Origin of the sequence: Labrenzia sp. 5N (genome assembly GCF_012395805.1) — a bacterium.
Lineage (GTDB): Bacteria > Pseudomonadota > Alphaproteobacteria > Rhizobiales > Stappiaceae > Roseibium > Roseibium algicola.
Genome location: NZ_JAAZTM010000016.1, coordinates 282862 through 511865, shown reverse-complemented (window position 1 = coordinate 511865; position 229004 = coordinate 282862). Strand labels below are relative to the sequence as shown.

At 59.5% G+C, this 229004-nt stretch carries 210 protein-coding genes and 2 riboswitches (2 of these 212 only partly in view); of the genes, 114 read left to right on the top strand and 96 right to left on the bottom strand.

The genetic code is table 11. The features are described from left to right. Nucleotides 1-344 carry the 5' portion of a TRAP transporter small permease subunit gene (locus HEP89_RS18220; RefSeq protein WP_023000844.1) on the bottom strand. Its footprint begins 220 nt before the window's first position, so only the first 344 of its 564 coding nucleotides appear in the window; it begins with the start codon at nt 342-344; the stop codon falls past the left edge of the window. A 65-nt stretch (nt 345-409) separates the two neighbouring features. Next, the gene (locus tag HEP89_RS18215) at nt 410-1393 is read right to left on the bottom strand and encodes a TRAP transporter substrate-binding protein (protein WP_168692689.1); all 984 of its coding nucleotides are present in this window, start codon (nt 1391-1393) and stop codon (nt 410-412) included. A 297-nt stretch (nt 1394-1690) separates the two neighbouring features. Here HEP89_RS18215 and HEP89_RS18210 point away from each other — a divergent pair, with 297 nt between their 5' ends. From HEP89_RS18210 to HEP89_RS18190, 5 genes are all read left to right on the top strand, one after another. Then, nucleotides 1691-2593: a LysR family transcriptional regulator gene (locus HEP89_RS18210; RefSeq protein WP_168684220.1), complete on the top strand. Its 903-nt coding sequence runs from the start codon at nt 1691-1693 to the stop codon at nt 2591-2593. 116 nt (nt 2594-2709) lie between these two features. Beyond that, nucleotides 2710-4365 carry a sulfatase-like hydrolase/transferase gene (locus tag HEP89_RS18205; RefSeq protein WP_168692688.1) on the top strand — a complete coding sequence of 552 codons (1656 nt, stop codon included), beginning with the start codon at nt 2710-2712 and terminating at the stop codon, nt 4363-4365. Between the two features lies 1 nt (nt 4366). Then, nucleotides 4367-6478 carry a TRAP transporter fused permease subunit gene (locus HEP89_RS18200; protein WP_168692687.1) on the top strand — a complete coding sequence of 704 codons (2112 nt, stop codon included), beginning with the start codon at nt 4367-4369 and terminating at the stop codon, nt 6476-6478. Nucleotides 6479-6506: 28 nt separating this feature from the next. Further along, nucleotides 6507-7481, top strand: a complete 975-nt coding sequence (locus HEP89_RS18195) for a TAXI family TRAP transporter solute-binding subunit (protein ID WP_152506183.1) — start codon at nt 6507-6509, stop codon at nt 7479-7481. Between the two features lie 186 nt (nt 7482-7667). Continuing rightward, nucleotides 7668-8156 carry a LysM peptidoglycan-binding domain-containing protein gene (locus HEP89_RS18190; RefSeq protein WP_152510360.1) on the top strand — a complete coding sequence of 163 codons (489 nt, stop codon included), beginning with the start codon at nt 7668-7670 and terminating at the stop codon, nt 8154-8156. An 87-nt stretch (nt 8157-8243) separates the two neighbouring features. Here HEP89_RS18190 and rpsD read toward each other — a convergent pair whose 3' ends face one another. Next, nucleotides 8244-8861, bottom strand: coding sequence for a 30S ribosomal protein S4 (gene rpsD / locus HEP89_RS18185; protein ID WP_023000837.1), 618 nt, complete (start codon nt 8859-8861; stop codon nt 8244-8246). A gap of 491 nt (nt 8862-9352) precedes the next feature. Between rpsD and HEP89_RS18180 the strand changes: the two genes are divergently transcribed. After that, nucleotides 9353-11149, top strand: a complete 1797-nt coding sequence (locus tag HEP89_RS18180) for an EAL domain-containing protein (RefSeq protein WP_168692686.1) — start codon at nt 9353-9355, stop codon at nt 11147-11149. Between the two features lie 183 nt (nt 11150-11332). On the opposite strand, the gene murI is transcribed toward HEP89_RS18180, so the two are convergent. Beyond that, nucleotides 11333-12127, bottom strand: a complete 795-nt coding sequence (gene murI / locus HEP89_RS18175; RefSeq protein ID WP_168692685.1) for a glutamate racemase — start codon at nt 12125-12127, stop codon at nt 11333-11335. 9 nt (nt 12128-12136) lie between these two features. Then, nucleotides 12137-12949 (bottom strand): RNA methyltransferase, encoded by an 813-nt coding sequence (locus HEP89_RS18170; protein ID WP_023000834.1) that lies wholly within the window; start codon nt 12947-12949, stop codon nt 12137-12139. Nucleotides 12950-13507: 558 nt separating this feature from the next. On the opposite strand from HEP89_RS18170, the gene HEP89_RS18165 reads away from it, so the two are divergent. The 4 genes from HEP89_RS18165 to HEP89_RS18150 all read left to right on the top strand — a co-directional run bounded on the left by HEP89_RS18165 (nt 13508) and on the right by HEP89_RS18150 (nt 18955). Beyond that, nucleotides 13508-13786, top strand: a complete 279-nt coding sequence (locus HEP89_RS18165; protein WP_168692684.1) for a hypothetical protein — start codon at nt 13508-13510, stop codon at nt 13784-13786. Then, nucleotides 13783-15654, top strand: a complete 1872-nt coding sequence (locus tag HEP89_RS18160; RefSeq protein WP_168692683.1) for a bifunctional diguanylate cyclase/phosphodiesterase — start codon at nt 13783-13785, stop codon at nt 15652-15654. Before HEP89_RS18165 ends, HEP89_RS18160 begins: the two co-directional genes overlap by 4 nt. A 312-nt stretch (nt 15655-15966) precedes the next feature. After that, nucleotides 15967-18192 (top strand): NADP-dependent isocitrate dehydrogenase, encoded by a 2226-nt coding sequence (locus HEP89_RS18155; RefSeq protein ID WP_353608219.1) that lies wholly within the window; start codon nt 15967-15969, stop codon nt 18190-18192. Between the two features lie 76 nt (nt 18193-18268). Beyond that, nucleotides 18269-18955: a hypothetical protein gene (locus tag HEP89_RS18150; RefSeq protein WP_168692682.1), complete on the top strand. Its 687-nt coding sequence runs from the start codon at nt 18269-18271 to the stop codon at nt 18953-18955. Between the two features lie 188 nt (nt 18956-19143). On the opposite strand, the gene HEP89_RS18145 is transcribed toward HEP89_RS18150, so the two are convergent. After that, entirely contained in the window at nt 19144-19965 is an 822-nt protein-coding gene (locus HEP89_RS18145; protein ID WP_168692746.1) for an alpha/beta hydrolase, read from the bottom strand. Nucleotides 19966-20213: 248 nt separating this feature from the next. Between HEP89_RS18145 and HEP89_RS18140 the strand changes: the two genes are divergently transcribed. Both HEP89_RS18140 and HEP89_RS18135 read left to right on the top strand, forming a co-directional pair. Continuing rightward, nucleotides 20214-20714, top strand: coding sequence for a MarR family transcriptional regulator (locus HEP89_RS18140; RefSeq protein WP_062488348.1), 501 nt, complete (start codon nt 20214-20216; stop codon nt 20712-20714). Beyond that, complete coding sequence (locus tag HEP89_RS18135) at nt 20711-21427, top strand: HAD family hydrolase (protein WP_077292512.1); 717 nt, start codon at nt 20711-20713, stop codon at nt 21425-21427. Before HEP89_RS18140 ends, HEP89_RS18135 begins: the two co-directional genes overlap by 4 nt. 6 nt (nt 21428-21433) lie before the next feature. On the opposite strand, the gene HEP89_RS18130 is transcribed toward HEP89_RS18135, so the two are convergent. Next, nucleotides 21434-22381: an AraC family transcriptional regulator gene (locus HEP89_RS18130; RefSeq protein WP_077292511.1), complete on the bottom strand. Its 948-nt coding sequence runs from the start codon at nt 22379-22381 to the stop codon at nt 21434-21436. A gap of 183 nt (nt 22382-22564) precedes the next feature. Between HEP89_RS18130 and HEP89_RS18125 the strand changes: the two genes are divergently transcribed. After that, complete coding sequence (locus tag HEP89_RS18125) at nt 22565-22936, top strand: hypothetical protein (protein WP_023000824.1); 372 nt, start codon at nt 22565-22567, stop codon at nt 22934-22936. Nucleotides 22937-23118: 182 nt separating this feature from the next. After that, nucleotides 23119-23604: a YHS domain-containing (seleno)protein gene (locus tag HEP89_RS18120; RefSeq protein ID WP_075283922.1), complete on the top strand. Its 486-nt coding sequence runs from the start codon at nt 23119-23121 to the stop codon at nt 23602-23604. A gap of 90 nt (nt 23605-23694) precedes the next feature. Here HEP89_RS18120 and HEP89_RS18115 read toward each other — a convergent pair whose 3' ends face one another. Further along, nucleotides 23695-24372: an energy-coupling factor ABC transporter permease gene (locus HEP89_RS18115; protein ID WP_023000822.1), complete on the bottom strand. Its 678-nt coding sequence runs from the start codon at nt 24370-24372 to the stop codon at nt 23695-23697. A gap of 53 nt (nt 24373-24425) precedes the next feature. Next, nucleotides 24426-24637: riboswitch (cobalamin riboswitch) on the bottom strand. Between the two features lie 324 nt (nt 24638-24961). Between HEP89_RS18115 and HEP89_RS18110 the strand changes: the two genes are divergently transcribed. Continuing rightward, the gene (locus HEP89_RS18110) at nt 24962-25195 is read left to right on the top strand and encodes a hypothetical protein (RefSeq protein ID WP_023000821.1); all 234 of its coding nucleotides are present in this window, start codon (nt 24962-24964) and stop codon (nt 25193-25195) included. A gap of 50 nt (nt 25196-25245) precedes the next feature. Continuing rightward, on the top strand, nt 25246-25770 hold the full coding sequence (gene aroQ, locus HEP89_RS18105; protein ID WP_168692681.1) for a gamma subclass chorismate mutase AroQ: 525 nt from the start codon (nt 25246-25248) through the stop codon (nt 25768-25770). Between the two features lie 35 nt (nt 25771-25805). On the opposite strand, the gene HEP89_RS18100 is transcribed toward aroQ, so the two are convergent. Next, nucleotides 25806-27908, bottom strand: a complete 2103-nt coding sequence (locus HEP89_RS18100) for an EAL domain-containing protein (RefSeq protein WP_168692680.1) — start codon at nt 27906-27908, stop codon at nt 25806-25808. A gap of 491 nt (nt 27909-28399) precedes the next feature. Here HEP89_RS18100 and HEP89_RS18095 point away from each other — a divergent pair, with 491 nt between their 5' ends. Continuing rightward, the gene (locus HEP89_RS18095) at nt 28400-28555 is read left to right on the top strand and encodes a hypothetical protein (protein WP_168692679.1); all 156 of its coding nucleotides are present in this window, start codon (nt 28400-28402) and stop codon (nt 28553-28555) included. Nucleotides 28556-28649: 94 nt separating this feature from the next. Further along, a complete protein-coding gene (locus HEP89_RS18090; protein ID WP_168692678.1) occupies nt 28650-29450 on the top strand; it encodes a class I SAM-dependent methyltransferase in 801 nt (266 codons plus the stop codon). A gap of 9 nt (nt 29451-29459) precedes the next feature. On the opposite strand, the gene HEP89_RS18085 is transcribed toward HEP89_RS18090, so the two are convergent. Then, the gene (locus tag HEP89_RS18085; RefSeq protein WP_168692677.1) at nt 29460-30881 is read right to left on the bottom strand and encodes an MFS transporter; all 1422 of its coding nucleotides are present in this window, start codon (nt 30879-30881) and stop codon (nt 29460-29462) included. A 131-nt stretch (nt 30882-31012) separates the two neighbouring features. Here HEP89_RS18085 and HEP89_RS18080 point away from each other — a divergent pair, with 131 nt between their 5' ends. The 6 genes from HEP89_RS18080 to HEP89_RS18055 all read left to right on the top strand — a co-directional run bounded on the left by HEP89_RS18080 (nt 31013) and on the right by HEP89_RS18055 (nt 35663). Beyond that, nucleotides 31013-31453, top strand: coding sequence for an Rrf2 family transcriptional regulator (locus HEP89_RS18080; RefSeq protein WP_168692676.1), 441 nt, complete (start codon nt 31013-31015; stop codon nt 31451-31453). A 223-nt stretch (nt 31454-31676) separates the two neighbouring features. Further along, complete coding sequence (locus HEP89_RS18075; protein ID WP_168692675.1) at nt 31677-32894, top strand: NADP-dependent isocitrate dehydrogenase; 1218 nt, start codon at nt 31677-31679, stop codon at nt 32892-32894. 142 nt (nt 32895-33036) lie between these two features. Continuing rightward, nucleotides 33037-33645 (top strand): ABC transporter ATP-binding protein, encoded by a 609-nt coding sequence (locus HEP89_RS18070; protein ID WP_168692674.1) that lies wholly within the window; start codon nt 33037-33039, stop codon nt 33643-33645. Further along, nucleotides 33642-34448, top strand: a complete 807-nt coding sequence (locus HEP89_RS18065; protein ID WP_168692673.1) for an ABC transporter permease — start codon at nt 33642-33644, stop codon at nt 34446-34448. The genes HEP89_RS18070 and HEP89_RS18065 overlap by 4 nt, the downstream gene beginning before the upstream one ends. Then, nucleotides 34445-35077, top strand: a complete 633-nt coding sequence (locus HEP89_RS18060) for a glutathione S-transferase family protein (protein ID WP_168692672.1) — start codon at nt 34445-34447, stop codon at nt 35075-35077. The genes HEP89_RS18065 and HEP89_RS18060 overlap by 4 nt, the downstream gene beginning before the upstream one ends. 148 nt (nt 35078-35225) lie before the next feature. After that, the gene (locus HEP89_RS18055; protein ID WP_168692671.1) at nt 35226-35663 is read left to right on the top strand and encodes a hypothetical protein; all 438 of its coding nucleotides are present in this window, start codon (nt 35226-35228) and stop codon (nt 35661-35663) included. Between the two features lie 17 nt (nt 35664-35680). Here the strand turns inward: HEP89_RS18055 and HEP89_RS18050 are convergent, their stop codons facing one another. After that, nucleotides 35681-37012, bottom strand: a complete 1332-nt coding sequence (locus HEP89_RS18050) for a cyclic nucleotide-gated ion channel (protein ID WP_209014751.1) — start codon at nt 37010-37012, stop codon at nt 35681-35683. A gap of 191 nt (nt 37013-37203) precedes the next feature. Between HEP89_RS18050 and HEP89_RS29880 the strand changes: the two genes are divergently transcribed. After that, nucleotides 37204-37329, top strand: a complete 126-nt coding sequence (locus tag HEP89_RS29880; RefSeq protein ID WP_023000808.1) for a hypothetical protein — start codon at nt 37204-37206, stop codon at nt 37327-37329. A gap of 541 nt (nt 37330-37870) precedes the next feature. Here HEP89_RS29880 and alaS read toward each other — a convergent pair. After that, the gene (gene alaS, locus HEP89_RS18045) at nt 37871-40528 is read right to left on the bottom strand and encodes an alanine--tRNA ligase (protein ID WP_168692669.1); all 2658 of its coding nucleotides are present in this window, start codon (nt 40526-40528) and stop codon (nt 37871-37873) included. Nucleotides 40529-40881: 353 nt separating this feature from the next. Beyond that, the gene (gene recA / locus HEP89_RS18040) at nt 40882-41952 is read right to left on the bottom strand and encodes a recombinase RecA (RefSeq protein ID WP_031269221.1); all 1071 of its coding nucleotides are present in this window, start codon (nt 41950-41952) and stop codon (nt 40882-40884) included. A 339-nt stretch (nt 41953-42291) separates the two neighbouring features. Here recA and HEP89_RS18035 point away from each other — a divergent pair, with 339 nt between their 5' ends. Together HEP89_RS18035 and HEP89_RS18030 are read left to right on the top strand one after the other, a co-directional pair. Then, nucleotides 42292-43215 carry a PfkB family carbohydrate kinase gene (locus tag HEP89_RS18035; protein ID WP_209014750.1) on the top strand — a complete coding sequence of 308 codons (924 nt, stop codon included), beginning with the start codon at nt 42292-42294 and terminating at the stop codon, nt 43213-43215. Nucleotides 43216-43320: 105 nt separating this feature from the next. Further along, on the top strand, nt 43321-44253 hold the full coding sequence (locus HEP89_RS18030; protein ID WP_168692668.1) for a pseudouridine-5'-phosphate glycosidase: 933 nt from the start codon (nt 43321-43323) through the stop codon (nt 44251-44253). A gap of 83 nt (nt 44254-44336) precedes the next feature. Here HEP89_RS18030 and HEP89_RS18025 read toward each other — a convergent pair whose 3' ends face one another. After that, nucleotides 44337-46763, bottom strand: a complete 2427-nt coding sequence (locus tag HEP89_RS18025; protein WP_168692667.1) for a DUF3772 domain-containing protein — start codon at nt 46761-46763, stop codon at nt 44337-44339. 350 nt (nt 46764-47113) lie between these two features. Here HEP89_RS18025 and HEP89_RS18020 point away from each other — a divergent pair, with 350 nt between their 5' ends. The 4 genes from HEP89_RS18020 (at nt 47114) to HEP89_RS18005 (ending at nt 51476) form a co-directional block, all read left to right on the top strand. Continuing rightward, complete coding sequence (locus HEP89_RS18020; protein WP_055655151.1) at nt 47114-48319, top strand: hypothetical protein; 1206 nt, start codon at nt 47114-47116, stop codon at nt 48317-48319. A 62-nt stretch (nt 48320-48381) separates the two neighbouring features. Then, nucleotides 48382-49308 (top strand): DUF6384 family protein, encoded by a 927-nt coding sequence (locus HEP89_RS18015; RefSeq protein ID WP_168692666.1) that lies wholly within the window; start codon nt 48382-48384, stop codon nt 49306-49308. 37 nt (nt 49309-49345) lie between these two features. Continuing rightward, nucleotides 49346-50812, top strand: coding sequence for a hypothetical protein (locus HEP89_RS18010; RefSeq protein WP_168692665.1), 1467 nt, complete (start codon nt 49346-49348; stop codon nt 50810-50812). Between the two features lie 169 nt (nt 50813-50981). Continuing rightward, entirely contained in the window at nt 50982-51476 is a 495-nt protein-coding gene (locus HEP89_RS18005; RefSeq protein WP_023000797.1) for a hypothetical protein, read from the top strand. 145 nt (nt 51477-51621) lie between these two features. Here HEP89_RS18005 and HEP89_RS18000 read toward each other — a convergent pair whose 3' ends face one another. After that, on the bottom strand, nt 51622-52050 hold the full coding sequence (locus HEP89_RS18000) for a VOC family protein (protein ID WP_168692664.1): 429 nt from the start codon (nt 52048-52050) through the stop codon (nt 51622-51624). A gap of 140 nt (nt 52051-52190) precedes the next feature. Between HEP89_RS18000 and HEP89_RS17995 the strand changes: the two genes are divergently transcribed. Both HEP89_RS17995 and HEP89_RS17990 read left to right on the top strand, forming a co-directional pair. Continuing rightward, nucleotides 52191-52799, top strand: coding sequence for a TetR/AcrR family transcriptional regulator (locus tag HEP89_RS17995; protein WP_168692663.1), 609 nt, complete (start codon nt 52191-52193; stop codon nt 52797-52799). A gap of 87 nt (nt 52800-52886) precedes the next feature. Beyond that, the gene (locus HEP89_RS17990) at nt 52887-53282 is read left to right on the top strand and encodes a VOC family protein (protein ID WP_031269217.1); all 396 of its coding nucleotides are present in this window, start codon (nt 52887-52889) and stop codon (nt 53280-53282) included. Here HEP89_RS17990 and HEP89_RS17985 read toward each other — a convergent pair. After that, nucleotides 53234-53896 carry a helix-turn-helix domain-containing protein gene (locus HEP89_RS17985; RefSeq protein WP_168692662.1) on the bottom strand — a complete coding sequence of 221 codons (663 nt, stop codon included), beginning with the start codon at nt 53894-53896 and terminating at the stop codon, nt 53234-53236. The two genes, HEP89_RS17990 and HEP89_RS17985, sit on opposite strands and share 49 nt — an antisense overlap. Before the next feature lie 172 nt (nt 53897-54068). Between HEP89_RS17985 and HEP89_RS17980 the strand changes: the two genes are divergently transcribed. The 6 genes from HEP89_RS17980 to HEP89_RS17955 all read left to right on the top strand — a co-directional run bounded on the left by HEP89_RS17980 (nt 54069) and on the right by HEP89_RS17955 (nt 60965). Next, nucleotides 54069-54953 (top strand): LysR family transcriptional regulator, encoded by an 885-nt coding sequence (locus HEP89_RS17980; RefSeq protein WP_031269215.1) that lies wholly within the window; start codon nt 54069-54071, stop codon nt 54951-54953. 175 nt (nt 54954-55128) lie between these two features. Further along, nucleotides 55129-55557 carry a formate dehydrogenase subunit gamma gene (locus tag HEP89_RS17975; protein WP_286201058.1) on the top strand — a complete coding sequence of 143 codons (429 nt, stop codon included), beginning with the start codon at nt 55129-55131 and terminating at the stop codon, nt 55555-55557. Next, a complete protein-coding gene (locus tag HEP89_RS17970; RefSeq protein ID WP_168692660.1) occupies nt 55554-57071 on the top strand; it encodes an NADH-quinone oxidoreductase subunit NuoF in 1518 nt (505 codons plus the stop codon). The genes HEP89_RS17975 and HEP89_RS17970 overlap by 4 nt, the downstream gene beginning before the upstream one ends. 32 nt (nt 57072-57103) lie before the next feature. Continuing rightward, on the top strand, nt 57104-59947 hold the full coding sequence (gene fdhF, locus HEP89_RS17965) for a formate dehydrogenase subunit alpha (protein ID WP_209014762.1): 2844 nt from the start codon (nt 57104-57106) through the stop codon (nt 59945-59947). Between the two features lie 6 nt (nt 59948-59953). Then, nucleotides 59954-60772, top strand: a complete 819-nt coding sequence (gene fdhD / locus HEP89_RS17960) for a formate dehydrogenase accessory sulfurtransferase FdhD (protein ID WP_168692744.1) — start codon at nt 59954-59956, stop codon at nt 60770-60772. After that, nucleotides 60762-60965, top strand: coding sequence for a formate dehydrogenase subunit delta (locus HEP89_RS17955; protein WP_168692658.1), 204 nt, complete (start codon nt 60762-60764; stop codon nt 60963-60965). Before fdhD ends, HEP89_RS17955 begins: the two co-directional genes overlap by 11 nt. 217 nt (nt 60966-61182) lie before the next feature. Here the strand turns inward: HEP89_RS17955 and HEP89_RS17950 are convergent, their stop codons facing one another. The 7 genes from HEP89_RS17950 to HEP89_RS17920 all read right to left on the bottom strand — a co-directional run bounded on the left by HEP89_RS17950 (nt 61183) and on the right by HEP89_RS17920 (nt 69593). Beyond that, nucleotides 61183-61860 (bottom strand): hypothetical protein, encoded by a 678-nt coding sequence (locus tag HEP89_RS17950; RefSeq protein WP_168692657.1) that lies wholly within the window; start codon nt 61858-61860, stop codon nt 61183-61185. Next, nucleotides 61857-63599 (bottom strand): ABC transporter ATP-binding protein, encoded by a 1743-nt coding sequence (locus tag HEP89_RS17945; protein WP_168692656.1) that lies wholly within the window; start codon nt 63597-63599, stop codon nt 61857-61859. Before HEP89_RS17945 ends, HEP89_RS17950 begins: the two co-directional genes overlap by 4 nt. Before the next feature lie 174 nt (nt 63600-63773). Next, entirely contained in the window at nt 63774-64865 is a 1092-nt protein-coding gene (gene peaD / locus HEP89_RS17940; RefSeq protein WP_168692655.1) for a quinohemoprotein amine dehydrogenase subunit beta, read from the bottom strand. A 36-nt stretch (nt 64866-64901) separates the two neighbouring features. Beyond that, entirely contained in the window at nt 64902-65234 is a 333-nt protein-coding gene (gene qhpC / locus HEP89_RS17935) for a quinohemoprotein amine dehydrogenase subunit gamma (protein WP_006932572.1), read from the bottom strand. Beyond that, complete coding sequence (gene peaB, locus HEP89_RS17930) at nt 65231-66667, bottom strand: quinohemoprotein amine dehydrogenase maturation protein (RefSeq protein ID WP_023000783.1); 1437 nt, start codon at nt 66665-66667, stop codon at nt 65231-65233. The genes qhpC and peaB overlap by 4 nt, the downstream gene beginning before the upstream one ends. 17 nt (nt 66668-66684) lie before the next feature. Next, nucleotides 66685-68250 (bottom strand): quinohemoprotein amine dehydrogenase subunit alpha, encoded by a 1566-nt coding sequence (peaA, locus tag HEP89_RS17925; protein ID WP_197923242.1) that lies wholly within the window; start codon nt 68248-68250, stop codon nt 66685-66687. Beyond that, on the bottom strand, nt 68247-69593 hold the full coding sequence (locus tag HEP89_RS17920; RefSeq protein WP_209014749.1) for a lycopene cyclase family protein: 1347 nt from the start codon (nt 69591-69593) through the stop codon (nt 68247-68249). Before HEP89_RS17920 ends, peaA begins: the two co-directional genes overlap by 4 nt. A gap of 242 nt (nt 69594-69835) precedes the next feature. Between HEP89_RS17920 and HEP89_RS17915 the strand changes: the two genes are divergently transcribed. Beyond that, nucleotides 69836-70861 carry an AraC family transcriptional regulator gene (locus HEP89_RS17915; protein ID WP_168692653.1) on the top strand — a complete coding sequence of 342 codons (1026 nt, stop codon included), beginning with the start codon at nt 69836-69838 and terminating at the stop codon, nt 70859-70861. 49 nt (nt 70862-70910) lie between these two features. On the opposite strand, the gene HEP89_RS17910 is transcribed toward HEP89_RS17915, so the two are convergent. Then, nucleotides 70911-71951 carry a glutathione S-transferase C-terminal domain-containing protein gene (locus HEP89_RS17910; protein WP_168692652.1) on the bottom strand — a complete coding sequence of 347 codons (1041 nt, stop codon included), beginning with the start codon at nt 71949-71951 and terminating at the stop codon, nt 70911-70913. Nucleotides 71952-72026: 75 nt separating this feature from the next. Further along, a complete protein-coding gene (locus HEP89_RS17905) occupies nt 72027-72593 on the bottom strand; it encodes a hemerythrin domain-containing protein (RefSeq protein ID WP_055655176.1) in 567 nt (188 codons plus the stop codon). A 149-nt stretch (nt 72594-72742) separates the two neighbouring features. Between HEP89_RS17905 and HEP89_RS17900 the strand changes: the two genes are divergently transcribed. Beyond that, nucleotides 72743-73663 (top strand): LysR family transcriptional regulator, encoded by a 921-nt coding sequence (locus HEP89_RS17900; protein WP_168692651.1) that lies wholly within the window; start codon nt 72743-72745, stop codon nt 73661-73663. 40 nt (nt 73664-73703) lie between these two features. Here HEP89_RS17900 and HEP89_RS17895 read toward each other — a convergent pair whose 3' ends face one another. The 6 genes from HEP89_RS17895 to HEP89_RS17870 all read right to left on the bottom strand — a co-directional run bounded on the left by HEP89_RS17895 (nt 73704) and on the right by HEP89_RS17870 (nt 79449). After that, nucleotides 73704-74480, bottom strand: coding sequence for an SDR family oxidoreductase (locus tag HEP89_RS17895; RefSeq protein WP_168692650.1), 777 nt, complete (start codon nt 74478-74480; stop codon nt 73704-73706). Next, a complete protein-coding gene (gene denD / locus HEP89_RS17890) occupies nt 74477-75463 on the bottom strand; it encodes a D-erythronate dehydrogenase (RefSeq protein WP_062488310.1) in 987 nt (328 codons plus the stop codon). The genes HEP89_RS17895 and denD overlap by 4 nt, the downstream gene beginning before the upstream one ends. A gap of 204 nt (nt 75464-75667) precedes the next feature. Next, nucleotides 75668-76594 carry an SRPBCC family protein gene (locus HEP89_RS17885; protein ID WP_168692649.1) on the bottom strand — a complete coding sequence of 309 codons (927 nt, stop codon included), beginning with the start codon at nt 76592-76594 and terminating at the stop codon, nt 75668-75670. Continuing rightward, entirely contained in the window at nt 76591-76932 is a 342-nt protein-coding gene (locus HEP89_RS17880; RefSeq protein WP_023000773.1) for a metalloregulator ArsR/SmtB family transcription factor, read from the bottom strand. Before HEP89_RS17880 ends, HEP89_RS17885 begins: the two co-directional genes overlap by 4 nt. A 209-nt stretch (nt 76933-77141) precedes the next feature. Beyond that, entirely contained in the window at nt 77142-77909 is a 768-nt protein-coding gene (locus HEP89_RS17875) for a glutaredoxin family protein (RefSeq protein ID WP_286201056.1), read from the bottom strand. Between the two features lie 148 nt (nt 77910-78057). Continuing rightward, the gene (locus HEP89_RS17870) at nt 78058-79449 is read right to left on the bottom strand and encodes a PLP-dependent aminotransferase family protein (protein ID WP_168692648.1); all 1392 of its coding nucleotides are present in this window, start codon (nt 79447-79449) and stop codon (nt 78058-78060) included. A gap of 259 nt (nt 79450-79708) precedes the next feature. Between HEP89_RS17870 and HEP89_RS17865 the strand changes: the two genes are divergently transcribed. From HEP89_RS17865 to HEP89_RS17835, 7 genes are all read left to right on the top strand, one after another. Continuing rightward, a complete protein-coding gene (locus tag HEP89_RS17865) occupies nt 79709-80569 on the top strand; it encodes a DMT family transporter (RefSeq protein WP_168692647.1) in 861 nt (286 codons plus the stop codon). A gap of 154 nt (nt 80570-80723) precedes the next feature. Then, entirely contained in the window at nt 80724-81158 is a 435-nt protein-coding gene (gene lysM / locus HEP89_RS17860; RefSeq protein WP_023000769.1) for a peptidoglycan-binding protein LysM, read from the top strand. Between the two features lie 327 nt (nt 81159-81485). Beyond that, nucleotides 81486-82424: an ABC transporter permease gene (locus tag HEP89_RS17855; RefSeq protein ID WP_168684300.1), complete on the top strand. Its 939-nt coding sequence runs from the start codon at nt 81486-81488 to the stop codon at nt 82422-82424. Beyond that, nucleotides 82425-83303, top strand: a complete 879-nt coding sequence (locus HEP89_RS17850; RefSeq protein WP_168692646.1) for an ABC transporter permease — start codon at nt 82425-82427, stop codon at nt 83301-83303. It begins immediately after the preceding gene. Nucleotides 83304-83308: 5 nt separating this feature from the next. Continuing rightward, nucleotides 83309-84850, top strand: a complete 1542-nt coding sequence (locus HEP89_RS17845; protein ID WP_209014748.1) for an ABC transporter substrate-binding protein — start codon at nt 83309-83311, stop codon at nt 84848-84850. Nucleotides 84851-84906: 56 nt separating this feature from the next. Continuing rightward, nucleotides 84907-85518, top strand: a complete 612-nt coding sequence (locus tag HEP89_RS17840; protein ID WP_168692645.1) for a hypothetical protein — start codon at nt 84907-84909, stop codon at nt 85516-85518. Next, nucleotides 85515-86138 (top strand): hypothetical protein, encoded by a 624-nt coding sequence (locus HEP89_RS17835; protein WP_168692644.1) that lies wholly within the window; start codon nt 85515-85517, stop codon nt 86136-86138. Before HEP89_RS17840 ends, HEP89_RS17835 begins: the two co-directional genes overlap by 4 nt. 456 nt (nt 86139-86594) lie before the next feature. On the opposite strand, the gene gstA is transcribed toward HEP89_RS17835, so the two are convergent. The 4 genes from gstA to HEP89_RS17815 all read right to left on the bottom strand — a co-directional run bounded on the left by gstA (nt 86595) and on the right by HEP89_RS17815 (nt 90253). Next, the gene (gene gstA / locus HEP89_RS17830; RefSeq protein WP_168692643.1) at nt 86595-87200 is read right to left on the bottom strand and encodes a glutathione transferase GstA; all 606 of its coding nucleotides are present in this window, start codon (nt 87198-87200) and stop codon (nt 86595-86597) included. Further along, on the bottom strand, nt 87197-87601 hold the full coding sequence (locus tag HEP89_RS17825; protein ID WP_168692642.1) for a hypothetical protein: 405 nt from the start codon (nt 87599-87601) through the stop codon (nt 87197-87199). The genes gstA and HEP89_RS17825 overlap by 4 nt, the downstream gene beginning before the upstream one ends. Nucleotides 87602-87688: 87 nt before the next feature. After that, nucleotides 87689-88909 (bottom strand): NAD(P)/FAD-dependent oxidoreductase, encoded by a 1221-nt coding sequence (locus HEP89_RS17820; protein WP_168692641.1) that lies wholly within the window; start codon nt 88907-88909, stop codon nt 87689-87691. Between the two features lie 261 nt (nt 88910-89170). After that, entirely contained in the window at nt 89171-90253 is a 1083-nt protein-coding gene (locus tag HEP89_RS17815) for a methyltransferase domain-containing protein (protein ID WP_168692640.1), read from the bottom strand. A gap of 174 nt (nt 90254-90427) precedes the next feature. Between HEP89_RS17815 and HEP89_RS17810 the strand changes: the two genes are divergently transcribed. Further along, on the top strand, nt 90428-91405 hold the full coding sequence (locus HEP89_RS17810) for a helix-turn-helix domain-containing protein (protein WP_209014747.1): 978 nt from the start codon (nt 90428-90430) through the stop codon (nt 91403-91405). Nucleotides 91406-91554: 149 nt separating this feature from the next. On the opposite strand, the gene HEP89_RS17805 is transcribed toward HEP89_RS17810, so the two are convergent. Continuing rightward, the gene (locus HEP89_RS17805; protein ID WP_168692638.1) at nt 91555-91860 is read right to left on the bottom strand and encodes a hypothetical protein; all 306 of its coding nucleotides are present in this window, start codon (nt 91858-91860) and stop codon (nt 91555-91557) included. Nucleotides 91861-91990: 130 nt separating this feature from the next. Between HEP89_RS17805 and HEP89_RS17800 the strand changes: the two genes are divergently transcribed. From HEP89_RS17800 to HEP89_RS17790, 3 genes are all read left to right on the top strand, one after another. Then, complete coding sequence (locus tag HEP89_RS17800) at nt 91991-92473, top strand: hypothetical protein (protein WP_055655204.1); 483 nt, start codon at nt 91991-91993, stop codon at nt 92471-92473. A gap of 16 nt (nt 92474-92489) precedes the next feature. Next, nucleotides 92490-93791, top strand: a complete 1302-nt coding sequence (locus HEP89_RS17795; protein ID WP_168692637.1) for a hypothetical protein — start codon at nt 92490-92492, stop codon at nt 93789-93791. A gap of 303 nt (nt 93792-94094) precedes the next feature. After that, on the top strand, nt 94095-94580 hold the full coding sequence (locus tag HEP89_RS17790) for a hypothetical protein (RefSeq protein WP_208984206.1): 486 nt from the start codon (nt 94095-94097) through the stop codon (nt 94578-94580). Nucleotides 94581-94622: 42 nt separating this feature from the next. On the opposite strand, the gene HEP89_RS17785 is transcribed toward HEP89_RS17790, so the two are convergent. Continuing rightward, the gene (locus tag HEP89_RS17785; protein ID WP_209014746.1) at nt 94623-95165 is read right to left on the bottom strand and encodes a TetR/AcrR family transcriptional regulator; all 543 of its coding nucleotides are present in this window, start codon (nt 95163-95165) and stop codon (nt 94623-94625) included. A gap of 359 nt (nt 95166-95524) precedes the next feature. Here HEP89_RS17785 and HEP89_RS17780 point away from each other — a divergent pair, with 359 nt between their 5' ends. The 4 genes from HEP89_RS17780 to HEP89_RS17765 all read left to right on the top strand — a co-directional run bounded on the left by HEP89_RS17780 (nt 95525) and on the right by HEP89_RS17765 (nt 99303). Then, nucleotides 95525-96535, top strand: a complete 1011-nt coding sequence (locus HEP89_RS17780; RefSeq protein ID WP_168692635.1) for an AraC family transcriptional regulator — start codon at nt 95525-95527, stop codon at nt 96533-96535. A 291-nt stretch (nt 96536-96826) separates the two neighbouring features. After that, on the top strand, nt 96827-97702 hold the full coding sequence (locus HEP89_RS17775) for a HAMP domain-containing sensor histidine kinase (RefSeq protein ID WP_168692634.1): 876 nt from the start codon (nt 96827-96829) through the stop codon (nt 97700-97702). Nucleotides 97703-97911: 209 nt separating this feature from the next. Continuing rightward, nucleotides 97912-98769: a cysteine hydrolase gene (locus HEP89_RS17770; protein ID WP_168692633.1), complete on the top strand. Its 858-nt coding sequence runs from the start codon at nt 97912-97914 to the stop codon at nt 98767-98769. Nucleotides 98770-98823: 54 nt separating this feature from the next. After that, nucleotides 98824-99303 (top strand): YHS domain-containing (seleno)protein, encoded by a 480-nt coding sequence (locus HEP89_RS17765; RefSeq protein WP_055655209.1) that lies wholly within the window; start codon nt 98824-98826, stop codon nt 99301-99303. 69 nt (nt 99304-99372) lie between these two features. Here the strand turns inward: HEP89_RS17765 and HEP89_RS17760 are convergent, their stop codons facing one another. After that, nucleotides 99373-100176 (bottom strand): SDR family NAD(P)-dependent oxidoreductase, encoded by an 804-nt coding sequence (locus HEP89_RS17760; protein ID WP_062488293.1) that lies wholly within the window; start codon nt 100174-100176, stop codon nt 99373-99375. Next, nucleotides 100173-101702 carry an AMP-binding protein gene (locus tag HEP89_RS17755; RefSeq protein WP_168692632.1) on the bottom strand — a complete coding sequence of 510 codons (1530 nt, stop codon included), beginning with the start codon at nt 101700-101702 and terminating at the stop codon, nt 100173-100175. The genes HEP89_RS17760 and HEP89_RS17755 overlap by 4 nt, the downstream gene beginning before the upstream one ends. Before the next feature lie 365 nt (nt 101703-102067). Here HEP89_RS17755 and HEP89_RS17750 point away from each other — a divergent pair, with 365 nt between their 5' ends. Together HEP89_RS17750 and HEP89_RS17745 are read left to right on the top strand one after the other, a co-directional pair. Further along, complete coding sequence (locus HEP89_RS17750) at nt 102068-102613, top strand: helix-turn-helix transcriptional regulator (RefSeq protein ID WP_062488291.1); 546 nt, start codon at nt 102068-102070, stop codon at nt 102611-102613. A gap of 36 nt (nt 102614-102649) precedes the next feature. Then, nucleotides 102650-103690, top strand: coding sequence for a PLP-dependent cysteine synthase family protein (locus HEP89_RS17745; RefSeq protein ID WP_168692631.1), 1041 nt, complete (start codon nt 102650-102652; stop codon nt 103688-103690). 60 nt (nt 103691-103750) lie between these two features. Here the strand turns inward: HEP89_RS17745 and HEP89_RS17740 are convergent, their stop codons facing one another. Further along, entirely contained in the window at nt 103751-105286 is a 1536-nt protein-coding gene (locus tag HEP89_RS17740) for a sensor domain-containing diguanylate cyclase (RefSeq protein WP_168692630.1), read from the bottom strand. Nucleotides 105287-105474: 188 nt separating this feature from the next. On the opposite strand from HEP89_RS17740, the gene HEP89_RS17735 reads away from it, so the two are divergent. Then, the gene (locus HEP89_RS17735) at nt 105475-106176 is read left to right on the top strand and encodes a DUF1287 domain-containing protein (RefSeq protein ID WP_168684352.1); all 702 of its coding nucleotides are present in this window, start codon (nt 105475-105477) and stop codon (nt 106174-106176) included. 33 nt (nt 106177-106209) lie between these two features. Here HEP89_RS17735 and HEP89_RS17730 read toward each other — a convergent pair whose 3' ends face one another. Both HEP89_RS17730 and HEP89_RS17725 read right to left on the bottom strand, forming a co-directional pair. Beyond that, nucleotides 106210-106935, bottom strand: coding sequence for a serine protease (locus HEP89_RS17730; protein WP_062488287.1), 726 nt, complete (start codon nt 106933-106935; stop codon nt 106210-106212). 113 nt (nt 106936-107048) lie between these two features. Then, nucleotides 107049-107996, bottom strand: coding sequence for a LysR substrate-binding domain-containing protein (locus tag HEP89_RS17725; protein ID WP_168692629.1), 948 nt, complete (start codon nt 107994-107996; stop codon nt 107049-107051). A 113-nt stretch (nt 107997-108109) separates the two neighbouring features. Between HEP89_RS17725 and HEP89_RS17720 the strand changes: the two genes are divergently transcribed. From HEP89_RS17720 to HEP89_RS17680, 9 genes are all read left to right on the top strand, one after another. Then, complete coding sequence (locus HEP89_RS17720) at nt 108110-109270, top strand: acyl-CoA dehydrogenase family protein (protein ID WP_168692628.1); 1161 nt, start codon at nt 108110-108112, stop codon at nt 109268-109270. Beyond that, a complete protein-coding gene (locus HEP89_RS17715) occupies nt 109270-110367 on the top strand; it encodes a CaiB/BaiF CoA-transferase family protein (RefSeq protein ID WP_168692627.1) in 1098 nt (365 codons plus the stop codon). The genes HEP89_RS17720 and HEP89_RS17715 overlap by 1 nt, the downstream gene beginning before the upstream one ends. A gap of 2 nt (nt 110368-110369) precedes the next feature. Further along, the gene (locus HEP89_RS17710; protein WP_168692626.1) at nt 110370-111206 is read left to right on the top strand and encodes a MaoC family dehydratase N-terminal domain-containing protein; all 837 of its coding nucleotides are present in this window, start codon (nt 110370-110372) and stop codon (nt 111204-111206) included. Next, nucleotides 111200-112000 carry a CoA ester lyase gene (locus HEP89_RS17705; RefSeq protein ID WP_168692625.1) on the top strand — a complete coding sequence of 267 codons (801 nt, stop codon included), beginning with the start codon at nt 111200-111202 and terminating at the stop codon, nt 111998-112000. Before HEP89_RS17710 ends, HEP89_RS17705 begins: the two co-directional genes overlap by 7 nt. Beyond that, entirely contained in the window at nt 111997-112707 is a 711-nt protein-coding gene (locus HEP89_RS17700; protein ID WP_168692624.1) for an alpha/beta fold hydrolase, read from the top strand. The genes HEP89_RS17705 and HEP89_RS17700 overlap by 4 nt, the downstream gene beginning before the upstream one ends. A gap of 81 nt (nt 112708-112788) precedes the next feature. After that, the gene (locus HEP89_RS17695) at nt 112789-113400 is read left to right on the top strand and encodes a CDP-alcohol phosphatidyltransferase family protein (protein ID WP_168692623.1); all 612 of its coding nucleotides are present in this window, start codon (nt 112789-112791) and stop codon (nt 113398-113400) included. Continuing rightward, nucleotides 113397-114323 carry a phosphatidate cytidylyltransferase gene (locus HEP89_RS17690; protein WP_075283796.1) on the top strand — a complete coding sequence of 309 codons (927 nt, stop codon included), beginning with the start codon at nt 113397-113399 and terminating at the stop codon, nt 114321-114323. The genes HEP89_RS17695 and HEP89_RS17690 overlap by 4 nt, the downstream gene beginning before the upstream one ends. Before the next feature lie 276 nt (nt 114324-114599). Further along, entirely contained in the window at nt 114600-115229 is a 630-nt protein-coding gene (locus HEP89_RS17685) for a lysophospholipid acyltransferase family protein (RefSeq protein WP_023000732.1), read from the top strand. 4 nt (nt 115230-115233) lie between these two features. Continuing rightward, complete coding sequence (locus HEP89_RS17680; protein ID WP_168692622.1) at nt 115234-115773, top strand: hypothetical protein; 540 nt, start codon at nt 115234-115236, stop codon at nt 115771-115773. A gap of 15 nt (nt 115774-115788) precedes the next feature. Here the strand turns inward: HEP89_RS17680 and chrA are convergent, their stop codons facing one another. The 9 genes from chrA to flgB all read right to left on the bottom strand — a co-directional run bounded on the left by chrA (nt 115789) and on the right by flgB (nt 123734). After that, nucleotides 115789-117033 carry a chromate efflux transporter gene (gene chrA / locus HEP89_RS17675; protein ID WP_168692740.1) on the bottom strand — a complete coding sequence of 415 codons (1245 nt, stop codon included), beginning with the start codon at nt 117031-117033 and terminating at the stop codon, nt 115789-115791. Between the two features lie 237 nt (nt 117034-117270). Continuing rightward, nucleotides 117271-117606, bottom strand: coding sequence for a cupin domain-containing protein (locus tag HEP89_RS17670; RefSeq protein WP_023000729.1), 336 nt, complete (start codon nt 117604-117606; stop codon nt 117271-117273). A gap of 52 nt (nt 117607-117658) precedes the next feature. Next, complete coding sequence (gene cckA, locus HEP89_RS17665; RefSeq protein ID WP_168692621.1) at nt 117659-120211, bottom strand: cell cycle histidine kinase CckA; 2553 nt, start codon at nt 120209-120211, stop codon at nt 117659-117661. Between the two features lie 153 nt (nt 120212-120364). Further along, on the bottom strand, nt 120365-121444 hold the full coding sequence (gene flhB, locus HEP89_RS17660) for a flagellar biosynthesis protein FlhB (RefSeq protein ID WP_023000727.1): 1080 nt from the start codon (nt 121442-121444) through the stop codon (nt 120365-120367). Nucleotides 121445-121453: 9 nt separating this feature from the next. Continuing rightward, the gene (gene fliR / locus HEP89_RS17655; protein WP_023000726.1) at nt 121454-122227 is read right to left on the bottom strand and encodes a flagellar biosynthetic protein FliR; all 774 of its coding nucleotides are present in this window, start codon (nt 122225-122227) and stop codon (nt 121454-121456) included. Between the two features lie 13 nt (nt 122228-122240). Further along, nucleotides 122241-122507 (bottom strand): flagellar biosynthesis protein FliQ, encoded by a 267-nt coding sequence (gene fliQ, locus HEP89_RS17650; RefSeq protein WP_023000725.1) that lies wholly within the window; start codon nt 122505-122507, stop codon nt 122241-122243. A gap of 24 nt (nt 122508-122531) precedes the next feature. Beyond that, on the bottom strand, nt 122532-122852 hold the full coding sequence (locus HEP89_RS17645; protein WP_031269190.1) for a flagellar hook-basal body complex protein FliE: 321 nt from the start codon (nt 122850-122852) through the stop codon (nt 122532-122534). 34 nt (nt 122853-122886) lie between these two features. Beyond that, nucleotides 122887-123297, bottom strand: coding sequence for a flagellar basal body rod protein FlgC (flgC, locus tag HEP89_RS17640; protein ID WP_023000723.1), 411 nt, complete (start codon nt 123295-123297; stop codon nt 122887-122889). 32 nt (nt 123298-123329) lie between these two features. Beyond that, entirely contained in the window at nt 123330-123734 is a 405-nt protein-coding gene (flgB, locus tag HEP89_RS17635) for a flagellar basal body rod protein FlgB (RefSeq protein WP_023000722.1), read from the bottom strand. 423 nt (nt 123735-124157) lie between these two features. On the opposite strand from flgB, the gene HEP89_RS17630 reads away from it, so the two are divergent. The 3 genes from HEP89_RS17630 to HEP89_RS17620 all read left to right on the top strand — a co-directional run bounded on the left by HEP89_RS17630 (nt 124158) and on the right by HEP89_RS17620 (nt 127966). Continuing rightward, on the top strand, nt 124158-126017 hold the full coding sequence (locus HEP89_RS17630; protein WP_168692620.1) for a flagellar biosynthetic protein FliO: 1860 nt from the start codon (nt 124158-124160) through the stop codon (nt 126015-126017). A 44-nt stretch (nt 126018-126061) separates the two neighbouring features. Further along, nucleotides 126062-126784 carry a flagellar type III secretion system pore protein FliP gene (gene fliP / locus HEP89_RS17625; RefSeq protein WP_055656672.1) on the top strand — a complete coding sequence of 241 codons (723 nt, stop codon included), beginning with the start codon at nt 126062-126064 and terminating at the stop codon, nt 126782-126784. 105 nt (nt 126785-126889) lie between these two features. Next, nucleotides 126890-127966 (top strand): DUF2336 domain-containing protein, encoded by a 1077-nt coding sequence (locus HEP89_RS17620; RefSeq protein WP_168692619.1) that lies wholly within the window; start codon nt 126890-126892, stop codon nt 127964-127966. A gap of 36 nt (nt 127967-128002) precedes the next feature. On the opposite strand, the gene HEP89_RS17615 is transcribed toward HEP89_RS17620, so the two are convergent. The 6 genes from HEP89_RS17615 to HEP89_RS17590 all read right to left on the bottom strand — a co-directional run bounded on the left by HEP89_RS17615 (nt 128003) and on the right by HEP89_RS17590 (nt 136411). Further along, a complete protein-coding gene (locus HEP89_RS17615; RefSeq protein WP_168692618.1) occupies nt 128003-128767 on the bottom strand; it encodes an alpha/beta hydrolase in 765 nt (254 codons plus the stop codon). Between the two features lie 219 nt (nt 128768-128986). Further along, entirely contained in the window at nt 128987-133276 is a 4290-nt protein-coding gene (locus HEP89_RS17610) for a tetratricopeptide repeat protein (RefSeq protein WP_209014745.1), read from the bottom strand. Between the two features lie 93 nt (nt 133277-133369). Then, the gene (locus HEP89_RS17605) at nt 133370-134101 is read right to left on the bottom strand and encodes a hypothetical protein (protein ID WP_077292447.1); all 732 of its coding nucleotides are present in this window, start codon (nt 134099-134101) and stop codon (nt 133370-133372) included. After that, the gene (locus HEP89_RS17600) at nt 134098-134655 is read right to left on the bottom strand and encodes a DUF6468 domain-containing protein (protein ID WP_031269186.1); all 558 of its coding nucleotides are present in this window, start codon (nt 134653-134655) and stop codon (nt 134098-134100) included. Before HEP89_RS17600 ends, HEP89_RS17605 begins: the two co-directional genes overlap by 4 nt. Continuing rightward, nucleotides 134652-135848, bottom strand: a complete 1197-nt coding sequence (gene fliM, locus HEP89_RS17595) for a flagellar motor switch protein FliM (protein ID WP_228148138.1) — start codon at nt 135846-135848, stop codon at nt 134652-134654. The genes HEP89_RS17600 and fliM overlap by 4 nt, the downstream gene beginning before the upstream one ends. Before the next feature lie 50 nt (nt 135849-135898). Then, entirely contained in the window at nt 135899-136411 is a 513-nt protein-coding gene (locus tag HEP89_RS17590) for a flagellar basal body-associated FliL family protein (protein ID WP_023000711.1), read from the bottom strand. A gap of 282 nt (nt 136412-136693) precedes the next feature. Between HEP89_RS17590 and flgF the strand changes: the two genes are divergently transcribed. The 8 genes from flgF (at nt 136694) to HEP89_RS17550 (ending at nt 144774) form a co-directional block, all read left to right on the top strand. Next, nucleotides 136694-137434, top strand: a complete 741-nt coding sequence (gene flgF / locus HEP89_RS17585) for a flagellar basal-body rod protein FlgF (RefSeq protein ID WP_168684381.1) — start codon at nt 136694-136696, stop codon at nt 137432-137434. Between the two features lie 22 nt (nt 137435-137456). Further along, on the top strand, nt 137457-138239 hold the full coding sequence (gene flgG, locus HEP89_RS17580; RefSeq protein ID WP_023000709.1) for a flagellar basal-body rod protein FlgG: 783 nt from the start codon (nt 137457-137459) through the stop codon (nt 138237-138239). 17 nt (nt 138240-138256) lie between these two features. Then, nucleotides 138257-139234, top strand: a complete 978-nt coding sequence (gene flgA, locus HEP89_RS17575) for a flagellar basal body P-ring formation chaperone FlgA (protein ID WP_062488270.1) — start codon at nt 138257-138259, stop codon at nt 139232-139234. Continuing rightward, nucleotides 139235-139984, top strand: a complete 750-nt coding sequence (gene flgH / locus HEP89_RS17570) for a flagellar basal body L-ring protein FlgH (protein WP_023000707.1) — start codon at nt 139235-139237, stop codon at nt 139982-139984. Between the two features lie 189 nt (nt 139985-140173). Further along, a complete protein-coding gene (locus tag HEP89_RS17565) occupies nt 140174-140938 on the top strand; it encodes an NAD(P)H-dependent oxidoreductase (RefSeq protein ID WP_168692617.1) in 765 nt (254 codons plus the stop codon). Nucleotides 140939-141070: 132 nt separating this feature from the next. Continuing rightward, a complete protein-coding gene (locus HEP89_RS17560; RefSeq protein WP_168692616.1) occupies nt 141071-141877 on the top strand; it encodes a lytic murein transglycosylase in 807 nt (268 codons plus the stop codon). A 206-nt stretch (nt 141878-142083) separates the two neighbouring features. Next, nucleotides 142084-144066 carry a bifunctional 2',3'-cyclic-nucleotide 2'-phosphodiesterase/3'-nucleotidase gene (locus tag HEP89_RS17555; RefSeq protein ID WP_209014744.1) on the top strand — a complete coding sequence of 661 codons (1983 nt, stop codon included), beginning with the start codon at nt 142084-142086 and terminating at the stop codon, nt 144064-144066. 102 nt (nt 144067-144168) lie between these two features. Then, entirely contained in the window at nt 144169-144774 is a 606-nt protein-coding gene (locus HEP89_RS17550) for a hypothetical protein (RefSeq protein WP_168692615.1), read from the top strand. 95 nt (nt 144775-144869) lie between these two features. On the opposite strand, the gene dksA is transcribed toward HEP89_RS17550, so the two are convergent. Then, the gene (gene dksA / locus HEP89_RS17545) at nt 144870-145286 is read right to left on the bottom strand and encodes an RNA polymerase-binding protein DksA (protein WP_006932683.1); all 417 of its coding nucleotides are present in this window, start codon (nt 145284-145286) and stop codon (nt 144870-144872) included. Nucleotides 145287-145451: 165 nt separating this feature from the next. Further along, on the bottom strand, nt 145452-145871 hold the full coding sequence (locus HEP89_RS17540; protein WP_023000703.1) for a flagellar assembly protein FliX: 420 nt from the start codon (nt 145869-145871) through the stop codon (nt 145452-145454). A gap of 315 nt (nt 145872-146186) precedes the next feature. Between HEP89_RS17540 and HEP89_RS17535 the strand changes: the two genes are divergently transcribed. From HEP89_RS17535 to flaF, 9 genes are all read left to right on the top strand, one after another. Then, nucleotides 146187-147329 (top strand): flagellar basal body P-ring protein FlgI, encoded by a 1143-nt coding sequence (locus HEP89_RS17535; protein ID WP_062488263.1) that lies wholly within the window; start codon nt 146187-146189, stop codon nt 147327-147329. Continuing rightward, entirely contained in the window at nt 147329-147640 is a 312-nt protein-coding gene (locus HEP89_RS17530; protein ID WP_023000700.1) for a rod-binding protein, read from the top strand. Before HEP89_RS17535 ends, HEP89_RS17530 begins: the two co-directional genes overlap by 1 nt. Further along, entirely contained in the window at nt 147637-148131 is a 495-nt protein-coding gene (locus HEP89_RS17525) for a hypothetical protein (protein WP_023000699.1), read from the top strand. Before HEP89_RS17530 ends, HEP89_RS17525 begins: the two co-directional genes overlap by 4 nt. Before the next feature lie 274 nt (nt 148132-148405). Further along, complete coding sequence (locus tag HEP89_RS17520) at nt 148406-148801, top strand: hypothetical protein (RefSeq protein ID WP_062488262.1); 396 nt, start codon at nt 148406-148408, stop codon at nt 148799-148801. Nucleotides 148802-149427: 626 nt separating this feature from the next. Continuing rightward, complete coding sequence (locus HEP89_RS17515; RefSeq protein ID WP_077292439.1) at nt 149428-150924, top strand: flagellin; 1497 nt, start codon at nt 149428-149430, stop codon at nt 150922-150924. 678 nt (nt 150925-151602) lie between these two features. After that, nucleotides 151603-153099: a flagellin gene (locus tag HEP89_RS17510; RefSeq protein WP_077292438.1), complete on the top strand. Its 1497-nt coding sequence runs from the start codon at nt 151603-151605 to the stop codon at nt 153097-153099. 289 nt (nt 153100-153388) lie between these two features. After that, complete coding sequence (locus tag HEP89_RS17505; RefSeq protein ID WP_062488259.1) at nt 153389-154882, top strand: flagellin; 1494 nt, start codon at nt 153389-153391, stop codon at nt 154880-154882. Nucleotides 154883-154974: 92 nt separating this feature from the next. Beyond that, entirely contained in the window at nt 154975-155469 is a 495-nt protein-coding gene (flbT, locus tag HEP89_RS17500) for a flagellar biosynthesis repressor FlbT (protein WP_006932693.1), read from the top strand. After that, on the top strand, nt 155351-155716 hold the full coding sequence (flaF, locus tag HEP89_RS17495) for a flagellar biosynthesis regulator FlaF (protein WP_075284275.1): 366 nt from the start codon (nt 155351-155353) through the stop codon (nt 155714-155716). The genes flbT and flaF overlap by 119 nt, the downstream gene beginning before the upstream one ends. A gap of 289 nt (nt 155717-156005) precedes the next feature. On the opposite strand, the gene HEP89_RS17490 is transcribed toward flaF, so the two are convergent. The 7 genes from HEP89_RS17490 to HEP89_RS17460 form a co-directional block, all read right to left on the bottom strand. Beyond that, entirely contained in the window at nt 156006-157577 is a 1572-nt protein-coding gene (locus tag HEP89_RS17490; RefSeq protein WP_023000692.1) for a GMC family oxidoreductase, read from the bottom strand. Nucleotides 157578-157594: 17 nt separating this feature from the next. Then, entirely contained in the window at nt 157595-158119 is a 525-nt protein-coding gene (locus tag HEP89_RS17485; protein ID WP_077292436.1) for a Twin-arginine translocation pathway signal, read from the bottom strand. A gap of 18 nt (nt 158120-158137) precedes the next feature. After that, nucleotides 158138-158533: a VOC family protein gene (locus tag HEP89_RS17480; protein ID WP_031269183.1), complete on the bottom strand. Its 396-nt coding sequence runs from the start codon at nt 158531-158533 to the stop codon at nt 158138-158140. A gap of 113 nt (nt 158534-158646) precedes the next feature. Beyond that, complete coding sequence (locus tag HEP89_RS17475; RefSeq protein ID WP_006932702.1) at nt 158647-158940, bottom strand: ribbon-helix-helix domain-containing protein; 294 nt, start codon at nt 158938-158940, stop codon at nt 158647-158649. Between the two features lie 270 nt (nt 158941-159210). Continuing rightward, the gene (locus HEP89_RS17470; protein ID WP_023000689.1) at nt 159211-160746 is read right to left on the bottom strand and encodes a hypothetical protein; all 1536 of its coding nucleotides are present in this window, start codon (nt 160744-160746) and stop codon (nt 159211-159213) included. Between the two features lie 13 nt (nt 160747-160759). Further along, complete coding sequence (gene flgK, locus HEP89_RS17465) at nt 160760-162613, bottom strand: flagellar hook-associated protein FlgK (protein WP_077292434.1); 1854 nt, start codon at nt 162611-162613, stop codon at nt 160760-160762. 73 nt (nt 162614-162686) lie between these two features. Continuing rightward, nucleotides 162687-164078 carry a flagellar hook-basal body complex protein gene (locus tag HEP89_RS17460; protein WP_152506102.1) on the bottom strand — a complete coding sequence of 464 codons (1392 nt, stop codon included), beginning with the start codon at nt 164076-164078 and terminating at the stop codon, nt 162687-162689. Between the two features lie 310 nt (nt 164079-164388). Between HEP89_RS17460 and HEP89_RS17455 the strand changes: the two genes are divergently transcribed. The 11 genes from HEP89_RS17455 to HEP89_RS17405 all read left to right on the top strand — a co-directional run bounded on the left by HEP89_RS17455 (nt 164389) and on the right by HEP89_RS17405 (nt 176555). Beyond that, complete coding sequence (locus HEP89_RS17455; protein WP_055656676.1) at nt 164389-165234, top strand: MoxR family ATPase; 846 nt, start codon at nt 164389-164391, stop codon at nt 165232-165234. A 105-nt stretch (nt 165235-165339) separates the two neighbouring features. After that, on the top strand, nt 165340-165876 hold the full coding sequence (locus tag HEP89_RS17450; RefSeq protein WP_208993496.1) for a hypothetical protein: 537 nt from the start codon (nt 165340-165342) through the stop codon (nt 165874-165876). Between the two features lie 61 nt (nt 165877-165937). Beyond that, nucleotides 165938-166462, top strand: coding sequence for a histidine phosphatase family protein (locus HEP89_RS17445; protein WP_168692614.1), 525 nt, complete (start codon nt 165938-165940; stop codon nt 166460-166462). Nucleotides 166463-166508: 46 nt separating this feature from the next. Then, on the top strand, nt 166509-168023 hold the full coding sequence (locus HEP89_RS17440) for a YcjX family protein (RefSeq protein WP_168692613.1): 1515 nt from the start codon (nt 166509-166511) through the stop codon (nt 168021-168023). After that, nucleotides 168020-169066, top strand: a complete 1047-nt coding sequence (locus tag HEP89_RS17435; RefSeq protein WP_168692612.1) for a TIGR01620 family protein — start codon at nt 168020-168022, stop codon at nt 169064-169066. The genes HEP89_RS17440 and HEP89_RS17435 overlap by 4 nt, the downstream gene beginning before the upstream one ends. Before the next feature lie 183 nt (nt 169067-169249). Continuing rightward, nucleotides 169250-171580, top strand: coding sequence for an autotransporter outer membrane beta-barrel domain-containing protein (locus HEP89_RS17430; RefSeq protein WP_168692611.1), 2331 nt, complete (start codon nt 169250-169252; stop codon nt 171578-171580). Between the two features lie 141 nt (nt 171581-171721). Beyond that, on the top strand, nt 171722-172258 hold the full coding sequence (locus HEP89_RS17425) for a dTDP-4-dehydrorhamnose 3,5-epimerase family protein (protein ID WP_023000680.1): 537 nt from the start codon (nt 171722-171724) through the stop codon (nt 172256-172258). Nucleotides 172259-172305: 47 nt separating this feature from the next. Continuing rightward, nucleotides 172306-173211 (top strand): Gfo/Idh/MocA family oxidoreductase, encoded by a 906-nt coding sequence (locus HEP89_RS17420; protein WP_168692610.1) that lies wholly within the window; start codon nt 172306-172308, stop codon nt 173209-173211. Further along, nucleotides 173208-174179, top strand: coding sequence for a glycosyltransferase family 2 protein (locus HEP89_RS17415; RefSeq protein WP_168692609.1), 972 nt, complete (start codon nt 173208-173210; stop codon nt 174177-174179). Before HEP89_RS17420 ends, HEP89_RS17415 begins: the two co-directional genes overlap by 4 nt. Before the next feature lie 39 nt (nt 174180-174218). Continuing rightward, entirely contained in the window at nt 174219-175394 is a 1176-nt protein-coding gene (locus HEP89_RS17410) for a VWA domain-containing protein (protein WP_168684418.1), read from the top strand. Nucleotides 175395-175427: 33 nt separating this feature from the next. Next, nucleotides 175428-176555, top strand: coding sequence for a class I SAM-dependent methyltransferase (locus tag HEP89_RS17405; protein WP_168692608.1), 1128 nt, complete (start codon nt 175428-175430; stop codon nt 176553-176555). A gap of 73 nt (nt 176556-176628) precedes the next feature. Here the strand turns inward: HEP89_RS17405 and HEP89_RS17400 are convergent, their stop codons facing one another. Together HEP89_RS17400 and HEP89_RS17395 are read right to left on the bottom strand one after the other, a co-directional pair. Beyond that, nucleotides 176629-177054, bottom strand: a complete 426-nt coding sequence (locus HEP89_RS17400; protein WP_023000675.1) for a universal stress protein — start codon at nt 177052-177054, stop codon at nt 176629-176631. Between the two features lie 69 nt (nt 177055-177123). Further along, complete coding sequence (locus HEP89_RS17395) at nt 177124-177912, bottom strand: helix-turn-helix transcriptional regulator (protein WP_023000674.1); 789 nt, start codon at nt 177910-177912, stop codon at nt 177124-177126. Nucleotides 177913-178218: 306 nt separating this feature from the next. Here HEP89_RS17395 and HEP89_RS17390 point away from each other — a divergent pair, with 306 nt between their 5' ends. Then, the gene (locus tag HEP89_RS17390) at nt 178219-179445 is read left to right on the top strand and encodes an MFS transporter (RefSeq protein WP_023000673.1); all 1227 of its coding nucleotides are present in this window, start codon (nt 178219-178221) and stop codon (nt 179443-179445) included. 82 nt (nt 179446-179527) lie between these two features. Here the strand turns inward: HEP89_RS17390 and HEP89_RS17385 are convergent, their stop codons facing one another. From HEP89_RS17385 to HEP89_RS17375, 3 genes are all read right to left on the bottom strand, one after another. Next, nucleotides 179528-179848, bottom strand: coding sequence for a 2Fe-2S iron-sulfur cluster-binding protein (locus tag HEP89_RS17385; RefSeq protein ID WP_023000672.1), 321 nt, complete (start codon nt 179846-179848; stop codon nt 179528-179530). 126 nt (nt 179849-179974) lie between these two features. Beyond that, nucleotides 179975-180337, bottom strand: a complete 363-nt coding sequence (locus HEP89_RS17380; protein WP_208984210.1) for an Hpt domain-containing protein — start codon at nt 180335-180337, stop codon at nt 179975-179977. Nucleotides 180338-180587: 250 nt separating this feature from the next. Next, nucleotides 180588-180902 carry a hypothetical protein gene (locus HEP89_RS17375; protein WP_023000670.1) on the bottom strand — a complete coding sequence of 105 codons (315 nt, stop codon included), beginning with the start codon at nt 180900-180902 and terminating at the stop codon, nt 180588-180590. Nucleotides 180903-181184: 282 nt separating this feature from the next. Here HEP89_RS17375 and HEP89_RS17370 point away from each other — a divergent pair, with 282 nt between their 5' ends. Beyond that, entirely contained in the window at nt 181185-186959 is a 5775-nt protein-coding gene (locus HEP89_RS17370) for an antitoxin (protein WP_023000669.1), read from the top strand. Between the two features lie 393 nt (nt 186960-187352). Continuing rightward, the gene (locus HEP89_RS17365; RefSeq protein WP_168692607.1) at nt 187353-187631 is read left to right on the top strand and encodes a GIY-YIG nuclease family protein; all 279 of its coding nucleotides are present in this window, start codon (nt 187353-187355) and stop codon (nt 187629-187631) included. Between the two features lie 167 nt (nt 187632-187798). Here HEP89_RS17365 and HEP89_RS17360 read toward each other — a convergent pair whose 3' ends face one another. Beyond that, nucleotides 187799-188332 carry a MarR family transcriptional regulator gene (locus tag HEP89_RS17360; RefSeq protein ID WP_168692606.1) on the bottom strand — a complete coding sequence of 178 codons (534 nt, stop codon included), beginning with the start codon at nt 188330-188332 and terminating at the stop codon, nt 187799-187801. 164 nt (nt 188333-188496) lie between these two features. On the opposite strand from HEP89_RS17360, the gene HEP89_RS17355 reads away from it, so the two are divergent. The 3 genes from HEP89_RS17355 to HEP89_RS17345 are packed head-to-tail and all read left to right on the top strand — an operon-like array spanning nt 188497 to nt 191363. Next, entirely contained in the window at nt 188497-189525 is a 1029-nt protein-coding gene (locus tag HEP89_RS17355; protein ID WP_228148033.1) for a TRAP transporter substrate-binding protein, read from the top strand. A gap of 2 nt (nt 189526-189527) precedes the next feature. Next, a complete protein-coding gene (locus HEP89_RS17350; RefSeq protein WP_168692605.1) occupies nt 189528-190037 on the top strand; it encodes a TRAP transporter small permease in 510 nt (169 codons plus the stop codon). A gap of 18 nt (nt 190038-190055) precedes the next feature. Then, nucleotides 190056-191363, top strand: a complete 1308-nt coding sequence (locus HEP89_RS17345) for a TRAP transporter large permease (RefSeq protein ID WP_055655294.1) — start codon at nt 190056-190058, stop codon at nt 191361-191363. An 84-nt stretch (nt 191364-191447) separates the two neighbouring features. On the opposite strand, the gene HEP89_RS17340 is transcribed toward HEP89_RS17345, so the two are convergent. Continuing rightward, entirely contained in the window at nt 191448-192197 is a 750-nt protein-coding gene (locus tag HEP89_RS17340; RefSeq protein WP_062488241.1) for an SDR family oxidoreductase, read from the bottom strand. A gap of 95 nt (nt 192198-192292) precedes the next feature. On the opposite strand from HEP89_RS17340, the gene HEP89_RS17335 reads away from it, so the two are divergent. Beyond that, nucleotides 192293-193207 carry an AraC family transcriptional regulator gene (locus tag HEP89_RS17335; protein WP_075284093.1) on the top strand — a complete coding sequence of 305 codons (915 nt, stop codon included), beginning with the start codon at nt 192293-192295 and terminating at the stop codon, nt 193205-193207. Between the two features lie 7 nt (nt 193208-193214). Here HEP89_RS17335 and HEP89_RS17330 read toward each other — a convergent pair whose 3' ends face one another. From HEP89_RS17330 to HEP89_RS17310, 5 genes are all read right to left on the bottom strand, one after another. After that, nucleotides 193215-194738, bottom strand: a complete 1524-nt coding sequence (locus tag HEP89_RS17330) for an SH3 domain-containing protein (RefSeq protein ID WP_168692604.1) — start codon at nt 194736-194738, stop codon at nt 193215-193217. Nucleotides 194739-194963: 225 nt separating this feature from the next. Beyond that, the gene (locus HEP89_RS17325) at nt 194964-195569 is read right to left on the bottom strand and encodes an ABC-type transport auxiliary lipoprotein family protein (protein ID WP_023014540.1); all 606 of its coding nucleotides are present in this window, start codon (nt 195567-195569) and stop codon (nt 194964-194966) included. A 26-nt stretch (nt 195570-195595) separates the two neighbouring features. Continuing rightward, the gene (locus HEP89_RS17320; RefSeq protein WP_077292419.1) at nt 195596-197602 is read right to left on the bottom strand and encodes an MlaD family protein; all 2007 of its coding nucleotides are present in this window, start codon (nt 197600-197602) and stop codon (nt 195596-195598) included. Nucleotides 197603-197612: 10 nt separating this feature from the next. Then, the gene (locus HEP89_RS17315) at nt 197613-198422 is read right to left on the bottom strand and encodes an ABC transporter ATP-binding protein (RefSeq protein WP_168692603.1); all 810 of its coding nucleotides are present in this window, start codon (nt 198420-198422) and stop codon (nt 197613-197615) included. A gap of 7 nt (nt 198423-198429) precedes the next feature. Further along, nucleotides 198430-199578: an ABC transporter permease gene (locus tag HEP89_RS17310; protein WP_023000656.1), complete on the bottom strand. Its 1149-nt coding sequence runs from the start codon at nt 199576-199578 to the stop codon at nt 198430-198432. A gap of 125 nt (nt 199579-199703) precedes the next feature. Between HEP89_RS17310 and dgcN the strand changes: the two genes are divergently transcribed. Together dgcN and dgcA are read left to right on the top strand one after the other, a co-directional pair. Next, a complete protein-coding gene (gene dgcN / locus HEP89_RS17305) occupies nt 199704-200717 on the top strand; it encodes an N-acetyltransferase DgcN (protein WP_062488239.1) in 1014 nt (337 codons plus the stop codon). After that, nucleotides 200714-201697: an N-acetyl-D-Glu racemase DgcA gene (gene dgcA, locus HEP89_RS17300; RefSeq protein ID WP_168692602.1), complete on the top strand. Its 984-nt coding sequence runs from the start codon at nt 200714-200716 to the stop codon at nt 201695-201697. The genes dgcN and dgcA overlap by 4 nt, the downstream gene beginning before the upstream one ends. 135 nt (nt 201698-201832) lie before the next feature. Here the strand turns inward: dgcA and HEP89_RS17295 are convergent, their stop codons facing one another. Further along, on the bottom strand, nt 201833-203011 hold the full coding sequence (locus tag HEP89_RS17295; protein ID WP_055655304.1) for an MFS transporter: 1179 nt from the start codon (nt 203009-203011) through the stop codon (nt 201833-201835). Nucleotides 203012-203131: 120 nt separating this feature from the next. On the opposite strand from HEP89_RS17295, the gene HEP89_RS17290 reads away from it, so the two are divergent. Then, nucleotides 203132-204271: a protein phosphatase CheZ gene (locus HEP89_RS17290; protein ID WP_077292417.1), complete on the top strand. Its 1140-nt coding sequence runs from the start codon at nt 203132-203134 to the stop codon at nt 204269-204271. A 180-nt stretch (nt 204272-204451) separates the two neighbouring features. On the opposite strand, the gene HEP89_RS17285 is transcribed toward HEP89_RS17290, so the two are convergent. The 4 genes from HEP89_RS17285 to HEP89_RS17270 all read right to left on the bottom strand — a co-directional run bounded on the left by HEP89_RS17285 (nt 204452) and on the right by HEP89_RS17270 (nt 209265). Further along, nucleotides 204452-205786 (bottom strand): globin-coupled sensor protein, encoded by a 1335-nt coding sequence (locus HEP89_RS17285; RefSeq protein WP_168692601.1) that lies wholly within the window; start codon nt 205784-205786, stop codon nt 204452-204454. Nucleotides 205787-206191: 405 nt separating this feature from the next. Next, nucleotides 206192-207217 carry a threonine/serine dehydratase gene (locus HEP89_RS17280; protein ID WP_197923241.1) on the bottom strand — a complete coding sequence of 342 codons (1026 nt, stop codon included), beginning with the start codon at nt 207215-207217 and terminating at the stop codon, nt 206192-206194. A 198-nt stretch (nt 207218-207415) separates the two neighbouring features. Beyond that, nucleotides 207416-208465, bottom strand: a complete 1050-nt coding sequence (locus tag HEP89_RS17275) for a glycosyltransferase family 1 protein (RefSeq protein ID WP_168692600.1) — start codon at nt 208463-208465, stop codon at nt 207416-207418. Further along, the gene (locus HEP89_RS17270) at nt 208462-209265 is read right to left on the bottom strand and encodes a UDP-2,3-diacylglucosamine diphosphatase (RefSeq protein ID WP_023000648.1); all 804 of its coding nucleotides are present in this window, start codon (nt 209263-209265) and stop codon (nt 208462-208464) included. The genes HEP89_RS17275 and HEP89_RS17270 overlap by 4 nt, the downstream gene beginning before the upstream one ends. A gap of 269 nt (nt 209266-209534) precedes the next feature. On the opposite strand from HEP89_RS17270, the gene HEP89_RS17265 reads away from it, so the two are divergent. Then, nucleotides 209535-210314 (top strand): SDR family oxidoreductase, encoded by a 780-nt coding sequence (locus HEP89_RS17265; protein ID WP_168692599.1) that lies wholly within the window; start codon nt 209535-209537, stop codon nt 210312-210314. 68 nt (nt 210315-210382) lie between these two features. Here the strand turns inward: HEP89_RS17265 and HEP89_RS17260 are convergent, their stop codons facing one another. The 4 genes from HEP89_RS17260 to HEP89_RS17245 all read right to left on the bottom strand — a co-directional run bounded on the left by HEP89_RS17260 (nt 210383) and on the right by HEP89_RS17245 (nt 214981). Then, on the bottom strand, nt 210383-211588 hold the full coding sequence (locus tag HEP89_RS17260) for an OmpP1/FadL family transporter (protein ID WP_209009284.1): 1206 nt from the start codon (nt 211586-211588) through the stop codon (nt 210383-210385). Nucleotides 211589-212256: 668 nt separating this feature from the next. Next, complete coding sequence (locus tag HEP89_RS17255; protein WP_023000645.1) at nt 212257-213363, bottom strand: TRAP transporter substrate-binding protein; 1107 nt, start codon at nt 213361-213363, stop codon at nt 212257-212259. 1 nt (nt 213364) lies between these two features. Beyond that, nucleotides 213365-214171 (bottom strand): bifunctional hydroxymethylpyrimidine kinase/phosphomethylpyrimidine kinase, encoded by an 807-nt coding sequence (gene thiD / locus HEP89_RS17250; protein WP_168692598.1) that lies wholly within the window; start codon nt 214169-214171, stop codon nt 213365-213367. A 36-nt stretch (nt 214172-214207) separates the two neighbouring features. Beyond that, the gene (locus HEP89_RS17245) at nt 214208-214981 is read right to left on the bottom strand and encodes a hydroxyethylthiazole kinase (protein WP_168692597.1); all 774 of its coding nucleotides are present in this window, start codon (nt 214979-214981) and stop codon (nt 214208-214210) included. Nucleotides 214982-215049: 68 nt separating this feature from the next. Beyond that, nucleotides 215050-215160: riboswitch (TPP riboswitch) on the bottom strand. Nucleotides 215161-215367: 207 nt separating this feature from the next. On the opposite strand from HEP89_RS17245, the gene HEP89_RS17240 reads away from it, so the two are divergent. Further along, nucleotides 215368-215604, top strand: a complete 237-nt coding sequence (locus tag HEP89_RS17240) for an Lrp/AsnC ligand binding domain-containing protein (RefSeq protein WP_023000641.1) — start codon at nt 215368-215370, stop codon at nt 215602-215604. 20 nt (nt 215605-215624) lie between these two features. Continuing rightward, nucleotides 215625-216032: a hypothetical protein gene (locus tag HEP89_RS17235; protein ID WP_168692596.1), complete on the top strand. Its 408-nt coding sequence runs from the start codon at nt 215625-215627 to the stop codon at nt 216030-216032. A gap of 230 nt (nt 216033-216262) precedes the next feature. Here the strand turns inward: HEP89_RS17235 and HEP89_RS17230 are convergent, their stop codons facing one another. The 7 genes from HEP89_RS17230 to HEP89_RS17200 all read right to left on the bottom strand — a co-directional run bounded on the left by HEP89_RS17230 (nt 216263) and on the right by HEP89_RS17200 (nt 224735). After that, entirely contained in the window at nt 216263-217264 is a 1002-nt protein-coding gene (locus HEP89_RS17230; RefSeq protein ID WP_051990128.1) for a DMT family transporter, read from the bottom strand. 105 nt (nt 217265-217369) lie between these two features. Then, a complete protein-coding gene (sbmA, locus tag HEP89_RS17225; protein WP_023000637.1) occupies nt 217370-218626 on the bottom strand; it encodes a peptide antibiotic transporter SbmA in 1257 nt (418 codons plus the stop codon). Between the two features lie 198 nt (nt 218627-218824). Beyond that, nucleotides 218825-221122: a xanthine dehydrogenase family protein molybdopterin-binding subunit gene (locus tag HEP89_RS17220; RefSeq protein WP_055655322.1), complete on the bottom strand. Its 2298-nt coding sequence runs from the start codon at nt 221120-221122 to the stop codon at nt 218825-218827. A gap of 282 nt (nt 221123-221404) precedes the next feature. After that, a complete protein-coding gene (locus tag HEP89_RS17215) occupies nt 221405-222466 on the bottom strand; it encodes a succinylglutamate desuccinylase/aspartoacylase family protein (protein WP_023000635.1) in 1062 nt (353 codons plus the stop codon). Beyond that, nucleotides 222463-223368, bottom strand: a complete 906-nt coding sequence (rimK, locus tag HEP89_RS17210; protein WP_006932769.1) for a 30S ribosomal protein S6--L-glutamate ligase — start codon at nt 223366-223368, stop codon at nt 222463-222465. Before rimK ends, HEP89_RS17215 begins: the two co-directional genes overlap by 4 nt. A 90-nt stretch (nt 223369-223458) precedes the next feature. Further along, nucleotides 223459-223932, bottom strand: coding sequence for a RimK/LysX family protein (locus HEP89_RS17205; protein WP_208984212.1), 474 nt, complete (start codon nt 223930-223932; stop codon nt 223459-223461). 215 nt (nt 223933-224147) lie between these two features. Further along, nucleotides 224148-224735, bottom strand: a complete 588-nt coding sequence (locus HEP89_RS17200) for a VOC family protein (protein WP_077292413.1) — start codon at nt 224733-224735, stop codon at nt 224148-224150. 186 nt (nt 224736-224921) lie between these two features. On the opposite strand from HEP89_RS17200, the gene HEP89_RS17195 reads away from it, so the two are divergent. Continuing rightward, nucleotides 224922-225902, top strand: a complete 981-nt coding sequence (locus tag HEP89_RS17195; protein ID WP_062488228.1) for a DMT family transporter — start codon at nt 224922-224924, stop codon at nt 225900-225902. Nucleotides 225903-225931: 29 nt separating this feature from the next. On the opposite strand, the gene HEP89_RS17190 is transcribed toward HEP89_RS17195, so the two are convergent. Continuing rightward, nucleotides 225932-226570, bottom strand: coding sequence for a hypothetical protein (locus tag HEP89_RS17190; RefSeq protein WP_197923240.1), 639 nt, complete (start codon nt 226568-226570; stop codon nt 225932-225934). 137 nt (nt 226571-226707) lie between these two features. Between HEP89_RS17190 and HEP89_RS17185 the strand changes: the two genes are divergently transcribed. Beyond that, entirely contained in the window at nt 226708-227373 is a 666-nt protein-coding gene (locus tag HEP89_RS17185) for a YafY family protein (protein ID WP_077292412.1), read from the top strand. Nucleotides 227374-227539: 166 nt separating this feature from the next. Here the strand turns inward: HEP89_RS17185 and HEP89_RS17180 are convergent, their stop codons facing one another. Then, nucleotides 227540-229004: the 3' portion of a long-chain fatty acid--CoA ligase gene (locus HEP89_RS17180; protein ID WP_168692595.1), read on the bottom strand. It continues 206 nt past the right edge of the window; the window shows 1465 of its 1671 coding nt (coding positions 207-1671); its start codon lies beyond the right edge, outside the window; its stop codon occupies nt 227540-227542.

Genomic DNA, 229004 nt, shown 5'->3' with positions numbered 1-229004 from the left:
CACTTGGCAACCGCCAGAACCGCATAGCCGTACCAGGCAACAATTGCGAAGAAGGCGATGACGAGCAGCTCCGAAAAGGCTGTCAAGGCCACCGCCAGCCCTCTCGGCATGGCAGTCACCAGGCCGGAAAAGGACATGTGATGCCGCATGAAGACAGCGTAGGTCGCGCCGAAGTAGGTCAACCACGCCAGCATCACGCTGGCCAGTTCGTCGTACCAGGACGGCGAAGCCCCCAGGTAGCGCATTGTCGTCGAGTAGATGACCGCTCCCGTCAAGGCGAGCAGAAGTGCGATGCAGACAGCCTCGATTGCGCGCAACAAAAGGCGCTCGAACAAAGCAATCATGGCTCCTCCCAGAGAAATTGCCGGCCGGTTGACCCGGCCGGCTGTTTTGTCAGTGTCTTGTTTGATCAGTCGGCAAGTCTCTGCGCCAGCCCCACCAGCTTGTCGCCACCCTCAACCTTTGCTGCAAAGGCTTCGTAGATCGGCGCAGACGCTGCGATGAAAGCGGACTTGTCGGCCTCGTTCACCTCGACCCCGGCGGCACGCACCTTGTCGACCAGCTCCCTGTCCGCAGTCTCGCCTTCATTGAGCGACCAGTCCTGCACCGAAGCTGCAACTTCGGATACGGCCGTCTTGACGTTTTCCGGCAGCTTGCCCCAGGTTCCCGCACCCGTCGTCAGGTAGGTCGGCGAATAGACGTGGCCTGTCAGGCTGAGATACTTCTGAACTTCCTGGAAATTGGCGCCGACAATGTTGGTGAGCGGATTTTCCTGCCCGTCCATGGTGCCAGTCTGCAGGGCCACGAACACTTCCGAAAATGCCATCGGAGTCGGGTTGGAGCCCCACTCCTTGAACATCGCGACACGCCACTCGGAAGACGGTGTACGGATCTTCAGCCCGTCCAGGTCGGCCGGTGTGTTGATCGGGCGGGAGTTGTTCGTGATCTGGCGGAACCCGTTTTCCCAGGTCGAAATCACGTGAAGACCGGCGGCTTCAGCCTTGGGAGCCAGTTCCGTCTTGACCAGATTTGCGTCGATGGCCTTCAGATGCTCGCGGTCCTTGACGAGGAACGGCATGTCGAACAGGGCGAATTCCGGCGCCACGTTGGTCATGATGGACGAAATCAGGGTGAACTGCACGGTACCGAGACGCAGCTTCTGCATCAGCTCCTTCTCGTCGCCCAGCTGCGCGTCGGCATAGAATTCGACCTTGTCGGCATCGCCAAGGCGCGCCTGCAGCTCCTCGGCAAACTTCTGCGCGCTGCGGCCCTGCAAGCTGTTGGAAGCTGCGCCAACGGCAACGATGTAGGTCTCGGCCTGCGCGGGCAGCGCACCGAAAGCAAAGACGGACGCGAGCAGGCCTGCACAAAGGCCCTTGTGTATCTTGTTCATTGATGTCTCCTCCACTTGACGGGACCGACGACCGGCGACGGACGTCAACTCCCACCTAAGGGAACCTAGTGAAAGTCCGTTGCCAAGAATAATGGGAAGACAGGATCGACCGATAACCAAATGGAATTGATCACACCTGCTGCGAAAACCATGAGAGCAAGTGCCGGCACCTACTGCAAGCCCGATAACGGCGATTTCCGCCCCTTGTCCCAAGCCGAAATGCAGCGCTCTGTAGCCTGATCAACCGAACTTTGGCACAGTCTGGCACTGCCAGAAATCAACCGGAAGGCCCATGGCGTGAAAGCCCAGTATGTGGAACTGATCGACGCTGTCGCGACCCTTGGAAGCCTGGCGGCCGCCGCGAAGGTCCTTGGAAAATCTCAGCCTGCAATCACCAAGGCGTTGAAGAAGATCGAGGGCGATCTCGGCGTTGTTCTGTTTCACCGGGTGCCGAGCGGCATCGTGCCGACACTGGAAGGCCAGACCGTTATCGACCGTTGTCGCCGCATCCAAAGCGACCTGAAAAAGCTTTCGGAAGATGTCGCCCAGTCACGCGGGCAATATGTCGGCATGATTTCCGTGGTGGTGTCACCGCTGGCCGCGCTCAAGATCATTCCGCCTGTGCTGCGCCGGTTTCAGAACCGGTTTCCGGGCATTGAGCTGAACATCACCGGAGGCCACGCCCCGAAGGCCTTTCACGCGCTGAGGTCGGGCGAAGCGGATTTCGTCATCGGCCCGGCTCCTGACGGACAGCCCAAGGCAGGGCTTCATGTCGAACCGCTGCTGACGACATCGGTGACCTTCCTTGCGGGCCAGCAGTCCTACCTGAAGGACCTTTCAAAACCGCAGGACCTGTTGAACGCACGTTGGGCCGTTATCGGCCCGAGCAGCCGCCGCCCTCTTTTTCAGGACTTCTTCCGCCTGCACGGCCTGCAAGGGCCCGCCCCTGTCATCCGCTCCGATTCGATCCTCAGTATCCTGTCCGTTCTGGAACAGTCCGACATCGTCTGTTCGTTTCCATCGCTCATTGTGGACGAGGTCAGGGAACGGTGGTCCGTGACGGCGCTACCTGTCGACCTGAGCATGCTGACGGTGGATATTGCCCTTACCTGGACCAAGGAAAGACTGCTGACGCCTGCGGCCCTCGCCTTTGCAGACATCGTTCGCGAGGAAGGCCGCAATTGCGCTCCCCAGACATGAATGGATATAACCTGAAGTTATATCCATGAGTTCGAGTTAATTGAGGGATATACCTCCGGAGTGCTAGTCTTCCCCCCAAGAAGGCCGCAGAAGCGGCACCTTGGGAGGACATCTGAGTGAATATTCTGTTCGTCATGTACGACCAGCTGCGCTTCGACTATCTGAGCTGCGCGGGACACCCCTTTCTGCACACACCGAATTTTGACCGGGTTGCCGCCAGGGGCGTGCGCTTTACCAACGCCTATGTGCAATCCCCAATATGTGGCGCCAGCCGGATGAGCTTCTACACCGGTCGCTATGCGTCCTCCCACGGGGCACAGTGGAATGGCTACCCGCTCCGGGTCGGCGAACACACGCTCGGCGATCACCTGCGCAAGGCCGGCATGGACTGCTGGCTTATCGGCAAGACGCACATGAAGGTGGATGCGGAAGGCATGACCCGGCTGGGGCTGTCCCCGGACAGCATCATCGGTGCCCGGCAGGCCGAGTGCGGATTTGATGTCTGGGTGCGGGACGACGGGCTCTGGGGCGAAGGGCCGGACGGCTTTTATGACGAAAAACGTTCGCCTTACAACGAATACCTCAAGTCCCGCGGCTATGCGGGAGAGAACCCCTGGGCGGATTTCGCCAACGCCGGCGTCGAAAACGGCGAGAAAGCGTCCGGCTGGATGTTCGACAATGCGGACAAGCCCGCCAATATCCGCGAGGAAGACAGCGAAACACCCTGGCTGACGACCCGCACGCTCGAATTCATCGAACAGGCAACTACACCCTGGTGCGCGCATGTCAGCTACATCAAGCCCCATTGGCCATACATCGTGCCGGCGCCCTACCACGACATGTACGGGCAGAACCACGTTCCCGCCGCGATCCGCGCCGATGTCGAGCGCGACAACGCTCACCCTGTCTACGCGGCTTTCATGGCCAACAAGATTGCGGCCGCCTTTCAGCAGGACGACGTGCGCCGGAAGGTCATCCCCGCCTACATGGGCCTGATCAAGCAATGCGACGACCAGCTCGGCAGGCTCCTGGACTACCTGGAAGAGACCGGCCGGATGGAGGACACGATGATCGTGCTCACCTCCGACCATGGCGATTATCTCGGGGACCACTGGCTCGGCGAAAAGGACCTGTTCCATGAGCCTTCCGTCAAGATCCCAATGATCGTCTATGATCCGCGTTCCGAAGCCGATGCCACAAGAGGCACCACTTGCGACGCACTGGTGGAGGCGATCGACCTTGCCCCGACATTTCTGGAAGCTGCCGGCGGGGTCGAAGCCGGTCACATTCTGGAAGGCCGCAGTCTGAGCCCCTGGCTGCGCGGGGAGACGCCCGACTGGCGAGAGGCGGTCATCAGCGAGTACGACTATTCCGTCACCCCCATGTGCGCCTCCCTTGGCGTCACCACCAAGGATGCCCGTCTCTTCATGGTGTTCGACGGCCGCTACAAGCTGATCCATGCCGAAGGCGGTTTCCGGCCGATGCTTTTCGACCTTGAGAACGACCCGGAAGAATTCCACGATCTGGCCAAGGCCGACGGCCATGAGGCCGAGATCGACCGCATGTACGACCTTCTGGCCCGCTGGGGCCGGCGTATGTCGCAGCGTGTGACGCGGTCGGATGCCGATATCGCCGCCATGCGCGGCAAGTCCGCCCGGCGCGGTATTCTTCCGTTCCTGAAGGATGGATCGGAAGTGCCGGAGGAACTGACCGAGGCCTATCGCGGCCCTGCCCTGCAGGATCATGTTTCGCCCGAAAAGGGAGGACGTTGAGGTGAGCACGGCAACAGGCGACACCCCGGCTATTGCCCGTAGCGACAAGTGGATTGCCGACTGTCTCGCCGTGCTTTTCGTGCTCGTGATCGTTACCTATGCGGCCTCCGGCCCGATCACGGATTTTGTCCGCTGGTTCATCGAGACCACAACACAAGGCTTCGATGAACTGTCGCGCCGCGATCAGCGCGCCCTGCTTCGCGACCACTGGCTTGGGGCTGGTTACCGCTCGTTCGAACGATCCTTCCTGCTGCCGACCGGGCTGATCATCGGCCTGCCAATCGTCTTTTCCTTTGCCATCTGTCTGCTGACACTGCACCGGGGCCGCGCCTGGCGCTGGCTCAACTGGGCGCTGACGCTGCTCGCGCTCGCCGCCTTTGTGTCCTGGATGCTGAAGATCTTCGCGACTGACGGCGGTGCGCTGCCAAGCGCCAGCCCCATCGACTTCGTGATGTTCCCGATCGCCACGGCCATTACGCTTTATCTGACCTGGCGCATGTTCGGCGGCTTCATCGTCGCCTTCTGCCTGTTCTGGGTGGTCTATTTCTTCATTCGCGGTTACCTGCCGGACTGGACCGGTATTCTGGCCGGATCCGACTCCACATTCGGGCAGAGCCTGCGCGCCATGGTGTTGAACTTCTGGGCCCAGACCGGTGGCCAGTTCGGTCAGCCCCTGCAGGTCGTCTCCGGCAGCGTGCTGATCTTCATCGTTTTCGGTGCGGTGATGATGGCCTCGGGCGCGGGCGACCTGCTGTTGAAGATCGCCAACCGGCTCACCGGCGGGCTCGTCGGCGGTGCCGCTCACGCGGCGGTCGCCTCCTCCGCCCTATTCGGCACGCTTTCCGGCGCCGCGATTTCCAACGTGGTCTCCACCGGCGTGATGACCATTCCCGTCATCAAGAAGTCCGGCTTCAAGCCGGCCTTTGCCGGGGCTGTGGAAGCTGCCGCTTCCACGGGCGGTCAGATCATGCCGCCGGTGATGGGGGTTGTCGCCTTCTTCGTCGCCGGACAGATCGGGCTGGAATACCGCTACATCGTTGTGGCTGCCATCCTGCCCGCGATCATGTTCTACTTCGCCACCTTCCTGACGGTCTATTTCGAGGCCCGGCGTCTTGGCATCGGGGCCCTGCCGAAAGAGCAACGGCCGCCACTGACAGGCAAGGAATGGGTGCAGTGCCTCGTGTTTGTCGTGCCACTGGGTGTGCTTACCTATTTCCTGTTCAGCCAGCCGTCCGTACCCAAGGCAGGGTTCTACGGCTTTGTTGCCGCCATCGTCTCCGCGCTGGTCCTGTTCAGCGAATTCCGGTCCCGCACACGCCTCTGGCAGGCGTTCGTCAACGCGGGTCGCATGGCGGCTACGATCGTCGTCATCGTTACGGCGATCGGACTGATCGTCGGCCTGATCCAGGTGTCCGGTTTTGCCGGTCGCCTTGCACTGTTGCTGACACAGCTCGCCAGCGGGCCGCTGCCGCTCGTACTGGTGGTCGTTGCCCTCGGCGCCATCGTGCTCGGCATGGGTCTGCCGCCTGGCGCAACCTATTTCATTATCGTGATCGCGCTCTCTTCCGGCATTGATGCGGTTGGTATCCACGAACTGACGCTGCACCTGTTCGTGGTCTTCTTTGCGGTCATGTCCACGGTTACCCCGCCCGTTGCGCTCGCCGCCTTTGCCGCCGCCCCGATTGCCGGGGCAGACCCGATCCGCACGGGTTTCGAAGCGGCCCGGATCGGCATTGCCGGCTTCCTGATCCCCTTTGTCTTCGTCTATCACCCGGCGGTTCTCTACAAGCTGCAGGTGCTGTTCGCCTGGTTCGGCACCGGCGCGCCGGACAGCAAGGCGATGGTCGATCTCGCGACAGTCTCCTGGGGAGCGTTCTTCTGGATCATCGCCGCTTTCGCGCTCGCCATGTGGTCGATCGCTTCCGCTTTGGCCGGGTTTGACCGGGGGCGCCTGCCGTACTGGGAGCGTATTTTGCGCATTTGCCTCGGCCTGCTGGTTCTGGTGCCGCACGTGGCCATTGCCGGTGCAGCCGCGGTTCTGATCCTGGCGGACCTCGCCTTTCACGCAATGCGGCACCGGAGCCCAGCCGCCGCGCCCAATCCATCACAATGAAAAGAGCAATTTTCCACGGGAGGACGGAATGAAACGATTTGCCTTTACAGCCCTTGCGGGCCTGATACTGGCCGGCTCTGCGTCGGCTCAAGACACCACGCTCAAGATGCAGACCATCGAGCCAAGCCTCGGTCAGGCAATCACCATGGCGACCTTCGCCAACATCGTGACGGACAAGCTCGATGATGTTTCCATCGAAGTCGCCGGCGGCGGCGCGGCAACGCTGCACCAGATGGAAACCGCTCGCGGCAACCTCGACATGTACATGATCTCGCCCACCATCCACATCCTGATGAGCAACGGTGCGGCCATGTACAAGAACGAGCCGGAAGCCCCGGAACTTGCCAAGAATGTGCAGGTGCTGATGTGGTTCCCTTACGGCCAGTATCACTTCGCCGTTCGTGGTGACAGCGACATCACCGTTCTGGATGACATCGAAGGTGCAACGGTCTTCCTCGGACCGCAAGGTGGCGGTGCCTACAACGCAGCCAAGGGCTGGATCGAGGCCACCACCGGACTTGTCGCCGGTGAGGACTACGACGCCATCAAGGCCAACTGGGCAACCGGCTTCCAGTCCTTCCTGGACGGCAAGGTGGAAATGTATGTCAACGGCTGCATCGACCCGTGCCAGCAGTTCATCCAGTTCACCGAAACCGAGACAGTCCGCTTCATCGGGCCGGAAGACGACCAGGGTGAAGAAGTCGACAAGTTCCTCGGCAAGTTCCGCCAGCGGGCTGAAATTCCGGCAGGTCTCTACGAGAACCAGGTGAATGACGGTCCGGTCATGTCCAACGACACGGCTGTCGGGATCGGTGTGCGTGCGGACCTTGACGAAGAACTCGTCTACCGGATCACCAAGGCCTTCTGGGAAAACCTTGGCAGCATCACAACCGATGCCCCCTGGGCCAAGGCCTTGTCGCCAGACTATGCCGCCCAGACACTCGGCACGGCCACGTTCCACCCAGGCGCTGCCCGTTACTACAAGGAAATCGGGGTTCAATAACCGGCGTTGGCCCTGGCCGACGAAAAGCGGCCGGGCAAATCCACCAAGACCGGGGGTCTCCAGCCGCGAGCGCAGACCCCCGGCAAAGTTGCATCTATCGTTTTTCCGCCAAAACGTTGTACCCTTGTCAAAGCCGGCTGGGGGCAGCGGAAGATACCTGAGACTTTTTACGCGGAAGGTATTGATATGACTGTAACTCTGGATATTCAGCAACCACAGCCGTTTGATTTGGTGGGATCAAGAATACTGATCGCGGGCAATGCGACCGCATTCGAAGGAACCTTGAGCATTCGGGTTTCCGAAGGACACGACGAATATGCCTCCTTCACGCAGGTTGGCTCACTCGGCCTCAAGCAGTTCCAGGGATATATCGATATCCCGGACACCAACCAGTTTCAGCTCAATCGCCTGTTCCTGACCCTGGCCGACGACACCGGCAACGAAAATGGCCCGTCCGTCGTCATCCCTGTCCTGTTCGGCCCCAGGATCCTGGCGGGATACGGTGGCTGGCAGCCCTACACGGTGAAGTCGGGTGATACCCTGACCAAGATCGCGCAAGACCAGTATGGAAACGGCGACTATCAACCGATCTTCGATGCCAACCAGCACATCCTGAGCAGTCCAAACGTTATTTTCCCGGGCCAGGTTCTTCGAATACCGCGCAACGACATCTGACGCCCGGCATCCGTCTCAAACAAAGGCCGGCAAAAAGAAAAGGCCCGCCAGAGGCGGGCCTTTCCGTCAAACCGTATTCGGCGCTGATTAGCGCGAATAGAACTCGACCACCAGGTTCGGTTCCATCTGTACCGGGTACGGTACGTCAGAGAAGCCCGGAACGCGGGAGTAGGTCGCGGTCATCTTGTTGTGGTCGACGTCGATATAATCCGGAACATCACGCTCTGCGGACTGGGTTGCTTCCAGAACCAGGGCGAGCTGCTTGGACTTTTCACGAACTTCGATCACGTCACCCGGACGGATCTGGTAGCTCGAGATGTTGACGCGCTTGCCGTTCACCTTCACGTGGCCGTGGTTGATGAACTGACGTGCTGCGAAAACGGTCGGGACGAACTTCGCACGGTAGACGATGGCGTCCAGACGGCGCTCCAGCAGGCCGATCAGGTTTTCGGAAGTGTCACCTTTCATACGGGACGCTTCAGCATAAACCTTGCGGAACTGCTTTTCGGAAATGTTGCCGTAGTAGCCTTTCAGCTTCTGCTTTGCGCGGAGCTGAACACCGAAGTCGGACAGCTTGCCCTTGCGGCGCTGGCCGTGCTGACCCGGGCCGTATTCACGCTTGTTGGCCGGGCTCTTCGGGCGACCCCAGATGTTTTCGCCCATCCGGCGGTCAATTTTGTACTTAACGCTATGGCGCTTCGACATCGCGGTTTCCTTTGAATTCGCGTTGTTATTTAAAAGGAAACGCGCCCTCCTTTATCGTCACAACCCGTCTTGCGACGGAAAGGTCAGATCGACAGGGACCCGGCTAGACGGCGCCGGCCGGATGCCCACGGGTGCGTAGATCCGGAAGACATTGCCTGCCGGACCGCGCGGAGATACAGGCAGAGCCTTGAAATGTCAATCCGTGCACCCGGTCCGCATCGGAAAAGACCCGCCGAACCCGGCCAATTCTGCTTATTTTGTCGGACAAGCAGGCATATTTAACGGTTCAGATGGAATTCATTGCCATAATTTATGACGTAGCGTCCACAAAATGGGGAAAACAATGCATACATTTAGAGATTTTTAATTGCAGCTTTTCACTATGCAATCGCCGTTGCAACCATAGCGAATAATATCAGTGCAACGGACTGTTCCGAGACCCCATCAAACAACGGAAGCTTATCGGCCGGACCTCGGCAATAGGATCTAGAATGTCAGCGAATCGTCAACCAGTTCTTCAGACAGTTCCGGAAGCGCCCGGCTTGCTCTGTCGTACGCCGAAGGACACGCTGGCGAAACTGGATTATGCCCTTCAGCCGGTCGTCGATATCGGCACCGGTGTTGTTTACGGCTATGAGGCCCAGATCCGGAACTGCGATCTTGTCGGTGCGCAATCTCCTGACGAACTGATCGATTTTGCCCACGCCGAAGGGTATCTGCCCCAGTTGGAGGCCCATCTTCTGGAAAAGGCGATGAACCGCTTCGGCAGGTTGAAGATCGCCCAGGGCACCAAACTCTATTTCAAGCTGGATGGACGCGACCTCGGCCAGGACAACGATCCGCGCATGCGGCTGGCAGGCCTTGTGGCGGAAGCCGGCTTGCAGGTGAACCAGATCTGTCTGGAATTTTCCGAGCGGCACCAGCAGACCTTCACCGACGTTACCCACCACGCCGTCAATGACCTGCGCCAGTTGGGCTTCCTGATCGCGCTTGACGATTTCGGCCGGGGCTCCTCCGAGCTGCGTCTGCTGCACGACATGTCGCCCGACTACGTCAAGATCGACCGTTTCTTCCTGAACGGCATCGATTGCGACGCAAGGCGCAAGCTGTTTGTCACCACGGTGGCCAACCTGGCGCACGTGCTGGGCGCAAGGGTGATTGCCGAAGGTGTTGAAACGGAGAGCGAGTTCAAGGCCTGCCGGGAAGCCGGCTGCGACCTGATCCAGGGCTACTTCGTCGCCAAGCCGTTTCAGGAAGCTTCTTCCGCCAAGCTCTTTTATGACCATGTGCGCGCGCCGGGTGTCGGCCGCAAGCGCCGGGAGGAGCTGGACCGGATCCGCAACGAGCTGATCAAGGTACCGACCATCCAGTCGAACGCTTCCATGAACGACCTGCTCGACATGGTGGTCCATAACCAGGAGGCCAGTGTGGTTCCGGTTGTGGATGCCAACAACGAGCCGCGCGGCCTGATCCACGAACGCGACCTTAAGGCCTATCTTTATGCGGGCGCACCGGACGACGACGATGCCAAGGCGGCCCTCGATTTCCCGCTGCGCTCTTTTGTGCGCGCCTGCCCGATCGCCGACATCGATTCCAATGCGGACATGCTGCTCGTGACCTTTGCCTCCTCGATCAATTCGGATGGCATCATCATCACCGAGAACTTCCGCTATGCCGGTTTCCTGTCAGCCACCTCTCTCCTGAAGATCATTCACGAAAAGCGTCTTCAGGAAGCGCAGGACCAGAACCCGCTGACCCGCCTGCCGGGCAATGGCGCCATTTCCAGGTTCATCGCCGAAAGCGGGCGCAAAGGCACGTATGACCGGCACATGTGTTATTTCGACTTCGATAACTTCAAGCCGTTCAACGACACCTATGGCTATCGCCAGGGTGACCGGGCGATCATTCTGTTCAGCGAACTGCTGCAGCGCCATATTTCGGGGTCAGGCACGTTTTACGGCCATATCGGCGGCGACGATTTCTTCGCCGGTTTCCAGAATGTCGACCAGACCGATGTTGCTGCGCGCATGCTGGCGCTGAAACGTGCATTCCGCCTGGATGTCGAAAGCTTCTATGAGCCCGAGCACCGGGAACGCGGCTTCATCGAAGCCCAGGACCGCTTCGGCACGACGCGGCAGTTCCCGCTGCTGCAGTGTTCCATATCGATCCTCAGCCTGCCCAAGGGCCTGACGCTGCATCCCGATACGCTCAACCACGAGATCATGGAACTGAAGCGCGCCGCCAAGCGCTCCGACGACGGCCTGGCCGTCAAATGCCTGGCTGCGTGAGGCCAAGCCACACTTCTACACTTCCCAGGGAACACGTTGCACGTTCTCACCTGACCGGCGGGACACGGCTCTGAGCGCACCTCTCATAGGAGGGCACGTTCGGGATGATGCCTTGCGCTGCTCTGTGGCTCGATCCGGGCGACCGATGGCCAGGGAAAAAGGCCCGTGCGACTACGCTGCCAATCAGTCCAGTACCAGGCCAAACCCGGCCAACAGCCGTGACACCCCCGCATCCTTCGTACCGGAGGTGAAGACAGCCCGATCTGGCAGATGGCGGGAAGGTTCACTTGCAGCCCCCTCCCCAAGAACTCGGACCAACTGGCGGGCGATGGCTTCCGCCGGATCCAGCCAGTCGACCGGCCAGGGAGCAATCCTGCGGAAACGGTTGGCAAGAAACGGATAGTGGGTGCAGGCCAGCACGACGATGTCGGTCCGCTTGCCGTCCTGTTCCAGGAAACAGTCAGAGATTTCCGGCAGAAGGTCTGCGTCGGAGACGGTGTCGCCACGCAGATGTTTTTCGGCAAGTTCCGCCAGCTTGTCCGATCCGACAAGCCGGACATGGCACTGGCTGGCAAAACTCTCGATCAGGCTTCGTGTGTAGGTTCTGCGCACCGTGCCAGGCGTTGCCAGGACCGAGATCAGCCCGGATGAAGTGCGCTCCGCCGCCGGCTTGATTGCCGGAACAGTGCCGACAAAAGGCACGTCTGGATGTCTCTCTCGCAAGGCGTCCCCAGCGAGTGTGAAGGCTGTATTGCAGGCGATCACCACCGCCTTGGGGCCATGTTCGGCAATCAGATCGTCGAAAAGGGATACGATCCGTTCTTTCAATTCCGCTTCCGGCCAGCGGCCGATGGGAAAGGCCGCATCGTCGGCGACATAAAGGAGCGGCTCATAAGGCAGCAGATATCGCGCTTCGCGCAGCACCGTGAGCCCGCCAAGACCTGAATCGAAAAAGAGTACCGGCCCCGAACCCTGCAAGATCTGCCTCTATTCTTCGCTGCCTGAACCTGATCTGTCCTTGCGCGGTCGCGTTTCCCGTTTTTCCAGCGAGGCCACGACACCGCGCAGCGCGCGCACTTCCTGGTCGGTCAACTCGGCCTTCTGGAAGATGTTGCGCAGCGTGCGCACCATATGCGGCCGCCGCTCTGGCGGACGGAAGAAGGTAGCCTTGTCGAGTGCCCCTTCCAGGTGCTCGAAGAAACGCAGCACTTCGTCCTTCTTCGCCGGTGGATGCACTTCTTCCGACAGGATAAAGGGCAATGCACCGGACGTCGCGGTCTTGCGCCATTCATAGGCACACACCAGCACGGCCTGCGCAATGTTCAGCGAGGCAAAATCCGGATCGACAGGCAGCGTGACGATCTCGTCGGCGAGAGCCACTTCCTCATTGTTGAGACCCCAGCGCTCTCGGCCGAACAGATAACCGGTCGCGGCGCCCTGTTCTCCAAGTTCGACGGATTTTTTGGCAGCTTCATCCGGCCCCCGCACAGGCTTGGGCACTTCGCGCGAGCGGGCCGTGGTGGCGAAGACGAATTGCAGATCGGCAATAGCCGCCTCGACACTGTCGAAAACCTGCACCTTGTCGATGACGTGATCCGCCCGGCTTGCCGCGGCTCTTGCCTTCTCACTCGGCCAACCGTCGCGCGGATTGACAATCCGCAGATCCACCAGACCGAAATTCGCCATCGCCCTTGCCGCCGTGCCGATGTTCTCGCCAAGCTGCGGCTCGCAAAGGATCACCGCCGGCGGCTTGGCCGTCACGGCGCGGGCTTCGTCTCTGATGTGTGCATTCTTGCTCATGAAGCGGGGATTTAGCGGAAGCAACGTCGGATGAAAAGACCGAAAGGCCTGCACCGCAGCTGCGGTCGGCCTCATTCCTCCGATAAATGCGATGATTTTTGAGGTCCGTCTGCGTTCCGTGCATCTTGGCCTTGTCAGACGCATCTCCGCCACTGCTCGGAAGGTCTCTCGTTTTCCGAGGGGAAGCCGGTTCGCCGGCACCACAATCTGGCAGCCGGAAAGCGTCAAAGCCTGAGATTGAAACATGTGCGTGTGGGTGACCCAACGCTTTCCCAAGGCCGGGAAGTCCAGACATCCCGAAATCACGCGATTACCCCTAAGATTAAACAACACTGCAAATATTACCCAGGGACACAACCATCTTATTGTTAATATTTGAGATAAATTGCAGGAAAGATACAACCTCAACTTTACACACCCTCAATAAGTGCATGGGATACTGCTTTTCACGCTTCAATTAGGGTGTATTTCGTGCGGAAATCAGCAATCCTCTTCCGGACTTATTGTCCAGCAGTTTCAATGCTTTGCGTTGCCGTGCTGTTCAGTGCGGGACTGCTTGTGACAAAGAACGCCGGTGCGGTGGGACTGCAGGCAGTGGCTGTATTTCCGCCCTGGTTTTCTGAACGACAAAGCTTCACTTCGATAGCGCTTACCGGAGCCCCCATCGCAGCACCCGGACCTTTCGACTGGATGGTGGTTGCCATTCCGCAATCCGCGCAACAGTCGCAAAGTCTGAAATCTTCCAACGCACTTTTTCTGCTCAATGCCGAATTTGCACGGTTGTGCGGGATCGACCAGCACGGCCCCAGACTATCGGAGGCACGACCGGTCGAATGAAACCTTCGTTTTTGAATAATTTCTGGGTCGATGTTTCGGCACTGAATGTGCAGCGGCTTCGCCAGGCAGTGAGCTGGATTCTCGTCTGGTACTTCTGGCTGGCTGCAGCAATAGCCGTTATCGCATCTTATCTTACCGGCGGCTCAGTGCTTTTTGTTGCCCTTCCTCTGGCCCTGATCGGTGCCGTTACGACAGCAACCGTCATGGCCGACGCGTCGGCCTTGCGCACGCGGCTGATCGTGACTGTCGCGATCAATTCCACATGGATGTTCGGTCTCTACGTCGCCTCCGACATCCACAATGGCGAGTATATGCTTGAAGTGCATATGCTTTATTTCATCAATACGTCGATCATCATTGCCTACGTCTGCTGGCGATCGGTGCTGATGACCACTGTTGCCGCCCTTGTCCATCATTCGGTGCTGACGCTCCTCCACCCGGAACTTGTCTGGCCTTCCTCCAGTTATTCCTGGTGGCATCTGATGAACCACTACATCCTGGGAACGATCAATTGCCTGGGCGGCATCTATATTGCCGCTTCACTCAAGAGATTTCTCGACCACATGGAAAGCGCAAGGCTTGAAGCGCACCATCGCTCGATCCACGACGATCTGACCGGCCTGCTGAACCGCCGCGGACTTCGCCACGCCATCGGAAAGTTGCACCAGGACGACGGCACCCTGCCCGACATGACCCTGTTCCAGATCGACCTGGACGGTTTCAAGAACATCAACGACACAGTCGGCCATGCAGCCGGCGACAAGCTGCTTGTGCTGGTGGGGGAAAGACTGAATGCGATTGCTCCCGTCAACTCGATCATCGCTCGTATTGGTGGCGATGAATTCGTGGTGGCGTCTCCTGCGATCGGCGCAGACCAGCAAAGCGATTTTCTTGAGGGACTGAAAAGCTGGATGCAACGTCCCCATGTCGTCTCGAAAACCAAGCTTCGCGTGGGCGCCTCGGTTGGCGTAACCCATTCCAGCATAAGCGGCGGCAAGCTCGACAGCATGATGGTCGACGCGGACATAGCGCTTTACGAGGCCAAGAAGGCCGGGAAGAACAGGGCCGTGATGTTCAATCCGGGCCTGAAGAAAGATGCGCAGCATCTGATGAAAACCGCCGAAGCGGTCCTCTACGGGTTGGAGAACGACGAGTTCGAGCCCTATTTCCAGACCCAGCATGACACCCGGACAGGTGCTGTTGTGGGGATTGAAGTGCTCGCCCGCTGGAACCATCCCAAGCGGGGCATTCTGGGTCCCGCCGCTTTCCTGGACGCGGTTCAGGAAGCGGGCAAGGCGGCTGCCTTCGACAGCCACATCATGTCGAAAGCAATCGATCTTATCCTGGCCCAGGAACGCACGGGGGTCGTTTTTCCGAAGGTGAGCTTCAACGTCAGCTACCAGAGGCTGGCCGAACCCGGACTTGCCGAATACATCCAGAACCTGCCGAAGGTCCGTGCCGAAATCGCATTCGAGCTGGTCGAGTCGGTCTTCTTCGATACGCTGTCGGACGATGAAGTCGAAACCGTCAACGCCCTGCGCAAGCTCGGCATTCGAATAGAAATCGACGATTTCGGCACCGGCCACGCATCGATTATCGCACTCACAAAGCTCAAACCCGATCTTCTGAAGATCGACCGGGCCCTGATTTCTCCGCTGTCCAGCAATCCGGAGCAGTTCAAGCTGATCAAGACAATCGTCGACATGGCACACGGGCTCGGCATCGAAGCCCTTGCCGAAGGAGTCGAAACGGAAGACACGATCAACAAGCTGCGCATGCTCGGTGTAAACTACGTTCAAGGATATGCCTTCAGCAAACCAATGAACATTGTCGACCTGCAAGGCTTCCTCGTTCGCAAGTCAGCCTGACGCGGGCGGTCCTTTCCTTCAGCCTAATGGATATTCCGATCCCGATCGGAAAGCTTCGGCAGATCGCCCATAACTGCCGGCCAACCTCCGCCGGAACGCCGGTCTGCCCGTTGAAAATCAGGCCATGGCCGATGCCGCTCCCTCCACTCCTGATTGCCTTTTCCAACGGCTTTGCTAGAACACCTGCGGACTTCACACCCTTCGCCTTCCGGAGGGCTTTCAATTGATTGCGTACAATTGTATACGCATGTCGAAATTCATCGGGAGCGGTCCCGCACCACTCCTTTGACCAATGTTCGAACGCTAGGAAATGTGACTGTCATGGCCGACATTATCTACACCAAGGTCGACGAAGCACCGGAACTGGCCAGCGCCTCGTTCCTGCCGATCATCCGCTCCTTCACCAAGGCAGCCGGTTTGACCGTCGGTACCAAGGATATCTCCCTCGCAGGCCGTATCCTGGCGAACTTCCCCGAGTATCTGACGGACGCACAGAAGCAGTCCGACGATCTCGCCGTCCTCGGCGAAATGGTCAAGCAGCCGGACGCCAATGTCATCAAGCTGCCGAACATCTCGGCATCGCAGCCCCAGCTCAACGCCGCCATCAAGGAACTTCAGGCCCAGGGTTACAAGCTGCCTGAGTATCCGTCCGAGCCGAAGACGGACGAGGAAAAGACCGTCAAGGCCAAGTATGACGCGATCAAGGGTTCTGCCGTGAACCCGGTGCTGCGCGAAGGCAACTCTGACCGCCGCGCGCCGAAAGCAGTCAAGGAATACGCCAAGAAGAACCCTCACCGCATGGGTGAATGGCTGCCGTCTTCCAAGACCCACGTCGCCACCATGGGTGAAAACGACTTCTTCTCCAACGAAAAGTCGGTAACCGTTTCTGCCGGCTCCGCGGGCAAGGCCAAGATCGAATTCGTCGGCAAGGACGGAACTGCAACGGTTCTCAAGGGCGACTTTGCCCTGGACGAAGGCGACGTCGTCGACGGCACCTACATGAGCGCCAAGGCGCTGTTCGCGTTCCTGGAAAAGGAAATCCAGGATGCCAAGGACATGGGTATCCTGTTCTCGCTGCACATGAAGGCAACCATGATGAAGGTCTCCGACCCGATCATCTTCGGTTACTGTGTGCGGGCGTTCCTGAAGGACGTCTTCGACAAGCACGCCGCAACCTTTGCCGAGCTCGGCGTCAATCCGGACCTCGGCATCGGTGATCTGGAAGCCAAGGTCGCCACGCTGCCGGCCGACAAGGCCGCCGAGATCAATTCCGACATCAAGGCCGCTCTCGACAACGGCCCGGCCATGTACATGGTAAACTCCGACAAGGGCATCACCAACCTGCATGTCTCTTCCGACGTCATCATCGACGCCTCCATGCCGGCCCTGATCCGCGCAGGCGGCAAGGGCTGGGGTCCGGACGGCAAGGAAGGCGACGCCAAGTGCGTGATCCCGGACAGCTCCTATGCCGGCGTCTACTCCGCCGTGATCGACTTCTGCCGCGAAAACGGCGCGCTCGATCCGGCCAAGATGGGCACCGTGCCGAACGTCGGACTGATGGCCCAGAAGGCCGAGGAATACGGCTCGCATCCGCAGACCTTCAAGGCTCCGGCTGACGGCACCATCCGCATCGTCGACGCTGCCGGCAACACCCTGATCGAACATGCCGTCGAAGAAGGCGACATCTGGCGCGCATGCCGCACCAAGGACGCCCCGATCCGCGACTGGGTCAAGCTCGGTGTCACCCGCGCTCGTCTGTCCGGCATGCCGGGTGTCTTCTGGCTGGACAAGACCCGCGCTCATGACGCGGAACTGATCAAGAAGGTGGAAGCCTATCTGCCGGAACACGACACTTCCGGTCTCGACCTGCAGATCATGGCTCCGGCCGATGCGGCGAAATATTCCACCGAGCGTATCGCCCGCGGTGAAGACACGATCTCCATCACCGGCAACGTGCTGCGTGACTACCTGACCGACCTCTACCCGATCCTGGAAGTCGGAACCTCGGCAAAGATGCTGTCCATCGTTCCGCTGATGAACGGTGGCGGTCTTTTCGAAACCGGCGCAGGCGGCTCCGCTCCCAAGCACGTTCAGCAGCTGATGGAAGAGAACTACCTGCGCTGGGACAGCCTGGGCGAGTTCTGTGCCCTCGGTGCATCGCTGGAACACCTGGCCAACGTCAAGGGCAACGACAAGGCACAGGTTCTGGCGGACGCGCTTGACAAGGCCGTCGAGAAGCTGCTCGACAACGACAAGTCCCCGTCCCGCAAGGTCGGTGGCCTGGACAACCGCGGCAGCCACTTCTACGTCGCGCTTTACTGGGCACAAGCACTGGCCGCACAGGACAAGGACGCCGAGCTGAAGGCGCATTTCGCACCGATCGCCGAAGCGCTCTCTGCCAAGGAAGATGCGATTGTTGCCGAGCTCAACGGCGTTCAGGGTTCACCCGCCGACACCGGTGGCTACTACCATGCCCCGCAGGAAAAGGTGAACGCCGTCATGCGTCCGAGCGCAACGCTCAACGCCATTATCGGTTGATTTGCAAATACACCCTTGGGTAGAAGTAGGGCGGCTCCGGCCGCCCTCTTTTTTTGCGCCAGGGAGCTCATTTCAAATGGTCCTTCAAAACGAAAACCATCAGCCGGTTGTCCGGAATGGAGCCGGGGAAGAGTTCACGCTCTTTTCGGCGACAAACGACCCTCAATCCGCCAAATGGTGGCCGGACACGAGCTTTCTGGTGCATGCGCTCAGCGATGGCGATTTTTCGACCCTGCGCGGCGCCATACAGCTCATGGACGATGAGCACGAACCAGTCTTTCTGACCGGGCCAGGCAGCGTCACGAACGAACTTTATGCCCGCCTGGAACACCTCGGCTACATGAGGACCACGGAAAAGCCCCTGCCCGAAGAAATGCAGGGGCTTGTGGTCGAGCGCGGGCTGACCGACTACGGCAAGGAACATATCGCCGACTTTGTAATCGCCCAGCGCATCCAGATGGAAGAGCTGGATGGCAGCAGGGAAACGCTGGAAGACTTCTGCACGAAATTCGACAATCTGCGGGAGCATCACACGGGTTTCCCGCTCGAGGCGCTGCACACGTTCCGGATGTTCTTTTCCGATCCACGCTACGATTTCGATCTGGACCAGTCTTCGAACTATCTTTTCCGCCTCTACAAGATGTTCGGCATTGTGGAGATCTCCGACGAAGGTGTCGCACGCGCGAGCCGTTTCGGCTCCATGAATGTGCCGTTTCTCTTCGATCTGCTTCTCAACGAGCGTGGGGCAACAGTCAGACACTAGCCCGGAAAAGCGCTATTGCCTGGGTGCAGGAGATCCCCGGGGCTCATGACGATCGGTTGCCTTTGTTGGCCTTCCCGAGCCGCAGATCCGGGTCCGGTTATTTGTTGCGCTCCGTGCGGGGAGACGATTTGAGGCTGGCAACGAAAAAGGGCGGCTCACCGAGCCGCCCGTTTTTTTACCGACGCCGCTTATCCGCGGATAAATGCCAGAACGTCGTTGTTGAACTCCTCGGCCTGCAATTGTGCAAGACCGTGACCGCCGCCAGCATAGATCTTCAAGGTGGCATCGTCGACGATTTCCGCCGCCCGGTGGGCAGAAGCCTTGATGGGCACGATCTGGTCGTCGTCGCCATGCACGATCAGCGTCGGCACCTTGATGGCCTTCAGGTCACCGGTGTAGTCGACTTCCGAGAACTCGCGGATACAGTCGTACTGACCCTTGATGCCGCCGGCCATGCCCTGCAGCCAGAAGCTTTCCTGCAGACCCTCGTTGGTGTCGACCCCATCACGATTGAAACCATAGAATGGCACCGACAGGTCCCTGAAGAACTGCGACCGGTTGTAGGCGGTTCCCTGGCGAATACCGTCGAACACTTCCATCGGCGTGCCGTCCGGATTGTCTGCCGTTTTCAGCATCAGCGGCGGCACAGCACCGACGAGAACGACTTTGGCGACCCGGTCATTGCCATGCCGGCCAACATAATGGGCAACCTCGCCACCACCGGTGGAATGACCGATCAGGATCACGTTCTTCAAATCCAGATGCTCGATCAGTTCGGCCAGATTGTCGGCGTAGCGGTCCATGTTGTTGCCATCCCAGGGCTGGCTGGAGCGGCCGTGGCCGCGGCGGTCATGGGCAATCACCCGAAAACCGTTCTGGCCGAAAAACAGCATTTGCGCGTCCCAGGCATCAGCCGACAGCGGCCAGCCGTGGGAGAAGACGATCGGCTGACCCTGCCCCCAGTCCTTGTAGAAAAGCTCTGCACCATCGGATGTCGTGAAAGTCGTCATTTTCAGATTCTCCTGTTCAAGCAGTTGTTTTGCGGCACCGAACTTCGGTGCCATCACCAGACCGAGCCCAAGGACACCGCCGCCAATCAGCGCCTGGCGACGGTTGACCTGCGGCCCAACGATCTTGTTTCCCATGGGATGATCTTCATTTAACTCGTGCACGATTTAATCGTGTGCGATGTATATGTATCGGCAAGTTCGCTCTGTCAACGCTTGCCAAGAAAAAAAATGCTGCTTAGGAACGTTTCATGTCAGAACGCACTGAAAACAAAGGCGCCTCGAAGCCCTTGAAGAACGCCGGCCCGGACGCCTTGGGCGGAGATCTCGACGATTTTCTCTGTTTTGCCGTCTATGAGGCCAATCTGGCCTTCAATCACCTTTACCGGTCTTTGCTGGAAGAGCTCGGCCTCACCTATCCGCAGTATCTGGTGATGACCCTGCTTTGGCGCAGAAACGAGAGAACGGTCAAGGATATCGGCGACGCGCTCAGCCTGGAATACAACACGCTGACACCGATGATTAAGCGCCTGGAAGCAATGGAGCTTGTCTCCCGCGTCCGCGATCTGGAAGACCAGCGCGTCGTCAATGTCTGCCTGACAGCCAAGGGTAACGCGCTTCGGGAAAAGGCGGCTGCCGTGCCGCAATGTGTTGCCGAGGCATCCGGTCTTTCGGAACAGGCTTTCGAGGATTTGAAATCCGCCCTCGACACATTGCGGTCCAACCTGAAATCCACGGGAGACCGGACTTGAACAACCTCACAGGCAACATCACCGCCATCCTGTTTGACAAGGACGGCACCCTGCTGGATTTCGACGCGACATGGGCACCGGCCTATCGCGAAACCTCGCTCCATGCAGCCAGAGGCGACCGCGCCCTGGCCGACAGGCTCCTGGAACAGACCGGCATGGATCTGGTGACCGGAAAGTCCGCGGCCGGGTCTCTGCTTGCAGCCGGCAACTCTGCGGAAATCGCGGCTGCCTGGATTGCCTGCGGTGCTGATTTTCAGGAAGGCCCGCTGACCGCAGACCTCGACCGGGTGTTCATCGGCTGCATGCATGATGCTGCGCCCCTTACTGGCATTCCGGAAGCTGTCGAGACCTTGAGCGGAACCGGGTTCACTTTGGGTGTTGCCAGCAGCGACAGCGAAGCGGCCATAAGGGCCTTTCTCGCCGGCACCGGGCTTGCGCCCCGATTTGCTTTCGTCACGGGTTACGACACAGGTTTTGGCCCGAAGCCGGAACCGGGCATGGTTCGCGGCTTTGCCGAGGCAACAGGTCTTGCACTGGACCGGATCGCCGTTATCGGTGACAACACGCATGATCTGGAAATGGCCCGTTCGGCGGGCGCCGGACTTTGTATCGGTGTCCTGACGGGCACAAGCGCGCGCCACGACCTGGAAACCCTGGCAGATGCCGTTCTGGAGAGCGTTGCCGATCTGCCGGCCTATCTGGCCGCCAACTGATTCAAATCAGGCCGGCACTGACGCGCCTTGCCGTCGCACCTGTCCGGGTGTCTGGTTGAATTGACGCTTGAAGGCCCGGTTGAAGGCGGCTTCCGAGCTGTAGCCGATATTTTCGGCAATATCGATCAGGGGCAGATCCGTCTCCCGAATGTCGCGCCGTGCCCGTTCCATGCGCCAGTGGGTGACATAGGCCAGCGGCGTCATGCCGACGAGGTTCGTAAACCTGTCTGCAAAAACCGTCCGGGACATGCCGGCTTCCCGGGCAAGGCTCTCCACCGTCCAGGGCTTTTCCGGCGCCAGATGGATCTTGGACATGCTGCGCCCAAGCTTCGGATTGAGCACCGCCGCCAGGCATCCGGCCCTGTCCCCCTCCCTGTCGACGAACGTTCGCACCACCTGGATGAAGATGATCTCCGTCAATCGGTGGATGATCGCCTCGGACCCCGGCTGCCCGGCGCGCACCTCGCTGGCAACAAAACGCATCACTGCTTCCAGCCAGAAGGCGTTCATCGTCTGTGTGTTGGGCAGATGAATGACCGATGGCAAGGCATCGAGCAGCGGATGTACCGAGCCTTCCTCGAATTCGAAATGGCCACAGAACAGTTTGCAGGCCAGTTCCTCGTCCGGACCGCCGTAATAGAGCGCACCTTCCCCCGTATAACCGGATTGCCGCACGACCTCGTCCACTTCGGCGGCGGGACGGCCCGGTTCATCACTCAGGATATGAGCGGCCCCGTGCGGAATGACGGCCAGGTCACCGGTCGCAAGGCGGATCGGCTTGTCAACACCGTCCACCGCCAGCCAGCAGCCACCACGCATTGCCATGTGAAACCTCGCGACATTGCCGAAAGCCGGCACCCGCACGGCCCAGGGCGGCGAAAAGCAGGTATGGAAATAGACGGATCCCCGTAGCTTCAAGGCATCCAGGATCTGGGTCAGGGCGTCATGTTTCATGAAAGGCCGGTTCCGGTTGAAGTCTCATTCCCGCATTTTTGCCTCAACACCGCAAAGCGCAAGGCTCCCGGACGATTGGTCAATTTTCAGGGACTTTCGTGCATGGATGGAACCGAAGTCGACCAACATCTTTGGGCTCGTGGGCAATCCGCCCGCAGGAAACCAACCTGGAGCACCTGAAAGATGTCTGTTCGCTTCGTCACCAAGACCATGCACGCCTATCTCGATTATCCCGTCGCGATCGGCCTTATTGCCCTGCCCGTATTCCTTGATCTCGGCCAATCCAACCCGATCGCCTTCTGGCTATCCTTCCTGACAGGCTTTGCGGCCCTGGCCCTGACGATCCTGACGGATCACCAGACCGGCATCATCCGCATTCTGCCCTATTCGGTTCATCTGGCGGTCGATTTTGCCGTCGGCATCGTGTTCCTGGCAGCTCCCTTCGCACTCGGCTTCACCGGCCTCGACTTCGCCTATTACCTGGTCAACGCCATTGCCGTTCTGACAGTGGTCAGCCTTGCCAAACCGCAGGAAACGGTTGCACAGGCCGCTTGACAGCCCCCGTCAACGCACAATGACACCGGCCCTCACGCCGGTGTCTTTTTTTGAACTGCAATCCGGACGATCTGCAAATCCTCGGGAACTTACGAACATGGAGACGCCTGAGCTTCGGACGCAAGGTAGAGGCACCGGAGCAAATCCGGCCTTCAACCTTCATACCCTTTCAGGAGTAGAACATGTCCTTGATGAAATCCGCCATTGCCGCAACGCTGCTGTCTCTTGCCGCTCTCTCTGCCCCGGCAATGGCCGCGGACGAATACAACACCTCCAGCGGCCTGACGGCCGCCGGCAGCCCGCTCGGTCTTCATGGTGTCGATCCCGTGGCCTTTGTCAGCCTGGGCAACCGGATTGACGGAACCGCGCAATATACGGCCGTCCACGACGGTGTTGCCTATTACTTCGCATCCCAGGAAGCCATGGATGCCTTCACCGCGCATCCGGATCAGTACCTGCCGCAAAACGGCGGCTTCTGCACCTTCGGTGTTTCAGTCGGCAAGAAGTTCGACGGCGATCCGCAGTTCGCAGCTGTTGTGGACGGCAAGCTTTATCTGTTCCTGAACGAGGCCATCTTCCGCGAGTTCCAGAAAGACCAGTCCGGCACGATCACCAAGGCGGAAGCCAACTGGAAGAAGATCCGCTCCACCGAGGCAACGAAGCTCTGATTGTTCGTTGTCAAGGCGTCGGAACGACAAACAAAAAGGGCGGCCCCAGGGCCGCCCTTCGTCACTTGATTTCGGCAAAAGCCCGAAGACTTAAGCCGCGTTGTGCAGCCGATTTTCGAAAGCAAGGTTCCGGGTCAGCGGCGCCAGGGTCTTGGCAGCGGCCAGAACAGCCAGGTCAGCCAGCGGCTCGCCCAGGATCACCAGCATATAGGCAAAGCCGAAGGAACCGACGGAAGCCATGTTCTCGGCACCGAAGCCCTGGCCGTAGAATGCCCAGAAAGCAACCCAGCCAACGATACCAGCCTGGAACGTGGTGGAAAGAGCCAGTGCCTGAACGTAGGAAACGTCAACATAGGCGGTCTTTTCCGGAATGATGCGGTTTGCCAGCATGCTGACAGCCCACAGCGGCACGAGCAGCGTGGTGACGTTGATGCCGTACTGCGGCAGGTCGAAAGGAGCAACCAGCGTCCCCTGGAGCAGAAGGCCTGCAGCGAGGCCGATTGCTGCCGGACCAGCGCCGAACATCAGGAACAGGGTGGAGCCCAGGATAAAGTGCACTTCGGAAACACCGACCGGGTAATGCGGCAGGATTTCGAAGAAGCAGAATACGGCAACCGTCGTGATGACGGAACGGACGGCAAGGCTGAGCACGCCGCTTTTGCGGATTGTGTCGAGAGCCATTTTGCCCAGAAGGCCGAAGGAAGCAGCCGCGGTGCCGTAGCTGAGTACGATTTTGGCACCGTCGACGATGCCCGGTTCGATATGCATGTCATTTCTCCTTTGCGCACCCTCCGTGCGCGAGCAGATGGTGTGAACCGGCCCCGATGGGACCGCTGGATGGCAGGTTTCCTGGCTCGCGAGTCTCTGCGCTGCCCGCCTTCCCGGATCGCTCCAGTGGCTTGAAGGGCTTTGCTCGTCGCATACAGTTGCGGGGGCAGCCACGGTATTGGTCCCTGTTGGGTACGCCTCACCGTGTTCCCATTTCATCCGCCCTTACGCTTGTTCGGGCGAAACCATCGCATCGTCTAGATTTGCAAGGATTGGCGATATTCTGCAAGCGAATTTTCGCCATATTCGGTCTGAATGCGACATTGCACCGAAATTTTGCCGCCTGAAGACCGCCACCGAAATCAGCCGGATCAGCATCACCGACAAGCTTCAGATCTCAAAACACTTCTTCAGGAAATTGCGTCAGCCACCTGAAAATTCTGAACTTTGCAGAATCCAATCAAAGATGAAAATCAAAACCTTTGTTTATTAAACTTTTCTGTATTTAGGGTAATTGTGATTTTTACTTGCAGAAACCCTAACGAAAGATAACCTCACTCGAATACAAAGCACATCATGAGAGTTTGCAATGCCCTTTACCAAATTGGGAACGCTTATCGCTGGTGTCGTCTTTTTCCTTGGCTGCATTCAGCTGGCACTTCTGGCCGGCGTTACTCTTGGAGCAGTCACTGAACCAAGACCGGGTTTTTTCCTTGGCAATCTGACACGCGAACAGGCGCTCGACAGCGGACTATTGAAGATCATGGCCGCCGTCGCATTCGGCGTGATCACCGAGATTAGTCGCTCGGTTGAAAAGAAGTAGACCACAACCAAAGACTTGCCGCAGGCGGTGACCTGTGAAAGTCTTCGACCATGTTGAAATCGATCCCCCTGACCGCTCTTGCGGTATCTCTTCTTGCTTCCACCGTCACTCCTGGCTGGGCGGCACCTGACAAGCTTTTCGGCGCCATCAACGAACGTCTGTCGTTCATGCAGTCGGTTGCAGCCTGGAAAGCGGATAACGACAAACCTGTCGAGGATCTGCCGAGGGAAAAGGTGGTGCTGGATGCTGCCCGCGAAAAGGCAGTCGAAAACGGCCTGTCGGCTGACAATGTCACCTTGTTTTTCCAGGCGCAGATCGATGCGGCCAAGGACATTCAAACCTGCTGGATCGAACGCTGGGAGAGCGGTGAAGCTCGTCCGCAGAACGTACCCGACCTGATCAAGGATGTCCGTCCGGAGCTGTTGCGCCTCGGCAACGAGATCCTGACGCTACTCGCAGAAAGCCCCGTCGAAGCCTCTGACCAGCAGGCCTTCACGGAGGCGCTGACCGTGGAATGCCTGTCCGACGGTTCGAAGAGCGCTCTGTTTGAAGGTCTGGTCGACGTACACGACTAGACACATACGGCCATCAGGACATCCCTCATCGGAGTTCAGGAGGCTGCCTGCCTCCAGGGCTCGGCCGCATTCGCCTCTTCTTCCCGCTTCATGACCATTCGCGAGAACTCGCCGAACGGCACTGCCGGGCTCCACAAGTAGCCCTGGCCGAGCGTCCCGCCCCACAGATTGATGTAATCCATCTGCAACTGGGTCTCGACCCCTTCGGAAACTGTGTTGAGATTGAGCTGCCTCGCCAGCATCAGGATCAGCTCGACGATGGTCCGTCGATCCTCGCAATTGGCAATGTCCATGATGAAGGACCGGTCGATCTTCAGCGTGTCGAACGGCATGCTTGCGAGACTGTGCAGCGAGGAATAGCCGGTGCCGAAGTCGTCGATTGCAAATTTGACGCCTTCTTTCTTGATCGGCAGGATCTGATCCAGAAGGTTCTGCGAATAGTCGACAAGACTCGATTCCGTCACTTCCAGTTCCAGCTTCTCCGTCGAGAACCCGCTCTCGCCAATGATCCCGAGCATTCTGCCGGTAAATCCCTTCGCCTGCAGCTGCGCCGGCGCAACGTTCACGGCGACAGATACATCGATATTCTGCCGGTGCAGGGATTTCATGTCGGAGAGCGCGGATGCCAGCACGAATTCTCCGATCGGAACGATCAGACCGCATTCTTCTGCCACGGGAATGAACTTGTAGGGCGGTACGGATCCGAGTTCGGCATCGTTCCAGCGCAGCAGCGCTTCTGAACCGACAATCTTGCCGGACGAAATGTCGACCTTCGGCTGGTAGTGAACGGATAGCGTGCGGTCTCTCAGCGCGCTTTGCAGCCTGTGCCGGATCTGTTCGCGCTCGGTCATCCGTTCGCGAATGATATCGTTGTAGGCGATCGACTGAGCCCTGCCGGCACCCTTTGCTTCATACATGGCCATGTTGGCGTTTCGCAGAACTTCCTCGGCCGTTGTACCGTGCTCCGGGTATCTCGCGATCCCCGCGCTGACGGTCAGCGAAAGGGAAAGCCGGCCAATTCTGTAGGCCCCACCCAGCCGCTCGACCATCGTTCTGGACAACTTGGCAAGCGTCTGCAGATCATCGACGCCGGGTAACAGTACGACGAATTCGTCGCCGGAAAACCGGGCAACGCAGGGGGGTTTTAACGTCAGTGGCTTGGCCAGCTCGTCGACCAGGACGGCCAACCGGTTGCCGACCAGCCGCAACAGCTTGTCGCCTACGGCATGTCCGTGCATGTCGTTGATCAGTTTGAAGCGGTCCAGTCCGATGTAAAGAACGCTGCCCGTTTCCTTGGGTCGCAGATCGATCAGCGTCATCGCGACATTGTCCAGCTTGGCCCTGTTGGGCAAACCGGTAATGCGATCGGTGTAGGCGAGTTCCTCGATCCGCAGAATATTCTCGCGCAGCTTGACCATCATTCCGCGGAACGCGGTTTGCAGGTCACCCACCTCGCCTGGTGCATCAGTTTCCAGATTGCAGTCGAGGTAACCGGCTGCGGCCTCATTCGCTGCCTGCGTGACGCGGCTGACACCTGCCGTCGCCCGGTACATCAGGGCAGCAATCACCGGAACGAAGGCAAGAAGAAGAACCGCCAGGATCAACACCACCTGAACAATCTTTTCCCTCAGAACGCCCGCAAGCTCGTGCTTCGAAATGCGCACCAGCACAGACCCCACCACTTCCCCGCTGCGGGAAACCGGCAGGATGTATTCGATCGTGTCGACGGTTTCCGAATACTGAGCCTTGCCCGACTGCGCGACATTCAGGGCGCCTTCATTGAACTGCACGGCACTCGAAGGTTCTGCGGAGGTAAAATCGCTGGCGAACTCCTGACCGAAACGGCTATAGGCCTTGGCTGCGATAATGTATTTGTCGCCCGCAATCGCATTCAAAAGCCGCTCGACTTCACCATAGTTCTTGTTGGCGATTTCGCGCGCCGCGATATTGGTGACAAACAGCGCCTTGTCGTGAGCAGTCCGAGCAAGGCGTTCCTCGATCTTGTCCGTCTGGGTCAGATAATCGATGCCGATCAGAACCAGCGAAAAAGCCAGCAATCCGAACACGCCATAAAGCGTTGCCCGCACAAAGACGCGCTTGAACAGCGCGTTTCCTCTTGATCGAACGGTTTCGAGCACGAAACAAGCCCTTTCGGTCCATTGCGTTGCGCGGGTCGAAGTGCGACCCGATACCAGCAGTGTTTCGGCAGCCGCCTCAACAAATTCTGAACCTGAAAGAGGAAACACGACCCTATTCTGGAACTATTGAACCTACGAGCATCTATTTCTTTCACACCGGCCAAATTGCTCGTCAAATTTTCCTAGGCACTACTGAATTCACGAGAAACCCTGTCCGCGTAGAATTACCAAGCCTGACCGGCATCTACGGAAGATTTGAATCGATCACACTCTCAACTTGGCCCGATTTCTGTACCGAAACGTGCGATTTTCAACCAACACCCCAAATCGACGCGCGTCTGAGCAGCTTCTGAACATACTGTTCTTGACGTTGTCGGTTCGTGGGCAATTTTCGTGGTTTGTTGTCGAGCAAGGGCAACTATAAATAGTTTTTGCTTTACCGGGACAGGATTCGACATATTGGCAAGGGCGCAGTGCAGGCGCAGCCCTACGTGGACACCTGGATTGCAGAAGCCCAGCTGCCGCGCGGTGAACCTGGTGCGGCCTTCAATCGCCAGATCGAAGTGCGCCGGTTCGCCGGCCGGTCAGGATCTGACCTGCAGCTCTCGAATGTCCTGCCCCATCTCATCAGTTTTCTCGCGATTTAGGTCCGGCGCTAGATAGATTGCCGTTGTCCAAATTCACTTTCAAAGGCACTATTTTCGTATCTGGAATATCAATCCTGGGCGGGAGGCCAAGGACATGTCCGGCAATGCGAAACACGATTCCTGGAGTGCAGGTCGCAGTTACGATCACTACATGGGCAGATGGAGCCGATTGATCGCAAGAGAGTTCGTGTCCTGGCTCAACGCGCCTGCTGATGCAGACTGGGCGGACATAGGGAGCGGCACCGGAGTCTTGACCGAAACCATACTCGATATGGCCAAGCCAAAATCGGTTGTCGGTCTCGATCTTTCGGAAGGCTTCGTGATGCATGCGCGGGAAGCGATCACCGACGCGAGAGCCCGCTTTGAAGTCGGGTCTGCACAGGACCTGCCGCTTCCCGACAACTCCGTTGACGTATCAACGTCAGCCCTCGCGCTCAACTTCGTTCCGGACAAGCTGCAGGCACTTGCCGAGTTGCGTCGCATTACCCGCCCTGGCGGAACAATATCCTTCTATGTCTGGGACTACCCGGGAGGTGGCATGGGCTTCATTGACGCCTTCTGGAAAGCAGCCGCTTCAATCGACCCCGCAGCCGAAGAACTTGATGAGGCGCTTCGGTTTCCCTTTTGCACTCCGGACGGGCTCCGCCAACTTTGCACTGAAGCCCGGTTGCCGGGTGCCAGTGTTCACACCCTTGAAGTCGACACCGTGTTTCCGGGGATTGAAGAATTCTGGCATCCGTTCACGCTCGGGGCCGGGCCCGCACCCGGCTATTGCATGAACCTGCCACGGGAAAAACGTGATGAGCTGAAGGCAAAGCTCCAGGGTCAACTCGATACCGGCGGAGAAATCCGCTTGCCTGCACGCGCCTTTGCTGTCCGCTACCAGCAGCCGTGAACACGCAGTTCATCCAGAGCGGAATTTACAGGCAAGACCAACGGCAAGCACAGCAAGCGCGAAACACGAACTCGCCGGATAGAGCAACGCTGCAGCCGCAGCATCCCGGTACAGAGCCTCACTACGACCAACAGCCAGAACCTGGAAGAAGATCTGGCCCTGCACCGCGATACCAAGCGCCATGCCGATCTGCTGGAAGGCCTGGAGAACACCGGACCCCGCTCCGGCATCCGGTCCGGAAACCCGCGACAACACGAGCTGGAACAATGCTGGAATCATCGTTCCGGTACCAAGTCCGACAATCAGGAATGGCACCACCAGCAGGCTTGCCGATAGTCCATCGGAAACAAGCAGGCGCACCGCCACCAGACCGCAGAAGACCGCCAGCATGGCAAGGCTGATCCTTGCCGCCTGAAAGCGGGTTCCGAAGCGGCCTGTCATCGCGGACGCAAGGATGACACCAACCGGATGCGGCGCCAGGATGAGCCCGGCTGTCATGGGCGATAGTCCAAGGCCCGCCTGCAGGAAGAGCGCCATCATGAAGAACATGCCTGCAAGACCGGAAAAGAACAGCGCGACAAACGCGACGCCCGCAACAAAAACGCGGTCCCCTGTCAGAAGCACCGGCAGAAGCTGCGCCTGGCCGAGGCGAGCCTTCTGAACCTGCAGCCGGTAGAACAGGAAAGCCAGTACTGCGCTTAGCCCCATCAAGGCAAAACACCAGAACGGCCAGCCGAATTGCCTGCCTTCCACAAGCGGAAACACCAGCGCCAGCACCGCGAGGGCAAAAAGAAACGTTCCGGACCAATCCGGCATCACCCGGCTCTCGTTTTCGATATGCGGCAGAAAGCGAAGAGCGCCGGCCAGCGAGATCAACCCGACAGGCAGATTGATCAGGAAGATCGGCCGCCAGCCCAGCCCGAAGATATCGGCCGCCACAATTGCCCCGCCCACCAGCGGCCCCGCCACGGCCCCAAGTGCGCTGATGGAGCCGAACAGGCCGATGGCCTTGCCTTTTTCCTCTGCCGGAAAGATCACGTGAACAATGGCGAGTACCTGCGGCACCATCATCGCCGCGCAAAGCCCCTGCAGGCCGCGGGCGGTAATCAGGGTGCCTATATCGGGCGCCAGTCCGCATGCCAGGGAACTGGCGGTAAACCCGGCGACACCCCAGCGGAAGACCCGACCCCTGCCGACCACGTCTCCAAACCGGCCGAAAGGCAGCAAACCGGCGGCAAATGCCAGCACATAGACAACCAGCACCCATTCCAACTGGGTGTCCGTGGCGCCAAGTCCTTGGCGGATGGACGGCAGCGCCAGATTGACCACCGACACATCGAGAATATTCATGAACATGGCAAGGTAGAGCGCGGCGAGCGCGGCCCAGCGATTGCGCCTCTCCCTGGTCGCACCGTCAAACAAAAGGGACATTCAGAACTCCTGGCAAGGCGTGAACTCGATTTTGTTACTTATAAAGTTACATATTCACACACGTCAATCTCTTGTGCCTTGAATTGTCACGTAATCGAATCCGGCATAAGGTTTTCCAAACGGAGATTTCCATGCGAACCGACAGCCGATTGCCGCGCGTGCTTCACGTGCTCCTGCATCTGGACCAGACTGAAGACCCGGTGACGTCCGACCAGATCGGGAAGATGCTCAACACCAACCCTTCCCTGGTCCGGCGCACCATGGCGGGGCTGCGGGAAGCGGGTTTCGTCGGGGCCACCAAGGGTCATGGCGGCGGTTGGGTGCTGGCCAAGAGCCTGGACAGCATCTCGCTGGCCGAGGTCTATGCCGCCCTCGGCTCACCGCAGCTTTTTGCCGTCGGTCAATCCGCCGACGCCCCCACCTGCCTTTTGGAACAGGCCGCCAACCGGGCAACTTCAGCCGCGCTGAAGGCGGCACGCGAAACATTTCAGGAGAAGCTTGGGCAGGTCACGGTGGCCGATCTGGTACGGCCGCATGCGCAGGAAATCCGGGAGCATCAGGAAAAACTTTAGGTCCGAAATTTAGTCGCAAACCTTGGGCAATCTTCGGAGCACCTGTGAAGACATCCATTAAAGAACCTTCTTCGAGGCATGGTCCGGGGCAAACTGAACAGCCCCCTTGCCTCGCGGCGCAACATTGTATACAAGCGCACACAATAGAAATCAGGTACAACTCGCACCATTCAGATTTCCGTTTCACCGTCCCATTTTCCAGACCCGCGAGGCAATGCGTCCCATGGCAAAGATCAAAGTCGACAATCCGGTCGTCGAGCTCGACGGCGACGAGATGACCCGGATCATCTGGGCCTTTATCAAGGACAAGCTGATCCACCCCTATCTCGACATCGACCTGCTCTACTTCGATCTGTCGATCCAGAAACGCGACGAAACCGACGACCAGATCACGGTCGATGCGGCCAACGCCATCAAGGAACATGGCGTCGGCGTCAAATGCGCCACCATCACACCGGATGAAGCGCGGGTTGAGGAATTCGGCCTGAAGCGCATGTACCGTTCGCCCAACGGCACGATCCGCAACATCCTTGGCGGTGTCATCTTCCGTGAGCCGATCATCATGCAGAACGTGCCGCGCCTCGTGCCGGGCTGGACCCAGCCGATCATCGTCGGCCGCCATGCCTTTGGCGACCAGTATCGCGCCACCGACTTCCGCTTCCCCGGCAAGGGCAAGCTGACCATCACCTTCACCGGCGAAGACGGCCAGGTGATCGAACACGAAGTCTATGACGCGCCGTCCGCCGGCGTTGCCATGGCGATGTACAATCTCGACGACTCGATCCGCGATTTTGCCCGCGCTTCGCTGAACTACGCGCTCAACAGGAAGGTGCCCTGCTACCTCTCCACCAAGAACACGATCCTGAAAGCCTATGATGGCCGCTTCAAGGACCTGTTCCAGGAAATCTACGAAGCCGAATTCAAGGACCAGTACGCCGAAGCCGGCATCTGGTACGAACACCGGCTGATCGACGACATGGTCGCCTCCGCGCTGAAATGGTCGGGCGGTTACGTCTGGGCCTGCAAGAACTACGACGGTGACGTCCAGTCCGACACGGTTGCCCAGGGTTTCGGCTCGCTCGGCCTGATGACATCCGTCCTGATGACACCGGACGGCAAGACCGTGGAAGCGGAAGCAGCCCACGGCACGGTCACCCGCCACTATCGCCAGCACCAGAAGGGCGAGAGCACCTCGACCAACTCCATCGCCTCGATCTTCGCCTGGACCCGCGGGCTCGCGCACAGGGCCAAGCTCGACAACAATCAGGAGCTTGCCCGTTTCGCCCAGACGCTGGAAAAGGTCTGTATCGACACGGTGGAAGCCGGCTACATGACGAAGGACCTTGCCCTGCTCGTCGGTCCGGATCAGGCCTGGCTCACCACCACCGGCTTCCTGGACAAGATCGACGAGAACCTGGCCAAGGCCATGGCCGCCCACTAAAGCTTGGCCTGCGAAGGCCGAAGGAGCGACACCGCGGACATTGTCCGCGGTGTTTTGCTTTTCGGCCCAACAACAACCTGCCGATTGTCCCTCTTCCCGGCCCGCGCTAGGCTCACCTGGCCGGTAGCCAGAGGAGAGGACGGTGTTGACGATCCGCGAATTGAAGACGCCTCTGATCGGCCCCCTGGACCTTGCCTTGCAGGCGGGTGAAACCGTTGCGATTTCAGGACCCTCCGGCGCAGGCAAATCCCTGTTTCTCAGAGCAATTGCCGATCTCGATGAAAGCACCGGCCATGTTGCCCTGGATGGCACGGAGCGCGAATCCATACCGGCTCCTGAATGGCGCCGAAAGGTGGCTTACGTGCCTGCCGAAAGCGGCTGGTGGGCGGACCGTGTTCAGGATCATTTCGCCGAAACTTCCGACCTTCCCAACCTGCTGCACCAGGTTGGTCTTGCCGATGCACTTGCCTGGGAGGTCACTCGGCTTTCCACCGGTGAGCGCCAACGCCTTGCTCTTGTGCGCGCTCTCCAGACAGCACCGCAGGTTCTTCTCCTGGATGAACCCACCTCCGCGTTGGACCCCCCTTCCGTTGACCTGGTCGAAACTCTCCTGAAACACCAGCTTGCTGCCAATCGCGCTCTTCTGATCGTCACGCACGACCCCGGCCAGCCCGAACGACTCGGAGCACGACGGCTTGTCATGGACAAAGGCCAGCTGAAGGCAGGTGCTGGCCAGGGAGCGCCCGCGTGACCGGTTATCTCGCCCTCACCTATTGGGACCTCGTGGCTGCCTCGGTGTTCCTGCTATTGAACGCGGTTTTTTCGATCGTGCTTGATCTCGGCCTCACCCGCACGCTCATCATCTCGGCCTTGAGAATGAGCGTACAGCTGATCCTGGTTGGGCTTGTCCTCAAGGCAATCTTCTTTGCCGGATCCTTGTTGTGGACACTGCTGGCTGCTGCAGTGATGCTGGCTTTTGCAGGGCGCGAAATCTGGGCGCGGCAGGACCGTCGCCTGGCTGGCCTCTGGGGCCCGGGGCTGGGCGTTGCCGTCATGCTGGTCGCAGGCACCCTCGTCACGATCTACGCCCTGGCAGGGCTCATCCGCCCCGACCCGGTCTGGATGCCGCAATATGCACTGCCGCTTTTCGGCATGGTGCTCGGCAACACCATGACCGGGGTCAGCCTCGGCCTTGATACGCTTCACACGTCCCTTGCCCGCGGGCGGCGCGATGTGGAAGCCCAGTTGCTGCTGGGGCGCACCCGCTGGGAAGCGACACGCCCCTTCTCCCGTCAGGCACTGCGGTCAGGTTTCACGCCGATCATCAACGCCATGGCGGCAACAGGCGTCGTGTCATTGCCCGGAATGATGACAGGGCAGATCCTGTCCGGGGTCGATCCGCGCGAAGCAGTCAAATACCAGCTCATGATCATGTTTCTGCTTGGCGGCGCTACCGGCCTAGGTGTCCTTGCCGCTACCTTCGCCAGTGTGTGGCGCCTGACCGACAACCGTGACAGGCTGCGTCTCGACCGTTTGAACGGAGGGTCTCGATGATTGAACTTTATGGTGCGGACTATTCGGTGTATGTGCGCTCGGCCCGAATGGCACTTATCGAAAAAGGGATCGCCTACGAGCTTGTCCCGATCGATGTGTTTGCCCCGGGTGGACCGCCGGAAAGCTATCTTGAGCTGCAGCCTTTCGGCAAGATCCCCACACTGAAGCATGGCGACTTCACCCTGTTCGAAACAGCGGCCATCCTGCGTTACATCGACGAAGCCTTCGACGGACCTCCGCTTCAGCCAGCCTCTCCGCAACCGCGGGCGCGCATGGCTCAGCTTCTCTCCATACTCGACAATTACGCCTACAAGACCCTCGTCTGGGACATCTTCGTCGAACGGGTGTCAAAGCCCTCTGGCGGCGCCCCCGCAGATGAAGTCAAGATTGCCTCGGCGCTCGGCCGGGCAAGAACGATCGTCAAAACACTGGAAGCGCTTGTGACGGAAGGTCCGTTCCTGATGGGGGATCAGCTCACCCTCGCCGACTGCCATGCGGCCCCGATGCTTGCTCTCTTCGAGCTGTCAGAAGAAGGTCAGCTGCTGCTGCGTTCGGCGCCGAAGCTGTGCTCATGGCTGCAGATGTTCAAGGAACGCGACAGTTTCAGAAAAACCGGATTGTCTGGTTGAGCGCGATTACGCGTCAGGCCTTTATCTTTTCCGCAGGTCAGAAACACTGCAAACATGTTAGTCTTTTGCCGTTCCACGACGCCCGTTGCTCCATTTATCTTCAGGCAGGCGCAACATTGAATCATTTTATGAAGAAAGGGATTTTTAGATGAGGTTTCAAAAGCTTGTAATTGTTTTCTTGAGCAGCCTTTTGCTGATGTGTGCCGGTCTGTCAGCATCGGCACAAACCGTCCACGAGCCTTCCCGCGGCACTGCCGAGCGCAAGGACATACTCGATGCAATGCGTCCGATGATGGAGGCAAGGGTGGGGCCGCCGGTCGAGTTCGTCGTCAACTGGATGCGTTCCGGCCATGGCTGGGCTTTCGTCCAGGTCTCGCCGCAGCGCCCAGGTGGTGGCGCCATTGACCTGTCCCGCACGACTTTCGCCTCGCAGGCGGAGTATATGGATGGCCTCGTCACCTTCGCCTTGCTGCGCTACCAGTTCAACCGATGGAACCTGGTCGACTTTGTCGTCGGCCCGACAGATGTCTTCTGGCAGGGCGATCCGCTCTACGCCCAGGTACCCCGCGGCCTAACACCCTACTGAGCGCCTTTCTGACTGGCCTACTTTGCCGGATCCTTCTGCGTTCCGGCAACTTCCTCCATCATGTCATCTTCGGAGTCGGCATCTTCCTGGGAATCGTTCCCCTGGAAGAGCTCCGGCTCCTGGTCGGTGTTCTCTGAAGATGCAAACACGCCCGACTGCTGAAGTTCCTCTTCCGCCAGCTCGCCCAGCACGCGTTTTCCCGCCGCCACACGGTCGCGCGCTTCATCCATGATCTTCTTGGCCAGCCCTTCATCCCTGTCCATCAGGTGTTTGAGGGCTTCCGCCTCCAGCACCAGAAGCTGGCAATCCTTGTAAGCGACCACTTTCGCGGTTCTGGGTGTCTGATTGATCAGTGCCAATTCGCCAAAGAAACTGCCTTCTCCCAGATAGACCGTGTCGTGCTGCAGCCGGATTTCGACTTCTCCGTCGGCGATGAAATACATCTTGTCCGCAACATCGCCCTGCTCTGCAATCGTGCCGCCCTTGCGCACGCGAAGCGACTGCAGCAGCTTCGCAACTTCGGCAATCTCCGTCGCCTTCAAGTCTTCGAACAGAGGCACGCGCGCCACCATCGACCAGGTGACGACAAAATCCCGGCTATGGATTTCCCGGGCAAAGGCCGAAGCAATGATGCCGACCGGCAAGGCTATCAGCCCGTAGCCCATCAGCATGACGATACCCCCAACCGTCTTGCCGAGATTGGTGACCGGCACGACATCGCCATAGCCAACGGTCGTCACAGTGGTAATCGCCCAATAGATTCCGTGCAGAATGCTGCGGAACTTTTCCGGCTGGTCGTCATGCTCGATCAGATACATCAACGTGGCGGCCATCAGGATGACACCGCAGATGATCATGCTCGATCCGAGCAGCGCCCTGCGCTCGTTGCCGACGGCGGAAATCAACGAACGCAACGCCGGTGAATACCGGGCCAGCTTCAGGAAGCGCAGCAGCCTCAGGATGACGACCATCGTGACGGCCTGATTGGGCAAGAACACCACGAACAACAGCGGCAAGGCCCCGATCAGATCAATGATCGCATCTGGCTGGATCGCATAGCGCAGCCTGGAAAACACCGGCCCGTAACGGCGCAGCGGCGGATGGAGATCGGCCACGTAAAGACGCATGACGTATTCGGCCAGAAAGACAAGTCCGCTGCCCAACTGGATCAGACGCAGGTGCGTGCTCAGAATGTCACGGATTTCCGGCACGGTTTCCAGCACCGCAAGCGCGATGTTGATCAGAATGAGGACGATCAGGAAGTTCCGCAGCACGCGCGCGCCGATGCGGCGTTTGCCCGTGTCCTCAAGCACCTCATAGAGCGCCCGTTTGAATTCGTGGCCGGACACCGAGCCCCCCGTTTCTGATTTTGCTCGCGTTTTCATGAATAGCCGAAAGACAGGCTACGACAAAGCTCTCCACGCGGACAGCCCTCACCATGCCGCACGAAGCTGTGCATAGGGGTGAGCGGAACGTGATTGGGCAATTTTGTCGCAGGCCCCATCTCCATGGATAGCCAACCGAACTGAAGGAGGACACCATGACCATAGACACCGACAAGGTTCGCGCCGCGGAAACCACGCCTCACCACATCGTGCTGAAAATGTTGCTGGTCTCGACGTTCTTCGCAGCAGCCGCGCTGGCAGTGACTGCTTTGCTGAACTGAACCAACCGGCAGGCTGCCGGAGGCAGACCTGATCAGGCCACCTCAACCGACGCCCCCCTCCTCGTCATCCCGGCCAAGCACAGCGCGAGCCGGGACCGGCGAGCGACAAGTCTTGCAGGACCTCAAGGGGCCATGCCGAGAGCAATAACCCCCCGATCCCGGATCTTCGCTTCACTGCGTCCGGGATGACCAAAGAGGGGTTTGTTTGAACTCGGTAGCGAGGAAGAGACCTGATACCTTCAGGCGAGCGGGAAAAGCGCCAGTAGGGCCGCCTTCCCCACAAAACAACCAATATCCCCTCCGTCGTCATCCCGGCCAAGCGAAGCGCGAGCCGGGACCGGGGAGCGACAAACCTTGCAGGACCTCAAGAGGCCATGCCGAGAGCAATAACCCCCCGATCCCGGATCTTCGCTTCACTGCGTCCGGGATGACCAAGGAGGGGCTCGCGTAATTTCTCCCCGAGAAGTGACCGAGCGCCTTAAACGAACAAGGGCGGCCCTGATGGGACCGCCCTTTTCAATTTTGATTGCCTGTAGAACCGTCAGAGCCCCGTGAGGTGTGCCTCGATTGCGGCAACGGCTGCGTCGGCCTTGGACCCATCCGGTCCACCGGCTTGCGCCATATCAGGCCGACCGCCACCACCGCGGCCGCCGAGTGCTTCCGAACCGATCCGCACCAGATCCACGGCGCTGACCTTGTCGGTCAGATCCTGCGTGACGGCAGTCACGATGGCGGCCTTGTCGTCTTCGGCAACGCTGATCAGAACGACCACGCCGGACCCGAGCTGGGTCTTGGCCTCGTCGGCCATGCCTTTCAGATCCTTCGGGTTGATCCCCTCGACGATACGCGCCATCAGCTTGAACGCGCCGGCGTCCTTCACCGGCGTGCCGCCTTCCGCTCCACCGCCCATGGCGAGCTTCTTCTTGGCATCCGCCAGTTCGCGCTCCAGCTTCTTGCGATCTTCAACCAGCTGGGCCACGCGAGCCGGAACATCATCGGCGCTGATCTTCAGCAGGCTGGCCAGTTCGCGCATGCGCTTGTCCTGGGCATCCAGATATTCACGGGCTTCTGCGCCGGTCAGCGCTTCGATCCGGCGAACGCCGGCAGCAACCGCACCTTCGGAAACCAGCGTCACCAGACCGATGTCGCCGGTACGCTTCACATGTGTACCGCCGCACAGTTCAAGCGAATAAGGCTTGCCCTGCTTAGGGCCATGGAGAGCGGTCCCCATGGACACGACGCGAACCTCGTCACCATATTTTTCGCCGAACAGAGCCATGGCGCCAGCTTCGATTGCGTCGTCGACCGCCATCAGGCGGGTATCGACGGGCGCGTTCTGCAGCACGATCTCGTTGGCAAAGCCCTCGACCGTTGCCAGCTCCTCATCGCTCACCGGCTTGGGATGCGAGAAGTCGAACCGCAGGCGCTCCGGCGTTACCAGCGAGCCCTTCTGAGCGACGTGATTGCCAAGCACCTCGCGCAAGGCCTCATGCACAAGGTGCGTTGCCGAGTGGTTGGAACGGATCGACTTGCGGCGGGAATGGTCGACCTTCAGTTCCAGGGCAAGGCCCGGAACCAACTCGCCTACTTCCACGGTGACCGAATGAACGAAGAGACCTTCGGCCTTCTTCTGCGTATTGGTCACGGCAACCTTGACGCCATTGGCCAGCATCCAGCCGGTGTCGCCCACCTGGCCGCCGCTTTCGCCGTAAAACGGCGTCTGGTTGAGAACCACGAAACCGCTTTCACCTGTGGACAGCTTGGCAACTTCCTTGTCGTCGGCGGCAAGACCGGCAACGACGCCTTCGGCCGTCTCGGTCTCATAGCCGAGGAAGTCCGTGGCACCGTGCTTTTCCTTCAGTGCGAACCAGACTGCCTCCGTCGCGGCGCTGCCAGACCCGGACCAGGCCGCACGGGCTTCCGCCTTCTGGCGCTCCATTGCAGCATCGAAGCCATCCGTATCAACCGAAATGTCACGCGTTCTGAGCGCGTCCTGGGTCAGGTCCAGCGGAAAGCCGTAGGTGTCATAAAGCTTGAACGCGGTTTCCCCGTCCAGACGACCGCCGGCCTCAAGGCCTTCGGTTGCTGTGTCGAGCAGGCCGAGACCACGCTCCAGCGTCTTGCGGAAACGCGTTTCTTCCAGCTTTAGCGTTTCTGTGATCAGATCTTCAGCGCGGCTCAGCTCCGGATAGGCACGGCCCATTTCACGCACCAGCGCCGGAACCAGCTTGTGCATCAGCGGTTCGCTCGCCCCAAGAAGATGGGCGTGGCGCATGCCGCGGCGCATGATCCGGCGCAGTACATAACCGCGGCCTTCGTTGGACGGAAGCACACCATCGGCAATCAGGAAGCTCGTGGACCGCAGATGGTCGGCAATCACACGGTGGCTGCCGGTGGCGTCGCCTTCTGCTTCCACACCCGTGGCATTGACGGAAGCCGCGATCAGCGCCTTGAAGAGGTCGATGTCGTAGTTGTTGTGGACGCCCTGCATAACGGCGGCGATACGCTCGATGCCCATGCCGGTGTCGATGGACGGACGCGGCAGGTCGAGACGCTTTTCCGGCGTCTGTTCATACTGCATGAAGACGAGGTTCCAGATCTCAATGAACCGGTCGCCATCTTCTTCCGCTGAACCCGGAGGGCCGCCCCAGATGTGGTCGCCATGGTCGTAGAAGATTTCAGAACACGGGCCGCACGGACCGGTATCGCCCATGGACCAGAAATTGTCCGACGTCGCGATACGGATAATCCGGTCTTCACTGAGACCTGCGATCTTCTTCCAAAGATCGAACGCCTGATCGTCTTCGGCAAAGACGGTTACAAGCAGCTTGTCCTTCGGCAGGCCGAATTCCTTGTTGACGAGGTTCCAGGCCAGTTCGATCGCACGGTCCTTGAAATAGTCACCAAAGGAGAAGTTGCCCAGCATCTCGAAGAAGGTGTGGTGGCGCGCAGTGTAACCGACGTTATCCAGGTCGTTGTGCTTGCCGCCGGCGCGAACGCATTTCTGTGCCGTGACCGCACGGGAATAGTCGCGCTTTTCCAGACCGGTGAACACGTTCTTGAACTGGTTCATGCCCGCGTTCGCAAACATCAGGGTCGGATCGTTACGCGGCACCAGCGGCCCGGACTCGACCACTTCGTGGCCGTTTGTCTTGAAATAGTCCAGAAAGGCAGAGCGGATTTCATTTACGCCGGTCATTCGGATCTCGCATCGGTCACAGCCCCGCATATGAGGGCCTGTTGAAAATCTTGAAGGCGCTGGATCTGGGTCGCCGATCCGCGCCGGAACAGCCTTTTAACTTTCACCTCCAACCCTGTCCAGCGGTTGCACGGACCCGACCCAACGGAAAGCTGCCGGGAAACAGGCGATTTCCGGAATGAAGGCTACCCTCACGCGCAGGACAACTGCTCCGACGGGATCTGACCTCTTCCAATTTCGCTTCGTTGCGGGACCTGAAAAGCAAAAGGCCCCCTTCCGGAGTGCGGAAGGAGGCCCTTGGAAGACCGGACAAACGTCCGGAGCTTTTGTAAGCGCTAACCGGAAGCTGAGGATCAGTCCTCGGCTTCTTCCGATGCAGCGTCCGGATCAATGATCGCATCGGCGATCAGGCCGGCGTTCTGGCGGATCGCCAGTTCGATTTCATCGGCAATTTCCGGATTATCCTTCAGAAACTGCTTGGCGTTTTCCCGGCCCTGGCCAAGACGCTGGCTGTTGTAGGAGAACCAGGCACCCGACTTTTCAACGATGTTGCCCTTGACGCCGAGGTCAATGAGTTCGCCGGTCTTGGAGACACCTTCACCATAGACGATGTCGAATTCCACCTGACGGAAAGGAGGCGCAAGCTTGTTCTTGACGACTTTCACGCGGGTCTGGTTGCCGACCACTTCGTCCCGGTCCTTGATCGCACCGATACGGCGGATATCCAAACGGACGGAGGCATAGAACTTGAGCGCGTTACCGCCGGTCGTGGTTTCCGGAGAACCGAACATGACGCCGATCTTCATGCGGATCTGGTTGATGAAGATCACCATGCACTTCGACTTGGAAATCGAAGCGGTCAGCTTGCGAAGAGCCTGGCTCATCAGGCGGGCCTGCATGCCCGGCAGACTGTCGCCCATCTCGCCTTCGAGTTCGGCCTTCGGCGTCAGCGCTGCAACCGAGTCGATGACCAGAACGTCGATGGCGCCGGACCGCACCAGCGTGTCGGCAATTTCAAGCGCCTGTTCACCAGCGTCCGGCTGGGAGATCAGCAGATTGTCGATATCGACGCCAAGCTTGCGCGCATAGATCGGATCCAGCGCGTGCTCCGCATCGACAAAGGCGCAGATACCACCGGTCTTCTGGGCTTCGGCAACCGCATGCAGGGCAAGCGTGGTTTTACCTGAAGACTCCGGCCCGTAGATCTCGACGATACGGCCGCGCGGCAGACCGCCGATCCCGAGCGCGATATCAAGTCCGAGTGACCCGGTCGAGACGGCTTGCACCTCAACCACTTGGCCCTGACCCATCTTCATGATGGAGCCTTTGCCGAAGGCGCGTTCGATTTGGCTGAGCGCTGCGTCCAGCGCTTTTGTCTTATCCATCTGGCTGCTTTCTACGAGACGAAGTGTACTTTGCGACATGGCTTACGCTCCTTATTCCACGATGGACGCGCCGTTTCAATGAGAGCCTTTGTACACATTTTGTTCTCACTTGACAAGTCGGCAAAACCGATTGGTATTAAAATGAAAATGGCTGTTTGTTTCCAATATGTTCTCACTTATCGATTTTAGAACTTACCTAGCGTAATCTATTGATCGGAACATCCCGTGATTCCGCGATCGTGCAGAATCACCGTCGCTTGCCTGCCACCAGTTGCCGCCCCCCGCTTAATCTGCTAGCCCGCGCTTTCAACGGTTGCCAGCACCGGCGCATCGAACGCTTCTGTTCTGATCCCGGCTTTTCATGAGACAGTCCAGAACGTGACTTCAGACATCTCCTCCCCCGTCATCGCAATCGGTGCGATCCATTACGATACGATCGCCCATGCCAGCGAGCCGATCCGCCCCGAGACTTCGACCCCATCGAGGTTGAACGCAAAGCCGGGCGGCGTTGCCACGAACATTGCCCGTGCACTGGTTCGGCTAGGGGTTGGAACACGCCTCGTGGGAGCAGTTGGAGAAGACGGCGCTGCAGACATGCTTTCCCGCCAGCTCAGCCAGGAAGGGCTCGAGCTGCATGTGAAGGCCCGGAAAGGTTTCGCAACGGGCCAGTACCTCGCGCTGCATAATCCGGCAGGTGATCTAGCGGCCGCCTGCGTTGACGACCGTGTTCTGTCCGAAGCTCCGGAGGATCTCTTCGACGGTATCGTCACGGATCTTGCAGCAAACGCGACGGACGATACGATCTGGTTTCTGGATGCCAACCTGCCCGCTGCAATGCTGGTCCGGCTGACGGGGCGTGCCTTGCCCGGGCGTCTTGTTGCCAATGCCGTTTCGGATGCCAAGGCAATCAGGCTGCGTGGGGTTCTCGGCAAACTGGATTGCCTGATGCTGAACCGCGGCGAAGCGGTCACGCTTACAGGGCTTTCCCGCGACACGTCTTCCGAAGACCTGGCGGCGGCCTTGTCGCAGACCGGCCTCAAGAGTTTTGTCCTGACCAGCGCAGCATCTGATGTGCTGGTGCTCGAAAGCGGGAAACTTCACCGGTTCGCACCGCTTCAAACAGATATCGTCGATGTCACCGGAGCAGGCGATGCATTAAGCGCCGGAACGGTCGCGGCGCTCGCCAGAGGCTATGGCCTGACGCAAGCAGTCCCTCTTGGCCTTGCAGCTGCAGCCCTGACCCTGCGCAGCACCGGCGCCCTCGCGGAAGAGCTCTCCTGGGATGCCCTCGCCAACTTTTGACCATATGGACAAATTCCAATCTTGGCGCTGCTCCGCCTTGCGCCTATAAGACCCGCAGAATTGAACCGGCCCGAGCAGCCGGACGAAAACAGAAAGGCACACGCCGTGACCACTCCGACAACGCCCTCCGCCATCAAGGATCTAATCGTTTACAGCGATGAAGTGCGCGAGGCACTTGCGAACGGCAAGCCGATCGTTGCGCTGGAATCGACCATCATCACCCATGGCATGCCTTTTCCGAAGAACGTTGAGACCGCCCGTGAGGTGGAAGCCGACATTCGCGCGGAAGGCGCCGTTCCGGCCACCATCGCGCTGATGGACGGCAAGATCATGGTGGGCCTTTCCGATGAGGATCTCGACCGCCTGGCACAGGCCAAGGACGTGATGAAGTGTTCACGTGCCGACATGACCTTCGCACTTGCCACCGGACGCTACGGCGCGACAACCGTCGCCGCCACGATGATGGCGGCGCATGCGGCGGGCCTGAAGGTTTTTGCCACGGGCGGCATCGGCGGCGTTCACAAGGGCGCGGAAGAAAGCTTCGACATTTCCGCCGACCTCGACGAGCTTGGCTGCACGCCGGTCTGTGTGGTGTCCGCCGGTGCCAAGGCATTGCTCGACATTCCCAAGACCCTGGAAGTTCTGGAGACCAAGGGCGTTCCCGTCATTGCTTTCGGCACGGAAGAACTGCCGGCTTTCTGGTCGCGGGCCAGTGGTCTCAAGGCCCCCTACTCCCTGAATTCGGCTGCCGAAATCGGTTCGCTCCTGAAGATGCGGTCCCGTTTCCCGGATCATGGCGGTGTCCTGATCGCCAACCCGGTACCGGAAGCCGACCAGATCCCGCGGGACGAAATGACTGGTTATATTGATGCCGCCATTGCGGATGCCACTGCGAAGGGTGTTCGCGGCAAGGACGTGACCCCGTTCGTTCTCGGCGCCATCCTGGAGCTGACCGGCGGCCGCAGCCTCGACACCAACATCGCGCTGGTGCGCAACAATGCCCGCCTGGCCGCGCGTATTGCTGCTGAACTGGTCTGACGGCACATTTTCTCCAGAAACCAACTGGATCCAAATAATCTCCGGGCTTTCAATCCGTTTGAAGTGAAAGCCCGGCAGACTTATCAGGACGGTTTGTCTTCCACCGGTTGAGGCACTTCCGGCGCCTGACGGCGCTCAAGTGCCGCCGCCAACCGGTCGATGTCCTTGAAATGCAGGTCCCGCTGCGGGAACGGTATCTCGATACCCGCCTTGCCAAGCTCGTTGTAGACCGTGAAGTAAAGGTCCGACTTGGTAATCATCACATTGCCGATGTCTTTCAGGAAACATCTCAGTTCGAAATTCAGCGAGCTGTCGCCCAGCCCGATGAAAAGAACCTGCGGCGTCGGATAACGCGCGATCGTGCTGTGCCCGCGTGCTGCATCGAACAGGATGGATTTCACCTTTTCCAGATCACTGCCATAGGCAACGCCAACCGGCAGGATGAGCCGGCCCGACTTGTTGGTCAGCGTCATGTTCTTGACCGTGCCGGCAATCAACTCCGAATTTGGAATGATGACGTCATGGCGGTCGAAGGTTTCGATGCGCGTTGAACGGACAGAGATCTTGCGGACATATCCGGATTGCCCGGATACTTCTATCCAGTCCCCTTCCTTGATCGGCCGTTCGATGAGCAGGATGATGCCGGAAACGAAGTTGGAAACGATGGTCTGAAGACCAAAACCGATACCGACCGAAAGGGCACCGGCCACGACCGCAAGACTGGACAGGTTCAATCCGGCGGTGGAAATCGCAATCAAAGCCGCCAGCGTAAGCCCGACATAGCCTGTGCCCGTCACAACAGCATTCTGAGCGCCACTGTCCATCCGCGTTTGTGGCAGCACGGTCGCCTTCAGCAGGTTCTGCAGCCAACGCGTCACAACAACGCCAATGCCGAAAATGGCAACCAGGACGATGAAGGAGTCCAGCGACAGGTGAATGTCGCCCAGCTGTACCCCGTTTGTGAGCAGATACCAGACCTCGACGATATCCGTTCCGCGTGCGCCCCAAGTCATGGCGATCAGGGGCGCGAAAATCAGTGTCAGAACACAGATCAGCCCAAAGGCAACGAGGACCGGAGCGGGCTCGTCTTCCCGCTTGCCGATAGCCGTTTTCACGACAACGAGAATGAGATGGTAAAGCATGAAGCCGAAACCGAGCTCCGCAACCGTCATGATTACCGGCAGGATCGCAACCCGGGCAAGCTGGACATAACCGACCAGCGTTACGCAGACGGCAAGAACGGCGGATGTCTTCATGAGCAGCGACAAGAACAGCAGAAAGCCAGATTCCTGGGGTTTTACTGATGCCTCTTCGGGTTCTTCCGCTGTCTGCTCGCTCTCCACGGCATTGCTCTCAACGGACTTGTTGGATCTGATGACGCTGGCCAGAGACCAAAGCAGTACCGCCGCCATCGCAATGGGGGGAGCCGAAAGCACCGAAATCGCTGCCGTACCGAAGGCGTTATCGAGTTCGAATGCCTCGACCGCCACTTCAAGGGCCATGAAGACGCCCAGTCCCTGGCAGAGACGCAACCCGAGTTTTGCTTCCCGGTCCCCCAGCTCCAGCAGACGCCAGCGATCCTGCCCGGGGGCAAAGATCGTGTGACCCAGCCAGTTCGCTATGATCATCACGAGAGCCATCACCGGCACGGCGATCACTGCCGTGCGGACCGAGTTCGGATAGATGTCGAGAATGGGAAATATGGAGATCAGAGCGGCGGCACCGATGGTCGGCAGCACGATAAAGCTGGCATTGTAGAGCACCGCCAGCATCAACGCCTTTGCACCGGTGGCCGGCTTTTCGCAATAGAGCTTCAGTGCTCGCGAAATCGGATGCTGCAGAACCGTCAGGAACAAGATCCCGAAAATTGCCAGACCGAGGGAAAGCGGCACTGTCTCATGCAGTTTCTTCGAGACGCTTGGGCGGGCCAGTTCGTTCTGCACACCGCGTTCGAACCGCTTTATGAATTCCCCTATTTCCTGAAAGCCCGCGGCCCAGGTCGACGGCGCAAGCGGCGAAGGATACCTGTCCAGCAGTGTCGAAAGTTGCCGTGCGCGAAGCTGCCTGTCGACCTGGCGAATGTAGAAGATAGCCTGATTGTTGATTTCACCGGCCACTCGGACCGGTGCATTTGCAGCCGCCAGCGCATTGGTAAGCTCAAGACGTCTTGCGGCAACTTCGTCAGCTTCCTTCTGCCCGTCTGCGGGTGGTGCACCGAGGCTGTTCAGTTGGGCTTGCAGGGCGCTGGCCCGAATGTTCCCGCGATCGATGACCGCCGCACTGGCGTCCCGAACCTCGACGAGCTGAGACCGGAGCTGATCGAGGGTCTTTGGAGAAACGCTTCTTTCTTCGAGCGCCGTTGCCGCCCGGTTGAACAATTCGGTCGACCGCGCGATGGGCTCCGGCGGAACCTGCCCGGCCTCCTGGGCAAGCAGTGTTCCCGCCGGCATGCCGCCGGAAAAAGTGATGGATAAGGTCAGTACCAGCAGGATACACTTGAGAAACTTCATGAAGACGCCATCACTTTTGGGACAAGGCCCCGGTTCCGGTTCGCAGTCCGATCGCTTCGCCAGGGAAGCCAGCTGGGCTTCAAGGCTTATGCATCCATCCGCGGTCCGATTCGAGCAATCAGCTTATGCGCGAATTTCGGCAGATCTTTCACCATGGAAACACATTTGTCGCAAAACGGGCCTAAGGAAAGGCTCTGGCAGGTTTCAAGGCTGCCCGGCTTTGGCCCGAAATCCGTGCCAAGCCGTTGACAGAGCGGCGTAAGCCTGCCCTAACATGCGAAATTATGACGTTAACAGGACGTTGCGGCAAAATACCTGAAAACAAGCCGCGTCCTTCAAGGAGGTCAGACATGACAGACGCGGCAACCCCAGAAAACCCGCAGACTGCAACGGCTCCGGCAGGAAGCTTTTCCCCGCTTCAGTACCTCGACCGTGCGCTGTCGACCCTCCGCGACATCGGCATTACGCCGGAAAGCGAGCAGGACGCACCGATCAACGCCCTTCTGGAACAGATTACCGATCTTTCTCCCGACAAGGTGCTGATCATCACCCGGACCCTGGCCCAGGCTTCCAATTTCAACGAGGTTGTTCGCTCGCAGGTTCAGCAGATGGATATCGGCGAACGCTACGAGCAGATCACCGAGGCATTCAATTCCATCCGCGATGACGCGAAGGCGCTGGTCGATCAGCTGGCCGACGGCAAGATCTCTTTCACCGAGAACCTGTCCAACAAGTGGCGCGACTTCCGCCGCGGGACCATTTCCGATCGTTTCGATGATATCCGGGGTACCTACAAGGACGTTGCAAAGGCAACCAAGGACCAGATCGAGCGGGAACAGACCATTCTGGAAGCCTATCGCGATTTCCGCGGTGCCTTGAAACAGGCGGAAGTCACCGCGCTGGAACTGCTGAATATCGCAACAGGCAAACTGGACGCCGCCAAGGGCGCCCTTGAAGCTGCCTCCGGAGAAGTCGAAGCCTACACCGGTGACGACCCGGCGCAGAAGGCACGCCTTGAACTGGCACGCGACGAGAAGCTGCGTGAAATGCAGGACGAGGAAAAGCGGTATCAGATCGCCAAGGACCTCTCCGACAACCTGACGATCGGCTACAATACGTCAGAGGTCATCATGGCGCGCCTGGTCCAGACGACCAACGCCAAGGAGCGCGTTTACGCCCAGTCGGTCAGTTTCTTCTCCACCAATGAATCCGTTCTCACCGCACTCAACGCCTCGTTCACCGGCCTGCAGGGCCTGCACGAAAGCACCGAGACGCTGAATGCCATGAAGGACGGCATCAACAAGAGCCTGGAAACGCTGGCGGACATCGGCGACGAAGTGCAGAAAAAGGCACTCGAAGCCGGCTATGGACCGACCGTTGCCGCAGCCTCGGTGAAAAAGCTGGTCGACTCCGTCGTCAACTTCCAGGTCCAGTCGCGTGAAATCATCGACGAAATGCGCGAGATGTCGACCAAGAATTCCGAGGAAATCCGCAACGCCGTGGAAGACGGCAAGCGGCGGCTTGCCAAGCTGACCGCCCAGGGCAAGGCCCTTTGATCTGACGATAATCCGGCAGGCCGGACCCTCCGGCCCGCCCTTTTTCAAGAAGACATGCATTCATGGCAAGCAAATCCGACGCCCCGCTTGACGATCTGATGATGGCGATGGACGTGGTCGACACGCTGCGTCATGAAGAAGGTCAGGTGGCCCGCGAGCTGAAGACCGATGAACGCGATGCCGCCATGGTCGAGCGGCTGCGTCAGGTCTATGCGTCCCAGGGCATCGATGTTCCGGACCATATCCTGAAGGCGGGTGTCGAGGACCTGAAGCGCGACCGCTTCGTCTATTCTCCACCTTCCGCAGGCTTCCAGCGCACGCTGGCGATGATCTACATCTCGCGCAGCACCTGGTCAAAATGGCTGGCGGCGGTCGTTGCTGTCGTCATCGTTTGCATTGCGGCCTGGTACTTCATCGTCAAGCTGCCGGCACAACGTGCGGAAGCGGACCTGCTGGCAAGGCTTCAGGCTCTGCCCGCGACCTATACCGAATTGGTCGGGCGGATCGATTCCCTGACCGAAAATACCGAAATCGAAGCCAACGCCGCACGTCTGGCCACCGACGGCAACCTTGCCCTTTCGGACGGCAACAACGAGGCAGCCTTCAAGGCGGAGGCCGACTTGCGCGATCTTGCCGGACGGCTGCAGGAAGTGTTCGAGGTCCGGATCATTTCCCGCGAAGGCGTGCCGACCGGCGTTTCCCGCATTCCCGAATCCAATCCAGACACCGAGAACTACTACATCGTGGTCGAAGCCGTGGACGCAGACGGCAAGATCCTGGAGCGCAGGATCGTGTCGGAGGAAAGCAGCAAGGCCGAACTTGTCGACAAATGGGGCCAGCGTGTTTCGGAAACCATCTACAACGCCGTTCGCCGCGACAAGATGGAAGACGGCATCGTGCAGAAAGGTGTCCTGGGGCAGAAGCGGCGTGGAGAGCTGGATATCAAATGGCGCAGCGGCGTTCAGGACGGAGCAATTACGAAATGGTAGCGGTTAGGATTGCACCGCCTCACCGGGAGGCACCGGCATGCTGACGGGACGCCAGACCCTGGGCACCATCGAGCAGTCGCTTGCCGATTTGCGCCGTGAAGAAGCCGAGCTGAGCAAGCGGATCGAGCGTTCGACCCGTGCCCTGACGGACCTGCAGGAACGCCAGAGCGAAGCCTACCGGGATCTTGCCCGGTTCCGACTGGATACCGACAGTGCCGGTGCACTCAACACACGCCTCGACAGCGCCGCGCGGGAAGCCCGCAAACTTCTGGACAAGCGCAATGCGGACTACAAGGTCCTGACCGACCAGTTGCGCCAGTGCGAAAGCGACCGCAGCCAGTTGCAGAAGAAGCGCGTCGAGCTCGATAGCGCCCGTGATGCCGCCGAAAACCAGATGGACGAGTTGATGGAGGCTGTCGACGGCCGTCTGGAAGGCGATGCCGGTTATCAGGCACAGCGCGAGAAGACAGAAGCCGCTCTTGCGACTGCGGAGGCAGCCGCCTCCAAGGCGGCTACGTCCGAAAAGGACCGAAAGGAAAAAGGCAAGGCCTATGAGGCCGATCCGCTGTTCATGTATCTGTGGCAACGCGGTTTCGGAACACCGGCGTACGCGCACCGCGGTCTTGTGCGCTCGCTCGACAGATGGGTGGCCGGCCTTGTCGGCTTCAACGACGCCCGCGCCAATTTTGCCATGCTGACCAGCATTCCGGACCGGATGGCGCGCCATGCGGAGCGCTGTGCCGAAATCGCACTGGAAGAACAGGACAAGCTCGCGGAGTTCAGCCGCAATGCGATGACCGACGCTGCCGGAACGGATCTTGTCGGCACCATCGAAACCCTCAGCGCGGACATCGACCGTATCGACGGAGAACTCGACAATCTGGACAGGCGGATCGAAACGCTGTCCTCGGCCCTCGCCGAATTTTCCAGCGGGGAAGACACCGACTTCCAGAAGGCGGAAGAGCATCTGTCCGTTTCTCTGCAGGCGGATGACCTCAAGGATTTGTGGCGCGCCGCGCTCGATACCCCCTCGCCCGAGGACGAGAAAATTGTTCAGCGGATCGAGGATCTGAAGGAGCGCATCGACCAGGTTACACGCGAGATCCGTCAGGACAGGGAACTGCAACGCGATATTGGCCGACGTCGTGCGGAACTTGCAGACGTTATCAAGCGTTTCCGTTCCAGCGGCTATGGCAGCTGGGAGTCCACCTTCTCTGACGAGAAGCTGACGACCGTCCTGTTGGGCGAGTTGGTCAAGGGTGCGATTACCGGTGCCGAATACTGGGCCCGCGCGGAGCGTTCGCACAAACGCCGCAAACCGAAGGGACGCCAGGTCGCGTTCCCCAACGGTTCGGGTCTTCCCAAGTCCATGGGAGGCTTCGGTGGCGGCTTTGGCGGAAGTTCCGGCAAACGGTCCGGCGGCAGTGGCGGCTTCGGCGGTGGTGGTTTCAAAGGCGGTGGAAGTTTTGGTGGTGGCGGTTTCAAGACAGGCGATACATTCTGACCTTCACCGATTGAAATCCCTGCCCCCGTGAGGCCACAAGGCTTCGTTAGGAGTGTTATGTCAGTTTACTGGCAGAAGATGGTGGCGGACACATGCAGTTTTCTTGTGCTTTGTGAAGACGTGTTCTAGACCGGCTCTTAAGTTGACCATTTTAACCTTGGGACTGCCCATGCGACGTATCGTTTTATCCGCTTTTTGCGCTCTTGCTCTTGCCGCCTGCCAGTCCGGGTCCTCTCAGCGCCCCACGCAGCCGGATCAGCCAAGGCTGGACGTGCCGGCCGGCGCGCAATCGGTAAATATCGCAGCCGATCCGGCAAGCGTGCGGTCCGCACTGGTCTCCAGTGCCCAGGAACGCGGCACCGTCGTACTGCAGGACCAGCCGAACATGGTGGTTCTGGAACGGCCGATGACCGGCGCGAACCCAGCGCTCGATTCCGAATTCGGCCCGTCCGACAACGGCCAGCGCGTGATCCGCATCCGGGTTCGCTTCACCGGAACGCCTTGCCAGACGCTGGCTGTTCAGGATCTTGCCGTGATCAATAACGTGCGCACGGCACTTGAGCAGAGCTTCGTTCTGCCGGGCAACCCGAACACGATGCAGAGCCTGCAGGGTCTGAAGTCGCGCGCCGAACAGGGTAGCTCCTGTCCGCCGGTTTCCTCCTGACGCATCAACAGTCAGTCTTGAAAATGACGAGGCGTGGCCGGGTTTCCGGCCACGCCTCTTTCATGCCGGCCTACTCCGAAGCGGATCACAGCAGTGGGAGACTTCCTTCACTCCGGACGCATTCACCGGCATGACTGTCGACACGTCAGGCAGGCACAGCTTCAGCGGCGAACTGCTTCAGGAACTCTTCGCTGGGCGGGATTGGCTTGATCACGTCGATCAGCACTCCGTTCGGATCACACGTGATGAAATGGCGCTGGCCAAAGGCCTCATCCCGCAGCACCTGCAGAATGGGTAACCTGTTCGCCTGAGCGGCCTCATAAACCGCATCAACATCCTCAACCTCGAAATTCAGCAGAAGTCCTCCTGCGCCCCGGCCACGACCGGCTTCCGGAATGGTTTCGTGGTTCTGGTCGAGGATCGCGAGATTGACGCTTTCGTCCTCCTCCGACTGCAGGTGCACGTACCAGTCTGCTTCAAACATCGGCTTGAAGCGGAAATTTTTCGAATAGAACCGGGCAGTCTCCGCGACCTTGTCGGTCATGAGGACCGGATAATACTGGGTGCATTTCATCGTTTTTCTCCTGTTCCTCGCCAGTTTCCGATGTGGATTGCCAGTGCCATCCGGCTTCCGGCTGTTTCCGAGGCTTTCCAATCACAACAAAAAGACATACAGTCTGTATGTATTTTTCAACTAACATACAGGCTGCATGTATGCAAGGCAAAAACTCCGAGAAATCAGGTGAACGCCGTACACAGGCGGAAAGGCGCGCGGAAACGCGCAAGGCCCTGCTGGATGCGGCAAGGGCGCTGATCGTTGAAAAAGGCTATGCGGAAACCGGAACACCTGAGATCGTCAAGGCGGCAGATGTCACCCGCGGCGCGCTCTATCATCACTTCGCCGACAAGGCAGACCTGATGCGGGCGCTGGTTCACCAGGAATCGGAAGCGATCGCGGCGAAGATCAACAGTCAGACGAACACGGGCCAGACACCGCTCGATGCCTTCATGTCCGGCGCCAGCGCCTATTTCTCGGCCATGTCCGTTGCGGGCCGGGCAAGGATCATGCTGCTGGAAGGACCGACGGTGCTCGGCCTGTCGGAAATGGCGGAGATCGATCGCCAGACCGGCGGTGCCACGCTTCTGGAAGGACTGCGGCATGCAGCCAATCACGGTGCACTGAAAGATATTCCCCTGGAGCCTTTGGCCGACCTGCTCTCTTCCGCTTTCGACCGCGCGGCGCTGGCAATCGCAAATGGCGGTGACAGGAAAGCGTATGAAGCGGCGACCCGCAAGCTATTGGCAGGCATCCTGGCAGACTGACAATCGGCTCTGATGTCGTGATCCTTCAAGACGGCCTTGCACCAACCTTCTATGGCTGGCGCCAAACCAACCGACCGGGAGACCCAAGTGATTCTGAGATACACCATCCTCTACGTTGAGAATGTCGCCGCCGCTCTCGACTTTTACGAGAAGGCCTTCGGACTGGAACGTCTGTTCCTTCATGAATCCGGAGACTACGGCGAACTGGCGACGGGCGAGACAAAGCTCGCGTTCTCATCCAAAGCACTGATGAACCAGCTTGGAAAGACACCCGGCACCCCCGAACCGAAGTCACCTGTGTTTGAACTGGCGTTCGAGACGGATGACGTTGCAGCCTCCCTTGCCCGTGCAGTCGCCGCCGGTGCAAACAAGTTGCAGGATGCACGCGAGGAACCCTGGGGGCAGATCACATCCTATGTGAGCGATCCTTTCGGCTACCTCGTGGAGATCTGCTCGCCGATCCAGTTGCCCAGTGCTGGTTGAGACAACAGCGACAGACTATCGGGGTCCCGGCGCAATTGCGCCGGTGACCGTCCGAACCAGCGCTGCAGGTCGCGCGTCATATGGGCCTGATCGCTGAAGCCGCACACAGCAGCGATCTCCACCAGCGGCACCTCCGTCGCCAGCAGTCCTGCAGCCCTGCGCGCTCGCGCGAGCAAGCGCCAGTATTCCGGTGGTGGCAGGCCCTGCTCCCGAAACCGCCTCTGCAACGTTCTCACCGACACGCCTGCCTGTTTCGATGCCCGCTCGACGGTCGACTGTGGCAACGTCAGGGCAACGATCACGTCATCCAGGTCATTGGTCTCGTCAAGTACGTTGCCAAGGATGTCTTCTGCCCGTTCGCAGTCGCGTTCAATGGCCTGAAGAACCTCGTCCTCAACGACGCCACCCGGGCGCAACCGGAACCCCGTGATATGCGTCCCGGCCGCGAGTTCGGCGATGCGCGGCTGGAAATCGAGGTCCGTCAGCAGAACCTTTTCCCGCTTGCCCTGCTCACGCACCACCAGCACATCCCGGCAACCATCCGGAAAGATCAGCGCATTTTCCGCTGTGTCGATCCGGTGATGCCATTTTTCAAATCTGACGGTGCCACTCATGGCCAACCTTTAGCAGGTGGCGGCAGCGCAAGCGAGATTGTTCAACGTGGCGTGGGCAGTTGCGAGTAAACATCGATCGAAAATTGTGATTGAAAACACTACTTTCAATTCCCCTGGTCAAATGTCATGAAACATGGACCTACCCACTACTGACCGGTTCGGAGCCTTTGTGATGATCGAAAAGCTGGAGATGTTTCTTGCCGTGGCCCGGGAAGAACATTTCGGCCGTGCGGCCGAAAGCCTCGGCATCGCCCAGCCGACGCTCTCGACAGGCATCAAGCAGCTTGAGGATCAGCTTGGTGTTCAGCTGTTTTTCAGAGGCTCCCGGTTCGGCGGTCTGACACCGGAAGGCCAGCGTGCCCTGGTCTGGGCTCGACAAATCGTGGGGGACGCCCGCCAGTTGCGCGAGGAGATGCGGTTCTCCCGCGACGGCCTAACAGGACAATTGCGCATAGCCGTCATCCCGACCGCCCTCACCTGGGCAGCCAAACTGACGACATGGTTCGGCAACAAGCACCCAAACGTGCGTTTCACCATCTTGTCGCGAAATTCGATGGAGATCCTGTCGATGCTGGAGAACCTCGATATCGATGCCGGCATTTCCTACCTCGACAACGAACCGACCGGCAGGGTCAGCACCGAACCGCTCTACAATGAAAGCTATATGCTGGTATGCAATGAAGCTTCGTCCTTCGCTGGCAGAAAGTCGGTCAAATGGAAGGAGCTGGCCGAGGAACGGATCTGCCTTCTGACGCCCGACATGCAGAACCGGCGGATCATCAACCGTCATTTCGGAGAAGCCGGAATCATGCCGGAAGCCCGGATCGAGTCCAATTCCACGGTCGTGCTGGTGGCAAATGTGCTGGACGGCGGCTGGATAACCGTCCTGCCAGCGGATCTCGCAGAATTTCTGACAGCCGGAAAACCCTTGAAGACGATCCCCCTTGTCGGCGTTCACACCGGTCACACTGTCGGCCTCGTGGCCCCCTATCGCGAACCGCACACCCCGGTTTTGCGGGCTCTTCTGTCCGAAGCAAGGCGTATTTCCGAGGTCTGACCGGAAGTTAGCCGAAACGGTCAAATCATGTTCGATCATGATTTCCAATCGATCAACGGAAAATCATTATTGATATCAAATCAAACTTAATGGTGTGATGCGCCTCGAAATATACGGGAGGACGCGCATGCCGTATGCGACGGGAGAGCCCACGGCCGAACAGATCTCGGCCGTGATGGAAGATTTTATTACCTTGGAAGGCCCACTTCTGCCCATGCTGCACGGTTTGCAGGCGGAATTCGGCTATGTGCCCCAAGCAGCGGTCGAGCTGATTGCAGAGGCGCTCAATCTGTCCAAGGCGGAAGTTCACGGCGTCATCTCCTTCTACCATGATTTCCGCAAGGCCCCCGCCGGGCGCCACGTCGTCAAGATCTGCCGGGCAGAGGCCTGCCAGGCCGTCGGCGGCGAAACCCTTGGCGAGGCGGTTCTGGCGAAGCTCGGCCTGGACTGGCACGGTACAACCCGCAACGGTGCCGTCACTCTCGAACCTGTCTACTGCCTCGGCCTGTGTGCCTGCGCCCCTGCCGCGATGGTCGACGGCAAGGTCATCGGCCGTGTCACCGAAGATCGCATGACGCGTATCCTCCAGGAGGCCGGTGCATGAAGATCTTCGTTCCCCTCGACAGCGCTGCCAAGGCACTGGGTGCCGATGAAGTTGCCGCAGCAATTCAAATCGAAGCCGGCAACCGTGGTCTCGATGTCACCGTGGTGCGCAATGGCAGCCGTGGCATGGTCTGGCTTGAACCGCTTGTCGAAATCGAAATCGACGGCACCCGCAAGGCCTATGGCGCCGTCACAGCCGAAGACGTTCCCTCTCTTCTGGATGGCACGCTGGAAAGTCTCGGTACGGTGGAAGACATCCGCTTTTTCGCCCGCCAGACCCGGCTGACTTTTGCCCGTTGCGGCCTGATCGATCCGCTCAGCCTCACCGAATACGAAGCCCATGGCGGACTTGTCGGCCTGAAACGCGCTCTTGCTCTCGGCGAAGAAGAGATCGTTGCGGAAGTCACCAACTCCGGCCTGCGCGGTCGCGGCGGCGCAGGGTTTCCCACGGGCATCAAGTGGGACACGGTCCGTAAGGCAGTTTCTGCGCGCAAATACATTGTCTGCAACGCGGACGAAGGTGACAGCGGCACCTTCGCCGACCGCATGCTCATGGAAGGCGATCCCTTCACGCTGATCGAAGGCATGATCATCGCCGGCCTCGCCACAGGCGCCACCACGGGCTTCGTCTATATTCGCTCCGAGTATCCGGACGCCATCGCAGTCATGGAAGCCGCTGTCAGGATCGGTCTCAAGGCCGGCCTGCTCGGCACGAACGTTCTCGGGTCCGGCAAGGCTTTCGACCTGGAAATTCGCACTGGCGCAGGCGCATACGTGTGCGGTGAGGAAACGTCCCTCCTCAACAGCCTGGAAGGCAAGCGCGGCATCGTGCGGGCCAAGCCGCCGCTGCCGGCGCTTGAAGGCCTCTTCGGCAAGCCGACCGTCGTCAACAACGTGCTCTCGCTGGCAACTGTTCCGGTCATTATGGAAAAAGGCGCGGAGTTCTATGCCGGCTTCGGCCTCGGCCGCTCCAAGGGCACCATGCCGATCCAGATCGCAGGCAATGTCCGCTACGGCGGTCTTTTCGAGACCGCTTTCGGCATGCCTCTGGGTGAGCTGATCAACGATATTGCCGGTGGCACCGCCAGTGGCCGGCCGGTCAAGGCTGTCCAGGTTGGTGGCCCCCTCGGGGCATATATGCCCGTCTCCAAGTTCAACACGCCGTTCGGTTATGAAGAATTCGACGGCCAGGGTGGCCTCATCGGACATGCCGGCATTGTCGTCTTCGATGACAGGGCGGACATGCTGAAGATGGCCCGCTTCGCCATGGAATTCTGCGCTGTGGAAAGTTGTGGCAAATGCACACCGTGCCGGATCGGCGCCGTGCGCGGTGTCGAGACAATCGACCGGATCGATGCTGGCGATGCAGGGGCTGTCCACCTCCTGACGGATCTCTGCGACACGATGAAAGACGGCTCGCTTTGTGCCCTCGGTGGGTTCACGCCCTATCCGGTCATGAGCGCCCTTACCCACTTCCCTGAAGATTTTGCCCGCCAGAAGGAGGCCGCCGAATGACGGATCTCGCCAACATCCATGACGATCGAGACATGGGCACTCCGGCAAAGGAAGGCGCTCCGGTCACACTGACCATCGATGGCTTCGAGGTCACGGTGCCGGAAGGCACATCGGTGATGCGTGCGGCCTCTGAAATCGGTCTTCAGGTTCCCAAGCTGTGCGCCACGGACAGCATTGACGCCTTCGGCTCCTGCCGCCTCTGCGTAGTCGAAATCGAGGGCCGGCGCGGCACACCCGCCTCCTGCACCACACCGGTTGCGCCGGGCATGGTCGTTCACACCCAGTCCTCCAGGGTCAAGCAGATCCGCAAGGGCGTGATGGAACTCTACATCTCCGACCATCCGCTGGACTGCCTGACTTGCGCTGCCAATGGCGATTGCGAGCTGCAGGACATGGCCGGCATGGTCGGCCTGCGTGATGTCCGTTACGAGCCGGGCCGCAACCACTTCGAACAGCGTACCTCTGTTGGACCGAACCCGGAGTATATCCCGAAGGACGTGTCCAACCCCTATTTCGCTTATGACCCGGCCAAATGCATCGTCTGCTCGCGTTGTGTGCGGGCCTGCGAAGAGGTTCAGGGCACCTTTGCCCTGACCATCGAGGGCCGTGGTTTTGAAAGCCGTGTTTCGCCCGGCGCGGCGTTCGACGATTTTCTGTCTTCCGACTGCGTTTCCTGTGGCGCCTGCGTGCAGGCCTGCCCAACCGGCACGCTTCAGGAAAAATCCGTCATCGAACTGGGAACGCCGGAACGTTCCGTCGTCACCACCTGCGCCTATTGCGGCGTCGGCTGCTCGTTCAAGGCTGAACTCAATGGCGACGAACTGGTGCGCATGGTGCCTTACAAGCACGGCAAGGCCAATCGCGGCCATTCCTGCGTCAAGGGCCGCTTCGCCTATGGCTATGCAACCCACAAGGACCGGATCCTCAACCCGATGATCCGCGACAGCATCGATCAACCCTGGCAGGAAGTTTCCTGGGACGAGGCCCTCAGCTTCGCCGCCAATCGCCTCCGCGGACTGCAGGAAAAGCACGGCCGCAAGTCCATCGGCGTGATTACCTCCAGCCGCTGCACCAACGAGGAAACCTTCCTGGTGCAGAAGCTGACCCGGGCGGTCTTCGGCAACAACAACACCGACACCTGTGCCCGTGTTTGCCACTCGCCGACCGGCTATGGCCTCGGTCAGACCTTTGGGACCTCTGCAGGGACGCAGGATTTCGATTCCGTCGAACATACCGACGTCGTCATCGTGATTGGCGCCAACCCGACCGACGGTCACCCGGTCTTTGCCTCCCGCCTGAAGAAGCGTCTGCGCGCCGGTGCCAAGCTGATCGTTATCGACCCGCGCCGCATCAATCTGGTGAAATCGGCTCACATCGAGGCGTCCCACCATCTGCAGCTGCGCCCCGGCACAAACGTTGCCGTGGTAACCGCCCTCGCCCATGTCATCGTTACCGAAGGTCTTTTCGACGAAGACTATATTCGCGACCGTTGCGACTGGGACGAGTTCCTGACCTATGCCGACTTCGTCCGCGATCCGCGCCACAGCCCGGAAACCAGCGAAGGCCTGACCGGCGTTCCGGCGGAAGAACTGCGCAAGGCGGCCCGCCTGTTCGCGACCGGCGGCAATGGCGCGATCTACTACGGCCTCGGCGTGACGGAACACAGCCAGGGCTCGACCACGGTCATGGGCATTGCCAACCTAGCAATGCTCACGGGAAATGTCGGGCGAAAGGGTGTCGGCGTGAACCCGCTGCGCGGCCAGAACAACGTCCAGGGCTCCTGCGACATGGGCTCCTTCCCGCATGAACTTCCGGGCTACCGCCATGTGAAGAACGAGGACGTCCGCGCGATCTTCCAGGACATCTGGGGTGTGGAGATCGATGCCGAGCCGGGCTTGCGCATTCCCAACATGCTGGATGCCGCTGTCGATGGCAGCTTCAAGGGGCTCTATTGCCAGGGCGAGGACATTCTCCAGTCGGACCCCGACACCAAGCATGTGGCGGCCGGCCTTGCAGCCATGGAATGCGTCATCGTTCACGACCTCTTCCTGAATGAGACCGCCAACTACGCCCATGTCTTCCTGCCCGGTTCCACGTTCCTGGAAAAGGACGGCACCTTTACAAACGCCGAACGCCGCATCAACCGCGTGCGCAAGGTGATGGCGCCGCGCAACGGCTATTCCGACTGGGAGATCACCCAGATGCTCGCCAACGTCATGGGTGCCGGATGGACCTATAGCCATCCGTCCGAAATCATGGCTGAAATCGCTGCAACCACGCCCTCCTTCGCCGGTGTGACTTACGATCTGCTGGAGGAAAAAGGGTCGGTGCAATGGCCCTGCAACGAAGCTTCGCCGGATGGCACGCCGCTCATGCATGTCGATGGTTTCGTGCGTGGCAAGGGCCGGTTCATTGTCACCGAATATGTGGCGACGGACGAGAAATCCGGACCTCGCTTCCCGCTGCTTCTGACCACCGGCCGTATCCTGTCCCAGTACAATGTCGGTGCCCAGACCCGGCGAACCGACAACGTTATCTGGCACGATCAGGATCTTCTGGAAATCCACCCGCATGACGCGGAAAATCGCGGACTGAAGGAAGGCGACTGGGTGAAGCTGGCATCGCGTTCCGGAGAAACCACCTTGCGGGCCCATCTCACCGACAGGGTCAGCCCCGGCGTCGTCTACACCACCTTCCACCATCCGGACACCCAGGCGAATGTCATCACGACCGACTTCTCCGACTGGGCCACAAATTGTCCGGAATACAAGGTGACGGCGGTTCAGGTCAGCCTGTCCAACGGACCGACCAACTGGCAGGAAGACTATGCCGCCCAGGCAGCTATGTCCCGGCGGATCCTGCCGGCTGCGGAGTAACTGGTGATGGATCGCCCGCTCTCCCGCTCCATGCCCGGCCGTGCCGTCCACGCGGACGGCCAGGTGGCGGTCGCGCGAAGCCTGCCGGAGGAAAGCCCTGTTGCGCTCGTCTTCGATGGCACCACGCAGGCGGTGATGATGGCAACGCCGGGCGATATTGCCGACTTCGCCGTCGGTTTTGCCCTGAGCGAAGGCATCATCAGCTCGATCACCGAAATCGAAGCCTTCGAGGAGGTCTCTCATGACCGCGGCATCGAGGCTCGACTTTGGTTACGCGCAGACCGCTCGAAACGGCTTCTTGCCCGCCGCCGTGCCATGGCCGGTCCGGTTGGTTGCGGCTTGTGTGGCATCGAAAGTCTGGATCAGGTCCTGCGGCCTTTGCCGACGGTCGACGCAACAACAGTCCTGTCCCGCCTGGATGTGGCCAGAGCGACCGATGCGCTCAGCCGGCTGCAGCCGCTTCGGGACCAGACGCGCGCCACCCACGCCGCCGGTTTCCTCCAACCGGGCAAGGGCGTGGTCGTGGCGCGCGAGGATGTTGGCCGCCACAATGCGCTCGACAAGCTGATCGGCGCCCTTGCCCAAGCTGGGACCGCCCCTGCAACCGGCGCCTTCGTCCTCACCAGCAGGCTGTCGGTGGAACTGGTGCAGAAATGCGCCTTCGCCGGTTGCCCGGCCCTGATTGCCGCCTCGGCCCCGACGTCGACCGCACTCCGCCTCGCCGACGAGGCCGGCATAACGGTCGCCGCATTTTCAAGGGACGGCGGGTTTGATCTTTACGCGCATCCAGAGCGCGTCTTATCCGGAGTTGCAGATGTCGCCTGACAAGATGGTCTATATGGCCAACCAGATCGCCACCTTCTTCAAGACCCAGCCAGGCATTGACCAGGCGGAGAAGGTCGCGAACCATTTGAAGGACTTCTGGGAGCCGCGCATGCGCGACCAGTTGAGAGCCCATGTGGAAGCCGGCGGTGCCGGTCTCGACGCGGTCGTCCTGGAAAGCGTGCGCAGGCTCTGACGGGAGGGTTTCCCTCTTCTTTGCCACGATACTGAAATTCGGAAAATCTGCCGCTGCGAATTTGCGGCCCATCCTTCGAGACGGACCTGACGGTCCTCCTCAGGATGAGGTCGAAAGGAAGATTTCGGTCTCGCAACAAATACAACCTCATCCTGAGGAAGCGCGAAGCGCTGTCTCGAAGGATGGTCCACAAACTCCGGCCTCTTTTCAAATAAGACTACCCGCCGGCAGATACCCCGGCCGCTCCGCTGCCCGCAAGCGCCCCATCCCCGCGCCGTTCCCGCCCCCGGTAACGGACAAAGGTCTCCAACCCGACCAGGGCATTCGTTTCAGACCCCTGAACCGATCTCGCCAGCAATCCGGCGAGATGCGCTGCCGCCGCGCTGGCGCCGCGAATATTCTCGCGCCCGGCAGCCATTGGACAGGCACCGAAGGTGGCCTGCGGCAGATCCAACTTTGACAGCTCCGCGGGGCCACAGCGGGCATCGCCCTGAACGGACAGAACGCCGTCATACGCAGCCGGGTAGGCCTGCCCGCCACGGGCGGGTGCCGAGGCAACCATCAGGCACCCGGCGCGCTGCAGCCTTGCCACGGCAACGGACAGTTCAACGGAAGATCGCGCCATGCCGAAGGCACACAGGACAATGTCGGGTGGATCCTCAGCCAGCCAGCTCAAGGCAGCGCAGATGGCGTCAAGCGTGGTCGAGAGCTGCCCCGGAAACACAACGGCGTTGAGAAGCAAAACATCTTCCGCGTGAGTGCACACGGTCTGCGTCATCGCTTCGGCATGCCCTGAGGCAAGTTCAGCGCCGTCCGGCCTGCAGAACCATTCCTGTCCCACAAGGCCCGGCCAGTCACCCGGCAAAGCGCCGTCTATCAGCCCGACCCTGATCAAATCCCGACCTCTCTTGCTTGCAGCACCAGCTCACTGTCAAAGGTCCCATACCGTTCCGCGTCCCCATGCGTGACGACAAGGCGGGTACGATCACCAAATCTAGTATCGATTCTGGTCATGATCCGTGCCACCCGGTCCGCATCAACCTCCGAAAGGCTTTCATCCAGGATTAGCACCTGGAATGGCTGTAACAGGGCGCGGGCAAGGCACAGCCGCTGACGTTCTCCGCCTGAAAGGTCAAGCCCTCCCTCGCCAAGAGCCGTTTCAAGTCCCTTGCCAGAAAACCGGTCCTCCAGCTCCACGAATTGCAGAACGGCATGCATGTCTTCCTCGGCTGCCTCAGAAGACCCGAGACAGAGATTGTCCGCCACCGTTCCGGAAAAGACATGCCCCTTTTGCGGCACGAGGGCGACAACCGTGCGGAGATCTTGAAGAGAGAGATGACGTAAGTCCGTACCATCCAGAAGGATCGTTCCGACCTTCGGGTCGTCATGGCGTTGAAGAAGCGACAGAAGCGACGTCTTGCCGATGCCGGATGGACCGCTCAGCCGGATTTTCTGTCCTTTTGGGACGATGAGGCTAACATTCTCAAAAAGCGGCACGCCGCCATCCGGTGCATAGGCAACACCTGCCAGTACCAATTCACCACCACCGGCAGTCAGTGGCACAGGTGATACCGGGTCCTGGACATCCGGTACGGCACTCATGATCCGGTCGAGCCGGTCGAGCGCCGCCTTCATGCGCGCCTGTCCGTGCCAGAGGGAAATGAGCGACTGCATCGGCCCGATCAGGAAGGCGAGATAGGCGGTGAAGGCGATCAGGGACCCGAGCGGCATGGTGCCGTCGATCACCGCGAGCCCGCCAACCAGAAAAACCGCACCACGCAGGAGCGCCGTCAGCACCATCGGCACTGCCCGTGTCACCTCGTTCCACATCTGCGCAGACATCAATGCTGCGACAAGGCCCTGTTGCCGTGTTTCGATCCGTTTTGCCGCAGCTCCGGTCGCATTCAGCGCCCGCAGCGCGGAAAGCCCGGTGATCGTCTCCGCAAGCCCGGATGCCAGCACACCCCGCGCTTGCCGTACCTCGCTTGCCTTCGCCTGGGTGACGGGTCGGGCGCGGGCGAAAAACAACAGTTCGACCGGTGCCAGCGCCAGTGCAAGAAGAGCCAGCTTGGGCGCCAGCACAAACAACATGACGAGGCCGCCGACCAGTCTCAACAGGCTGCCACCACCGTTCACCAGCACGGCAAACGTGAATTGCTGTACTTCCCCGGCATCGCCATCAAGGCGGCTCATGAGTTCGCCGATGGATTGTTTGGCCTGCCAGCGGGGCGACTGGGCAAGGATCCTGTCCACGGCCGACCGGCGCAGGTCCTTCAGCAGCCTTGCCGAAAACCTCAGGTGCAGCAAGGAATTCAGTGCGCCCAGCGCCAGTGCCGCCAGGCCAACCCCAAAAAGGATGGCCACAAAAACCACAAGTGCGTGCTTGTCGCCAGCCATCAGGCCCCGATCGATGACAAGCTTGGTCAGGTAAGGCGGCACAAGCGCCGCACCTGCCGCCACAAGGGATAACAGGAACAGCATTGCCAGTGGCCAGCGGTATGGCGCGACCAGCGGCACCAGCCACGCCGCCTCACGGATGCCGAAGACCCGGTTGAACAACCCACGCAGCAGCGAATGCCGGGTCGACATGGTCCCGGCCCGGTCTGCTCCTCTCAAGGAAACTGCCTGTTTCATCCGTGTTCCTTGTTTGCAACCTCCCCATTGTCATCCCCGCGAAATCGGGAACCCGGTAATTACCGGCAATGAGATTGGAGCACTTCAGTCGCCATCGGGAATACCGGGTCCCGATTTGCCGCTGACGCAGCAAACCGGGAGGACAACCGGGATCCTCGCAGGTTCGGTTCTCTCCTAGCTTCCGGTGCTGATCACCTGCATCGTACCGGCGGCCATGTCGCCGCCCGAAGGCAGGAGGATTTCGCCGATGCGTTCCAGAGTTTCCGCATCATAGACGCCAATGTCGTCATTGGTGCCGCCGACATAGATCTCCTTGCCGTCGGACGAGATGTTCACACAGTAATAGGTGTGTGGCAGGTCGACCCGCTTGATCAGCTCTTTCTTCTCGACATCATGCTTGGAAAGCTGGGTGTAGACACCGTAAAGCTTGCTCTTGTCGTTGGGGTCACGCACCGCGGAGAACATGATCACTTCCAGGCTGGCGAAATCCTGGATATCGCTTTCCCCAGTCGTCAGATCGACCGACTGGTACCCCCAGACGAAATCGGCAATCTCGCTCATCGACTCGTCGGTGAACTTGGCGGCCGAATAAAGCAGCATGAACTCGTCTGCCTGTGTACCTATGGGCCAGAAGGCAAGGACGTCCGGCGGAGAATAGGTCGGCCGGTCCCAGGTGGCATTCTTGATCTTGATGGAGATTTCGCCGGTCTTCGGGTCAATCGCATAGATCTCATGCCCGGCGGCATAGAGCATGCCGTCACGCCCGGTTGCCATCACCGTCATGCGGCGCGGGCTCGGGAACGTGCGGGCCGGTTTGGCGTCAAGACCGGCTGCTGTCTCATAGACCGCGATTTCCGGTTCAAGAACCTCGTATCGGTCGGCAAGCAGCCGAACCGGATTGCGCACCGTGTAGACCTCCTTGCCATCCTTGGAGACGGCCAGCGAGGCAATCGACTTGCGCCGGATGTCGCTTTCTGACTGATGCGCGGAAAACACCGTCTCGCAGGTGGAAAGGTCAATACCGAACACATCCTCCCAGCGATTGCCGAGGATATAGGCGATCTTGTTGTCCGGCGAGACGACGATGACACCGGGGATCAGGTTGAAGTCGAGCTTGCAGTCGGTCTCTATCGTCCGTGCCTTGGCGTCGATCACGTAAAGCCGGTCGGGCTTTGCGGCCGTGACAATCAGATCCTTGGCGAGGGCCGGCAGAGCGGCAAGGCTCAAGGCCAGGGCTGCGCTTGCCGCAGCAATAAGGTTTCGCATCGGGTTTCTCCGAATATCTTGAAGGGCGTCTGCCGGTCAGGTTTCGCTGTCGGACGGGAAAACCGTTCCGAGCGAGCGCCAGTCCTTGCCGGCATTGTCGGCATCGGCGTTCCAGTCCCGATAGGAATTGATCGTGTCCGGCACCTGGGCCGGCCACCAGCAAGGGTCCGAGCAGCCGTAAAGATCGGCCTCCATCGGTTGGCACAGGGCGGCGACACCGCCGAACGGGTCGACTTCCCAGCCGGGATCGAGGGTCGATGTGCAGCCCACGACCACGGTCTGCATGGCCCGCACTTCGTCCATCTTGTCGGTTTCGACCGCAGTGACGACGCGGTCGGCTTTCTGGTTCAGGGGTTTCAAGTGTCTCATTTGCCGAATGCCCTCCGAGGCATGATGTGATCCGAAAAGAAGGCCGGAGCCCCGGCGATCAACTCGCCATAGACGCCGATGCCAAAGTCCACCCAGTCGCGCATGAGGTCGCAATAGTGGTAGGTCGGCTTCATCGGATCGGAGAAATGGGCGTAACTCTCGTGGTAGCAGCCACCCGCGCAGATGTTGCGGATGCGGCAGGTGGAGCAGCCCTTGTCGGTGCGATCCGCCCGGTCCTCGATGAAACGGGCGAGCTTCTGCTTTTCGATGCCGCCGTCGACCGTGCCATAGGTCTCCATGTCAGACCCGGTGAACCGATGGCAGAGATTGAGACCGCCCTCGTGATCAACCGCCAGCATGCCGAGCCCTGCCCCGCAAGGCAGTGCCTTTGACCGGCCTTCGTAAAGGTCGTTCATGAGCTGGTGCATGTTGGAAAAGCCGATGTTGCGGCCAAGAAGCGCTTCATCCCGGTAGTGCCGACCGAGCCGTTTCATCTCGTCGAACACTGTCTGAAGCTCGTCGCCAGTCAGGTTGAATGGCGCGATTGGACCGGAGGTCACTGGCGAGAAACCGACTTCATGAAAGCCGATTTCGTTTTTCAGGTGATCCCAGATCTCGTAGACGGCAGTCACGCCATGGGTCAGCGTCACTCGCCCGCCGACCGGGCGGGAGGTGTAGCGTTCCAGCAGCATCCTGGTCTTGGAGGCAACGACGTTGTAGGTGCCCTTGCCGCCGACTGTCTTGCGGTTCTTGTCGTGAAGCGCCTTCGGCCCGTCCATCGAAACGGTCAGACCGAACCGGTGGGCATTGAGCCAGTCGACGATCTCCTCGGTCAGAAGCGTCGCGTTTGTCGTCAGGGTAAAGTCGACGCGCTTGCCGAGATTGCCGAAGCGGTCTTCCGCATAGGCAACGACTTCCTTGATCAAGGCCAGGTTGCTGAGAGGCTCGCCGCCGAAGAAGACAACATTGTAGCTGTCCCGGTCGGGGCTTTCCGCCAGCAATAGTTCGATCGAGCGCTTCGCCGTTTCGAACGCCATGCGGCGGCCCTTGGACGGCGTATCCAGATCCTCCTTGTAGCAATAGGTGCAGGAAAGATTGCAGCCCGTGTTGACGTTGAGAACGATCGTCGTCAGCGGGAAGTTCTGGATATGGATAGGCGGCCGTTCCGCCCGTGGCGGGCGGCCGTCGGTGATGATGTCGAGATCGAGAAACGAACGGATCCGCTCTGTCACCTCGAGCGGATCGACGCGGCCGCTGAACCGTTCCCGGACATCGGCTTCGGAAACCCTGGTCCGGTCTCTGAAGAGGTCGATCACGTCATTGTCGAGCCGGTCGATCTCGAACAGAGATGTCGTCGGCACGTGGAAGAGCAGATGGCGTCCGTCCACTTCGACCCGGTGCGCATTCTGCGGCTGAAAAAAGAGATATCCCATAATTACAAACTCCTGTTTCAGCGGATCGGGGGATCGTTCCAGCGCTGCACCGTGACGATGAGCTGACCTTCGCCGGTCGCCTCGCCGCTGGTTGCCAGCACCTTCAGATTGCCCGCATTGTTGGTGGAGAACGGACGCTCGGTATTCGGACCTGCAACGCCAGGCATGAAGATGCCGAGCGTTTCATCCATCACGCCTGCATATTCCGTATCTTTCAGGTGCTCGGCCTCTTCGTTGAAAGGCGCAACCGACCAGGATGCTGGCACGGAGCCGATGCGGATATCGTCCTCGGTCCCCGGCTGACCGTCCGGACCATTCCAGTAACCGACCGCATCGAAGCGGGCGGGAACCTTGCCGGCAGACCCGCCACCGCCGCCGACACGGGCAACGGCAAAGGCCGGCTCCACCTTGAGGCTGTCGACATGGCTATAGACCGCCAGCGTCTCATCCGTGGTGGCGTCTCTGGACGCAACGGTGATCAGGCCATCGGTATCCGCCGCGGGAGAGACTTCAATTGCGGATCCATAGGCGTTGGTAGCGCCGCCGGTGGCTTCAAGCGCACCGCTGAGGGCAACATCGCCAAGCCCTGTGCCGACGATCTGGACCGTAGCGCTGCTGCCGGCCGGAACCGTGGACGGAACGACGCCGACGATCGCAGGAGCACCGCCAGCCCTGGCCGCCCTGAACGCACCACCGAGGCTGTCTTCGGCATGCAGGAACTGGCGGCCGCTCAGGCTGCTGCCGTCTTCGGAGATCGCCAGGATCTGCCGGTACTTCGTTCCGCCGATGTCCAGGTTGGCGCGCCATTCGTAGCCGGTATAGACGTTCAGCTTGCCCTCAAGGGTCAACTCCTCGCCGCCGACGGTCATCAGCGTACCGGAAACCGTATAGGGCTGGCTGTCACCGGAAACCTCAAGCGTGCCGTAGGCCTCGCCCTTCTCCGGCAGGCTGGTTGCGAACACCCAACTTCCAGCGGCCTCAGGCTTCTGTGCCTCGAGCCACGTGTTCCAGGCGTCGGACTCGAGCGGATAGCGCTCAGCCAATAGCGGCACCACTTCCTCGCGAGCCAGTTTCAGCCATTCACGATCACGCCCGAGCGCCTGATATTCCAGGGTTGGCCATTGACCGACATGGAAATCGATATGGAGCGCCCATTCCTCCTGGGTGCGCCGCTGAAGCTTGAAACGAGCGGCTGAATGGCAACGAGAGCACATTTCGCCGAGCGGGGCCTCGACCTCTTCCATATGCGCAGGTTCACGTTCCAGAACGTAACGCAGCCCTTCGGTCTCGCTGGGGGCAAGACCTTGCGTGTCCGATAGGTAGTGCACCAGCTCGCTCTGCACGGCAGGCTCTATTTCCATGCCATGGAAGAGCCGCATGCGCACGATGGTCATCAACCAGCCTTCCGGCGTCTTTCGCTGACCGCTGATGCGGCTGAGCGCACCATTGTCGTCGGCCATGTGACAGCCGCTGCAATTTTCTTCCAGAAGCGTGGCACCGTCCTGCGCCCCCGCCGGAAGAGGCATCAGAAGCATGAGTCCGGCAAGGCCGGCCAGATGCCCCTTTCGCATTCGTTTGATCATGCTGTTTCCCTCGTTTTGGTCTGCTGTTGTTTTGTGCGGCTCATCGAGCCATGCAGTAGTCCGCGACTCTCAAGCCAGCCGAAGGCGGCCTTGAGCGCGGGAGACGGTGCGCCTGGCGGTGGCTGCGCCAAGGCGGAAGACGGAAAGAAAGGCTTCAGGTCGCCCACTGGAATGCCCGCGACATAAGCAACGCCGCCGGGATCCTGCGGCGTCACCAGCACTTCGCGCTCGACCAGGCGGTTATTTTCGACGACAACGCGCTTGTGCAGGCTGGTCTCGAACACGGTCGGATGGGAAGGTTCGTCATCCGGCCATGAGACCCGTTCCGCCCAGAAAGGATTGCCGGAAAGGCCTGTTTCCAACCGGTAGAAATCGCGCCCGGTTCGTGCCTGACGCCAGAAGGTTTCCACGACGCGGTCCCGGTAGAACCGGGTGGCAAGATGGCTTCCTTCATCCAGGTTCTCGAGAATGGTCAACACGCTCGGCACCGCAGAAAGCGCGGACGACAGGGCCCAGAACAGGCCGTGCCCGGACAAGGGATCGATAGCAACCGCGGCATCGCCAACAGGGATGACCGGCAGCTTCAACCGGGGAGCTGCCAGAACAAGACCAGCCGAGCAGGCAATCAATGGATCCTGGAAGACGAGGTCAGAGAACCGGCCAGCAAGTTGGTCCTGGGAAAGGAACCGGGCCATTCGTTCCCGCAAGGCTGCTTGTCCGGCTCCAACGAGATCATCCGCGCCAACGGAAATCTGCAGCCAGCGGCCAAAACCCGGATCTTCCGCAACCCAGAGCCAGCCTTCAGGGGTGGCCTCCACATGGGTGCCGGCGGCACCTGCAGCTTGCGTGGCCAGTCCTGCAATTGCCAGGGTCTGTGGTCCCTTGAGGCGCTGGGCGGTAGAAGTCTGCCGTCCGCGTGCGTCGATCAACAGGCGAGCCCGGATCTCCTCACCAGTCGTAAGCTTCAACACGACGCCCTGCTGTTCGTCGGATTTCAGGATCCGGCCAAGGCGCGCCTGCCGGGTCTGTGCGCCTGCCTCAATGGCTGCACGCCTCAGGGCCTCGTCGAAGACATGACGTCGAACCAGCCGCTCGCCATTGGCCGTTCCGGTGAGGCCAGCCCATGTCACGTGTCGGGGTAAGGGGTCGCTGGCAGCACCCAGCGTGTTGCCAAGTCCCTTGGCAATAAGAAGCTGTGCCACCCGCTCGCCGAGGCCTTCCAGCCTGGGCCGGCAGGTTGCCGGGTCGATCAGGAGCACGCTGAGCCCGGCACAGGCCAGCTCACGCGCTGTGAATGCACCGGCGGGTCCACCGCCGGCCACTGCCACATCGATGCAGGTCACCAAATCTGTTCCCTCGTCCGGACGCCCAAGTTTTCAAGGTGCTGAACCGGATCTCTCTGTACCTGCCATTAGAGAGAGGGCTTTTTCGTACTTCTCGACAATTTCGGCCAATCTTTGCCGGCCTATTGAAATCCCGAACTGGTCAATTGCAACAACTCCGGAACTCTGCTGTAGTTGAAGCTTCCACTTGCTGTTTACTGCGGCAGGTGGGCCAAGCGGGACTTTCGGGAGAGGCGGGGGTCATGCCAACAGGTGCCACGATCATCGCAGGTGCCTTGAGCGGTCTGCAGTCAATGCTGATCGACAAGGGGCTGGAGCCGGCAGCTCTGGGACGCCAGAGCGGCGTGCCTGTCGACGCCTGGCAGGACGCACACTTCGAAATCCCGCTTTATGCGTTTGTCGAGATCTACGAGCACGGCGCCGCCATGCTTGGCCAACCCGGCATCGGCTGGCAATCAGGCCCCAGGCTCAACCTTCACGACCTCGGCGAACTGGGCGAAGCCCTTCTGACTGCGTCCACCGTCGGTTCTGCGTTGCGAACGTTCGAACGCTTCATCAAATTCATCCAGAGTGAGACGGATCTGCAGCTGACCGTCGAAGACGGCGTTGCCACCCTCACCTACCGTATCCTCAATCCGGATATCTGGCCGCGCAGGCAGGATGCGGAATTCACGCTTTCCGTTCTGACAGAGCTCATCCGGCGTGGTGCCGGACCCAACTGGCAACCGGACCTCATCTGCTTCGAACACACGGCGGCGCGCCCGCTGTCGATCTGGGCCGAAACCGCGGGCAGCTTCTGCCTGTTCGACTGTGAAACGAACGCGCTCAGCTTTCCTGAAAAGGTCCTGTCCGCCTCAATGCCGCGCGACAGTGGCGGTGGCCATCGCAACGCCCTTGCCAGCTTGAGCGAGGCGCTAGCCAACAAGGCCCGCACCAAGTCTTTGATCGCACGCACACGCACAGCCATCTACGAAGGGCTCGGCGCCGGGACGTCCGACCAGGAAGCCGTTGCCCGGCGCCTCGGCCTGTCGCGCCGCAGTCTGCACAGGCACCTGGGTGAGGAAGGCTTGCGCTTCTCCACGCTTCTGGACGACTGCCGCTACCGCATAGCCCGCCATGCCCTTGTCGACACCAGCCATTCCCTGGCGCAGATCGCCTTCGAACTGGACTATTCCGACCAGACCGCTTTCGAGCGGGCGTTCAAGCGCAAGACCGGCATGACTCCGAAGCAGTATCGGCAAAGCTACGGCCGAACGCCTGCGCGCTAGCTGACGCCTGAAAGACAGACCAACGACACGTATCTCGCCTCCACGCCACTTACAGCGCCCCTGCCAGTTCGGGATGCGAATAGGCCTGCGGATAAGGCATTGGCCGGAACGGCCCTAGCGGCACGACGTTGTTCCAGGAGCGCCCGAAATACCCCTGCCTGCAATGGACCAGCGAAGAACTGTCGGCAACACCCGGCAAGGCATGCACCCGGCACAGCCAGTGCCAGAGATTGGGATAGTCCAGGATTCGCGCGCCGTTCAACTTCATGCGCACAAAATAGACCGGGTCGTGCCGGTAAAGCGTCGGAAACAGCCTCAGGTCGGCTTCCGTAAAGCTCTCCCCGGTGAGAAACGGTCCACCATTCGCTGCCAGCCGGTCTTCCAGCTCTGCCAGCATTGTGAAGTAACTTTCGTATGCTGCCGCATAGACGCTCTGGTTGGAAGAAAAACCGGCCTTGTAGGCGCCATTGTTTATGCGTGTGTAGATTGCCTCGTTCAGGGCATCGATCTCCGACTGCAAATCCACATCGTTCGGATAAAGGTCAGGCCTTTTTTCCTGGACAATCGCACTGCCCAGCGCCCCGGCATGCGCGTTGAGCATGCGGATGATCTCGGCGCTTTCGTTGTTGACGATGCGCTGTTGCTTCTTGTCGTAAAGAACCGGGACGGATCGTTCATCAGATCCTTCGGCGCGGTATATCTGTTGCACCAGGCGCAGCCCCTCGCCCGTCGCCGTTTCCTCAGTGCATTCCGGCAAGGGCGTCCCCGTCAGGCTCGCAATCCGTCCGGGATTGAATTCCCAAAGGTTCTCCCCTGCCGGATCGTCTTTTTCAGTCCGGCCCGGAAAGGCGACATCCATGGAAACGCCGGACTGAAGCCCGAGGATGTTTCGGGCAAGGGTTACACGGTGGCACCAGGGGCAATTGAGCGCCACAAACAGATGATATCTCCCGGGTTCGGCCGGGAAATCCGCATCGCCGATTGCAGACCGAAAGCCGCTGACACCGCGCACGAACTCTCCTTGCGCACGCCGGCTAGCCGCATCAGACTGGTTTTCTTCCTTGGACAAATCGGCATTCGGCTTGGGCATCGTCTTCCTCCGGGGCTGTCAGTCTAGAACCAACTAGCGGCCGGGAGCAAAACCGCACCCGGCCGCTTGTTGCTGTTATCCGCGCAGGCGATGGTGAAGAATGATCGGCACTGCCAATTCCTCTTCATCACTCAGGTGGCGCGCCAGCAGGCTTTCAATCGTCCCGGTTACCGGCTGCAGCTTGCCGGCTTCCTCGCGCGCCTGCGCTTCGTCCAGCTGGACCAGCTTGATGGCGCGATTGGCGGTGCGCGAGAGCTGGAACAGCATCGCGTCCAGCGCCTCGTGGTCCTTCTCCAGGATCTCCAGTCCCTTCTCGAAACGCGGGTCGGCCTCACAGAGTTCCGGAAAGTAGCTCTTGTCTTCCCAGGTGTGGTGGCCATGGAGATTGCGTACCAGCAGATCGCCGTAACGAGAGAGCCTGGCAGCAAAATCGTCTGGGTCTCTCAGCTTCTCCAGATAGGCTTCCGTTTCGAGACGAACCAGTTCCGCCAACTGCCGGAACATGACATGTGCCCCCAGCCAGTTGCTGGTTTTCTCCTTGAAACCGGGATGTGCCTCCCAGGTATCGCGCGGATACGCATCCAGCAGAATGCGCATGTCCGCGGGCATTTCCGTGGTGCGAATTTCAATATCTGCGTTCATGACGTTTCCAATCTGATTGTTGGCGGGCCGGATCAGAAGGCACCTGGCGTGAAACGGTCCGGCACTTCAGGTCTTGCCACAGATAGGAAGTTGCAATTTTCATAACCAGATATCAAAATCAGAGATCAACGTTCTGATTTGGAGAACACTTGGGACAGATAGAAGACCTGCGCCTGTTCGTTCAGGTGGTTGCCAGCGGCAGCATCTCGAAAGCCGCTGGAGAACTCGGCATTGCCAAGTCGGCCGTCAGCCGTCGCCTGTCCCTCCTGGAAGATCGCTATGGGACACGTCTCGTCGACCGCTCGCCCGGCCATTGGGACCTGACCGAGCCCGGGCGCGAACTCTTTCAGCGCGCGAGCCGCGTCGTCAGCGATGTCGACGACATCGAGGACGATTTCCTGAGCAGCGGAACAGCCCCTTCCGGACCCTTGTCGATTTCGATACCCAGAGATTTCGGCCACGGTTTCCTCAATGCGGCGCTGATCGATTTCCAGGCTCGCCACGCGGATATCCAGCTGACCGTGGATTTCGATGACCGGCTGGTCGATCTGGCCAGAGAGAACTACGACTTTGCGATCCGTATCACCGAAACGCGGCCCGAAGATGCCATCACGCTGAAACTGGGCACCGTGGAGCATTGCCTCTTTGCCAGCCCCGACTACTTGCGCCAGCACCCTGCACCGCAATCGATCGAAGATCTGCAGCAGCACCGGCTTCTTCATTTCGGCTGGGCCAGGCGGACCGTTTGGGAGTTCCAAACGCAAAAAGGAAAGCGCCAGCAACTTGAGTTTCAGCCCGCACTCAATTCCAACAGTGGCGCGTTCCTGCTGGATGCAACCATCTTGGGGCATGGCATCAGCCGGCTGCCGGATTTCATCGTGACGGGCGCACTGGCAGCCGGAAAGCTGGTTCCCCTGCTACCGGACATCGCTGTGCCGGCATGGGGCATCTATCTGCTCCACGCCCGCGAACGTCGTCTCAACCGTCGTATGCGCCTGTTTGCGGAGGAGATCCGGGCAGCTTGTCTTTCCGGCCTTGGCAACGAGCCGCAAGTCCCTGCCCCGGACTGAAACCCTTCCGGACTGAACCCCTTGCAACGCGAAGTCTAGATCAGCCACGCCCCACGAACGGCATGCCGGTTGCCATCACCGTCAACGTCAGTACATTGGCATCCAGCGGCAGGCTGGCCATGTAGGTGACGGCATTGGCGACGTGGGCCGGATCAATGGTCGGCTCGGAAGCGGTTTCCCCATTTGCCTGCAGCACACCACCGCTCATTTTGGCCGTCATGTCACTGGCCGCGTTGCCGATGTCGATCTGGCCACAGGCAATATCGAAGGGACGCCCATCCAGTGCGGCCGATTTCGTCAGGCCGGTAATGGCATGTTTGGTCGAGGTGTAGGGAGCCGAATTCGGTCTTGGCGTCGTGGCCGAAATCGAACCGTTGTTGATGATGCGCCCGCCTCTTGGTTCCTGCGCCTTCATCATCCGGAACGCCTGCTGGGTGCACAGGAAGGCACCAGTCAGGTTTGCTGCCACGACAGCGCTCCATTCCTCGAAAGAAATATCTTCCAGTGGAACGGACGAATTCGAGATCCCTGCGTTATTGACCAGGAGATCGAGCCTGCCGAAAGTCTTCGAGATCTCGTCAAAAAGCATCTTCACAGATGCCGGGTTACCGACATCCGCGGCAATCCAAGAGACTTCATTGCCGCTATTGCGGGAGAGTTCGGTCGCAGTCTTTTCCAGGACATCCTTGCGGCGGCCAGTGATCAGAACCCGCCAGCCGGCGCGGCTCAAACCAGCGGCAACTGCCTTGCCTACCCCCGTGCCGCCACCGGTCACAAGCGCGATCCTTCCCTTCACGTCAAATCCGTCTGCGGTCATGGATTTCTGCCTTCCAGTTCATCTTCGATATGTATGCGGATGATGTCGTCAAAGCTCGTTTCCGCCTGGAACCCAAGCTCCAGCGCACGCCTGGCATCGAAATTCCTCGGCCAGCCCTCAACGATCCGTGCAATAGCCTCATCCGGTTCCCGGCGGATAAGCCTGACAGCCTTTTCCCCCGCGACCCGCCGCAAGGCCTCGATCTGCTCCCCGACAGTGGCGGAAAGCCCCGGCAGCGTGACCGTTCTACGTGGACCGATGCCAGCAGCGTCCATCCGTGCGGCATGAACGAAAAAGCCGACCGCGGCACGTGGGCTGGCAAACCAGTGGCGTACGCTGTCATCCACCGGCAGAACAGCTTCCTGCCCGGCAAGCGGTTCGCGCATGATGTTGGAGAAGAACCCCGAGGCCGCCTTGTTTGGCCTGCCCGGGCGAATGCAGATGGTTGGCAGGCGCAGGCCTATGCCGTCAAAAAAGCCCTTGCGGGAATAGTCGGCCAGCAGAAGCTCGGTGATCGCCTTTTGCGTGCCGTAGCTTGTCAGCGGCGTTGTAAAGAATTCATCGCCAATCTTTTCGGGAAACGGCTGACCAAACACTGCAATCGACGATGCGAAGATCACCTTCGGAAAATACGGCTCGCGAGCGCCTTCGATCCGGATCGCCTCAAACAATTCGCGGCTGCCGTCGAGATTGACCGCATAGCCCTTTTCAAACTCCTGCTCCGCTTCGCCGGAGACGATCGCCGCCAGGTGAAAGATGACATCGGGGCGCGAAGCGACCAGCGTCCGGGCGGCTCCTGCCTTCGAAAGATCCACGGTAACTGCCTCGGCAATACCGGGCAGCGCCGCTGGTGCGGTTGGCGAAACAGCATCGGCCAGCGTCAGCCGGGATACCTCAAAACCAAGAACCTCCGGCTGCGCAGCCAGCTTTTCAACCAGCTTGCGGCCAACCATACCGGCAGCGCCGATGACGAGAACATGCATGGAGGGTCTCCGCGGAACTTGATGGCAGGAACGTTCCTCGGGAGACTTGCGGAGATTGGACGGAAGGGCAAGGCGGGTTAAGCGGAAAGGTGTTCTCCCGGCCGAAACACAACCTGAAAGACTTTACATTCGGCCAGTGAGCGGCCCGCAATAAAAGGGATCCCCCTGAGCCGCTTGCGCAGATCAGGGGGACAACGCGGTGGCTCAACCCGCCTTGATGAAGTTTTCCAATTTGCCCAATGTCTGCTGTCCAAGTTCCACAGCGCCAAAGCCCTTGGCTTCCTGGAATTCCGCAGCAGTGCTGAAGACCATGCCAAGCGTGACCTTCGTTGCGCCGTTCTCTTCCTCGAACGAGGCCCAGGCGTCGGCATGCTTCGGGCCATTCTCGCCCCAGAGCAGCGTATAGCTGAGCCGTTCATTTGGCCGGACGTCCGTATAGAGATGGTGGTTCGGAAAAACCGTACCGTCAGGTGCGATCATGTCGAACACCCACTCGCCGCCCGCGCACAGATCAATCCGGGTGGTGCGGCAGGAAAAGCCGTCCGGCCCCCACCATTGCGGCAGTGTTTCGGGGTTCATCCAGGCACCCCAGACAACGGATCGTGGTGCACGGATCACCCGCTGCAAGATCATCGTGCGCTCGGCAGCGCCTGCCAGATTGTCCAGGCCAACATTGAAGCCGTCCCGATATCCGCCTTCCATATTCGCGGCCAGCGAGGAAAGCTGCACGGTTACGGACAAGCGGCTGCTTTCACCCAGATCCGCGATCGACGCCGTAACCAGCGCGACGGACTGAGTTTCACCTTCGCACGAGATCACCTCGTAATTCACGCTGCGCAGAGGTGGCTGAAGGTCCAGCCAACCGCATTCGCAGCGCATATCCGGCTGACCATCCACCTTGCAGAGCGAAATTTCGCGTCCGCCTACCCTGGTGTCGGCTTCGAGAAATTCCACGGTAACGGCAGGTGACGGTGCCGCCCAGACTGCCCTTGCCGCCGGAGCGGTCCAGGCCTGCCAGAGGGTTTCGGCAGGGGCAGCCATGTCGCGCTCGAAGACAAGCGTCGCAAATCCGTTTCTTCCCTCGCCAGCCGCGTTGGAGGCAGTGTTGTTCAGAACCACGCTCTGCGTCATTCTCCGTTCTCCTTCATCACGTTCATTACAAACGCATCCAACCTGTCGAGGCGAGCCTCCCAGATGGCGCGCTGTTCATCGATCCATGTCCGCACCGGCTCCATGGCCTCCGGAACGATGGCGCAGGTGCGTATGCGTCCATCCTTGGCGGTGGTGATGAAACCTGCCTCCTCCAGCACGGAAAGGTGCCTCATGACCGTCGGCAACTTCAGCCCGGTCGGCTCAGCGAGGTCCGTCACCCGCGCCGGGCCACTTGCGAGCCTTGTCAACATCGCGCGGCGCGTCGGGTCGGACAGCGCGTGGAACAACAGGGAGAGATCAGGATCATGCTTAGCCATATTGCTAAGTATTTCCAACTTCACATCAGGCGCAAGAAAAAACTTCGTCAATTGGCTAAGTTTTAGCCTGCGGCGAGCAGCACGACTGAAAGAAAAGTCTTTCAAGTCATATAGTTATAACCGAACCTTGAAAATTAATCGCAAGAACGAACCTGGCCAATCTGCCGTCCGTCTCCCTGACTGCAGAAGCCAACGTGCTTCGCACCCCGTCATCCCATCAGCAAAACCCGAGCCGGCATCCACAGCCCCATGGCCGTCATCATTAGGCTTTCGGTCAATGAAACAAAGCCGAGCGGAACGGAGGAACTGCCGCCAACGCAGGCGCATTTCAGTTCTCGTTTCTCCAGATAGACCGCCTTGAATATGCTGATAGCGCCAATCAGACCAATAAAGAAGGAAACCGGCGCCGACAGCCAGACCAATGCACTGGCCGTCATCAGGATACCGGCGAAGGCTTCGGCATAGGGATAGATTCTGGAATAGGGAACCCAGCGCCGCGCCAGCAGGTCGTAGTTGAGAAACATCGTGGAAAAACTCTCCACGTCCTGCAGCTTCTGGATTGCGAGGATTGTCATGGAAAGCGACACGAACCATTCCACGACCCGCAAGCTGAGCAGCGTTCCATATTGATGCCAGGAGAGGCCAAGCGCCAGAAGCAGGGCCACTGAAAAGATGGCGATCACGGGCCGATAGGTCGTGTCGCTACGCTCTTCCTCGGGTGGATCGAGTTTGAAATAGACGCGCAAGGAGTCATAACCCCCGATCCGCTTGTTGCCGACGAAGGTTTGTGGGGTCGTCTCGACACCGTGTTTTTCCATGAAGGCGTCTGTCTCCTCACGGGTGGTGAGGTGATGATCTTCAACCTCAAAGCCCTGCCGTTCCAGAAGGTCCTTCGATTTCAGGCCATAGGGACAGATGTGCCCAGGCATGACCATTCGGTAAAGCCTGGCGGTCTTTTGCTCGTCAGTGCCGTTCATCGGAAAAGCTCCTCAGTCAAACGGGATCCGACCGGGAAACGACCACTCACTTCGACATGATATTGATTGCGCGAGCATGCCTGTTCCGCACCGGCCGGCTGAAGTTTTCTGACAGGCAAACGCGGCGAGCCACGGATGGTTGCGAGGCTCAGCCTCCACCTGGCTTCATCGCGCTTTCCAGCACGTCATAAACCTGGCGTTCGCCCATCTGGCTGACATTGAACCTCAGGAACCCGGTCATCGTCTGCGAAACGCTGAAGACGTTGCCGGGGGCGAGCACGACGTTCCGGCGCAGCGCCGAGCGGGCAATGGCGGCTGCATCCCGGCCGTCCGGCAGACCGCACCAGAGGTAAAAGCCACCCTTGGGGCTGAGCCAGGGCGTTATACCAAGCCGCTCCAGCCTACCGGCAACCTCGCGCCGCTTCTTCGCAAGGCGCACCCGCAAGGCTTCCATGTGCTTGCGATAACTGCCGTCGCTCAGGACGCCATAGACAAGATCGCTCGCAACCGGTCCCGGGCCACCGAAATTGGTGGCCACTTGCAGGTCAACAAGAGCCTCGATCCAGTCCGACCGAGCTGCAATGTAACCGCAGCGCACGGAGGCAGACAGGGTCTTGGAAAAGCTGCCGATGCGGATGACACGCTCCAGTCCATCGAGAACGGCAAGACTCGGCAAGGGTTCCGGCGCAAAGCTGCCGAAAATATCGTCTTCTATCACCACCAGGCCGTGGGCTGTCACAAGGTTCAGGACCTTGTGCGCAATCTGGGGCGAGATCGTCGCGCCGGTGGGATTGTGAAGGCCGGAATTGGTAATGTAGAGCTTGGGCTTGTGCCGGGTCAGCGCTTCTTCGAACAGCTCGGTATCCGGTCCGCTGCGCGTGAACGGCACACCGGCAACCTCCACCCTGTGCGCCTTCAACAACGCCTGAAAGTTGAAATAACACGGGTCATCGACCAGAACCGTGTCGCCCGGCCGCAAAAAGAAGCGGCAAATGAGGTCGATGGCCTGTGTTCCCGATGGTGTGAGCAGCACCTGCCCCGGGTTCACCTCAAGGCCTTCCTCCGAGAACTGCCGGGCAAGCAGGTGGCGCAGGTTCAAAGCACCCCGTGTTTCGCCATAGTCGAACAGGTGGCCACCGCCGGTACGCGCCAGCGCTCGCAAGCCACGCTGCATAGCCTCGCTTGGCATCCAGTCCGCCGGCAGCCAGCCGCAGCCGGGTTTCAGAACATCCGGCCCGGCATCGAGCGACTGGCGCGAAACCCAGAACGGGTCGATTTCCCGGTCAAGCTGCGGTCCGACGTCGGCGACCGAGAACGGACGGGCGGCATCGGCAACATAAAAGCCGGAGCCTCGACGGGCATAAATGATGCCCTCTGCCGCCAGCCTGTCGTATGCGGTCACGACTGTTGACGGCGACACCCGCATGGTCGCGGCAAATCCGCGGATGGACGGCAGCTTTTCACCAGGTTGCAGCAAACGGCTGGCGATCTTCCGCTTGACAGCTTCCATTACCGTGGCCGTCCGTGTGTCCTGTTCCATTCGTTTGCCCGCTGAAGTGTATGGCAAGTGTGTGCAGTACAGTTTTGCAAAATTGTATTGCACTGTCTCTGTCCTGACCAGCCCCTCCGGATTATTCCTGCCCCTGCAACGTGTCGTCATGGACGTTCAGGAAGAGGCTACGTTCGGCAAGCCTCGCTTTGTCTGCCTGCTTCTCGGCTTCGCAAGAGAGCAGGACGGATGCCGCAGCCTCCCTGACACGTCTGGCACCTTGAAAAACAAGACAGCAGAAAGACCAGATATGCAGGCATCGATGGCAGGATGGGGCAGCGGGCTCCTGGGCGTTCTCATTTTCAGCGGCTCCCTGCCGGCAACACGGATTGCGCTCAGTGGTTTCAACCCGATGTTCCTGACGTCCGCCCGTGCCGTTGTCGCGGCGCTCCTTGGCATTGCCTTGCTGCTACTGTTGCGGCAGGCCCGGCCGGAGCGGCGCGACGTGATCTCGTTGCTGATTGTTGCAGCCGGTGTCGTCGTCGGCTTTCCGCTGCTGACGGCACTTGCCCTGCAACATGTCACTGCGGCCCATTCGATTGTCTTCATTGGCCTTCTGCCCCTGGCAACCGCCCTGTTCGGCATGTTGCGCGGGATGGAGCGCCCAAAGCCCCTGTTCTGGGTATTCTCCTGTACAGGCAGTGCGGCTGTTGGCGCCTATGCGCTGTCACAAAGTGCGGACCTTTCACTCAAGGGCGATCTCCTGATGCTGGCGGCGGTCATTGTCTGCGGCTTCGGTTATGCAGAAGGTGGCGCCCTCTCCCGCCGCCTTGGTGGCTGGCAGGTCATTTCCTGGGCGCTTGCCCTTTCGCTTCCTGTCATGGGAACGCTTGCACTGCTGACATGGCCGGACAGTTTGACAGGCATCGAAATGCCTGCCTGGGTCGGGCTCGGCTATGTCTCGATTTTCTCGATGCTTGTGGGCTTCATCTTCTGGTACCGGGGCCTCGCCATCGGCGGCATTGCAGGTGTTGGCCAGTTGCAACTGCTGCAGCCCTTCTTCGGGCTGATGCTGGCCAGCCTGCTGCTGCATGAACCGGTGTCTTCAACCATGCTCCTCGTCACCACCCTGGTGGTGGGCTGCGTTGCCGGTGCCAAGCGCTTCGCCTGAAGCCTCTTCTTTCCGGCCCGCCGCACACGTCTTGCCCAACCCGAATTCGCTTCCGCCCCCCGGAGAATTTTGCAATATGGTTCCGTATCGTGAAATTGCCTCCGCTGGGGCGTACCGTCGGATTTCGGCTGAATTGACTTAAAGGAAAAATGACATGGGTTTCTTTGATTTCGTGAAGGATGCGGGCAAGAAGCTGTTCGGCGATGACGAAGCGCCGGAAGCAAGCGCGGGAGCCATCGAAAAGGAAGTTGCCGACCTCGGTCTCGATGGCGACGTCAAGGTTGAAGTCAGCGGCGACACCGTCAAGATCGCAGGCGCCGCCCCAACCCAGGAAGCCCGTGAAAAACTGATCCTTGCCGTCGGCAACGTGCTTGGCATTTCCAAGGTCGAGGAAGAAATCACCGTCGAGAGCAGCGAACCGGAAGCCAAGTTCCACACGGTGGTCAAGGGCGATACGCTCTGGAAGGTTGCCGAGGCGGCCTATGGCAACGGCGCAAAGTACCAGGCGATCTTTGAAGCCAACAAGCCGATGCTGTCTGATCCGGACAAGATCTATCCGGGTCAGGTGCTGCGCATCCCCGCGCTCTAAGACCGAATTTCCGCAAGCCACGGCGTCCCCGTGGCTTGCCTCCTTTTCCCGCCGTTACCCGTTGCGCTCCATGTCCGCCCGCAGGGCCGGCACCGCTCAGAACCTCTCTCCAGGTATATTTTCCGAGATGCCCGGTGGCCATACGTCTGGGGCAATCTTGCAGCTGCGCCCTCGACTTTTCCGCTTTTCAAAAGGCAGCACAAAACTGTCGGATAGAAATCTGAGTATTTTTTTCAAGTTTTTTACAAACCAGCCTCGACACCACCTGTAAAATTATGATTATAAAGCTCAAGTTTTCTCATTCAGTGGATTTGGGGCGGTTTTCGGATGGTGCGCCGGCTGAGCCACAGGCTTGTCCAATCGGTAATACTGCTGTTCCTGGTGTCCGTTGCCGGCTTCGCCCTGTTGCGCCTGTTGCCGGGGGATTTTGCTGAAGTACTGCTGTTGTCCCAGATGGACGGCACCTTGCCGGATGCGGCTGCGGTCGAGCGATTTTCAGCCGAAAACGGCTTTGACGATCCCCTGCCCGTTCAATACCTGCGCTGGCTTGGCAATGTGCTGACAGGGGATCTCGGCACTTCCTTCGTTACCGGAGAAAGCGTTTCCGCCGATATCCTGCTGCGGATACGCCAGTCACTGATCCTGGCACTGCTGTCGATCGGCCTTGCCCTTGTCCTTGCAGTGCCGATCGGCTGTTTTTGTGCCTATCACGCCGGCGGACTTGCGGATCGTCTATTGGCGGCGGCAAGCGTTGCCGGCCTGTCCATTCCCAATTTCTGGTACGCGCTGCTGCTGGCGCTTCTGTTCTCGCTTACCCTCGGCTGGCTGCCGAGCTCGGGCCACGGCACGATTGCACATGCGGTGCTGCCGACGCTGGTCATCGCGACCACCATGACTGGCGTGATTGCGCGCTTCGTGCGGGCCAGGCTTTTGGACGAGTTCCACCATGCCTACATCCGCACGGCCAAGGCCAAGGGCCTGAGCCAGACGCGGATCCTGCTGCATCACGCCCTGCCCAACATCCTGCCTTCGCTCCTGACCCTGACCGGGCTGCAATTCGCCCGCGCCTTCGACGGCATGATCATCGTGGAAACGATCTTCGCCTGGCCGGGCATCGGCAGCCTGCTGGTCGCTTCGTTGCTCAACCGTGACTACCCGCTGATCCAGATCTGCTTCCTGGTGATCGCCTGCGGCTACATCATCATCAATCTCCTGGTCGATTACCTGGTGACGCTGGCTGACCCCCGCGTTCAGGAGGCGATCTGAATGGCAAGATCCCGACGCCTGTTTCAGACAAGACCTGATGCAAAGAGCCGAGAAACGCGTGCAGGACTGCTGGCCCTTCTCATACTTCTGATCGTGATGGCACCGCTCGCAGCGCCCTACCCGCCAGACCAGATAGACATCCTGAACCGTCTTGCGCCTCCGGGCTGGCAGCATTTTCTGGGCACCGACCAGATGGGCCGCGACGTCTTTTCCCGCCTCCTTTACGCCGGCCGCCTCACAACCGGCGCGGCCCTGCTGGTGGTGCTGGCGTCCGCGCTCACCGGCACGCTGCTCGGCTGCATCGCCGGCTATCTCGGCGGCTGGTCGGATCAGCTTCTGATGCGCTTTAGCGAGGGACTTTCTGTCCTGCCAGCACTGGCGATTGCCATGATCATCGCCGGTGTCATGGGGCTTGGCCTTGCCGTCGTGCTTCTGGCACTCACTGCGGTGCACTGGACCGAATATGCCCGGCTGGTGCGCAACATGATCCTGGTGGAACGGGCCAAACTTTATGTGCAGGCGGCTGAAGCGCTCGGTTCGTCACGCAAACGCATTGTCCATCGCCATCTTCTGCCGAACATTACGGCGCCTCTCCTGACCATGGCCGCCTATTCGCTCTCCTGGGTCATCCTCGCCTTTGCCGGGCTCAGCTTCCTTGGCCTTGGCGTGGAACCTGGAACAGCCGAATGGGGCCGGATGATCGCCGATGCGCGCAACCACATGCGCAGCCATCCGCATCTCGTCCTCGCCCCGGGCCTGACGATCACCGCCTTCGTCATGCTGGTGAACCTGCTGGGCGACGGCATCGGCGACCGGATGCGCGCCCGCCACACCAACCTTTTGACCTTTCGAAAAACAATCCTCAAACCAAGGAGCTGATCCTCATGATCTCCCGCAGAACCCTGGGCCGTCTTGCCGTTTCCGTGGCAACGGCCGCCATGCTGAGCCTGCCGCACATGCCGGCGCAGGCCGAAGGCAGTTCAACGCTGACCGTTGCCACAATGTGGGAAGCCCTGCCGCTGTCGATGAAACCGCGCCGCAGCCGGTTCTTCAACGAAAGCGAGATACTGGACACTCTGGTAAAACTCGATTTCGACATGAAACTTGTGCCCGGTCTTGCCACGTCCTGGGAACGCGTTTCACCCAATGTCTGGCGCTTCCAGCTGCGCGACGGCGTCACCTTCCATGACGGCAGCGCTTTCGACGCGGAAGCCGCAAAGTTCTCGCTGGAGCGTGTGATCGCGTTGCTGCCCTATGCATCCGACCTGCTCAACATCAAGGAAATCCGCGCCGTATCCGGCCTCGAACTGGAAATCGAGACCAACGAACCTTTCACTGCCCTGCCAAACCAGCTGACCGACGCCATCACCGTCATCTACGGCAAGGCCTCGTTCGATAACAACGGCGAGTTCGTGAAGCCTGTCGGCACCGGTCCTTGGGTGTTCAAGGAGTACCAGAAGCAGGACCGCACCACGGTTGTACGCAACGATGACTATTGGGGCGAAGCACCCAAGCTGGAAGAAATCGTCTACCGCTACATACCGGACCACAATGCCCGCGCGCTGGCGCTGGAAACCGGCGAGGTCGATTTCGTCGTCCACCTGTTGCCTTCCGATGTGGAACGCATGAAGGCCGACGAGAAATTCGAAGTCTATGCCGAGCCGAGTGCCGGTCTCTATTACGGCGCTTTCAATGCCGGCGAAAACAGCGTGCTGCATGATCCGAAGGTTCGCCAGGCAGTCAACCTGATGGTTGACCGGGAAATCCTGGTCAAAGGGGCGCTCGACGGCATCGGCAAGCCGGCCTGGACTTTCTTTCCGCCGGAATTCCCATGGGCCGCACCAGAGCTTTCAGCCTATTCCTTCAACCCGGAAAAAGCAGCCGGGCTTCTGACCGAGGCCGGTTACGAGAAAGACGGCACCACCTGGCAGAAGGACGGCGAGCCTTTGAGCCTGCGTATCCTCAGCTATTCCAGCCGCGCCGAAATGGCCACGATCAGCGAGACAATGGCTGCGCTTCTGCAGCAGCAAGGCATTGCCACGAAGCTGGAAATGTACACCTGGGAAGGCATGCTCGATCTCGTCAAGCAGAGCGACTATGACGTTTCCGTCGTCTTCTGGACCCCGGAAATGACCGGTCATCCGGATCTGCACCTGAAGTCGCAGTTCCATTCCAAGGCGGGCCTCAACTACCAGAACTGGGCGAACCCGGAATTCGACGCGCTTGTCGACAAGGGCCGCACGCTGGAAGAAGGTCCGGAAGCTCTGGAAACCTACGCCAAGGCACAGGAAATCCTGCAGACCGACGCGCCGATCATCCCTCTGGTACACAAGATCTATGTAGCTGCCTCTAGCGAGAACGTCAGTGGCTACAAGGTCCATCCTTCCGGCTTCTTCTACAATTTCAAGGCCGTCAGCAAACAGTAACTGCGCCTGACCTTTGCCCGGACGGTAATTCGTCCGGGCCTTTCCGGGAGACCCGAATGGCATCCTGCCTTTTTCTGAAACCGATCAAGGGCGCCGGCAACGACCTGCCCGATGTTGGCGATTATGTGCCCGATATCGATGTGATCGGCCATTACGACCTCGAAGCCGCAGACCTGGCGCGCTATCCCGCGCTCTGCCTGCCGGCCCATCTCGACCAGCGTTTTTTCGGCAACCTGACAGCGAAGATCGAACAGTTTCTGGATGCTGGCGGCACGCTGGTATTCAACGGCCATGTCGCCTGGCCAATGCTGCCCGAATTCCAGCCTTTCGTTCCCCTCAACCGCTTCTCGCTGGAAGACCTGCAAATCCACCGGTTGACCGACCACCCGGTGTTCGAAGGCGTTTCAACCGGGGAATTGACCTATCGGCGGGGCGTTGCCGGCTTCTACGCCCGCGGTTTCAACCCGCCGCCGGAAGGTGCTGTTAGCCTCCACGGTGTCGGTCCGGACCGCCTGCCCTGCGACTGGATCTATGAGCGCCCGTCCGGCGGTCGCATCTTCATGCATGCCGGTAATGATCTTTGGATGTACGTCGGCTCCAGCGACACAACGGCGCGCATTGCCCCGCAGCTCTGCGCCTGGGCCAGCGGAAAAGGACCCCAGCAATGACCACGCTCGCAGTGCTCGACGCCGGCACCTACTACCATCATCGCACCATTTACGAGCCACGCTACCGCGACTTTTTCGACGAGATCATCTACACGCGCGACCTACCGGAAGCAGATCTGTCCGGCGTCGACACCCTGCTTGTCTCATGCCGCACTGATCCTTCGGTGCTGCGCCCCCGGCGCGAACAGATCGCTGACTTTCTAGCAAGCGGCAAGACCGTTGTCGCCATGGGCTCCACCGGCCACCCGGACTGGTTGCCCAATGTGAACTGGACGGACACACCGACCAATTTCTGGTGGTGGAAGGAAGGCGGCGAGATCGGCCTGAAGTTGGCAACGCCCGACCATCCCCTCTTCAACCAGCTCTCCCTGGCCGACGTCACCTGGCACTATCATGGTTATTTCCAGGTGCCGGACGGGGCGCAGTCGCTGGTCGATGTTGGAGATCTCGGCTCGATCTTCTACGAGGACACGGTTTCCACCCCCGGCCGCCTGCTGATCACGTCCCTCGACCCGATGTACCATCACGGCAGCTACTTCATGCCGGCGACAACCCGGTTTCTGGACGGGTTCCTGCCGTATCTGAAAGGGACTACCGCAGAGCTTGTGAAAACGACATAGGCCTCCTGCGCACAGCCCTTTCCGCTGCGTTCCCGATGCGCTTCAAGTGAAGCGGCATTGTCAGAATTCGTCATGATTGTTCAGAATTGGTAGGTGGAACCAGCCAGACAATCCCCGGTATTTACGAATATGTTGAGCGGCATACGCCTGTGTCGAGGAAGTACATCAGGAACATACAGAGGAGTGGCGGCAGAGAAATTGGTTTCCGGCAATACCCACGTCGCGGCTGGAAAAGACCATTCTCGTCCCCCCACACGCAGTTTCTGCGCTTAGACCGCCTCTCTTTTCCTGAAGGTCTGACGATGGCGCGTGTGTCCCACGCCGCTCTGGCCGGCGACGCACTGCCAACTGGCGGTGCGTTCGCTGCCGGCACGGACCGTTCGTGGATCTCCCACCTCGTCACAGGGTAAGCCCGCGGTCCGCACCCCCCTGTCTCGCTAGCGGATACGGCCAGCCCTAGTCTGCCAAACCTTCGCGCTTCAGCGTATCGCGGACGGACTGTCGCCCAGCAACGTCATCGGAATGTCGTTGCAAGGCTGGCCAGTCCGCAATCGAAAGCTTCTGATCGTCAAGCCAACGGCAAACGGTAAACAGATAGGCGTCGCTCAGCGAAAAGGCTGGGCCCATCAGGTATCTATGCTGTTGGAGATGTCGCTCAATCACATTCAGCCGCAGCGACAAGTGCGCGCGGCCTGGGGACAGAAATGCCTCCGGCGTCTTCGGGCGAAACAGCGGGCTGAAGCTTTTGTGAACCTCGGTTGCAATGTAATTCATCCATTCCAGGGCTCTCAGGCGCTCCAGTGCGGCTTCCGGCAACAGGCGGGCCTCGGGACGGATCATGTCGATATATTGCAGGATCACGGGGACTTCGGTCAGAAGTTGGCCCTCCTTCAGTTCGAGTGCCGGAACGTACCCTTTGGGATTGATCTGGCGAAAGTCGTCCCCTTCTTCAGTCCGTCGTGATTTGTAATCGACTTTTATCAATCGAAATTCCAGACCGGCCTCACGCAGAGCGATATGCGGTGCCAGCGAGCAGGCTCCCGGCATGAAATAGAGTTTCATTCCGATTGCCCTCCGGACCCCATGTCAGGAATGCCATTCAGCAGGACGAGCGAAACGTCATAAGCCCGGCCGTTCGCTTCCTCCATCCTGTGTCCCGAGCCATGCAGGTCGGCAGCCAGGAACTGATCGCCGGGTGAAAGCAGCCGTGTGTCTCCATCGCTCGTTTCAATGCGGACCAAGCCAGCAAGAACGGTTCCAAGAACAGGTACAGGCGCGCAATGCCATTCGTCCTTGTAGCCGGGGGGGTGATGCATCATGAGAACGCCGGTTGCATCCATGGTTTCGGTGACACTGTAGCCCTTTGGCGAAGGCGGCGTGAAATCACCCTCCGAAAGCGTCCAGAACTCATCCGAAAAATGGGAGCCGCCGTTTGCGCGTGAGCAGATTTTGACGAATTTCATTCTCTCGGTTCCTGTTCGAAACGTGTTGCACCCGAGGCAGCCCGGGTTACCGACATGCCGGGCTTGCACCGGCCCCGGGCGGCTACATCAAGCGGTTGCGTTTGCAGGGACGGACCGTCCGTTGTCGGCATGAACCTTCCGCGCTCCGTGGTCGTCAGAAGGCACGCCACGCGTCGTATCAGCGGCGATCCCGGTGGCAATCCTGTTGGCTGCGATCCCGGCGGCATCAAAGTAACCAGTGAAAATCGGCTTGAACCCGGTGAACCAGAGACCGGGATTTTCCGGGTCACGCTCGCCCATCGGGTAATGCGGCACCCCATTGGTGTCGAGCACGTCGAGATGTCCCAGCAGCGGTTCCAGCCCCGTGCGATAGCCCGTTGCCGCGATGACAACGTCGGGTGCGCAGCTTGAGCCATCCGTGAGGATGACGTTGTCCCCCTCGAAGCGGTCAACACCGGGAACCACCCGGAACCGCCCGGTCTTCAGGGCGGCCACAAATCCCTCATCAATCGCAAAGGTGACACCGTCCCGCAAAAGCCGGGTTCCGCCTCCTTCTGGATGGGTGCTCAGCCCGTATCGGCGAAGATTGCCAAGAAAAACCCGCTCGGTCAGCCGAAAGGCCGGATCCAGGACCCAGGCCGGAAGGGCCGCGAAGACCCGGGCCAGCCGGTGCAGCGGAAACCCGAAGATGCGCTGTGGTACGACTGCAGGCCCGTATCGGACAGACACGATGACCTCTGCCGGGCGGTGCCGCGCAAGATGGTTGAGCGCGTCCGTACCCGAGTTCCCGGCGCCGACGACCAGAACGCGCTTCCCATCGAAGCGGGACACATCACCGAGGTTCGCCGTGTGCAGCAACTCGCCCGAAAACTGGTCGCGCCCCGGCCAGTCCGGAATGTGCGAAATGTTTTCGCGGCCCGTCGCGATTACCAGATTGTCTGCCTGATAGTCACCGGTCGCAGTGGAGACATGCCACCCGTCTGGCGTACGGGCGACACTGGTTACCTTGCCACTGTATCGGACATGTTTGTCCAGTCCCGCGACAAAAGCTTCAAGAAATTCCACTACGGTGTCACGCTTCAGAAAGACTCCGTCGGTCTTGGGCGCCTTCTGGCCGGGCAGGCCGGCAAACTTGCGGTGTATGTTGAGCCGAAGCGCCGGATGCCGCGCCCGCCAGGGTTCAGCAACCCGGTCCCCTGCTTCCAGCACGGTGACCGGCAGGCCACGATCGGAAAGAGAGCGTGCCACGGCAAGACCCGAAAGTCCTGCTCCGATGACAAGCGTGTTGCTGTGTTGTTGGGACTTCATGATCAGTCCTTTCGGTGTCTTCTCAGCAAATGCTGAGGAAATTCAGGGTCACGCAGATGTGCGTATTGTTCGAGGCCCAAATCCTGCAGGAGATGGTCCGAAAGCCGCGAGAAGTCTCCGAAATTCCGGCGAAAGCGTCGTTGTTCACGCGCTTCTCTGATCCGTTGCCAAAAGCTCTTCACGCGACTTGAGACAGTCCTGTGCACTCCGTCGACGAACGGCAATATCATCGTCATGTCATGTATCCTTGTCGGTGCCCGGTCAGATCCGGGCTGTGAAATACGCGTTGATGGGATCGTGCGGCAGCCGGTGGGTTTCGACCGATGCGAAGCCGGTTTCGGCGAGGTACTCTTCGGCCGTCTCCACTCCCCACATCGCCCCCAGACCCGGACCACCCTGGCCGATGGAGACGGGTGTGCAGTGCATGCTCGAGATCGTGTACAAGAGCGGCGCGAAGGGATTTGCGATGTTCTTTTCAAGATCGCGCGACCCACCGATATCCTGCATAAGGAAGACGCCGCCCGGCCGCATTGACTGCCGCACGAGCCGCAGAAACGCCTTGGGATCCGCCTGGTCGTGAACCGCATCGAAGGCGGTCACCAGATCGAACCGGCCCAACTCGTTTGCGGCCGACAGATCACGCGCTTCGAAGTGCAGGTTTTTCAAACCCTTGGTTCTGGCTTCAGCGGCCGTCTCTGCGAAAGCGTCCTCGCAAAGATCGAAACCGTGAAAGCGACTGTTTGGATAAACGCTCGCCAGCGCCATCATCGCCAGGCCTCGTCCGCAGCCGAAATCGGCCACGTCGATGCCGTCCTCCAACCGCTGGGTCAGGCCCGGGACCACCGGCAGGATAGCGCTCACAAGGTTGGCGACGACCAACTGCGCACTGTCCTCGGCCATCACCTCGTGAAAGCGATCGAAATGGTGGTAGCAAAGGCCCTCGCCACTGCGGAACCGCTCCAGTAGTTCGTTTTCGATGGACGCCGCGATGCTGATGAACTGGGTCGTGACGGCCATGTTGTCCGGGCTGGCGCTACGGGTCAGAAACGCGGCATGCTCCGGCGGCAACGTGTAGCTTCTCGCCCGCGGGTCATAGTCGACGACACCCGCCGTCACCATCACGCCGAGCCATTCACGCAGGTAGCGTTCGTTGACAGCGGCCTTCTGCGAAAGCACCTGTGAATTGAGGCCGGGGTTGGCCCCAAGCGCATCGAACAGTCCTGCGCGGTGCCCGAGAGAGGTCATGATCGCGAGTGCCGCTTCGTTCAGCGTACCGACAAAGCGTTCGGCGAAGGCTTCGGCTTTCGCTTCGTTGAATGCAAGATTTGGGTTCTGGTAGGTCATCCGATGCTCCTGAGGTGGTAATGGGCAGCACGATCTGCCGCTGTCCTGACCATGGAGATGGACCAAATACGCCAACTGCGTTAGAAGAGATAAAGAATGAAACGGTGATAATCAGACTACAGCTGAGGGGTTTTGTGCAATATGAGCTTGAACACGACCGTTATAGGAACACGCTTGACCGGAACGTCCGTGCTGTTCTCGATCCTTGACGTGCTGGCCTCCGTGGGCCGCGATTGGGAAATGTTGCACGGCTTGCCTGCGCAATCGCCGGTGTTTCAGGTCAGCCTCAGAACCCTCGATGGCGCACCTTATTGGGACGTGAACGGGCGCAAGATCACACCTGACGGGATGCTGACCGAAGCGCCGGAACCCGACTTGATTATCGTGTCCGATTTGCACCTCGACCCAAATGGCCACCTGCCGGACGAGTTTAACCCGGTTGCGGACTGGCTCAGTGAAGCCTACGCACGCGGCGCGATTGTCACCTCCGTCTGCTCTGGCTCAATCCTTCTGGGTGCAGCAGGATTGTTGGACGGCAAGGAAGCGACGACGCATTGGGGCTATGCGGATATGCTTGGACGAAACTTCCCGAAAGTGAAGGTTTGCCGTGAACGCATTCTCGTCGCGGCAGGGGACGGTCACCAGGTGGTCACCGCAGGTGGTGCCTCGGCGTGGGCTGATCTCATGTTGTATCTGATCGGACGGTTCGCCGGTACAGAAGAAGCCCGCAGGATCGCGAAGATCTATTTGATCGATCCACATGACCAGGGCCAACTGACATACGCATCCCTTGCCTCCGGGCGACAACATGATGACCAGCTGATTGCAGAGGCGCAGGTCTGGGCCGCACGAAATTACCACAGATCAAGTCCCGTAACCGCCATGGCGGTAATGGCCCAAATGACCGAGCGCGGGTTTCTGCGTCGCTTCAGGAAGGCGACCGGACAGGCGCCAGCCGACTATGTGCAGACTTTGCGTGTCGAGGAAGCCAAACAGCTGCTGGAGACGACGGCGATGTCGATCGAGGAAATCTCAGCCGAGATCGGATATACCGAACCCTCGAGTTTCCGATCGGCATTCCGAAAGCGCGTCGGGACCTCGGCGTCTGCTTATCGAAAGAAATGGCAAGCGTTGGTTCCGGTTTCATCCTGAGTTTGCTCCCTATCCCTTACAAGCCGGGCCACCAGGTTTGCATCGCCATCTCTGCTGTTCCAGGCAACTGCCGTTCATGCGCATCGCAGCACGTGGCGAAATAGGCAAAGCAGTCTTTCGCTGCGAAGGACACCAACGGTATGTCTGGCTCAGGAACCGGTCGTCAGGCGGCCTGCGGCAGCAGGCAGGCGGCGGGGTTGGAGGGCAGCGATCCATTCGGCCACCGGCTGAAACAGCGCGACGACACCGGCTTTCTGATCAGCATCCGGGCTGCCGTCTTGCTGACCGTCAAGGTTGGCGGCTTTGCTTGACAAATCATCAAATATTGACGTAACGGAAGTTATCGAATAAGTTGTAGATATAAGATTTATATCGTTTTTAAATATGGAGTTCGAGATGACGTGGAATATGCACACGTTTTTTGCAGTACTCTTTACCGCGACGATCGCCTTCACGACCATATCTACGGTTCCGGTTGAAGCCTGCAACCCGAGATATCAGCGCTGTTAGAACAGCTGGTCTGGAGCCTTGTCCGTTTCAAAGGTTCGGCACGTTCAAGGCTTTCTCGAACTGGTGAGGTAAGGCGTGTCGTTCTGGTCGGGAAAGAAAGAGTCGCTCAATCAAAGCCTGGTGGAGATCACCTTCAGAGCGGTGCTCTCCGGACTTGTGATCGTGTTTTTCGCGCAATTCCTGATCGCCAGGGTCGACAACCAAATCGAAGTCGCGTCGAAACGCGATGCGCTGAACACCTTCAGGAACAGCCATTTATCCAAGCTGACCACGCGGTTTTCAGACGCTTTTCTGGCCCTTGATTGTACGCGAAGCGTTAGCACCCTTTCGACGAATACCTGCAAAAGCGATATCGCGACCTTCCTGACGGAGTTGAATACGATTTTCCTGGAACTCAAGGCGATCTACCCGACTTCCGGGTTCCCGAAATTGGTCGAGCTGCAAGACCAGGCAGAACTGATGTACTCAACACCGTCGCAAGTGACCCAGCAGAACATAGACGGCTTCGCAGCCACCTTTGGAGCATCGCTGCACGAGATGGCGCAGAACTTCAGATAAGAAAGGATGCCTGATCATGAAATGTATGTTTCACAGCTTGCTTTTTATCTGCTCAATTTCTGTCGCATGTGCTCAGGACCCGACCGGCGATATTCCCGAAGGAGCACGCTGGGTCGTTGGCGGCACGTTCGCGCTGTCCAAAATTGGCGACAACGAGCTCAGAGGCAGCAAGAGTTATTCGGGCGCAGAAAAGGAGGCAAACAGACTTGCGACTTTCCTGCCCGGAATGACGATCATGTTCAATCTGGAAAGAAGCACGGTACCGGGACGATCGGAGTACCTTGAGGGCACCACACACTACGGGATCCCCGTAGCGGTTCTGGCCCGCGATATATCGGCAAACGACTTTGGAAACCGCGACACGACAGATGTGGTCACGCATCAATCCTATACGGGATGCCGGGATCTTGCCTGTACGCTGGAGGCTGAAGTCGGCATTGGCTATTCCTTCAAGATTGAAGAAGAAGACGATGAAAGGCTGGTTCTGTACAACCCGCAATCGGAACTGCGGATCATACACACTCTGGACGCTTTCGATCAGAATGAAGCGCGGGGATATTCCACACGCGTCAAGGACAGAGTGCACCCGCGCCTGAAGGTTCACGATGGATATGCTTCAGAGATTTCAACCGGTTGCGGGCTGACACGCCCGGTTCAACCGCTGATCAAGGTACCGAAAGATCAATACGATACTCTGCCTCTGACCTGGGACGTCAACAGCCTGAACTGGTCGTTGAAAGCGCTGGAGCTGTTTGATGTCGGCACGGTCGAGATGAACCCGGAAGGTACGCACTACGTCGGACGGCTGAATTCCGAGCTAGGGGTCGGTACCGAGTCCGATGAGGGTCCCGTGGCGCTTGACTTCACTGTCTTTGCCTATCGCGATTCCGAATGGACAAATCCGGACTTCTACAAATTTGGCGGGTTGGCGCAGACCGTTACCTGCCGCAAACGCAACCCGATCGCCGGTCAACCACTGCCCCGCTACGTCAAGAACGCCTTTCTCTATTTCGACATTCAGGAAGGCGAGCAACCACAGGACTTTCCGCTGGACCCTGTCCAGTTGCCTGACCAGTTCAAGGACAACAAGGAACTACAGGACGAATTGCGAACCTATCTGCCCCGCGCCTTTTTCTACAGCGTGAACAACGCAAGGCAGTACAAAGAGCTGTTTGAATACATCGTTGAGGACACAAACATCGCCTTTCCGTCGGCAGTTGCCAACGTGATTGCGCGGCTGAACGCCACCTGCGGACCTCAGAGCCGTACCGAATGCGCAGATATCGTGGATCGTGTCGGCGCTTTGAGAAACGACTAGAACATCTTGCCTTTGCTGCGTGCGGGTCACGGGGACCACAGCTCAGGTCAGGCCAACGTTGTGCCGGGGCGGCAATATCGGCTTTCACCACGTTCAAAGTTGCCAGTTCCGGGCCCCTTCCAGTCAATCGGCTCGCTTTTTCTCGTCATACCCTTGCCGCCCCTGTACCCTACCCTCCATCCTCTAAACGGGATGATCCGGTAACGCCCACCACGGGAGGCGGTCGTGATTCAGCTTGCTTCGATTTTTGCAAAGCCTCTTTTGGGGAAACTTGGTGTCAGTGATGAGGCCAGGGAGCGGTTTGTGGCGTTACAGAAGGCCGTGACAGGGGAAACGGGCACGGCCTGGATCCCACTGTCCCGACCTTCCGCAACACTCGATTTTTCCACGCACCGGCAGATGGCGTCCGACATCCACAACACCGGTGAAATCGGCCCGGAGAAGGAACCGGTCACCTGGAAGGAGTTCGTCTGGACATCGGACCAGACAATCAAGGACTGTGTCCTGCACAAGATCTCCTGGCGGTTCTACGAGAACGGGCTGATTTGCCTGGAGGTTTGTGGCAGCAAGGATGCGGTGGGGCTGGATGGCAGTGACCTTATCGGCCACCGGCTGGAGCTGCGCGACGACACCGGCTTCCTGATCGGCATCTGGGCCGCTGCCTTCCTGATCGTCAAGGACACCGAGCGGCGCAGTTTCCAGACGTCGACCGAGGATGACCACAAGCTGTTGAAACTGCATTTCGGCAAGCTGGCCGAACAGCAGACCGGCATCGCTTTCCGCATCTGATACCGCCAGAAACTCGACCGGTCTGTCCCGCCGAACGCTTCCTCAGGTGGGGATCAGCGTTTCGGCGATGGCCCTTGCGGTTCTGGAGGCGGCCGGCATGCCGCGCACCTGTGCGGTGGCGATGGCGCCCTCCTTCAAAAGGGCAAGCTGTTCGGCAAGGGCTGCCGGGTCTTCGGCGCCGGCCTGACGACACAGGGGCTCAAGGTAATCGACGATCCGCTGTTTGTGCTCGGCCGCCGTGCGGTGGATCGGGTGCTGATGGTCACCGAATTCGCTCGCCGCGTTGATGAAGGCGCAGCCGTTGAAGCCGAGCCCCTTGAAGGCACGGCCGTTGAACCAGTCCTCCAGCGCGTCGAACATGGCCAGAAGCCGTTCTCGCGGCCGCGGCGAGGCTTTTTCCATTTCGCCCATCAGCCAGTTGCGGAACTGCTCGTCCCGGCGGTTGAGCGCGGCCAGAATAAGCTCCTCCTTCGAGCGGAAGTGCTTGTAGAGCGTCATCTTCGCCACCCCCGCCTCGGCGAGGATCTTGTCTATTCCGGTCGCATTGAACCCGCGGGTGTAGAACAGCCTGAGCGCTGTATCCACGAGCTCGTCTCGGCGTGATTGCACCATCATCTCCATATACAGACAGGTTTGTCTACTTCACTATCCTGTTCGCCCCCTTCTCGTCCATCCTCAAACGAGGTTATCACGGCTTATTGACATATAGACAGACCTGTCTGTATAAATTTCCTCAACGTCACGTTTTCGATCAGGAAGGCGGTAGTCATGCCCGGAAGTCAGATCGCGGTTCACATTCATGCAGACACCGGCATTTGTTCCGGAAAACGGCCTCACTGGAACTACGTGGTTCTTGCCAGCTGGTCTGTATCCGGTGCGCGCTCTGAACTGGCGCAAGGCCAAGCCCCTGCCCCGACGTACCGTGCAGCAAGAGAGGTCTGACGATGGCCAGTGTCATTGCCGCCTTTGCGCACACCATGGCCGCTACCGCAGGACTGACCATGACCAGCGACGGCAAGCTGGTCGCAGCAGATGGAACCGTGCGCCATGAGGTGCGTACCGAGGATGGGCGCATACCGGACACCGCCCACTTCGAACTGCTCGACTGGATACGCAGCTGGTATCCGGATGAACCAGGTCTGGTGTTTGCCTATGCGCAGAAAATCAAACCGGACGATCTCGGCGTTCTCGGCCTTGCCATCAAAACCGCGCCTACCCTTCGCACCACACTGCAATTGATCGAGCGCTACTTCCGGCTGGTGACCGACACCGCGGTATATTGCCTGGAGGAAGATGGACCACTTGCTGTCTTCTCCATTGCCGGGCAGACCTCCCCTCAGCCGATCCTGCATCTTCGTAACGAATGTGCCCTTGCAGGCTTTGCTCATAATCTGGCGTCTCAAGTCGGTCCGCGCCTGAAAATTGAGGCTGTCACCTTTCGCCATCCCTGCCGGGGAGAGTCAGAACGCTACGCAGCGTTTTTCGGCTGCCCGGTCCGCTTCGGTGAAGCGCAAGACGCCATCGTGATGGCCCAGCCGATGCTGGACCTGCCGAACCGGCTTGGAGATCAAGGCGTCTGCACTTTCCTCACCGATCATCTGGAGACGGAAATCGACGCCCTGCCTGCCGGCAGCGCGTTGACGCGCGATCTTCTGAACCGCCTGACGAAAACACTCAGCAGCGGCGTACCTTCCGCGGCTGCCGTCGCGCGTGATCTCGGCATGAGCGAGCGCACCCTCTATCGCCGCCTGGCGGAGGAAGGGCTGACCTACCGCGACATGCTGCGCGAGGCACAGACGAAGCTGGCTCGGGAGCTGCTGGCAGGCAGCAGCTGTTCCATTGCCGAAATTGCCTTCCTCACGGGCTTCTCCGAACAGAGCACCTTCACCCGCGCGTTCAAGCGCTGGGTCGGCCAGCCACCGGCGCAATTCCGGCAACACAGCGCAACCGTCTGAGAACACACCCGCCCGACGCACAGGCTCACGGCAACGGTCGCGGCCAGATCTGGCAAAACCCGAAACATTCGCAAATCCCGGAAGAGCCCGGCCAAACATGGCCGGGCTCAACCTGTTTTGCTGCCTTCTGGCAGGTCAGAACAGGCTTGGCAGATAGGGCCAAAACAGTGGCAGACCCGGCCGATACCGAGAGGGCACTCCTCGCGTATTCAAAGGTCATCGAACGACGGAGCGGTCATCACCGGGCACTTTCCCGCAGCGCTCCAGGGCTTTTGAGACAAGGAGCGCCACATGATTATCGAACAGATCACGGCCCGCAGTCCGGCCAGGCATGACCATGCACCTTCGACTTTTCCGGCAGCGCTGCCGCATTCGGACAACCTGACCGACAGCAACGCGTATGGCCGGACGCTTTCCATCGTCGCCCACGACCTGCGCGGTCCCCTTGCCAACCTCTCGCTGTTGATCGAGCACATTGCCCAATGCGCAACCTGGGAAGGTCAGCCCGCGATTGCGGATAACGCCGCAAAGGCCGACCGTATCCTCCAGCACCTGACCGGCAGTCTCAGCGCCCTGGTCAAGCGCGGCAAGGAGGGACGGGATCCGCTCTCCTGTGTGATGCGGCCAGTTGATCTGGCCGAGGTTCTGGCGCTGGCGGTCGCCGTCAACCAACCGCTGGCTCGCCGCCATGCGGTCAGTCTGGAAATCGTGTCCCTATCCCCCTGTCTGATCTGCGGCGATGCGGAGCTTTTGTTCGAAGCCTTCGACAATCTCATCGGCAATGCGGTGCGCCACAGCCCGGACGACGGCACCGTTCTTTGCGCTATCTCCCGGGAAGATGACGGTAATGTCTCCGTGCGTATCAGCGATCAGGGTCAGGGCTTCACCGCTGCCGATCTTGCCCGGGCCTTCCGTCCCTTCACCCAGCTTTCCGCAAAGGCCGCCCGGCCTGGGCCGTCCTCGGGACTTGGCCTCTGGATCGCCCGGCTGATCGCCGAACGCCATGGCGGCAAAATTGCGGCTCAGAACGGAGGCGGAAGCAGCAATAGAGGCGCGGTTCTAACCGTGCGCCTGCCGACCTTACCGGCAAATGATGCGAAACCGGCTTCAGTCCGCCGGAAGGTTCCAGAGCGTGCCAGCAAGGCACCGGACCACGCAACTATCTGACCTCAGTTTTCTGACCTCAGCTTTCTGGCACCGGCATGCCGGTGCCGCCCCCATGGAACGTGGCCAAATCCGACGCCAACCCGGCCCTGCGCCGGGAACGGGAGAGCCGTGCCTTCAGGCACCCGGTGATTGGCCGCGAACCTGACAGCGTTTCAAGTTGATGCGCTGCCCATCGCAACCCTGTCCAACACAAGCAATGGAGACTTTATATGGACAACGAACATGACAAGACCTGCGCCTGCTGCGTAACACCGGAAACGGTTGATCACGCCCGCCGCCGCCTGCTTGCCGGGGCAGCCGGTGCGGCAACCGTGGGTGCCGTCGCCATGGCCACCGGTTCCGCCACCGCCGCAACAGAAGAAGCCCGTGCGCTCTATGCCGATCCGGAAAAACCGGGCCTGCCGCAGATCGACATGGAGATCGAGGCCGGCCGCACCGCGCTTGTCGTCACCGATCCGCAGATCGACTTCCTGTCCGAAGACGGCGTCACTTGGGGTGTCGTTGGCGAAAGCGTCACCGAGCAAGGCACCGTCGACAACATCGAACGCCTGTTCAAGGCGGCCAAGGCTGCCGCGATGCCGGTGTTCATCTCGCCCCACTACTATTATCCGCACGACCACAAGTGGCAGTTCGAAGGCACCTTGGAAAAGACCATGCATTCCATCGGCATGTTCGATCGCCCGGGCCCGCTCTCCCTGGAGAATTTCGAAGGGTCCGGCGCCGACTGGATGCCGCAGTACAAGAAATACATCGAGGACAGCGAAACCGTCATCTGCTCACCGCACAAGGTCTACAGCCCGGCGCAGAACGATCTGAACCTGCAGCTGCGCAAGCGCGGGATCGACAAGGTGATCCTGGCCGGCATGTCCGCAAACCTGTGCACGCAGGCCCATCTCTACGAGCTTCTGGAACTCGGCTTCGAAGTGGCCGTGGTTCGCGATGCGACCGCAGGCGCCAAGGTGCCCGAGGGCGACGGCTACCTCGCCGCCATCATCAATTTCCGCATGGTCGCCAACGGCGTCTGGTGGACCGACGACGCAGTCGAACGCATCGCCCGTTCCGCCTGACCGCCAGCTCTCTCCTCAAAACCGACTACCCCAACCCAAGACTGGATCAAACCAATGAAACTCAAATTCGCCCTTCCGGCCCTGGCCGCAGCCCTTGTTCTGTCCACCGCCGCCCTTGCTGCGGACGAATACAACGTTGCCAACGGCCTCACCCTCAACGGCAATCCGCTCGGCATGCACGGCATCGACCCTGTTTCCATGTTCGCAGGCGCGACCCCGGGCCTTGGCGATGCGGTCCACACCTCAAGCCATGATGGTGTCGACTATTACTTCGCCACGGCCGAAACCAAGGAGCAGTTCGACGCTGCTCCGGAAAGCTTCCTGCCGCAGTTCGGCGGCTTCTGCGCCTTCGGCATCTATGTCGGCAAGAAACTTGATGGCGATGTCCGCTTTGCCGATATCGTCGACGGCAAGCTCTATCTCTTCGTCAACGCCGTCATCTTCGACAAGTATCTGGAGCAGAAGGACGAGGTTCTCGCCGGTGCTTACGCCAAGTGGCCAGAGATCCGCGAGACAGCCATTGGCGATCTCTGATCACCCATGACGCCAAATAGGGACGAGCCCCGCCCCGGGGCTCGTCTGCCGTTTTGGTGGTCGACAGCCCTACTGAGCTGTCCAGCCGCCATCGACGGGGATTGTCACGCCCGTCACGTTGTGCGCCACCGGGCTGCACAGCCAAAGCGCCAGCGCACCGATTTCAGACGGGTCGGACGTGCGGTGGGAAGGCTGTTTTTCCGCCAGAAGATCTGCAACGCCCTTGTCGCGATCGCCGCCATGAAGGGCGGCGCGGGCTGCCACCTGCGGCTCGATGATTGCGGTTTCCGTCCAGCCGGGCGCGATACAATTGACCGTCACCCCACCCGAGGCTCTGGAACCGCTTGCCGCATATTCAAGCGCGGCCACCTTGCTCATGCCGACGACACCGAATTTCGAAGCCACGTAAGGCGCCTTGTTGACCGAGGCGACCAGCCCGTGCACCGAGGCAATGTTGATGACACGGCCAAAGCCGCGTTCGGCCATCGCCGGAAGGGCAAGACGCATCGTATGGTAGACACCTGACAGATTGACGCCGATGATGGCATCCCATGTGGCAGCATCCGCCTCGGCAAAGCTGACAGTCTTCTGGATACCCGCATTGTTGACCAGGATATCCGGGCCGCCCCAGGCGGCAACGTCCGCCATCATCGTCTCGACAGCCGCCACGTCGCGCATGTCCGCAGAAAAGAAACGGGCGTCCGGTGCCCCGGCGGCCTTGATCTCTGCCACAGCCGCTTGCGCCTCTTCCGGGTTCGCCAGACCGTGGACGGCAACGCGTGCCCCTGCCCCCGCCAGTGCCTTGGCAATCGCCAGGCCGATCCCCTGAACGGACCCGGTGACGAGAGCTGTTTTTCCGGTGAGATCTGTCATGCCGTTTCCTCCGCTTCGAGCTGTTGTCTCAGGTCCGTTTTCAGGATCTTGCCGTAGTTGTTTTTCGGCAGGGCAGCCGGGAAATGATAGCGTTTCGGCCGCTTGAACCGGGCGATCCGGTCCAGACAGAGCTTGTCGAGCTCAGCCTCGCTCACGCTCTGGCCCGGGTGACAGGCAACAAAGGCGACAACGATTTCTCCCCACTCCGGGTCCTGTCGGCCAACGACTGCCACCTCGTGCACAGCCGGGTGTGTCAGCAGCACCTCTTCGACCTCGCGCGGATAGATATTGGAGCCACCGGAAATGATGACGTCCTTGGACCGGTCCTGCAGCGTGACGTAGCCGTCCTCATCCATGCGACCAACGTCTCCGGTCCACAGCCAGCCGTCACGGATGGTCTGGGCTGTTGCCTCCTCGTTTTGCCAGTAGCCCTTCATCACCGTATCTCCGCGCACGGCAATTTCCCCGACTTCGCCGCGTGGCAGCTCTCGGCCTTCGCCGTCGACGATCGCAACCCGCACGACGGACTGGGCCGTGCCGACGGAATTCAGCCTCTCGCGCCAACGTGGATGGGTGCGGTCACAAACTTCGGCGCGCGGCAGTGCGGTGATGCCCATCGGGCATTCGCCCTGACCGTAGATCTGGACGAACCGTGCGCCCATCACTTCAACCGCTTCCAGAATGTCCGCCTCATACATTGGCCCGCCGGCATAGACGATGGTCCGCAGCCCCCGGCCAGTGCCTCCCGAAGCCTTGGCGACATCCACCAGGCGGCGGACCATGGTGGGCGCGGCAAACATGGAGATGGAGCCGATCACAGGCGCGATCTGCAGGATTTCGGCGGCATCAAACCCGCCGCTGACCGGCACGACGTGACGCGCCCCTTTCATCACGTGCATGAAATTGTAGAGCCCGGCACCATGGCTCATCGGCGCGGCATAGAGGATCGCATCCTGCGGCTTGACGTCATCGACATCGACAAAGTAGCTCAGCGCCATCGAAGCAAGATTGCCGCAAGTCAGCATCACGCCCTTGGGCCTGCCGGTGGTGCCGGAGGTATAGAAAAGCCAGGCAAGATCTGCAGGATCCAGAGGTTCCGGCGTGGTGTGCGGCGCTGCCTGGCACATGGCGCCGAATTCAGGGCTGTCGAGCGAGACAAGACCCACGCCCTCCGGCAGATGCGGCGCCACCAGCTCGGCGGTCTTTTTGTCGGCGAACACAAATTCTGCACCGGAATTTTCCACCATCCAGGCGGCTTCCTTTTCGTGCAGCTTGGCGTTTATCGGCACGGCTGCGCCGCCACGCCACCAGATGCCGTAAAGCGCTTCCAGATAGCGCGTGGAATTTGCGGCAAACAGTGCGACCCTGTCTCCCTTGCCGATGCCGTAGCCGGCAAGCGCAGCGCTTATGGCCCCGGCACTACGAGCAAACTCCAGATAGTTTGCCTTGCGCTCGGTCCCCTGCAGCAACGCCGGGCTCTGCGGGCTTCTCGCCGCGCTCCGGTATAACCATTCTGCCGGATTCATCCTGTTTTTCTCCCCCCGATACGCCGTTTGGTGCAGTGCGACCGCGTTGGTCCGCCATCCCGCTTTTCTCATCCTGAGGAAGCGCCGAGCGCTGTCTCGGAGGACGGGCGGCATATTGCGGACAAGCAGCCCATCCTTCGAGACGCGAGCAAGGCTCGCTCCTCAGGACAAGAATGACCGACCGGGCATGCCCTCCTCCGGACACACCCCAGCCAGTCTCCTCCCGGCACCTCCCTCGTCCCTTCGGCTCGCTGGTTCTTCCGGACCAGATGTGGTTTCCAGAAAAACGGCCGTGCGGGACAGCTATCTGATACTCTTCAGACCCTTAGAGCGAAAATTCCGTCAAAACACGTAACGGGGAGCCCATGGACGACTTCGCAGCGCTTGCTTTCGACAATGCGCCCGTCGGCCTGGCCTTGACGGAAGAGCGGCAGATCCGACGCTGCAATGCGCGTCTTGCCGATATGTTCGGCTTTGAGCCGGAGGAACTTTCCGGTGCCTCGCTGTCTGTCCTTTATCCCTCTTCGGAAGAGTTTCTCCGCATCGGCAAGATCGGACTGGAACGGATGAAAGGCAGTGGTCGCTACCGGGATGAACGCATCATGCGTCGCAAATCCGGAGATCTGTTCTGGTGCCGCGTGCGTGGCCAGTCTCTCAACCTTGACGCCCCGTTCGCACGGGCGGTCTGGAGCTTTGCCGACATTTCCGAAGACCGGCCTCTGGCTGAAATGAGCCTGCGTGAACGACAGGTGGCCAAACTGCTGGCCGAAGGAAATACAACCAAGGAAATCGCCCGCCTGCTCGGGCTGTCACCGCGCACGGTCGAGGTCCACCGGGCCCGGCTGATGAAGAAATTCAGCGCCCGCAACAGCCTGGAACTCATCGCCCATATTGCGGGCATTCCGCTTTAGCGCCACTCTTGGGCAACAACTGCCGGGAGAACTGCGATGGACAAATGGGTGCGGGATGCTGTCGCCAGGATTAACGCGGATGCGCATCGGTCCGCCGACACGCATCTGTTCAAGCTGCATGGCCTCAGTTGCGCCGGTGTCGATATCTATCTGAAGGATGAAAGCACCCACCCGACCGGCAGCCTGAAGCACCGTCTCGCCCGGTCGCTGTTTCTTTATGCGCTGTGCAACGGCAGGATCCGCGAAGGCACACCGGTGATCGAAGCCTCGTCGGGCAGCACAGCCGTTTCGGAAGCCTACTTTGCGCAAATGATCGGCGTTCCATTCATTGCCGTGGTGCCGCAAAGCACCGCCCACAGCAAGATCGAGCAAATACGGCTCTACGGCGGTGAACCGCATTTCGTCGGATCAGCGCCCGAGATGCACGGCGCGGCGGTGAACCTTGCCGAACAGCTCGGCGGGCATTTCATGGACCAGTTCACCTATGCGGAGCGGGCAACCGACTGGCGCGGGAACAACAACATTGCCGAAAGCATCTTCAACCAGATGGAATTCGAGCCGCATCCTGTGCCGAAGATGCTGGTGATGAGCGCCGGCACGGGTGGCACATCCGCAACGCTTGGCCGTTTTATCCGCTACCGGGGCTACGACACCGGCCTGACCGTGGTCGATCCGGAAAACTCGGTCTTCTATGATGCCTATCGTACCGGGAACCACGCTCTCACCGAAAACTGCTCAAGCCGGATCGAAGGCATTGGCCGGCCAAAGGTGGAACACTCGTTTCTGCCGGACGTCATCGACGACATGATCAAGGTGCCCGATGCCGCAAGCATTGCAACGATCCTGTGGCTGGAGAAACTGATCGGCCGCAAGGCAGGCGCTTCCACCGGTACAAATCTGTGGGGCGCGCTGCAAATCGCTGGCCGGATGATCGACAAAGGTGAGAGAGGCTCGATCGTCACGCTGATGTGCGACAGCGGTCAGCGCTATCTCGATACCTACTACAATCCGGACTGGGTCACGGCGAAGTTCGGCGATATCTCGCCATACGAAGAGGAACTGGCACGCTGGGTCTAGACAAGGAGCAGGGCTGAGCGAGAAGGCAGGCCATAGGAATGTCGTTCACTTTCACCGCAGCTAGCTCGCCACCCGCATCCTGTAGGCTTCATACGTCAGGACGTTTGCCCCGCTCTTCTTGGCTTCATACATGGCCTGGTCCGCGTGGGTGATCAACGATTTGGCATCATCTGCATCATCGGGATAGAACGACACCCCGATGCTGATGCTGATGTTGATATCCTTGCCCTTGATTTCCATCGGTCGCGAGACCTCCCGGTAAATGCGGGTGGCACAGGCCAGAACATCCTTCTCTTCCGCGTAATCGCCGATGATCACGGCAAACTCATCCCCGCCGATCCGGGTCACGACATCCCCTTCGCGCGTGCAGCGCTTGATGGTGGAGGCAACGGCCTGGAGCAGCGCGTCACCCACCGGATGCCCGTGGCTGTCGTTGACCGGCTTGAAGGTATCAAGGTCCAGCATCATCAGCGCAAACTTGCGGTTATCCCGGTCTGCAATGGCGACGTTTTCCGCAAGGCTCTGGCTGAAATGTGCCCGGTTCGAAAGGCCTGTCAGATGATCAGTCATCGCTAGCCGCCTGACAGCTTCTTCCGTCTTCTTCAGACGGGTAATATCCGAATGGGTGCCGGACATGCGCAAAGGCTTGCCGTCTTTCGTCCATTCGACCACACGTCCCCTGTCGAGAACCCAGACCCACCTGCCCTCCTTGTGGCGCATGCGAATTTCGTTGTCGTAGGCTTCCCTTGCTCCGGAAAACACCTCTGCCAGCTTCTGCTCAGATTTTTCCACATCGTCCGGATGGGTCAACCGGTACCAGGTCTGTCGGCTGACCGGCTGCAACTCGGCCAGCGAATAGCCGAGAATTTCAGCCCAGCGTTCGTTGTAGACCACCTCCCCGGTCTGAACGTTGCATTCCCAGGTCCCGACGTTGGTGCCGAAGATGATCTCTCGCAAACGCTGCTCCGAGGATCGCAGCCGCTTGTGTGCGGTGTGTCTTTCAAGCAGCAGAAAACTGACGACGACAAGCGACAGACCAAGCGTGCCGACCAGGCCCAGCATCCACTGGTTCCGGGCGTTATAGGCAGAGGAAAGTTCCGCGCTCTTGCTGTCGACCATTTCCTCCAGGCGGTTCTTGTAGTGCCACAGTTCTTGTTCCCGCTGCCGGTCGTCGGAAATATCGTGCACCACGGAAAGCAAAGCCTTCCTGCCGTCGTAGTCCACCGGAGTTGAATGAACTTCCACGCTTCGAACGGAGCCATCTGCCAGCTTGTGGCGGAAGATAAAGAAATTTCGGTGTTCAGCCTTGGCAAGTTGACGTTCGGCTTCAACCTGCTCGGCCGTCAGCTGATTGATGTTCTGAATGGACATTCGGCGCAGCGTATCCCGGTCGAACCCGTAGAAGTCTGCCGCGGCGTTGTTGGCATCAAGAATGCTTCCGGTATCCGGATCGATCAGCATCATGGTTGCGCTGTGACGCAGAAAGAACTGATCATAGGACAGGGATGCCTGCTCGGCCTGGGCAGGCGTCGCCAGCCAGGACAAAAAGACAATCATTGCCGTTTTCAGCAGTATTTCCCCAAATTTCGTCAACATTTACCGCCTTTTTCTGCAGTAAAGACTCATCAGATTAAATTTTCGAGAACAAAAAACGTGCAATTGACCGACTTCCGCAACGACACGCGCATTGGTTTACCCAACGGGAAAATCGGTCAAATGTCGCCTCGCCCCATTCCGGTCCCACTCCGCCAGTATTCCGGCTTCAGATCTATGGGAGCTCTCACATGAAGCGGCGTACATTCCTGTTCGGAACCGGACTTCTGGCAGCAGGAGGCGCCTACGCGGCACACACCCTCCCCGCTTATCGGCTGCAAACCGGGTTGCAGCTCGTCAGCAAGGCACTTGCCGGACCGTCCACGCCGCCCACTGAAGCAACGGCAAACAGTTTTGCTTTGCCCAATCCGTGGGCGGGACAGCTGATTGAGGCAGCAGAAAGCCAGATCGGCGTTACGGTGGTCTACGATCCGGCCTATGTCTCGCTCCCGTTTCCCAATGGCGACCTGCCGCGCGAACGCGGTGTATGCACCGATGTGGTCGTCAGAGCCTACCGCGACGCCTTCGGCTACGATCTCCAGTCGGCCGTTAATGCGGACATGAAGTCGGACTTTTCGTCCTATCCAAAGATCTGGGGTCTCAAACGCCCGGACAGGAACATCGACCACCGGCGGGTGCCAAACCTGCAGACCTTCTTCAGACGAAAAGGCGCAGCTCTTCCGGTCACTGCAAACGCCAAAGACTATCAGCCCGGCGACGTCGTTTCCCAGATGTTGCCTGGAAACCTGCCGCACATGGCGATTGTCAGTCACCGTGCCTCCGCAGACAGCGAACGACCAATGGTGGTCCACAACATTGGTGCTGGAACACAGCTGGAAGACCGGCTGTTCGATTTCGAAATCACCGGCCACTACAGGTTCAAACCCGCCTGACGCTCCAGGGCTGAAGTTTGCCTTTGATGGGGGTCACCCCTCCGTAAGCGTCATCAGAATGTCCGCATACCAGGCGCAATTGAGGCCTAGCGCCTCATCCAGCACGAGATCGCGCGTTCCGACATCGAGGCGGGCGGAGTGAACGCCAAGCAGTTTCCACGGCAGTTCGCTTGCGGTGTCTGCCGTATTGCGCATGACCACCGGAGCCCCACTTGTACCGCGATGCGTCCGGGCATCGGTCAGGAAATAGCCCATGCCCTGAAACCGAAAGCCGAAGGAGGAAGCCACGACCGCGTGGCGGACCACCGGCATGTGATGGAGCGTGTCATGAAACCCGAGCGGAAAACCGACAACCAGAATGGATGATCCGATCTCGACATGCTCTTGCGGGTCACTCAGGTGTTCCGGCCCGAAGGCCCGATAGACGATATTTTCAGGTAGCGCCGCCCGGTCAATCTCGATCACGGCAACGTCGATATCGCCTGCGGTATCCTCTCCCTGGCGCCAGAGGCTTTTGCCATCCCGGAAAAGCGGAATCGAAAAAGCGATCGAGTCGGCCAGATTTTCAGGATCGTTGTGGAGTTCTATTTCGATACGGGAGGGATGATGCCCGCTTGGCTCATCCACCATGACATGCCGGCTGGTAACGAGAAACAGGCGCTCATCACGCGCAAAGAAAAAGCTGCTGGCGTTCGTGAGATAGGTCTGGTCATCAAAGGTGGAAATACGGGGCGAGGTCAGCAGGACAGCGTCGATCATCGTCAATCGGTTCTCCAGAAATAGCGGGAAGCCTTGCACACATGGACAGGCTGCTTGCTCAGCCAGCATAGGGCAGTTTCGGGAAAACGACAGAGCTCCGGGTTTTGTTCCCGTCAGGAGACAGTCTCGGTGCCGGAAACCTGCGGTGGCCGGGAAGCGGCCCAGGCCCCCTTGTCGCGCAGATCCAGAATAACCTCGCGCAGCAAAGCGTGCACCGCTTCCAGCGCCCGCGTCACCGGTCGTCCACCCGGCGACATCAGATGAGCCCCGCGCCAGAGCCCCGGCGCGGCAATGCGGCTGACACGAAGGGAACCTGCTGCCACTTCCTCCGTCACCGCGTAAAGCGGCAGGATCGACGGGCCAAACCCGGCTGCGACCAGGCGCTTGATATTGTTGAAGGAGTCGATTTCCATCGCGATTTCAGGTGCAAAGCCCAACGCCTGGAACGTCCGGTCAATCAGCACCCGCAAGCCGTGCGCTCCGCTCGGCAGCACCATTGGCACGTTGTCGAGTGCCGCCATGTTCATTTCCTGCGGACGTTCGGCATCGGCGGGCCACAAAACCACAAGCTCTTCTTCAAGCAACAATTCAGACCGGATACGTGCATCCTTGGAACGGCTGTAAAGCACGGCAAGATCGATCTTGCCTTCGCTCAGCCAATCGCCAACAAAACCGCTCATGGCCTCGGTAATATTGAGCGTGATCCGCGGAAAGCGGTCACGCGCCGCCAGGATCAACGGCAGAGACACCATGGCGCTGATCGTGCCCGGCAGGCCGATCCGCACGATGCCGGACGGATCGGTTTCCAGATTGCGGATATCGTCTTCCGTGCGCGCCAGATCCTCGAGAATTGCCCGCGCCCTTTGCAGCAGCAGGTCTCCCGCCTCCGTGGGCGTGACACCGGAGCGACTGCGCGTCAGCAGCCTGGTGCCAAGCTGCTCCTCCATGTTCTTCAGGTGCAGCGACAGGGCCGGCTGCGCCACATGCAGGCTTTCGGCAGCCCGCGTAAGCGAACCCTGCGCAACGATTTCCAGAAAATAGCGGAGTTGGCGGATGTCCATGGCAACAAGTTAGCATATAAAATTTATATGATACCCATCCAAAACATATATTTGTTCAATAGCACCTCAAAGGCTTAATTGCGGTCAACGAACACGCCAGACGAAAAGCCCACATGACAAGCCAAACCGACAGCTACCAGGACATTCGCGACGGCATCCGCGCGCTATGTGCCCAGTTTCCCGCCGAATACCACCGCAAAATCGATGAGGCCCGCGCCTATCCGGAAGAATTTGTCGACGCCCTGACACGCGAAGGCTGGATGGCCGCACTTATTCCGGAGGACTACGGCGGATCGGGCCTCGGGCTCACCGAAGCTTCGGTCATCATGGAAGAAATCAACCGTGCAGGCGGCAATTCCGGTGCTTGTCACGGCCAGATGTACAACATGAACACGCTCGTGCGGCATGGCTCGGAAGAACAGCGGCTGAAATATCTGCCGAAGATCGCAAGCGGCGAATTGCGGTTGCAGTCCATGGGCGTGACCGAGCCGACGACGGGCACGGACACCACCAGGATCAAGACCACTGCCGTGAAGAAGGGCGACCGCTACGTCGTCAACGGCCAGAAGGTCTGGATCAGCCGTGTGCAGCATTCCGACCTGATGATCCTCCTGGCGCGCACAACGCCGCTCGCCGACGTGCAGAGGAAATCGGAAGGCCTTTCGATCTTCCTGGTCGATATCAGGCAAGCCATGAAATCAGGCATGGAGGTTCGCCCGATCCTGAACATGGTCAACCACGAGACCAACGAACTCTTCTTCGACAATCTGGAAATCCCGGAAGAAAATCTCATCGGCGAGGAAGGAAAAGGCTTCAAATATATCCTTACCGGCCTCAACGCCGAACGCACACTGATTGCCGCCGAATGTATCGGCGATGGCTACTGGTTCACCGACAAGGTGACTGACTATGTGCGCGAACGGGAAGTCTTCGGCCGTCCCATAGGCCAGAACCAGGGCGTCCAGTTTCCGATCGCTGAAGCCTATATCGAGATCGAGGCGGCCAATCTGATGCGCTATAAGGCCTGTAGCCTGTTCGATGCCGGCGCTCCCTGCGGCGCCGAGGCAAACATGGCCAAATACCTGGCCGCAAAGGCAAGCTGGGAAGCGGCGAATGCCTGCATCCAGTTCCATGGCGGCTTCGGTTTTGCCTGCGAATATGACGTCGAGCGCAAGTTCCGCGAGACGCGGCTCTACCAGGTGGCACCAATCTCCACCAACCTCATCCTTTCTTATGTTGCCGAGCATGTGCTTGGTCTGCCGAGGTCGTTCTGATGGTGTTGCCGCTGGAAGGATTGAACGTCGTCGCCATCGAACAGGCGGTGGCCGCCCCCTACGCCACGTCGCGGCTTGCGGATGCGGGAGCGACAGTCACCAAGGTCGAACGGCCCGAGGGTGATTTTGCCCGGGGGTATGACGACGTTGCCAAGGGTCAGTCGAGTTACTTTGTCTGGCTGAACCGGGGCAAGGACAGCATCACGCTGGATCTTGGTTCCGACACGGGCAAGGAAAAGCTGGCGCAGCTGATCGCAGACGCCGATGTCCTGATCCAGAACCTCAAGCCTGGCGCCTTGGCCCGCCTTGGTTTTGATCCGGACAGGTTGGTGGTGGATTATCCGCGCCTCATTACCTGCTCCATCAGCGGTTTCGGCGAAACCGGGCCGATGGCCGACCGCAAGGCCTATGATTTGCTGATCCAGGCCGAAACCGGTCTTTGTTCGATCACCGGCGGGCCGAACGAACCCGCGCGTGTCGGCATCTCCCTTGTCGACATCGCCACCGGGGCAACGGCCTATACCGCCATTCTGGAAGCGCTGATCCAGCGCGGGATCACCGGCAAGGGCGCGCAGATCTCGGTTTCCATGTTCGATGTTCTTGCCGACTGGCTGACAGTTCCCCTTCTCAACCACGAAGGCGGCAAGAGCCCCCAGCGGGTCGGCCTCGCCCATCCTTCGATTGCGCCTTATGGCGTCTTCCAGCCAAAGGAAGGTCCGGCAATTCTGATCGCCATTCAAAGCGACCGGGAATGGAGGACCCTTTGCAGCGACTTCATCGGAAAACCCGAACTCGGCACCAATCCAAGGTTCGCAACAAACGTCGCGCGGGTGAACAATCGCAGGGAAACGGATGCCGCTGTTGGCGAAGCCTTTGCGAAATTTGATGCCGAAACGGCCATCAGGTTGCTGACGGATGCCAATATCGCATTGGCCTCGGTCAACGATATGAAAGGCCTGTCGACCCATCCGCACCTGAGGCGTATCACCGTCGACAGCCCGAATGGCCCGGTCTCCTTCCCCGCCCCTGCGGCCATCTTTTCGGGCGAACCGCGCAGCTACGGCCCGATCCCGGCCCTCAAGCCCCTGGAGGCGTGATCATGGACCTCGACATCGACCACCTGCGCAGCTGGATAGGGCGCGAAGACAGCGCCTCGGAGGTCTTGAGCCCCGCACTGGTTCGCCAGTTCAACGCGACCTTTGACCGGACATCAGGCGAAGCTCCGGGTGATATCGCGCCGCTGCTGATCCATTTCTGCCTTGCTCAGCCGGCCGTTCAGACAGCCGGTCTGGGACCGGACGGTCATGCGGCCCGTGGCGGCTTCCTGCCGCCCGTGCCCCTGCCCCGACGCATGTGGGCAGGCGGCGAGTTCACCTTCCAGGGTGACATCCGGATTGGCGAAGAGGTCCGGCGGGTGTCAACCGTCAGGGATGTGGTCCTGAAACAAGGCCGCACCGGGCCACTCTGTTTCGTCACGATCAATCATGAAGTCACTTCTGACGGCCAACCTGTCTTGAGCGAGCGTCAGGACATCGTCTACCGGGAGGCACAGAACGTTGCGGGCATGAAGACAACCCCGGCGCCTGCGACGGCTGGAGACCACGTCATGCAGATCACGCCATCGGCCGCCTACCTCTTCCGTTATTCGGCCATGACCTTTAACGGGCACCGCATCCACTACGACAAGGACTATGTCCGCGACGTGGAAGGCTATCCAGGGCTTATTGTTCACGGTCCCTTGCAGGCCACATTGCTTTGCCAGTTCGCTGCGGATCTCAAGGAAAGAGCACCGAAAACATTCCGGTTTCGAAGTCTGTCGACCATATTCGACACTGCGGACTTCACGGTGAACGCGCAAACGGAGGGAGAAACCATGAAGCTCTGGACCGCGCAGCTTGGCGGCCCGGTTGCCATGGAGGCGACGGCAGCATGGTAACGGCAGTCAGGACACCTCTGTTCGTGCCGGCAAATAGGCCCGACCGGTTCCCCAAGGCAGCCGCAACCGAAGCCGACGCGATCATCCTGGATCTGGAAGACGCGGTCCCCGCATCGGAGAAAGAGGCCGCCCGCACCAATCTGACAACCGGCTTCACCGAAAAACCGGTCATCGTGCGCATCAACGCCGTTGGGACTTCGTGGCACCTGGAGGATGTCGTTGCTCTTTGCAAGCTGGCACCGGATGCCGTCATGCTGCCGAAGGCGGAGGCTCCCGGAGAGATTGCCACGCTCCACACTGCCCTGGGTGGCTCGGTCCCGGTTATCGCGCTCATTGAAAGTGCCAGGGGGCTTGCCAATGCCAGGAGCATTGCAAGCACCGATGGGGTGGTTCGACTGGCTTTCGGGTCCATCGACTATTGCGCCGATCTAGGCTGCGCGCATTTGAAAGACGTGCTCTTGCCCGTTCGCTCCGAACTGGTTCTGGCGTCCCGGCTTGCCGGCATCGCGGCCCCGATCGACGGCGTCACAGCACAGCTCGACAACCCTGCGCAGACATTTGAAGACGCCTCCCATGCACGGGATCTCGGTATGGCCGGCAAACTCTGCATTCACCCAAGACAGCTTGCCGAGATCAAACGCGCCTTCGCCCCGAGCCTCGACGAAATCGAGTGGGCCAGGCGTGTTCTCGCCTCGGGGGATGGCGCAGCCAATGTCGATGGCGCAATGGTCGACGAGCCGGTCCGCATCCGTGCCCGGACAATCCTCGCCTCCGCGCAGGAGGCCGATGCATGAGCCTGCCGCAGATCGTCCTGATCCCGGGGCTCCTGAACGATGCGGATCTCTGGCGGGATCAGATCACCGGTCTCGCTGACATCGCTCGGCCCCGGGTTGCCGACATAACACGCGGTACTTCGCTGGGGGCTCTGGCGGAAATGGTTCTGGCCACCAGCGAGGACCGCTTTGCGCTCGCCGGGTTTTCGCTCGGCGGTATCGTCGCTCAGGAAATCCTGCGCCGCGCCCCGGAACGCGTGACCCATCTCGCCCTCCTCGACACCACCATGCTGCCTGACACGCCGGAACGCGCCGCAGAGCGCGAACAACTGATTGCCCAGGCGTCGAAACCTGGCCGTTTCCACGGTTTCGGCAGAAAACTCGCCCAGTCCTATCTTGCCCCGGAAAACCGGGACAATGCCGACATGATCAATCGGGTTCGTGCCATGACGCAGCGGCTTGGTCCAGACGTCTTCATTCGCCAGACGCGCATTGCTCGCCCCGACAGCCGCGCGTCGCTCACCGGCATTACCTGCCCGACACTGGTGCTGTGTGGCAATCATGATCAGTTGACGCCGCCGGAGCTTCATCGGTCCATGGCCAGCCTGATCCAGTCAGCGGACCTTGTCGTCCTGGAACACAGTGGCCACCTGACACCGCTGGAAGAGCCGGAAAATGTTACTGATCACCTGAAACGCCTGCTCCAGCGCGACCCTGTCAGGAAGTGACAGCAGGCAATTGAAATTCTAGCGTGCACCGGGTGCTCTATACCTATATCTTTCCCGAAAATTAGTCGGGAAAGTTTTTGAATGCCAACGATTTACCAGCTGAAGTCCCGTTTTCAGGACCTGCTTCGCCCCGTGTGCAGATCGCTTGCCGCAAACGGGGTGACGGCCAATCAGGTAACCCTGGCCGCGCTTGGCCTGTCGATTGGCGAAGGCCTGCTGCTCTGGATCTTTCCCGGCGCTTTCCTGCCCTTGATCCTGTTGCCGCTGGTTCTGTTCATCCGCATGGGCCTCAATGCGATCGACGGCATGCTGGCGCGGGAACACGACCAGAAATCCGACCTTGGCGCGGTGCTCAACGAACTGGGCGATGTGCTGTCAGACGCTGCGCTCTACCTGCCCTTCGCACTCCTGCCTTTTGTCGATGGGCCGATTGTCGTCGGACTGGTCGTACTTGCCATCATCGGCGAAATGACCGGCGTGATCGCAGTCCAGATCGGCGCAAGCCGCCGGTATGACGGCCCCTTCGGCAAGAGCGACCGGGCAGCCCTGTTCGGTCTTTGCGGATTCCTGATGGCCTTTGGCCTGACCGCGCCTCTCCTTTATCAGATCCTTTTCGGTGCCGGGCTGGCGCTGTCCGCGGTCACCATCTTCAACCGCGCCAGGGCGGCAATCAGGGAGAAACAATCCGCATGAACCTCCTGACCATCCATTGGGCCCTGATCGGCATCTGGGCCGTGCTGTGCGTTGCCAGCGCCATCGTCTTCGTGATTTCGAAACGCTCCACCAAGAACATGAGCGAACTGGTTCAGCGCACCGTCAGCTGGTGGGTGATGGTGGCAATCTTCACCGTCTCCTTCCTGGTCAGCAACACGGTCTCGATCATTGTTTTCGCCCTTATCAGCTTCCTGGCGCTGAAAGAGTATTTCTCGATGATCCCCACCCGCCGGGCTGACAGGCGGGTGCTGTTTTGGGCGTATCTGTCGATCCCCGTGCAGTACTTCTGGGTCTACGACAGCTACTATGGCATGTTCGCGGTGTTCATCCCGGTCTACATGTTCCTGTTCCTGCCCTTCGTCAGCCTGCTGACCCAGCAGACCGAGGGCTTCCTGCGCGCTGTCGGCACCCTCAACTGGGGGCTAATGCTATGCGTCTTCTCCATCAGCCACGCGGCTTTCCTCCTGATCCTGCCGGCGACCGAGGCCAACAGCACCGGCGGCCCAGGCCTGCTGCTGTTCCTCCTGTTCCTGACCCAGTTCAACGACGTTGCCCAATACACCTGGGGCAAATTGTTTGGCCGTCACAAGATCATTCCGGGCGTCAGTCCCAACAAGACGTGGGAAGGCTTTCTTGGCGGCGTTGCAACCACTTTTGTTCTGTCCCTTCTGACCGCACCGCTGGTCACGCCCTTTGACATGATCCACGCCGCTGCCGCCGGCCTGCTGATCCCGGTCGCGGGGTTCGTTGGTGATGTCACCGTCTCGGCCCTGAAGCGGGATCTCGGGGTCAAGGACACCGGCAGTCTTATTCCCGGTCATGGTGGCATCCTCGACCGGATCGACAGCCTGACCTACACCGCACCGCTGTTCTTCCACTTCACCCGTTACTTCTATTACTGAAGGGGATGTCAGGATGACCGCTCCCACTCTGCGCACGCAGTCGGCAGACTTCTCTTTCTCTCTTCTCCAAGCCCACGCGCCTCTCCTCTCGTCATCCCGGCCAAGCGCAGCGCGAGCCGGGATCGGGGAGCCACTAGATCGGCTGAAAGGTGCAGCCACTGATCATGCGCCTGGGTTCCCCGGCCCCGGATCTCCGCTTCGCTGCGTCCGGGGTGACCGAGGAGAGGACGACACTGGAACAAGCGCTCGATCGTCAGCATTCAGGAACATTCACTGATGCTCCAGAAGATCTTTTACATCTTCGTCAAGATCGCGGTCCTGTTCCTGCTCGGGCTTAACGTGCGTCGCAAGGAACTGCTGCCGGCCAACGGTCCGGCGATCATTGTTGCCAACCACAACAGCCATCTGGATACGATGGTGCTGATGGCCTTGATGCCCCTGTCGAAGCTGAAGGACATCAAGCCGGTTGCGGCGGCAGATTATTTCTTCTCCTCCCCTCTCAAGGCCTGGCTGTCGGAACATGTCCTCGGCATTATCCCGGTGGAGCGTGGCCGGAAAGAGAAGAATGTTGACCCGCTGGAAGGCTGCTACGAGGTTCTGCGTCAGGGCAAGGTTCTGATCCTGTTTCCCGAAGGTTCGCGCGGTGAACCGGAACAGATGACGGATCTCAAGAAAGGCGTTTCCTTTCTTGCCGAACGGTTCCCGGAAGCACCGGTCGTGCCCGTCTTTACCCACGGCCTCGGCAAGGCCTTGCCGAAGGGGTCATTCCTGCTGGTGCCGTTCTTCTGCGATATTTTCGTCGGGGAACCAATTACTTGGAACGAGGACCGGACTCATTTTATGACCGGGTTGAAGGAGCGCTTTAACGCTCTCTCGACGGAAAAGACCTTTGCATCCTGGGAATAGTAAGTTGGCACTTTTCTGCCTGGCAGCGCTCTGGAGCTTTGCCGAGGCAACGCTGTTCTTCATCGCTCCCGACGCGCTTTTGAGCATCATCGCGCTTCGCTCCCTGGGCAAGGCCATGACAGCGGCGCTTCTGGCGTCCTTCGCGGCCGCGTTCGGCGGTCTGTTGGTCTGGACCTGCGTACAGCATTTTCCGGAAGAAACGCTTCAGGTGCTGCTGCTTGTGCCCGGGATTTCGGGATCAACATTTGAAATGGCCAGGCAGCTTTTGCAGGCAGGCCTGTTCGAGGGATTGCTCGGGGGAGCCTTCAGCGGCATCCCTTACAAGGTTCTTTCGGCTGAAGCGGGCTACGCCTCGATCCCCGCACAATCGCTTTTTCTTGTCTCGCCGGTGGCACGGCTACCAAGGTTTGTGCTTGTCGCCTTCATTTCCTGGTCAGTGTCCCGGCTTGTCGGCGCCCGTCTCAGCGACAGGAGAAAGCTCGCCCTTTGCCTTGCAGTCTGGCCATTTGTCTATGCCAACTATTTTCTCACCGCGGGCTGGTGAGCGGGCACAGCCCCCTCATCCCACTTGTGACAGCAGCACCCCGCCAAGTGCCGCCGTCAGCAGCACCCAGATCAGCCCCATGTGAAATCGCAGGAGCAACAGGCCACACAGGGCCGCGAGGACCGGCACGCGCCAATCGAGGCTGGCAAGGTCCGGGATCCAGAGTGTCACGACACCCCACTTTGTCGCCGTGACCTCTTCGAAGAAGACATGCAGCGCGAACCAGACCGACAGGTTGAGCACGACGCCAACCACCGCCGCTACGATGGCCGAAAGTGCCGACTTGAGCCTCGGCTGCGCCGAGATCCATTCGATGTAAGGCGCTCCGGCAAAGATCCAGAGGAAACAGGGAGCAAAGGTCGCCCAGAGCGCAACCAGCCCCCCTGCGAGGCCAAGCAGAAGCCCACCTTCGTGAAAGGCCGCCAGAAAGCCGACGAACTGGGTCACCAGAATGAGCGGCCCCGGTGTTGTTTCCGCCAGACCCAGCCCGTCCATCATTTCACCCGCGCTCAGCCAGCCGTGAATGGCGACGACGTCCTGGGCCATATAGGCAAGCACCGCATAGGCGCCGCCAAAGGTGACGACAGCGAGCTTTGAAAAGAACCAGCCGATATCCGCCAGCAAGGGCACGTTGCCGGCCAGATCCAGCAGCGCCAGCGGCGCGATCCAGATGAAGGTCCAGAGAAACACCGTGCGGAGTGTTTTCGCAATCGGTCTGCCAATCGCAACGACAGGCTCACCGTGGCTTTCAGTCTGCGCCACGCTGAACGCGGCACCGTAAAGCCCGGCGGCCAGAACAATCAGCGGGAACGGCAGGGCCAGAAAGAAAATTCCGACAAAGGCCAGAGCTGCAATGACCCATTGCCGCCTGATGGTGAGTGCCCGTTTGGAGAGGCGCAGCAACGCCTCCAGAACCACGATCAGGACGGCTGCCTTGATGCCCAGAAACAGATGACTGACCAGCGGCACATTGCCGAAGGTTCCGTAAACCGCGGCAAGTGCGAAAATTGCGAGTGCGCCGGGAACGACAAACAGAAGGCCCGCCAGCAAGCCACCGGCAACGCCGCGCAGTTTCCAGCCACAGTACGTCGCCAGTTGCATGGCTTCCGGACCCGGCAGCAACATGCAGAACCCGAGAGCGTTGACGTAGCTTTTTTCCGAAAGCCAGCCGGTCTCATCAACCAGCTTGCGGTGCATCAGCGCGATCTGTGCGGCCGGACCACCGAAAGACAGCAGACCAATGCTGCCAAAGACGGACATCAGCCGCCGCCAGGAGGCTTCCTGGTCGAAAGCTGTTCCATCCTTGCCCGGAGCGCCTTCACCAGGTGCATGATGTGCGGTCAACGTGTCAGCCCTTTTCGTCGCAGACAGCCTGTCGTGACCTTCCTCTAACGCATTCGGGATGGAAGGGTAACTGCAATCCTTACCCGAATGCCGTCAGACCTGAACCGGTGCAACACAGTGGCAGGCGGCAGCGACCAGAGCCTGTATGAAGTGCTATCCCTTGACCGGATAGCGGTCAGGCTCCTCGAAGACATCGATCACCTTGGTTCCGGCCTTGATGATCGCACTGTGCTCCGCCCCGCTGGGAATATCGTAGATAGCGCCCGGACCCATCGTCCTTGTTTCTCCAGCGATGGTGAATTCGATCTCGCCGCTCAGGACAGTGCCCCACTGCGCCAGATGCGAATGCGGCGGCAGGACCATGTCCTTCACGAAATCGAAAAAAACGACCAGTCCGGCGTCCGAGCGCACTGCGTAGGATCTGACAACGTCCTCGGGAAAGGGAACATCGAGAGCGGGAAACTTTCGGATGAAATCTGGAAGCTGCATGGACCTCTTGCCTCAAACGGATGGTGTTGAGGCAAGTCTGGACCAGGTCGGCCTATCCGTTCAAGACATCCTTCACAGTCGTCGCAAGCTGCTTCAGCGTGAAAGGCTTGGGCAGGAAGAAGAACTGTTCGCCCGGTGGCAGGTTTTCCTCGAAGGCGTCCTCGGCATAACCGGACACGAAGATGATCTTGAGGTCCGGCCGGGTCTTGCGCAGCTCGACCAGAAGCGTCGGCCCGTCCATTTCCGGCATGACCACATCGGAGACCACGAGATCGATCTTGCCGTCGGTCTCTTCCATGACCTCCAGCGCCTCGTTGCCCGAGCCCGCCTCGTAGACGGTGTAGCCGCGCGACGCGAGGGCACGGGCGCCAAAGGCACGCACGGCCTCCTCGTCTTCCACCAGCAGGATCGATGCGGAACCGGTCAGATCCTTGACCTTTTCCGGCTCGACTTCCTTCGGCTCCGGCTTTTTCTTCTCCACGACCTTCGGAATGTGGCGTGGCAGGAACAGACGGAACGTCGTGCCGACATCGACTTCGGAGGTACAGAAAATGAAACCGCCGGTCTGTTTGACGATGCCGTAAACCGTCGACAGGCCAAGGCCCGTTCCCTTGCCGACTTCCTTGGTGGAGAAGAACGGATCGAAGATCTTCTCCATCACGTCGGGCGGAATGCCGTGGCCCGTGTCGTCCACCTCGACAAGGGTGTATTCGCCCGGTGGCATGCCGCGGATGTTGTCGAACTGTGTGCTTTCGGCTTCGTTGACGTTGCGCGTACGGATGGTCAAACGGCCACCGTCGGACATTGCATCGCCCGCGTTTACCGCCAGGTTGACGATCACCTGCTCCAGCTGGTTCAGGTCGGCCATGACCGGCCACAGGTCCCGGCCGTGGATCACCTTCAGTTCCACCTTCTCGCCCAGCAGGCGGTCGAGCAGGATGGAGAGATCTGCCAGAACGTCGTTCAGCTCCAACTGCTGCGGACGCAGCGTCTGACGACGCGAGAAGGCCAGAAGCTGCCGCACGAGGCCGGCTGCACGGTTGGCGTTCTGCTTGATGTTCATGATGTCCTGGAAGGACGGATCGGTCGGCCTGTGGCTTGCCAGAAGCAGATCCGAGAAGCCGATGATCGCAGTCAGGACGTTGTTGAAGTCATGCGCGACACCCCCGGCCAGCTGGCCGATGGCCTGCATCTTCTGGCTCTGGGCGAACTGGGCTTCCAGGGCTCGCTGCTGGGTGGTTTCAAGCGCGTAGACGATGGCGGCTTCGCCGTCGCCCTCACCTTCCTGCACTGCGGAGACGTAGAAGGTTGCGGAACGCGGGTCATTGCCCTCGACCAGAGGAATGTCTATCGGCGCAATCTCGCCGATCCCTTTGGCAGCGGCCTGGAGAGATTTCGCCAGTTCCTGCCGCCCGCTCTCGGCCACATAAGCCTCCAGCTTGGGAGATTCGTCATCCGTATCGACCGCACCGAACAGCTTCAGGAACGGCGCGTTGGTTCTCAGGACCCGGCCTTCCTTGTCGAGCGAGGCAATGGCGATCGGCGTGTTGTTGAAGAAACGGGCAAAGCGGACTTCCGCCGCCCGAAGCGCCTCGGAGGCTTCCTCACCGCGAGACCTGTTGAGAACCAGTGTGCGGCTGTCACCCGGCTGGCCGTTTTCACCGAAAGGCACACGGTGGAGCAGTCGCACCGGCAGGCCGCGTCCGTTGCGGGTGACGAAGTCGAGATCAAAGGTTTCGCTCTTGACCTCGCCCGCCTGACCCTTGATCGAGCGGATCAGCTCGGTGCCGTCGCCGCGCACGATGCTCGAAAGATCGAGGTCGCCCGCGTCGAACTGGGCAAGATCGTAGCCAAGCCAGTCGGCCAGGGTGGCGTTGAGATAGACGATGCGGCCTTCCGCATCACAGGAGAAGAAACCGGCCGGCGCGTGATCCAGGAAATTGATGACGCGCTGCAGTTCCTGAAACGAGTTTTCCTGTTCGGCCCGGTCGCGGGTGATATCGGCCAGCTGCCAGACCGCCATGGGCTTGCCACCGCCGCGTTCCTTGGACACCTGCAGCGGCCGGATCGACACCCGATACCAGCGCGCAGCGCCGTCGGCCCTGCCGAGCGGGAACGGCATGCGGATCTCTTCTTGCGCCCTGCGGCTGTCGCGCATGGCCTGGGACAGGCGGAAAATGGCGTCGGCGGCATCCGGATCGGAGGAAAACACACGCTCGACCACACGGATGTCGGCAGCGGTTTCAGCGCCGGTCAGATCCGCATAGGCCTTGTTGGCATAGACAAGCCGGCCGTCCAGATCGGTAATGAGCGCTCCGTCTTCAAGGGTATCGACAAAAGCGGAGGCAAGCGGATTGGCTTCGCCTGGGCGGGCCGACAGACGCAGAAAGCCTATGGCTCCGGCAAACAGGCAGAAAACGCCGACGACGGCCAGGATACCGAGCAGTGCAAGAATAAACGGCTGCGCCACTTCGCGGTCCATGACCGCAAAGGCAGCAGCAGCGCCGACGAGCAGCAGTGCGAGGCCTATGAGAAGGCCTATATTACCGGAACGTTCCGGGCGGCTGATCATCGGCCCGCTCGGCGTCCCGTCCATGTCACTCATCAATCCTGTCTCCCGGGCCCGATTCGGTTCTTGAAGGGGCCGTACATAAGCATTCTGTGCTTAATAGCCGATTTCAACTGATATGCGACCAAGTCCTGTTGAAATTCACCTGTTTGCCGCGGACTTTTTCAGTCCGCTATCCTTGAGAGCAACTTAGTTGGCACGCCAGGATGCGCGCTTGCGCATGCGGAAGACGAAGCCGATGACTTCGGCAACGGCCTTGTAGTGTTCTTCCGGAACTTCCTGGTCGATCTCGACTGTCGCATAAAGCGCGCGGGCCAGAGGCGGATTTTCGACGACCGGAATATCGCTTTCCTTGGCGAGCTCACGAATTTTGAGCGCGACCGCATCGGTACCTTTCGCAAGGCAGAGCGGTGCTCCCATGCCTTCTTCATACTTCAACGCCACAGCATAGTGCGTCGGGTTGGTCACGACCACTGTGGCCTGCGGTACCGCCGCCATCATGCGCTTGCGCGACCGCTCCATGCGCAGCTGGCGGATCTTGCCCTTGACCTGCGGATCACCTTCGGTCTGTTTGTATTCTTCCTTGACCTCGCGCAGGGACATCTTCTGCTTGTTGAACCATTTGTTGCGCTGGTAGATGAAGTCGGCCGCGGCAACCACCGTCATCACAGCCAGCACGGCAGCCAGAAGCTGCAGGATCAGGATTCGCGCCTCCTCCAGGATGATGTTCGTATCGGCGAACACCATAACTTCCGCTTCGTCGCGGTGCGGCCACATCACCGCCACCATGATGGCGCCGACAACGGCAATTTTCACCATTCCCTTGGCAAAGTTTACGAGACTGTCGGCGGAAAACAGCCGCTTGAAACCGGAGGCCGGTGAAACCTTCGAGAATTTCGGCTTGATCGTTTCCGCGGTCAGCAGTGGCTGATGCTGGACGAGATTGCCCGCCACAGCCATGATCACCAGCGCCAGCAACGGAATGCCGACGATAAGAGCAACCGACTGCCCCGTGTCCCGCCACAGGGCTTTCAGCGCATAGCCGTCCACCGCAATCTGGTGGGCATGCTCCATGTAGCCCTTCATCAACTCGCCCAGCGACACGGCGGTGCTGGGCGCGAAAATGGCAATCATCAGCGTCGCACCGGCCAGTGTGAACCAGGTGCTGACTTCCTGAGATTTCGGTACGTCCCCCTTGTCATGCGCCTCTTTCAGGCGCTTGTGCGTGGGGTCCTCTGTTTTTTCCGAGTCGTCGGTATCGTCAGCCATAGCGCAGCGCTACCCCACGATGAACTTGCCGAGCGATTCCTGAAAATGATCCAGATAGAACATCATCAGGGTTGCGATCAGCACCATGAGCAGGAACAGCCCGATCGCGATATTCACGGGCATGGCGATAAAGAAGATCTGCATCTGCGGCATCAGCTTGTTGAGCAGACCAAGGCCGAAATAGAAAACCAGACCGACAACCAGAAAAGGCGCGCTCATGCGCACCGCGATGGAAAACACATGCGCAACGGTTTCCGTCGCGTTCTGTGAGAAGTCCCCGACCGGCGGAGCAAGGCCAGGCGGAAAGATCGTGAAACTGTCGTGGAGCGCCGCGATCACCAGGAAGTGGCTGTCGCTGACGAAGACCAGCGTAATACCGAGAATGGACAGGAAGTTGCCGAACAGCGCCCCCTGCTGGCCCTGGTTGGCGAAATCCGTCCCAAGCGCGAAGGCAAGGCCGGACTGGTTGGCCATGATCATGCCGGCTATCTGCAAGACGGACGTGATCATCTTGGCGCACAGGCCGATACCGAAACCGATGGCCAGTTCTCCGAACAGGAGCGCAATCATGCGATAGGTATTGGATGTCAGGTCGGCAGGGTAATACTGCGAACCGACGGGATAGAGAACAATCGTCAACGCCAGGGCAATGGTCAGCCGAAACCGTGTCGGGATCGTGCTTTCGCCCAGAGCCGGCAGCAACATGACCATCGTGCCCATACGTGCGAACATCAGCATGAAGATGGCTGCGATATTCGGCAGATAATCGAGCTGGATGGTCATGAAGGTCCACGTCCTAACCGGTGGTCAGGATCATTTCGGCAACCCTGCCCATGAAGGCCTCCAGAACCTGGCTCATGAAGGGCAGCGCAATCAGGATCGTCACGAAGATCGCGAGGATCTTGGGAACGAAAACCAGCGTCATTTCCTGGATCTGCGTCAGAGCCTGGAACAAGGCGATGACGACACCCACCAACAGACCGATGACCATGACCGGTCCGGCCACCAGGATCATGGTCCAAACGCCTTCACGGGCGAGATCGAGAACTTCACCAGCGGTCATAAAAGGCCCCCTTGCCGCATCGGATCAGATCGGCATCCGCATGATTTCCTCATAGGCGGAAATCACTCGATCGCGAACGGCGACCATCGTTTCCAGAGCAACTTCCGTTTCGGCGATCGCGGTGACAACGTCGACCACGTCAGCCTTGCCCTCGACAAGGCCGACAGCCTTGTCATCTGCGACACGGCCCTTGTCGACGACACCGCCGACAGCCTCTTCCACCAGTTTGGTAAAATCGAGACCGGCAGCTTCGGGAGCGCCCGCCTTGTCCTCGATCGCACGCGCCTGCTGCTGCAGCTTGGCGGCCATCTGGTAGGCATTATTTGCGATCGACGGAGTAGACATGACTAAGGCTCCCTTCCCGGATTAGGACTGCCGCTCAGGCGCGCAGGATATCGATGGTCCGCTGCAGCATCCGCCGCGTGGAATCGATGACGTTCAGATTGGCTTCATAGGATCGCTGCGCTTCGCGCATGTCCGTCGTTTCGATCAGCGTGTTGACGTTGGGCTGCAGCACGTAACCGTTGGCATCGGCCGCCGGGTGCCCGGGCATGTGCACCGAACGGAAGTCCGTATTGTCTTCCGCGATCTTGCCAAGCTCGACCATATCAGCGCCCATTTCCCTGTCGAAATGGCTCTTGAAGGTCGGGATCTTGCGCCGGTACGGCAGTTCTTCAGGCGTCTTGGCAGTGGAGTTCGCATTCGCGATGTTCTCCGCGATGATGCGCATGCGCCCGTTCTGAGCTCTCAACCCGCTTGCCGAGATGAACAGGGATTTGATCAGGTCCATTTTATCGGTCCTCTAGCTTGTGCTGCCTTGCCTCATACACTCTTGGAAAGCGCGGTCCGGATCAGACCGAGCCCCTTGGTGTAAAGCGTTGTCGCAGCCTGGTAATCCATCTGGTTCTCGGTGATGTGCATCATCTGCTCTTCCAGATTGACGCTGTTGCCGCTCGGCGTGACTTCGAAGGTGTCGTCTTCCTCGATCTTGGCCGAACCGGTATTTCCCAGCTTCCCGGGAATGTGCCCGGCCACCGTCGTCGTCGTCGCCAGGTTCAGTGACTGCCGCCCGATGTGATCCTTGAAGGTATATTCCTTCACGTCCCGCGCCATGTATCCGGGCGTATCCGCGTTGGCGATGTTCTGCGCCAGCACGCTCTGTCTCGTCTGGTGCCACTGCATCTTGGATTTCAACGCCTGGAACAGCGGCAGATCCGTTATGGCCATTCCGATTCACCATTCGTTAACCAACCCGGCAATGATTGCCGCTCAAATGGTTAATGAAAAGTTAACAGCCATTTACCTCTTCCGGCCCGAACCCTTCAAAAACCAGTGGAGGAGGCAACTTTCCTTTGCATTTCGCAAAAAGAGAGGCGCCGCCAACAGGCAAAATTTGCCTGCCTCTGTTAACTTTAAGTCCTAGAGAGATTCGAAGCAGATCAGCAAGCGGCTGAACCGGTACCGACGGGGCAAAACATTCCCGCCGCAACGGGGAAAAACAAAAAAGCCGAGAGGTTTGCGAGACAGGAGCCTGCACAGGCTCAACCGCCGGAATTACTGGGGATAAAGGCAAACCTCCCCAATTGAGGCAAAAAACCGGAGTAACCGGCACACGCGATCAAACCGCAAGCGGGGCGGCACGAGGGTAAGATGTATAACTGGATTGAGACCACATTCAACGTGAGCGGGGGCATCACGCAGGCTATTGCAGTCATCCTGGCTTTGGCCGTCGTGCTGCTGCTGTTCGGACTGTTTATTTTCATTCTGAAGCGCCTGATGGGAGCAAGTGCTCCACAAAGCCGCAACCGGCAGCCCCGGATTGCCATCATGGACAGCGCTTCTGTCGACGCTCGCCGCCGGCTGCTGCTCATTCGCCGGGACAACATCGAGCATCTCATCCTGGTCGGCGGCCCGAGCGACGTTGTGGTGGAACAGAATATCGTTCGCAACACCCCGCTGGCCCAGGCCCGGCCCGGACAGCCGTCTCCCTCGAACATGCCGATGCCGGTCAAGGCCGCAGTCGCCCCAGGACCGGAGATCCCGGCCCGGCCCGACGACTTCCTCGAAGAACAGGAAGTCGCAGCGCCCGCAGTCCAGGCACGTACGCCAGTTCCGTCTGCCGCACCTCTAGCGCAGCCGTCTCCACCGGCACCACAACAGGCTGCCCCGACACCGCAACCTGCCGCTCCGGTGGCACAGCCATCCGCACCGGCCTCACCTTCGTATCAGGCAGCAGCCACCCCGGTTGCCACGCCGGCCCCCCCCAGTGTGAGTTCGGCCGCACCGCAACGCAATTTTTCGGAACCCGCTCCCTCCCGGCTTACCGCCACGCGTGCGGCCGAGAGTGCTCCGGCAACCGTACAAGCCCCGACGCGCCCGGCCCAACAGGCAACGCCCCCCAAGACCACCCCCGACAAGCCGGAAAGCGGTGGAGGACTGGGCCGCGCGAGCGATCTGCTACGTGCGGCCACTCAGAACGGCTTCAACCGGGCCGCCACTAAACCAGCCGCTCCCGCGCCTGCTTCGCCGGAAGTTTCGCCTCCGCGAAGCACCGACGAAGGCAAGGTCGACATTGCTGCTGCCCTGGAAGCTGAGATACAGGCAAGTGAACCTGCAACAGCACCCGTAAAAGCGCCGGAAGTGCGTCCTGCCGTTCCGGCTCCCTCTGCGCCGCAGGAAAGCAAGACAACTTCCACATTGAAGTCCCTGGCACGCCCCTTCACGGCCCGTGATCGGCCTTCCTATGGCGGTACGATCTCCCCGCCCGCTTCCGGACCGGCGGCACGTGCCAAAACCGCTCTCTTGAAGCCGGTTGAGCAGGTTCTGCCGGAGCACAAGGTGGAGCCGGTGCTCGTTGCCGCAACCTTGACCGCAGCATCCACACCTCAACAAGCCCCTGCGCAGGAAGCTCCGGCGGAAGAAAGCATGCCGAAACCGGACCAGCCCGCCGACCTTGGCCAGGCGATGGCGGACACGGCGGACGAAAACGTCCAGATGGCCGATGCACAACACTCTTCAAGCGATGTTTCAGAGCCCGAAGTGACTGAAGCAATCGAACCTGCCGACGTCACGGCGGATGATGAAGCCCGGACAGCGGCTTCCTTGGAAGAGGAAGCTGCCACAACCGAAACACAGTTGGTTGCAGAAGCCGCCCCTTCCAGGGAACTTTCGCTGGATATCGGCGATCTCCTGGAAGACGTGCCGGAAGCGTCCACCCCGGCTCAGGACAAGCCCGAAGCGTCTTCCGCAGCGGAAATGCCAGCTGACGAGGCATCTGCCGACGAGGCTGAAGAGGCGCAGGAAGAAACCGCAAGCGCTACTGCAACGGTCGCGCCGTCTGCTGTGGCATCGGTAGCAGCCCCTGCCCCGGTAACCAGCGGCCCCGTGACGAGCTCTGCGCCACCGGTCAAGGCGCCTGTCAGGCCTTCCGCCGGTTTGGGCGACAGAAATCCCATCGAGGAAGAAATGGCGAAGATCCTCGACGAACTGGGTGGACAGTCAAACGGATGATGCGCTTGCAATCGCTCCTGCGGCCTGGCGGTCTGATCCGCCTGATGCTTTTGCTGACCGCATTGCTCGCGGTTCTGGCCGGACCGGCTGCTGCGCAGGAAATCTCGGTCGGTTTTGGCGATGACACCACCTTGACGGAACGCGCCGTCCAGATGGTTGTCCTTCTGACCATCCTGTCGCTGGCGCCTTCCATTCTCGTCATGGTGACCAGCTTCACCCGTATCGTGGTGGTGCTGTCGCTCTTGCGGTCTGCCATCGGCCTGCAGACGGCCCCGCCCAACATGGTGATGGTCAGCCTTGCACTGTTCCTGTCGGCCTTCATCATGATGCCTACCTTGCAGGCCTCCTATGATGCCGGCGTTCAACCGCTCATTGACGGGGACATAGAATTCGAGCAGGCCTTCGAGCGTGCCTCCGATCCGTTCCGGACGTTCATGCTGTCCCAGGTCCGCGAAAAGGACCTCGCCCTGTTCGAGGAACTCTCCGGCAGAGAAGAAGCACCGGAAGGCCCGGAAGACCTTTCCATGGCCACGCTCATTCCCGCTTTCATGATCTCCGAACTGCGGCGTGCTTTCGAAATCGGCTTCCTGCTCTACCTGCCGTTTCTCATCATCGATCTCGTGATTGCATCCGTCTTGATGTCCATGGGTATGATGATGTTGCCGCCGGTGGTAATCTCTCTTCCGTTCAAGCTGATCTTCTTCGTACTTGTCGATGGCTGGAATCTGGTGGCCGGCTCGCTGGTCAAGAGCTTCGGCGGCGGCTGAAGCACCCGGCCAAATCGTTAAAAGTAGAAGAAAATTAAGATAGGACTGTAATAGTTACAGCCGTGCGGGCCCGAACTGTGCCCCTTCGTTAATAGCGGCAGGACAGTGTTAAGAGAACAATTAGAACAGCTCGCCCGGATCAAAGAACCAGAGGCGAGATCAAAACTCATCCGCACGCTCGTCGGCGAATATGCGCGGTCGGAAGACCACGAGCCGACGGAGATGGAGCGGGAACTGTTTTCGCGAATTGTTCTCTCGGTTTTCGACCAGCTGGACCGCGCTGCGCGCTACGAACTTGTCGTACGCCTTGCAAAGACCGACCGCATCATCCCCGACCTTGCGGACCGGCTCGCCCAGGAAGATTACGAACTGTCGGAACCGGTGATCGAATGCTCGCCGATGATCAGCCAGAACAGTCTCATGCAGATCGCCAAAAACGGCGGCAACGACAAGCGCAAGTCAACGGCAAAGAGACCTGATCTTTCCGAAGAGATGACCGACACGATGATTGCGCGGGCCAGCCGGGATGTGGTCCACGAGCTCCTCCATAATATGGCAGCGCCCTTTTCCGTCCGCGGCACACTCGCACTGCTGATCTTTGCAAACACGGAAGCAGACGTGCTCGCCGGCATTGCAAGGCGTGCACTGGAAGACGAGGAATTTCTCCAAACCCAGATGGACATTCTGGAGACCAACTGTCCGCTGATCCCGCCTCCCCTCAAGAAGGCACTGGAAACCGGCGAACTGCAGCGCCTGGCGAAGACCATCGAAGAGCGACACGACGGCAGCATCGACCTCGATGGCATAACCTATTCGCGCCACGAAGCCAGCATCCAGATTGCCAACGGCGAGTTGTCCTTCGATGCAATTCTGCGAACTCTGTTCGAAGAAGGCCGCCTTGATGCGGCCATCTGGCTGATAAGCCGCAAGATCAACCTCGCCGACGAGGTTGTTTCCGACACGCTGAAATCCGATGCGGATGGTGCGATCATGCGCCTGATGCTGCAGACCGGCATCCACGAAAAGACCTATCGCGACTTCCTGAAAGCACGCTGCGCGTGGCTGGACCGAAGCACTCGGTCCATTCCCGAACTCGTCATGCGCTACAAGTCCGAACTCAAGAAACCGCATCAGAACCCTGGTCAGCCGCCGTCTCAGTCGCTTTTGAAGGCAGTCACCTGACACGAGTGCGTGGTCAGCCCGCCGCCCTCGACAATGTCACGATGCCAGAAGATTTCTTTCCAGAAATGTCAGCAGGTTCTCGTGATGCAGGTTTTCTGCAGCACTGGTCGGGATATGGTCCTGGCCTTCGTAGATATGAACCTCCGGCTTCCGGCCATGGGCAAGAAGCCGCGCTTCCAGACGCTTTGTCATGTCCACTGACCAGACCCGGTCGGCCGCCCCGTGGCTCAGGAAAACCGGTCCGTCATAGCGTTCTATTTCGATCTGTTTCGTAGGAAGAAGGTTTTCGGAAGACCCGCGCCAGGACCATGCCCGCTCACCGGGGTCCCATGGCTGCCAGCCTGGATCTCGAGCGTCGCGGTAAGCCTTGCTGTCGAACGCCCCGCACACAACGTCTGGCGGACTGTGCACTGCCACCGCGTCAGGCAGGCCGTCAAGACCCTCCTCCGCCATCAGGGCTGTCAGCAAAAGGGCATGTTCAGCCCCACGCGACACGCCGTAGAATGCCGCCTTTTCACCAACGGCCTCAAATGCACGCAGCGCCCGGAAGGCTTCCAGACTTCTGTCCAGTGACACGTTTTCAATGCTGCCGGCATTCCAGGCATTGCCCCCCTTCGAATAGCCGAAAGGAAAGGCCAGGTAACCATGTGCTGCCAGGAGAACCGCATTTCGATGGCTCCAGCCTGACCATGCCCCCTCTGAGCCATGAAACACCATGACGGCAGGAAAGGGTCCCTCGCCTGCAGGACCATAGGTCGTGCCCCATTCCGGGATAAGACGCCGGACGATTTTCAAGGACATGGAGGAGTTCCTTTTTCCGGTGTTCCAAAGCCATCGAACCGACACATCCACCGCTGCAAAGCGGAAAGATGGGGCCATGAGGCCGGATAATCAGGTTCTTTGTGAGAACGTGCGGCAGATCACGACACGTGTGGACGGGTGAACGACCGCAACTGAACAGGAGTTGGCACCGGTGCGCAAGTCCCTCTGCAACCGGACAACTTTCACACAGCGTCAGCTTCAGCCGGCATTTTCTTCCGTGACGGGTGCAGCGGCAGACTGATCCGGGCTGCGATCGGGAGACATGTACTGACGCCGGTATTCTTTCAGGAAGGTTTCCAGTGAATCGACATCGGCAAGCCTGTTGGCGACTTCAAGGAACTCGACGCCCTGCGCCTCGATCGGCCGGGTCACGACCTCAAAGGACATTGCCTCGGGGCTGTCGGACATCTTGGACATGTACTTTGTCTGCAGGCGTTCCAGGCTGAGTTGGTCGCCCGCCAGCGAATAGGCGATGGCCGCCCGCAGGATGTCGCGGCGTTCAAGATCGTCGAGCGGAATGTTGTCGGACCAGCGCGAGCCATGCATCGCTTCGAGCTGCTCACCTGCATCCCGCCAGCTTTCGGCTGCCCAGAATGTATCTGCTCGCAACCGATCGACATCCGAGCCGCGCATGTTGCGAACCAGTTCCAGCGCAAGATCCGGGCGCCCGCTTTCGGTCAGGGCGCGGGCTTCAACGATGTTGCGCTGACGCTCCAGGGTCGACGGAAGGCTCGCCTGCCGTGTCCGGTTGAGCACCCGCAGTGCTTCTTCAGCCTTGCGATCCATCAGGTAGATCGCCGCAAGATCCGCTGCAATCTGTGCCCGCGCTGCACCTTTCAAGCGATTGTCAACCTGATGGCGCAGCAACTCGGTTGCCTGGTCCAGCAAGTCGACTTCAACCAGTCTCTTCGCCAGAAGGCGGACCATCTCGTCTCCCTGACGACCGATCGGCACAAGTTCGCGGAAATCATAAAAGAGTGCCAGCGCCTTCACCGGCTGCATCTCGTCCGCCTTGCCGTCCAGGAACAACGCGTTGAAGAGGCCGTTCATCTCTTCCTGCAGCAGCCGCGTGGTATCCGCATCGGGTTCAGCCTGAACGGCCGATTTCATGGCTTCGAACGCTTCGCGGTACTGGCCCTGCTCGGCATAGAGCTGTGCCAGGAACCTCAACGTCTTCAATTCGATTTCATCACCACGCCAGGACGTTGCCAGCCCGGCAAGCTGATCGATGGCCTGCTCCATGTTGAGTTCGCCATCCCGGTAACGGATCCGGAGCGCGCGGTATTCCGCTTCGGCCGCCCGCGGCCGGTCGTCGGACCTGGTCACGAGATCGAACACGGTCAAGGCTTCCTGCGACCGGCCGGATGCATCTGCAACGCGGCCACGCAGGATGTCGTAACGGGCAGCCTGCGTCCGGGTCACTTCGGCGGGCTCGATCTCGGCCAGAACGCTGTTGGCAATACCGAAATCATTGACCTCGACCATGGCCTGTGCGGCGGCGAGCTTGAATTCTGTCTGGATGGCTTCCGGGTAGTTGCCGACCACGGCACGCCCGCGCGGCATGGCAATACGGGCGGACGTCCAGTTACCCAGTTTCACATCGACAATCGTCTGCCAGACAGCAGCATCGGGGCTGTTCTTCAGGTCTGGTCGGTTCAGATGCGCATAGGCCGCGTCGGGCCGGTTGGCCAGGGTCTGGGCCGCCCCCATCATCAGATTAAAGGAACTGTCTTCGGCAAGTGCCGGTTCTTCTTCCAGCGCAAGCTTCATCAGCCCCAGCGCTTCCTGCGCAAACTGATGTGCCAGATAGAACCGCGACAAAGCCATCAAGGGCTTGCGGCGCTTGCCTGTCGGCGACTTCGCCAGCTTGTCCTGCAGCTCCAGCAGGCGTGTGCGGTAAGCCCCCGGACCTTCGGTGCTCAGGGAAACGAACTCGATGAAATTGCTGTCTTCCGGATCGACGATTGTCTGGCTCGATCCGGATCCGCCTCGCAGATGCTGGCTGGAAAGCGCAAGACCGCCTTCCTTTTCGATGATCACGTCATCTCCAAGGATCTTCATCTTCAAGCCGTCAGACTTCGGCACGACGGCAATGCCCTGCGCGGAACTCAGGGCGTCCAGATCGACAAATGTCTGAGGCTTCAACAGACCGCGTGGCGGACCGAAGCCGGTGACAAGAGATATCGTGTCGCCAACGAACGGATCGGTAATCTGACGGATGTTCTGCGGATCCTGATAGAGCACACGCAGCACGGAGCCGCCATCGCCTCGCACAGTCCGTTCCAGCTGCAGCGGAATGGAGGGTTCCAGGATCAGGTCGCCGATAACGAGCGACCAGGCATTGCCGTCAACACCCACCGTCGCCAGTACAGGATCGGTCATGTCCATCCGCAGGATCTGGTAATCGTCGAACTGCTGAACCTCGATCGTTTCCGCCGTTTCAGCCAGTGCCGAGACCATCCCCCTGGTGTCGATCGTGGCATCGGTATCGAAGATCAGCCAGATGCTGTCATTGCGCCGGAACACCGCGCTGGAAACCGGTTCGGAGAACGGAAACACAACGCGGACCGTGTTCCCGATGCGCCGGGCCTCAGCAGAAACGAAATTGCGCACTTCCTCAGCGAAGTTTTCCGGCGGCTGCTCCGGTGAGGGACGCCCCTGGTTCAAATCCTGGCCGCCGTTGGCGCGCCAGGTCTCCGGTGCTGATTGCTGCGTGCCGGGAAGCTGGATCCCGGCTGGAACGTCGCCGCTACCAAGCGTCGGCGCGTTCAGGATCTGCACTGGCGTTGCGCCATACGGCGCATTCGGCTGGCTACCCCGGTTGATTGTGTCGACCTGCTGCAGTGTCGGAATGCCGTTGTTTTCGGGCGCTGCTTCCTGTTGCTGGTCGCCGATCTGCTGCGTGGACAAGTCCAGCATCGGCGCTTCCCGGACGATTTCCTCATCCTCCGGCAGCACTTCGTTCAGCGGCAAAGCACCGGGCTCAGCCTGGGCAACGGTTACCAGACCAGCGTTGGACGGGGCAACGGCGTCGTTCCCGCTGGTTACTTCGGCCGCGGGAATGGCCGCTGTCGTCAGCAATTCAGCTGCGCCATCAGCCGAAATCGGCAGGACAGCGGCAGCAAGCTCTGGTGCAGGAAGCGTTTCGACCGCCAAGGCGGTCGGAGTGACGTCAACACCAGCGGCAGCGATCTCGGTTCCGCTACCTGGCCCTGGCAGCGCTTCTTCCCCAACCAACGGTTTGATGCGCGGGACCATGGCAAGCTGAGTTTCGGCCGGAGCGTTCGCACGTCCGGCTTCCGGATCGGGCTCGGCCGACAGTGCGGCGGACTGATCAGAGTTTTCAACGGCTGACGGCTGTGGTGCTTGCGGCGCCTCGGCTCCCTCATCCGTCTTGCCGCCTCCCAGCGGAACAATCGTATAGGCCGGCGATTCATCGGCCTTGGACTCCTTCAGGACCCCGCCTCCGCTCGCAGTGCTGCCGCCGGACGTCGGATTCCCGCGCGGGTTCTTGACCTCACGCGTGTCGCGCAGGCCCGGCGCGGTAATCATGTCCTTGCGGTTTTCGTTGTCCTCGACGGACAGTTCCTTGTTGATCAGCGCATTTGCCGGATCATTCACTTCCATGTTTTCCGGCGTCACGTCGATAACGTAGGTCTGTTCCTCCCGGAACGCCCGAATGTCGACCGAAGGCTCGACGCGCATAAGGAACTTCAGCTTGCCCTGATCCAGGAAGGAAGTCGCGTCGATCACCCCTTGGGGCAGATGCGCGCGCAGGTGGGCAATGTCCAGCTGTGCCGGATGGTTGAACGTCACCTTGATGATGTCGTTTTCGCGCACGAAAGCGGTGTCGAACTTGATAGACCAGTCAAACACCAGACGGGTGAATGTCGGATGCTCACCCACATGCAGCGTCACCTCCGGCCCTTCCTGAGCCTTGAGTCGCGCCTGTTCGAGGGCGCGAACCTTGCGCATCGCCTCTTCGGCACGCTTTGCAAGATCACGCACGACATCGTCGGGAAGTCCTGGCGGCAAGCCCTGCCAGTCCATCGGCAGGATATCGACAAACAGCTTTTCGCCGGCTTCCAGAGTATTGATCTGGAACTGGTTCTTCAGTGCAAAGCGGATGGCACTTCCGTCCGGATCTCGCCGGGCAATGGTCACGTAGTCGCCCAGGTCCAGCGGAACATCGTCAACGTTGATGTCGATCGGATCTTCAAATGAAATCCGCAGGACCCCGCCTGTGATGACCGCATCATAGATCGGAAGCAGTGTGCGGTCCTTGAACGTCAGGACAATACGGCCATAACCCTCCCCCGGAGAAACGGTCAGATCAACCGGTTCCAGATTGTCGGATTGGGCCAGGGCGGCACCCGTGACGCAGGCCAGAACAAGCCAGAAGGAAACCAGCAGGCGCGCGAAAGTTCGCACCCTGTCCGAAAACGCGGGAGTTCCGCCGGTCTGGGATGTCAGGAACGGTCCTGGCAAGATGTTCTGTCCTCGGATGACGCCAACACACTATTGTTAGTCAGGTCTTGTTAACGTGCCCTTACGCGATACGCCGAAATCCGGTCTTTCCGGTCAGTTTGACGGAATTTTCGGCAAGGCCTCCGGCGCTTGCGCCTGTGCCTGCACCGGTTTTGTGTCCGCTGAGGGTAACGGAGAGGCGTTCGCGATTGCCACTGTCATGCGCTCGGCCGCTTCGGGATCCATTTTCCCGAGGATATCTGCCATCTTTCGAGGTTTCATCTGGCGCACCACCTTCAAAAGGACCGGCAGACTCAAGCGGTCGAAGATCCGGGCGGCATCTTTCGGCTTCATGCTTTCGTACATGGTCACGAGGCCGGCAATTTCGCTTTCTTCCTGCTCCTGCTTCTGTCCGACAGCTGCCTCGATGCGCTCTTCGAGCTTCTTCAGTTCGTCAACGCGCTTTTGAATGCGCTCTTCGGTGGCCTGCAAAAGCTTTTCACGCAGGTCCAGCTGGCCTTCATGCTCCTGCAGCGACTCGCGCCGTCTGCCAAGACTTTCCAGAACGGCGCGCTCCGCGGCCGAACCACCGATTTCAAGACTGTCCGGAAGCACCGGCTGATCGGGCAACCCGCCCCCCGGCGGCGGCGGTGGCGGCGGACCATCCGCGGCCATTTCAGCCGTTGGATCAGCCATGTCACCGCCGTCAGCCCCCGGCGTTTCCTGTGCAACTGCGCCATTGATGGGCAGGTTGCCGCTTTGCGGGCCCAGCGCGAAGCCAAGCAGCTTCAGGGCCAGCAGAGCGCTTGCCGAAACACCCAACAAAGGCAGCAGTCTCAAGTTCATGCAGCAGCACCGTTCCGTTTACGGAATTGTTCCAGCCGCGCAGTTGCTTCCGCCGCAGCACTGCGAATGTCGGAAGCCCGGCTGCTCCTGCGGCGCTCCGGCTCCACGGCCGGAGCTGCCTGGCCATAGCCTGCAGCCTGTTGCGCGTATTGTTGCGGTTCCGGTTGCGGCTGAGCCGCATAAGGATCGCTCCTCGTCACCGCCTCGCGCTGCGGCGCAGCCGAACGGGCCGCCTCCGCAATCTGCGAAATCCGTGTGAATACTATCTCACCTTCGCCGACTTGTTCGGCAAGAGTGTGAGACATGGTTTCCGCTTGCTTAAGACGGCTGCCAAGTGTCTTGTCAGCCTCCGCCGCGGTCGTCTTCAGACCGAGGATGGCACGCTCGGCAATTTCCGTGGCCGTCATGAGCTCCGAAATGGTCGCACGCAGCACCTCTTCGTCGGCCCGCAAGCGCTGCAGACGGCGGTTCAGCGTGAAGCAGTAGCCGATGGTAATCACCAGAAGAACCGCGACCAGTCCTTCAATGATCATTCCGAGTGGCAAAGTGCTCATTGGTCCCCCATTTCGCTTTGCATGGCGCGCTCGAAGGCGGCCAGCGTCATTTTTGGCTTGCGCAAATTCTTTGCGACACGGATGGCAATGGAATCCTCCACCTTGCCGAGCGTTCCCTCGGTCAGTGGAATGTTGCCGCATTTGATCATCACCGGATCGGTCGGTTCCTTGTCGAAGACAAGCGTCTGGCCGACATCGAGACTGAGCACTCGTCCGAGCGGCAGATAGGTCTCGTAAAGAACCGCATCGACCTCGACTTCCGCGGCATGAATTTCGGTCGCCAAATGGCCTTCCCAGATCGGATCCCGGCCGAATTTTTCCCCCATGAACATCTGCAGAAGCAGATCGCGGATCGGCTCCAGCGTTGCATAGGGCATCATGATTTCGACGGACCCGCCCCGGTCTTCCATGTCGATTCTGAGCTCGACGAGAATGGCGGCGTTTGCGGGCCGGGAAATCGCGGCAAAGCGCGGGTTCGTCTCAAGACGTTCCAGGTTGAAATGGACCGGAGAAAGCGGCGCGAAGGCGTGCTCGGCATCCTGAAGGATCAGCGCCACCATCTGCTGGACCAGACCGGTCTCGATCGTGGTGTATGGCCGGCCCTCGACGCGCACGGCCGATGTCCCCCGACCTCCACCAAGAAGCACGTCGATAATCGAATAGATCAGGCTGGATTCAACGGTGATCAGACCAAACCCGTCCCATTCCTCGGCCTTGAAGACACCGAGAATGGCCGGCAGCGGGATGGAATTCAGGTAGTCGCCGAAACGAACCGAGCTGATGGAATCGAGCGACACTTCCACGTTGTCGGACGTGAAGTTGCGCAAGGACGTGGTCGTCAGACGCACGAGACGGTCGAACACGATTTCGAGCATCGGCAGACGCTCGTAGGATACCATTGCCGAGTTGATCAGCGCGCGGATGCCGCTCTGGTCACCAGCAATCGTGTCCTCGATGTTGAAGCCGAGGAGGTTGTCGATTTCTTCCTGGTTCAGGACACGGTCAGCACCGCGCGTGGCATTTTCAAGGTCCGGTTCGCTGTCGTCGATCATGGCTGCCCATTGGGCCGCCATGTCGTCGGAACTGCCGGCGCCCTGCTCCTCTAGAGCAGCACCCCACGCCGCGGCGAGATCTTCGTCGTCGTCGCTGCCGGCACCCTGCTCTGCAAGAGCGGCGCCCCAGGCATCGGCCATGTCCTCTTCGGACAGGTCGTCATCGTCGTCGATATCAGCCATTCACAAAGTCACTGGACAAGGATTTCCTTGAACAGCACCCCTTCAACTTTCGCCGGATAAACCGACAGATTGATCCGTCTGAGCAATTCTTCCTTCAGGCGGAACAAACCGGCAGACCCTTCCAGGTCCGCAGGGCGAAGCTCGCGCAGATAGATCTGAAACGCATCCAGGATGCGCGGCAGATACGGCTGGATCTGATCGATCATCGCACGGTTCTCGACTTCCAGGGCAATCCTGACCTTCAGATAGGTCGTGCGCCCTTCCGTCGCCAAATTCACCGTCATTTCCGGAAGGTCATAGAAGACCACCGGTTTTTGCACTTCCTGCGGCGCTTCCGTCTCTCCGGGAACCGGTGCCGGTGCACTCGATCCCATCAGGAAATAATAGGCCGCCCCACCCGCGGCGAGCAGAACCACAAGACCGATGCCGCCAAACAGGATAAGCTTCTTCTTGCGGCCACCGCCACCAGCTTCAGCTCCATCCTCGCCGTCTTCTCCGGCTGCGGCGTTTTCGTCTGTCATTCCGCACTCCGATCTGCAGGCGCTCGCGCGCGCTTAATTATTACTAAAGAGTTAATGGTTAACGAATGGTTACCGAGCCATTAACGCGAGTCACCGGGCAAAAATTGCCAAGTGGTTAACTTCTGCCGGAATCTCTTGCCGCGTGCACCCGCCCCTTTTGATTTTTACCCAGATTTCCCAAGGATTTAAAAACTGGCACGCCTCGTGCATTAACCTTAACGAGCCAGCGGATCTGGGGAGATCGGCCGGCTTACTCGGGGAGCACGAAGGGAACCGTTCACTATGGAGAACGCTCAACTAGTTGCCTTATCAAGGCAATCGATCCTGCGGAACCATCTGGATGTGATCGCCAACAACATGGCGAACATCAATACGTCCGGGTTCAAGTCGCAGAATCTGCATTTTTCGGAATACGTCATGCCGGTGGCAGACGGCTCGGCTTTTGAGCCGCAGGACCGTGCCATTTCCTACGTCGACATGTTTACGACACGGACCGACTTCACGCACGGCCCGATCAAGATGACGGGTAACGAATTCGACCTGTCCCTCAACAGTGATGGTTTTTTCGCGGTCCAGATGCCGGACGGTACCGAAGCCTATACGCGCAGCGGCGCGTTCAGGCTCGACTCGACCGGCCAGCTGATCTCGGCGGACGGCAGCCCTGTCATGACCGACCAGGGTCCGATCTCCTTCAACGAACAGGATGGCCGCGTCGAGATTGCCCAGGACGGCACGATCTCCACCCGACTTGGCATTCGCGGCCGCATCAAGGTCGTCGACTTCGAAGACGTTCGGACGATGGAGAAGATCGGCAACACGATGTTCAAGGCTGATAACCCGATACCGGCCCAGGAAGTCCGCATGGTGCAGGGCGCCGTCGAAGGCTCCAACGTCTACGGCATCACTGAAGTCACGCGCCTCATCGAAGTGACGCGCGCTTACGACTCCACTTCCAAGATCGTGAAAGACCTGGATGAGTTGCGCCGGCAGGCGATCTCCACTCTCGGCAAGATTCAGGCCTAAGCGCCTTTAAGGGATCACTACCATGAAAGCACTTCATATCGCCGCAACTGGCATGAAGGCCCAGGAACTGAACGTCGAAGTCATTTCGAACAACGTCGCCAACATGCGCACGACAGGCTTCAAGAAGCAGCGGGCCGACTTTCAGGACCTGCTCTACCAGAACTTGCGTCGTATGGGCACGGAAACATCGGATTCCGGCACCATCGTCCCGACCGGTATCCAGATCGGTTCCGGCGTAAAGATCGCAGCCACCGGCCGCATCATGTCCCAGGGCTCTCTCGAGCAGACCGGCAAGGAACTGGATCTGGCCATCCGCGGTGAAGGCTTCTTCCAGATCGACATGCCGGACGGAACCACGGCCTATACCCGTGACGGTTCCTTCGAGCGCGATGCCAACGGGCAGCTGGTGACCATCGACGGCTATTCCGTCAATCCGGGCATCACCATTCCGCAAACGGTCAAGGACGTCACGATTTCCAACACCGGTGTCGTTCAGGGTGTCGACCAGGGCGGCAATACTGTTCAGCTCGGCCAGATCCAGCTTGCCCGTTTCGTCAACAAGGCTGGTCTCGAAGCCATTGGCGACAACCTCTACCTGGAAACAGACGCCAGCGGCGCACCCGATACCAGCAATCCGGGCGACGAGAGCTACGGCACGGTGCAGCAGTATTTTCTTGAAATGGCCAACGTGGATGCAGTCACGGAAATCGCCGACCTGATTTCCGCACAGCGCGCCTATGAGATGAACTCACAGATCATCCAGGCAGCCGACGAGATGTATTCCACCACCACGAACCTCCGCTAAGACCGAGGCTTGAGACGATGAAGAGACATCTGCTGAAAGTCGGGTTGCTGCTGGCGGGCTTGCTTTCCCTGCCTGCCCTGGCGGACGAAAAACCCGTGCTCCGGTCGCAGGTCATGACCCTGTCGGACATCGTGACGGTAGGCGACTTCTATTCCAATGCCGGGCTGCTGGCATCCAAGCCGCTGTTCCGTTCACCGGATATGGGAACCTCCGGCAATGTGCCCGCGGATGTCGTTGCCGAACGCGCTCGCGCAGCCGGCCTCGAGACGGCAGGCACCGATGGCCTGCGAACCGTCGTCGTCTTTCGCGGGGCAACAAGGCTGAACCGGGACCAGCTTGCCGGCCTTGCCCGCAAGGCTCTGGCAGACCGCAATGCCGGCATTGATCCCGAGCGCCTGGATATCCGCTTGCTGCAAGCGCCCGATCAGGTTCTCGCCGATCCCAAGGTACACGATCCGATCCGCATCGACAGGGTAGAATGGTCCCAGTCGAACGGCCGCTTCACCATCCACGCAGCCGTCGCGGTCGAGTTCGGAACCGAGCCTCTGACCCTGACCGGCGTTGCGACGGAGATGGTCGATGTGCTGGTTCTGGTGCAGCCCGTGCGCCGGGGCGACATTGTTCGTGAAGAAGACCTGAACATCATTCGCGAAGCCCGCACCAAGGTACCGGCAGGTGCCCTCACCGAAATGGAAGACATTGTCGGCAAGCAAGCCCGCACCACCTTGCGTGCGAATTCGCCCCTGTCGCGCAATGACGTCCAGCGCCCGATCCTGATCGAACGCGGTGAGAAGATCACCGTCACCTATGTCATGCCGGGCATGAAGCTGACTTCACGGGCCCAGGCCATGGATACCGGCGCCAAGGGCGACGTGATCGACGTCATGAACCTGCAGTCGCGGCGCATCGTGCCGGCGACGATTACCTCCCGCGGCCAAGTACGCGTTCACGCCGCCAATCCGATTGTTGCAAGCTTGAACAGCGAGAAAAATTAAATGCTGAGCACCTTTCCCAGACACCTGCTGGCAAGCATCGCCCTTTCCGCCCTCGCCGCGGGGTGCGGCACTGCTGACAAACTCGCAAATGTTGGCCAGCAGCCAGCCCTGAACGCCATTCAGGATCCGACCACCACTCCGGGTTACCGGCCCGTGCAGATGCCCATGCCGGAACCGCAGCAGGCCCACTACAATCCGAATTCGCTGTGGCAGTCCGGCAGCCGCGCCTTCTTCAAGGACCAGCGCGCCAGCCAGGTTGGCGATATCCTGACGGTCGTCGTCACCATCGACGACCAGGCCGAGATCGACAACAAGACCGAGCGGAGCCGGTCTGAGTCCAGCGGTGCCGATGTTGGTGGTGCACTCGGAACGGCAATCGACACCATCTTCCTGCCGGCAAGTTCTGCCGCCAGCGACCTTGCCAACGTCAACAGCAACTCCAGCTTCTCGGGCGACGGCAGCGTTGACCGCAACGAAGTCCTGCAGACCACCGTCGCCGCCGTGGTGACCCAGGTTCTGCCGAACGGCAACATGGTGATCGAAGGCCGTCAGGAAGTTCGTGTGAACTTTGAAGTCCGCGAGCTGATCGTCGCCGGCATCGTCAGACCTGAAGACATTACGTCGGATAACCGCATCGCCAGCGAGCAGATCGCCGAAGCACGGATCGGATATGGTGGCCGCGGCCAGATTACCGATGTCCAGCAGCCACGGGTCGGCAACCAGGTGCTGGATATCCTGCTCCCCTTCTGATCCCAAACCTTTCACAGTCCCCCGGCCGAATCCGGCGACGCGTTCTAGAAGCGCCGCCGGCCCGGCTGATGACGGGCACGATGTCTCGCTCCCCGAGCATCGTGCCCGTTCTCATTTCCAGGCCGGAAAAGACCGTTTAGGGTGTGGCCCGTTACCTGATTTGTCGCTCATTCCGGAAGACCCCACCGCGTGACCACCACCCTCATCGTTCTCGCCCACCCTGCTCAGACTTCCTTCAACGCTGCCTGGGCGCGCGCAACCGAAGCCGCGTGCCGAGCTGAAGGCGATGAGGTGATTTGGTCAGACCTCTACCAGCTTGGCTTTGATCCGGCGGAGCGCGCAGCGCACTATGCAGAGGAGATCGTCACTGAACCTTACGACGTTCTGAAAACACAGGAAGCGGCTTCGAAAACCGGAAACCTTCCGTCGGTCATTACGGAAGAAGTCGAGAAGCTTCGCCAGGCAGACCGGATCGTGTTTCATTTTCCGGTCTGGTGGTTCGCCCCACCTGCCATCCTGAAGGGCTGGTGCGAGCGCGTTCTGGCCAACGGCGGCCTGCACGACACTTCCAAACGTTTCGATACCGGCCATTTCAGGAACAAGCCCGTTCTCTTCTGTGCCACGACCGGATCCAAGGCGAGCGAAAGTGCCCACAACGGCAAGGAAGGCGACATTCAGATGCTGCTTTGGCCGCTCGCCTACACACTGCGCTATCTGGGTTTCGATGTTCTGGTTCCCAGGATCGTCCACGGTGTTCACGGTTATCACAAGGGGGCGGCACGGGAAGACCTGGAAACGCGACTTCAAAACGAGATCGAAGGCCATCGGGAGACGATCGCAAGGTTCGCAACGCTGCCGAAGATCAGCTTCAATGCCGACAGCGAATTCGACCGCGCCGGCACCCTTAGCCCGGGCGCGCCATCTCACAGCTACTTCATCCGGCACGACCCCTGATTTTGCGGCAACCGGAAAAGACGAGACCGGATTTGTCCGCCTCCACTCCTCTTTTTCCTCTATCTGCCGGATGACGCTACCGCTTTTTCGGATAGAATGCCGGTAATCTTATATTGGCCCAGCGGGGATTCGATGCGCCTCCTTTCTGCTTTCGTCTTTGGTTTTGTTCTTCTGTCCGCACCTTCTGCCTGGAGTGCAAGCTGCGGCAATGGCCCGGGAGGTTTCGAAGCCTGGAAACAGTCGTTCATTGCAAATTCCCAAAGCTACGGCCTTAAGAAAAGGGTCGTTGAAACGTCCCTCAAGAACGTGAAATACAACAAGAAGGTGGTCTCGCTCGACCGGAACCAGAAATCCTTCAAGCTCAGCTTCAACCAGTTCTACGCCAAGCGGGTCAACAACGCGATGATCCGACGGGGCAAGCAGCTCGGCAAGACCTACGCCCGCATCTTCCGTGGGATCGAAAAGAAATACGGTGTTCCAGCACCTGTACTGCTGGCGATCTGGGGGCTTGAAACCAACTACGGCAGCTTCTCCGGCAACATGCCGGTCCTGCAATCCCTTGCCACGCTGGCCTATGATTGCCGCCGGTCCGATTTCTTCACCGCCGAACTGGTCGCCGCGCTCAAGATCGTGCAGGGCCGTGACATGCAGCCGGCCGAAATGAAGGGTGCCTGGGCCGGCGAACTCGGCCAGACCCAGTTTCTCGCCACCAGCTATGTCCGTTATGCGGTCGATTATGACCGCGACGGCCGCAAGGACCTGATCCGCTCGATCCCCGATGTGTTGGCTTCCACCGCAAATTATCTTGCGCAGAAAGGCTGGCGCCGCGGCCAGGGCTGGGGCCCGGGCACTGCCAATTACAACGTTCTCAAGCAATGGAACAAGGCCAGTGTCTACGTGGAAACGATCTCGGTCATGGCTGGCCAGATCAGCGAGTAGACCCCGCTCGACGGCCCATAAACCTGCTTGACAAAACTGACGATCCGGGCAGCAATTTGCGTCATACGGTTGTAATCCTTGCGGACCAAAACCGTGTGCCGCGGAAACATGCCGCCCGGCTGGCACCGGCAGCTGTCGGTCCGGCTCGTGCTGTTCCGCAAGGCTGAACGACACCAATCGCCGAGCGACCGAACAGGAGCCATTCCATGTCCAGTATCAAAGACTTTTCGATTTCACGGCGCACCCTTTTGATGGGCGCGGCGGCAACTGGCTTCACGGCAGCTCTGCACCCCTATTCCGTTCTGGCCAAGGAAGGTACGGCTCACCTTCGCCTGATGGAGACCACGGACCTCCATGTCCATGTCTTCCCTTACGACTATTACAGCGACAAACCTGTCGACACCGCCGGTCTCGCCCGGACAGCCACACTGATCCGCGATATCCGGAACGAGGCGACAAACTCGGTTCTGGTCGACAATGGCGACTTTCTGCAAGGCAACCCGATGGGGGACTATGTCGCCTATGAACGCGGCATGAGCGAAGGCGACCTGCACCCAGTCATCAAGGGCATGAACGTTCTCGAATTCGATGCGGCAACACTCGGCAACCACGAATTCAACTACGGTCTGGACTTCATGATGAAGGTGCTGGCCGGTGCCAATTTCCCCGTTGTCTGCGCCAATCTTGTCAAGGGCAGTACGCTGGCCGGCAACCCGCGAGACGACGCCCTTTTCCTGAAGCCCTATGTGATCGTTGAAAAACAGGTCACCGACGGTGCCGGCAAGTCCTATCCGATCAAGATCGGCTTCATCGGCTTCGTACCACCGCAGATCATGAACTGGGACCGCCGCCACCTGGAAGGCAACGCCAATGCGCGTGACATTATCGAAACCGCCAAGGCCTTCGTTCCGGAAATGCGCGAACAGGGCTGCGACCTTGTAATCGCCCTCTCCCACTCGGGGATTGACGCCAACGACTATTCCGAAGGCATGGAAAACGCCTCCCTGCACCTTGCCGGTGTGGACGGGATCGACGCCGTCTTTACCGGTCACCAGCATCTGGTCTTCCCCGGTCCCCAGTATGAGGGACTGCCGGGTATCGACAGCGAGAAAGGCACGTTGTTCGGCAAGCCTGCCGCGATGGGTGGTTTCTGGGGCTCGCATCTGGGCGTTATCGACCTGATGATCGAACGCGACGGCAACGGCTGGCGTGTCGCCAATTTCATGACCGAAGCACGCCCGATCTACGAAAAAGAAGGTCGAACCGTGACACCTCTGGTGGAGAGCCAGCAGGATGTACTCGATGCGGTGAAGGAAGATCACGAGGCAACCCTTGCCTATGTCCGCCGCCCCGTCGGCAAGACGTCGGCTCCCTTGCATTCCTATTTCGCCCTCGTGGCCGACGACCCGAGCGTCCAGATCGTTTCAAAGGCGCAGATCTGGTACATCGAACAGATGCTGAAGGGTACGGAATGGGAAGGCCTGCCGGTTCTTTCCGCAGCAGCGCCTTTCAAGGCCGGCGGTCGTGGCGGTCCGGACTACTACACCGACGTTCCGGTCGGCGATGTCGCCATCAAGAACGTGGCCGATCTCTACCTGTATCCGAACACCATTCGCGCGGTCGCCATCAAGGGCAGCACGGTGAAGGAATGGCTGGAACGTTCAGCCGGAATTTTCCAGGAAGTCGAGCCGGGCAAGGCCGACCAGACACTGATCAACCCGGAGTTTCCAAGCTATAATTTCGATGTGATCGACGGTGTCACCTACCAGATAGACCTGAGCCAGCCATCGAAATACGACGCGAAAGGCGAAGTCCTAAATCCGGACGCCAGCCGTATCGTGAACCTGGAGTTCAACGGCGCACCGCTTGACCCTGAAGCAACCTTCGTGGTCGCGACCAACAATTACCGTGCAGGTGGCGGCGGCAATTTCCCCGGCATCAGCGACGACGTTGTCGTTTTCATCGGCCCGGACACCAATCGCGACGTCCTGGTGCGCTACATTGTCGAACAGGGCACCATCAACCCGTCGGCAGATGCCAACTGGTCGTTCAAACCGATGCCGGATACCAGCGTCCTGTTCGAAACCGGCCCGGGTGGCACGGAACACGCCGCCTCCGTGGAAGGGGTCAAGATTGAACCGGCAGGTGACGGCGCAGACGGCTTTGCCCGTTACAGGATCACGCTTTGAACGTCAGCACCTATTAACAAGCCCCGTTAGCCAAAATAGCGCCACAAAGAAATACAACCTGAAAGAGTTGTTTTTGTTCATTGTGGATTTTAGGGGCTGAAAATGCGCTATTTTTCTCTCGTTATGCTCGCCAGCATCCACCTGCTGGCGAGTGGCATAGACGCAAACGCTTGTATTACCTTCGCTCAAATGGACTTGAGTGACGTCAAATTTGCCGATGTTGTCGTTGTTGGAAAAATCCGAAACTACAAAATCGTTGAAGACCCCAAAGTCAGAGAAATCCAGAAAAAGCGCTGTGAAAACAAAAATACCGCGGACGACAGATACTGCAAAATGCGGAGCTTTCTTTCTGACTACGCCCAGTTTCAGATCGAAGTGGACACCGTGCTCAAAGGCGAGCCTGATGAGTCAGTTTCCGTGACGTGGGACAATTCGACCTTTGGTGAGCCGATCAGCCTGGGCGAAGAAAACGAGCGTTTTCTGATTGCGCTGAGAGCTGCGAATTCAAACATGCCGCCGTTGCGCGGACCAAGCGCCTTTATCTCCGCGAATCCGAGTCCGGAATTGCTGACGGTCTTGCAGGCGCCTTGCTCCTCCCCATTTATTTTCAAATTCCCCGGCGAAACAGCCTCCAAGGTCAAGGATATTCTGGACGGCAAAGATCCTGGCGACGCCGGAAGTACGAACCCAAAAAGCGGCCTCTATTGACGTTGACAGCATAAAAAAACCTTCCCACGAGGGGAAGGTCTTGAAAGTCGTTACGGATCTGCCGTCTGTGCGGCAAACCGGCCGTTTTCTGGAAATCAGTCGTCGCGATACACTTTTTCCCGACGCTCGTGGGCTTCCTGAGCCTCGATCGACAAAGTCGCGATCGGGCGCGCCTCGAGGCGCCGAAGAGAGATCGGCTCGCCGGTCTCTTCGCAATAGCCATAGCTTCCGTCTGTAATGCGTTCCAAGGCATCATCGATCTTCGAGATCAGTTTCCGCTGACGGTCCCTGGCGCGAAGTTCAATGGACCGATCCGTTTCGGACGACGCACGGTCGGCAAAGTCAGGATGGTTCTGGCTTTCCTCCTGAAGATTGGCGAGGGTTTCCTTGCTTTCCTTCAGGATCTCTTCTTTCCACACAAGCAGCTTGTTCCGAAAGTACTCGCGCTGCCTGTCATTCATGAACGGCTCGTCTTCCGAGGGTCGATATTCAGACTCAATTTCAACCGTCATCGATAGCTCCGGATTACCGTTATGCCGGGCGCAATATATAGGCGGTTCCGCCAGCGGACAACGGTTCATTTGCTAAAAATGGCGTCAAGGAAAGTTTATACCTTTCAAGACGTTGCGTAAATTTTGAACACTAAGCCGACAAATTTTATCGATTTGTGTGCACGCTCAATCCTGGAATCGGCCGAGCTTTGCAAGCTCGACTTTGACCCGCAATTCGATCTCCTCGAGCACCGAATCAACCTCAGGATCACCACTCGACTGGCGTTTGGAAACCTGCCTGGCGAGCAGCTCCAGCCGGTCCTCCGACACGTGTCCGGCAAGCAGATCCGCCCGCACCGACTCCAGTGTGTCCAGCAGATTGTGCCCGTGCTTGGTGGCGCGGGATCGGCGCTCTGCGCGGTCGTCAACCTCCTGCAGGGCCAGCAAGGCATCCATGCCCTGAATGGACGCACCGCCCGCGGTCTGGGAAGACTGTGAAACCTCGCCCCCAAGATCCGGTGCGAACTGGTCGCCGTTTGAAGAAACGCTCTTCTTGGCGCCTCGTCCCTGAACGCCGGAAATGGGTTTATTGCCTGTAATACGCATGATCGATCTTCCAGTCGGACTGACGGCAATTCTGGCGCATGGAGTGGCTCTGCCCGTCAGATTCTGCCGAGAAGGGTAAATGAGTCCTTGGGGGTGAGGCAATATTTGCCGACCAACAGGTACATTTCTTTAACCTCAAGCGACAGTTTTGCGTGGATATGCTCGTGATCATACCAGCAAAGAGCCCGGATTTCCGCCACTTTTATGGAAAGAACCAACGCCTTTGTAAAAAGTGGCACGGCTCTCGCATTGCGCATTTCGAATATATGTATCCCGGCAGCAAAGCCGGAAACACGATGGCGGGCCAGATCAGTAATGCAAAAAATTGGTGAAATGATCTGCGGAGGGTTCAAGCGGCTGGCACTTCTGGGTGCTGCCGCCGCCGTTGCTGCAACAACCTTGCTGGCACCGGTACACGCCGCCTCCCGTATCAAGGATATTGCCGATTTCGAAGGCATTCGCGAAAACCAGCTCATTGGCTACGGCCTCGTGGTCGGCCTGAATGGCACCGGCGACTCGCTCAACAATTCGCCTTTCACGCAGCAGAGCCTGCAGGCCATGCTGGAACGTCTCGGCGTCAACACCCGCAACATCGACCTGAATACCAACACCGTCGCGGCCGTCATGGTGACTGCCAACCTGCCGCCCTTCTCCACACAGGGTACCCGGATCGACGTCAACGTCAGCGCCCTCGGCGATTCAGAATCGCTCCAGGGCGGCACGCTTCTGGTCACACCGCTGGTCGGTGCCGATGGTGAAGTCTACGCTATCGCCCAAGGCTCGATCGCGATCGGCGGCTTTTCGGCACAGGCGGATGCCGCGTCGGTTGTTCGCGGTGTTCCCACCGCCGGACGGATCGCCAACGGCGGCCTTGTTGAACGCGAACTGGAATTCAAGCTGGCTTCGCTGACCACGCTTCGTCTCGCCCTGCGCAATCCGGATCTGACCACCGCGCGGCGCATCGCGCTCTCCGTCAACGAACTGATCGGCATGCCGACAGCCGAACCGCTTGATCCGGCAACCGTACGCATCGACCTGCCGCAGCAATATGATGGCAACATCGTCGATCTTCTCACGGACATCGAGCAGCTGATCGTCGAACCGGATCTGGCAGCCCGCATCGTCATCGACGAGAACTCCGGCATCATCGTCATGGGACAGGACGTGAAGGTTTCCATGGTCGCCGTTGCCCAGGGCAACCTGACCGTGACGATTGCTGAATCTCCGCAGGTCTCACAGCCGCTGCCTTTCGCAAACGGCCAGACCGCCGTGGTGCCGCGTTCCGACGTCACCGTGGATGAGGAAGGTTCCAAACTCGCCATCGTTCCACAAACCGTCACGCTGAAGCAGCTTGTTGATGGTTTGAACGCTCTCGGGATCGGTCCACGCGACATGATCTCGATCCTGCAGGCCATCAAGGCCGCAGGTGCCCTCCAGGCCGATATCGAGGTGCTGTGATGGCCGAGCTTGTTTCACCGACATCCTTTCAACAAAGCCCGCTGGACACGCTGCGCGGCGTCGACCGGACCAACAAGACGCGGGTTCGCGAGGCCGCCGAAGAGTTTGAGGCCGTTTTCCTGAACACCATGCTCCAGAACATGTTCACCGGCCTTGAAAACGGTGGCACCTGGGGCAAAGGCCACGGGGCGGATGCCTGGCAGAGCCTTCTGGTCGACGAATATGCACGCAACATCGCCCAAACAGGCGGCATCGGCCTTGCCGACAGCGTGGAACGTGAACTGCTCGCATTGCAGGAGGGGTCAAGATGACCGCACAACCCAACGCATCCACCTTTCCATTTTCCCTTGAGCGGCCTACCAGCCAGCAGGAAGCCGAGCAGTTCTGCTCTGCCTTGTCCGGCACCATGGAAGCCCTCCTGTCCGTGATCGAAATGGAAACCGATCTGGTCAGGGCCGGTAAACTCCGGGAAGCTGGCGAGCTGCAGCCCGACAAGGCCCGGCTGATCCACGAATACACCCGCGGCATGATGACAGCGAAGGAACACGCGGTCGCCCTGGGCAATCTTTCCCCGGCATCCACCCAGTCGCTGCGTCGCCAGCACAGCGAATTCCAGCCGGTTCTGCGCATCAACCTGGCGGTGCTTTCAACGGCAAGAGACGTTGCCAATAACATCGTTGCAACCGTCGCGAAGGTCGCCGGCGCCAAGAATGCCAATGCACCGACCACCTACGGACGAAACGGTTCTGCGCCAACCGGACCGCAATCCGCTCGGGGCATCGCTGTCAATCAGTCGCTCTGAGGATTGCTGACAGCTAGCAAGAACCACGCCGGGTATCCTGTAACGATGAAAAGCTCCCCGCCGGGAGCTTTTCGTGTATTTATCCCCCTCGCGAAACCTGCCCAGAGGTTTCCCCAAACGGCAGGACGGGACTGCGAGAGCGAATCAGGAACAGGCGCAACCGGATAGATCGCAATCCTTAAAAGTCTAATCATTCCGTTAACAGACGATTCATTCCCTTACGTTATCTTTCCAGATTGATCGGGTAAAAGTTGTTAGTCACCCGGAGGAAAAGATGTTGGACACGGGATTGGCCCGGCCGCCATCGCCGACATATACGGCGATTACGCCGGTAGCGCGGGCTCCGGAGCGCAATGCTCCTTCAGTTGAGACGGACCTTCCGGTCGAAGAGACCGTAAGACCATCCACCGAGACGCAAAACGCACAGCGCAGTGCGAACAACGAGCGCGACCAGCGTTCGTTTGGCGAACGGTTTTCTTCCACGGTTGAACGCCAGAACATCATCGACCCGGAATATGATGCCCTGGTCTATGTTGCGACCAACACCGAAACCGGTCAGGTCGTCCGGCAGATACCTGCAGAGACATTGCTTCGTCTGCGGGCGTACAACGAGTCGATAGAAACCCGGCAAACCCAGCCTCAGGCAGAACCGGTTCAACGCGTTATCTGATCAGGCGCAGCCATCCTCATACCTTGCCCGTTTCCCGACGGCGCCTGGCTTTGCTGTGACCTTGGTAATCCCCTGTCTACTCGACTTTCCCCAATCCCCTCCCGCAGGTTTGCTGCCCTCCTCCAGCGACGCCTTCAGCTTCGCCCCCACACGGTCTTTGAACTGATCGCTTGCAGCCTCCTCACGCCCCCCTGACGCTTGCTCTATAAAGCTGCTGGCAAACCCCGCGTGCAATCGGCCCGGCGCGTCTTGCCGGCGCATCTGTCTATCGTCCTCGATTTCGGCACCTTCACCTGCCTCGTTCCGCACACGAGTTAACAAATCCGTCAGGTTTCAGACAAGTCGACCGCCCTTAGGGGAAATTTGCGCTGCCCGAGCACCTGGCAAGAGGCATTCTTCAAGCTTTCGCTGGTCCCCGTTAAGATCTTTACTCAGCTAAAATTTATCTTTCAAAACAATATACTCAACTTTTTCTGGCAATGATTTTAGTTGCTCGGCTTAGGGGGCTGTTAAGGTTAATTTACGCTAACCATCTTTGTTTAGAACTTCTTACAAGAAAGCGCCGATAGATGTCCCTCGGACCCAGGAAGGGTCCTCGTATCTTGTACTCCTAGAAAGGACACAAAATGGCCGACATTACTCTGTCGAGCGCGGTTCGCGCGAACCTCAACACCCTTCAGTCCACCGCACAGTTCATGTCGGACGTCCAGAACAAACTGGCGACCGGTAAAAAAGTGAACTCCGCTCTGGACAATCCGAACAGCTTCTTCACGGCTTCCGGCCTGACCTCCCGTGCAAACGACCTGTCCACTCTTCTGGACGACATGGGCCAGTCCACGCAGACCCTGAAGGCAGCCGACCAGGGTATTTCGAGCATCACCAAGCTCGTTGAATCTGCAAAAGCAAAGGCCAACCAGGCCCTGCAGACCCAGAGCCAGTACGAGCGCAAGCAGTTTGCTGCTCAGTACAACGACCTGCTGACGCAGATCGAAGACCTGGCGAAGGACTCCGGTTATAAAGGCAAGAACCTGCTCGCAGGTGAAGGCAACGACCTGAGAACCATCTTCAACGAAGACTCCACTTCGAAGCTCGACATTGAAGCTGTTGACTACACCGACACCGCACTGTCCACCGGTCTGAACCTTTCCGACCTCGCAGAAGGCGAAGGCGCTTCCGCATCCCTGCAGCTGCAGGGCGGCAAGACCGTCATCACCCTGCAGGATTCTGGCGGTTCTGCCCTGAACACTTCCTCCACCCTGTCGGACTCCACTCTGATCTCCACGACCCAGAGCCTGTCCTTCGTCGACGACACTGCCACCAACCCGGCCGTGCTCTCCGGTGGTGTTTCCTCGACGGCTTCCGTTCAGGATCTGGTTGATGGCCTCAACGCCATTGCCGGTGTTCGTGCAGAATTCGACAACGGCACGGGCGAACTGACCATCTACTCCGATGAAGACTTCTACATCGGTGGTAACGGTTCTGCGACCACGAGCTTTGCAGGCACCCTCGTCGACGCGACTGCGTTCTCCTCGACCACGGATGCTCTGATCAACTCCGGTTCCTTCTCTGTTGGCGACACTCTGACGCTGACGGACGGCAACGGCTACGAGCTCGGCTCCTTCGAAGTTGAAGACGACAGCACGGTTGATGATCTGGAAAACTTCATCAACGACTTCAACGGCGTCTCCGCTGACTTCGACACTGGCTCTGGCCGCATCACCATCACTTCGGAAACCGACTTGTCGCTGACCAGTGACAACGACGACTTTGCAAGCTCCGGCTTCACCGCAAACACCACCGGTATCGGCATCTCGGCGATCTCCGACAGTGGCTTTGCGACGGATACGGACATCAACCGTACTGTTGACCGGTTGAATACTGCACTGTCGAACCTGAGAACGCAGGCTTCCTCCTTCGGTACCAACCTCTCCATCGTTGAAAACCGTCAGGACTTCACCAAGAACCTGATCAACACGCTGGAAGAAGGTGCTGGCAAGCTGACGCTGGCCGACACCAACGAAGAAGGTGCAAACCTGCTGGCCCTGCAGACTCGCCAGAGCCTGGCTTCTACCTCGCTGTCCTTCGCAGCACAGGCAGACCAGAACGTTCTGCGTCTCTTCTAAGCCAGACATTTCGGTTAGAACGACATTGGAAAGCGGGCCACGGCCCGCTTTTCTTGTTTCCGGATCCTCAAGCGCGTTTCCCGATCCAGCCGTTCGCGCCCGCGGAAAACTTTAAGCGCATCTATATTCGGCCCCACTCCCCAAGCTCACTCCCAAGACACGCCCCCAGCCCGAATCCTCCCCTCTTCACGAACATCGGTTTCAAAGCCTTGCCTGATCCCAATCGTTAAGATTCTGGCTCAGGTGGATATAAACGCAGCTCGCAGCCTGCGCCCATTCATTCAAATTGCCATGGCTGCTCGGGCCCTCTCTCGACGCCAGCGCAAACATGCAAGGCCGGCACCGGCTCCCATGACGCCTCGCATTGAATTTTTTTGAGAACGCTTGTCCCGCCAGAACCCGACGAGGACAAAACCCGCCGGACTCCGGGCTTTGCATGCCTATCGCCGTAACCTGGCACCCTGCCCTCGCAGTAAAGACACTGGCACTTTTTGGAACCCTGCCTCGGCACTTGAAGGCAATCGTCCTGACAGTTCAGACAGGGCGCAAAACGGCGTTAACCTCCTGATAACCCTATTTTTCAAGCGTTTAACCATTGATTAAGGTTAACGCTCGATGATCGGTCCCAACCTGCTCAGGAAGAGCAGTTGAAATTTGACCCAGGAAAGGGATAATTCGATGCGTGACATTACGCTGTCAGCCGCCGTGCGGCAAAACCTCCTCACACTTCAATCCACTGCAGACCTGATGTCGGGCGTCCAGAACAAGCTGGCAACCGGCATGAAGGTGAACTCCGCGCTGGACAATCCGAACAGCTTCTTCACGGCATCCGGACTGAACTCCCGCGCAGGCGATCTCAGCACCCTGCTGGACGATATGGGCCAGTCCCTGCAGACCATCAAAGCCGCGGACAAAGGCATTCAGACCATCACGGATCTGGTTGAAACCGCGAAGGCGAAGGCCAACCAGGCCCTGCAGACACAGAGCCAGTACGAGCGTAAAACCTACGCAGCACAGTACAACGCCCTGCTGGAACAGATCGAAGACGTCGCCAAGGACAGCTCGTACAAAGGCAAGAACCTGCTTGCAGGTGACGGCAACGACCTGACCACCATCTTCAACGAAGATGCGACCTCCAAGCTGACAATTGAAGCGGTCGACTACACCGACACCGCACTGTCCACCGGTCTGAACCTTTCCGACCTGGCAGAAGGCGAAGGTGCAACCTCTTCCCTGCAGCTGCAGGGCGGCAAGACCGTCATCACCCTGCAGGATGCAGGCGGTTCTGCCCTGAACACTTCCTCCACCCTGTCGGACTCCACTCTGATCTCCACGACCCAGAGCCTGTCCTTCGTCGACGACACTGCCACCAACCCGGCCGTGCTCTCCGGTGGCGTTTCCTCGACGGCTTCCGTTCAGGATCTGGTTGATGGCCTCAACGCCATTGCCGGTGTTCGTGCAGAATTCGACAACGGCACGGGCGAACTGACCATCTACTCCGATGAAGACTTCTACATCGGTGGTAACGGCTCTGCGACCACGAGCTTTGCAGGCACCCTCGTCGACGCGACTGCGTTCTCTTCGACCACGGATGCCCTGATCGACTCCGGTTCCTTTGCGGTTGGCGATACTCTGACGCTGACGGACGGTAACGGCTACGAGCTCGGCACCTTCGAAGTTGAAGCAGACAGCACCGTTGATGACCTGGAAAACTTCATCAACGACTTCAACGGCGTCTCGGCCAAGTTCGATGACGGCTCCGGTCGTATCACCATCACGTCGGAAACCGACCTGTCGCTGACCAGTGACAACACGGACTTCAACAGCTCCGGCTTTACCGCGGACACGGATGGCATCGTGATCGAAGCGATCTCCGACAGTGGGTTCGCAACGGATACGAACATCAACCGCGTCATAGACCGGTTGAACACCAGTCTGTCAAACCTGCGGTCCCAGGCTTCCGAATTCGGTACCAACCTCTCGACTGTTGAGATCCGGCAAGACTTCACGAAGACCTTGATCAATACTCTGCAGGAAGGTGCAGGTCTTTTGACCCTGGCCGACACCAACGAGGAAGGTGCAAACCTGCTGGCCCTTCAGACCCGTCAGCAGCTTGCTTCCACCTCTCTGTCCTTCGCCTCCCAGGCGGACCAGACCGTGCTATCCCTCTTCTAATTCAAAGAGAATCAGTCGGACGCACGACTCACAGACAAGCATCAGAAACGGCGGGCCACTGGTCCGCCGTTTTCGTTTACGCCGTGAATTACTGTCTGAACCCGAAATTTTTTATCATTGAGAATCAACATCTTAAAAGAAACCTTTTGGTAACTTTTATTTACGGGACGTTAATACGTGCATCAGTGATTAACTTTCCATTTAGATTTACGGCAAAGGTGCATGCTCGACTTGGATTACCCGCATGTTGCCTTTGGCGAGACCTGAATAGGGAAAGCGGTGAAGTCTGATGCCTGATATTGTTCTCTCCAGTGCTGTCCGGGACAATCTCCTGTCGCTGAAACAGACGGCGGATTTGCAGTCGATCACGCAAACGCGCCTGGCAACGGGCCTGAAGGTCAACACGGCGCTCGACAATCCGAACTCCTATTTCACGGCACAATCCCTGAACGACCGCGCGAGTGATCTGTCCAACCTCTTGGACAACATGGGCCAGGCGGTTCAGACGATCCGGGCAGCGGACAAGGGCATCACGTCGATTACCAAACTGGTGGAATCGGCCAAGGCCATCGCGAACCAGGCCTTGCAGACCTCCAGTGAATACGAACGCAAGCTGTTCACCAGCCAGTACAACGATCTGCTCGAGCAGATCGAGGATATGGCACGGGACTCCAGCTACAAGGGCAAAAACCTTCTTGCCGGTGCCGGCAACGAGCTGGAAGTTATCTTCAACGAGGACAGCACCTCGAATCTGACCGTTAATCCGGTAGATTTTACAGACACTTCACTAGATGATGGTCTCAATCTGGATGACCTGGATGCCGGTGGCACCGGTACGTCGTCCTTCAACCTCTTCAGCGGCACCACCTCCATTTCCCTGTCGGGCCTGCAGGCGTCCTCGAATCTGACGGACCTCGCCGACTGGGCAACCGGCAACGTTGTCAGCATCACGGATTCCTCCGGCACCACCAACCTGACGGTCGGTACCGACATCACCACGGTGCAGGACTACGTGGACGCATTGAACGATCTGAACGGCGTTCACGCCACTTTTGACGAAGCCACGGACTCCATCACCATCACGTCCGGTCTCGACAACGCTCTCTATATCTCCAAGGACAACACCGGCGGTGGCGCAGCGACGGACGGTGGCGACACCGGCGGCACAACGACCACGATGACGGTGTCTCCTCTCAGTTCCACGGCAACGCTGGTCTCCTCCGGCGGCTTCCAGGCCGGCGACACGATCACGATCACCGACGGCAACGGCTTCGAGCCGGCCTCTCTGGAGATCGACGAAGAAACCACGGTCAGCGATCTCGTGACCTTCATCAACAACGTAAAGGGCCTGGATGCCACCTTCTCGGGCGGCAGCATCAGCCTTATCGGCGAAGTCTCTTTCGACATTTCCAGCAGCAACAGCGACTTCAACCGAACGACGCTCGGATCGACGACAGGAATCGTGTCACTGACGGCAGCGCCGTCCGAATTCAAGTCGGATACGGATATCGATCGAACGCTTCAGGCCATCAACGCGGCGCTCGACGAGCTTCGCAATGCGGCCCGGTCGATGGGTACGGCTCTTTCGACTGTGGAAATCCGGACCGATTTCACCCAAAATCTGATCAACACGCTGGAGGTTGGCGCTGGCCACCTAACTATTGCGGACATGAACGAAGAAGGTGCTAACATGCTGGCGCTGCAAACCCGTCAGCAGCTTTCTTCGACTGCTCTGTCTCTGGCCAACCAGGCAGATCAGAGCGTCTTGAGCCTGTTCGGTTAACACCGGCGGCAGTTATCATTAAGGTATCGGGGGCAAATCGTTAACGATTTCGTTAACGTTTCACAGCGATACTTCTGCGTGGAGGTCACGGAATGGCGCTCAAGGTCGAGCTGAAACCGGGCGAGCGAATTATCATTGGGGAAAGCGTTATCACCAATGACAATCAACGCACTCGCCTCTTTATCGAAGGCCAGGCTCCCATTCTGCGAGAAAAGGATATTCTCACGCCGGCCACTGCGGATACACCAGCCAAACGGGTCTACCTGGCCGTTCAGCTGATGTATCTGTCAACTGACTTGGAGAAGATACAGGAGAGTTACTTCAGCCTCGTCAATGACATAGTGAAAGCCGCGCCGAGTACGATCCCTTTTGTCACCAGGATTAGTAACGCCATACTAACCGGCGCCTTCTATAAAGCACTGAAAGAAGCACGTAAGCTCATCGAGTACGAAGGGACGCTGATCAGTCATGTACAAACAGGCAGCGCAGGCTTACCAGAAAACAAGCCAGGTGGCGATGTCACCGAGGGAGCTGGAAGCGAATCTGCTGATGAAGGCCGCAGCCCGGCTTCAGTTGATCAAGGATGAATGGGCAAATTCCTCGCTTGCGGAAAAAGATGACGCCCTGGTGTACAATCGCAAGCTCTGGACAATTCTCGTGACGTCCGCGACCAGTCCTGAAAGCGAACTGCCTCAGGACATCAAGAACAACATCGCCTCGCTGGGCGTGTTCGTGTTCAAGCAGACCATGACAGTCATGACGACTGACGACGAAAACAAGCTCGATACCCTCATCAGCATCAATCGTTCGATTGCCGAGGGTCTGAGGTCCTGATCCCGGTGCGGCCGGTTCGAGAACAGCCTCGGAAAACACGATAGAAGATCAAGAAAGGCCGCCAGGGTAACCTCGGCGGCCTTTCTCTTGACTGCAACGTTCACCTGCCCTCCTCCAGCGGAAACGGAGGAAGCCTCCACCGGAGATCAGCGGGTCCTCAAGCTGCGGGCAGGATTTGCAGCCATGAGATATTCAGCACCGGCCCAGTGCGAGCCCGGCAATCCATTCAGAACCTCCGCGTTGGCCGGGCTTTGAAAGCCCAGCCTTCCGGAAGCCGGCCCTCACGGGACTACAGATTGCCGGCACTCATTTCCCGGGCGATATGATCGGCCTGACGGATGGCTAGTGCCACGATCGTCAGGGTCGGGTTTTCGGCAGCGCCCGTGGTGAACTGGGACCCGTCCGACACGAACAGATTGGCAATGTCGTGGGTTTGCCCCCAGCGGTTGACCACCCCGTCCCGCGGATTTTCCGACATCCGGTTGGTGCCCAGATTGTGGGTAGACGGGTAAGGCGGCGTCGGGAAGGTCCGGGTCGCCCCGACGGCATCGTAGATGGCCATCCCCTGCTTGTAGGCATGATTGCGCATTGCGACGTCGTTGGGATGATCATCGAAATGGACATTCGCAACCGGCAGGCCAAAGCTGTCCTTCACATCATGATTGAGCGTGACCCGGTTGGTTTCCTGGGGCATGTCCTCACCGACGATCCACATGCCTGCCATGTTCTCGTAACCGTCGAGCGCACTTGTGAATTCCCGGCCCCACGCTCCCGGATCAAGGAACGCCGCCATGAACGGCAGTCCAAGAGCCAGGGTTTCAAGTTCATATCCGCCGACGAAGCCGCGGGACGGGTCGTGACGGGCTTCGTCCTGAATGATCCCCGCCATCGTTGTTCCACGCCACATCTTCACCGGCTGGTCGAAAATGGCATAGACCGAGCCTGTGGTATGGCGCATGTAATTGCGACCGACCTGGCCGGAGCTGTTGGCAAGACCGTCCGGGAACATGGAAGACGCTGAATTCAGCAACAGCCTCGGGCTTTCGAAGGAATTGCCGGCAACGCAGACGACACGGGCTTTCTGAAGCTGCAGATTGCCGTCCTTGTCGAAATATTCGACCCCGGTCACCTTGCCTGCATCGTCGTGCAGGATTCGTGCGACATGGGCCTGGTCGCGAACTTCCAGATTTCCGGTTGCCTCGCCCCGCGGAATATCCGTGTAGGCGGCGGACCACTTCGCTCCCCATTTGCAGCCCTGAAAACAGAAACCGGTCTGCTGGCAGGCGATACGCTCGTCGTAGTCGGCCGAGTTGATGGCCATCCGGCCTGTATGGACTTCCTTGTAGCCGAGCGCCTTGGCGCCCTTTTCGAACACCAGGTAGTTGTTGTTGCCCGGCAGTCCGGCCCGCCCCCCTGTGCGCGTCACGCCCAGCTTTGTTTCGGCAAGCGTGTACCAGGGATCCATTTCCTCCGCATCCAGCGGCCAATCGAGCAGATTGGCTCCCTGGACGTTGCCGTAGGACGTTTTTGCCTTCCATTCATGTGGCTGGAAGCGGATCGACGCCCCGGCCCAGTGAACGGTGGTCCCCCCGACGGCCTTGACGATCCAGGCCGGCAGGCCGGAAAAGTCCTTTGCAACCCGCCAGTCGCCCGACGTGGTTCTGGGGTCGACCCAGGCAAGCTGCCCGAAGCTTTCCCACTCGTCGTTGACATAATCATCCGGAAGATAGCGTCCGCCCGCCTCCAGAGCCACGACACTTACGCCCTTCTGCGCCAGCTCGTTGGCAAGCACACCGCCACCGGCGCCCGTTCCGATCACGACGACAACCGTGTCGTCATTCAGGTCAAATGGTGCAGCCATGGTTTCCTCCCTAAGGCTCAAAGCCAGTTGATGTCGTTGAAGCCCCGGTCGATGTAGCCGCCCAGTTCGTAGGAAGCTCCCTCGTAGCCAAACAGCGGCCAGACTGCTTTCTGATTGTAGAGACCCGTTACCAGTCCGCCCCTGACCCTTTGAAAGAACGGGCTGTCCTCCATGGACCGCAGCAGGTCCGCCCTGTCACGCTCCCAGCCGATCGCAAGATAGGAAGTATGCCCTCTCCCCTGGGCTGCTCCGTTCAGGGCCTCGATACCGGCCTCGATATCCTCGGCGTGGTCGGGCGTGTCATATCCCTTGACGGCAATGACATAGTATTCGTCGCCGACATGGTCGTGCGGGTAGATGTCCCGCGCCATCTGCACCAGCGTCGCGAAACTGTCCGGCTTGAGTGCCGTCAGCTCCGTCGCCCAGGCGCCGTCCCTTGCTGCCAGAAATCCGGTCCCAGTGACGAAGGCAGCGCCTGCCGCCGTCGCCCGGGCCAGAAGCTGTCGTCTGGTCAGACCTCTCGGACTGTTTTCGGTTTTCATGCTCTCCTCCCGTTCAATTCATTCGTATCGACCGCCGCGCTGAAGCACCTCGATCTGATAGCCATCGGGATCCGCAACGAAGAAGAAGCGCGCTATGACGTCTCCCGCCGGTGCGAAATCGACCAGTTTTCTTGGATTGAGACCTGCTGCTTCGAAGCGTGCGTGTTCGCTGTCGAGGTCATCGACACTGAACGCCAGATGCCCATAGCCGTCGCCCAGGTCATAGGGCTCTGTCCGCCCCTTGTTGACGGTCAGCTCCAGCTCGAAGCCGGAGTCGCTGTTGCGCAGGTAGATCAGGGTAAAATCGGGAAAATCCAGACGATCCGCTACGGTCAGCCCGAATGCTTTTTCATAAAAGGAAAGAGACCTGTGCTCTTCCAGAACACGGATCATAGAATGTATTGCTTTCGCCACGCGTTACTCCGCTCTGCTTGTATTTGCATGACGGAAGCGTAGCGCGTGGCAACTATCGCTCGGGTAGTATGCTTATACTGCGAGCGGTAAAACTTGCGCTGCAGCGCAAAATGTCATTCAGCGGCAATCGAAGCCGCATGCTGGTTCGACGAAATCTCGAGGAACTTCAGACAGGCGCAACGCAACAGCGATGTGAAATTCTTCGGTTCACCGCGCAGTTCGATCACTTCTGAATGCAGCGTCGAGATGAAATGCGGTGTCGTCACCCCTTCCGATGCAGCAATCTGATCCAGAATTGCCCAGAAGGAATTTTCCAGTCGGATGCTCGTGCTCTGTCCGTTGAGCCGCAACCGCCGGGTCTGGCTGGCATAGCGTTCCGGATCCTGTCCGGCAAATACGTGACACATCGGCTCTCCCTCCCATGGTGTCTATCTTTACGCGGTATGCCGCGATCTGTTTTTTGAAAAGGGATAATGAAAAGAACGCGCCGTTGCCAAAGGCCCCGGCGGCAAACCGGTTGGAACTGGACACCAGAAGATATCCGTCGGGAAGAAAGGCAACCAGAAGAGTGTTTCCCCAAAGGGGGAATATTTCAAGGCCTTTCCCGGCCCTGACCGGCAGTCCAGGCAGCAGGTAGCGAAGACCGCCCGGGGAAAAGCCGGAAGTTCCGTGCGATCCTAGAGGTAATCGGACAGGGTCAGGTTGAACACGATCGACGAGGCCCTGTAGGAAACCTCGATATTGGTCTGCAATTGCAGGATCTCGGCGGCGACCTGATCCTGGTCGATTCCCTCGATATCCGCGATCGTGCCTTCGTAGCTGCTCTTCATTTGCACGTGCCGGTCATCGGTCAGCGACACTGTCCGATGCGTGATGGCAATGTCCGTGGCAATATCGGTGATCCCGGACTGATCGACACCTGGCGGCTGCAAGGTCGTGCGCAGGTTGGTCGACAGGGTATTGTAATACTCTTCGTCGATCGTCGAGCCGCCCGAAAAATCCGCGGCAATGAAAGCCGCAAGCGACTGGACCAGTTCCTGCAGCGGTGTTTCATTGGCCCGGACGCCGTAGCTCACCGTCAAATTGCTGTCGATCACTGCGTTCTTGTCCGTGCGTGGATCGTCGGTGGCCGTGTTGCGGCCCGTATACCAGGCGACAGTCGTCGAGCCGCCACCGATCAGCGCGGTTGCGCTGTCGAAGGGAGGTCCGTCGACCCGCTGCGGCTCTTCCCCGCCGAACGTCCTGAAGAACTCTTCTGCCGCCCATTCGTCCGACACGGCGCGAAGGGTTGTCTGAGCCTGGTGCTCGATCTCCGCTTCCAGGGCATCGCGCAGGTTCTGCGCCGTTTCCTCAAGATCGGCGCCGATCGCGAAGGTTCCGTCTTCAGCCGTGCTGTTTGCTGCCGTCAGCTCGATGGAGATCGTCTCGCTGTGGTCAGGCGGCAGGGAGAATTCCACCGTGATGGTCTCGCCAAGTTCCGGCTGACCGGTGAACTGAACGTCGAAGCTGTCCGGATCGGTGCCCGAAGGCCCGGTGATCGCGACGTTGGTCAGGGTCGAGGCAACCGATGCTATGTCGAAACCGAAATCATGTGCACCATCTTCGGCAATGGTGAAGGTGGAATCCGTTGGCACGGGGCCAGCGTAGTTGGTTGTCAGCGCGGAGGTCGATGTGCGGCCATTGTTGCCGGCACCCAGATTTGCCTGGGAATACTCGCTCATGACTGTTTTCAGCCCGTCCCGGCCGTTCGCCCCTTCCAGAATGGCATCGATCTTGGCAACCGGATCCTGAACGGCATCCGTGCCGCCAAAGACGTAAAATCCGGCGACTTCCGTGTTCAGAATGTTGAGCGCTTCGTTCAACAGCAGTTTGGCGCGGGACTGGGTCTGCGTCTGCCCGTCGTCCTGCAGCACGAAATCGTTGGTATCGAGCGCGGATTTCGCATCCTGCCGGATATCCTCCAGACGCTCCAGCGACATGGTCGAGGTCTGCAGGTGCAAGTTGGCGATGGTGATGGTGTCCTGGTAGCTCTCTATCATGCTGACTTTCTGTGTCAGCTGAATGTCCAGAAGCCGGCGGTCGCCTACTTCGCCGTATGTGGTACCGACCTTGCCTCTGGCGAGCTGGGTTGTCTTGCTTGCCAGCAGATCGTTGAGCTCGCCGAGCTGGCGGGTCAGGTAAGTCCGGGAGGTGGTGATATTCGAAACAGCCATAACGCACCCAACCTTAAACGATGTTCAGGAGCTCTTCGAAGAGTTCCTTGATGGTCTGCATGACGCGGGCATTGGCCGCATAGGCGTTTTCCAGCTGAACCATGAAGGCCAGTTCGGCGTCGAGATCGACCGAGTAGCTCTGCTCGTAACGAATGGCGAGGTTCATGGTCAGCGCTTCCTTGGAATCCGCATATGTGGCTGCGTCTTCCGCCTGGTTGCCCTGAAACGCGACGGTCTGGTTGACAAAGCCCAGCAGCGTTCCCTGGAACGGTGTCGACGCGCTGCCGATACCCGAGCCCGGGTCATAGTGTTTCGTGCCGACGCTGAGGGCATCCGACAGGAACTGCGCACGCGCAGGATCGTTGGTCGTGTTCGGTGTCGGCGTGGTCTGATAGTTCACCAGAAGCGCGCTATCGGCCAGAAGATCCGGATTAACGCTGATTCCGGAGGCATAGCCGAGCCGCTGGCCGCCGCCTTCAAGCGCATCGGTGAAGAGGTCCGTTCCAGCCCGCTGGTCAACGAAGATCGCAAGGCCCAACCCCTGATCGGAATTCGCCGTCACGGTGACATTCGCACTCAGGCTTTCAACGCTGGTCGGCGCCGTGTTGTCGCCCAGAACCCGAAGGTTGTCCGACCCGTCATTGCTGACCAGAAGACCTGTACCGGCAAGTGCTGCGGTGATGTTGGTGATATAGGTTGCCGGAACACCGCTGGAAATGTCTATACCGAAGACCGTGTCGCCCGGATTTGCCGTAGCGGAGTTGTCCAGCGGCAGCAGTGCGGGATCGTCCACGGCCACAAGAGTGACTGACTGCGGATTGCCGCTGCTGTCGGTGTAATCCAGCGTGATCGTGTTGCCCGGTTGAAGCGCGGACACATCGAGATCGAAACCGCTGTCCAGACCGACGGTCGCAGCTGTGCTTTCAACATTCACATTGGAAAAGGCAAGTGACAGTTCGGCAGCAATCGTGTCGAGCTGTGTCTGCGCCTCGACCAGGATATCATCGCGCAATTCAGCAGTTGCCTGTATCGAACCAGATTTCGACGACGCGATGAGATCGAACTGGGTGCCGCCTGGCGTTCTCACCATCACCGAGTTGCCTGCCTGGCCCGGCTGCAGTAGATGCGTGGCATCGAAGGTCAGCGTCGATGCCTGGCCGTCTGCGTAAAGCTGGTCGCCGCTGGCGGTGCGGATGGAAATTGAATTGTTGTCGTTCTTGGTGACGTCGATATCGATATAACCGGACAACTGCTCAATCAGCCGGTCGCGCTCGTCTTCCATGTCGGCAGTCGAAACACCGGACTGGGTCGCGTTCTGGATCGCCTCGTCAATGTCTTCAATGCTTGAGAGCAGGCCATTCACGCTATCTGTCTGGGAAGCCAGTGCGTTGTCCGCTTCCTGGCGCAGGTCCGCAATCTGCTCATAGGATGAGTTGATTTCGCGCGCAAAAGCTTCGGCGGCTGACACCACATCCTTTTGAACGGCATAGTTGCCCGGATCATTTACCAGGCCGGCAAGTGCAGCTGAAAGATTGCCTGCAAGGGACGACAACGAACTCTTGTCGTCGATCGTGCCGAAAATATCGTCCAGACGGTCGGTAAAATCCGCAATCTGCCGGGAGTAGCTGGTGTCGGCGAGAGAGTTGAAATAGTCGGACTGGATCTGCTCGTTGACAATCCGGCGCACTTCCGTCGCATTCATTCCGGCGACGTTGCCGTTGCCGTCGAAATAGACATTCGCCGAAATTATTTTTTTCGAATAGCCGGCCGTATCCGCGTTCGCAATGTTGGACGCGGTGACGTCCAGCTGACGCTGATTGTAGGTGATTCCGAAAACCGCGGTATTCAGGGCACTTGTAAGACCCATGGCGGCTTCTCCTTCCTTATACGCGACCAGGCCAGATGGCCGGCGGGTCAGTGCCCCGCCGGCCTAGGCGGTGTTACCGGACCATATTCAGGGCATCGTCGAGCATTTCGTCTGCTGAGGTGACGATCCGCGAGTTTGCCGAATAGGCCTGCTGGGTGATGATCAGTTTGGAAAACTCGTCCGCGATATCGGCATTGGAGAGTTCCAGCTTCTTGGCCAGGATCTGCCCGCCTCCGGAAAGATCCGCGTCTCCCGATCCGGCCGTTGCCGCAAACGCGGCACCGTCAACGCGCTGCAGGTCCTGCTCGGCCTCGAACGTCGCAAGCGGGATCTGGTAAACCGGACGCTGCTGGTTGTTGGAATAGCTGGCAATGACACGGCCGGAAGCGTCTACAGCCACCCCGATCAGCTCACCTGCAGGATAGCCATCCGGATCCAGCGACACGGAGCTGGCCCTGCCGTCCTTGTCGGAATACTGGGTCAGGGAGCCGTCGGCAAAGGAGAACTCGACGTCCGTTGCCGTCGTGCCGCCGATGGTCAGCGACGAGATTGTAAAGCCGTCGCCCGTACCGTTCACTGCGGAACCGGCCATGGCACCGGCGGTCAGGGTCGTCATCTCGCCGGTATCGTCGAACTGGACGGTACCAACATCATACCAGGCATCGGTCGCATCGCCGCCAGTACCGATATACATCGACCAGGCGTCCTCAACGATGGGCGGGCCAGCATCGTAGTTCGCGGTCTTGGCATAACGGATTTCGACGTTCATCGCCGTACCGTTCTGATTATAGATCGTTGTGGATCCGCCGGAAATGGAGCTGTTCAGGAAGTCGGTTTCATCTGCAACGGCAACGTTACCGGCGCCGACCGAAGCGTTCAGGAGGGCAGTGGTTTCATCCGTGCCATCATAGTCGGTAGTCGCGGGAACTCGTGGCAGGTTGGCCTGGTAGTCCACAGTCGTGGTTGCGGATGCTGCCAGCGGCTGGTTCTCGATCTGGATTACGGCCGGGTTGTCGCCGATCGCATTTCCGGTGTTCGGGTCCAGCGGGAAGCCCTGCAGATAATAGCCGGAGCTGTTGATCAGATAACCTTCCTTGTCGCGCTCGAAGTCACCGGCGCGGGTGTAGTAGGTCTCATCTGCGAAGGTGGTCGAGCCGTCGACCACGTCGGACGCTTTGGTCACGACGAAATAGCCAGCGCCGTTGATGGCCATGTAGGTATCGACGTCGACCGACGTGATATCACCCTGCACGGTGTTGGTGGCGCGGGATGTGGCGAAGGTGGTTCCGGAAACCTGCTGGGCCTGCTTGGACCCACCCCCGGAAACCAGATCCGAAAAGGTCGTGTCGAGCCGTTTGTAACCGGTCGTCTGCGAGTTTGCGACGTTACCGGAAATATTCTCCAGAGCCGTAGCCTGCGCAGCCAGTCCGGAGACAGCCGAGTTGATAGCCCCATAAATACCCATTTGCGGTCCTCTTTATAGATCGGGCACTGCGACGCGGGCTTACGCCCATAATCGGCCTTCCTCCGCAAAGGCCGTGCCAGTTTGACGAGGACATAATTTATCGTTTTGTTTCATAAGCTTAGGAAATTTTCCTTTTCCAGAAGCGGAAAAAAGAACCCGGCAGGTCACGACCCGACAGGCAAAAACTTCCGCTCTGGCCGGTGGCAGATGTTCAAAATTGCCGTGCGCCGGCACTCCTGCCTTTTACGGGCTTGCACAGCCGCGCGCGGCCTGCCACCTTGCGGCCAACCTAGGAAAAACGGACGGCCAAATGCGCTTTGAAGGAACTGAAAGTTATATTGCCACGGAAGACCTGAGGGTCGCGGTCAACGCCGCAGTCGCCCTGGAGAGGCCGTTGCTGATCAAGGGTGAACCCGGCACCGGCAAGACCGTGCTCGCCGAACAGGTTGCAGTCGCCCTGAAAGCCCCGCTGATCGAATGGCATGTCAAATCCACCACCAAGGCTCAGCAGGGACTTTATGAATATGACGCCGTTTCGCGCTTGCGCGACAGCCAGCTCGGTGACGAGCGCGTCAAGGACATCAACAACTACATCCGCAAGGGCAAGCTCTGGGAAGCATTCGACGCTGAAGAGCGGCCGGTTCTGCTGATTGACGAAGTCGACAAGGCCGATATCGAGTTTCCGAACGATCTTCTCCTGGAACTCGACCGCATGGAGTTCCACGTCTACGAGACCGGTGAAACCGTCCGTGCAAAGCAGCGCCCGGTGGTCATCATCACATCAAACAACGAGAAGGACCTGCCCGACGCCTTCCTGCGCCGGTGCTTCTTCCATTTCATCAAGTTCCCCGATGCCGATACCATGGCGGAAATCGTTGAAGTGCATTTTCCCGGCATCAAGCAACGGCTCCTGTCGGAGGCGCTGCGCCTCTTCTATGATGTACGCGACGTCCCCGGACTGAAGAAGAAGCCCTCGACCTCGGAGCTGATCGACTGGATCAAACTGCTGCTGAACGAAGACATCGATCCTGAAACCCTTCGTCAACAAGATAGCTCCAAACTGATACCGCCGCTGCATGGCGCGCTGTTGAAGAACGAACAGGACGTGCACCTGTTCGAACGCCTGGCATTCATGGCGCGGCGGGAACGGTCCTGAAGATCCGGACCTGCCTCAACGTGAAAGCTGGTCGAGGCTGAGCGCCCGGGCGGCTGACCGGGCAAAACGCGATCTTCGGGTCGGGGTGACAAGGAGACTGACTTGGTGAAACAGGCCACCGCTCTTCTGGTGCTGGCGATGCTCACGCTGCCGATAGCGGCGAGCGGGCCTGTTATCGCACAAGTGCCTCCCGAAAAGGACGCAGGTTGGCAAAGCGATGTCGGCGGATTGCGCCATTTCACCGGCCTGCGCTGCCCCGACATGATCGGCGATTACTACCGCATCAAGGTGATGGAGGGTGATGCCGTCAGCCAGGCGGGATGCATCTACACCGGCCGCGACGGCATTACCGCTGTCCTGCGCAAGCACCTGCAGGGCACCGGCCGCCGCGAAGCGCTGACATTTTCCCGCAATTACAAGGCAGCCGGATTCGAACCGATCAAGCTGACGGGCGCTGCCGCCTCCGGCATCTCGTTCCGGACCCGCAACTGGACGCCGACAAGCCTGTGCGAAACGATGTGGTACTTTTCCGGTGCCACATCGGACTATACATTGTGGCTGTCCTACACGCTGCCGACTCAGGAAGTGGAGATCGGACCGGCGGTAACCGCCTTCACCATGGCGCTTGCCAACCAGAACTGACCGGCAGTCCGGCTTTTGACCCGCCGGCACACTTTCCACTTTCAAGGAACCAGGAAAGACAATGCGGCTCCTTTTGTTCAGACACGCCAAATCAGACTGGGGCGACGCGAACCTGGCCGACATCGACCGGCCTCTGAACAGCCGCGGCAAGACCGCCTCCGTCAAGATGGCCCGTTACATGAAGGAACAGGGCCTGCAGCCCAACCAGATCCTTTGCTCTACTGCACAGAGGACCCGGGAAACCCTGGCCCGCCTTCTGCCTACCCTCACACAGGAAACACAGATCCACCTGGTGTCTGACCTCTACCAGCAAAGCGAAGACGACTGTGTCGGGCTGATCCGCCGCTATGGTGGCCGGGCCCAGAACCTCATGGTCATTGGCCATAACCCGGCAACCGAAGATACGGCGTTGAGCCTCAGCGGCACGGCATCCAGCGACGCGATTGCAGACATTCAGGAAAAGTTTCCGACTGGCGCTCTTGCCGTGATCGATTTCGACATTGCCGACTGGTCGGAGCTGCAGCCGAAGACCGGCCATCTGGAACGTTTCGTCAAACCACGGGACCTGAAGGAAGACCTCGACTAGAGCATCAGCCGAGTCCCGGATTGTACTTGTTCCCGCCTGCGCCTACATGAACGCGCTGGAGGCCCTTGTGAACCCATTGACGACACTTGCAGAAGAAACCCGGCTGACACTGGCCAATCTTGCCGATGCGGCAACCGATCTGGCAGTGCCGAGCGTCCGGCTGGGCGTGACCGGACTTGCGCGCGCAGGCAAGACCGTCTTTCTGACCGCCCTCGTGCACAACCTCGTTCATGGTGGCCGCCTGCCGCTCTTCAGCGCCGCTTCCGGGCACAGAATGACCGGCGCAAGGCTTCAGCCGCAACCTGACGACGCCGTGCCGCGCTTCGACTATGAAGCGCACGTGCGTGCCCTGGTGAGTGAGCGTATCTGGCCGGAATCGACCCGTCAGGTCTCCGAGCTGCGCCTGACCATCGACTATGAGAGCGCCTCCTACTTCCACCGCAAGCTTGGTCCAGGCCGGCTTCATCTCGACCTGATCGACTATCCCGGCGAGTGGTTGCTGGATCTGCCGCTTCTCGGCAAGGACTATGCCACCTTTTCCGCCGAGGCAATGCAGCGCGCCCGGGCGGAAAACCGGGCGGAAATTGCCGCGCCGTTTCTGAAGATCCTGGCCGCTACGGATGCGAACGCAGAGGAAAGCGAACCGGCGGCCCAAGAGCTGGCGGCAAATTTTAAAACCTATCTGGCTGCCTGCAGAGCCGACGCCCACGCCCTGTCCATGCTTCCCCCGGGACGCTTCCTGATGCCCGGGGATCTCGACGGCTCCCCGGCCCTCACCTTCGCGCCGCTGGACATTCCGGCAGACGCCGCCCCGGCCAGGACAGGCACGTTGCGGGCGATGATGGAGCGGCGATACGAGGCCTACAAGACCCACGTTGTGCGTCCGTTCTTCCGCAATCACTTCGCGCGCCTCGACCGCCAGATCGTGCTGGTCGATGTCCTTCATGCCCTGAACGCAGGGCCGCACGCGATTGCCGATCTGGAAACCGCCCTCACCGAAGTTCTCGGCGCTTTCCGTCCGGGCAAACGCAGCTGGCTGTCCTCCATCCTGTCGCGACGGATCGACCGCATCCTGTTCGCGGCGACCAAGGCAGACCACCTGCACAGGTCGGATCACGACCGACTGGAGCTGATCCTGAAGAGACTGGTTGCCCGAGCAGAAGAGAAGGCAACATTCAAGGGTGCGGAGGTCGAAGTGCTGGCCATGGCCGCGGTCCGTGCGACGCGTGAGGCGACGGTCAAACATCGCGGCGAAGCTCTGCCTGCGATCCTTGGAACACCGTTGCCGGGCGAACGGCTGAACGGTGACACCTACGACGGAAAAACCGAAATCGCCATGTTTCCCGGTGACTTGCCGGACGACCCTGAATCACTTTTTGGACAAGCTGACTCAGTTTCTGAAGCACTTCGAGCAAGCTTTCAAACCGCTCAGGCAGACCTTCAGTTCCTGAGGTTCCGGCCGCCGGAACTCGACAAGACCGCAGAAGGCCTGACTTTGTCTCTGCCGCATATCCGGCTTGACCGCGCCCTGGAATTCCTGATCGGAGATCGCCTGGCATGACCGGTTCCCAGCCCCCGTCCAATCGCAAACCGACCGCCTTCCGTCTCGATGATTCCAAGGTGCGGATGACCGATGACGAAACAAGGATGCCCTCGGCCGGCGAAGCCCTGGTCACCCAGGCCTTCATTGACGACGAGGAACCTCGCCTTCCCCGCGCCGCCAGCACTCCCAGATCCGGATTTCGGTTCGGCAAGTGGCTGATGATCGGCCTGTCCGGCCTCGTTTCGCTGGCTGTCGGCCTTGCGGTTGACAGCCTGATACGGGATCTCTTTGCCCGGACCGACTGGCTGGGATGGCTGGGTGTGGCTCTTGCCGTTCTGGCGGCCCTTGGCCTGCTCGGCCTGGTCATTCGCGAGATCGCGGGCCTCATGCGCCTTGGCCGAATAGACCACCTGCGGGACCGGCTGCAGAGCGCCGCCGAAGCAGATGACGCGAAGGCGGCATCAGTCGGCCTGAAGGAACTGCTCACACTCTACAAGGACCGTCCCGAAACGGCCCAGGGCCGCAAGGCGCTGGCAGGGCATATGCGGGAAGTCATCGACGGCCGGGATCTGGTGAAACTGGCCGAACGCGATCTGCTCAGCCCGCTCGACCTAGAAGCCCGGCGCATCGTGATGAACAGTGCAAAACGCGTTTCCATCGTCACGGCCGTCAGCCCACGGGCACTGGTCGATCTGCTGGCGGTCCTGTTCGAGAACCTGCGCACGATCCGGCGCCTGTCCGCCCTTTACGGCGGGAGACCCGGCACACTCGGCTTCCTGCGCCTCGCAAAACACGTCATGGCACATCTGGCGGTAACCGGCGGCATGGCAGCAGGCGACAGCCTTGCCTCGCAGGTACTGGGTCACGGTCTGGCGGCTCGACTTTCCGCCCGTCTGGGCGAAGGCGTGGTCAATGGACTGCTCACGGCCCGCATCGGCATTGCAGCAATTGCAGTCTGCAGGCCGGCACCGTTCGTGGCCGGCACTGGACCGACCATCTCGGACTTCATGGGTGAGCTTATCTCGTTTGCCAAAAAAGAAGATCCGGCCGACAAGTCTTAAAGTTTAGATTTCAAATAATACACGGCATGGTTACGCGCACAACGCAACCAAATCGATTGCTATTTCTACCGATGACACATAAACGTCTCAATCGTTAAAGTTTCTGCGGACGAGCAGTGGCGTCTTCCTCGGAATACAACAATAATAGCCAGGTGAGACGTTAACTTGTGTAGCGACAGGCCGTTGCCAACCCAGACGAAATCCGCCCTTCAGCATCGCCGCCAACTCAAGGCTTTTCTGCTTTGCAGTTGCGCCCTGGTTTTGCTTGGTCCGGAAAAAGGCCTTGCCGGTGACATTACCATCGGCTCAGGCACCACGGTCACCACAACACAGACACTGACGGACGTTGGCGATACCGGAACAGTCGAGAGCGGCGGCACCATCGACGTTACCGATCAGGATGGCCTTGTTCTCGGCAACGACGACCAGACAGCAACCAACAACGGCACCATTACAGTCACCAAGACAACAACAGGGATACCGAATTTCGCCGGTATCGGGTCCGATGAGGACAATGCCACCGTTCACAACAACGGAACCGTTACTACCACGGGCAGCCGCGCCTTTGGCATTGCTGGAGACGGAGACGATTTCACGGTCACCAACTCGGGCACGATCACCACTTCGGGAGAGGAATCCGACGCCATTTTGTCCCTTGGCGCGAACACAAAGATCACCAACTTCGGAACGATTCTCACCACCGGGGAAGATGCCGATGGCATCAATGCGACTTCCAACAACCCAACGGTTTCCAATTCGGGTACCATTACTACCTCTGGCAAGGACTCGGACGGAATTCGATCAGGGGGTACGGACGCGGAAATCACCAACTCCGGCACGATTTCCACCACTGGTGAAGCTGCCTATGGCATCAATGCCGAGGGCGACCGTCCGACCGTCTTGAACTCAGGCACGATCACCACGACAGGTGACGACGCCTATGCGATCGACACCGATGAAGACGACGCGAAGATAACCAACACCGGAACGATTACAACGACTGGCGAGGACGCGGACGGCTTCGACAGCGACGGCGACGATGTCATCCTGATCAATACCGGTGTGATGACCATGTCCGGTACGCTGGCAGACGGCATCGACAATGACGGTGACCGCGCCGCGATCACCAACTCGGGCACCATCACCGTTTCGGGAGAAGACGCCAACCCGATCGAATCCAGTGGCGATGACGTCACCATCTCCAACAGCGGCACGCTACGTAACACTGGCACGACTTCCGGAGATCATGACGATGTCGGACATGGCATTGCCGTTGACGGCGACAATGTCACGATCACCAACTCCGGCGAGATCTACAGCAGCAATGGGTCCTCGATCTATGTCGATGGTTCTGATGCAACCGTTACCCTGAACAATGGCACCATACTTCAGGGTGTTCTGACCTTTACCGATCCGACCACCTCAACCCTGAACTACGCGGCCGGGCGAACGGCGATCCTGACCTTCAGCAGCATCCCGGGAACGCTGACGACAGCAGGCCTCACTTCAACGACCAACGGCAACACGATCACCATCCTCAATCCGGACGACTTCCGGCTGGACACGGTTGCCCAGACCTTCAACACCATGACGCGCGCTGTCACCGGCAGCCTTGAACAGCAGATGGACCTCAATCGACTGGGCGGCACGTCCTTCGTCGCAACCAACGGTCCGGCTCCGGAAGAGCAAAACGCCACCGCGCTTTGGGTCACGCCTCTTGGCGGTGTTCTTTCCAGGCAAGGCAGCGACGGGTTTGACCATACATTCGGCGGCATCACTGCCGGGGCTGAGAAGACATTCGCCGAAGGGCTTGCCGCCGGTGTTGCCGGTGGTTTCACCATCGGCAGGACGACCAGCGACGGCGACATTCACTCGGCCTCCAGCTACAGCATCCACGCCGGTGGTTATCTCAGCCGCTCCTGGCAGGCGACCTTTACTCAATTCGGCCTTCTCGGCGGCTACCTGAAGAGCGATGAAGAGGTCACCGTCCTCAACAACATGGTTGTCGGTGGCCTGCAGGACCTTTCCATCGACTACGACTATGTCTACGTCACGCCCTCCGCGCGTCTCGGCCATGCCTTCGCCCTGAGTGAGGGTACGCTGACACCCAGCGCTCGTGTACGCTACTCGGGTCTCTGGCAAACGGGTGACGCCGATGAAAGCACCACCGGTCTTTCGGTTTCCGGCCGGTCACTGCACGTTCTGGAACTGCGCGCGCAGGCGACCTACGATCATGCCCCCATCGTCCAGAATGGCGGCACGCTCTATCTCAGTGCGAATGCGGGTATCGACGGCATCTTCACGCTAAACGACAGTGTCGACGGCACCCTGCAGGGAGCTGCCTTGAACCTGTCCGTCGACGACGACGATGCGGTGCTCCGCGGTTTTGCGGCAGCCGATGCCGTGTGGCAGGTCAATGACGGCACAAAATTTCTCGCCGGAATAGAAGGCGGTTACGACAGCGCCGATACACTTTCCGCATCGGTTCGCCTGGGCGCCAAGATCAGTTTCTGAGGACTTGGGAAAGCCCCCTTCCCTCAAACGCTGTTCCGATGCCGGCCTCCACATCGTCGTGAAACCTGTTAGTCTGTCCCTGGGTCCGGATGGGCCGCGAAGCTTGCGCGAGAAAAACGGTCGTTGGGGTCTGGCAATTCGATGAAAACCGAAGAAACGTCAATTGAAGGCGTGATTGTCCATGACCTGGTCTCGCACATCGATGATCGCGGCAGTTTCACTGAAATCTACCGGGAGACTTGGCTCACCGGTTTCAAGTCGATCCAGTGGAACATCGTCACCTCGAAAGAAGACACATTGCGCGGTGTTCACGTGCACAAGGATCACTACGATTATCTAATGGTCCTGTCCGGAAAGATGCTGCTTGGTCTGCATGACATACGCCGCGACAGCCCGACCATTGGAACATCGCAGTTTCTCGATCTTTCAGCGGAAAACAGACGAGCTGTTTCAATTCCGCCGGGTGTTTGCCACGGATTTTATTTTCCGCAAGCCGCGACGCATCTTTATTCCGTTTCCACCTACTTTGACCCGACGGACGAATTGGGCTGCAAGTTCGATTGTCCGGAACTGAACCTGTCTTGGCCAACGAAGGACCCTGTCCTTTCCGATAGAGACAGAACAGCCGACAACTATTCGCAGATGCTTGATAAATTCTATGCGGACGCCAATGCCTGATTACGCAGTCACCTGCAATTTCACATCGCCGGCTGTTGGACACAGCCATGACTGATATCGGTCTGGTTGGCTTTGGCCGGTGGGGAAAGCTCATCTTTCGCGATCTGCGCAGCTTGGGTGTAAACGTGCATGTGGCGGTGCCCGGTTCGGACAGCCAGAACGCAGCCCGGGAGGTCGGAGCCGCTTCGGTGTGCGATAGCGCTGCCAAGCTTCCTGACTGCGCGGGATATGTCGTTGCGCCACCAACAGTGCTTCACGCAGCCTGCATCGACGCACTTGCACCGCGGAACCGGCCGATCTTCTGCGAGAAACCGGTCACCAACGACGCACAGACGGCGCAAAGACTTGCCGATACGCTGCAGGAACGTCTCTTCGTCATGGACAAGTGGCGCTATCATCCCGGCATTCTGAAGCTTGTGGAACTGGCAAAATCCGGCGCTCTGGGCCAGATCGAAGCGGTGCGCACCTATCGGCTCGGCTGGGGCAATCCTCACAAGGATGTCGACAGCCTCTGGATCCTGATGCCGCATGATCTTTCGATCGCACTCGAAATCCTGGAAACATTGCCCAAGGCTCATTCGGCGATCGCCCAGATCCCGGGCCTGGGTGGTGAGGACCTGATTGCCCGTCTTCAAAACGATGGGGAGCCGCTCACCGTCACCATGGAGATTTCTTCCCTCCATCCGGCCCCAAAACGCTCCGCCGTCGTAATCGGCAGCAAGGCGGTGGCCCAACTGGCCTCATCCTATGACGATCGCATTCTCCTTGCCCCGAGAGATCAAGGCCAAAAGCCTCAGCAAATCGAGGTTGGCACGAAAATGCCTCTTCTGGCCGAACTGGAAGCATTCGTCGCGCATCTGGAAGGGGGGCCTGCTCCAAAGTCCTCGGCTGCAGAAGGCGCATTGATCGTCAGGCGCATTGCCGAACTCAGAGCGCTCGCAGGATTGCCGTGACCCATCCGCGCTTCACCGTCCTGCTGCCGGTCAACAGACCTCCCGCGCTTCTGCCTTTCGCCGTCGAAAGTGTTCTGGGCCAGTCCCTGCAAGATTTCGAACTGTTCATCGTTTGTGACGGCGCGCCCCAAGAGACCGTGCAGGAAGCGGAGAAGCTGGCAGGGCGTGACGAGAGGATCCGTGTTTTTTCCTTCCCCAAGGGAGAACGGCACGGCGAAGCTCATCGGGACACGGCTCTCAAGCAGGCAAACGGCAAATTTGTTGCCCAGATCGGCGATGACGACATCTGGTTTCCCGAACATCTGTCGGAACTGGGCCGCCTCCTGCAAACCTGCGACTTCGGCAATCTGCTTCAGGCTGAAATTCTGCCCGACGGGACCTTCACGGTTCATATCGGAGACCTGTCGGACGCGGACACGCGCCGCAAGATGCTGGAGATGCGTTGGAACTTTTTCGGCCCGTCGACGGTTGGCTATTCCCTTGAGGCCTATCGGTCTCTGGATGTCGGCTGGAGCCCGGCACCACCTGACTTCTGGACCGACCTCTTCATGTGGCGGAAGTTCCTGGCACGCCCGGACTTCACCTTTGCAACACGGCCCACGGTTCAATGCATCAAGCCTTCCGCCGTGCACCGTCAGGACATGTCGCTTGCCGAGAGGCAGGGTGAAATGATGGCGCTGGTTCAAAGGTTTGCCGATCCGGCGGAAAGGCAGGATTTCCAGACCAGCTGCAATGAAATGCTGATCAAACACCTCAGGTCCGAAAGCCGGCAGCATGCGGACAACGCGGCCCGGCAGAGGCAAACGGTTTCCGCCCAGCAGGGGAAGATCCGAGAATTGCAGGCCGAACTCGACCTGCAGAAGCGTCGTTACGACACAATACTCGCCTCGTCTTCCTGGAAGATGACGGCACCCTTTCGCAAAAGTGGCAAGCTGCTTCGCAAACTCCTGTCGAAGCGTCCTTTTTGACCCCTCGACAGGCAACTGCCGGGAACTTACCTTTCGCACATGTTCATTACCTTCTTCACCGAACTGAAATCGGCCGGCATCCCGGTCTCGCTCCGCGAATATCTGACGCTCATGGAAGCGTTGGATAAGGATCTGGCGGAAAAGAGCGTCGAGGATTTCTACTATCTCGCCCGGCTCACGCTGGTGAAGGACGAGAGCAACCTGGACAAGTTCGACCGCGTCTTCGGCCACGTCTTCAAGGGGCTCGACCTCATGAGCGAGGTTGCCACCACCGAGATACCGGAGGAATGGCTGCGCCGCCTGGCGGAAAAGCACCTCAGTGAAGAGGAAAAGGCCCAGATCGAGGCACTCGGCGGCTTTGAAAAGCTGATGGAGACCCTGCGCGAACGCCTCAAGGAGCAGCAAAAGCGCCACCAGGGCGGCAACAAATGGATCGGGACAGCCGGCACGTCGCCGTTCGGTGCCTATGGTTACAATCCGGAAGGTGTGCGCATCGGCCAGCACGAAAGCCGGCACCGTCGTGCGGTCAAGGTCTGGGACAAGCGCGAATTCAAGGATCTCGACGACACCCAGTTGCTAGGCACCCGCAACATCCAGGTCGCCCTGAAGCGACTGCGCAACTTCGCTCGAACGGGCGCTGCTGAAGAACTGGACCTCGACGACACCATCCGCGCAACAGCCCACAAGGGCCTTCTGGACATCAAGATGCGGCCGGAACGCCACAACGCGGTCAAGGTGTTGTTGTTTTTCGATATCGGCGGGTCGATGGACGATCATATCCGGGTCTGTGAGGAGCTGTTTTCAGCCGCACGTTCCGAATTCAAGGTGATGGAACACTTCTACTTCCACAACTGCCTTTACGAGTATGTCTGGAAGGAAAACCACCGCCGCCACACAGAGCGCATGCCGACGATGGACGTGCTGCACAAGTACCCAGCCGACTACAAGATCATCTTTGTCGGCGATGCGTCCATGAGCCCCTACGAGATTGCCTATCCCGGTGGCTCGGTTGAGCACTGGAACGAGGAAGCCGGAGCCGACTGGATGCAGCGGATCACCGGGCTTTACAAGAGCGCGGTCTGGCTGAACCCGGTTCGGCAGGAACACTGGCACTACACGCATTCCATCCAGATGTTGAACGAACTCATGGAAGGCCGCATGTTTCCCATGACCGTCGAAGGCCTGACGGACGCCATGAAGGAACTGGCCAGGTAGATTTTCCGCACAAAAGGCGCAGAAAGGGAACACATGGAACCGACCCCAAAACCCGTTCACCCTTTCGCGCAACCTGTTTCCCACGCAACCACCACCGGCATGTCCGGCGGAGGATTTTACAACGCCAACTCGGCTGCCCAATGGTCTGCCATCGAAAAGATATTGCCACTGCTTGAAGAGGCGATTGCGAGCCTGCCGATTGAGGGTAGCGGTCCCGTCGGCATTGCCGACTACGGCTGCTCGGAAGGCCGCAATTCTGTTGCCGTCATGAAACACGCCCTCCCGACATTGCTTGCACGCACCGAACGGCCGATCCAGACCATCCATTCAGACCTTCCCACAAACGACTTTTCTGAACTTTTCCGCAGCCTCAGACCGGATGGCGGCTCGGTCTTCGGGTCTGAGAGGGTTTACTCGGCCGCGATCGGTGGCTCGATGTACGATCAGCTCTGCCCGCCGCAGAGTTTGCACCTTGCCACCACCTTCAACGCCATCGGCTTTCTCTCCTGCCGCCCCGTCGACAGGTTGCCCGGCTATATCCTGCCCAATGGCCCAAGTGTGGCACGGGCAAACGGTTATGTTTCCGAAAAAGACCGGCATGCCTTTGCCGAACAGGCGAAAAACGATATCGCCCGTTTCCTCACCGTCCGCGCAAGGGAACTGGTTCCGGGTGGTAAGCTGCTGGTTCAGGTGTTTGGCTCCAAGGGACCGGCTCGAACCTGTGACGGCCTTTATGATCTTCTGAACGACGCGGTTCTGGACTTCGTGGAGGCCGGAGACATCAGCAGGGAGGTCTACGACCGCTATTACCAGCCGGTGTACATGCGGGACCTGCAAGAACTTGCAGACCCGGTCACCAACGATACGTATGGAGCTGCCGGCCTCTATTCACTCGACCGGTCAATGGAGTACGAAATTGCGGTCCCGTTCGTCGACCGCTTCAAGCAGGACGGCGATCTTGACCGCTATGCCCGCGACTATGTCAATTTCTTCCGCGCCTTCACCGAAGCGGTGTTGCGCGCAGCCCTGCCTGAAAGCCCATCACGGAAGGATCTGATCAACCGGATCTTTGCAAGGGCCGAAGACCGCCTGAAGGCTGACGCCAGCCTCTACCCCTTCCGTTATGCAGCCGTCGCCATGCTGCTGACGCGCAATGGCTGACGGCTGGAGTTCACGAGCCGATCGACCTTTCTAGGCCCGGCAGCATCGAACGGCCTGATCGCTGTTTGTCGCTCTAGCTGCGCAGCACCATGACCGAGCACGGTGCATGGCGGACAATGTGGGCGGCATTCGAGCCGATGAAGTAGGTCGACAGGCCCGGCTTGTGCGATGTCATCAGCACCAGGTCACAATTCGCCTTTTCGGCTTCCTCGATCACTTCATGATACACCGACCCCATACGCACGGTCACATCGACAGTGCCTTCGGGAACGTCCAGATCAGATGCGATCTTGTCGAGGATTTTCGCGGTTTCCTCGAATTCCCGCTTTTGCCAGCCTTCCGGAAGCTGACTCGCCACGAAGCTTTGAACTTCCGGGCAAACCGCCATCAGGTGGATCTTGGAGCCATAGTCGCGGGCAAACTGCGAGGCTTTGGCAAGCGCCTCCGTGGCAAAGCCGCTTTCGGCCGGGTCAACGGGAACGAGGATTTTCTTGAACATGTCTTGTCTCCCCAAAAAATCAGGTCGACTTTTTGTGCGCCCGGAAAACATGCACCGCCATGACAAGGATCAATCAGCTTCGACACCGTCAAAGTATCGGCCGGGTGTCACGCCGAAGGCCTTCTTGAAGGTCGAGACGAAGGCACTCGGCCCCTCGTAACCGAGCTTGTGGGAGACGTCGGAAACGCTTCGCCCGGACGCCAGCAACTCCAGAGCCCGGAACAGTTTCACCTGCCGGCACCAGGTTCGGTAGCTGAGCCCCGTCTCCGCTTTTATGCGCCGCTCGAAAGAACGCACGGAAGTCGCACACCGGTCAGCGGCCTCGCTGAGCGAGGGAATATGTGCCGGACAGCGGACGACGCCTTCGCACAGGTCGCGCAGCCGGGCATCCTGCGGCATCGGCAGTTGCAGGGGGGCAACCGGCAGCATCTTCAACTGATCCAGGATTACCGCGGCGATCCGTGCCGCCGGCCCCTTGTCCGTCTCGGAGCGCGGATAGGACATGAACTCGAGAATGAGTGCCCTGAGCAGGGTCGTCACCTGCATCACCTGCGGTGTTTGCGGCAGATCCCTTGTGTAATCATACTGGACATAGATGTAACGCAGCTCCGTGTCGGTCAGATACCGGGTCTGGTGGCTGACCCTGGGCGGCAACCAGACCGCCCGCTCGGGTGGCACGAAATAGGTGCCCATCTCCGTGTCGATGGCAATCGATCCCCTGATCACATGGAAGAGCTGCGCTGCATCATGCGAATGCCAGCCATTGTTCCGGCCCTGCAACTGGGTCCGCGCGTATCCGATAATCGGTGCGGCAACCGCCTCTTTCGGAAACTCGGCAAGTTCGGGATGAATGCTCATGCGCCGGATCGTATACCTTCACCCCGATATTGCACAGAGGGCCAATAGCACCAGAGGACCCGGCAACGCAGCACAATCGCGGCAACTATGCCCAGTTCCTGCCGGAAAGGTGAAAGGCTTTCCCTGCGCCAAGCCATGATCGACAAGGATCATTTCGCGTTTTTGCCGGATACCTAGCGCTGCACCAGCCAGAATTTGGCGTGTCGGAAACATCTCATGACAAAACAGCGCTAACACGCAAACCGCAATTGGCGTTAGAAACGGCTCGCAACACTGCCGAACGTTTTCTTTTTCCACGGCCACACAATGTCTTACTTCACCCAGAATGCGCACCCGAACGAGGCGACCGGCTGGCGGTCTCCTGTGGTTCTCCTGATGATCATGGCAGGTGCCATGCAGCTCTCCTTTGCTGCCTGGTGGAACCTGATGAACAACTTCGCCGTCCAGGAGCTGGATTTCACCGGCCGGGAGATCGGCATTCAGCAATCGATCCGGGAAATCCCGGGCTTCCTGAGCTTCCTTGCGGTCTATCTCTTGTTGATGATGCGCGAGCAGACGCTCGCCTATGTGTCGCTGCTGCTCCTGGGCGTCGGCGTTGCCGTCACGGGCTATTTTCCGACCGCGATCGGCTTTTATGTAACGACGCTGATCATGTCGATCGGCTTCCATTACTATGAGACGATGGCGCAGTCACTGTCGCTGCAATGGCTGCCCAAGGCAACGGCCGCTGCAAGCATGGGCAAGATCCTGGCCGTTGGCGCCTTCGCCCAGTTGATCGCCTATGGTGTCATCTTCCTGGCGTGGAAGATGTTCGAGCTGTCCTTCACGGTGGTTTTCGCCATTGCCGGTGGCCTGACGCTGGTTGTTCTTGTTTTCCTGATCTTCGCCTATCCGCATTTCCGTGAAGGCGTGCCGCAGCACAAGAAGCTGATCCTGAGAAAACGCTACTGGCTCTATTATGCCCTTACCTTCATGGCTGGTGCGCGGCGGCAGATCTTTACGGTTTTCGCCGGCTTCCTGATGGTCGAACGCTTCGGCTATGACGTTCACGAAGTTGCGGGCCTGTTCCTCCTGAACGGCGCCTTCAACATGGTGCTGGCACCCAAGATCGGAAAACTGATTGTTCGCTTCGGCGAGCGCAAGGCGCTGGTTCTTGAGTATGTCGGCCTGGTCCTGGTGTTCATCTGCTATGCCTTCGTCACCAACGCGACACTGGCGGCCAGCCTTTATGTGATCGATCACGCCTTCTTCGCGATCGCCATCGCCATCAAGACCTACTTCCAGAAGATCGCCGACCCTGCCGATATCGCCCCCACAGCCGGTGTCGCCTTCACGATCAACCACATCGCCGCGGTGTTCATTCCGGTGGTATTCGGCTTCATCTGGCTGGTGTCCCCGGCTGCGGTCTTCCTGGCCGGCGCTGCCATGGCCCTGGTCAGCCTTGTTCTGGCAACCCTGATCCCGAGCAATCCGGAAGAAGGCCATGAAGTCGACTTCTGGTACCGCAAGCCTTCTGCCCAACCAGCAGAGTAAACTCTGCACCTGGACAAACCAAAACGCCCGCCGGAGTGATCCGGCGGGCGTTTTGTTTGAAATCCTGTCTGAACTGACCTGATCAGGCCTGCCGCTCAGGCACATGCACCACAAGGCCGTCGAGATCGGAAGTCACCTTGATCTGGCAGGACAGGCGCGAGGTCGGCTTCACGTCGTAGGCAAAGTCGAGCATGTCCTCTTCCATCGGTTCCGGAGATCCGGTCTTGCCGCTCCAGGCATCATCTACATAAACGTGGCAGGTAGCGCAGGCGCATGCACCGCCGCATTCCGCTTCGATGCCCTGGACCATGTTCTTGATGGCGTTTTCCATCACCGTAGAGCCTTCAGCGGCGTCAACGTCGGTCCGGGTTCCATCGGCGGTTACAAATGTGATTTTCGGCATATGTCGCGTCCAAGCCTGAATTTGCGGGTCTTCGAAGCACGACATAAAGATTTACGGCAAAAGGTCAAGGACCGTGCCATTTCCACGCGGCAATCTGCCTCTCCCGTTCTGGCCGGGGTCTGACCTTCAACCTTCCAGAAGGTCCCGGATGTATCGGTTTGCCTCATCGACTGCCGCAATCAGGCCTTCGGTGGCCGTATCGGTGCTGGAGCGCATCTTGCCTTCCAGATTTTCGCAAACGATCGCGACCCGCTCCGCGCCGATGGCCCGGGCGGACCCTTTCAGGGTATGCACGAGGTCGAGGCGAACGGAATTGTCGGTTTCCTGTTTCAACCGCTCAAGCGTCGAGATGGACTGTGACTTGAACAGATGCAGGACCTGCACTTCTAGATCCCGGTTACCCAGCGTATTGGTTGCCAGTTGCACCAGATCAATCGGTGCCTCCGGACCGGCGCGTCCGGCGACGCGGGCCATGGAAGAAGGGGCCATAAGGGTGCTCCACATTACTCGATACCTGCCTGACGGCACCCCGCCGCAAGCTGTAGAGCCACAACAATGCGCCCCAAGCCCAAACACCCGGTTAAACCGGTTGCTCAAACCGTCCCTTTCGGCCCATGTCCCCAAAAAATTGATTTCATGGTTAATGCGTTTTAACGCAGGTTACGAAACAGGATTAAAAAAGTCCTTGCGTTTCCGCCGATTTCCTGAATCGCTAAAATTTTAATGATCTGATTCGCCGTTAACTTTTTTTGACTTTTTGACTTGCAGAAAGTGCTTCGATGGCGGCGGGCGTGAGCTTGCAGACCAGCCAGTCGGGCTTGATTGGGTTGGAAAACCAAGGCTCTGCCCAACCTGCATCGATACAGGCGCGGATTGTGCGCGCCGGAATTTCCCGGCCGTTGTCATCGAACAGAGGCAGCTTGCCCCCCGCCTGCCCGAGCCCTTTTTGCAACCACCGCTTTTGCGCGGCCGTCAACTTTCCCGCTTTGAGAGTAACTTCCAGAACCGTATTTTCAGCATCTGCCGATGCGTCAACCTGCTTTGAATCCGGCATCCAATCCGCCCCCTAAGTGACTCACGCTATTGCCGTTTCTTGTTCGTTAGGAGAGATTGTGCCATTACAGTTACTGATGCGGCAAGGTGGGGAGTGTACCGTCGAACGGAAAGTTCACGGTCGGTCAGCGGCGGCCCTCTCGCACGAACAGGTTTTGCGGCGTTGCCACAGCTGGGCAACGCTCGCAACGAGGACGCATCCGGTAGATAACTGTAAGGAGCTGCGCCAGCGGCTCTGCACGATTACCGGTGTGTAATGAGTACGGATGTGAGGCGACCCTAAATGGCAAATCCGACAAAGGCGAAAGATCCGGCAGAAGCGGCTCTCTCAGCAGTTGAAGAAGCCCTGAAACTTGATTTCGGCGGCCCGGATACCACAGAAACAACCTCCGCGGCAGAGGCTAGCCCTGCCCAGGCGGAACCGGCACGCCGGTCCCAGGGGGAAACGCGAGGCCAGTCCCAGCGCGAAGAGCAGCGTCAGTCAAGACGCCGTGGCCGCGGCGGACGCCCGCCGGCAGCCAACGACGATCGCCGGAACATCGGCAACCTGATCTACTCCTTGCAGCGCCGTCCGTCTTCAGCGCCGTTCTGGGGCGCCCTCGCCCTCAGCGCCCTTTGGGCCGCGCTTGGCAGCAGCCTCTTCATGACAGCGTTCCCCGACAAGGTCGGATCGCTGACCGATCCCCAGACGCTGCTCAGCTCTCCTGAAATGATCCTGGCCGTCGTCGGCATCGTCGTTCCGATCATCTTCTTCTTCGTCATGGCCATGATGATCTGGCGCGCGCAGGAAATGCGCATTGTCGCCCGTGGCATGACCGAAGTGGCCCTGCGTCTTGCCGAGCCGGAAGACATGGCCAAGGAAAGCATCCTCAGCGTTGGCCAGGCCATCCGCCGCGAAGTCGCCGCCATGGGCGACGGCATCGAACGCGCGATCGCGCGCGCCAGCGAGCTGGAAGTCCTTGTCCATAATGAAGTGTCTTCGCTGGAACGCTCCTATAATGACAACGAACTGAAGATCCGCGCCCTGATCGACGAACTGATCAGCCAGCGCGAGTCCATCGTCATGAATGCCGAGCGCGTGCGCGAAACCATCGCCGGTGCCCATGAGAGCTTCGCCTCACAGCTCTCCAGCACCTCCGGTGAACTCGGCAGCACCGTGGACCATGCAACCCAGCGCATGATCGATGCGGTCAACAGCCGTGTTGAAGAACTCACATCCACCGTCGACAGCCGCATCGAGTCTCTCGGCGCAACGCTGAACGCCTCCGGCAATGAACTGGTCGACAGCCTCACGGTCCGCGCGGAAGACTATGTCGCCCGCCTCTCATCTACCGGCAACGACCTGGTCGACAGCCTGGCGGAAACCGGTTCCACCATGTGGGAAACGCTCACGGCACGTGGCAACGAGGTCAACGAACGCTTCGCGGACACCGCGAACACCTTCGTGGAAACCCTGTCCGCTCGCAGCACGACGATCAACGAGACCCTGGCAACCTCCAGCAACTCGGTGATCAACACCCTGAGCGAAAAGGCGGACGAGTTCCGGCTCACCCTGGAAACGACCGGCAACAACGTTGGCGAAGTGATCACGGCGCGCGGCGAGGAAATCAACGCCAACCTGTCGCTCACCTCCGGCCGTCTCATCGACACCATCACCTCGCGCACCGAGGAACTGGTGGCAACCGTCGACAACCGCGTCACCACGCTGGACGAGTCCCTTGCCGAAACCGGCAACCGTGTGGTCGAGAGCATTTCCGAAAAAGGCCAGGCAGTTACCGACACCATCTCGATCCGAGGTGCGGAAATCGTCGAGACCCTGTCCAGCCGGTCTACGGAAGTTGCGGAAATCCTGCGTGGCACCGGCGAGAGCATCGTGGTCGACCTGTCGCTGCGCGGTGGTGAAATCGCCTCCAAGCTCGACGAAACCGCAGGGTCCCTCACCCAGACCATCTCCGTTCGCGGTGGTGAGCTGGCCGAGAAACTCGACAACATCTCCGAACGTATCTACACCGCCATCTCCATCAACGGCAGCGAACTGGACGAACGTCTGGCTGCCCGCAGCAACGAGATGGCCACCATCCTGGAACAGCAGACCATTGGCTTCCGGGAGACCCTGGAAAGCGTCTCCGGCGAATTCTCCGCGAGCCTCGGCGATCAGACCGGTGCACTTACCCAGAAACTGGCGGAAACCGGAACCCAGCTTGCCGAACTCATCGGCAGCCGCGGCGACCGTGTAGCCGGCGATATCAACCAGATCAGCGGAAAGATCGCCGAAACTCTGGAAGTACGTGGCCAGGCGCTGCAGGACGGCCTGTCGAGCCGCCTCACCGAGCTGGAAACCATCGTCACCGATCGCGGCGGCCAGCTGATCGACGCTTTCGACACCAAGACCCTGCTCTTGTCCGAAGCGCTGGATTCACGCCTGTCCACGCTGGACACGACGTTCGCCACCCGTATCGACTCCATGGACGCCTCTCTGGGCGATCGCATCGCGACAATGGATGCATCGCTCGACCAGCGCTATTCGGCAATCGATGCAACCCTGACCGACCGTATCGCGGCCATGGATGCGACCCTCGAGCAGCGTTACACCGCCATCGACACGACCCTGACCGATCGTATCGCCACCATGGATGCGACCCTCGAACAGCGTTACACCGCCATCGACACGACCTTGACCGACCGTATCGCCACCATGGACAGCTCTCTGGAGCACCGCTTCACCACCATGGATGCGGGCCTTGGCGAGCGGATCGGCACCATGGACGCTTCGCTGGAACAGCGCTACGCCCTGATGGACGCCACCCTCACCGATCGCATCAGCACGCTGGACAATTCGCTTGAGCATCGCCTCTCGTCGATGGACAGCTCGCTCAGCGAGCGGATCTCCACGATGGACTCCTCTCTCGGCAGTCACATCAACACCCTGGACCTGACGCTCGATCAGCGGACCGCGGCCTTCGAGGCAACCCTGGAAGCCCGTACGCAGATCCTGTCCGACGCCATCGAGAACCGCACCACCGGCATCAGCGATGCGCTGGAGGAAAAGACCCGCAACATCACCGATGTACTTGCGGACCGTTCCGACGCCATCACGCTGCAGCTTGGTCAGCGCATCGAAGCGGCCGGCAATACCCTTGCCGAGCGCGCCGAGGAAATCGGCCAGTCCCTGTCGCAGCGCGTTGATACAGCAACGTCTGCAATGGCTGACAAAGCCGAGCTGATCTCCGCCTCCATGACCAGCGGTACCGACCGGATCGACGAGACCCTCGATGCGCGTGCCCGCCAGATCTCCGAAACCCTGATTTCCCGCACAAAGGAAATCGCCAAGGCCTTTGTCGACGGTCAGGACGAGATGACCTCTGCCCTCGACAACCGTCTGGCGGAAGCCGGCAGCGTGTTGGGCAAGCAGAGCGAGCAGCTCACGGAATCCCTGTCCGAGCGGATCGCCGAGATCAACGTCTCCCTGGGTGCCAAGGTGTTCGAGGTTGCCGAAACCCTCGACAGCCGCGCCACCCAGCTGGAAACGCTGCTGAATGAGCGTCTGGAAAGCATTTCCGGCACCCTCACCGGCGAGAGCGAGCGTGCCCGTGACATTCTCACGGCCGTTATCTCCGAAGCCGGAGCAACGCTCTCCACCGAAAGCACGCGTCTGCGTGATGTGGTTCAGGAAGCGGTCACTGCCGCTGTCCAGACCCTCTCCGACGAACGCAATCGTACAGTCGAGATCGTCGACAGTGCCCTCAGCCAGGCGACGGAGAAGCTCTCCGGTGAAGGCGATCGCATGCGCCAGATCGTCCTGGGCTCCGTGGGCGAAGCTCGCGGCGTCCTGGTTGGCGAAAGCCAGAAGGCAGCCGATGCGGTTACCTCTGCAATGAGCCAGGCTACCGGCGCAATGTCCGGTGAAAGCGGCAAGATCCGCGAGCTGGTGCTCAGCGCGGTTGGCGATGCCGCCCGTGCAATGGCCGCCGAAAGCGAAAAGGCCCGTACACTCTACGCTGGCACCCTGGCCGAGTTCTCCGGCTCTCTGACCGGCGAAAGCGACAAGGTCCGCAACGAACTGTCCGGCCTGATTGCCGAAATCTCCGGCAACCTGTCCGCCGAAAGCGAACAGGCCCGCATGACACTGGCGAAAACGCTGGAGGAAATCCGCGGCCAGATGTCGAGCGAAGCCGGCATGGTTCGTGCCCGCGTCAACAGCGCCGTTACCGAAGCAGCAGACCTTCTGGTCGGCCGCGGCAACGAGGTCGCCAACGAACTGCTCGACAAGGCAACCGCGCTCAACGAAGCCTTCGGCGCCCGTTCCGGCGAGCTGGCGAAGATCGTCGGCACCGATGGCAACGAACTCATCAGCGCCATCGAACTGCGTGCCAACGACCTTACCGGACGCCTGTCCGAGGTCCACACGGCGATCCTGGAAGCCATCACGGTCAAGGGCCGCGATGTCACCGACACATTCGCCCATACCGGCCTCGACGCGACCCGCTCGCTGGTGGAAGCCGGCGACCGTATCGTCGCCAGCATCAACGAACGCAGCGAACAGGCAACCACCCTGCTCACCGACACCAAGCGTCGGCTGGAAGCGGACGTTACCGAGATCCTCAACAAGATCGAGACGTCCAACAGCAACCTGCAGGGCATCGTCGCGACTGCTGGCGAGAACCTCAACGAGGTTGAAGGCAACCTGGCCCGCCGCGCCGGCGAGTTCCGCTCTGCCGTCGACCGGGCGGTTTCGGAAACCAACTCCACCACGGCCCTCATCACCGAACAGGTTGCAAACCTGCGCGATGTGACGGACACCACGCTGGCGGACATCAAGAACCTCACCGGCCGCTTCGGCGACCAGTCGGAGGAATTGACCAAGGCAGCCCGTCACCTGGAAGACACCAACCGCTCCGTCGAGAGCCGTGTCTCCGAGCGCCGGACCGCGATCGAGGACGTTGCAGACACGCTTCTGGCGAAGACCGAAGCCGTCGACACGCTCATGCGCTCCTTCACCAAGACCCTGTCCGAAACGCTGGAAACGGCAGACGACAAGGCACGCGATGCAGCCAACATGCTGTCCGCGGCGGCTGAAGCAGCGTCCAAGCAGGTGTCCGAGCAGTTCGAATCCATGCGCCTCACGGCAGGCATGGAAGGACAGAAGGCCCGCGAAGCTATCCGCTCCGCACAGGACGACATCATCGCCGAGATGACCCGCACCGTTACCGAAGCGTCCGATCGCTTCAACGATGCGGCCGCCCGGATGCGCGATGTTGCCCGCGACGTTCACCGCGAGCTGGAAGCAACCCGCAGCGAACTGAAACAGGGTGTCCTGAACCTGCCGGAAGAAGCGGAAGAATCTTCCGCAGCGCTGCGCAAGGTGGTCAACGAGCAGATCCGCGCTCTGACGGAACTCTCCGAGATTGTCGCCAAGCAGTCCAACGCGCTCGACATCTCCCGGCCGCAGGCCCAGGCAGCAGTGGCAAGCGCCGCTCCTGCTCCTGCCCCGCAGCAGCAGGCTCCGGTGAACTATGCTCCGGCAGCCCCTGCCCGTCAGCAGAGCGCCCCGGCAAGCGAACCGCGTCCGGCACCGGTCACCACTCGTCGGCAGCAGCCGGCCCCTGCCGAAACCACCAGTTCCGGTGGCAAGGGTTGGGTTGCCGACCTGCTGCGCCGCGCATCGCGCGACGACGATGCCGGTTCGGACACGGACATGAGCCGCACGCCGCTGCACACGGTTGAAAGCCTCAACTCGCTGTCGGTCGACATTGCCCGCGCCATCGATCACGAAACCTTCGTCGATCTGTGGAATCGCTACCGCAATGGCGAACGCCACGTGTTCACCCGCCGCCTCTACACGCTGCAGGGTCAGCAGACCTTCGACGAAATCCGTCAGAAGTACTCTCGCGATCCGGAGTTCCGCACTGCCGTCGAACGGTATGTGGCAGACTTCGAGCAGCTCCTGGCCCAGGTATCGCGCAACGACCGCGACAACATGCTCGGCCAGACGTACCTGACGTCGGACACCGGCAAGGTCTACACCATGCTGGCCCACGCCAGCGGCCGGCTCGACTAAGAGACGGACAGTCAGACACGAAAAAGGCGGCCAGTGGCCGCCTTTTTTGTTTGCAGGGGCAAAAAACGACCGCCGACTTCATCGCTGTACGCAAGCAACCCGTTCAAGGCCTATTACCTGCATGAACTCAAAACGGCATCAAAATCCTCCCCAGCGAAGCGGAGCGTCGGGGGACACCCGCATTTCCGCTTGGATGGAACTGCGGGCATTCCAAAGTAACGCCCGCACCGCCCCACCAACGCTCTGCAAACGAGTAGGCCCCGGGTCTCACTTCGTTCGCCCGGGGTAACACCCTGCCTGGATTGATCCAGGGACGCAAAGCGACCGACGCCCCTCGACTTGAAGATGCAATACGGTTGTACCGTCAAATGCAATTCACTTCAGAGGTGAAGCTTGACCTATTACGTTTACATCCTGACAAGCCGGATGAACGGCACGCTCTACATCGGGGTGACAAACGATCTTGCCCGGCGCGTTGAGGAGCATCGCGGTGGGGCAGGCGGCGATTTTACCCGCAAGCACGGCATCGGCAATTTGGTATTTGCAGAAGCGTTCGATGATGTGAGCGAAGCCATCACCATGGAGAAACGCCTCAAGAAATGGCGCAGATCCTGGAAAGTTCAACTAATCGAGAAGTCCAATCCCGAGTGGCATGATTTAATGGCACCCTAACCCCGGTGTCACCCCGGGCGAGCAGCGCGAGACCCGGGGCCTACTCGTTTGCAGAGCGTATGAGAGCTGGATGAGGCGATGCCTCTTTCAAGTCGGACTCAAGATCCGGCACGCAATGCCGTCTTAGGGCATCGCCCGGCCACTGGAAGTCGAATGACCACCGCCTCTCAATCACTCACCCCGTCCAACTCGTCCGAGAGGTTCTCCCGGATCCGCCGGGTAACCGCGAGAAATTCCTCGATTTCCTCGGCGGAGAGGCCGCTGAGCATTTTCTGTTCGACGGCTTTCAGCTTGGGGGCAAGATCCTCGAAAGCCGCGCGTCCTTCCTCTGAAAGCTGCAATAGAAAACTGCGGCCGTCGGCCTCGTTGCTTTCGCGGGTCAGAAAGCCACGCTCTTCCATGCGTTTCACGGCCCGGCTGACAACGACCTTGTCCATGCTGGAGCGGGCAACGATCTCGCTTGCCTGCAGTCCGCCAGAGGCCGAGCCGAGAATGGCCATGGTGCGCCATTCGGCAGGCATCATGCCGTAATCGCGCTGGTAAACCGCTGAAAGAGCCCGTGTGACGTCGGAATAAAAGACACGCACCCGGTAGGGAAAAAATGTTTCCAGCTCGAAGTCGGGCAATGGCGTCTCCGGCGTTTCGCTCGCAATCCCAATGGCTTCTTGGGTCTCGGTCTCCGGATTGGTCAGCTTGGTCATCGGCGCTCAACAGTATTGGTTAGGTCGTCTGCACGATTTTACGATTGACTTGGTTTCATGTGTAACTATTTTGTTGCATATGTAACTATGTTTGGCATCACGTTTCAAGTCCGGGATCATACCGGCAAGAACGGCCTTCATGAAATGAAGGGGAGGAGAAAATCGTGAAACAGTTGAAGTGTCTTTCCATTCTCGCAGGTGTGGCAGCGTCCGCATTGACCGGTTTCATCGCCAGCGCATCTGCCGACGAACTGGTTCTGTCGTCCTGGCTGCCGCCGAAACACCCGCTCGTTACCGACGTGATGGAGCCCTGGGCAGCAGAAGTTGCCAAGGCTACCGATGGCCGCGTAACCGTGCGCATTCTGCCGAAGCCGGTCGGCTCGCCGCCCGAGCATTTCGACCTTGCCGCCGAAGGCATCGTCGACATCACCTACGGCCTGCATTCCTTCACGCGCGACGACCGTTTCCTGCGTTCGCGCATTGGCCAATTCTCCTTCATCGCAAACACCGCAACCGAAGGCTCCAAGGCCTATTGGGACGTCTATGGCGGCACCCTCGACGCGCAAGGTGAACACAAGGGCACCAAGCTGCTCGGCCTTTGGGTTCACGGCCCCGGCATGTTCCACAACAACCAGCGCAAGATCGAAAAGCCTGAAGATTTTGCCGGTCTGAAGATCCGCACTCCGGGCGGCTATGTTGCGGACCTGTCTCAGGAACTTGACATCATCACCCAGTTCATGGGCCCGGGCGAAGTCTACGAGAAGCTGTCCCGCGGTGTCATCGATGGTGTCACCTTCCCCATGGAAGCGTTGCAGGCCTTCAATCTGACCGACTACACCAAATACTCCATGAGCCTGCCGGGCGGCTTCTACAACACCTCCTGGTTCATGGTCATGAATGAAGATGTCTGGGACGGCCTGTCGGAAGAAGACCAGGCGGCCATCGACAAGATTTCCGGTGAAGCCCTTGCCGAAATGGCCGGCGGCGTCTGGGATGGCGCGGATGCCCGTGCGGCTTCCTACATTGCCGACAAGGACATTGAGGTCTACGACGCACCGGCCCCGGTTCTGGAGGCGGTCAAGGAACTTGCAGCCAAGCATGAAGCTACCTGGGCCGCTGCCGTTGCCGAAACCGGCTTTGACGGCACCGCCGCTCTGGCCGAGTTCCGCGACAAGACCGGCATCAAGCACTAAGCATGTCTGCCGAATCCAACGGCCAGGCCCCTCGCCGGATCGATACGATCCGGCGAGGGGCCGGTTTCCTGCTCGGGCTGGCCTGTTTATGTGTGCTGGCCGGCCTGATCGGGCTAACCTGTGTCGACGTCGTCGCACGCTATGCCTTCAACAGCCCCGTGAACGGTGCCTATGAGCTGACGGAGCTGCTGCTGGCCACGCTGATCTTCCTGGCCCTGCCACTGACGACCGCTGCCGGCGAACATATCGAGGTGGAGCTGCTCGACGGGCTCAAGAGCGCCCTTCTCAAACGGCTCGGCACATTGGTTGCCGCTGTTTGCACGGTCGGTGTCCTGGCCCTGATCGCATTCAAGCTGTTCGAGCATGCCGAGAAGATGGACCGTCGTGGACAGGTGACGGATTCCCTTCAGATCCCGCTCTCGCTGATCGGTTGGCTGGGAGCTGCCTCCTTCGCGCTCTCCGCCATCGCCGCCATAGTCTTCGCGGCCAGGCGGTTCCGCGAAAAAGCTTGATACCAGTGAGTATTGAATATGCTTGAAGCTCTGATCGGTTTCGTTGCGCTCTTCGCGCTCGTGTTGCTCCGCGTGCCCATTGCAATTGCAATGATCATTGTCGGCACTGCCGGGTTCGCGGCCCTGCGCAACTGGAATGCCGCGCTGAACCTTCTCGGAAATGCAGCCTTCGAAACCGGCCTTTCGTTCACCCTTTCGGTGATCCCGTTGTTCATTCTGATGGGCAACCTCCTGACCATTTCCGGTGTCAGCCAGTCGCTGTTCTCGACCGCTCACCACATGCTTCACCGCATGCGTGGTGGCCTTGCCATGGCGGCCATTGTCGCCTGTGGCGGCTTTTCGGCAGTTTGCGGCTCGTCTCTGGCAACGGCTGCCACCATGTCCAAGGTGGCCATGCCTTCCATGCGCAAGGCAGGCTATGCCGACAGTCTGGCAACCGGCTCCATCGCCGCCGGTGGCACGCTTGGCATCCTGATCCCGCCATCCGTCATCCTGATCATCTACGGCCTGCTGACCGAGGCCGACATCGGCAAGTTGTTCATTGCCGGCATCATCCCGGGCCTGCTGGGCGTATTGTTCTATCTCGGTGCCATTTACGTCACGGTTCTGCTGAAACCCGAGCTTGCGCCAACCGCGTCCGAAGACATGAAGCTCGAAAAGCGTGACGTCTGGGGTGTTCTGGCAGTTGTCGGGCTATTTGCCGTGATCATGATCGGCATCTACGGCGGCTTCTTCACGCCGACAGAAGCAGCCGGCATCGGTGCTGCCGCCGCCTTCGTAATCGCGCTCGTGTCCGGTGGTCTGACGTTTGAAAAGCTCTACACCGCCGCGCTCAACTGTGCGCGTACCACGGCGATGATCTTTGCGATCATCATCGGCGCGGAAGTCTTTTCCAACTTCATCAGCTATGCCGGTGTGCCTGACGCATTGTTGACCTTCGTTCAGTCGCTCGACGTCAACGCCTATGTCGTCATTCTGGTTCTGGTACTGATCTACGTGGTGCTGGGGGCAGTGCTGGAAAGCCTGTCGATGATCCTGCTGACGGTCCCGGTCTTCTTCCCGCTGGTCAGTTCGCTCGATTTCGGTGGCGGTTTGCTGGCAGATCCGGAAATGGTGCTGATCTGGTTCGGCATCATCGTGGTGGTGGTCACCGAAATCAGCCTCATCTCGCCGCCGATAGGCCTCAACGTCTTCGTGCTTCGCTCTGTGCTGACGGACGTGCCGTTGAGGACGATGTTTGCCGGAATTCTGCCGTTCTGGCTGGCCGACATCCTGCGACTGGCGCTGTTGATTGCTGTTCCGCTGCTGTCACTGGCGCTCATCTGAGGCTTTACCGGCCGGTGCATGGCCAGGAAAACCGAACTCCAAGGAATTGCCGGACGGTGGCCACACCGCCCGGCATACCTTTCATCAGGCCGCCAGCGCTTCCGCGTCGCTGCCGGCAGGAAGGTGGGCGGGACACGACGGATCGGTTACCGCCTGCCAGATGGCTTTGACCACATCTTCCGACCGGGTCGGTTCCTTGTCGGCATCTGCCATGAAGGCTCCCATCACCTCCTCGACAAAGGGCTTGTAGGCCGCAGGCGCCTCCATCGCGTCCGCCATCAACGCTCGTGCATTCGTGCCAAAGCTGGTCGAAGGTGCGCGGCCCGGCAAAACCAGCTGGACGCGGATGCCAAGCGGCGCAAGCTCCAGAGCCAGGCAATCGGTATAGGCATTCACGGCCGCCTTGCTGGCGGTATAGACCGGTAGCAGCGGCAAGGACTTCAGCGTGACACTGGACGACACGTTGACGATAACGCCCTCGCCCTTCTCCCGCATCTGCGGCAGCACCGCGCGGATCATCTCGAAAGTCCCGAAGGTGTTGGTGTCGAATATCCTGCGCACCACGTCTTCCGACGTTGCCTCGAAGGGCGACAACCAGCCAACACCAGCATTGTTGACCAGCACGTCAACCGGACCGGCGGCAGCCACGGCCTCGGCAATGCTGGTGTGATCTGTCACGTCCAGCGGCAGAATGCGCAAATGTTCGGAGGCCGGCAGCAAGGTGGCGTCGGGTTTGCGCATGGTCGCAACCACCCGCCAGCCCTCGTTCAGAAAATGCCGCGCCGTTTCCAGCCCGAAGCCGGAGGAACATCCAGTAATCATGATGGTCTTCATGACAAAATCTCCTGTTGTTGGATGTTCCCCATATCGACACGACGGACAAAACTTTCTATCATGAGAAGTCTCAGTCTTTTTATCGAAAGTCCGAAATGGCAGATCCCCTGTCCGAAGTGATCACACTTCTGCGGCCCAGAGCCCCCTTCTCGAAAATCGGGGAAGCCTCCGGCCCCTTCCGGGTGCGACGGGACGATGTCAACGAAGCGTTCTATTGCCTGGTGCTGATGGGGCGGCTCAACCTGGAGGTGGACGGAAGAGCACCGGTGATATTGTCAGCGGGCGATTTTGCGCTGCTGCCCGCCGTTGGTGGGCTGACTGTCACCAGTCTCGATCCTCCACCACCTCCAGGCTATTTCAGCCAGCCTGTTTACGGGGAAGATGGTGTTGTGCGCGTCGGCATGCTGGACCCACGTGAAACCCCGCCCCAGGTTCAGCAGTTGGTTGGCCATTGCAGCTTCGGAAGCCCGGATGCCGAACTGCTGGTCTCTCTTCTGCCGGAGATGGTGGTTGTGCGCGGCGAAGATCGTCTGGCGTCGCTGGCAGCCCTGGTACGCGACGAGGCACGGGCCGATCGCCCTGCAAGGGATGTAGTGCTGGAAAACCTTCTGCAGGTCCTCCTGATCGAGGCTTTCCGTTCAAGCGTCCAATCCACCGCTTCTACCGGGCTTCTCAGCGGCCTTGCGGATGCTCGGGTGGCCCCTGCCCTGCGTGCCATGCACGGCGCGCCGCAACAGGCCTGGTCGATCCGGGCGCTGGCCGGCGAGGCTGGCCTCTCCCGCTCCGCGTTCTTTACCCGTTTCAACCGCATTGTCGGCCTGCCGCCAATGAGTTACCTGCTCAACTGGCGCATGACGCTAGCCAAGCACATGCTGCGCTCAGGTCTTCACAGCATCGGCGAGATTTCCAGCCGGACCGGCTATGGCTCCACCAGCGCCTTCAGCACAGCCTTTACCCGGCACGTTGGCTGCCCGCCTATCAGATACGGCAAGGCAGGTGCAACGACCTGAACACCGTCTATTGTTCCGAGAAACCCTCCCAAGATGGCTTCACCCGGCGCGTAATCGGCAGAAACTGACCGGCTTCGTAGTAAAGGTTCGGCGATATGTATCGGGCGCTGACCCAACCTGTCTGCCCTTCGAACTGTCCCTGGTACCAGATGCCGACCTTGTCTCCGCGGATCATGCAACCGGTCAAGGAGAGCGTGGCGCCGGCAGGCAACATACCCAGTATCTGCCCACCCACATCAGGGCTGGAGCGGAAATTCACATTGCTTTTCACCCGGCCGGACGGGCCACCGTTTTCACTTGCCCAGCTGTTTTTGGAAACAAGCCTGTTGTCCGAGCACCCAAGGACGTTCCCCATCAGACCCAGCGTTACAGGGGCTGAAACGACTTTCCTGGAAGCACACCAGCCCTGCAAGCCACCGTCGACCTCCTCGTTTCCGGGGCCCTGTTGCAGACAAAGAGGTTTGCCGCGCCAGAGTGCAACGGACAGAGCCCCTTCTGGCGTCATCGACAGCTGGCAGGAGAACGTATCAGTATAGAGGGTTGCCGTTCTGCCTTTCAAAGCTTTCAAGTCCGAAAGCGAGAACTCCGAGTTCATGAACTGAAACAGGTCGGCGACCTCGTAGTAGGCCTTGAAGGATCGCCCTGCCACGTTGACGGTGTTGCAGATTTCGTTGGCATCGTAGTCGACACCATCTCCCACATGGACAAGGTTTGCTTCAGCTTCGTTGGAAACGGGAGAAAAGCCGAGGTTCCAGGTGTTAATTCCGCCTCGCAGATAGAAGAAGCTGTCTGCCGTCGAATGCTTCAGGGCTTCCATCATCAGCTCAGGCGGATTGATGTTGAAGCCAATCAGCTTGCTGTATTGTTCGGTCACCTGGTAGCCAAAGGCCAGGATCTTGTCGATACGCTCGACCTGCGCGCCTTGATTTCCGGCCAGATATGCCATGTGAAAGCCAAGCTCCGCACCTTTTTCAACGTAGCGGGCATCGCTGGCAAAGGGGTGCACCATGTCGACGGACAGGGAGAATGCCAGAGCACAGGCAGACACACAGCTGGTATTCTTCAGCACGAAGACGCCACCAATGTCCGGGTCCTGACTTTCAAGATTGTACCGGATGCTGTCAGCGATTTTGAACCCTTCGAGGAAATCGCCACCAGGACTGTTGAAAACGAGGTAGCGTATCGACGGGCCACTTATGCTGTCCAGAAAGGCAGACAACTTGCCGGCATCGCCCTTCACGATCGGGCCTGAAAGCTCGATCACATGCGTTGCCATTTCCGGTTCCGCAGGATAAAGCGCAAACTGATCGATCTGCCCAACCTCCCCGTCTTCCAAGTTCGGAAGCTGCGCCAGAACGCTGTGCGGTCCTTCAGGGGGATAGATAAGCTTGAGGCTTCTCAGGTGCGGCTCGAGATCCGGCCGCAGCCTGAAGTCGGCTGCATTTGCAAAGGGCATGGAAAACGCCCCCAGCAGAATAATGAAAAGCACGGCGCCAGCCTTGCACCAGAGATCACCCGCAACTCTCATCATGTCTCGTCTCACGTTGAACATTGGCCACCTGACTAGCAGGCAGCCGCCTTGTTCACTGCCCCCAGATAGGGAAGACGGCAACGATTATTTGTTCAGGACGCTGGATTTCAGACTGCATCAAGCAGACAAGCGCACATCGGAGAACGAGGATCAATCTCTGCCGCATGAGAGCCGGAGGCAACATGCGGATAAGGTTTCCAATTGCGGCTGTTAAGGGTACCCGCCTCAGACGTTCTGCAGCGTCCAGGCGGCCATTTCTGCAAACACCCGGTCGGCTGAAGCGTTCATGGCCTCGACCGCCTTGTCGACGGTCGTGCTACCGGAAGACGTTTCCGCCCGGAAGACCTTGTTGGCAACTGTTCGACCGTTGCGGTCGTTGACGATGCGGGCCGAAATTTCGACGACACCTCGATTGGCCCCCGCCACCTGCAGTTCGAAGGCACGGATTTCCGTCTGGAGCTGATAATCGATCAGCAGGCCGTCGCCCGGCAGGCCAACACCGCGCAGGCGGTTGGTGTTTTGCAGGGTTTCGACCAGTTTCAGCTGCACCACGTTGGGCAGCGTGTCGGCCCAGGCAGAATCCGGGAAGTAGCTGTAGACCGGCCCCTTGTCGACAACCGCGATGTAACTGGTGTCGAGCGCTTTCAGTGCCCGGGGTGCGGAAACGAGAACCTGAACGCGGCTGGACCGGCCCTGTAGGCCACCGACGTCGGCCGCACCGATGCTGTAGTAGGCCGACGGCGCGGAACTGGCGCATCCGGACACAAGCACGCCGAGCCCGAGAGCGGTCAAGACGCCCCGGCGGGTCATGTCAGTGGTTGCCTTCGTCATACGCCCCTGCCTCTGCACATTCAGTCTCACCGGCGCCGCCCGCCGGAATATGTCGGCACATCTTCACCGCCGAAGATCACCCGGTTCGGACTGCGTTCAAAGCTTTCCGCCGCCCGCTGGATCGAGATCAGTGTCCGGTTAACCTGCGCCAGCGCCGCAGCGAAATCCGCAGAGCCCTGGGTCGCAAACTTGGAAAGCCCACCGGCAATCGAATCTGCCCGGCTTTCAAACGCAACCGCAACCTTGCGGATTGCCTGCGCGGCCAAGGTTGCTTCCTTGATCAAGCCTTCACCATCGCCGTCCACCATTGTGGAAACCTTCTCGACCAGGCTTTCGACGCGCACCGAGGTGGAATTCAGCGTCGCGGTCATCTGCTTGGCATCGGTGATGATCTGGTCGACGTCAGGTGTCCGCTTCGAAAGATCGTCCGTCATCTGCTGAACGTTGTCCGCAGCCTTGCGGGCACTTTCCAGGATGGCCGGAATGCCGTCTTCCGGATTTGCAAGGCCTGCTGTCGCCGTTTCAACGGAACCGACGATATTCGCAACCTTTTCCGGGTCCACGGCCTTCATAAGATCATTCGCGGTCTGAAGCGTCGTCGCAAAACGTTCGGCAGCCGCCTGAACATCCGTTATCAGCGCCGCGATCCGGTCATCCTGGCCACGAACCGTCGCTGAAACCGCCTCGAAGTTCTGAACGGTGGACTTGGTCGAAGCGATGATCTCGTTGATCTGCGTCTGCTGATTGTTGAAGTTGTCGATGATGCTGGAAACATTGTCGACGGCCTTGCTGACCTTCTCCGGATCGACACTCGCCACAAGCTCGTCGACCTTACCCAGCGATGCATTGAGGCTGTCGGTGAAGGTGCTGACATTGGCAACCACTTCCTCGACCTTGAGCGGATCAATGGCAGCGGCAATTTCCACGCCGCGCGTCATGATGGCATCCACCTTGACCACGACATCACGCCCGCCTTGCACGATATCCTTGATCGCGCCTTCCTGGTTCCGGATGTTTTCCACCACCGCATTGACGTTCTGCATGGTTTCGCTGGTGGAACTGATCAGCTTGTCTATGTCCCCGGTGCGCTTCTGCAGCACCTCGCCAAGGGCTGCGGCCCCTTGCACCACCTTCTGCACATCTTCAGGATCAACCGCGCCAACAATCTTGTGAACGCGATCGAGCCCTTCATTCAGGTTCACCGTGAAGGTCTGCAGTTCCTTGGCCGCGCTCTGAGCATCGGCCATCAGGAGATCGATGTCGCTGCTGGCCTTGCCGAGACTTGCAGAAAACTTGGACAGGTCATCGACAATGGCGGTGACCTTGTCGGAAGGCACGGCAGCCAGCAGGCGTTCACCTTCCTGCACCAGCGTCTCAAGCCGGCCGGACAGGCTGGAAAACGCATCGGAAGCCTTGCCGATGCTGGCCATGAAATCCTTCACCCCATCGGAATTGGCGGCCAGCGCGGCGGAAAAGGTCTCGGCGTTGTTGACGATCTCGGTGATTGCGGGGCCGTTGTCCTTCAGCAGGTCGTCGACCGTCTTCATGGTCGAATCCGCACGCTTGAGAACATCGCGGGCACCATCCACGATGTCATCGAAGAAGGACCTTTCGGCGTAGATGACCGGAACTTTGTCCTCGTCCTGGTCGTCGGACATGCTCAGCAGAAGCGGCGATTCAGATGATCCGCCACTGAGGTCGACATAGGCGACGCCTGTCAGGCCGGTGAAATTCAGTGTTGCCTTGGTATCTTCGCGCAAGGGCGTCGAGGGCTTGATGCCAACGGTGGCCACAACCTTGGTCGGATCCCCCGGTGCAAAGTCCAGCGATTTCACATCGCCGACCTTGATGCCGTTGAAAAGCACCTGCCCCCCGACCGGAAGCCCCGTCACAGGGCCCGGATAGACGATTTTCAGTTCAACGTTCTGCCTGGATTCCGCGGTGACGGCGAGCCAATACACAAAGCCGAACGCACCGATCAGGATTGCGACCATGAAGGCGCCGATCAGAATATAGTTCGCGCGGGTTTCCATTCAGTCCAACCTATACTCGGCGCAGGGCCCGTTCACCCCTGAAGTAAGATTTAATCCAGGGATCATCATTTTTCATCATATCGTCCATCGTGCCGATGGCCAGAACCCGCTTTTTCCCAAGAACAGCAATCCGATCACAGATAGAATGCAAACTATCAAGATCATGGGTGACCATATAAACGGTCAGTCCGAGGGTCGAACTGAGATTTGCAATAAGCGAATCAAAGGCCGCCGCCCCGATCGGATCGAGTCCGGACGTCGGTTCGTCCAGAAACACCAAATCCGGGTCGAGTGCAAGGGCGCGAGCCAGGCTGGCCCTTTTGATCATTCCCCCTGAAAGTTCAGACGGCAGCTTGTCGGCGGCATCTTGCGGCAGCCCGACCAGTTCCAGTTTCAGGGTCGCCAGTTCGTCCATCAATTGCGGCGAAAGCTTCAGGTGCTCCCGCATCGGCACCTGAATGTTCTGCTTGACCGAAAGCGAGGAAAACAGCGCGCCCTGCTGAAAAAGCACCCCCCAGCGGCGTTCGATTGCCGTGCGTTCCTTCGGGCTCGCGGTCGACAGGTCGTGTCCGAAAACCGAAATCTGCCCGGTTCGCTTGGGAGTCAGGCCCAGGATGGTGCGCATAAGCACGGACTTGCCGGTTCCCGATCCACCGACGAAACCAAGCACCTCGCCCCGGCGCACATCCAGGTCGAGATCCTGGAGAATGATCTTGGAACCGAATCCAACGGTGATGTCGCGCACGGACAGGACATTGTCCGACGTCTCTCCCGTCGCGGCGGTCTCTTTTGCAGGCGTCACGCTTTGGCTTGGCGTCATCGGTCGGTCAAACTCCAATCGCGGCAAAGAATATGGCGAAGAAACCATCCACCACGATGACTAGAAAAATCGCTTTCACCACCGACATGGTGGTGTGACGGCCAAGAGATTCGGAGGAGCCTTCGACTTTCAGCCCTTCCACGCAGGCAATCAGGCCGACGATCAGCGCCATGAAGGGCGCCTTCACCAGACCCACGACCAGCGTATTGATCGTGATTGCCGCCTGCAACTGGGTCAAGAAGGCGGCCGGTGGAATGTCCAGATAGGCCCATGTCACGATGCCGGACCCCAGCAGCGCCGCGAGATCCGAAATGAACGTCAGGATCGGCAGAGCAATCATTAGCGCCAGAATCCTAGGCAAAACAAGGACTTCAGTCACACTGAGGCCGATGACATGCAGTGCGTCGACTTCCTCCTGCATCCGCATCGCCCCAAGTTCTGCCGTGAAGGCGGATCCCGAGCGCCCTGCCACCATGATGGCGGTCAGGATCACGCCGATTTCCCTGAGGACCAGGATGCCTGCAAGGTCGACCACGAAGATGTCGGCACCGAATTGCCTGAGGTAGAAGCCGCCCTGCTGCGAAATGATGGCGCCTATGAGAAAACTCATCAGCGCGACGATCGGCACGGCTCCAATGCAGCTCCGGTCGAACTGAACCGCGATCGATATGCTGCGCAGGCGTTTGGGCTGCAGCAGAACTGTCGACAGAACCAGGCCGAGCGAGCCGAGAATATGCAGCATCGCCAGGGCGTCGTGATAGACGTCCACCATCTGGCGGCCCGTTGCTTCCAGGAAGCCGGCAATGGAAAATCCGTTCCTGTCCGGCTTGTATCTCGGAGGATGGTGGCTCTCGATTTCCTCGAACAGGGTCTGGCGAACGGGAGAGACACCGGTCAGGCCAACCTTGCGTCCCTCGAATTCCAGTCGGCCGCGCGTGCGGTGGATCAGCCAGGCGCCGCTCGTATCCAGATGCTCGATCTGGGACACATCGATGCAGGTCAGGCTTTTTTTGTCGATCGTGAGGCTGTTCAGCTCTTTTTCTGCGTCGGCGATGGTGCTGACAGTCCAGTCGCCGGAAAGGGCAAGGTATTGATGATCCGGCCCGTCTGCTTCCAGAACCATCTCCGGTGCGATGTTTTTTTCCAAGAATGCCATTCCGGCTGGCTGCCCTCTTGCCGCTGGTTCACCATCCCTCGTATACCTGATGGAGAAGTTCAATACCAACCGTCATTCACCATGAAGTTGGTAAACCCTCCAGCAGCCACTTGAAAGCTTAATCCATGGAAATTGCACGTCCTTACCTGTTGTTTCTCGGTGATGTTCCCGATGCCCTCGCCGCCAAGACCGCGATCGGCATCGTCGATTGGCGCAAGGACTGGTGCCTGGGCCAGGTCCGCATGCCCGGTTGCGCCGCCGACACAGGCCTTGCCGACATGTCGATTGCAGAGGGGGCGGAAGCTGGCGCCAAGACGTTCATCATCGGAGCTGTGAATGCCGGTGGCCGCCTGCCGGAGCACTGGGTCGAATCTGTCGTCGAAGCACTCGATGCCGGCATGGACGTCGCTTCCGGCCTCCATGTGCGCCTTGCCAGCGTGCCGGCGATCAAGGAAGCCGCAGAACGGAACGGTCGTCAGCTCCACGACGTGCGCCACAGCAGCATGGCTTTTGCCACCGGCAAGGGCACCAAACGCGCAGGCAAACGGATCCTGGCCGTGGGTACCGATTGTTCCGTCGGCAAGAAATACACCGCCCTTGCCATGGACAAGGCAATGAACGACCGGGGCTATTCCAGCACCTTCTGCGCCACCGGTCAGACCGGCGTGTTCATTTCCGGCCGCGGTGTCGCACTCGACGCGGTAATTGCCGACTTCATTTCCGGAGCTGCCGAGTGGATCTCTCCGGAGACCGATCCCGATAACTGGCAGATCATCGAAGGCCAGGGTTCGCTGTTCCATCCGTCCTTCGCCGGCGTCACCCTTGGTCTTCTGCACGGCTCCCAGCCGGACGGTTTCATCGTCTGCCATGAACCGACACGCACCAAGATGCGCGGCGTCGAGGCGGCTCTGCCGACGATTCAGCAGGTCATCGACATGACCATTGCCTGCGGCAAACTCACCAATCCGGACATCCGCTGCGTCGGTATTGCGGTGAACACCACCGCACTCGATGACGATGAGGCCCTCGCTTACCTGGCAAAGGTCGGCGAAAAGCACGGCCTGCCGGCGACCGATCCGGTCCGCTACGGCATGGAAGCCATCGTTGACAAGGTTTCGGCGGAATTCGGTGCGCCATGAGCCTTGAGGTCAGCATCGAAGCGCAACGCTTCGAAATCGCGGGAGGTTTCAGGATCTCCCGCGAGACCCGAACCCATGCCCAGGTCGTGGTCGTCACCCTGAGTTACGGCAAGGCAACCGGCCATGGCGAAAGTGTGCCCTATCCGCGTTATGGCGAATCGCTCGAAACCGTTCAGACGCAGATCGAGGAAATCGCGCCCCTTTTGAAAAACGGCCTCAGCCGGGAACAGCTTCTGGAGGCGATGCCCGCCGGAGCAGCCCGGAATGCCGTCGACTGCGCTCTTTGGGACCTGGAAGCAAAACGATCCGGAACACCGGCAACGGACATTGCCGGTGTCGGTCCGCTGAAGCCGGTCACGACAGCCTTCACCATCAGCGTCGACACGCCGGAAAAGATGGCTGAAAAGACCCGCGCTGCAGCTCACCGCCCGCTTTTGAAGATCAAGCTTGCCGGCCCCGGTGATGACGAGCGGATTGCCGCCGTACGCCTTGCCGCTCCTGAAAGCACCCTGATCGTCGATGCCAACGAAGCCTGGGACGAAAGCTGCTTTGAGATCAACATGGCCGCCTGCGAAGCTGCGGGCGTGGCCCTGATCGAACAACCATTGCCGTCAAAGAACGACGGTTTATTGGCAGGGCTCGAGCGGCGTGTAGTGATCTGCGCGGACGAAAGCCTTCATCCGGGCAAGAGCATCGATGGGCTGCGCGCAAAATATGACGCGGTCAACATCAAGCTCGACAAGGCAGGTGGTCTGACGGCTGCGCTGAAGCTCTGCGATGAAGCACGCGCCCAGGATCTCAAGGTCATGGTCGGATGCATGCTCGGCACGTCTCTCGCGATGGCGCCTGCGGTCCTGATCGCCCAGAAGGCGGATTTTGTCGACCTCGACGGACCGCTGCTCCTGGCCGAAGACCGCTCACCGGGACTGAAGTTCGAAGGCAGCACGCTCTATCCGCCTCAGCCGGAGCTGTGGGGGTAAGCGCTTCGACCTCGGAAAACAGAAAAACGCCGGTTCCTTCTCATTGGGCCGGCGTTTTTTGTGGGCATGCGTATCTGCACTATCGAAGGGCGCTGAAATCCCTCTTCAGCGGGAGAATACGGAAATTCCCCAACCTCACTCCGCCGCCATGCGATTTCGCAGCATTGGCGTCATCGCCAGTGTCAACAGCGTGCCGATTGCCGCAACCACAGACATCACGAAGAAGGGCCAGTCCGGATTGATCTCGTAAATGGCGCCGGAAATGCTGAGGCCGATCGCCATCTGGATGCCTACGGAAGTCGCAAGCAGCCCCTGCCCCGTTCCCGCCCAACGGCTCGGCACGACCCGTGCAAGGATCGCGACGGCCCCCAGATGGGCCGCGCCGAAAGATAGGCCGTGCAAAGTCTGCAAGGCAGCCATGGCGGGGAGCGTGTCGGCGAAGGGGAACAGCAGCCAACGCAAGGTTGCCGCCACCCCGGCGGCCAGCAGAAAGATTGGCGGATCAAACCGTTGTGCCAGTTTTCCGGCAACCGTGAACAGGGCGATTTCAGCCGCAACACCCGTCGCCCACAAGAGACCGATCGCAAAGTCAGGGACATCCATCGCCTGCCAGTAAAGCGTCCCGAAGCCGTAAAAGGCTGAATGGCTCGCCTGGTACAATCCAAGCACCATCAACAGCGGCCAGAACCAGACGCTTTTGAACGGCGTGTCCTTGTGGTCGTCCGAAGTCCCGTCAGCCGCTTCGGAAGGCGTTTCACCACGTTTTTGCCGGGGAAGCGACATGGCAACAGCACCCGTTGCCAGGGACGCAAGGCCGACGGCAACCACGATGAGCCAGGACGTACCTTCCGCAGCCAACGAACCTCCGAAGATGCTGGCAAACACGAAACCGGCTGAACCCCATAGCCGCATGCGGGCGTAATCCGCTCCCGTATTGCGCTGGACATCCAGCGCATAGGCATCGCTGAGCGGCACCACCGGCGCATTCATGACCATGTAGCCGATCACCGCGACGGACAGGAACACCAGCCCTAACGGCAGAAAGTAGAGCCCGATGAAAAACGCGGCGGCCAGCGAATAGATCAGGATCGACAGACGGCGCTGGCCGGTGCGGTCGGAGAGATTCGACAGAAGCGGACTTGCCGCGATCCGGGCAATCGTGCCTATCCCCAGAACAAATCCGATTTCAGCCGCTGTCAGCCCGCGAAACCCGAGCACGACCGGAATAAACGGCAGAAACAGGCCAACGCCGAAGAAATGGCTGGCGAACAGGGCCGAGACACGGCTGCTGATACTGGAACGGTCGAGCGACATGGGATACCGGGCGAAGTAGCGCCCTAAAAGGATGTTAACGTTTTCCGCCTTACCTTGGGGGCGAAGTTGTCCGTGTTACGGCAATAAACGACCCTTAGGCAAGTTGAGATTCGCGTCCACATGAAAGCGGAAGCAGCACAGGAACAGCCGGAGCTGATCGGCGAAGCCGAATACCAGACTCTCGAACAGACCCTGATGGAGTCCGATCGCGGGCGCAGGTTTCTGAAAGAGTTTCTCAATCGCAACAAGACCCCGGAAACCACCGAGATCCTGACCGCGATTGGCCGGCTAGAGAAAATGATGACCCGGCAGCGCAAGGTGCCGGATCTCGACAAGATCCGTCTCGACATTGCCGACATGCACGAGGCTATCGAGCGTACCAAGGCCGAGATTGCCAACATCAAGGCGGAAGGCGAGGAAAGCAACCGCTTTGTCGACGCCTCTCACGAACTCGATGCCATCGTCACCCAGACCGAAGGCGCGACCCAATCCATTCTGGAAGCTGCAGAGCAGATTCAGGAGAAGGCCTGGGTCCTGCGCGAGAATGGTGCGGACGATGCCGTGTGCGACGACATCGATGCCAAGGCGACCGAAATCTTCATGGCCTGTTCCTTCCAGGATCTGACCGGCCAGCGGACCAACAAGGTTGTTCAGGTACTGCGCTATCTTGAAAGCCGCATCAACCTGATGATCAACATCTGGGGCATCCAGGAGCTGGAAGCCGAAGCAACGGCTGGCCCGGTCGACACTCGTCCGGATGCACATCTCCTGAACGGTCCGCAGCTTGCGGGCGGCGTTTCCCAGAACAACGTTGATGAGCTGATGTCCGTCAGCGACGACGTGTTTGACGCCGCACTGAAGGAAACCGGCGCGGAAGCAGCCCCGGCAGAAGCTCCGAAGCATGCCAGCGAAGCTGATGTTGATGCCATCATGGCAAGCGAAGCCGACGTCGATGCCATCATGGCCGGCGGTGACGAGCCGATGGACGCAGCCGCTATCGACGACATGTTCGCCTCCGCTCCTGCTGCCGACGAAGAGGAAGAAGACGACGAATTCGCTGGTGCCGACCCGGACGCCACTCTGGATGAAGCTGCCATCGAACGCCTGTTCGACAGCGAAGTGGGTGGTGGCACTCATGAAGCGGCAGACGAAGCCGAGGCCGACGCCGAATGGGAGCTGACCGAGGAAGTCAGTGAAGAAGATGGTGAAGATCCGCTGAAACAGCTGTCCGAAGCCGAGCGCCAGGCACTCTTCAACTAAGTCTGCATCCGGCAGGATTTTCGAAAAAGGCGCCCGTTACGGCGCCTTTTTTATTGCCGCTCCTATCGATTCTTGCGGATGGAACGCTACGGATTTCCGGGATCGGGGAGCCGGGGCGCGCGAGCGGAAGACCCTTTGCCTCCGAGGTCCCGGCGCAAGGCCGGGACAGCAAGGTGGCGGTCAGCGGCCGGAATTGATCTTGGCGAAGAACTGTTCCGCCTGCTGGCCGAGCTGGCCGGCCTGGTCTTTCAGCGCCGTCGACATGTCCTGAATGGTGCCGACAGTCCCCTCGACATTTTCGACCGACCCGCGCACAGCGGTAATCTCGTCGGTAAAGGCTTGGGTGCCCTGTGCAGCGATCTGGACGTTGGCCGAGATTTCTGCCGTTGCCGACGCCTGTTGCTCCACCGCGGAGGCAATGCCGGTCGCGATTTCGGACAGGGCACCGATTATCGAGGTGATGCCTTCGATATCCTGCACAGACTGTCTGGTCGCCTGCTGAATGCTGGCGACCTGTTCGGTGATTTCTTCCGTCGCCTTGGTGGTCTGGCTGGCGAGTTCCTTCACTTCGGCTGCGACAACCGCAAATCCGCGGCCCATTTCCCCGGCACGCGCCGCTTCAATGGTGGCGTTCAGTGCCAGCAGGTTGGTCTGCTCGGCAATTTCAGAGATCAGCCCGATCACTGATCCGACCTGATCCGCGAAGCCGGCAAGTTTCGTTACGGAGTCGTTTGTGCTGCGTGCACCTTCCACGGCCTTCAGTGCCATCTCGCGGGACTGGCCTGCCTGGCGACCGATCTCGGTGATGGAAGCGGACATTTCCTCCGTTGCCGTCGCGCTTGACTGGACACCGCTTGCGGTTTCGGCAGACGTGTTGTCCATCTTGACCATCCGCTCGCCGATGGAGCCCGTCTCGCGGCGCAGACTGCCCGAAGACACTTCAAGTTGTTCGGATGCCGAGCCAAGCGTGCCGACCGTACCGCCCAGAACGCCCTGAAACTCCTGGATGGCGGCCTTCAGTTCGGTCTCGCGTCCGACAGCGTCTGCCACCATTTTCTCGTGATAGGTGGAGATCGCGACATCCATGTCCAGCATGACCAGCTTCGTCATCACCTGCATGGCCCGAACGCGCTTGCCGGTCGACATGAAGCGCTTCTTCAGGACCGTCTCCGTCAGTTGCGTGAGGGCGAAGGAATAGCCACCGATGTACCAGCTGGGATCGAGGCCGATCCGCACATGTGTGAGGCCGATCTGCACAGCGCGCTTGTGGTAGGCTTCATCCGGGCCCGTTGCAAACAGCCCTTCCCAGTGGCTCATCTGTGCCTTCACCAGGCGCGACTGCTGGTTACCGACCAGTGCCGCCAGATGCGGCACGGTTTTAACGTGTGCGTAGAACCCGTCCAGAACGGTCGGCAAGGCTTCCTTGATTGCCGGCCACATGGACTGGGCCACAGCCCGATCCTCGTCCGTGAAACGGAAAAACTTCAGCCGATCTTTCAAGGTGTTTGTCTGCATGAATGCCTCTTGGATCAGCCGATGGAGGTCCGGTTTGACGGGCCCGTGAGCTGATCGCTGTTCAGTTGCCGAACCTCCGAGCCTCACAGTGAAGAGGCAGGAGATCCTGATTCAATAAAGCACGTGTCACCTGTTCCCTCGCGAACCCATGCGGGCTGTTTAAAGGCACAACAAGGCGTTCCGCGCCATGCTCGATGCATCGGTACGCTGGCAATGTTCAGGTGATGAAAGGAGAAGACGCGGCGCCGTTGCCTGGCAATCCACGCTGGAATTCAATTTTCAGCAGCCCTGTTCGCGCCGTCCCGACGAAAAGGCAAACAGGACTGCCTGGCCCGGTCTCCTCCACCCGACTTCGGCAAGTCATGCTTGTGGAACCGCTCTAGCGGGTAGCCCCCTAAAGGCGCGTTAACGGGACAGCGCAGTCTTTAGCATTTGTGGATCGATGTTTCCGCCCGTCAAAACGATACCGACGGTCTTGCCCCTGAAAGGCAGCTTTCCGGCCAAAAGTGCTGCAAGTGCAACTGCTCCGCCGGGCTCAACGACGAGCTTCAGTTCGGTGAACGCAAAGGCGACGGCAGCCAGAGCTTCCTCGTCCGTGACAGTCACGCCTTCGCCCGCTACGCGGCTTAGAATTGAAAAGCCGATATCACCCGGCGAATCGGACAGGAGCGCATCGCAGACAGAGCCGGTCTTTACGGCATTGGAGAGCCGCTCACCGGCGTCAAGCGAGCGCTTGTAGTCGTCGAACAGCTCCGGTTCAGCAGTATGGAAGACCGTACCGGGCGACTTGGCTTCCAGCGCCAGGGCAATACCGCTGGACAATCCGCCACCGCCGGTACAGGCGAGCACATCGTCCAGATGCAGGCCCAGCGCAGCTGCCTGGGCTGCCATCTCCAGTCCGACTGTACCCTGCCCTGCGATGACACCGACATCGTTGTAGGGGTGGACAAACGTCGCTCCTGACTTGGAACACAGGTCTCCTGCAATCGCGTCACGGTCTTCAGTCTCACGATCGTAGGTGATGACGGACGCCCCGTAGCCGCGTGTGCGCTCCAGCTTGATCCTTGGCGCGTCGGACGGCATGACGATGGTTGCGGGCATGCCGAGCAGCTGCGCGCTTGCAGCAACGCCCTGCGCGTGGTTTCCGGACGAACAGGCCACAACGCCTCTGGGTCGGTCTGCCGGCGGGATGAGGCTGAGGCGGTTGAAGGCCCCGCGAAACTTGAACGAGCCGCTGCGTTGCAGGTTTTCCGGTTTCACGACGACGGTTGCCCCGGTTACCTCATCCAGCAACGGATGCCTCAGAAGCGGTGTCACCAGCGCCTCGCTTCGGATCCTCTCCGCTGCGGCTTCAACATCCTCTATGGAAACGGTTTTACCAGCCAACTTCGAACCTGCTTCAGACACAGGCAGCGATTGCATATTCGTCATCGGAACTCGCTCTAAACGTCAAACAACTGCTCGGAGGCCTGCCGCAGAAGCGTACAAGGCAATGCCTCGGCCCCTTTCAGGGCCGGGTCTCGATGCAAGTGTTTTCACAGGAAAGCGGGCAGTTCCAGCGGGAACTTGTCTTGGTGTCAATTTCGTTTGCCGCACTGCGCGACGTCATCGCACATCAGGGCAGCCGCCTTATTCGGCGGCTTTTCCCTGCGTCGAACGGGCGTTGTGTATGTCCTGGGCTTCAATGCAATTGTCCAGGAACTGACGTGCACTGGCCGCCCAGGTGTAGTTCATCGCAATCGTCCGGCAATGTTCGCGTGGGATATCCAGCGCGGCTTCAGCCGCTTCGCGCAGATCTTCCGACAAGACACCCGCCCCCGTATCGCTGATGACGTCGAGCGGGCCCATTACCGGGAAAGCGGCAACCGGCACGCCGCAGGCCAGGGCCTCAAGCATCACGTTGCCGAAAGTGTCGGTGAGTGAGGGAAACACGAAGACATCCGCGTCGGAATAATGCCTTGCGAGATCCTCGCCCACCTTCGAACCGGTAAAATGCACCCCCGGGTACTCCCGGCGCAGACTGTCGAGCTGCGGGCCACCACCGACCACCACTTTCGATCCCGGCAGGTCGAGATCCAGAAACGCCTTGATGTTCTTTTCGATTGCAACCCGGCCGACATACATGAACACCGGGCGCGGCAGGTCGGCTGGCAGAACGGAACCCTCGTAAGGCTTGAACTGCTGCTCATCCACGCCGCGCGACCAGCGCATCAGATTGGTAAAACCACGGTCACGCAGATCCTGCTCCAGTGACCGTGTTGCGACCATGCAGCCGCAGCCGGAATTGTGAAACCGGCGCAGCCAGCTGTAGGACCAAGTCAGCGGAACCGGCAGCCGGGCTGAAACATATTCGGGAAACCGGGTGTGGTAACTCGTGGTGAACGGACGCCCAGCCTTCTTGGAGACGCTTGCCGCCAGAAGCCCGAGCGGGCCTTCCGTTGCAATGTGCAGATGCTCGCAGCCGTAATCCTCGATCTTCCGACGCACGATGCCGCGATGGGTCAACGACAGGCGAATTTCCGGATAGGTCGGACACGGCAGTGTCGTGAATTCCTGAGGGGTCAGGAATTCCACCCGCACACCGATCTTCTCCAGTTCTTCGGCCGTGCGCTCCAGCGAGCGAACCACACCGTTTATCTGGGGATGCCAGGCATCCGTCACAATCAGAATGGAACTCATGCGGCGACCGGTGCTTCCTTGGCTTTCGCCGGCACGGCCTCCTCCTGGGTACGGTCCACCCATCGGATCACCTCAAATGTTCCATCGTGGTGCTCGGCAACCGCAGTGCAGCTTTCCACCCAGTCACCCGTGTTGATGTAGTGAATGCCGTTCATATCACGGTCCGCGGCGTGGTGAATATGACCACAAATGACGCCATCGACGCCCTGCCGGCGCGCCTCGTCGGACAGGGCTTCTTCGAAACGTCCGATAAAGCTGACCGCGTTCTTGACCTTCAACTTGGCCCAGGCGGACAATGACCAGTAGGTCAGGCCGAGACGGCGGCGGACCACATTGAGCCAGGTGTTGACGCCGAGCGCGGTCACATAAGCCTTGTCGCCAAAGAAGGCCAGCCACTTGGCATGGCGGATCACCACGTCGAACTGGTCACCATGAATGACCAGATAGCGTTTGCCGTTGGCAGCTTCGTGAATGATGCTGTCGGTCACTTCGACACCGCCGAAATGCGTACCGAGGAAGCTGCGCAGAAACTCGTCGTGATTTCCCGGAATATAGATGACCCGGGCTCCCTTGCGCCCCTTGCGCAGGATCTTCTGCACCACGTCGTTGTGAAGCTGTGGCCAGTACCAGGACCGCCGCAGACGCCAGCCATCGGCAATGTCGCCGACCAGGTAGATGGTCTCGGCTTCATTGTCCTTCAGAAAGTCCAGCAGCATCTCCGCCTGACAACCGCGCGTGCCAAGATGGACGTCGGAAATAAACAAGGCCCGGTAATGCCGCGATGCCTCAGCGGTAGACATAGCACTTCTCCAAATTCCCTTTGGAGCGCTATAGACGCGATTCAAGTATCACTATTATGACAAACGGCGTGACTTCCCCGGGGCTGTTTGTTTTCCAGCTTAATGATTAACACCGGCACGGATCGGGTATTGGCCTCCCTCACTTCATTCCGTTGCTTCACGAACATCTTGCCGGATGCTGACCGGCTCCATATGTCCCTGACGGCATTTGACAGCATCGGGTTTTGCCAGCCACAAAGCATGTCCAACCTGCATCAAGGAGAACGTTCATGGACCTCGGCCTCAAGGGCAAAAAGGCAATCATCTGTGCGTCAAGCCGCGGCCTCGGCAAGGGCTGCGCCGAAGCACTGGCGGAAGCAGGCTGCGACATCGTCCTGAACGGACGTAACGAAACGGTTCTGGAAGAAACCCGCACGCTGCTGCAGAACCGCTTCGGCGTGAGCGTTGCCGCCATTGCAGCGGATGTTTCCACACGGCAAGGTCAAGAAGCGCTTCTTGCGGCCTGCCCGGACCCGGACATCCTGGTCAACAACAATGGTGGCCCACCCCGGCGTGACTATTCCGAGCTGGACCGTGCGGCGCTGATGGAAGGTGTGGTGCAGAATTTCGTCACCCCCATCGAGCTGATCCAGGCGGTTGTTCCCGGCATGAAGGAGCGCGGTTTCGGCCGCATCGTCAACATCACTTCGCTTTCGGTAAAGATGCCGATCGAAGGTCTCGATCTGTCCAGCGGTGCTCGGGCGGGGCTCACGGCATTCCTGGCCGGCGTCTGCCGCCAGCTTGCCCCCCACGGCGTGACCGTCAACAACCTGCTGCCCGGCAAGATGGACACCGATCGTCTGAAAGGCGGCTTCGAGCGCGCCGCGCAGCAGTCAGGCAAAAGCATCGAGGATGTCCGGGCGGCACAGGCAGCAGAAATCCCGGCAAGACGTTTCGGTTCAGCCGAGGAGTTCGGCCAGACCTGCGCTTTCCTGTGCTCCCGCCACGCCGGTTACATCACCGGCCAGAACATCCTGATGGATGGCGGACTCTATCCGGCGGCGTTCTAAGCCTCCCAAGTCATGAAGAAAGGCCGGAGCATATGCTCCGGCCTTTCCTGAATGGCTGATCTTTCTGATCAGAACTTGTAGCGCAGCGCGGCAGAAATGATGTTGACGCTGCTGTCGACATCCCCCGAATAGGTACCGAATGCCGCGTTGTAGTCCTGGTGACTGGAATCGATGTTGATATCGGTCGATTCCGGAATGATGTGCGTGTAGCCGACATCGAACGCCAGGTGCTCGTTGAAGGTGTAGCTGGCACCAGCCGACAGCCACCAGCGGTTATTGTCCGGCAGACGCGTGGAGCGGATCTTTTCGTCGATCGGCGAGATTTCGTAACCGACGCCACCGCGGAAGGTCAGCTTTTCGTTGAAGTCGTATTCACCGCCCAGGGAGAAGAACCAGCCGTCGTCATAGTTGAAGTGCAGGACGGTGGCCTCTGCGCCGGTTGCATCGTTGATCGCACGTGGCGACTTGAGCCGGCTCCAGTTGGTCCATTCCACCGTTCCAAGAACGCGGATCTTGTCGGTCACCTTCTGTTTTGCGGAAAGGTTGATCATGTCCGGCGTAACGACACCCAGGCCGATCGCCGTTGTGACACCACCGGCGAACAGGTCGCCGTCGAGATCGTGACCGACACCGGAGCGATATCCAAGTCCGATTTCAGTCCCCTCGAACGGTCGCACCGTCAGACCAGCCGTCACACCGAAACCGATGTCATCACCAGTGATCTGGTTCGAACGGGGGAAGCCCGCTCCGGAAGTGGCGTCGGCGGATTTCAGCGACACGTCCAGGTATTGCGCCTGAACACCGATCGCGATCGCGAACATATCGTTGATCTGAAGCGCAACCGTCGGGTTGACGTTCAACGAGAACACGGAAGACGAACGGGAATAGAACTGGGCCGCCCAGTTCTGCTCCGGTTTTGTCGACAGGCCGAAGGGTGCGTTGATACCGACACCGAAGATCAGCTTTTCATTCAGCCGGTAGGCTGCGTACGAAGCGGGAATGAACGCGTCGGAAGCAATGTCGCCACTGCCGATCGAAGACGTACCGAGGAACCCGCCGGACAGCGTGCCGTTGATATCCGAACTTGGAAAGAGCCCCGTATTATGCGCTTCGATGGTGAGACCCTGCTGAGCGCCGATAAGCGACGCCGGGTTCCAGTACATCGAAGAGATCGAACCGCCGGACGTACCATACCCGGCAAAAGACATGCCCTGAAAGTACGAGCTCTGCTCTCTAAGTGCGAAACCACCTGCGAACGCAGAACCTGCAACCATTGATAGAGCTACAGCTGTAGAAGCAAGTAGAACTGATTTCTTGTTTACCCACGGCATTGAGTTTCCTCCCATCCCCTAGCCACCGGATGTGTGATGACAACCTGAGACAGGGTTTTAGGAGAATGCCGTCCGTTTCAACTGAATATTTACGTCAGTTATGCGGTTGTTTTTTCATGCTGCAATGCGAAATGCGCGGCTTTTCTGGTAGGTATTGCTGCGTAGACATTCAAAACACTTCAAAAACGACAGGTTCAGAGTCTCTTCGTCATCGCACCGACACACTTTCAGACATTTGCCTAAAAAACAGGCACTCGAAATGTCAGTTTCCGATAACGTAATTTAACGGTGAATCGTTGCGGCTTTGCCACAGGTTTCGTGACGGAATGTGGATCTTTTGTAGGACAAGTTCCTTGATATTCCTTGGTAAAAACGCCAATCACCTTTCCTAACGGAAACCGTGTCGGCACACCGTTGCGCGGTAGCCTTTCCTTTCGAAATTGAATTTTTGTCAGGAAGTTTGTCAGCAGGCGACGCGCCACTGTCCGGCCAATTACAGCTTTTCCGGCAAGGCAGGTTGCAAGCTGCGAACCGGTGGGTTGCACCGGCTCGCAGAAAGAGATGGTCCAAGACCGCACTCCATTCCTTGTTTGCAGCCTCAAGCGGCAAGCCTAGCTGTCGCGAGCTTCGAGGAAGCGGCGCATGGCAACGTCACTCCAGGGGGCAAGGCGTGCCCGCGCAGCCATATGACTGTCGTAGATCCTCTGGCTAAGCGCATCCTTGCTCGCGAACTCGGACAGCACGACTGCCGAAGTCTCCCGCAAAGCATCCAGAACGTCGTCCGGATAAGGACGGACGGTAACGCCGTCCTCTTCCTGCAGGAGCTTCAGTGCGCCTGCATTCTCCCAATCACTTTCTGCAAGCGAGCGGCCGTTTTCTGCCTTGCAGGCCTCTAGAACGATTGCGCCAAGGTCTTCCGGCAGACCTTCCAGCGCCACCTTGTTGAACAGCGCTTCACCGGTGCCGTTGGGTTCATGGAACCCCGGCGTGTAGTAGGACTTGGCTGCTTTCTGGAACCCCATTGCCCTGTCCGACCAGGGACCCAGGAATTCGGTAGCGTCCAGCACACCGCTGTCCAACGCCTGGAACAACTCTGCAGGCGGCAGGCTGACAGGCGTCGCCCCAAGCCGGTGCATCACTTCGCCGCCAAGGCCCGGCATGCGGATCTTCAGCCCCTTGAGATCGTCAAGAGTGTTGATTTCGCGCTTGAACCAGCCCCCCATCTGGACGCCGGTGTTGCCGGCCATTACGGGCCTTAGTCCGAACGGGGCATAAAGCTCGTCCCAAAGCGCCTGGCCGCCCCCCTGCTCAATCCAGGTGATATGCTCATGCGGCAACAAACCGAAAGGGATGGCGGTGAAATAGACCGAAGCCGGGATCTTGCCCTGCCAGAAAAACGAGGCCGTGTGCGCCATCTGCGCCGTCCCCGCCGAGACGGCCTCGAACACGCCCAGAGCCGGCACCAGTTCCCCTGCAGCATAAAGCCGAACGCGCAGGCGACCGCCGGACATCAGCTCGATCCTGTCGGCAATGCGCTGCGCCGTGACCCCGGGCCCCGGCAGGTTCTTTGGCCAGGATGTGACCATCTTCCATTCCAGCGTCGCCTGCTCCTGCGCCACCGCCGGGGCGGCCAATGCGCTTGCACCGGCGGCGGCGGAAGCCCCCAGAAGTCCGCGACGGCTGATCCGTCCGGTTTCGGTCTTTGGCTGATCGGTCATCTCACTTGCTCCAGAACGCGTGGAAATGATGGACTGGCCCGTGACCACTGCCAATGTGAAGCGTGTCGGCAGCGGCGATGGCAGCCTGAATATAGGACTTGGCGGACCTGACGGCCGCTTCCATCTCCTGCCCCTTGGCGAGACCCGAGGCAATCGCGGATGACAGGGTGCAACCGGTGCCATGCGTGTTGTCGGTCTTGATCCGCTCTGACCTGAGCCAGACCGCATTGCCGTTGCGATCCAGAAGCAGATCGGCGCTATTCGCGCCAGACCCGTGCCCGCCCTTGAGCAGAACCGCATTGGCTCCAAGACCGAGCAGACGTTCTGCCTGCGCCTGCATTTGCGTTTCGTCCGCGGCAACGTCGCCCTGCAACATGCGGGCAACTTCATGCAGGTTCGGGGTAACAATATCGGCCAGCGGCAGCAGCAAGGCAATCAGCGTGTCGACCGCACTGTCGGCAAGCAACGGGTCACCAGACGCAGCCACCATCACCGGGTCAAGCACAACCGGGCCTGTCTCATGTGCCCGAAGCCCTTCAGCTACCACCTCGATCGTATCGACACGCGACAGCATGCCGATCTTTGTCGCCTTGACGGCAAGGTCGGAAAAGACGGCCGTCATCTGGGCCCGCACGAACTCCGGCGGCACATCATGGATGGCGCTGACGCCAAGCGTGTTCTGCGCCGTCAGGGCTGCAATAACACTGGCACCAAAGACGCCATTTGCGGAAAAGGTCTTGAGATCAGCCTGAATGCCGGCTCCGCCGCCGGAATCCGATCCTGCAATGGTTACCGCAATTGCGGTCATGGGAACCTCCTGGGAGTAGATGCCGAAAAGGCTGCGTCAGCCGGTCTTCAAACGGGCTTCAATGTCGCGGTCAGTCAGGCAATAGAGTGCGTCGAGCAACTCCGGCACCAGACTGCCTGGCCCGCCTGACCGGCTGGCCGCGATTTCGCCGGCAATGTTGAAGACGGACAGTCCGCAAGCAACTGCAAGCGCCCTGTCCTTTTCGATGCTCAGGAACGCTGCCAGAACGGCACCGCCGGCACAGCCGGTGGCCGTCACGCGCGACATCAGTGGATCGCCGTTGCGCAGCAGGAAATCCTCGCCGCGGCTCTCGACCCTGTCTTCCGGGCCGGTAACCGCAAAAACCGTTCCGGCCTCGATCAATGCATCGGCATCCGCCCGCTCCGGCAGGAGAGCGTTGAGTTCTTCCGGATTGAGCCGCACCAGATCCGGCTTGAGGCCCAGCAGATCGCGCGCATAGGCGCAGCGCACGGGAGACCGGTTGACGAAAACCGGATCGACACAAACCGGACGTCCGGCAGTCCTGGCAGCTTCGATCGCTAGCGGAATGGCCGCACGACGTTCCTCGTCAAGGGTGCCGAGGTTCACCAGCAGTGCATCAGCCCCGCCGGCAAAAGCCGCAACTTCCTCCCGCGCGATGGTCATGGAAGGAACGGCGCCGAGCGCAAGCAGCACATTGGCGGTGAAACTCTGGGCGACCGCGTTTGTGATGGCGTGAACGCGCGGCGTTTTCTGTCGCACCCTTTCCAGAAGGGTGAAGACCTGTTCGGCGCTCAGGGCTTGCGTGGAAGCAGCAACGGAAAGGCTCATGACGGCTCTCCTGCGACAGAAAGCCCGTTGCCGGTATTCCGGAAAGGACGTGTTGAAGGGAGTGGTGTGTGCATCATGATCTCAAATCCCTCCGCCGGTATCAGCCGGATCAGGTTCAAGGAGTTGGCAGGCCGCCTCTCAGCCCGGTCCAGGATGGCCGGGCACCCCCATGAGATGATTGCACTGCTAACAAGCCGGCCGTGCGATTGCAAGACCCGGCTTGTGCAGAGCCGCTACTCGGCAATTGACTGGCGGGAGGAGATAGGCGATGTCCTAGTCTGCTTTCGTGAATCTGTTGCCCGGCATGTTTGGCTGACCGAACAGCCCGGCTGATGGTTCAGGTGACACGTTCACCCCCTTCAAACACCAACTGCCCGGAGCGCCCCATGGTACCGTTTTTCGTGATGATCAAATGCCAGTTGGGCAAGACCTACCAGGTCGCCAATGCGATCGCCGATGCGGAAATTGCGTCCGAAGTCTACTCCACCTCCGGCGACTACGATCTTCTGGTGAAATTCTATGTCGACGACGGTTCGGACATTGGCCACTTCGTGAACGAGAAGGTCCACCCGATCGACGGCATTCAGGACACCAAAACCATCATTACCTTCAAGGCCTTCTGAACTCAGACCCGGAAATTTCCATGAAACTCATTAAAATCGCCGCCCTTTGCCTGCCCCTCGCTCTTGCTCCGATCGGCTCGACCGCGTCCGCGCAAGGCATGCCGCCGGAGCAGATCAAGCAGATTCTGGACCTTACCAAGGCCAACTGGGTGTCATTCCGCGACTGGCAGGGCCAGGAGCTGATCTATTTCACCCACCTGGAATCCTGGAAGTGCGGCATCGAGTATGTCTTCTACGGACTGAACGACGACCCGATTGAGCAGGAATGGCAACTGGAAGCCTGTGACCCGGACAACCAGAATGTCGTTCTGAAGGACAAGCCCTATCTGGAGCTGCCCCTGGGGTCGGCCCAGTCGATCAGCGTGCAGCTGATTTTCAAGGACGGCACCAAGAGCGCTGTTGAGCGGTTCGAATACAAGTCGCAGTAAGGCCGATTTCGGAAGCCACCCGCATTCGCCGTCATTCCGGACAAGCGCAGTAAAGCTGCGCGCCGATCCGGGATCCAGCGCATCAGCGTGAGCAAAGCGAACTCTTCTCTCTTTGTGTAATGCCGCGCCTAAGGCGCGAAATAAGTGCTGGATTCCGGATCTGCGCACAGCATTGCTGTGCTTGTCCGGAATGACGGGGAAGACAGCGGGATCTGCCCTCTTGTCTCCCCCTACGAACGCGAGGGCGATGACGCCCGGCGTGCCTTTGTCCGGTCCAGCCCGAGCTTGTGCTCGCGGTAGATGACGAAAATACCGGCGGCTATCACGATCAGCGCCCCCAGCACCACCGCTGGCAATGGCGTTTCGCTGAACACCACCCAACCGACAATGATCGCCCACAGCATGTTGACATAGTCGAACGGGGCAATGGTGGAGGCATCCGCGAACCGGTAGCTCTGCGTCAACAGGATCTGGCCGACACCGCCCGCAAGGCCGATCAGCAGAAGCAGGCCTGCCGTGGGCAGGTCCGGAATGATCCAGGCCTGACCCGGCAGCAGAAAACCAAGCGGAAGCGTAAGCAGCGACAATACGGACGACATGCCCGCAAACCAGGTAACGATCGTGGACGTGCGCTCCGTCTCGCACAATTTGCGCACAGTGATCATGGCGAGCGCGGCAAAGCCGGCTCCTGTCAGGCCGATCAAGGCCCCGATCATCGAGTTGCTATCCAACTCCGCGTCACCCAGATGCGGTGACAGCACAACCAGAATGCCGACAAAGCCGACACCGACTGCGCTCCAGCGATAGACCCGCACCTTTTCGCCAAGGAGCAGAAACGCCAGCACCACCACGAAGAGCGGCGATGCAAAGCCGATCGCCGTCGCATCCGGCAAGGGCAGCAGAGACAACGCGGTAAAGCCGCAAACCATCGCCGTCAGGCCGACGGACGCCCGGGTAAGATGTCCCAGCGGGTTGGCCGTTCGAAAGGCGAGCCCCAACTCCCGGCGCATCGCCACCATGATCAGCACCGGAAACAGCCCGAAGAAATTCCGTGCGAACACAAGCTCACCGATCGGCACCGTCTCGGCGGCGATCTTGAGGGCCGTTGCCATGACGAAGAACACCATGGTGGAGGCCACTTTCAGCGATATTCCGATAAGAGGTGCCTGCCGGGTCATCCCGGTAGGCGCCGGAGGTCCGGAGAAACGGGACTTCTGGCTCAAGAACGCCATGACAACTTCCAGGCCCGGCGCTCTTCATGAAGCCACGGGCGGTGCGTCGGACCGCGGAACCGCCGGGACAGAAAACTGGCTTGAACGTCTTGCGCAGACCTGACCTTAAGCTTGCGCCCCCGGTTCAGGAGTGGTGCCGCCGGCAACCGCGAGCTCCCGCTCGGCAATGGAGACCTCAAAGCCTTTCAGACGTTTGTAGATGGACAGGAGCTCGATGATCGTCGTCCAGGAATTCACCAGGAATTGGAAGGACGAGGACACCTGGCTGAAGGCCGTCAGGATTTGCTGCACGATACCAAAGGTGATCTTGCCCACCACAATCGTCGGAATGAGGATGAAATAGGAGAAGATGTTGTCCGACTGAAGGTAAATGCCGCGGGCCAGGTTAAAATAGAGATAGTGGAAGTAGAGCCGGAAATAGTTTTGACGGACAAAACCGAACAGCTCGCGCAAGGTCGCCGGATTGGCGCGATCTTCATGATCTTCCCCGTACACAAGTTCCTTACGGTAGGCTGCCTCAACGCGCTGGTTGTGGAACTCCAGTCCGGGCAGCTTGATGCCGACAAGGCCGAGCAAAACCGTCCCGAACAGCGACCAGATGATTGCCGCGGTGAACAATGGCGCCGGAATTTCGCCTACGATCGGCAGGGACGAGACATGACTTGAAAGCGCAAACAGCACCGGCAAGAAGGCAATCAGTGTCATGATCGAGTCGATGAATGCAACGCCAAGCCCTTCCATGATGGAAGCAAAGCGCATCGTGTCTTCCTGAATACGCTGCGAGGCACCTTCGATGTGACGCACATTCGACCACTTTTCGACGTAGTAGTCGTTCATCGCCGTACGCCAGCGGAAGACGTAGTGGCTGACGAAGAAGCGCGTGAAGATGTAGAGAATGACCCAGACCGATGTAATCTGCGCGAAGATCAGCATCAGGTTATAGAAGTCTGCTGCGGTGACACCGCTTTCCTCTCCATTGAGCGCGTTTTGCAGCGTATCGAAGAACGGTCTGCGCCAGTTGTTGATCGCGACTGACACCTGAACGCTGTAGTAGGTCATGAAAATGATCAGGGACGAGCCCCAGATCGACCAGATCTGCCAGCGGTGGTCGCGGGAGAACATCCACCAGAAACCGCCGAAGAGCAGCGTGCAGATGCCGTAATAGATATAGAACCAAAGAAAATCAGGTGTGACGAAATAGGGCAGCCCGATGGGGGGTTGCTCACCCTGTGGCGGCGTGCCGAAGCCCAGTGTTTCTGTCAATCCTTCAGCAAACCCGTACCAGGCAAGGATTGCGGCGAGTGACCAGAGGAAGGCAGACAGGAAGAAAAGTTTGGGCTTGGGAAAGAAGGACTGAAACAACGGGAGGATCCTATTTCTTGAAGCGGAAGGATTCGCGCCACGCACCGATGAACCGCAAGATTGCGGCAAGAACCGGATAATTCATACGTTTATTTAAAAGAAACCACAGACACAATCTTGAGAACCGGGCTTTACCGGTGTCAACTTGCTGCCTGAAAGATAAAAGGCGCCTCGAAAGGGCGCCTTTTTCAGTTTCCGTTATTTTGCTGCCTGGATGGCTTCCCACACGCGAAGCGGGGTTGCCGGCATGTCGATCAGCTCACTGACCCCTGCTCCGTCCTTCAGCGCCTTCTGCACGGCATTCATGACCGATGCACAGCCGCCGATGGTTCCCGCTTCACCCGCGCCCTTGATGCCCATGGCATTGGTGGTCGATGGAACGTTGCGGGTCTCGAAGTGAATGTCCGGCAGGTCTGCCGCACGGATCATGCGGTAGTCGAGTAGCGAAGCCGTCAGAAGCTGGCCGTCTTCGTCGTAGATCGTCTGTTCGCACAGAGCCTGGCTGAGTGCGGAGGCCGCACCGCCATGCACCTGACCGGCCAGAAGAAGCGGGTTCACCGTGACACCGAAATCATCGACGATCACGTAGTTGACGATGGCAACGTCACCGGTATCCGGATCGATTTCCACCTCGCACACATGGGTGCCGTTCGGATAGGTCGCCTCGGTCTGATTGACCTCTTCGCGGGCGGTCAGGGTTTCCCCGGCGCCTGCCGCAATCTCGGCTAGTGTCACCTGCTGGTCGGTTCCGACCACACGAACCATGCCACCGTCGAGTTCAAGATCCTCGATCCCGGCCTCAAGCCGGTCAGCGGCAAGTTCCTTCACCTTCTTGACCAGCGCAATGCCCGCATCGCGGACAGACGGCAGGCCGATGGGGATGGAGCGCGACCCACCAGTGCCGCCCCCCTTGCGCACCCGGTCGGTGTCGCCCTGGATAACGTCGATGTCCTCGATGGAGATGCCGAACTGTTCCGCGATCACCTGACTGTAGGCCGTTGCATGGCCCTGGCCGTTGGTCTGCGTACCGATCAGCAACGTCAACGTACCCTTGTCGTTGAGCTCAAGGGTGGCTTCCTCGCTGCCAGGGAAGGCACAGGCCTCGATATAGGAACAGATGCCGATGCCGCGGTACTTGCCGTGCTTCGCACTGTCGTCCTGCCGGGCCTTGAAGCCGTCCCAGTCGGCAACTTCCAGCGCCTTTTGCAGGTGGCCGGAAAAATCGCCGGTGTCGTACATTCGCCCGGTCTGGGTCGTGTAAGGCAGTTGCTCCGGCTTGATGAAATTGCGCTTGCGGATCTCTACCGATCCGACACCGGTTTCCTCTCCCGCCTTCTCGATCAGGCGCTCGATCAGATAGGCAGCTTCCGGACGGCCCGCGCCGCGGAAGGCATCCGTCGGCACCGTGTGCATGTAGACGCCCTCGACCTTCGCAAAGACGGCCGGAATATCGTAGAGACCGGAGGTCATCGATGTGCCGACGAAGGGAATGAACGGGCCGAACTGGTGCAGATAGGCACCCATGGCAGCCTTGACGTGCACCTTGAGCCCCAGGATCCGGCAATCGGCGTCCAGCGCCAGTTCCGCGTGGGTGACGTTGTCCCGGCCATGCGCATCCGTCACGAAGTGGTCCATGCGCTCACCCGTCCAGCGCACTGGCCGTCCAAGTTCGCGAGCCGCGACCATGCTCAGTGGGTATTCGCGGTAGCAGAACATCTTGGTACCGAAGCCACCACCGACTTCCGGCGTGATCACCTGCAGTTTGTCAGCTTCCAGATCCAGAATGCTGCAGATGATGTCACGCAGTCCGTGACCGCCCTGGGTGCCGACCGTCAGCTTGAACCGATCGCTCGCAGCGTCGAATTCGGCAACGCAGCCACGCAGTTCCATGTAGTTGGCGACGATCCGGTTGTTGACGACGTCGATGGAAACGACCTTGTCAGCCTTTTCGAAGGCAGCGTCGGTCTTGGACTGATCACCCTGACCGTATGTGAAGGCGACGTTGGTGCCGAACTCCGGCCAGACCTTCACGGCGTCCGGTGCAAGGGCCTGCTCGATCCCGACGACAACGTCCAGCGGGTCGTAGTCGATTTCCAGCATCTCGGCGGCATTCCGGGCTGCGTTGACATCGTCCGCGACGATAAAGGCAATCGCATCGCCCACATAGCGTACTTCGTCGGAGCACAGGACAGGCTGATCGGGCGCTGCGAAATTGGAGCCGTCGATCTGCTTCGGACGCGCCCGGCAAGGCATCGTCCGACCTTCCAGCTCGGCTCCGGTGAGCACCAGCCGGACACCGTCCATCTCACGGATCTCGTCCACATTTCCAAGGCTGATGCGCGCATGCGCCATGGCGGACCGAACGACGACCCCGTGCAGGCAGCCTTCCGGCATGTAATCGCCCGTATAGATGCCCTTGCCCGTTATGAGCGGCTCATCTTCCTTGCGGCGCAATGGGGCGCCAACACCGAACTTCGGAGTGACCATCTGGTTCATGAATCTGGACCTGCTTTTATTGGGAAGACTTTCCCTTGGGAAATATCCACGCGCCGGGAGCGCCGGTTTTGTTCAACATAGTGCCCGAAAGCCGACGTGGCCAGAGGTTTGGACAATTCTGCTTCGCACAATTGTTTTTCCGGGCAAGCTGTGGGGGCTGAGACGGCTTGCTCATTCGGTGCCAATGGCCCATCCATCAACACGAGCCAGTCCCTCCCCTGAAGCATGCGATAGGTGGGTGAGCTGCTGCACACGCGGAGAAACGCTGAAACCAAGCCGCCGCTAGATGATTTCGTCTTCGTCGAACAGCGGATCGGCCTCAAGCTGGGAAGCCAGGCTGTCGAGGGTCGTTTCAGCGTCGTATCGTTCGTTGAACTCGGCGATATGAAACAGCCCGTCCCCTTCGTTGACCACCGGAAGGTTGGTTCTGCCCACGATGAGCCCACCCAGTTCGGCCAGCACGTTCCGTTCCTTCTCGCCGAACGGATCAGAGGTGATGCCAAGCAGCATACCGGGTTCGACAACATCGCCGACCGATTTGAACGGCCGCAACAATCCACCGGCCGGCGAACGGACCCAGTAGCTCGTCTTGCTGAGGATCGAACGGGCCTTTGGCCGCGTGATGCCCTTGGCGCCCAACATCTTCAAGGAGCGCATCACGCGCAAGACGCCGGAAACGCCGGCCCTGATCGCCATTTCGTCAAACCGCAGGCCTTCGCCCGCCTCGAACACCAGGACGTCGGTTCCCTTCAGCTGTGCGGCCTGTCGCAAAGACCCATCGCGCACCTTGGAGGTCAGGATGACCGGAGCACCGAAAGCTTTCGCGAGCGACAGCGTGTCTGCCCGTGAAGGCGAAACGCGGATCTGCGGCAGGTTGGTCCGGTGAATGGCCGCCGAATGCAGGTCGATGCCATAATCAGACCGGTTGACGATCTCACTCATGAAAAGATGCGCCAGCCGCCCGGCCAGCGAGCCGCGCAGGCTACCGGGGAACGAGCGGTTCAGGTCACGCCGGTCAGGCAGATAGCGCGAATGGTTCAGAAAACCGAACGCATTGACGATCGGGATGACCATCAGCGTACCCTTCAGCTTGTCCAGTTCCTGGATTTCAAGCTGTGGCGCTTTCAGGACACGGCGTGCGATCTCCACACCGATGACCTCGTCACCATGCACGGCCGCACTGACGAACATGACCGGCCCGGGTTTGCTTCCATGCAGGACATGCACGGACATCGTCACGGGCGTGTGGTCCGACAGCACGCTGACCGGCAGATCGATCGTACGCCGGGTTCCCGGTGCGATCTTGTGGTCGCCGATCTCGAAGGCTTTCACTTTTGTGGTCAACCGCGTCCCTTGGTCTTGGTTTTGCCAACCTGGGCATTCTTGGCAATAAAGTCGATGATCTTGCCGGCAACATCAATACCCGTTGCCTTTTCAACGCCCTCCAGCCCGGGCGAGGAGTTGACCTCCATCACCACCGGGCCATGGTTGGAGCGCAGCATATCGACACCGCAGACGTTCAGCCCCATGGTCTTTGCCGCGCGAATGGCAGTCGAACGTTCCTCGGGAGAAATCTTGATGGCGGCCGCACTGCCGCCGCGGTGCAGGTTGGAACGGAATTCGCCCTCCGCACCCGTCCGCTTCATGGCCGCAATCACCTTGCCGCCAACCACCAGCGCACGGATGTCGGTGCCGCCGGCTTCCTTGATGAATTCCTGCACCAGGATGTTCACGTTGGCACCGCGAAACGCCTCGATCACCGACTTGGCAGACCGCTCCGTATCGGCAAGAACCACACCGATGCCCTGCGTGCCCTCCAGCAGCTTGATCACAACCGGCGCACCGCCGGCGGTCGCCAGCACTTCCTCGGTCATCTTCGGATCGTGAGCGAAGGTCGTCACCGGCAGGCCGATCCCGTCGCGGGCAAGCAGCTGCATCGACCGAAGCTTGTCGCGCGACCGTCCGATAGCAACGGATTCGTTCAGCGGGTAGACGCCCATCATCTCGAACTGGCGCAACACGGCCAGACCGTAAAAAGTGACCGATGCGCCGATCCTCGGAATTACCGCGTCGAAGCCGGTCAGCTTGCTACCGTTGTAATAGATTTCCGGCCGCCGCGAGGCGATGTTCATGTAGCAGCGCAGGGTGTTGATGATTTCCAGTTCGTGACCGCGCTCCTCGGCAGCGTCCTTCAGGCGCTTGTGCGAATAGAGCTCGGGATTCCGTGCCATCATAGCAATTTTCATTGGTTCAAGTCCCTCGGTCTCAGCCTCGTTCCGACCGGTGTTGCGACACCGAATTTTCAGTGATTGTTTCCTGCCACGTAAACGCGCAGCTTAGTGTTTTGTTGCCAGCGCGGGCTTTCCCGCCAGGAAAGACCGGCCGGCATGCACCAGCACGTTGTGCCGCCTGATCGCCGTCCGGCCGAGGATCATGTCGAACCCCATGTTCGACCTGTCCGCCAGCGACACATCCACATGCCAGTGATGTTTTCCAAGATGAAGTAACGTCCGGATGACAATGCGCCGCTCGGGAACACCGCTGGTGTTCTTGATGTTGCGCTCGTCCAGAACCGGAACCTCCGCCCGGAAATCGCTGTGATGACGCGAGGCAGGCACCCGGAAACGTACCCAGGTCCGGCCGTCGCGTTCGAACACTTCCTGTTCTTCGGCATGGAGCGCCGAGGTGCGTGCGCCGGTGTCGATCTTGGCACGCATATCGAAAACGCCCAGTTCGGGAAGGCTCACGATTTCACGCCAGCCGATGATATCGGCAGCGGCCAAGGGACGCCCCTTCTTAGCCATTGTCATTCAAAAAAACCCTGGAGCCCCCTTGCTGGGGCCTTTCCCAAACGACCTTGTTAACCGAGCATTGCATGGCCCGCCGGAGAGCGCAACTGAGGTTGCGGTCCGGTCTGAAAACAAGATTTCGGACGCAGCTCATCATCATGATTCACATCGGCGCGCAAGCGAATTTGCGAGCGAGTGCAAAGAACGTCTGGCAGGTGCAACACCCGGATGACGCCCTACCGCTTGTACGGGTTCTTCGGGCGCCGGTCGTCAGACAGGCTGCGCCTCGTTTCGCGCGTCAACTGCTCGATGGCATCGGCAAGATGGACTTCCTGAATGTTGTAGTCACCCCGCGCCACCCGGATCTTGTGTGCTTCCAGCATGACCTCGCCCATGGCCACGCCTTCCGGCGGTACAAAGCGATAACTGGCCAGTTCGATCAGCAGCCCGAGCGGGTCACGGAAATAGATGGAATCCATGAAGCCGCGATCCTTCGGACCGCTGTGCGATATGCCGCGTACATCAAGCCGCTCGGCAATCTGCCGAAAGGTTGCCTGCGATACGGCAAGTGCCAGGTGGTGAACACAGCCGATTGTCTGGGGAGCCGGCTCCGGGTCCGGTTTGCGGTCTTCGTTGGTGAAGATCGTGATGAGACGGCCGTCGCCCGGATCGAAATAGAGATGGCTCTGGTTTTCATCGTCCAGATTGGGCTGCTCGAACACGAAAGGCATGCCCAGCAGCCCTTCCCAGAAATCGATGGAAGTCTGCCTGTCGGCCCCGACAAGAGTGATGTGATGCACGCCCTGCGTCTGGATTTTTTCCATGGAAGTCCTCCCCGTTCGGCGCAGTTTAAATTGCATCTGCTGGCGATGGCAAACAGCCGCCCTCTTTCCTTCTCAGCGAAAAGCGCTAAGCTTGTTTCAACTGCAACAAACAGCCTTATCCGAGTCTTGCCTGTGCTCCGGCCCAATGCGCCGCCGCATCCGCATACCCTCCGGCAAGGATTCACGATGGACATGCCCACCCAACAGCCGGAGCCTTCCGAGGCAACCGGCAACCGTCTTCGGCGCAAGGTGACCAGCCTGACGGAGAACCTGCCGTCGAACACCATCGGCGCGCTCTGGATCCTTCTGGCCGCCTTTCTGTTCTCGATCATGGTCACCCTGATCAAGCTGCTCGGCAAGGACCTGACGGTGTTCCAAATCCTGGTGATCCGCCAGGGCATCATGCTTGCCATCGTTGCCCCGAAGATCCTCAGCGGATTGCCGACCTCCCTGGCAACAAAACGTCCCGGACTTCAGCTGACCCGTATCGTGGTTGCCGCGACCGCCATGCTCTGCGGCTTCACGGCCGTCATCGAACTGCCGTTGGCCGATGCCACGGCAATCAGCTTCTCCAAGACGTTCTTCCTCACGATCTTCGCCATCTGGTTGCTGGGAGAAACAGTCGGTGTGCACCGCTGGGGTGCCACCATCGTCGGCTTTCTGGGGGTTGTTCTGATGCTCCGCCCGCAAGGCGACGGGCTGATCGATCCCTTTGCGCTGCTCGCCATTGCCGGAGCGGCCTGTGCCGGCCTGGTGATGATTGTCGTCCGCCTGCTGACGCGTACCGATCCCCCGGTCACCATCCTGACCTACCAGGCTTTCGGCGTCGGGCTGATCATGATCATCCCCGCCATCCTGACCTGGCAGAGCCCGACCCTGGCACAATGGGGAATTCTTCTTGGGATCGGCATCGTGTCCTGGGCAGCCCAGATGGCCAATATCCAGGCATTCCGCGCCGGCGAAGCCACCGCCATTGCCTCGCTGGACTACACAAGGCTGCTCTATGCCACCGTTTTCGGCGCCCTGGTTTTCCACCAGTGGCCGCGTGTGGAAACACTGGTGGGCGCCGCCGTCATCATCGCCGCGTCGATCTACACTGTCCGCCGCGAGGCCAAACGCGGCCAGAAACTGGCAAGGGCCTCGGACGGACGCGGGTACAATAGCTAGACCGTCAGGCGATTAGGTCGCCTGCCGGCTCAGGCAAGCACGTGCCAGAAATCCAGATCGACGCTGGCGGGATCAAACAGGTTCAAAAGCGGCGCACAGGCCGCGTTCGACACATAGCCTCCGCAGATCTCCCTGGCAGCACCTTCCGTTTCCACAAAGCAGATCTCCGAATAGGTATCCTCCCCTGCCCGCGCCATCAGATGCGCCCTGGTTTCCGGCAAGGGGGCAAGATACTCCCTCTCGATCCGTCCGGACGCAGCCATCAGCGCCTCTTCTGAAAAGCTGCCGTCGTTCCTGGGACGAAAGGTACCGAATTCGATGGCGGAAAATCCGTCCGGCACCGCCTCGAGGTCTTTCATCAGACGGTTGAGACACAGGCGAATGCTGCCGGGCTCCAGCAATTCCATGAATGCCCTTGAGCACGCAGCCTGCATATGCGCCTCGGACATGGCTGCGAAACTGGCCTCATCCCTTGCCAGAATTGCATCGGCATAACCGCCTGTTGCATTGCCTAAGAAGCAGTGAAAGGCGATGCCCGGCTGGTTGCTCAGGAACTCCTTCTGCCACAGGTGGGCGGCCGTTATCAGGTCCGGCGCACCAACGCCCGCTTTCGCCTCGTAGCGGGCAAACCCCATCACTTTCATCGGTCCCAGTTCTTTTCGCAGCATGAGATGTCCTTCCGTGTTTCTGCTGCCAGCTCTATAGAAGAGGTCAGAGACAGTTTCTGTCAGGGGGATGCGTCTATGGTCGCCGGAAACTGGACCGCAGCGAGCGCCTTGCAGAAACCTGCCGGAGACCGAACCCCATGCGAACCATCAGGCTGTTTTCCATCCTGGATACCCTGCGCAGCCGCAGAGGCGCCGTTCCGGCCGCCATGCTTGCGGAGCTGCTGGGCGTGACGGAACGCACCATTTATCGGGACATGGCCACGCTTAAGGCGATGGGCGCGCCCATTCGCGGTGAAGGCGGTGTCGGCTACGTTCTTGAACGCGGCTATTTTCTGCCGCCAATGCAGTTCGATCCGGACGAGCTGGATGTCATCCTGCTCGGCATTCGCATGGTCAAGGCACGTGGCGACAAAACCATGCGCGAAACGGCCGAGCGGGTGCTCGGCAAGCTTGGAGCTGTTCTGTCCGAAGGCGAACGCTCGCTGAACCGTCCGTTGCTTGCGGTCGGCAAGGCCTCCTCGGCACAAGGACATGACGCCCTGTCTCCGTTGCGCGATGCCATCCGCAAACGGCGCAAGGTGCAACTCGGCTACAGCGACCTGCAAGACCGCGTCAGTGAACGCCTCACCCGCCCGCTGGGACTGACCGCCTTCGAAAGTGTCTGGGTGCTGACTGCGTGGTGCGAAGTACGGAACGGCTTCCGGAATTTCCGGCTCGACCGCATCAGGTCATTTGCGATCACCGACACACGGTTTCCGAAGGAGCCGGGCAAGGAATTTCAGGACTATTTAAAGACACTGTGAGGCAATCACGCCGCTCCGTTGCAACGGGTATATGCGACAGCAGTGTGTCTGCTTGTCAGGTGGAAACCCGCCCTGCGTGACATGAAAATTGTGCCGGTTTAGACAGAAAGCATTGCGCGGAAGCGCTCGATTGAGAGCGCTCCCAGTGTTTTCAGGAACGGTGCGCTCAGGCGCTCCGGGCTTCCGCCGCTGCCCGCTTCTGGGCTTCTTCCTCGACCAGTTCCTTCTTCGACAATTTGCCGACCATGGTTTTCGGCAACTCGTCACGGAACTCATAGTCTCTTGGCAGTTCGATCGTCGACAAATGGTCCTTCAGGAAGGCCTTCATGTCATCGGCGGTGAGCGAATGGCCTTCCTTCAACTTGATGAAGGCCTTCGGGCTCTGGCCGCGATAGGCATCCGGCACGGCAATGACGATGGTCTCGTCCACGGCCTCGTGCTGGTAGATCGCTTCCTCGATGACACGCGGATAGACGTTGTATCCAGAGCACAGGATCAGGTCCTTGATCCTGTCGACCAGATAGATAAAGCCGCCATCATCCTGATAACCGACATCACCCGTATGCAGATAGCCGTCTTGTGTGATGGTCTCGGCGGTCGCGTCCTCGCGCTTCCAGTAGCCCTTCATCACCTGGGGCCCATGCAGCAGCAACTCGCCCTTCTCGCCTGCCGGAACCACGGTTTCGCGGTCCTCGATGCTCACGAAGCGGGCACTGGTCCCCGGCACCAGCCTTCCGATGGACCCCGCCCGGCGACTGTCGTCCAGCGGGTTGACCGCGGCAACTGGCGACGTTTCGGTGAGGCCGTACCCTTCCACCAGAATGCAGCCCGTGATCTTTTCAAAGCTTTCCTTGACCTCCACCGGCAAAGGCGCGCCGCCCGACAAGCAGATCCTGATGCTGGTCAGATCGTAATTCGCCGTCATGGGCGAGTTGTTGATGGCCGTGTAGATCGTCGGCACACCCGGAAAGAGGGTCACTTTCTTGCGCTTGACCGCTTCGAGCAGTGACTTCAGCTCAAAGCGCGGCTGCAGCACCATTTCAGCGCCCAGAATGATTGACAGGTTCTGCCCCACCGTCATTGCGAAGACGTGGAAGAACGGCAGAACGCACAGCATCTTTTCTTGGCCCGGCCGCGCCTTTTCGAAGACGCAGCGCATCTGCTCGATATTGGCCGACAGGTTTCTGTGCGTCAGCATCGCGCCCTTGGGAACGCCGGTGGTGCCCCCGGTATACTGCAGCACCGCGATATCGTTTGCCGGATCGATTGCGACCGGCTTGGGCTTGTCTCCCCTCGTCTGCAGGTCTTCGAAACGAATGTGGGCGTCATCAAGGGGAATGTCCGCCAGTTCCTTTCGCTTGAACAGACTGAACAGCACCTTCTTGATCGTCGGCAGGCACCAGGCCATCGGGCAGACAATGATCTTGTCGAGCGCCCGTTCCTTGCGAACCTCCTCGACCTTGTCGTAGATCACCTTCAGATCCATGGTCACCATGATGCGCACATCGGCATCTCGCGCCTGGAACGACAGTTCGCGCTCGACGTAGAGCGGATTGAAGTTGGCGACCGTGGCGCCGATCTTCAGAACCGCGAAATAGAAGATCGTGTAGAAAGGTGTGTTTGGCAGGCAC

What these genes read in the sequence shown, in the direction of transcription:
- HEP89_RS17515 (WP_077292439.1), top strand. Translation starts at nt 149,428, where the DNA reads ATGGCCGACATTACTCTGTCGAGCGCGGTTCGCGCGAACCTCAACACC.
- fliP (WP_055656672.1), top strand. Translation starts at nt 126,062, where the DNA reads ATGCTTTTGCTGACCGCATTGCTCGCGGTTCTGGCCGGACCGGCTGCT.
- HEP89_RS17670 (WP_023000729.1), bottom strand. Translation starts at nt 117,606, where the DNA reads ATGCAGCTTCCAGATTTCATCCGAAAGTTTCCCGCTCTCGATGTTCCC.
- HEP89_RS17765 (WP_055655209.1), top strand. Translation starts at nt 98,824, where the DNA reads ATGAAACTCAAATTCGCCCTTCCGGCCCTGGCCGCAGCCCTTGTTCTG.
- HEP89_RS17260 (WP_209009284.1), bottom strand. Translation starts at nt 211,588, where the DNA reads ATGGTTGCAGGTTCTGCGTTCGCAGGTGGTTTCGCACTTAGAGAGCAG.
- HEP89_RS17770 (WP_168692633.1), top strand. Translation starts at nt 97,912, where the DNA reads ATGGACAACGAACATGACAAGACCTGCGCCTGCTGCGTAACACCGGAA.
- HEP89_RS17865 (WP_168692647.1), top strand. Translation starts at nt 79,709, where the DNA reads ATGCAGGCATCGATGGCAGGATGGGGCAGCGGGCTCCTGGGCGTTCTC.
- HEP89_RS17875 (WP_286201056.1), bottom strand. Translation starts at nt 77,909, where the DNA reads ATGAACGGCACTGACGAGCAAAAGACCGCCAGGCTTTACCGAATGGTC.
- HEP89_RS17645 (WP_031269190.1), bottom strand. Translation starts at nt 122,852, where the DNA reads ATGTCTACTCCGTCGATCGCAAATAATGCCTACCAGATGGCCGCCAAG.
- HEP89_RS17845 (WP_209014748.1), top strand. Translation starts at nt 83,309, where the DNA reads ATGATCTCCCGCAGAACCCTGGGCCGTCTTGCCGTTTCCGTGGCAACG.
- HEP89_RS17730 (WP_062488287.1), bottom strand. Translation starts at nt 106,935, where the DNA reads ATGATCGACGCTGTCCTGCTGACCTCGCCCCGTATTTCCACCTTTGAT.
- HEP89_RS18085 (WP_168692677.1), bottom strand. Translation starts at nt 30,881, where the DNA reads ATGTCCCTTTTGTTTGACGGTGCGACCAGGGAGAGGCGCAATCGCTGG.
- HEP89_RS17540 (WP_023000703.1), bottom strand. Translation starts at nt 145,871, where the DNA reads ATGCGTATTACAGGCAATAAACCCATTTCCGGCGTTCAGGGACGAGGC.
- HEP89_RS17715 (WP_168692627.1), top strand. Translation starts at nt 109,270, where the DNA reads ATGGTGTTGCCGCTGGAAGGATTGAACGTCGTCGCCATCGAACAGGCG.
- cckA (WP_168692621.1), bottom strand. Translation starts at nt 120,211, where the DNA reads ATGAGTGACATGGACGGGACGCCGAGCGGGCCGATGATCAGCCGCCCG.
- HEP89_RS29880 (WP_023000808.1), top strand. Translation starts at nt 37,204, where the DNA reads ATGACCATAGACACCGACAAGGTTCGCGCCGCGGAAACCACGCCTCAC.
- HEP89_RS17525 (WP_023000699.1), top strand. Translation starts at nt 147,637, where the DNA reads ATGACCGCACAACCCAACGCATCCACCTTTCCATTTTCCCTTGAGCGG.
- HEP89_RS17870 (WP_168692648.1), bottom strand. Translation starts at nt 79,449, where the DNA reads ATGGAACAGGACACACGGACGGCCACGGTAATGGAAGCTGTCAAGCGG.
- HEP89_RS17600 (WP_031269186.1), bottom strand. Translation starts at nt 134,655, where the DNA reads ATGAGCACTTTGCCACTCGGAATGATCATTGAAGGACTGGTCGCGGTT.
- HEP89_RS18120 (WP_075283922.1), top strand. Translation starts at nt 23,119, where the DNA reads ATGTCCTTGATGAAATCCGCCATTGCCGCAACGCTGCTGTCTCTTGCC.
- HEP89_RS18125 (WP_023000824.1), top strand. Translation starts at nt 22,565, where the DNA reads ATGTCTGTTCGCTTCGTCACCAAGACCATGCACGCCTATCTCGATTAT.
- HEP89_RS17325 (WP_023014540.1), bottom strand. Translation starts at nt 195,569, where the DNA reads ATGACGAAGGCAACCACTGACATGACCCGCCGGGGCGTCTTGACCGCT.
- HEP89_RS17405 (WP_168692608.1), top strand. Translation starts at nt 175,428, where the DNA reads ATGGAACCGACCCCAAAACCCGTTCACCCTTTCGCGCAACCTGTTTCC.
- HEP89_RS17395 (WP_023000674.1), bottom strand. Translation starts at nt 177,912, where the DNA reads ATGAGCATTCATCCCGAACTTGCCGAGTTTCCGAAAGAGGCGGTTGCC.
- HEP89_RS18130 (WP_077292511.1), bottom strand. Translation starts at nt 22,381, where the DNA reads ATGAAACATGACGCCCTGACCCAGATCCTGGATGCCTTGAAGCTACGG.
- HEP89_RS17555 (WP_209014744.1), top strand. Translation starts at nt 142,084, where the DNA reads ATGTCCAGTATCAAAGACTTTTCGATTTCACGGCGCACCCTTTTGATG.
- HEP89_RS17615 (WP_168692618.1), bottom strand. Translation starts at nt 128,767, where the DNA reads ATGTCCTTGAAAATCGTCCGGCGTCTTATCCCGGAATGGGGCACGACC.
- HEP89_RS18110 (WP_023000821.1), top strand. Translation starts at nt 24,962, where the DNA reads ATGCCCTTTACCAAATTGGGAACGCTTATCGCTGGTGTCGTCTTTTTC.
- HEP89_RS17330 (WP_168692604.1), bottom strand. Translation starts at nt 194,738, where the DNA reads ATGATGAGAGTTGCGGGTGATCTCTGGTGCAAGGCTGGCGCCGTGCTT.
- HEP89_RS18160 (WP_168692683.1), top strand. Translation starts at nt 13,783, where the DNA reads ATGAAACCTTCGTTTTTGAATAATTTCTGGGTCGATGTTTCGGCACTG.
- aroQ (WP_168692681.1), top strand. Translation starts at nt 25,246, where the DNA reads ATGTTGAAATCGATCCCCCTGACCGCTCTTGCGGTATCTCTTCTTGCT.
- HEP89_RS17475 (WP_006932702.1), bottom strand. Translation starts at nt 158,940, where the DNA reads ATGTGTCACGTATTTGCCGGACAGGATCCGGAACGCTATGCCAGCCAG.
- flgC (WP_023000723.1), bottom strand. Translation starts at nt 123,297, where the DNA reads ATGGACCTGATCAAATCCCTGTTCATCTCGGCAAGCGGGTTGAGAGCT.
- HEP89_RS17380 (WP_208984210.1), bottom strand. Translation starts at nt 180,337, where the DNA reads ATGGCCCCTTCTTCCATGGCCCGCGTCGCCGGACGCGCCGGTCCGGAG.
- HEP89_RS17425 (WP_023000680.1), top strand. Translation starts at nt 171,722, where the DNA reads ATGAAAACCGAAGAAACGTCAATTGAAGGCGTGATTGTCCATGACCTG.
- fdhF (WP_209014762.1), top strand. Translation starts at nt 57,104, where the DNA reads ATGGGCACTCCGGCAAAGGAAGGCGCTCCGGTCACACTGACCATCGAT.
- HEP89_RS17880 (WP_023000773.1), bottom strand. Translation starts at nt 76,932, where the DNA reads ATGGCTAAGCATGATCCTGATCTCTCCCTGTTGTTCCACGCGCTGTCC.
- HEP89_RS17690 (WP_075283796.1), top strand. Translation starts at nt 113,397, where the DNA reads ATGAACCTCCTGACCATCCATTGGGCCCTGATCGGCATCTGGGCCGTG.
- HEP89_RS17695 (WP_168692623.1), top strand. Translation starts at nt 112,789, where the DNA reads ATGCCAACGATTTACCAGCTGAAGTCCCGTTTTCAGGACCTGCTTCGC.
- HEP89_RS17410 (WP_168684418.1), top strand. Translation starts at nt 174,219, where the DNA reads ATGTTCATTACCTTCTTCACCGAACTGAAATCGGCCGGCATCCCGGTC.
- HEP89_RS17780 (WP_168692635.1), top strand. Translation starts at nt 95,525, where the DNA reads ATGGCCAGTGTCATTGCCGCCTTTGCGCACACCATGGCCGCTACCGCA.
- HEP89_RS17725 (WP_168692629.1), bottom strand. Translation starts at nt 107,996, where the DNA reads ATGGACATCCGCCAACTCCGCTATTTTCTGGAAATCGTTGCGCAGGGT.
- HEP89_RS17760 (WP_062488293.1), bottom strand. Translation starts at nt 100,176, where the DNA reads ATGACAGATCTCACCGGAAAAACAGCTCTCGTCACCGGGTCCGTTCAG.
- HEP89_RS18025 (WP_168692667.1), bottom strand. Translation starts at nt 46,763, where the DNA reads ATGAAGTTTCTCAAGTGTATCCTGCTGGTACTGACCTTATCCATCACT.
- HEP89_RS17985 (WP_168692662.1), bottom strand. Translation starts at nt 53,896, where the DNA reads ATGAGTGGCACCGTCAGATTTGAAAAATGGCATCACCGGATCGACACA.
- HEP89_RS18020 (WP_055655151.1), top strand. Translation starts at nt 47,114, where the DNA reads ATGACAGACGCGGCAACCCCAGAAAACCCGCAGACTGCAACGGCTCCG.
- HEP89_RS17290 (WP_077292417.1), top strand. Translation starts at nt 203,132, where the DNA reads ATGAAAGCGGAAGCAGCACAGGAACAGCCGGAGCTGATCGGCGAAGCC.
- flhB (WP_023000727.1), bottom strand. Translation starts at nt 121,444, where the DNA reads ATGGCTGACGATACCGACGACTCGGAAAAAACAGAGGACCCCACGCAC.
- HEP89_RS17340 (WP_062488241.1), bottom strand. Translation starts at nt 192,197, where the DNA reads ATGAAGACCATCATGATTACTGGATGTTCCTCCGGCTTCGGGCTGGAA.
- HEP89_RS17840 (WP_168692645.1), top strand. Translation starts at nt 84,907, where the DNA reads ATGGCATCCTGCCTTTTTCTGAAACCGATCAAGGGCGCCGGCAACGAC.
- flgK (WP_077292434.1), bottom strand. Translation starts at nt 162,613, where the DNA reads ATGGGTCTTACAAGTGCCCTGAATACCGCGGTTTTCGGAATCACCTAC.
- HEP89_RS17185 (WP_077292412.1), top strand. Translation starts at nt 226,708, where the DNA reads ATGCGAACCATCAGGCTGTTTTCCATCCTGGATACCCTGCGCAGCCGC.
- HEP89_RS17435 (WP_168692612.1), top strand. Translation starts at nt 168,020, where the DNA reads ATGACCGGTTCCCAGCCCCCGTCCAATCGCAAACCGACCGCCTTCCGT.
- HEP89_RS17705 (WP_168692625.1), top strand. Translation starts at nt 111,200, where the DNA reads ATGGTAACGGCAGTCAGGACACCTCTGTTCGTGCCGGCAAATAGGCCC.
- HEP89_RS17265 (WP_168692599.1), top strand. Translation starts at nt 209,535, where the DNA reads ATGGACCTCGGCCTCAAGGGCAAAAAGGCAATCATCTGTGCGTCAAGC.
- peaD (WP_168692655.1), bottom strand. Translation starts at nt 64,865, where the DNA reads ATGCGAAACCTTATTGCTGCGGCAAGCGCAGCCCTGGCCTTGAGCCTT.
- HEP89_RS17205 (WP_208984212.1), bottom strand. Translation starts at nt 223,932, where the DNA reads ATGACAATGGCTAAGAAGGGGCGTCCCTTGGCCGCTGCCGATATCATC.
- HEP89_RS17520 (WP_062488262.1), top strand. Translation starts at nt 148,406, where the DNA reads ATGTTGGACACGGGATTGGCCCGGCCGCCATCGCCGACATATACGGCG.
- HEP89_RS17230 (WP_051990128.1), bottom strand. Translation starts at nt 217,264, where the DNA reads ATGGCGTTCTTGAGCCAGAAGTCCCGTTTCTCCGGACCTCCGGCGCCT.
- HEP89_RS17975 (WP_286201058.1), top strand. Translation starts at nt 55,129, where the DNA reads ATGGAAGATTTTATTACCTTGGAAGGCCCACTTCTGCCCATGCTGCAC.
- flgA (WP_062488270.1), top strand. Translation starts at nt 138,257, where the DNA reads ATGAAGAGACATCTGCTGAAAGTCGGGTTGCTGCTGGCGGGCTTGCTT.
- denD (WP_062488310.1), bottom strand. Translation starts at nt 75,463, where the DNA reads ATGCATGTTCTCGTCATCGGCGCTGCCGGTATGGTTGGCCGCAAGCTG.
- HEP89_RS18015 (WP_168692666.1), top strand. Translation starts at nt 48,382, where the DNA reads ATGGCAAGCAAATCCGACGCCCCGCTTGACGATCTGATGATGGCGATG.
- HEP89_RS18215 (WP_168692689.1), bottom strand. Translation starts at nt 1,393, where the DNA reads ATGAACAAGATACACAAGGGCCTTTGTGCAGGCCTGCTCGCGTCCGTC.
- HEP89_RS17335 (WP_075284093.1), top strand. Translation starts at nt 192,293, where the DNA reads ATGGCAGATCCCCTGTCCGAAGTGATCACACTTCTGCGGCCCAGAGCC.
- HEP89_RS17385 (WP_023000672.1), bottom strand. Translation starts at nt 179,848, where the DNA reads ATGCCGAAAATCACATTTGTAACCGCCGATGGAACCCGGACCGACGTT.
- HEP89_RS18090 (WP_168692678.1), top strand. Translation starts at nt 28,650, where the DNA reads ATGTCCGGCAATGCGAAACACGATTCCTGGAGTGCAGGTCGCAGTTAC.
- HEP89_RS17200 (WP_077292413.1), bottom strand. Translation starts at nt 224,735, where the DNA reads ATGGAAAAAATCCAGACGCAGGGCGTGCATCACATCACTCTTGTCGGG.
- HEP89_RS17995 (WP_168692663.1), top strand. Translation starts at nt 52,191, where the DNA reads ATGCAAGGCAAAAACTCCGAGAAATCAGGTGAACGCCGTACACAGGCG.
- HEP89_RS17460 (WP_152506102.1), bottom strand. Translation starts at nt 164,078, where the DNA reads ATGGGTATTTATGGGGCTATCAACTCGGCTGTCTCCGGACTGGCTGCG.
- flgF (WP_168684381.1), top strand. Translation starts at nt 136,694, where the DNA reads ATGGAGAACGCTCAACTAGTTGCCTTATCAAGGCAATCGATCCTGCGG.
- HEP89_RS17295 (WP_055655304.1), bottom strand. Translation starts at nt 203,011, where the DNA reads ATGTCGCTCGACCGTTCCAGTATCAGCAGCCGTGTCTCGGCCCTGTTC.
- HEP89_RS17630 (WP_168692620.1), top strand. Translation starts at nt 124,158, where the DNA reads ATGTATAACTGGATTGAGACCACATTCAACGTGAGCGGGGGCATCACG.
- HEP89_RS17895 (WP_168692650.1), bottom strand. Translation starts at nt 74,480, where the DNA reads ATGACCGCAGACGGATTTGACGTGAAGGGAAGGATCGCGCTTGTGACC.
- HEP89_RS17590 (WP_023000711.1), bottom strand. Translation starts at nt 136,411, where the DNA reads ATGACAGACGAAAACGCCGCAGCCGGAGAAGACGGCGAGGATGGAGCT.
- HEP89_RS17535 (WP_062488263.1), top strand. Translation starts at nt 146,187, where the DNA reads ATGCAAAAAATTGGTGAAATGATCTGCGGAGGGTTCAAGCGGCTGGCA.
- HEP89_RS18140 (WP_062488348.1), top strand. Translation starts at nt 20,214, where the DNA reads ATGTCAGAACGCACTGAAAACAAAGGCGCCTCGAAGCCCTTGAAGAAC.
- HEP89_RS17745 (WP_168692631.1), top strand. Translation starts at nt 102,650, where the DNA reads ATGGACAAATGGGTGCGGGATGCTGTCGCCAGGATTAACGCGGATGCG.
- dgcA (WP_168692602.1), top strand. Translation starts at nt 200,714, where the DNA reads ATGAGCCTTGAGGTCAGCATCGAAGCGCAACGCTTCGAAATCGCGGGA.
- HEP89_RS17490 (WP_023000692.1), bottom strand. Translation starts at nt 157,577, where the DNA reads ATGGCTGCACCATTTGACCTGAATGACGACACGGTTGTCGTCGTGATC.
- HEP89_RS17915 (WP_168692653.1), top strand. Translation starts at nt 69,836, where the DNA reads ATGCCAACAGGTGCCACGATCATCGCAGGTGCCTTGAGCGGTCTGCAG.
- fdhD (WP_168692744.1), top strand. Translation starts at nt 59,954, where the DNA reads ATGGATCGCCCGCTCTCCCGCTCCATGCCCGGCCGTGCCGTCCACGCG.
- HEP89_RS17235 (WP_168692596.1), top strand. Translation starts at nt 215,625, where the DNA reads ATGAAACTCATTAAAATCGCCGCCCTTTGCCTGCCCCTCGCTCTTGCT.
- HEP89_RS17220 (WP_055655322.1), bottom strand. Translation starts at nt 221,122, where the DNA reads ATGAACCAGATGGTCACTCCGAAGTTCGGTGTTGGCGCCCCATTGCGC.
- HEP89_RS18145 (WP_168692746.1), bottom strand. Translation starts at nt 19,965, where the DNA reads ATGACGACTTTCACGACATCCGATGGTGCAGAGCTTTTCTACAAGGAC.
- recA (WP_031269221.1), bottom strand. Translation starts at nt 41,952, where the DNA reads ATGTCGCAAAGTACACTTCGTCTCGTAGAAAGCAGCCAGATGGATAAG.
- peaA (WP_197923242.1), bottom strand. Translation starts at nt 68,250, where the DNA reads ATGATCAAACGAATGCGAAAGGGGCATCTGGCCGGCCTTGCCGGACTC.
- qhpC (WP_006932572.1), bottom strand. Translation starts at nt 65,234, where the DNA reads ATGAGACACTTGAAACCCCTGAACCAGAAAGCCGACCGCGTCGTCACT.
- flbT (WP_006932693.1), top strand. Translation starts at nt 154,975, where the DNA reads ATGGCGCTCAAGGTCGAGCTGAAACCGGGCGAGCGAATTATCATTGGG.
- HEP89_RS17700 (WP_168692624.1), top strand. Translation starts at nt 111,997, where the DNA reads ATGAGCCTGCCGCAGATCGTCCTGATCCCGGGGCTCCTGAACGATGCG.
- HEP89_RS17755 (WP_168692632.1), bottom strand. Translation starts at nt 101,702, where the DNA reads ATGAATCCGGCAGAATGGTTATACCGGAGCGCGGCGAGAAGCCCGCAG.
- HEP89_RS17280 (WP_197923241.1), bottom strand. Translation starts at nt 207,217, where the DNA reads ATGACGAATATGCAATCGCTGCCTGTGTCTGAAGCAGGTTCGAAGTTG.
- HEP89_RS18055 (WP_168692671.1), top strand. Translation starts at nt 35,226, where the DNA reads ATGAGGTTTCAAAAGCTTGTAATTGTTTTCTTGAGCAGCCTTTTGCTG.
- HEP89_RS18080 (WP_168692676.1), top strand. Translation starts at nt 31,013, where the DNA reads ATGCGAACCGACAGCCGATTGCCGCGCGTGCTTCACGTGCTCCTGCAT.
- dksA (WP_006932683.1), bottom strand. Translation starts at nt 145,286, where the DNA reads ATGACGGTTGAAATTGAGTCTGAATATCGACCCTCGGAAGACGAGCCG.
- thiD (WP_168692598.1), bottom strand. Translation starts at nt 214,171, where the DNA reads ATGACCGCAATTGCGGTAACCATTGCAGGATCGGATTCCGGCGGCGGA.
- HEP89_RS17945 (WP_168692656.1), bottom strand. Translation starts at nt 63,599, where the DNA reads ATGAAACAGGCAGTTTCCTTGAGAGGAGCAGACCGGGCCGGGACCATG.
- HEP89_RS17835 (WP_168692644.1), top strand. Translation starts at nt 85,515, where the DNA reads ATGACCACGCTCGCAGTGCTCGACGCCGGCACCTACTACCATCATCGC.
- HEP89_RS17445 (WP_168692614.1), top strand. Translation starts at nt 165,938, where the DNA reads ATGCGGCTCCTTTTGTTCAGACACGCCAAATCAGACTGGGGCGACGCG.
- rimK (WP_006932769.1), bottom strand. Translation starts at nt 223,368, where the DNA reads ATGAAAATTGCTATGATGGCACGGAATCCCGAGCTCTATTCGCACAAG.
- lysM (WP_023000769.1), top strand. Translation starts at nt 80,724, where the DNA reads ATGGGTTTCTTTGATTTCGTGAAGGATGCGGGCAAGAAGCTGTTCGGC.
- HEP89_RS17370 (WP_023000669.1), top strand. Translation starts at nt 181,185, where the DNA reads ATGGCAAATCCGACAAAGGCGAAAGATCCGGCAGAAGCGGCTCTCTCA.
- HEP89_RS17375 (WP_023000670.1), bottom strand. Translation starts at nt 180,902, where the DNA reads ATGCCGGATTCAAAGCAGGTTGACGCATCGGCAGATGCTGAAAATACG.
- HEP89_RS17310 (WP_023000656.1), bottom strand. Translation starts at nt 199,578, where the DNA reads ATGGCATTCTTGGAAAAAAACATCGCACCGGAGATGGTTCTGGAAGCA.
- HEP89_RS17560 (WP_168692616.1), top strand. Translation starts at nt 141,071, where the DNA reads ATGCGCCTCCTTTCTGCTTTCGTCTTTGGTTTTGTTCTTCTGTCCGCA.
- HEP89_RS18000 (WP_168692664.1), bottom strand. Translation starts at nt 52,050, where the DNA reads ATGAAATGCACCCAGTATTATCCGGTCCTCATGACCGACAAGGTCGCG.
- HEP89_RS17685 (WP_023000732.1), top strand. Translation starts at nt 114,600, where the DNA reads ATGCTCCAGAAGATCTTTTACATCTTCGTCAAGATCGCGGTCCTGTTC.
- HEP89_RS18115 (WP_023000822.1), bottom strand. Translation starts at nt 24,372, where the DNA reads ATGCATATCGAACCGGGCATCGTCGACGGTGCCAAAATCGTACTCAGC.
- HEP89_RS18010 (WP_168692665.1), top strand. Translation starts at nt 49,346, where the DNA reads ATGCTGACGGGACGCCAGACCCTGGGCACCATCGAGCAGTCGCTTGCC.
- HEP89_RS17285 (WP_168692601.1), bottom strand. Translation starts at nt 205,786, where the DNA reads ATGCAGACAAACACCTTGAAAGATCGGCTGAAGTTTTTCCGTTTCACG.
- HEP89_RS17360 (WP_168692606.1), bottom strand. Translation starts at nt 188,332, where the DNA reads ATGACCAAGCTGACCAATCCGGAGACCGAGACCCAAGAAGCCATTGGG.
- flgG (WP_023000709.1), top strand. Translation starts at nt 137,457, where the DNA reads ATGAAAGCACTTCATATCGCCGCAACTGGCATGAAGGCCCAGGAACTG.
- HEP89_RS17245 (WP_168692597.1), bottom strand. Translation starts at nt 214,981, where the DNA reads ATGAGCCTTTCCGTTGCTGCTTCCACGCAAGCCCTGAGCGCCGAACAG.
- flaF (WP_075284275.1), top strand. Translation starts at nt 155,351, where the DNA reads ATGTACAAACAGGCAGCGCAGGCTTACCAGAAAACAAGCCAGGTGGCG.
- rpsD (WP_023000837.1), bottom strand. Translation starts at nt 8,861, where the DNA reads ATGTCGAAGCGCCATAGCGTTAAGTACAAAATTGACCGCCGGATGGGC.
- peaB (WP_023000783.1), bottom strand. Translation starts at nt 66,667, where the DNA reads ATGGGATATCTCTTTTTTCAGCCGCAGAATGCGCACCGGGTCGAAGTG.
- HEP89_RS17850 (WP_168692646.1), top strand. Translation starts at nt 82,425, where the DNA reads ATGGCAAGATCCCGACGCCTGTTTCAGACAAGACCTGATGCAAAGAGC.
- HEP89_RS17720 (WP_168692628.1), top strand. Translation starts at nt 108,110, where the DNA reads ATGACAAGCCAAACCGACAGCTACCAGGACATTCGCGACGGCATCCGC.
- HEP89_RS18075 (WP_168692675.1), top strand. Translation starts at nt 31,677, where the DNA reads ATGGCAAAGATCAAAGTCGACAATCCGGTCGTCGAGCTCGACGGCGAC.
- HEP89_RS17470 (WP_023000689.1), bottom strand. Translation starts at nt 160,746, where the DNA reads ATGGCTGTTTCGAATATCACCACCTCCCGGACTTACCTGACCCGCCAG.
- HEP89_RS17315 (WP_168692603.1), bottom strand. Translation starts at nt 198,422, where the DNA reads ATGACGCCAAGCCAAAGCGTGACGCCTGCAAAAGAGACCGCCGCGACG.
- fliM (WP_228148138.1), bottom strand. Translation starts at nt 135,848, where the DNA reads ATGGCCGATGCCTGGGGCGCCGCTCTTGCAGAGCAGGGTGCCGGCAGC.
- HEP89_RS17390 (WP_023000673.1), top strand. Translation starts at nt 178,219, where the DNA reads ATGTCTTACTTCACCCAGAATGCGCACCCGAACGAGGCGACCGGCTGG.
- HEP89_RS17885 (WP_168692649.1), bottom strand. Translation starts at nt 76,594, where the DNA reads ATGACGCAGAGCGTGGTTCTGAACAACACTGCCTCCAACGCGGCTGGC.
- HEP89_RS18170 (WP_023000834.1), bottom strand. Translation starts at nt 12,949, where the DNA reads ATGAGCAAGAATGCACACATCAGAGACGAAGCCCGCGCCGTGACGGCC.
- HEP89_RS17345 (WP_055655294.1), top strand. Translation starts at nt 190,056, where the DNA reads ATGCTTGAAGCTCTGATCGGTTTCGTTGCGCTCTTCGCGCTCGTGTTG.
- HEP89_RS17190 (WP_197923240.1), bottom strand. Translation starts at nt 226,570, where the DNA reads ATGCTGCGAAAAGAACTGGGACCGATGAAAGTGATGGGGTTTGCCCGC.
- HEP89_RS17735 (WP_168684352.1), top strand. Translation starts at nt 105,475, where the DNA reads ATGAAGCGGCGTACATTCCTGTTCGGAACCGGACTTCTGGCAGCAGGA.
- alaS (WP_168692669.1), bottom strand. Translation starts at nt 40,528, where the DNA reads ATGACCGGCGTAAATGAAATCCGCTCTGCCTTTCTGGACTATTTCAAG.
- HEP89_RS18190 (WP_152510360.1), top strand. Translation starts at nt 7,668, where the DNA reads ATGACTGTAACTCTGGATATTCAGCAACCACAGCCGTTTGATTTGGTG.
- HEP89_RS17855 (WP_168684300.1), top strand. Translation starts at nt 81,486, where the DNA reads ATGGTGCGCCGGCTGAGCCACAGGCTTGTCCAATCGGTAATACTGCTG.
- HEP89_RS17980 (WP_031269215.1), top strand. Translation starts at nt 54,069, where the DNA reads ATGATCGAAAAGCTGGAGATGTTTCTTGCCGTGGCCCGGGAAGAACAT.
- HEP89_RS17195 (WP_062488228.1), top strand. Translation starts at nt 224,922, where the DNA reads ATGGACATGCCCACCCAACAGCCGGAGCCTTCCGAGGCAACCGGCAAC.
- HEP89_RS17710 (WP_168692626.1), top strand. Translation starts at nt 110,370, where the DNA reads ATGGACCTCGACATCGACCACCTGCGCAGCTGGATAGGGCGCGAAGAC.
- HEP89_RS17955 (WP_168692658.1), top strand. Translation starts at nt 60,762, where the DNA reads ATGTCGCCTGACAAGATGGTCTATATGGCCAACCAGATCGCCACCTTC.
- HEP89_RS17550 (WP_168692615.1), top strand. Translation starts at nt 144,169, where the DNA reads ATGCGCTATTTTTCTCTCGTTATGCTCGCCAGCATCCACCTGCTGGCG.
- HEP89_RS17350 (WP_168692605.1), top strand. Translation starts at nt 189,528, where the DNA reads ATGTCTGCCGAATCCAACGGCCAGGCCCCTCGCCGGATCGATACGATC.
- HEP89_RS17505 (WP_062488259.1), top strand. Translation starts at nt 153,389, where the DNA reads ATGCCTGATATTGTTCTCTCCAGTGCTGTCCGGGACAATCTCCTGTCG.
- HEP89_RS18150 (WP_168692682.1), top strand. Translation starts at nt 18,269, where the DNA reads ATGGTCCTTCAAAACGAAAACCATCAGCCGGTTGTCCGGAATGGAGCC.
- HEP89_RS17750 (WP_062488291.1), top strand. Translation starts at nt 102,068, where the DNA reads ATGGACGACTTCGCAGCGCTTGCTTTCGACAATGCGCCCGTCGGCCTG.
- fliQ (WP_023000725.1), bottom strand. Translation starts at nt 122,507, where the DNA reads ATGACCGCTGGTGAAGTTCTCGATCTCGCCCGTGAAGGCGTTTGGACC.
- chrA (WP_168692740.1), bottom strand. Translation starts at nt 117,033, where the DNA reads ATGTCCGTCTTTGGCAGCATTGGTCTGCTGTCTTTCGGTGGTCCGGCC.
- HEP89_RS17455 (WP_055656676.1), top strand. Translation starts at nt 164,389, where the DNA reads ATGCGCTTTGAAGGAACTGAAAGTTATATTGCCACGGAAGACCTGAGG.
- HEP89_RS17775 (WP_168692634.1), top strand. Translation starts at nt 96,827, where the DNA reads ATGATTATCGAACAGATCACGGCCCGCAGTCCGGCCAGGCATGACCAT.
- HEP89_RS17485 (WP_077292436.1), bottom strand. Translation starts at nt 158,119, where the DNA reads ATGAAAACCGAAAACAGTCCGAGAGGTCTGACCAGACGACAGCTTCTG.
- HEP89_RS18005 (WP_023000797.1), top strand. Translation starts at nt 50,982, where the DNA reads ATGCGACGTATCGTTTTATCCGCTTTTTGCGCTCTTGCTCTTGCCGCC.
- HEP89_RS17605 (WP_077292447.1), bottom strand. Translation starts at nt 134,101, where the DNA reads ATGAACTTGAGACTGCTGCCTTTGTTGGGTGTTTCGGCAAGCGCTCTG.
- HEP89_RS17530 (WP_023000700.1), top strand. Translation starts at nt 147,329, where the DNA reads ATGGCCGAGCTTGTTTCACCGACATCCTTTCAACAAAGCCCGCTGGAC.
- HEP89_RS17440 (WP_168692613.1), top strand. Translation starts at nt 166,509, where the DNA reads ATGAACGCGCTGGAGGCCCTTGTGAACCCATTGACGACACTTGCAGAA.
- dgcN (WP_062488239.1), top strand. Translation starts at nt 199,704, where the DNA reads ATGGAAATTGCACGTCCTTACCTGTTGTTTCTCGGTGATGTTCCCGAT.
- HEP89_RS17910 (WP_168692652.1), bottom strand. Translation starts at nt 71,951, where the DNA reads ATGCCCAAGCCGAATGCCGATTTGTCCAAGGAAGAAAACCAGTCTGAT.
- HEP89_RS17320 (WP_077292419.1), bottom strand. Translation starts at nt 197,602, where the DNA reads ATGGAAACCCGCGCGAACTATATTCTGATCGGCGCCTTCATGGTCGCA.
- HEP89_RS17740 (WP_168692630.1), bottom strand. Translation starts at nt 105,286, where the DNA reads ATGTTGACGAAATTTGGGGAAATACTGCTGAAAACGGCAATGATTGTC.
- HEP89_RS17905 (WP_055655176.1), bottom strand. Translation starts at nt 72,593, where the DNA reads ATGAACGCAGATATTGAAATTCGCACCACGGAAATGCCCGCGGACATG.
- HEP89_RS17270 (WP_023000648.1), bottom strand. Translation starts at nt 209,265, where the DNA reads ATGTCTACCGCTGAGGCATCGCGGCATTACCGGGCCTTGTTTATTTCC.
- flgH (WP_023000707.1), top strand. Translation starts at nt 139,235, where the DNA reads ATGCTGAGCACCTTTCCCAGACACCTGCTGGCAAGCATCGCCCTTTCC.
- HEP89_RS18195 (WP_152506183.1), top strand. Translation starts at nt 6,507, where the DNA reads ATGAAACGATTTGCCTTTACAGCCCTTGCGGGCCTGATACTGGCCGGC.
- HEP89_RS17420 (WP_168692610.1), top strand. Translation starts at nt 172,306, where the DNA reads ATGACTGATATCGGTCTGGTTGGCTTTGGCCGGTGGGGAAAGCTCATC.
- HEP89_RS17820 (WP_168692641.1), bottom strand. Translation starts at nt 88,909, where the DNA reads ATGAAGTCCCAACAACACAGCAACACGCTTGTCATCGGAGCAGGACTT.
- HEP89_RS17795 (WP_168692637.1), top strand. Translation starts at nt 92,490, where the DNA reads ATGAAATGTATGTTTCACAGCTTGCTTTTTATCTGCTCAATTTCTGTC.
- HEP89_RS17825 (WP_168692642.1), bottom strand. Translation starts at nt 87,601, where the DNA reads ATGAAATTCGTCAAAATCTGCTCACGCGCAAACGGCGGCTCCCATTTT.
- gstA (WP_168692643.1), bottom strand. Translation starts at nt 87,200, where the DNA reads ATGAAACTCTATTTCATGCCGGGAGCCTGCTCGCTGGCACCGCATATC.
- HEP89_RS18060 (WP_168692672.1), top strand. Translation starts at nt 34,445, where the DNA reads ATGATTGAACTTTATGGTGCGGACTATTCGGTGTATGTGCGCTCGGCC.
- HEP89_RS17275 (WP_168692600.1), bottom strand. Translation starts at nt 208,465, where the DNA reads ATGAGTTCCATTCTGATTGTGACGGATGCCTGGCATCCCCAGATAAAC.
- HEP89_RS17510 (WP_077292438.1), top strand. Translation starts at nt 151,603, where the DNA reads ATGCGTGACATTACGCTGTCAGCCGCCGTGCGGCAAAACCTCCTCACA.
- HEP89_RS17400 (WP_023000675.1), bottom strand. Translation starts at nt 177,054, where the DNA reads ATGTTCAAGAAAATCCTCGTTCCCGTTGACCCGGCCGAAAGCGGCTTT.
- HEP89_RS17240 (WP_023000641.1), top strand. Translation starts at nt 215,368, where the DNA reads ATGGTACCGTTTTTCGTGATGATCAAATGCCAGTTGGGCAAGACCTAC.
- fliR (WP_023000726.1), bottom strand. Translation starts at nt 122,227, where the DNA reads ATGACCATCCAGCTCGATTATCTGCCGAATATCGCAGCCATCTTCATG.
- HEP89_RS17815 (WP_168692640.1), bottom strand. Translation starts at nt 90,253, where the DNA reads ATGACCTACCAGAACCCAAATCTTGCATTCAACGAAGCGAAAGCCGAA.
- HEP89_RS17255 (WP_023000645.1), bottom strand. Translation starts at nt 213,363, where the DNA reads ATGACCGATCAGCCAAAGACCGAAACCGGACGGATCAGCCGTCGCGGA.
- flgB (WP_023000722.1), bottom strand. Translation starts at nt 123,734, where the DNA reads ATGGCCATAACGGATCTGCCGCTGTTCCAGGCGTTGAAATCCAAGATG.
- HEP89_RS18180 (WP_168692686.1), top strand. Translation starts at nt 9,353, where the DNA reads ATGTCAGCGAATCGTCAACCAGTTCTTCAGACAGTTCCGGAAGCGCCC.
- HEP89_RS17970 (WP_168692660.1), top strand. Translation starts at nt 55,554, where the DNA reads ATGAAGATCTTCGTTCCCCTCGACAGCGCTGCCAAGGCACTGGGTGCC.